Source organism: Streptomyces apocyni (genome assembly GCF_009739465.1).
GTDB lineage: Bacteria > Actinomycetota > Actinomycetes > Streptomycetales > Streptomycetaceae > Streptomyces > Streptomyces apocyni.
Genome location: NZ_WHOM01000068.1, coordinates 1 through 228,234, shown reverse-complemented (window position 1 = coordinate 228,234; position 228,234 = coordinate 1). Strand labels below are relative to the sequence as shown.

At 70.3% G+C, this 228,234-nt stretch carries 202 protein-coding genes, 5 tRNA genes, 5 pseudogenes and 1 riboswitch (1 of these 213 only partly in view); of the genes and pseudogenes, 123 read left to right on the top strand and 89 right to left on the bottom strand.

Annotation, left to right across the window (positions count from 1 at the left end):
• The 4 genes in view from GCN81_RS24900 to GCN81_RS24885 are tightly spaced (at most 8 nt apart) and all read left to right on the top strand, a layout consistent with a single transcriptional unit that may run on beyond the window.
• Positions 1–199, top strand: partial view of an ABC transporter substrate-binding protein gene (locus GCN81_RS24900; protein WP_156726697.1) — the end only. Its footprint begins 947 nt before the window's first position; only the last 199 of its 1,146 coding nucleotides appear in the window; its start codon lies off the left edge, out of view; the stop codon is at positions 197–199.
• Between the two features lie 2 nt (positions 200–201).
• Positions 202–1,194: an ABC transporter permease gene (locus GCN81_RS24895; RefSeq protein ID WP_156726696.1), complete on the top strand. Its 993-nt coding sequence runs from the start codon at positions 202–204 to the stop codon at positions 1,192–1,194.
• A gap of 8 nt (positions 1,195–1,202) precedes the next feature.
• Positions 1,203–2,030, top strand: a complete 828-nt coding sequence (locus tag GCN81_RS24890; RefSeq protein WP_156726695.1) for an ABC transporter permease — start codon at positions 1,203–1,205, stop codon at positions 2,028–2,030.
• Entirely contained in the window at positions 2,027–3,079 is a 1,053-nt protein-coding gene (locus tag GCN81_RS24885; RefSeq protein ID WP_156726694.1) for an ABC transporter ATP-binding protein, read from the top strand. Before GCN81_RS24890 ends, GCN81_RS24885 begins: the two co-directional genes overlap by 4 nt.
• A gap of 98 nt (positions 3,080–3,177) precedes the next feature.
• On the opposite strand, the gene murA is transcribed toward GCN81_RS24885, so the two are convergent.
• Positions 3,178–4,524, bottom strand: a complete 1,347-nt coding sequence (gene murA, locus GCN81_RS24880) for a UDP-N-acetylglucosamine 1-carboxyvinyltransferase (RefSeq protein WP_156726693.1) — start codon at positions 4,522–4,524, stop codon at positions 3,178–3,180.
• A 274-nt stretch (positions 4,525–4,798) separates the two neighbouring features.
• Here murA and GCN81_RS24875 point away from each other — a divergent pair, with 274 nt between their 5' ends.
• The 10 genes from GCN81_RS24875 (at position 4,799) to GCN81_RS24830 (ending at position 17,763) form a co-directional block, all read left to right on the top strand.
• Complete coding sequence (locus GCN81_RS24875) at positions 4,799–5,359, top strand: YqgE/AlgH family protein (protein ID WP_197287761.1); 561 nt, start codon at positions 4,799–4,801, stop codon at positions 5,357–5,359.
• 90 nt (positions 5,360–5,449) lie between these two features.
• A complete protein-coding gene (locus GCN81_RS24870) occupies positions 5,450–5,755 on the top strand; it encodes a DUF3039 domain-containing protein (RefSeq protein ID WP_156726691.1) in 306 nt (101 codons plus the stop codon).
• Between the two features lie 119 nt (positions 5,756–5,874).
• On the top strand, positions 5,875–7,515 hold the full coding sequence (locus tag GCN81_RS24865) for a beta-N-acetylhexosaminidase (RefSeq protein WP_156726690.1): 1,641 nt from the start codon (positions 5,875–5,877) through the stop codon (positions 7,513–7,515).
• Positions 7,516–7,793: 278 nt separating this feature from the next.
• Positions 7,794–8,690 carry an FAD binding domain-containing protein gene (locus tag GCN81_RS24860; RefSeq protein ID WP_156726689.1) on the top strand — a complete coding sequence of 299 codons (897 nt, stop codon included), beginning with the start codon at positions 7,794–7,796 and terminating at the stop codon, positions 8,688–8,690.
• Positions 8,687–10,435, top strand: a complete 1,749-nt coding sequence (locus tag GCN81_RS24855) for a 2Fe-2S iron-sulfur cluster-binding protein (RefSeq protein WP_231626944.1) — start codon at positions 8,687–8,689, stop codon at positions 10,433–10,435. The genes GCN81_RS24860 and GCN81_RS24855 overlap by 4 nt, the downstream gene beginning before the upstream one ends.
• Entirely contained in the window at positions 10,432–12,762 is a 2,331-nt protein-coding gene (locus tag GCN81_RS24850; protein ID WP_156726688.1) for a xanthine dehydrogenase family protein molybdopterin-binding subunit, read from the top strand. Before GCN81_RS24855 ends, GCN81_RS24850 begins: the two co-directional genes overlap by 4 nt.
• 60 nt (positions 12,763–12,822) lie before the next feature.
• Positions 12,823–13,650 (top strand): hypothetical protein, encoded by an 828-nt coding sequence (locus GCN81_RS24845; protein ID WP_156726687.1) that lies wholly within the window; start codon positions 12,823–12,825, stop codon positions 13,648–13,650.
• Between the two features lie 315 nt (positions 13,651–13,965).
• Positions 13,966–15,762, top strand: a complete 1,797-nt coding sequence (locus GCN81_RS24840) for a DEAD/DEAH box helicase (protein ID WP_156726686.1) — start codon at positions 13,966–13,968, stop codon at positions 15,760–15,762.
• A gap of 457 nt (positions 15,763–16,219) precedes the next feature.
• Positions 16,220–16,861: an IclR family transcriptional regulator gene (locus GCN81_RS24835; protein ID WP_156726685.1), complete on the top strand. Its 642-nt coding sequence runs from the start codon at positions 16,220–16,222 to the stop codon at positions 16,859–16,861.
• A gap of 113 nt (positions 16,862–16,974) precedes the next feature.
• Positions 16,975–17,763, top strand: a complete 789-nt coding sequence (locus tag GCN81_RS24830; protein WP_156726684.1) for a S16 family serine protease — start codon at positions 16,975–16,977, stop codon at positions 17,761–17,763.
• A 21-nt stretch (positions 17,764–17,784) separates the two neighbouring features.
• Here the strand turns inward: GCN81_RS24830 and GCN81_RS24825 are convergent, their stop codons facing one another.
• From GCN81_RS24825 to GCN81_RS24815, 3 genes are all read right to left on the bottom strand, one after another.
• On the bottom strand, positions 17,785–18,219 hold the full coding sequence (locus GCN81_RS24825) for a type II toxin-antitoxin system VapC family toxin (protein WP_156726683.1): 435 nt from the start codon (positions 18,217–18,219) through the stop codon (positions 17,785–17,787).
• Positions 18,216–18,458, bottom strand: coding sequence for a DUF2191 domain-containing protein (locus tag GCN81_RS24820; RefSeq protein ID WP_156726682.1), 243 nt, complete (start codon positions 18,456–18,458; stop codon positions 18,216–18,218). Before GCN81_RS24820 ends, GCN81_RS24825 begins: the two co-directional genes overlap by 4 nt.
• A 95-nt stretch (positions 18,459–18,553) precedes the next feature.
• Positions 18,554–19,027, bottom strand: a complete 474-nt coding sequence (locus tag GCN81_RS24815) for an Lrp/AsnC family transcriptional regulator (RefSeq protein ID WP_156726746.1) — start codon at positions 19,025–19,027, stop codon at positions 18,554–18,556.
• A 128-nt stretch (positions 19,028–19,155) separates the two neighbouring features.
• On the opposite strand from GCN81_RS24815, the gene hppD reads away from it, so the two are divergent.
• Entirely contained in the window at positions 19,156–20,301 is a 1,146-nt protein-coding gene (gene hppD / locus GCN81_RS24810; protein ID WP_156726681.1) for a 4-hydroxyphenylpyruvate dioxygenase, read from the top strand.
• Between the two features lie 147 nt (positions 20,302–20,448).
• On the opposite strand, the gene GCN81_RS24805 is transcribed toward hppD, so the two are convergent.
• Positions 20,449–21,915, bottom strand: coding sequence for a tetratricopeptide repeat protein (locus GCN81_RS24805; protein WP_231626943.1), 1,467 nt, complete (start codon positions 21,913–21,915; stop codon positions 20,449–20,451).
• Positions 21,916–22,024: 109 nt separating this feature from the next.
• Here GCN81_RS24805 and GCN81_RS24800 point away from each other — a divergent pair, with 109 nt between their 5' ends.
• A complete protein-coding gene (locus tag GCN81_RS24800; protein WP_156726680.1) occupies positions 22,025–23,404 on the top strand; it encodes an FAD-binding oxidoreductase in 1,380 nt (459 codons plus the stop codon).
• Positions 23,405–23,472: 68 nt separating this feature from the next.
• On the opposite strand, the gene GCN81_RS24795 is transcribed toward GCN81_RS24800, so the two are convergent.
• Positions 23,473–23,952: an SsgA family sporulation/cell division regulator gene (locus GCN81_RS24795; protein WP_156726679.1), complete on the bottom strand. Its 480-nt coding sequence runs from the start codon at positions 23,950–23,952 to the stop codon at positions 23,473–23,475.
• 330 nt (positions 23,953–24,282) lie between these two features.
• Here GCN81_RS24795 and GCN81_RS24790 point away from each other — a divergent pair, with 330 nt between their 5' ends.
• Both GCN81_RS24790 and GCN81_RS24785 read left to right on the top strand, forming a co-directional pair.
• Complete coding sequence (locus GCN81_RS24790; protein ID WP_156726678.1) at positions 24,283–25,776, top strand: RDD family protein; 1,494 nt, start codon at positions 24,283–24,285, stop codon at positions 25,774–25,776.
• A gap of 70 nt (positions 25,777–25,846) precedes the next feature.
• The gene (locus GCN81_RS24785) at positions 25,847–26,512 is read left to right on the top strand and encodes an RDD family protein (RefSeq protein WP_156726677.1); all 666 of its coding nucleotides are present in this window, start codon (positions 25,847–25,849) and stop codon (positions 26,510–26,512) included.
• A 54-nt stretch (positions 26,513–26,566) separates the two neighbouring features.
• Here GCN81_RS24785 and GCN81_RS24780 read toward each other — a convergent pair whose 3' ends face one another.
• Complete coding sequence (locus GCN81_RS24780) at positions 26,567–26,842, bottom strand: hypothetical protein (RefSeq protein ID WP_156726676.1); 276 nt, start codon at positions 26,840–26,842, stop codon at positions 26,567–26,569.
• 459 nt (positions 26,843–27,301) lie between these two features.
• Here GCN81_RS24780 and GCN81_RS24775 point away from each other — a divergent pair, with 459 nt between their 5' ends.
• Entirely contained in the window at positions 27,302–27,613 is a 312-nt protein-coding gene (locus tag GCN81_RS24775; RefSeq protein WP_156726675.1) for a hypothetical protein, read from the top strand.
• 85 nt (positions 27,614–27,698) lie between these two features.
• On the opposite strand, the gene GCN81_RS24770 is transcribed toward GCN81_RS24775, so the two are convergent.
• Positions 27,699–28,286 carry a nicotinamidase gene (locus tag GCN81_RS24770; protein WP_156726674.1) on the bottom strand — a complete coding sequence of 196 codons (588 nt, stop codon included), beginning with the start codon at positions 28,284–28,286 and terminating at the stop codon, positions 27,699–27,701.
• Between the two features lie 219 nt (positions 28,287–28,505).
• A complete protein-coding gene (locus GCN81_RS24765; protein WP_156726673.1) occupies positions 28,506–29,834 on the bottom strand; it encodes a nicotinate phosphoribosyltransferase in 1,329 nt (442 codons plus the stop codon).
• 79 nt (positions 29,835–29,913) lie between these two features.
• Here GCN81_RS24765 and clpS point away from each other — a divergent pair, with 79 nt between their 5' ends.
• The 7 genes from clpS (at position 29,914) to GCN81_RS24735 (ending at position 34,860) form a co-directional block, all read left to right on the top strand.
• Positions 29,914–30,240: an ATP-dependent Clp protease adapter ClpS gene (gene clpS / locus GCN81_RS24760; protein ID WP_156726672.1), complete on the top strand. Its 327-nt coding sequence runs from the start codon at positions 29,914–29,916 to the stop codon at positions 30,238–30,240.
• Positions 30,240–30,824, top strand: coding sequence for a DUF2017 domain-containing protein (locus GCN81_RS24755; protein WP_156726671.1), 585 nt, complete (start codon positions 30,240–30,242; stop codon positions 30,822–30,824). Before clpS ends, GCN81_RS24755 begins: the two co-directional genes overlap by 1 nt.
• A gap of 386 nt (positions 30,825–31,210) precedes the next feature.
• A complete protein-coding gene (locus GCN81_RS24750; RefSeq protein WP_156726670.1) occupies positions 31,211–32,779 on the top strand; it encodes an alanine/glycine:cation symporter family protein in 1,569 nt (522 codons plus the stop codon).
• Positions 32,780–32,900: 121 nt separating this feature from the next.
• Positions 32,901–33,323 (top strand): Mov34/MPN/PAD-1 family protein, encoded by a 423-nt coding sequence (locus GCN81_RS24745; protein WP_156726669.1) that lies wholly within the window; start codon positions 32,901–32,903, stop codon positions 33,321–33,323.
• A gap of 88 nt (positions 33,324–33,411) precedes the next feature.
• Complete coding sequence (locus tag GCN81_RS32910) at positions 33,412–33,513, top strand: putative leader peptide (RefSeq protein WP_325065128.1); 102 nt, start codon at positions 33,412–33,414, stop codon at positions 33,511–33,513.
• Between the two features lie 116 nt (positions 33,514–33,629).
• Positions 33,630–33,908, top strand: coding sequence for a MoaD/ThiS family protein (locus GCN81_RS24740; protein ID WP_156726668.1), 279 nt, complete (start codon positions 33,630–33,632; stop codon positions 33,906–33,908).
• Position 33,909: 1 nt separating this feature from the next.
• On the top strand, positions 33,910–34,860 hold the full coding sequence (locus tag GCN81_RS24735; protein ID WP_156726667.1) for a PLP-dependent cysteine synthase family protein: 951 nt from the start codon (positions 33,910–33,912) through the stop codon (positions 34,858–34,860).
• Positions 34,861–34,918: 58 nt separating this feature from the next.
• Here the strand turns inward: GCN81_RS24735 and GCN81_RS24730 are convergent, their stop codons facing one another.
• Complete coding sequence (locus tag GCN81_RS24730) at positions 34,919–35,401, bottom strand: type II toxin-antitoxin system PemK/MazF family toxin (RefSeq protein WP_156726666.1); 483 nt, start codon at positions 35,399–35,401, stop codon at positions 34,919–34,921.
• Positions 35,402–35,596: 195 nt separating this feature from the next.
• On the opposite strand from GCN81_RS24730, the gene GCN81_RS24725 reads away from it, so the two are divergent.
• Positions 35,597–36,349, top strand: coding sequence for an MBL fold metallo-hydrolase (locus tag GCN81_RS24725; RefSeq protein WP_156726665.1), 753 nt, complete (start codon positions 35,597–35,599; stop codon positions 36,347–36,349).
• Between the two features lie 72 nt (positions 36,350–36,421).
• Here the strand turns inward: GCN81_RS24725 and GCN81_RS24720 are convergent, their stop codons facing one another.
• From GCN81_RS24720 to GCN81_RS24710, 3 genes are all read right to left on the bottom strand, one after another.
• On the bottom strand, positions 36,422–37,651 hold the full coding sequence (locus GCN81_RS24720) for an IS30 family transposase (protein ID WP_156726664.1): 1,230 nt from the start codon (positions 37,649–37,651) through the stop codon (positions 36,422–36,424).
• A 91-nt stretch (positions 37,652–37,742) separates the two neighbouring features.
• Positions 37,743–39,005, bottom strand: coding sequence for a PTS transporter subunit EIIC (locus GCN81_RS24715; RefSeq protein WP_156726663.1), 1,263 nt, complete (start codon positions 39,003–39,005; stop codon positions 37,743–37,745).
• Between the two features lie 292 nt (positions 39,006–39,297).
• Positions 39,298–40,602, bottom strand: coding sequence for a PTS transporter subunit EIIC (locus tag GCN81_RS24710; RefSeq protein WP_156726662.1), 1,305 nt, complete (start codon positions 40,600–40,602; stop codon positions 39,298–39,300).
• Between the two features lie 236 nt (positions 40,603–40,838).
• On the opposite strand from GCN81_RS24710, the gene GCN81_RS24705 reads away from it, so the two are divergent.
• The 4 genes from GCN81_RS24705 (at position 40,839) to rdgB (ending at position 43,131) form a co-directional block, all read left to right on the top strand.
• The gene (locus tag GCN81_RS24705; RefSeq protein WP_156726661.1) at positions 40,839–41,072 is read left to right on the top strand and encodes a glucose PTS transporter subunit EIIB; all 234 of its coding nucleotides are present in this window, start codon (positions 40,839–40,841) and stop codon (positions 41,070–41,072) included.
• Positions 41,073–41,188: 116 nt separating this feature from the next.
• Positions 41,189–41,923: a ribonuclease PH gene (gene rph / locus GCN81_RS24700; protein ID WP_156726660.1), complete on the top strand. Its 735-nt coding sequence runs from the start codon at positions 41,189–41,191 to the stop codon at positions 41,921–41,923.
• A gap of 158 nt (positions 41,924–42,081) precedes the next feature.
• A complete protein-coding gene (locus GCN81_RS24695; protein ID WP_156726659.1) occupies positions 42,082–42,492 on the top strand; it encodes a hypothetical protein in 411 nt (136 codons plus the stop codon).
• Between the two features lie 36 nt (positions 42,493–42,528).
• Positions 42,529–43,131 carry an RdgB/HAM1 family non-canonical purine NTP pyrophosphatase gene (gene rdgB, locus GCN81_RS24690; protein ID WP_156726658.1) on the top strand — a complete coding sequence of 201 codons (603 nt, stop codon included), beginning with the start codon at positions 42,529–42,531 and terminating at the stop codon, positions 43,129–43,131.
• A 49-nt stretch (positions 43,132–43,180) separates the two neighbouring features.
• Here rdgB and GCN81_RS24685 read toward each other — a convergent pair.
• From GCN81_RS24685 to GCN81_RS24655, 7 genes are all read right to left on the bottom strand, one after another.
• A tRNA-Leu gene (locus tag GCN81_RS24685) sits at positions 43,181–43,255 on the bottom strand.
• 10 nt (positions 43,256–43,265) lie between these two features.
• Positions 43,266–44,051 (bottom strand): HNH endonuclease signature motif containing protein, encoded by a 786-nt coding sequence (locus GCN81_RS24680; protein ID WP_231626942.1) that lies wholly within the window; start codon positions 44,049–44,051, stop codon positions 43,266–43,268.
• A 68-nt stretch (positions 44,052–44,119) separates the two neighbouring features.
• On the bottom strand, positions 44,120–44,755 hold the full coding sequence (locus tag GCN81_RS24675; protein WP_156726656.1) for an HNH endonuclease signature motif containing protein: 636 nt from the start codon (positions 44,753–44,755) through the stop codon (positions 44,120–44,122).
• A 140-nt stretch (positions 44,756–44,895) separates the two neighbouring features.
• Positions 44,896–45,582, bottom strand: coding sequence for a DUF1707 SHOCT-like domain-containing protein (locus GCN81_RS24670; RefSeq protein ID WP_156726655.1), 687 nt, complete (start codon positions 45,580–45,582; stop codon positions 44,896–44,898).
• A 5-nt stretch (positions 45,583–45,587) separates the two neighbouring features.
• Complete coding sequence (locus GCN81_RS24665; protein WP_407698019.1) at positions 45,588–46,583, bottom strand: ABC transporter ATP-binding protein; 996 nt, start codon at positions 46,581–46,583, stop codon at positions 45,588–45,590.
• A 6-nt stretch (positions 46,584–46,589) separates the two neighbouring features.
• A complete protein-coding gene (locus GCN81_RS24660; protein WP_231626941.1) occupies positions 46,590–47,393 on the bottom strand; it encodes an ABC transporter permease in 804 nt (267 codons plus the stop codon).
• On the bottom strand, positions 47,386–48,186 hold the full coding sequence (locus tag GCN81_RS24655) for an ABC transporter permease (RefSeq protein ID WP_156726743.1): 801 nt from the start codon (positions 48,184–48,186) through the stop codon (positions 47,386–47,388). The genes GCN81_RS24660 and GCN81_RS24655 overlap by 8 nt, the downstream gene beginning before the upstream one ends.
• Positions 48,187–48,421: 235 nt before the next feature.
• Between GCN81_RS24655 and GCN81_RS24650 the strand changes: the two genes are divergently transcribed.
• On the top strand, positions 48,422–51,022 hold the full coding sequence (locus GCN81_RS24650) for a transglycosylase domain-containing protein (protein ID WP_156726653.1): 2,601 nt from the start codon (positions 48,422–48,424) through the stop codon (positions 51,020–51,022).
• A 36-nt stretch (positions 51,023–51,058) separates the two neighbouring features.
• Here the strand turns inward: GCN81_RS24650 and GCN81_RS24645 are convergent, their stop codons facing one another.
• From GCN81_RS24645 to GCN81_RS24635, 3 genes are all read right to left on the bottom strand, one after another.
• Entirely contained in the window at positions 51,059–51,379 is a 321-nt protein-coding gene (locus GCN81_RS24645) for a DMT family transporter (RefSeq protein WP_156726652.1), read from the bottom strand.
• A gap of 29 nt (positions 51,380–51,408) precedes the next feature.
• Positions 51,409–51,478: riboswitch (guanidine-III (ykkC-III) riboswitch) on the bottom strand.
• Between the two features lie 74 nt (positions 51,479–51,552).
• The gene (locus GCN81_RS24640) at positions 51,553–51,852 is read right to left on the bottom strand and encodes a GroES family chaperonin (protein ID WP_156726742.1); all 300 of its coding nucleotides are present in this window, start codon (positions 51,850–51,852) and stop codon (positions 51,553–51,555) included.
• A gap of 133 nt (positions 51,853–51,985) precedes the next feature.
• Positions 51,986–52,306 carry a DUF3618 domain-containing protein gene (locus GCN81_RS24635; RefSeq protein WP_156726651.1) on the bottom strand — a complete coding sequence of 107 codons (321 nt, stop codon included), beginning with the start codon at positions 52,304–52,306 and terminating at the stop codon, positions 51,986–51,988.
• 197 nt (positions 52,307–52,503) lie between these two features.
• Here GCN81_RS24635 and bcp point away from each other — a divergent pair, with 197 nt between their 5' ends.
• Positions 52,504–52,971 (top strand): thioredoxin-dependent thiol peroxidase, encoded by a 468-nt coding sequence (gene bcp / locus GCN81_RS24630; RefSeq protein ID WP_156726650.1) that lies wholly within the window; start codon positions 52,504–52,506, stop codon positions 52,969–52,971.
• A 42-nt stretch (positions 52,972–53,013) separates the two neighbouring features.
• Here the strand turns inward: bcp and GCN81_RS24625 are convergent, their stop codons facing one another.
• Positions 53,014–54,339: an SGNH/GDSL hydrolase family protein gene (locus tag GCN81_RS24625; RefSeq protein WP_156726649.1), complete on the bottom strand. Its 1,326-nt coding sequence runs from the start codon at positions 54,337–54,339 to the stop codon at positions 53,014–53,016.
• Positions 54,340–54,537: 198 nt separating this feature from the next.
• Here GCN81_RS24625 and GCN81_RS24620 point away from each other — a divergent pair, with 198 nt between their 5' ends.
• The 5 genes from GCN81_RS24620 (at position 54,538) to GCN81_RS24600 (ending at position 58,653) form a co-directional block, all read left to right on the top strand.
• Positions 54,538–55,881: a DUF445 domain-containing protein gene (locus GCN81_RS24620; protein WP_156726741.1), complete on the top strand. Its 1,344-nt coding sequence runs from the start codon at positions 54,538–54,540 to the stop codon at positions 55,879–55,881.
• Positions 55,882–55,961: 80 nt separating this feature from the next.
• Positions 55,962–56,912, top strand: a complete 951-nt coding sequence (locus GCN81_RS24615; RefSeq protein ID WP_156726740.1) for a GlxA family transcriptional regulator — start codon at positions 55,962–55,964, stop codon at positions 56,910–56,912.
• Positions 56,913–57,171: 259 nt separating this feature from the next.
• A complete protein-coding gene (locus GCN81_RS24610; protein WP_231626939.1) occupies positions 57,172–57,711 on the top strand; it encodes a GNAT family N-acetyltransferase in 540 nt (179 codons plus the stop codon).
• Positions 57,712–57,790: 79 nt separating this feature from the next.
• Positions 57,791–58,429 carry a DUF2975 domain-containing protein gene (locus tag GCN81_RS24605; RefSeq protein WP_156726647.1) on the top strand — a complete coding sequence of 213 codons (639 nt, stop codon included), beginning with the start codon at positions 57,791–57,793 and terminating at the stop codon, positions 58,427–58,429.
• Complete coding sequence (locus GCN81_RS24600) at positions 58,429–58,653, top strand: helix-turn-helix domain-containing protein (RefSeq protein ID WP_156726646.1); 225 nt, start codon at positions 58,429–58,431, stop codon at positions 58,651–58,653. The genes GCN81_RS24605 and GCN81_RS24600 overlap by 1 nt, the downstream gene beginning before the upstream one ends.
• A gap of 28 nt (positions 58,654–58,681) precedes the next feature.
• Here GCN81_RS24600 and GCN81_RS24595 read toward each other — a convergent pair whose 3' ends face one another.
• The 4 genes and pseudogenes from GCN81_RS24595 to GCN81_RS24580 all read right to left on the bottom strand — a co-directional run bounded on the left by GCN81_RS24595 (position 58,682) and on the right by GCN81_RS24580 (position 62,380).
• Entirely contained in the window at positions 58,682–60,361 is a 1,680-nt protein-coding gene (locus tag GCN81_RS24595) for a vWA domain-containing protein (protein ID WP_156726645.1), read from the bottom strand.
• A gap of 268 nt (positions 60,362–60,629) precedes the next feature.
• Positions 60,630–61,168: pseudogene (locus GCN81_RS24590) on the bottom strand (N-acetyltransferase family protein).
• Positions 61,169–61,313: 145 nt separating this feature from the next.
• On the bottom strand, positions 61,314–61,535 hold the full coding sequence (locus tag GCN81_RS24585) for a DUF397 domain-containing protein (protein ID WP_156726644.1): 222 nt from the start codon (positions 61,533–61,535) through the stop codon (positions 61,314–61,316).
• Positions 61,532–62,380 (bottom strand): helix-turn-helix domain-containing protein, encoded by an 849-nt coding sequence (locus GCN81_RS24580; protein WP_197287759.1) that lies wholly within the window; start codon positions 62,378–62,380, stop codon positions 61,532–61,534. The genes GCN81_RS24585 and GCN81_RS24580 overlap by 4 nt, the downstream gene beginning before the upstream one ends.
• Before the next feature lie 180 nt (positions 62,381–62,560).
• On the opposite strand from GCN81_RS24580, the gene GCN81_RS24575 reads away from it, so the two are divergent.
• On the top strand, positions 62,561–63,226 hold the full coding sequence (locus GCN81_RS24575; protein WP_156726643.1) for an ATP-binding protein: 666 nt from the start codon (positions 62,561–62,563) through the stop codon (positions 63,224–63,226).
• Between the two features lie 18 nt (positions 63,227–63,244).
• On the opposite strand, the gene GCN81_RS24570 is transcribed toward GCN81_RS24575, so the two are convergent.
• A complete protein-coding gene (locus GCN81_RS24570; RefSeq protein WP_197287767.1) occupies positions 63,245–66,403 on the bottom strand; it encodes a DUF3427 domain-containing protein in 3,159 nt (1,052 codons plus the stop codon).
• 90 nt (positions 66,404–66,493) lie between these two features.
• A complete protein-coding gene (locus tag GCN81_RS24565) occupies positions 66,494–67,513 on the bottom strand; it encodes an SEC-C domain-containing protein (protein WP_156726642.1) in 1,020 nt (339 codons plus the stop codon).
• A 107-nt stretch (positions 67,514–67,620) separates the two neighbouring features.
• On the opposite strand from GCN81_RS24565, the gene GCN81_RS24560 reads away from it, so the two are divergent.
• The 4 genes from GCN81_RS24560 (at position 67,621) to GCN81_RS24545 (ending at position 70,811) form a co-directional block, all read left to right on the top strand.
• A complete protein-coding gene (locus GCN81_RS24560) occupies positions 67,621–68,514 on the top strand; it encodes a class E sortase (protein WP_407698015.1) in 894 nt (297 codons plus the stop codon).
• Positions 68,515–68,571: 57 nt separating this feature from the next.
• Positions 68,572–68,919: a DUF6412 domain-containing protein gene (locus GCN81_RS24555; RefSeq protein WP_231626938.1), complete on the top strand. Its 348-nt coding sequence runs from the start codon at positions 68,572–68,574 to the stop codon at positions 68,917–68,919.
• A 149-nt stretch (positions 68,920–69,068) separates the two neighbouring features.
• Complete coding sequence (locus GCN81_RS24550; RefSeq protein WP_156726640.1) at positions 69,069–69,851, top strand: YidC/Oxa1 family membrane protein insertase; 783 nt, start codon at positions 69,069–69,071, stop codon at positions 69,849–69,851.
• A gap of 102 nt (positions 69,852–69,953) precedes the next feature.
• Complete coding sequence (locus tag GCN81_RS24545; protein WP_156726639.1) at positions 69,954–70,811, top strand: fumarylacetoacetate hydrolase family protein; 858 nt, start codon at positions 69,954–69,956, stop codon at positions 70,809–70,811.
• A gap of 61 nt (positions 70,812–70,872) precedes the next feature.
• Here GCN81_RS24545 and GCN81_RS24540 read toward each other — a convergent pair whose 3' ends face one another.
• On the bottom strand, positions 70,873–71,967 hold the full coding sequence (locus GCN81_RS24540) for a Gfo/Idh/MocA family oxidoreductase (protein WP_156726638.1): 1,095 nt from the start codon (positions 71,965–71,967) through the stop codon (positions 70,873–70,875).
• A gap of 208 nt (positions 71,968–72,175) precedes the next feature.
• Here GCN81_RS24540 and GCN81_RS24535 point away from each other — a divergent pair, with 208 nt between their 5' ends.
• The 9 genes from GCN81_RS24535 (at position 72,176) to GCN81_RS24495 (ending at position 81,609) form a co-directional block, all read left to right on the top strand.
• A complete protein-coding gene (locus GCN81_RS24535) occupies positions 72,176–73,072 on the top strand; it encodes a hypothetical protein (protein ID WP_156726637.1) in 897 nt (298 codons plus the stop codon).
• A 47-nt stretch (positions 73,073–73,119) separates the two neighbouring features.
• Positions 73,120–73,884, top strand: coding sequence for a GntR family transcriptional regulator (locus tag GCN81_RS24530; RefSeq protein ID WP_156726636.1), 765 nt, complete (start codon positions 73,120–73,122; stop codon positions 73,882–73,884).
• A gap of 128 nt (positions 73,885–74,012) precedes the next feature.
• The gene (locus GCN81_RS24525) at positions 74,013–75,134 is read left to right on the top strand and encodes a TIGR03364 family FAD-dependent oxidoreductase (protein WP_156726635.1); all 1,122 of its coding nucleotides are present in this window, start codon (positions 74,013–74,015) and stop codon (positions 75,132–75,134) included.
• A gap of 44 nt (positions 75,135–75,178) precedes the next feature.
• Positions 75,179–75,883, top strand: a complete 705-nt coding sequence (locus tag GCN81_RS24520; RefSeq protein WP_267904602.1) for a phosphonatase-like hydrolase — start codon at positions 75,179–75,181, stop codon at positions 75,881–75,883.
• A 259-nt stretch (positions 75,884–76,142) separates the two neighbouring features.
• Entirely contained in the window at positions 76,143–77,723 is a 1,581-nt protein-coding gene (locus tag GCN81_RS24515) for an alkaline phosphatase family protein (protein ID WP_156726633.1), read from the top strand.
• 116 nt (positions 77,724–77,839) lie between these two features.
• On the top strand, positions 77,840–78,619 hold the full coding sequence (locus tag GCN81_RS24510) for an HAD-IIA family hydrolase (protein WP_156726632.1): 780 nt from the start codon (positions 77,840–77,842) through the stop codon (positions 78,617–78,619).
• Positions 78,620–78,817: 198 nt separating this feature from the next.
• A complete protein-coding gene (locus tag GCN81_RS24505; RefSeq protein ID WP_156726631.1) occupies positions 78,818–79,399 on the top strand; it encodes a hypothetical protein in 582 nt (193 codons plus the stop codon).
• A gap of 47 nt (positions 79,400–79,446) precedes the next feature.
• The gene (locus GCN81_RS24500) at positions 79,447–80,163 is read left to right on the top strand and encodes a class F sortase (RefSeq protein ID WP_156726630.1); all 717 of its coding nucleotides are present in this window, start codon (positions 79,447–79,449) and stop codon (positions 80,161–80,163) included.
• A 393-nt stretch (positions 80,164–80,556) separates the two neighbouring features.
• Positions 80,557–81,609, top strand: a complete 1,053-nt coding sequence (locus tag GCN81_RS24495) for a glycoside hydrolase family 6 protein (RefSeq protein ID WP_156726629.1) — start codon at positions 80,557–80,559, stop codon at positions 81,607–81,609.
• A gap of 116 nt (positions 81,610–81,725) precedes the next feature.
• On the opposite strand, the gene glxA is transcribed toward GCN81_RS24495, so the two are convergent.
• From glxA to GCN81_RS24480, 3 genes are all read right to left on the bottom strand, one after another.
• Positions 81,726–83,666, bottom strand: coding sequence for a radical copper oxidase GlxA (glxA, locus tag GCN81_RS24490; RefSeq protein ID WP_156726628.1), 1,941 nt, complete (start codon positions 83,664–83,666; stop codon positions 81,726–81,728).
• Positions 83,663–85,657, bottom strand: coding sequence for a glycosyltransferase family 2 protein (locus GCN81_RS24485; RefSeq protein WP_156726627.1), 1,995 nt, complete (start codon positions 85,655–85,657; stop codon positions 83,663–83,665). Before GCN81_RS24485 ends, glxA begins: the two co-directional genes overlap by 4 nt.
• 361 nt (positions 85,658–86,018) lie before the next feature.
• Positions 86,019–86,092 (bottom strand) — tRNA-Lys (locus GCN81_RS24480).
• Between the two features lie 210 nt (positions 86,093–86,302).
• Here GCN81_RS24480 and GCN81_RS24475 point away from each other — a divergent pair.
• The 16 genes from GCN81_RS24475 to GCN81_RS24400 all read left to right on the top strand — a co-directional run bounded on the left by GCN81_RS24475 (position 86,303) and on the right by GCN81_RS24400 (position 108,339).
• Positions 86,303–87,583, top strand: coding sequence for a peptidoglycan-binding protein (locus tag GCN81_RS24475; protein WP_156726626.1), 1,281 nt, complete (start codon positions 86,303–86,305; stop codon positions 87,581–87,583).
• Positions 87,584–87,714: 131 nt separating this feature from the next.
• Positions 87,715–89,133, top strand: a complete 1,419-nt coding sequence (locus tag GCN81_RS24470) for an SPFH domain-containing protein (protein ID WP_156726625.1) — start codon at positions 87,715–87,717, stop codon at positions 89,131–89,133.
• Complete coding sequence (locus GCN81_RS24465; protein WP_156726624.1) at positions 89,120–89,803, top strand: nucleoside/nucleotide kinase family protein; 684 nt, start codon at positions 89,120–89,122, stop codon at positions 89,801–89,803. The genes GCN81_RS24470 and GCN81_RS24465 overlap by 14 nt, the downstream gene beginning before the upstream one ends.
• 85 nt (positions 89,804–89,888) lie before the next feature.
• The gene (locus GCN81_RS24460; RefSeq protein ID WP_156726623.1) at positions 89,889–90,488 is read left to right on the top strand and encodes a lytic polysaccharide monooxygenase auxiliary activity family 9 protein; all 600 of its coding nucleotides are present in this window, start codon (positions 89,889–89,891) and stop codon (positions 90,486–90,488) included.
• Positions 90,489–90,550: 62 nt separating this feature from the next.
• A tRNA-Lys gene (locus tag GCN81_RS24455) sits at positions 90,551–90,624 on the top strand.
• A 223-nt stretch (positions 90,625–90,847) separates the two neighbouring features.
• On the top strand, positions 90,848–91,141 hold the full coding sequence (locus GCN81_RS24450; RefSeq protein WP_156726622.1) for a hypothetical protein: 294 nt from the start codon (positions 90,848–90,850) through the stop codon (positions 91,139–91,141).
• 9 nt (positions 91,142–91,150) lie between these two features.
• Positions 91,151–93,058 (top strand): AfsR/SARP family transcriptional regulator, encoded by a 1,908-nt coding sequence (locus GCN81_RS24445; RefSeq protein ID WP_156726621.1) that lies wholly within the window; start codon positions 91,151–91,153, stop codon positions 93,056–93,058.
• Positions 93,059–93,064: 6 nt separating this feature from the next.
• On the top strand, positions 93,065–95,314 hold the full coding sequence (locus GCN81_RS24440) for a TOMM precursor leader peptide-binding protein (protein WP_156726620.1): 2,250 nt from the start codon (positions 93,065–93,067) through the stop codon (positions 95,312–95,314).
• Positions 95,315–95,990: 676 nt separating this feature from the next.
• Positions 95,991–97,805 (top strand): TOMM precursor leader peptide-binding protein, encoded by a 1,815-nt coding sequence (locus tag GCN81_RS24435; protein WP_231626952.1) that lies wholly within the window; start codon positions 95,991–95,993, stop codon positions 97,803–97,805.
• 26 nt (positions 97,806–97,831) lie between these two features.
• Complete coding sequence (locus GCN81_RS24430) at positions 97,832–99,466, top strand: nitroreductase family protein (protein WP_156726619.1); 1,635 nt, start codon at positions 97,832–97,834, stop codon at positions 99,464–99,466.
• 9 nt (positions 99,467–99,475) lie between these two features.
• Entirely contained in the window at positions 99,476–102,268 is a 2,793-nt protein-coding gene (locus tag GCN81_RS24425; protein ID WP_231626936.1) for a lantibiotic dehydratase, read from the top strand.
• Between the two features lie 149 nt (positions 102,269–102,417).
• Entirely contained in the window at positions 102,418–103,389 is a 972-nt protein-coding gene (locus GCN81_RS24420; protein WP_407698018.1) for a lantibiotic dehydratase C-terminal domain-containing protein, read from the top strand.
• Entirely contained in the window at positions 103,386–104,492 is a 1,107-nt protein-coding gene (locus tag GCN81_RS24415; RefSeq protein ID WP_156726616.1) for a M50 family metallopeptidase, read from the top strand. Before GCN81_RS24420 ends, GCN81_RS24415 begins: the two co-directional genes overlap by 4 nt.
• A 31-nt stretch (positions 104,493–104,523) precedes the next feature.
• Positions 104,524–105,456, top strand: a complete 933-nt coding sequence (locus GCN81_RS24410) for an ABC transporter ATP-binding protein (protein WP_156726615.1) — start codon at positions 104,524–104,526, stop codon at positions 105,454–105,456.
• A 97-nt stretch (positions 105,457–105,553) separates the two neighbouring features.
• The gene (locus GCN81_RS24405; protein WP_156726614.1) at positions 105,554–106,309 is read left to right on the top strand and encodes an ABC transporter permease; all 756 of its coding nucleotides are present in this window, start codon (positions 105,554–105,556) and stop codon (positions 106,307–106,309) included.
• Positions 106,306–108,339, top strand: a complete 2,034-nt coding sequence (locus GCN81_RS24400) for a TOMM precursor leader peptide-binding protein (RefSeq protein ID WP_156726613.1) — start codon at positions 106,306–106,308, stop codon at positions 108,337–108,339. Before GCN81_RS24405 ends, GCN81_RS24400 begins: the two co-directional genes overlap by 4 nt.
• A gap of 145 nt (positions 108,340–108,484) precedes the next feature.
• Here GCN81_RS24400 and GCN81_RS24395 read toward each other — a convergent pair whose 3' ends face one another.
• Positions 108,485–108,661, bottom strand: coding sequence for a thiazolylpeptide-type bacteriocin (locus GCN81_RS24395; RefSeq protein ID WP_156726612.1), 177 nt, complete (start codon positions 108,659–108,661; stop codon positions 108,485–108,487).
• A gap of 250 nt (positions 108,662–108,911) precedes the next feature.
• Between GCN81_RS24395 and GCN81_RS24390 the strand changes: the two genes are divergently transcribed.
• Together GCN81_RS24390 and GCN81_RS24385 are read left to right on the top strand one after the other, a co-directional pair.
• On the top strand, positions 108,912–110,135 hold the full coding sequence (locus GCN81_RS24390; protein ID WP_156726611.1) for an amidohydrolase: 1,224 nt from the start codon (positions 108,912–108,914) through the stop codon (positions 110,133–110,135).
• Positions 110,135–110,506 carry a DUF3168 domain-containing protein gene (locus GCN81_RS24385; protein ID WP_156726610.1) on the top strand — a complete coding sequence of 124 codons (372 nt, stop codon included), beginning with the start codon at positions 110,135–110,137 and terminating at the stop codon, positions 110,504–110,506. The genes GCN81_RS24390 and GCN81_RS24385 overlap by 1 nt, the downstream gene beginning before the upstream one ends.
• Here the strand turns inward: GCN81_RS24385 and GCN81_RS24380 are convergent.
• From GCN81_RS24380 to ehuB, 6 genes are all read right to left on the bottom strand, one after another.
• Positions 110,438–111,448, bottom strand: a complete 1,011-nt coding sequence (locus GCN81_RS24380) for a helix-turn-helix transcriptional regulator (protein WP_156726609.1) — start codon at positions 111,446–111,448, stop codon at positions 110,438–110,440. The two genes, GCN81_RS24385 and GCN81_RS24380, sit on opposite strands and share 69 nt — an antisense overlap.
• Positions 111,449–111,714: 266 nt before the next feature.
• Positions 111,715–112,473: an IclR family transcriptional regulator gene (locus tag GCN81_RS24375; protein ID WP_156726608.1), complete on the bottom strand. Its 759-nt coding sequence runs from the start codon at positions 112,471–112,473 to the stop codon at positions 111,715–111,717.
• Between the two features lie 200 nt (positions 112,474–112,673).
• Complete coding sequence (ehuA, locus tag GCN81_RS24370) at positions 112,674–113,489, bottom strand: ectoine/hydroxyectoine ABC transporter ATP-binding protein EhuA (protein ID WP_156726607.1); 816 nt, start codon at positions 113,487–113,489, stop codon at positions 112,674–112,676.
• A complete protein-coding gene (gene ehuD, locus GCN81_RS24365; RefSeq protein WP_156726606.1) occupies positions 113,479–114,126 on the bottom strand; it encodes an ectoine/hydroxyectoine ABC transporter permease subunit EhuD in 648 nt (215 codons plus the stop codon). The genes ehuA and ehuD overlap by 11 nt, the downstream gene beginning before the upstream one ends.
• Positions 114,123–114,860, bottom strand: coding sequence for an ectoine/hydroxyectoine ABC transporter permease subunit EhuC (gene ehuC / locus GCN81_RS24360; RefSeq protein ID WP_156726605.1), 738 nt, complete (start codon positions 114,858–114,860; stop codon positions 114,123–114,125). Before ehuC ends, ehuD begins: the two co-directional genes overlap by 4 nt.
• Positions 114,860–115,762 carry an ectoine/hydroxyectoine ABC transporter substrate-binding protein EhuB gene (ehuB, locus tag GCN81_RS24355; RefSeq protein WP_156726604.1) on the bottom strand — a complete coding sequence of 301 codons (903 nt, stop codon included), beginning with the start codon at positions 115,760–115,762 and terminating at the stop codon, positions 114,860–114,862. Before ehuB ends, ehuC begins: the two co-directional genes overlap by 1 nt.
• 96 nt (positions 115,763–115,858) lie before the next feature.
• Here ehuB and GCN81_RS24350 point away from each other — a divergent pair, with 96 nt between their 5' ends.
• Positions 115,859–116,347: a DUF3830 family protein gene (locus GCN81_RS24350; RefSeq protein ID WP_156726603.1), complete on the top strand. Its 489-nt coding sequence runs from the start codon at positions 115,859–115,861 to the stop codon at positions 116,345–116,347.
• A gap of 19 nt (positions 116,348–116,366) precedes the next feature.
• On the opposite strand, the gene GCN81_RS24345 is transcribed toward GCN81_RS24350, so the two are convergent.
• Entirely contained in the window at positions 116,367–117,785 is a 1,419-nt protein-coding gene (locus GCN81_RS24345; protein ID WP_156726602.1) for an amidase, read from the bottom strand.
• 121 nt (positions 117,786–117,906) lie between these two features.
• On the bottom strand, positions 117,907–118,902 hold the full coding sequence (locus GCN81_RS24340; RefSeq protein ID WP_156726601.1) for a D-2-hydroxyacid dehydrogenase: 996 nt from the start codon (positions 118,900–118,902) through the stop codon (positions 117,907–117,909).
• A gap of 263 nt (positions 118,903–119,165) precedes the next feature.
• Between GCN81_RS24340 and GCN81_RS24335 the strand changes: the two genes are divergently transcribed.
• From GCN81_RS24335 to GCN81_RS24325, 3 genes are all read left to right on the top strand, one after another.
• Positions 119,166–120,023 (top strand): maleate cis-trans isomerase family protein, encoded by an 858-nt coding sequence (locus tag GCN81_RS24335; protein ID WP_156726600.1) that lies wholly within the window; start codon positions 119,166–119,168, stop codon positions 120,021–120,023.
• A 21-nt stretch (positions 120,024–120,044) separates the two neighbouring features.
• The gene (locus tag GCN81_RS24330; protein WP_156726599.1) at positions 120,045–120,782 is read left to right on the top strand and encodes a maleate cis-trans isomerase family protein; all 738 of its coding nucleotides are present in this window, start codon (positions 120,045–120,047) and stop codon (positions 120,780–120,782) included.
• Positions 120,783–120,895: 113 nt separating this feature from the next.
• Positions 120,896–121,990: an LLM class flavin-dependent oxidoreductase gene (locus GCN81_RS24325; RefSeq protein WP_156726598.1), complete on the top strand. Its 1,095-nt coding sequence runs from the start codon at positions 120,896–120,898 to the stop codon at positions 121,988–121,990.
• Here GCN81_RS24325 and GCN81_RS24320 read toward each other — a convergent pair.
• Entirely contained in the window at positions 121,966–124,065 is a 2,100-nt protein-coding gene (locus tag GCN81_RS24320; RefSeq protein ID WP_156726597.1) for a putative bifunctional diguanylate cyclase/phosphodiesterase, read from the bottom strand. The two genes, GCN81_RS24325 and GCN81_RS24320, sit on opposite strands and share 25 nt — an antisense overlap.
• Positions 124,066–124,443: 378 nt before the next feature.
• Here GCN81_RS24320 and GCN81_RS24315 point away from each other — a divergent pair, with 378 nt between their 5' ends.
• A complete protein-coding gene (locus GCN81_RS24315) occupies positions 124,444–125,706 on the top strand; it encodes a M6 family metalloprotease domain-containing protein (RefSeq protein ID WP_231626935.1) in 1,263 nt (420 codons plus the stop codon).
• A gap of 66 nt (positions 125,707–125,772) precedes the next feature.
• Here GCN81_RS24315 and GCN81_RS24310 read toward each other — a convergent pair.
• The 5 genes from GCN81_RS24310 to GCN81_RS24290 all read right to left on the bottom strand — a co-directional run bounded on the left by GCN81_RS24310 (position 125,773) and on the right by GCN81_RS24290 (position 128,592).
• Positions 125,773–125,846, bottom strand: a tRNA-Lys gene (locus GCN81_RS24310).
• On the bottom strand, positions 125,837–126,481 hold the full coding sequence (locus GCN81_RS24305; RefSeq protein WP_156726595.1) for a bifunctional DNA primase/polymerase: 645 nt from the start codon (positions 126,479–126,481) through the stop codon (positions 125,837–125,839). The genes GCN81_RS24310 and GCN81_RS24305 overlap by 10 nt, the downstream gene beginning before the upstream one ends.
• Positions 126,482–126,602: 121 nt before the next feature.
• Positions 126,603–127,391, bottom strand: coding sequence for a dienelactone hydrolase family protein (locus GCN81_RS24300; protein ID WP_156726594.1), 789 nt, complete (start codon positions 127,389–127,391; stop codon positions 126,603–126,605).
• Between the two features lie 245 nt (positions 127,392–127,636).
• Positions 127,637–127,978, bottom strand: coding sequence for a hypothetical protein (locus tag GCN81_RS24295; protein ID WP_156726593.1), 342 nt, complete (start codon positions 127,976–127,978; stop codon positions 127,637–127,639).
• Positions 127,979–128,043: 65 nt separating this feature from the next.
• Positions 128,044–128,592: a hypothetical protein gene (locus GCN81_RS24290; RefSeq protein WP_407698014.1), complete on the bottom strand. Its 549-nt coding sequence runs from the start codon at positions 128,590–128,592 to the stop codon at positions 128,044–128,046.
• Positions 128,593–128,861: 269 nt separating this feature from the next.
• Here GCN81_RS24290 and GCN81_RS24285 point away from each other — a divergent pair, with 269 nt between their 5' ends.
• Positions 128,862–130,340: an ATP-binding protein gene (locus GCN81_RS24285; protein ID WP_156726592.1), complete on the top strand. Its 1,479-nt coding sequence runs from the start codon at positions 128,862–128,864 to the stop codon at positions 130,338–130,340.
• A 49-nt stretch (positions 130,341–130,389) separates the two neighbouring features.
• Here the strand turns inward: GCN81_RS24285 and GCN81_RS24280 are convergent, their stop codons facing one another.
• Positions 130,390–130,986 carry a histidine phosphatase family protein gene (locus GCN81_RS24280; RefSeq protein WP_156726591.1) on the bottom strand — a complete coding sequence of 199 codons (597 nt, stop codon included), beginning with the start codon at positions 130,984–130,986 and terminating at the stop codon, positions 130,390–130,392.
• A gap of 256 nt (positions 130,987–131,242) precedes the next feature.
• Between GCN81_RS24280 and GCN81_RS24275 the strand changes: the two genes are divergently transcribed.
• The 5 genes from GCN81_RS24275 to GCN81_RS24255 are packed head-to-tail and all read left to right on the top strand — an operon-like array spanning position 131,243 to position 137,272.
• Positions 131,243–132,244 carry a phosphatase PAP2 family protein gene (locus tag GCN81_RS24275; RefSeq protein WP_156726590.1) on the top strand — a complete coding sequence of 334 codons (1,002 nt, stop codon included), beginning with the start codon at positions 131,243–131,245 and terminating at the stop codon, positions 132,242–132,244.
• Positions 132,219–133,409 (top strand): hypothetical protein, encoded by a 1,191-nt coding sequence (locus GCN81_RS24270; RefSeq protein WP_156726734.1) that lies wholly within the window; start codon positions 132,219–132,221, stop codon positions 133,407–133,409. The genes GCN81_RS24275 and GCN81_RS24270 overlap by 26 nt, the downstream gene beginning before the upstream one ends.
• Positions 133,400–134,998 (top strand): hypothetical protein, encoded by a 1,599-nt coding sequence (locus GCN81_RS24265; RefSeq protein ID WP_156726589.1) that lies wholly within the window; start codon positions 133,400–133,402, stop codon positions 134,996–134,998. The genes GCN81_RS24270 and GCN81_RS24265 overlap by 10 nt, the downstream gene beginning before the upstream one ends.
• Positions 134,995–136,374, top strand: a complete 1,380-nt coding sequence (locus GCN81_RS24260) for an AAA domain-containing protein (RefSeq protein WP_231626934.1) — start codon at positions 134,995–134,997, stop codon at positions 136,372–136,374. Before GCN81_RS24265 ends, GCN81_RS24260 begins: the two co-directional genes overlap by 4 nt.
• A gap of 28 nt (positions 136,375–136,402) precedes the next feature.
• Positions 136,403–137,272 (top strand): spermidine synthase, encoded by an 870-nt coding sequence (locus GCN81_RS24255; protein ID WP_156726588.1) that lies wholly within the window; start codon positions 136,403–136,405, stop codon positions 137,270–137,272.
• A 54-nt stretch (positions 137,273–137,326) separates the two neighbouring features.
• Here GCN81_RS24255 and GCN81_RS24250 read toward each other — a convergent pair whose 3' ends face one another.
• The gene (locus tag GCN81_RS24250) at positions 137,327–137,935 is read right to left on the bottom strand and encodes a hypothetical protein (RefSeq protein ID WP_231626933.1); all 609 of its coding nucleotides are present in this window, start codon (positions 137,933–137,935) and stop codon (positions 137,327–137,329) included.
• 129 nt (positions 137,936–138,064) lie between these two features.
• On the opposite strand from GCN81_RS24250, the gene GCN81_RS24245 reads away from it, so the two are divergent.
• The 4 genes from GCN81_RS24245 (at position 138,065) to GCN81_RS24230 (ending at position 141,721) form a co-directional block, all read left to right on the top strand.
• Positions 138,065–138,805, top strand: coding sequence for a response regulator transcription factor (locus tag GCN81_RS24245; protein WP_197287758.1), 741 nt, complete (start codon positions 138,065–138,067; stop codon positions 138,803–138,805).
• Entirely contained in the window at positions 138,802–140,202 is a 1,401-nt protein-coding gene (locus GCN81_RS24240; RefSeq protein WP_156726586.1) for a sensor histidine kinase, read from the top strand. The genes GCN81_RS24245 and GCN81_RS24240 overlap by 4 nt, the downstream gene beginning before the upstream one ends.
• Positions 140,203–140,379: 177 nt before the next feature.
• On the top strand, positions 140,380–141,012 hold the full coding sequence (locus GCN81_RS24235) for a hypothetical protein (protein ID WP_231626932.1): 633 nt from the start codon (positions 140,380–140,382) through the stop codon (positions 141,010–141,012).
• Positions 140,999–141,721 (top strand): class F sortase, encoded by a 723-nt coding sequence (locus GCN81_RS24230; protein ID WP_156726585.1) that lies wholly within the window; start codon positions 140,999–141,001, stop codon positions 141,719–141,721. The genes GCN81_RS24235 and GCN81_RS24230 overlap by 14 nt, the downstream gene beginning before the upstream one ends.
• Positions 141,722–141,813: 92 nt before the next feature.
• Here GCN81_RS24230 and GCN81_RS24225 read toward each other — a convergent pair whose 3' ends face one another.
• The 4 genes from GCN81_RS24225 to GCN81_RS24210 all read right to left on the bottom strand — a co-directional run bounded on the left by GCN81_RS24225 (position 141,814) and on the right by GCN81_RS24210 (position 146,744).
• Positions 141,814–143,262 (bottom strand): GH1 family beta-glucosidase, encoded by a 1,449-nt coding sequence (locus GCN81_RS24225; protein WP_156726584.1) that lies wholly within the window; start codon positions 143,260–143,262, stop codon positions 141,814–141,816.
• Positions 143,263–143,431: 169 nt separating this feature from the next.
• Positions 143,432–144,247 carry a carbohydrate ABC transporter permease gene (locus GCN81_RS24220; RefSeq protein ID WP_231626950.1) on the bottom strand — a complete coding sequence of 272 codons (816 nt, stop codon included), beginning with the start codon at positions 144,245–144,247 and terminating at the stop codon, positions 143,432–143,434.
• A gap of 116 nt (positions 144,248–144,363) precedes the next feature.
• Positions 144,364–145,395 carry a carbohydrate ABC transporter permease gene (locus tag GCN81_RS24215; protein ID WP_407698013.1) on the bottom strand — a complete coding sequence of 344 codons (1,032 nt, stop codon included), beginning with the start codon at positions 145,393–145,395 and terminating at the stop codon, positions 144,364–144,366.
• 5 nt (positions 145,396–145,400) lie between these two features.
• The gene (locus GCN81_RS24210) at positions 145,401–146,744 is read right to left on the bottom strand and encodes an ABC transporter substrate-binding protein (protein ID WP_156726581.1); all 1,344 of its coding nucleotides are present in this window, start codon (positions 146,742–146,744) and stop codon (positions 145,401–145,403) included.
• Positions 146,745–146,941: 197 nt separating this feature from the next.
• On the opposite strand from GCN81_RS24210, the gene GCN81_RS24205 reads away from it, so the two are divergent.
• Both GCN81_RS24205 and GCN81_RS24200 read left to right on the top strand, forming a co-directional pair.
• Positions 146,942–148,006 (top strand): LacI family DNA-binding transcriptional regulator, encoded by a 1,065-nt coding sequence (locus tag GCN81_RS24205; RefSeq protein ID WP_156726580.1) that lies wholly within the window; start codon positions 146,942–146,944, stop codon positions 148,004–148,006.
• A gap of 147 nt (positions 148,007–148,153) precedes the next feature.
• Positions 148,154–148,549 (top strand): four-helix bundle copper-binding protein, encoded by a 396-nt coding sequence (locus GCN81_RS24200; RefSeq protein ID WP_156726579.1) that lies wholly within the window; start codon positions 148,154–148,156, stop codon positions 148,547–148,549.
• Positions 148,550–148,585: 36 nt separating this feature from the next.
• Here GCN81_RS24200 and GCN81_RS24195 read toward each other — a convergent pair whose 3' ends face one another.
• Both GCN81_RS24195 and GCN81_RS24190 read right to left on the bottom strand, forming a co-directional pair.
• Entirely contained in the window at positions 148,586–149,083 is a 498-nt protein-coding gene (locus tag GCN81_RS24195; protein WP_231626931.1) for a hypothetical protein, read from the bottom strand.
• 89 nt (positions 149,084–149,172) lie between these two features.
• Positions 149,173–150,036: an alpha/beta fold hydrolase gene (locus GCN81_RS24190; protein WP_231626930.1), complete on the bottom strand. Its 864-nt coding sequence runs from the start codon at positions 150,034–150,036 to the stop codon at positions 149,173–149,175.
• A gap of 71 nt (positions 150,037–150,107) precedes the next feature.
• Between GCN81_RS24190 and GCN81_RS24185 the strand changes: the two are divergent.
• Positions 150,108–150,218 (top strand): annotated as a pseudogene (locus GCN81_RS24185) (AraC family transcriptional regulator); the annotation flags it as partial.
• A gap of 72 nt (positions 150,219–150,290) precedes the next feature.
• Here the strand turns inward: GCN81_RS24185 and tnpA are convergent.
• Complete coding sequence (tnpA, locus tag GCN81_RS24180; RefSeq protein WP_156726578.1) at positions 150,291–150,707, bottom strand: IS200/IS605 family transposase; 417 nt, start codon at positions 150,705–150,707, stop codon at positions 150,291–150,293.
• A 26-nt stretch (positions 150,708–150,733) separates the two neighbouring features.
• Here tnpA and GCN81_RS24175 point away from each other — a divergent pair, with 26 nt between their 5' ends.
• The 3 genes and pseudogenes from GCN81_RS24175 (at position 150,734) to GCN81_RS32775 (ending at position 152,985) form a co-directional block, all read left to right on the top strand.
• Positions 150,734–152,053 (top strand): RNA-guided endonuclease InsQ/TnpB family protein, encoded by a 1,320-nt coding sequence (locus GCN81_RS24175; protein ID WP_156726577.1) that lies wholly within the window; start codon positions 150,734–150,736, stop codon positions 152,051–152,053.
• Positions 151,977–152,822: pseudogene (locus GCN81_RS24170) on the top strand (GlxA family transcriptional regulator); the annotation flags it as partial. The gene GCN81_RS24175 and the pseudogene GCN81_RS24170, both read left to right, overlap by 77 nt.
• 31 nt (positions 152,823–152,853) lie before the next feature.
• A complete protein-coding gene (locus GCN81_RS32775; protein WP_267904600.1) occupies positions 152,854–152,985 on the top strand; it encodes a hypothetical protein in 132 nt (43 codons plus the stop codon).
• A gap of 33 nt (positions 152,986–153,018) precedes the next feature.
• Here GCN81_RS32775 and GCN81_RS24165 read toward each other — a convergent pair whose 3' ends face one another.
• The 6 genes from GCN81_RS24165 to GCN81_RS24145 form a co-directional block, all read right to left on the bottom strand.
• Positions 153,019–153,507 (bottom strand): hypothetical protein, encoded by a 489-nt coding sequence (locus tag GCN81_RS24165; protein ID WP_156726575.1) that lies wholly within the window; start codon positions 153,505–153,507, stop codon positions 153,019–153,021.
• Positions 153,508–153,933: 426 nt separating this feature from the next.
• Complete coding sequence (locus tag GCN81_RS32770) at positions 153,934–154,062, bottom strand: hypothetical protein (protein ID WP_267904599.1); 129 nt, start codon at positions 154,060–154,062, stop codon at positions 153,934–153,936.
• A 16-nt stretch (positions 154,063–154,078) separates the two neighbouring features.
• A complete protein-coding gene (locus GCN81_RS24160; protein ID WP_156726728.1) occupies positions 154,079–154,537 on the bottom strand; it encodes a glycine-rich domain-containing protein in 459 nt (152 codons plus the stop codon).
• A 417-nt stretch (positions 154,538–154,954) separates the two neighbouring features.
• Positions 154,955–155,027: transfer RNA gene (locus tag GCN81_RS24155), tRNA-His, on the bottom strand.
• Positions 155,028–155,151: 124 nt separating this feature from the next.
• A complete protein-coding gene (orn, locus tag GCN81_RS24150) occupies positions 155,152–155,754 on the bottom strand; it encodes an oligoribonuclease (RefSeq protein WP_156726574.1) in 603 nt (200 codons plus the stop codon).
• Positions 155,755–155,759: 5 nt separating this feature from the next.
• Positions 155,760–157,187, bottom strand: a complete 1,428-nt coding sequence (locus GCN81_RS24145; protein WP_156726573.1) for a helix-turn-helix domain-containing protein — start codon at positions 157,185–157,187, stop codon at positions 155,760–155,762.
• Positions 157,188–157,883: 696 nt separating this feature from the next.
• Between GCN81_RS24145 and GCN81_RS24140 the strand changes: the two genes are divergently transcribed.
• Both GCN81_RS24140 and GCN81_RS24135 read left to right on the top strand, forming a co-directional pair.
• Positions 157,884–158,408: a universal stress protein gene (locus tag GCN81_RS24140; protein WP_156726572.1), complete on the top strand. Its 525-nt coding sequence runs from the start codon at positions 157,884–157,886 to the stop codon at positions 158,406–158,408.
• Between the two features lie 192 nt (positions 158,409–158,600).
• Positions 158,601–159,170 (top strand): GPR1/FUN34/YaaH family transporter, encoded by a 570-nt coding sequence (locus tag GCN81_RS24135; protein ID WP_156726571.1) that lies wholly within the window; start codon positions 158,601–158,603, stop codon positions 159,168–159,170.
• Positions 159,171–159,340: 170 nt separating this feature from the next.
• Here the strand turns inward: GCN81_RS24135 and glmS are convergent, their stop codons facing one another.
• From glmS to GCN81_RS24120, 3 genes are all read right to left on the bottom strand, one after another.
• Entirely contained in the window at positions 159,341–161,158 is a 1,818-nt protein-coding gene (glmS, locus tag GCN81_RS24130) for a glutamine--fructose-6-phosphate transaminase (isomerizing) (RefSeq protein ID WP_156726570.1), read from the bottom strand.
• A 34-nt stretch (positions 161,159–161,192) separates the two neighbouring features.
• Positions 161,193–161,450 carry a hypothetical protein gene (locus GCN81_RS24125; protein ID WP_156726569.1) on the bottom strand — a complete coding sequence of 86 codons (258 nt, stop codon included), beginning with the start codon at positions 161,448–161,450 and terminating at the stop codon, positions 161,193–161,195.
• Between the two features lie 133 nt (positions 161,451–161,583).
• Positions 161,584–162,480 carry a DUF4429 domain-containing protein gene (locus GCN81_RS24120; RefSeq protein ID WP_156726568.1) on the bottom strand — a complete coding sequence of 299 codons (897 nt, stop codon included), beginning with the start codon at positions 162,478–162,480 and terminating at the stop codon, positions 161,584–161,586.
• A 158-nt stretch (positions 162,481–162,638) separates the two neighbouring features.
• Here GCN81_RS24120 and GCN81_RS24115 point away from each other — a divergent pair, with 158 nt between their 5' ends.
• Complete coding sequence (locus GCN81_RS24115) at positions 162,639–164,339, top strand: beta-N-acetylhexosaminidase (RefSeq protein WP_407698012.1); 1,701 nt, start codon at positions 162,639–162,641, stop codon at positions 164,337–164,339.
• Between the two features lie 98 nt (positions 164,340–164,437).
• On the opposite strand, the gene GCN81_RS24110 is transcribed toward GCN81_RS24115, so the two are convergent.
• Complete coding sequence (locus tag GCN81_RS24110; RefSeq protein WP_231626949.1) at positions 164,438–165,268, bottom strand: siderophore-interacting protein; 831 nt, start codon at positions 165,266–165,268, stop codon at positions 164,438–164,440.
• 77 nt (positions 165,269–165,345) lie between these two features.
• Positions 165,346–166,401 (bottom strand): ABC transporter substrate-binding protein, encoded by a 1,056-nt coding sequence (locus tag GCN81_RS24105; protein ID WP_156726566.1) that lies wholly within the window; start codon positions 166,399–166,401, stop codon positions 165,346–165,348.
• A 145-nt stretch (positions 166,402–166,546) separates the two neighbouring features.
• On the opposite strand from GCN81_RS24105, the gene GCN81_RS24100 reads away from it, so the two are divergent.
• Complete coding sequence (locus GCN81_RS24100) at positions 166,547–166,957, top strand: VOC family protein (protein ID WP_156726565.1); 411 nt, start codon at positions 166,547–166,549, stop codon at positions 166,955–166,957.
• Between the two features lie 84 nt (positions 166,958–167,041).
• Here GCN81_RS24100 and GCN81_RS24095 read toward each other — a convergent pair whose 3' ends face one another.
• Genes GCN81_RS24095 through GCN81_RS24080 form a run of 4 tightly spaced genes read right to left on the bottom strand, consistent with a single transcriptional unit; the run spans position 167,042 to position 172,914 of the window.
• Positions 167,042–168,208 carry an acyl-CoA dehydrogenase family protein gene (locus GCN81_RS24095; RefSeq protein ID WP_156726564.1) on the bottom strand — a complete coding sequence of 389 codons (1,167 nt, stop codon included), beginning with the start codon at positions 168,206–168,208 and terminating at the stop codon, positions 167,042–167,044.
• 53 nt (positions 168,209–168,261) lie between these two features.
• A complete protein-coding gene (locus GCN81_RS24090) occupies positions 168,262–169,218 on the bottom strand; it encodes a hydroxymethylglutaryl-CoA lyase (RefSeq protein ID WP_197287757.1) in 957 nt (318 codons plus the stop codon).
• The gene (locus GCN81_RS24085) at positions 169,215–171,278 is read right to left on the bottom strand and encodes an ATP-binding protein (RefSeq protein WP_156726726.1); all 2,064 of its coding nucleotides are present in this window, start codon (positions 171,276–171,278) and stop codon (positions 169,215–169,217) included. The genes GCN81_RS24090 and GCN81_RS24085 overlap by 4 nt, the downstream gene beginning before the upstream one ends.
• Positions 171,279–171,297: 19 nt before the next feature.
• Positions 171,298–172,914, bottom strand: a complete 1,617-nt coding sequence (locus tag GCN81_RS24080) for a carboxyl transferase domain-containing protein (RefSeq protein ID WP_156726563.1) — start codon at positions 172,912–172,914, stop codon at positions 171,298–171,300.
• A 109-nt stretch (positions 172,915–173,023) separates the two neighbouring features.
• Between GCN81_RS24080 and GCN81_RS24075 the strand changes: the two genes are divergently transcribed.
• The 3 genes from GCN81_RS24075 (at position 173,024) to GCN81_RS24065 (ending at position 175,893) form a co-directional block, all read left to right on the top strand.
• Complete coding sequence (locus GCN81_RS24075; RefSeq protein WP_156726562.1) at positions 173,024–173,632, top strand: SACE_7040 family transcriptional regulator; 609 nt, start codon at positions 173,024–173,026, stop codon at positions 173,630–173,632.
• Positions 173,633–173,834: 202 nt separating this feature from the next.
• Positions 173,835–174,992: an acyl-CoA dehydrogenase family protein gene (locus GCN81_RS24070; protein ID WP_156726561.1), complete on the top strand. Its 1,158-nt coding sequence runs from the start codon at positions 173,835–173,837 to the stop codon at positions 174,990–174,992.
• A 40-nt stretch (positions 174,993–175,032) separates the two neighbouring features.
• Positions 175,033–175,893, top strand: coding sequence for an acyl-CoA thioesterase (locus GCN81_RS24065; RefSeq protein ID WP_407698017.1), 861 nt, complete (start codon positions 175,033–175,035; stop codon positions 175,891–175,893).
• A gap of 15 nt (positions 175,894–175,908) precedes the next feature.
• On the opposite strand, the gene GCN81_RS24060 is transcribed toward GCN81_RS24065, so the two are convergent.
• Complete coding sequence (locus tag GCN81_RS24060) at positions 175,909–176,694, bottom strand: phosphatase (RefSeq protein WP_156726559.1); 786 nt, start codon at positions 176,692–176,694, stop codon at positions 175,909–175,911.
• 214 nt (positions 176,695–176,908) lie between these two features.
• Between GCN81_RS24060 and speB the strand changes: the two genes are divergently transcribed.
• Both speB and GCN81_RS24050 read left to right on the top strand, forming a co-directional pair.
• Positions 176,909–177,883, top strand: coding sequence for an agmatinase (gene speB, locus GCN81_RS24055; RefSeq protein ID WP_156726558.1), 975 nt, complete (start codon positions 176,909–176,911; stop codon positions 177,881–177,883).
• Positions 177,884–177,934: 51 nt separating this feature from the next.
• Complete coding sequence (locus GCN81_RS24050; RefSeq protein WP_156726557.1) at positions 177,935–179,623, top strand: thiamine pyrophosphate-binding protein; 1,689 nt, start codon at positions 177,935–177,937, stop codon at positions 179,621–179,623.
• A 70-nt stretch (positions 179,624–179,693) separates the two neighbouring features.
• Here GCN81_RS24050 and GCN81_RS24045 read toward each other — a convergent pair whose 3' ends face one another.
• Both GCN81_RS24045 and GCN81_RS24040 read right to left on the bottom strand, forming a co-directional pair.
• Positions 179,694–180,533: an endonuclease I family protein gene (locus tag GCN81_RS24045; protein WP_156726556.1), complete on the bottom strand. Its 840-nt coding sequence runs from the start codon at positions 180,531–180,533 to the stop codon at positions 179,694–179,696.
• Positions 180,534–180,555: 22 nt separating this feature from the next.
• Entirely contained in the window at positions 180,556–181,572 is a 1,017-nt protein-coding gene (locus GCN81_RS24040; protein ID WP_156726555.1) for an EamA family transporter, read from the bottom strand.
• 110 nt (positions 181,573–181,682) lie between these two features.
• Here GCN81_RS24040 and GCN81_RS24035 point away from each other — a divergent pair, with 110 nt between their 5' ends.
• The 3 genes from GCN81_RS24035 to GCN81_RS24020 all read left to right on the top strand — a co-directional run bounded on the left by GCN81_RS24035 (position 181,683) and on the right by GCN81_RS24020 (position 187,878).
• The gene (locus GCN81_RS24035) at positions 181,683–182,594 is read left to right on the top strand and encodes a LysR family transcriptional regulator (RefSeq protein ID WP_156726554.1); all 912 of its coding nucleotides are present in this window, start codon (positions 181,683–181,685) and stop codon (positions 182,592–182,594) included.
• A gap of 419 nt (positions 182,595–183,013) precedes the next feature.
• Positions 183,014–184,828, top strand: a complete 1,815-nt coding sequence (locus tag GCN81_RS24025) for a S8 family peptidase (RefSeq protein WP_197287756.1) — start codon at positions 183,014–183,016, stop codon at positions 184,826–184,828.
• A 203-nt stretch (positions 184,829–185,031) separates the two neighbouring features.
• Entirely contained in the window at positions 185,032–187,878 is a 2,847-nt protein-coding gene (locus tag GCN81_RS24020) for a helix-turn-helix transcriptional regulator (protein WP_231626927.1), read from the top strand.
• 360 nt (positions 187,879–188,238) lie between these two features.
• Here the strand turns inward: GCN81_RS24020 and GCN81_RS24015 are convergent, their stop codons facing one another.
• Together GCN81_RS24015 and GCN81_RS32550 are read right to left on the bottom strand one after the other, a co-directional pair.
• Positions 188,239–189,249, bottom strand: coding sequence for a L,D-transpeptidase family protein (locus GCN81_RS24015; RefSeq protein WP_156726550.1), 1,011 nt, complete (start codon positions 189,247–189,249; stop codon positions 188,239–188,241).
• Positions 189,250–189,383: 134 nt separating this feature from the next.
• Entirely contained in the window at positions 189,384–189,911 is a 528-nt protein-coding gene (locus tag GCN81_RS32550) for a hypothetical protein (RefSeq protein ID WP_231626926.1), read from the bottom strand.
• 278 nt (positions 189,912–190,189) lie between these two features.
• Between GCN81_RS32550 and GCN81_RS24005 the strand changes: the two genes are divergently transcribed.
• From GCN81_RS24005 to GCN81_RS23995, 3 genes are all read left to right on the top strand, one after another.
• On the top strand, positions 190,190–198,964 hold the full coding sequence (locus GCN81_RS24005) for a golvesin C-terminal-like domain-containing protein (RefSeq protein WP_156726549.1): 8,775 nt from the start codon (positions 190,190–190,192) through the stop codon (positions 198,962–198,964).
• A 34-nt stretch (positions 198,965–198,998) separates the two neighbouring features.
• Entirely contained in the window at positions 198,999–199,202 is a 204-nt protein-coding gene (locus GCN81_RS24000; protein WP_156726548.1) for a bacteriocin immunity protein, read from the top strand.
• 67 nt (positions 199,203–199,269) lie between these two features.
• On the top strand, positions 199,270–199,818 hold the full coding sequence (locus tag GCN81_RS23995) for an SMI1/KNR4 family protein (protein ID WP_156726547.1): 549 nt from the start codon (positions 199,270–199,272) through the stop codon (positions 199,816–199,818).
• 100 nt (positions 199,819–199,918) lie between these two features.
• Here the strand turns inward: GCN81_RS23995 and GCN81_RS23990 are convergent, their stop codons facing one another.
• The gene (locus GCN81_RS23990) at positions 199,919–200,197 is read right to left on the bottom strand and encodes a GntR family transcriptional regulator (protein WP_231626925.1); all 279 of its coding nucleotides are present in this window, start codon (positions 200,195–200,197) and stop codon (positions 199,919–199,921) included.
• A gap of 146 nt (positions 200,198–200,343) precedes the next feature.
• On the opposite strand from GCN81_RS23990, the gene GCN81_RS23985 reads away from it, so the two are divergent.
• From GCN81_RS23985 to GCN81_RS23955, 7 genes are all read left to right on the top strand, one after another.
• A complete protein-coding gene (locus tag GCN81_RS23985; RefSeq protein WP_407698011.1) occupies positions 200,344–200,709 on the top strand; it encodes a hypothetical protein in 366 nt (121 codons plus the stop codon).
• Positions 200,709–200,906 carry a hypothetical protein gene (locus GCN81_RS23980; protein ID WP_156726546.1) on the top strand — a complete coding sequence of 66 codons (198 nt, stop codon included), beginning with the start codon at positions 200,709–200,711 and terminating at the stop codon, positions 200,904–200,906. The genes GCN81_RS23985 and GCN81_RS23980 overlap by 1 nt, the downstream gene beginning before the upstream one ends.
• Before the next feature lie 379 nt (positions 200,907–201,285).
• Positions 201,286–201,450: a hypothetical protein gene (locus GCN81_RS23975; RefSeq protein ID WP_156726545.1), complete on the top strand. Its 165-nt coding sequence runs from the start codon at positions 201,286–201,288 to the stop codon at positions 201,448–201,450.
• Positions 201,438–201,662 (top strand): hypothetical protein, encoded by a 225-nt coding sequence (locus tag GCN81_RS23970; RefSeq protein WP_156726544.1) that lies wholly within the window; start codon positions 201,438–201,440, stop codon positions 201,660–201,662. The genes GCN81_RS23975 and GCN81_RS23970 overlap by 13 nt, the downstream gene beginning before the upstream one ends.
• Positions 201,663–201,946: 284 nt before the next feature.
• Positions 201,947–202,381 (top strand): hypothetical protein, encoded by a 435-nt coding sequence (locus GCN81_RS23965; RefSeq protein WP_231626924.1) that lies wholly within the window; start codon positions 201,947–201,949, stop codon positions 202,379–202,381.
• 149 nt (positions 202,382–202,530) lie between these two features.
• The gene (locus GCN81_RS23960; RefSeq protein WP_156726543.1) at positions 202,531–202,794 is read left to right on the top strand and encodes a hypothetical protein; all 264 of its coding nucleotides are present in this window, start codon (positions 202,531–202,533) and stop codon (positions 202,792–202,794) included.
• Complete coding sequence (locus GCN81_RS23955) at positions 202,791–203,162, top strand: PIN domain-containing protein (protein ID WP_156726542.1); 372 nt, start codon at positions 202,791–202,793, stop codon at positions 203,160–203,162. The genes GCN81_RS23960 and GCN81_RS23955 overlap by 4 nt, the downstream gene beginning before the upstream one ends.
• Positions 203,163–203,349: 187 nt before the next feature.
• On the opposite strand, the gene GCN81_RS32905 is transcribed toward GCN81_RS23955, so the two are convergent.
• Positions 203,350–203,922 (bottom strand): DUF3152 domain-containing protein, encoded by a 573-nt coding sequence (locus tag GCN81_RS32905; protein ID WP_325065129.1) that lies wholly within the window; start codon positions 203,920–203,922, stop codon positions 203,350–203,352.
• Between GCN81_RS32905 and GCN81_RS32900 the strand changes: the two genes are divergently transcribed.
• Together GCN81_RS32900 and GCN81_RS23945 are read left to right on the top strand one after the other, a co-directional pair.
• Positions 203,921–204,181, top strand: coding sequence for a hypothetical protein (locus tag GCN81_RS32900; protein WP_325065130.1), 261 nt, complete (start codon positions 203,921–203,923; stop codon positions 204,179–204,181). The genes GCN81_RS32905 and GCN81_RS32900 overlap by 2 nt on opposite strands.
• A 782-nt stretch (positions 204,182–204,963) precedes the next feature.
• Positions 204,964–205,527 carry a hypothetical protein gene (locus GCN81_RS23945; protein ID WP_156726541.1) on the top strand — a complete coding sequence of 188 codons (564 nt, stop codon included), beginning with the start codon at positions 204,964–204,966 and terminating at the stop codon, positions 205,525–205,527.
• A gap of 126 nt (positions 205,528–205,653) precedes the next feature.
• Here the strand turns inward: GCN81_RS23945 and GCN81_RS23940 are convergent, their stop codons facing one another.
• The 6 genes and pseudogenes from GCN81_RS23940 to GCN81_RS23915 all read right to left on the bottom strand — a co-directional run bounded on the left by GCN81_RS23940 (position 205,654) and on the right by GCN81_RS23915 (position 214,157).
• Positions 205,654–207,072 (bottom strand): alpha/beta hydrolase family protein, encoded by a 1,419-nt coding sequence (locus GCN81_RS23940; RefSeq protein ID WP_156726540.1) that lies wholly within the window; start codon positions 207,070–207,072, stop codon positions 205,654–205,656.
• 116 nt (positions 207,073–207,188) lie between these two features.
• On the bottom strand, positions 207,189–207,572 hold the full coding sequence (locus tag GCN81_RS23935; RefSeq protein ID WP_156726539.1) for a hypothetical protein: 384 nt from the start codon (positions 207,570–207,572) through the stop codon (positions 207,189–207,191).
• Between the two features lie 130 nt (positions 207,573–207,702).
• A complete protein-coding gene (locus tag GCN81_RS23930) occupies positions 207,703–211,425 on the bottom strand; it encodes an ABC transporter ATP-binding protein (protein WP_231626923.1) in 3,723 nt (1,240 codons plus the stop codon).
• A gap of 149 nt (positions 211,426–211,574) precedes the next feature.
• A complete protein-coding gene (locus tag GCN81_RS23925) occupies positions 211,575–212,378 on the bottom strand; it encodes a sugar phosphate isomerase/epimerase family protein (RefSeq protein WP_156726537.1) in 804 nt (267 codons plus the stop codon).
• A 130-nt stretch (positions 212,379–212,508) separates the two neighbouring features.
• A pseudogene (locus GCN81_RS23920) lies at positions 212,509–212,994 on the bottom strand (GNAT family N-acetyltransferase); the annotation flags it as partial.
• A gap of 116 nt (positions 212,995–213,110) precedes the next feature.
• The gene (locus tag GCN81_RS23915) at positions 213,111–214,157 is read right to left on the bottom strand and encodes a LacI family DNA-binding transcriptional regulator (RefSeq protein WP_156726536.1); all 1,047 of its coding nucleotides are present in this window, start codon (positions 214,155–214,157) and stop codon (positions 213,111–213,113) included.
• Positions 214,158–214,352: 195 nt separating this feature from the next.
• Between GCN81_RS23915 and GCN81_RS23910 the strand changes: the two genes are divergently transcribed.
• From GCN81_RS23910 to GCN81_RS23890, 5 genes are all read left to right on the top strand, one after another.
• Positions 214,353–215,516: a Gfo/Idh/MocA family protein gene (locus tag GCN81_RS23910; RefSeq protein ID WP_197287755.1), complete on the top strand. Its 1,164-nt coding sequence runs from the start codon at positions 214,353–214,355 to the stop codon at positions 215,514–215,516.
• Positions 215,513–216,700, top strand: a complete 1,188-nt coding sequence (locus GCN81_RS23905; RefSeq protein WP_156726535.1) for a dihydrodipicolinate synthase family protein — start codon at positions 215,513–215,515, stop codon at positions 216,698–216,700. Before GCN81_RS23910 ends, GCN81_RS23905 begins: the two co-directional genes overlap by 4 nt.
• Before the next feature lie 56 nt (positions 216,701–216,756).
• A complete protein-coding gene (locus GCN81_RS23900) occupies positions 216,757–217,572 on the top strand; it encodes a sugar phosphate isomerase/epimerase family protein (protein WP_407698016.1) in 816 nt (271 codons plus the stop codon).
• Positions 217,573–217,803: 231 nt separating this feature from the next.
• Entirely contained in the window at positions 217,804–220,083 is a 2,280-nt protein-coding gene (gene recD2, locus GCN81_RS23895; RefSeq protein ID WP_407698010.1) for an SF1B family DNA helicase RecD2, read from the top strand.
• Positions 220,084–220,280: 197 nt separating this feature from the next.
• Positions 220,281–221,570 (top strand): citrate synthase, encoded by a 1,290-nt coding sequence (locus tag GCN81_RS23890; RefSeq protein WP_156726534.1) that lies wholly within the window; start codon positions 220,281–220,283, stop codon positions 221,568–221,570.
• 501 nt (positions 221,571–222,071) lie between these two features.
• Here GCN81_RS23890 and GCN81_RS23885 read toward each other — a convergent pair.
• From GCN81_RS23885 to GCN81_RS23875, 3 genes are all read right to left on the bottom strand, one after another.
• Positions 222,072–224,540, bottom strand: coding sequence for a heavy metal translocating P-type ATPase (locus tag GCN81_RS23885; RefSeq protein WP_156726533.1), 2,469 nt, complete (start codon positions 224,538–224,540; stop codon positions 222,072–222,074).
• Between the two features lie 162 nt (positions 224,541–224,702).
• A complete protein-coding gene (locus tag GCN81_RS23880; protein WP_156726532.1) occupies positions 224,703–225,014 on the bottom strand; it encodes a heavy-metal-associated domain-containing protein in 312 nt (103 codons plus the stop codon).
• A 111-nt stretch (positions 225,015–225,125) separates the two neighbouring features.
• Positions 225,126–225,929 carry a PrsW family intramembrane metalloprotease gene (locus GCN81_RS23875; RefSeq protein WP_156726531.1) on the bottom strand — a complete coding sequence of 268 codons (804 nt, stop codon included), beginning with the start codon at positions 225,927–225,929 and terminating at the stop codon, positions 225,126–225,128.
• Positions 225,930–225,982: 53 nt separating this feature from the next.
• Here GCN81_RS23875 and GCN81_RS23870 point away from each other — a divergent pair, with 53 nt between their 5' ends.
• The 3 genes and pseudogenes from GCN81_RS23870 to GCN81_RS23860 all read left to right on the top strand — a co-directional run.
• The gene (locus tag GCN81_RS23870; RefSeq protein ID WP_156726530.1) at positions 225,983–227,269 is read left to right on the top strand and encodes a cation:proton antiporter; all 1,287 of its coding nucleotides are present in this window, start codon (positions 225,983–225,985) and stop codon (positions 227,267–227,269) included.
• 97 nt (positions 227,270–227,366) lie between these two features.
• On the top strand, positions 227,367–227,870 hold the full coding sequence (locus GCN81_RS23865; RefSeq protein WP_156726529.1) for a hypothetical protein: 504 nt from the start codon (positions 227,367–227,369) through the stop codon (positions 227,868–227,870).
• Positions 227,870–228,234: pseudogene (locus GCN81_RS23860) on the top strand (hypothetical protein); the annotation flags it as partial. The gene GCN81_RS23865 and the pseudogene GCN81_RS23860, both read left to right, overlap by 1 nt.

Below are 228,234 nucleotides of genomic sequence, written 5' to 3'. Positions count from 1 at the left end.
CCCCGAGGGGCAGAACATCTGGCTCAAGGGCTTCTCGCGCCCCGCGCTCCTGGACGCCATGAAGAAGGACGGCACCGCCGACAAGGCCGCCGCCGCCAAGATCCCCGAGGTCGACGGCACCCCGCAGGAGCCCACCGAGGCCCAGGAAGCCAAGGCCAAGGAGAAGGTCGTCCAGGGCTGGGGCAAGGCGGTCAGCTAAGCATGCCCGACAAGACCGCACCCTCCCCCGCGGGCAGCGGAGCCGCCACCCTGGCGGACTCCGCGCCCGCGGCGGGCGCACCCGCCTCCGCGCCCGACCCCGACCCCGCGCCCGCCTCCGCTCCGGTACGGGGCCCCGGCGCTCGGCGGCGCGGAGCGCGACGGCATCGGTGGCCCGCCGTCGTACCGTTCTTCGTGTTTCTCGCGGTCTGCTTCGGGCTGCCCGCCGGGACCATGGTGTACGGGGCGTTCACCGTCGTCGACACAGCGACCGGCACCAGCGAGTTCTCGATGGAGAACGTCAACGGCTCGCTGTCCGGGGCGTACGCGACCGGGCTGACCGGAAGCGTCGAACTCTCCGTCGTCACCGCCCTGCTGGCGACCGTACTGGGCACCCTGATCGCCCAGGCCGTGGTCAGCTCCCAGCGAGCGTCACTGCGCGGCATCGTCGTCTCGGCGAGCGGGGTGCTCGCCAACTTCTCCGGCGCACCCCTCGCCTTCGCCTTCATCGCGACCCTCGGCACGACCGGCACCGTCACCCAGCTGTTCCACCTGCACGAGACCGGGTTCAGCCTCTACAGCTTCACCGGCCTGGTGCTGGCCTACCTCTACTTCATGATCCCGCTGATGGTGGTGACCGTACTGCCCGCCCTGGACGGCCTGCGCGTCCAGTGGCAGGAGGCCGCCGCGTCCTGCGGCGCCACCCGGGCCCAGTACTGGCGGCACGTCGGCATCCCGGTGCTGATCCCCTCGCTGCTCGGCGGCGCGGTGCTGATGTTCGGCACCGCCTTCGCCTCGCACGCCACCGCCGCCGTCATGGTCGGCTCGTCCCAGCCGCTCATCACCATCCAGATCGCCAACGCCCTCAACGGCAACGTCCTGGTGGGCCAGGAGAACCTCGCGCTCGCCATGAGCCTCAACATGGTCGTGATCGCGCTCCTGGTGATGGCCGTACAGATACCGCTGCAGCGCAGGAGTGCCCGATGGCTCGGATGAAGTCGAGCATGAAGTTGACCTCGCGGGGCATCGTCCTGCCGCTCGCCGCGCTGTACTTCCTGGTCCCCATCGGCGCCTCGATCTGGTTCAGCATCAACGAGGTGGACGGCGTCAGTTTCGACGCGTACACCGACGGACTGGGCACCGAAGGGCTCACCACGAGCCTGATGCTGTCCGTGCGGCTCGGTCTGGCCACCATCATCTGCGGGCTGCTGCTGATGGTGCCGACGCTCGTCGCCGTCGCGCTCTATCTGCCCAAGCTGCGCCGGGTCGTCGAGATCCTCTGCATGATGCCGCTGGTCGTCCCGCCCATCGCGCTCGTCGCGGGCGTCACCACCGTGCTGTCCTGGGAGCAGGACCTCGCCGACACGCCCCTCTACATGACCTTCCAGGCCCTGCGGGACGAGAACTTCCCGCTGGTCCTTGTGCTGGTCTACACGGTCATGTCGCTGCCGTTCCTGTACCGCTCCCTGGACGCCGGGCTGCGCGCCGTCGACCTGCGCACCCTCGTCGAGGCCGCGCGCAGCCTCGGCGCGTCCCGGCTGCAGACCCTGTGGCAGGTCGTCGTACCGAACCTGCGGGCGGCCGTGATGGGCGGCGCCGTACTCAGCCTGGCCATGGTGCTCGGCGAGTACACCGTCGCCTCCGTGCTCTCCTACCGTCCGTTCTCCGTCTGGATGGTGGAGATCAAGGACTCCGAGGCCCAGCTCTCGGTCGCCGCCGCGATGCTCAGCCTGCTCATCACCTGGGGGCTGCTGCTCCTGCTCACCACCCTGGCGGGCGGCCGCAGCCGTAAGAGCTCCCGCCGCGAGAACGGAAAGAAGACCGTGTCATGACCGTCCCCGTGCAACTCAAGCAACTGCGCCGGGAGTTCGGCTCCACGGTCGCCCTCGACGGACTCGACCTGGATATCGCCCCCGGCGAGATGGTCGCCCTGCTCGGCCCGTCCGGCTGCGGCAAGACCACCGCGCTGCGCATCATCGCGGGCTTCGAGACCGCCGACGGCGGCGAGCTGCTGATGGACGGCCAGGACGTCACCTCGGTCCCGGCCAACCGCCGCGACATCGGCATGGTCTTCCAGTCGTACAGCCTCTTCCCCAACATGACGGCCGCCGAGAACGTCGCCTACGGGCTGCGGGTACGCGGCAAGGCATCCGCCGAACGCAAGGAGCGGGCCCAGGAACTCCTGGACCTGGTCGGCCTGCCGGGGCGCGAGGGCCACTACCCGCACCAGCTCTCCGGCGGCCAGCAGCAGCGCGTCGCGCTCGCCCGCGCGCTCGCCATCCGCCCCAAGGTGCTGCTCCTCGACGAGCCGCTGTCGGCGCTCGACGCCAAGGTGCGGCTCACCCTGCGCGAGGAGATCCGGCGCATCCAGCTGGAGCTGGGCATCACCACCGTGTTCGTCACCCACGACCAGGAGGAGGCGCTGTCCATGGCGGACCGCGTCGCCGTGATGAAGGACGGACGGCTCGAACAGTGCGCCGCGCCGAGCGAGTTGTACGACCGCCCGGCCACCCCGTTCGTCGCCGAGTTCGTCGGCACCATGAACCGGCTGCCGGGCACCGTACGGGACGGCGGCGTCGTCGAGCTCTTCGGACGGCGGCTGCCCATCCACGGCGAGACGCCCGCGACCGGCAGCGAGGTCGACGTCCTGCTGCGCCCCGAGGGCCTGGCGGTCGGCGCGGCCGACGACAAGAGCGGCACGGCCGCGACCGTACGGGTGGCGACCTTCCTCGGCGCCACCACGCGGCTGCACCTCAGCACGGAGTCCGGGGCCGTCTTCAAGGCCGACCTGCCGAGCTGGGAGGCGACCGGGCTGGCGCCGGGGGCGCGCTGCACGGTCACCCCGCACGACAATCCCGTACTGGTCGCCGAGCGGTCGTAGGACCACAGCACCTGTCCCGTACGTGACTGGGGCGGCCACCCGTTGTGGGTGGCCGCCCCAGCGGCGTACCGGCATCCGGAAAGGGGACTGAAAGGGGGCTAGACCAGCGCCCCGCCCGGCAGCTCGACCTTCGCGCCGAGCTCCACCAGCTTCTCCATGAAGTTCTCGTAGCCCCGGTTGATCAGGTCGATGCCGTGCACCCGGGACGTCCCCTGCGCGGCCAGCGCCGCGATCAGATACGAGAAGCCGCCGCGCAGGTCAGGAATGACCAGATCCGCGCCCTGGAGCTTCGTCGGTCCGGAAACCACCGCCGAGTGCAGGAAGTTGCGCTGCCCGAAGCGGCAGTCCGAACCGCCCAGGCACTCGCGGTAGAGCTGGATGTGCGCGCCCATCTGGTTCAGCGCCTCGGTGAAGCCGAGCCGCGACTCGTACACCGTCTCGTGCACGATCGACAGACCGGCGGCCTGGGTGAGTGCCACCACCAGCGGCTGCTGCCAGTCGGTCTGGAAACCGGGGTGCACGTCGGTCTCCAGGGCTATCGCGTTCAGCGAGCCGCCCGGGTGCCAGAAGCGGATGCCCTCGTCGTCGATCTCGAAGGCGCCACCGACCTTGCGGTAGGTGTTCAGGAACGTCATCATCGAGCGCTGCTGGGCGCCGCGCACATAGACGTTGCCTTCGGTCGCCAGCGCGGCGGACGCCCAGGAGGCGGCCTCCAGGCGGTCCGAGAGCGCCGCGTGGTTGTAGCCGCCGAGGCTGTCCACACCGGTGACCCGGATGGTCCGGTCGGTGTCCATCGCGATGATCGCGCCCATCTTCTGCAGTACGCAGATGAGGTCCTCGATCTCCGGCTCCACCGCCGCGTTCGACAGCTCCGTGACACCCTCTGCGAGCACGGCCGTGAGCAGCACCTGCTCGGTCGCGCCGACGGACGGGTAGGGCAGCCGGATCTTGCAGCCGCGCAGCCGCTGCGGGGCCTCCAGGTACTGGCCGCCCTCGCGCTTCTCGATTGTCGCGCCGAACTTGCGCAGCACCTCGAAGTGGAAGTCGATCGGCCGTCCGCCGATGTCACAGCCACCCAGGCCCGGGATGAAGGCATGGCCCAGGCGGTGCAGCAGTGGGCCGCAGAACAGGATCGGGATGCGCGAGGAGCCCGCGTGCGCGTCGATGTCCGCGACGTTCGCGCTCTCCACGTGCGACGGGTCCATCACCAGCTCACCTGGCTGCTCGCCGGGGCGGACGGTCACCCCGTGCAGTTGCAGGAGTCCGCGTACGACGCGTACGTCGCGGATGTCGGGGACGTTGCGCAGGCGACTCGGGCCACTGCCGAGCAGGGCGGCGACCATGGCCTTGGGGACCAGGTTCTTCGCGCCACGGACCCGGATCTCGCCCTCCAGCGGGGTTCCGCCGTGGACAAGCAGGACGTCGTCAGTGCCGTTGACGGTCATGTATCTCGCGTTCCGATGAGGTGGGCGGGGGCAGAAAAGCAAGAGTAATGGCCTTCTACCCCCACTAAGTAAGGCCAAGGGCGACCTTCGGCCGTACTGGTCGCGACTTAATACGAACCGTGCCTTTACCAGCGCGGACGGTTACTGGAATCGGTCGTTCAGGGGGCGCGCGCGGGCGCGTCAATCCAGCCGTCTGAGCTGCGATTGAGCTGCGATCACTCACGTATCGGCATTGCCTCCCCACAGAAGGCGAAGATGCGGGATCATGTCTGGCATGACCGAGGTGTCCTCGCTCACAGGGCGGTTGCTGGTCGCGACCCCGGCCCTGGCCGACCCCAACTTCGACCGCGCCGTGGTACTGCTCCTCGACCATGACGAGGAGGGTTCGCTCGGCGTGGTGCTGAACCGGCCCACCCCCGTCGGGGTGAGCGACATCCTAGAGGGCTGGGCCGCGCTCACGGGCGAGCCGGACGTGGTCTTCCAGGGCGGCCCGGTCTCGCTGGACTCGGCCCTGGGCGTCGGGATCATCCCCGGAGACAGCGGCCCGGTCGGCTGGCGGCGGGTGCACGGCGCGATCGGCCTGGTCGACCTGGAAACGCCGCCCGAGCTGCTGGCCGCGGCGCTCGGCTCGCTGCGGATCTTCGCTGGGTACGCGGGATGGGGGCCTGGCCAGCTGGAGGACGAGCTGGCTGACGGGGCCTGGTACGTGGTCGAGTCGGAGCCCGGCGACGTGTCGTCGCCGGAGCCGGAGCGGCTGTGGCGTGGGGTGCTGCGGCGCCAGCGCGGTGACCTGGCGATGGTGGCGACGTACCCGGACGACCCCTCGCTCAACTGACCGGTCGGCTGACCGTACGACCGACCGCACACCCGACCGCTCGGTGACACGGGGCGACTGTTGTCGGTGGGCTTAAGTACCCTGGAAGCCATGAGCACTCTTGAGCCTGAGCGCGGGGCAGGTACGGGGACCCTCGTAGAGCCGACACCGGAGCTGTCGCACGGCGACGGCGACCACGAGCGCTACGCCCACTATGTCCAGAAGGAAAAGATCATGGCGAGCGCGCTCGACGGCACCCCCGTCGTCGCGCTCTGCGGCAAGGTGTGGGTACCGGGCCGCGACCCGAAGAAGTATCCGGTGTGCCCCATGTGCAAGGAGATCTACGAGTCCATGGGCGCCGGAGGCGACAAGGACAAGGACAAGAGCGGTAAGGGTGGCAAGGGCGGCCAGAAGTAGCGCGCCCGCGCCTTCTGCTTCTGCCAGACGCACTGAGCTTGGCGTTCTGAGCTTGGCGTTCTGAGCTTGGCCTTCGCCAGGGCCTGTCCGCCGGACAGGCCCGTGGCAGGCTCGGGCCTATGACTCCTGCGGATCTGATCCCGGCGGCGCGCGTGCAGCGCGGCTCCCCCGGGCACTTCGTACTCGACGAGGCGACCGTCCTGGACGCCGGTCCCGGCACCGCGGCGACCGCCCGCTGGCTGCGCGGCGCGCTCGGCGCGGCCACCGGACTGCCGCTCGACCCCGGCACGGGGGACGGCGCCCGGGGCCGGGCCGTACGGCTGCGTATCGATACCGGTGTCACGGATGAGCTGGGCCCCGAGGGCTACCGGCTACGGGTGGACACCGAAGCCGTGACCCTGCGCGGCGGGGGACCGGCCGGGGTCTTCTGGGGCGCTCAGACGCTCCGTCAACTCCTCGGCCCCGAGGCCTTCCGGCGTGCACCGGTCACCGCGGACCGGCGGTGGGCCCTGCCCGGCACCCTCATCGAGGACAGCCCCCGCTTCGGCTGGCGCGGTCTCATGCTGGACGTGGCACGGCACTTCCTGCCCAAGGACGACGTCCTGCGCTACCTCGATCTGCTGGCCGCCCACAAACTGAACGTCCTGCACCTCCATCTCACCGACGACCAGGGCTGGCGCATCGAGATCAAGCGCTACCCGGGACTCACCGAGACCGGCGCCTGGCGCCCGCGCACCAAGTACGGCCACCGGGCGTCGCCGTTGTGGGAGGAGAAGCCGCACGGCGGCTACTACACCCAGGACGACATCCGCGAAATCGTCGCCTACGCCGCGCGGTTGCACATCACGGTCGTCCCGGAGATCGATATCCCCGGCCACTCGCAGGCCGCGATCGCCGCGTACCCCGAACTCGGCAACACCGACGTCATCGACACCTCCGCACTCTCCGTCTGGGACAACTGGGGCATCACCGAGAACGTACTCGCCCCCACTGACAACGTCCTGCGCTTCTACGAGGCCGTGTTCGACGAGGTCCTGGACCTGTTCCCCAGTACGTACGTCCACGTCGGCGGCGACGAGTGCCTCAAGGACCAGTGGCGGCGGTCGCCGACCGCCCAGACCCGTATCAAGGAGCTGGGCCTTGCTGACGAGGACGCGCTACAGAGCTGGTTCATCCGGCACTTCGACAGCTGGCTCACCGAGCGCGGACGCCGCCTCATCGGCTGGGACGAGATCCTTCAGGGCGGACTGGCGCCCGGTGCGGCCGTCTCCTCCTGGCGCGGCTACGCGGGCGGCATCACCGCGGCGCAGGCGGGCCACGACGTCGTCATGTGCCCCGAGCAGCAGGTGTACTTGGACCACCGTCAGCACGGCGGCGCGGACGAACCGGTGCCCATCGGTTTCGTACGCACCCTGGAGGACGTCTACCGCTTCGAGCCGGTCCCGCCGCGGTTGACGGACGATCAGGCACGCCACGTACTGGGCACCCAGGCCAACGTGTGGACCGAGGTCATGGAGAACCGGGCCCGCGTCGACTACCAGGCCTTCCCCCGGCTGGTGGCCCTCGCCGAGGTCGCCTGGAGCAGCCTGCCCGACTCGGCGGAACGGGACTTCGCGGACTTCGAGCGCCGAATGTCAGTGCATTACGGGACACTTGACGCACTGGGGGTCGACTACCGGCCATCCGGGGGCCCGTTGCCCTGGCAGCGGCGCCCCGGGGTGCTCGGACGCCCGATCGAGGGGACGCCCCCGAACGTGTGAGGTGTCAGGAAAGCCACGGAGCCCGGGGGTGCGGCCCTGGGACCGTGGTGCGGGAAGGGAGAACCAGGACAAGCGTCGCCTAAGGGGGCCAATGTGTACTGACCGGTAAGTGCCTGCGGAAACGGGCGATTTTCCTGGTCAGGGAGAAATAGCCGCCTAGTGGACCCCTGCGTCGGCGACCCGGGAAGATGTGCCAGAGTTGCCACGTCCGGCGCTTGAGCACGTACCGTACGGCGGAACAGTCCAGGCGGGCCGGTCATCGGGAAGGGGCAGCCGCATTGACCACGCACGCACCGCAGTCAGCCCAGACGGCGCAGTCCGTGACGCTGCCGGCCTCGCTTGACGAGGCCGTGGCGGCACTCGCCGCCATGCCCGCCGCGGTGCCCGTCGCGGGCGGTACGGACCTGATGGCCGCGGTCAACTCCGGACAGCTGCGCCCCGCCGCGCTGGTCGGCCTCGGCCGGATCAGCGAGATCCGCGGCTGGCAGTACCAGGACGGGCACGCCCTGCTCGGCAGCACACTGACCCACGCGCGGATGGGGCGCCCGGACTTCGCGGCGCTGATCCCCGCGCTGGCCGCGGCGGCGCGGGCCGCGGGCCCGCCCACCATCCGTAACGCCGGGACGCTGGGCGGCAACATCGCCACGGCCGACCCGGCCGGGGACGCGCTGCCGGTACTCGCCGCGCTGGAGGCCACGCTGATCATCGCGGGCACGGGCGGGGTGCGGCGTGAGGTGCCGGTGTCCCATCTGCTGGCCGGTATGGAGATGTTGCGCGCGGGCGAGCTCATCGGGTACGTGCGGGTGCCGCTGCTGCACGCTCCGCAGGTGTTCCTCAAGGCGACCGGCAGGACGGGGCCTGGCCGGTCGACCGCTTCGGTGTGCGTCGTGCTCGACCCGGCGCGGCGTGGGGTGCGGTGCGCGGTGGGCGCGGTCGCGCCGATGCCGCTGCGGCCGCTCGACGCCGAGGCCTGGGTCGCCTCGCTGATCGACTGGGACGCGGAGCGGGCGCTGGCTCCCGAGGCGCTGACCGCCTTCGGTGAGTACGTGGCGGCCGCCTGCATTCCCGACCAGGCCGCGGACGGGACACGGCATGAGCTGCCGCCCGCCGTACTGCATCTGCGGCGCACCGTCGCCGTGCTGGCCCGACGAGCCTTGGGGAGGGCGCTGTCGTGAGTGACACCAACGGAATCGGCGCCGACGGGACGACGGGCGAGGGCTCCCCGGGCGGCGGCTGGCAGCCCACTCCGCCCAGCGACTACGACGCCGACGCGACGGCCTTCGTCGCACTCCCGGAGGGGCTCGCGGACACGCCGCTGGCCGCGCCGGGGAGCGGCGGTTTTGTGCCGCCGCAGATCTCTGTCGCGGGGGGCGCGGGTACGGACCCGGCGGCGACGGGGACGTTCGTGATCCCGGGACTCAGCGCGGCGCCTGCGTCTGCCGCTGCCCCTGCCGCTGCCGCTGCCGCTGCCCCGGACCCGGCTGCTGGCTTCGGGGAGCCCGTCATCGGCGAGGCGGCGGTGCGCTGGCCGGAGCCGAACGCTCCGCAGCCGCCCGCGCCTGAGACACCGGGTGCCACGGGGCAGTGGACGTTCACGGATGCGGCGGGGCCCGCCGCTCCGGCGAACGTGACCGGTCAGTGGTCGATTCCGCTCGCCCAGGGCAACCTTCCGGACGAATCAGGCGAGTTCACCAAGTCCTCCCTCATGGACCAGTGGAGCACCCACGCCCCACCCACCCTCCCGGGCGGCGCCCCCGCCCCCTGGGCCCAGCCCCACGACGCGGCGCCCGGAGCCCCGCACCCGGGAGCCGTACCGGGCCAGCGAGGGGCCCTCGGCATCGACGCGCCCCCAGGCACGGACCGGGCTGTCCCACACGGCCAGACCGTGGGCCAGGCCTCGGCCACCGCGCGGGACCAAGGCGCAGACCACGGACCGAACACGCACCACGCGCCCGGCGCGGAGCGCGGCCTCGCCACGGGGCACAGCCCTGGCGCGGAGCCCGGGACCGGCGCAGAGCACGGCCTTGGCATGGAGCCCGAGACCGGCTCAGAGCACGGGCCTCGCCCGGAGCGCATTCCCGACGCCGGGCACCCCCCTGGCACAGACCATGGGCCCGGCTCAGACCACGGACCTGGCACAGAGCATGGCCCCGGCCTAGAGCAGGCCCTAGGTACGCGGCGAAGCCCTGGCGCGGACGATGGGCCCGGCACGGAGCGAGGCCCCGGCGCGGAGCGCGGGTCCGGTGCCGAGCACGGGACCAGCGTGGAGGGCGGGACTGGTGGGCCCGGGTTTGCTGATGAGCGGCCACTCGCGTCCTATGTGTTGCGGGTCAACGGCGCGGATCGGCCCGTCACCGACGCGTGGATCGGCGAGTCTCTGCTGTACGTGCTGCGCGAGCGCCTCGGGCTCGCCGGGGCCAAGGACGGCTGCTCACAGGGTGAGTGCGGCGCCTGCGCCGTACAGGTCGACGGGCGGCTGGTGGCCTCCTGCCTGGTGCCTGGCGCGACGAGCGCGGGCAGCGAGGTGCGTACGGTCGAAGGGCTGGCCGCCGACGGGCAGCCGTCCGACGTGCAGTGCGCCCTGGCCGCCAGCGGCGCCGTGCAGTGCGGCTTCTGCGCACCCGGCATGGCCATGACCGTGCACGACCTCCTGGAGGGCAACCCCGCCCCGGGCGAGCGCGAGACCCGCCAGGCCCTGTGCGGCAACCTCTGCCGCTGCACCGGCTACCGCGGCGTACTCGACGCCGTCAACGACGTCGTGGCGAAACGCGGCACCGCGGCAGCCGCAGCCACAGCCACAGCCGCAGCGGCCGCCGCGGCACCCGACGACCCCGCCGACCAGGCCCGCGTCCCGCACCAGGCACCCCCCGGCGCCGGGGGAGTGGCCCACCGCCACCCCCACGACGGAGGCCAGGCATGAGCAGCGAAGCCACCACGGCCGCCACCACGGCCACCGCCGCCCCCACGACCTCGCCCGCCGCCGCCCCCGAGCCGCCCCCGCACGGCCTGGGCGTCTCGCTCAAGGCCACCGACATCGCCGCGAAGACCGAGGGCACCTTCCCGTACGCGGCGGACCTGTGGGCCGAGGGCCTCCTCTGGGCGGCGATCCTGCGCTCCCCGCACCCGCACGCGCGCATCACCTCCATCGACACCTCGGAAGCCCTCAAGATGCCCGGCGTGCACGCCGTGGTCACCCACGAGGACGTCCCGGGCGACGCCGCGCACGGCCGCCGGGTCGCCGACCGCCCCGTCTTCGCCTCCGACGTCGTACGCCACCACGGCGAGCCGATCGCCGCCGTAGCCGCCGACCACCCCGACACCGCGCGCATGGCCGCCGCCGCCGTCATCGTCGAGTACGAGGTCCTGGACCCGGTCACCGACCCGGAGCAGGCCTTCGCCGCCGAGCCCCTGCACCCCGACGGCAACCTCATCCGCCACATCCCGCTGCGCTACGGCGACCCCGACGCCGTCGGCGAGATCCTCGTCGAGGGCCTGTACCGCATCGGCCGCCAGGACCCCGCCCCGATCGGCGCCGAGGCGGGCCTCGCCGTACCGCGCCCGGACGGCGGCGTCGAGCTGTACGTGGCCTCCACCGACCCGCACACCGACCGCGACCTGGCCGCCGCCTGCTACGGCCTCACCCCGGACCAGGTGAAGGTCGTCGTCACCGGCGTCCCCGGCGCCACCGCCGACCGCGAGGACCCCGGCTTCCAGCTCCCGCTCGGCCTGCTCGCGCTGAAGACCGGCTGCCCGGTGAAGCTCACCGCCACCCGCGAGGAGTCCTTCCTCGGCCACGCCCACCGCCACCCCACCCTGCTGCGCTACCGCCACCACGCGGACGCCGACGGACGCCTGGTCAAGGTCGAGGCGCAGATCCTGCTCGACGGCGGCGCGTACGCGGACGCCTCGTCGGAGTCCCTGGCGGCCGCGGTCGCCTTCGCCTGCGGCCCGTACGTCGTCCCGCACGCCTTCATCGAGGGCTGGGCGGTCCGCACCAACAACCCGCCATCAGGCCACGTCCGTGGCGAGGGCGCGATGCAGGTCTGCGCCGCCTACGAGGCCCAGATGGACAAGCTGGCCGCCAAACTGGACCTGGACCCCGCGGAGCTACGGCTGCGCAACGTGATGGCGACCGGCGACATCCTGCCCACCGGACAGACCGTCACCTGCCCCGCCCCGGTCGCCGAACTGCTGCGCTCCGTGCGCGACTACCCGCTGCCGCCACTCCCCAAGGACACCCCCGAGGAGGAGTGGCTGCTGCCCGGCGGCCTGGAAGGCGCGGGCGAGCCCGGCGCGATCCGCCGCGGCGTCGGCTACGCGCTCGGCATGGTGCACATGCTGGGCGCCGAGGGCACCGACGAGGTCTCCACGGCCACCGTCAAGGTCGAGGGCGGTGTGGCCACGGTCATCTGCGCCGCGGTGGACACCGGCCAGGGCTTCCCGACGCTGGCCCGCCAGATCGTCCAGGAAACCCTGGGCGTGGACGAGGTGCACGTCGCCTCCGTCGACACCGACCAGCCGCCGTCGGGCCCCGCCTGCCACAGCCGCCACACCTGGGTGTCGGGTGGCGCGGTGGAGCGCGCGGCCAAGATGGTCCGCACCCAGCTACTCCAGCCCCTGGCGGCCAAGTTCGGCATGTCCGCCGAGCTCCTCCAGGTCGCCGACGGCAAGATCACCTCGTACGACGGCGTGCTCTCCACGACCGTCATGGAGGCGATGGACGGCAAGGAGCTGTGGGCCACCGCCCAGTGCCGCCCGCACCCCACCGAGCCGCTGGACGAGACGGGCCAGGGCGACGCGTTCGTGGGCCTGGCCTTCGCCGCGATCCGCGCGGTCGTCGACGTGGACGTGGAGCTCGGTGCCGTACGGGTGGTGGAGCTGGCGGTCGCCCAGGACGTCGGCCGCGTACTCAACCCCGCGCAGCTCGCGGCCCGTATCGAGGCGGGCGTCACCCAGGGCGTCGGCACGGCCCTCACCGAGAACCTCCGCACCCCGCGCGGCCTGGTCCGGCACCCCGACCTGACCGGGTACGCCCTGCCCACGTCCCTCGACACCCCGGACATCCGCATCGTGAAGCTGGTCGAGGAGCGCGACGTGGTCGCCCCCTTCGGCGCGAAGGCCGCGTCCGCGGTCCCGGTGGTCACCTCGCCCGCGGCGGTGGCCGCCGCGGTGCGCGCGGCCACCGGCCGTCCGGTCAACCGCCTCCCGATCAGGCCTCAGGCCGCGGTGGCGTCCCCGAACTCTTAGAGTAGGAAGGGAATTCGGGTTGGCGCAGCGCCGTCCCGAAAGCAATGGGGAGGGACCGCCATGACCCAGCCGCCCGAGCAACCGTCGTCGGGCGGCGGTGGGTTCGGCCCGCCGCCGGGACCGTACGGCACGCCCGGCCAGGGCTACGGCCAGCAACAGCCGTACGGCCAACAGCCCTACGGCCCACAACAGCCACCCCCCTACGGCACCTACCCACCCACCCCTCCGCCCCCGTACGGCTCGTCCGGCTCGCCCGGTAACGGACGCAAAACCGGCCTGGTGATCGGTGTCGCCGCGCTGGCACTGCTGGCGGTGCTGGTGATCGGCGGCGGGGTCTGGTTCGCGGTGGGCCCTGGCGACGACGGGAGCGGCAAGTCGGTCGCCGAGAGCAGCGAGAGCCCGACCCCCCGTACGACCCCCAGCCCCAGCCTGAGCGTCCCTGAGCCCGACCCGGAGGACGACGACCCGTACGGCGACGAGCCCGACGACGGCGCGACCCAGGACGACAAGCCCCGCCCCGGCATCACCGGCACCACCCTCGTCGGATTCTGGCGGTCGGACACCGGCAGCGGCATCCTCGGGCTGCGCGCGAGCCCGGACTCCGAGAAGCCGACGCAGCCCTCGGTGTCCCTGCTCGCGGGCGGACGCTGCACCGGACTGCGCAAGGTCATCGAGCCGGGCCGCAGCTACCGCATCGGGCTGATCTGCGAGAAGGACAAGAAGGAGATGTACGGCAACCTCGTCTTCACCGGCGGCGACACGCTCACCGTCACCTGGGAGAAGGGCAAGACCGGCACCGAGACCTTCAGCCGCTTCCTGGACTACCCCGAGCCGAGCAACAGCCCCGGAAACGGTGGCACCGGCGGCAGCGCTGGCAGCGACGTGTAGCTGCCGCACCGCGCTCGCGGATGCACAAGGCCGTCCGGTCGCCGCAGTGGCGCACGAGGCGGTGCGGCGCCCTCTACACGCCAAGGGTGACCTGGTGCGGAAGACGGCCGCTTGGTACGCCGAGGAAAACGCTGAGCTCCTGCGGCGGCTCGGCGAGTGAACAGACCCCGTCGCACGCGTGAAGGCGCCGAACCGCGCGATGTGAGCTGCGCCGCACCCCGGCGGTTCTCGCCGGGGCCGCCGGGGACGGCGTGAGCTCACCGGTAAGGTGGCCCGGTTGTCATACGTAGCCGAGCCAGACCCGAACCGGAGACCGTGACTACTACCGCCACCGCCGCGTCCCACCACCTCTCTCCCGCCTTCCCCGGTCGTGCCCCCTGGGGTACGGCCGGAAAGCTGCGTGCCTGGCAGCAGGGCGCCATGGACAGGTATATCCAGGAGCAGCCACGGGACTTCCTCGCCGTCGCGACGCCCGGCGCCGGGAAGACGACGTTCGCGCTCACCCTCGCCTCCTGGCTGCTGCACCACCACGTCGTGCAGCAGGTCACGGTGGTCGCGCCGACCGAGCACCTGAAGAAGCAGTGGGCGGAGGCGGCCGCCCGGATAGGTATCAAGCTGGACCCGGAGTACAGCGCGGGCCCGCTCAGCAAGGAGTACCACGGCGTCGCCGTCACCTACGCGGGCGTGGGCGTACGGCCGATGCTGCACCGCAACCGCGTCGAGCAGCGCAAGACTCTCGTCATCCTGGACGAGATCCACCACGCCGGTGACTCCAAGTCGTGGGGCGAGGCCTGTCTGGAGGCCTTCGAGCCCGCCACCCGGCGACTCGCGCTGACCGGTACGCCGTTCCGCTCGGACACCAACCCCATCCCCTTCGTCGCGTACGAGGAGGGCAACGACGGCATCCGCCGCTCATCGGCCGACTACACCTACGGCTACGGGAACGCGCTCGGCGACGGCGTCGTGCGACCCGTCATCTTCCTGTCCTACAGCGGGCAGATGCGGTGGCGTACGAAGGCCGGTGACGAGATCGCCGCCCGGCTCGGCGAGCCGATGACCAAGGACGCCGTGTCGCAGGCCTGGCGTACCGCCCTGGACCCGCGCGGCGACTGGATGCCGAACGTGCTGCGCGCCGCCGACCAGCGGCTCACCGAGGTACGGAAGGGCATCCCGGACGCGGGCGGCCTGGTCATCGCCTCCGACCAGGACTCGGCGCGCGCGTACGCCAAGCTGATCCGCGAGATCACCGGCACCAAGGCCACCCTGGTGCTGTCCGACGACAACGGCGCGTCCGACCGGATCGACGAGTTCAGTCACAGCCATGACCGGTGGATGGTCGCGGTCCGGATGGTGTCCGAGGGCGTGGACGTGCCGCGTCTCGCGGTCGGTGTGTACGCCACGACCATCTCGACCCCGTTGTTCTTCGCCCAGGCCGTCGGGCGTTTCGTACGGTCCCGGCGGCGCGGCGAGACCGCGTCCGTGTTCCTGCCGACCATCCCCGACCTGCTCGGCTTCGCCAACGAGATGGAGGTCGAGCGCGACCACGTACTCGACAAGCCGAAGAAGGGCGGGGAGGACGAAGACCCGTACGCCGAGTCCGAGAAGGAGATGGACGAGGCGAACAAGGAGCAGGACGAGGACACCGGCGAGCAGGACACGCTGCCCTTCGAGGCGCTGGAGTCGGACGCCGTCTTCGACCGGGTGCTGTACGACGGCGCGGAGTTCGGGATGCAGGCGCACCCCGGCAGCGAGGAGGAGCAGGACTACCTCGGCATTCCGGGACTGCTCGAACCCGACCAGGTGCAGATGCTGCTCCAGAAGCGGCAGGCGCGGCAGATCGCCCACAGCCGTAAGAAGCCGGATGACGAGGCGGATCTGCTCGAACTGCCCGCCGACCGGCGCCCGGTGGTCAGCCACAAGGAGCTGCTCGAACTGAGGAAGCAGCTCAACACCATGGTCAGCGCGTACACCCACCAGTCCGGCAAACCGCACGGTGTGATCCACACCGAGCTGCGCCGGGTGTGCGGCGGCCCGCCCAGCGCGGAGGCGACGGCCGGGCAGATCCGGCAGCGGATCGCGAAGGTCCAGGAGTGGGCGACGCGGATGCGGTGACGGTGACGGTGACGGTCACTGTGTCCGGATGCCGTGCGGGTTGCGGTGTGGGTGCCGTGTGGGTGCTGCGCGGGTGCGGTGTGAGTGCCGCGTGGGTGCGCTGACAGGTCGCTGTCTGGTTGAACGACTGATGCCCGTTATGTGGGTCGCATAACGGGCATCAGTCGTGCCCCGACGTCTGGAGTTCGCATTTTGTGTGCCCGGATTCTGGACGGAGTCTTCCGCTGAGCGGACTGGCTCGCTACTGTCCCCGCAACGCACACGCCCCGTGGCAGCGCCGCCGCGGAGCGCAGCCGGTGCTCAGCGCTGCCGGGCGGCCCGCCGCCCGGAGCCCCGCTATCGCCCGGCGGCCTCTCGACGCGCGTCACCGACGGCACCGGTGACGGGGTACCCCGCTTGGCGGGGGACGCCCGCCGCGGAGAGGGCCGTCGCGACTCACCACTAAGGAGAGGGCGTCGTGACCGCGGAGACCTCCCAGACGCTCGACCGGGGACTGCGTGTCCTCAAGCTGCTGGCCGACACCGACCACGGGCTGACCGTGACCGAGCTGTCCAACAAGCTCGGTGTGAACCGCACCGTCGTGTACCGCCTGCTCGCCACGCTCGAACAGCACGCTCTCGTGCGGCGTGACCTCGGCGGCCGCGCCCGGGTCGGGCTGGGCGTGCTGCGGCTCGGGCGTCAGGTGCACCCGCTGGTACGGGAGGCCGCGCTGCCCGCGCTCAGGTCGCTGGCCGAGGACATAGGGGCCACCGCTCACCTCACGCTGGTCGACGGTACCGAAGCGCTGGCCGTCGCGGTCGTCGAGCCCACCTGGACGGACTACCACGTCGCGTACCGCACCGGCTTCCGGCACCCGCTGGACCGGGGCGCCGCGGGTAAGGCGATCCTCTCCGCCCGGCAGGGCACGCTGGACGACCCCGGCTTCACCCTCACCCACGGCGAACTGGAGGCCGGGGCGAGCGGGGCGGCCGCGCCGCTGCTCGGGGTGACCGGGATCGAGGGCAGCGTGGGCGTGGTGATGCTCGCGGACTCGGTGCCGGAGCGGGTCGGCGGGCGGGTGCTGGACGCGGCTCGCGAGGTCGCGGAGGCGCTGCGCTGAGGTTCCGGAGGGCGCTGCGCTGAGGTTGCGGGGCTCTCGTGCTGGGGAGTGCGGGGCTGTCGTGCTGGGGAGTGCGGGATGGCTCGTTTCGGCCGTGGTTATAGGTTGAACCCGTGCTCTCTCGTCTCTCACGCCCCAAGGCCCTCGCCCTCTGCGCCCTCCCCTTCGTGGCCCTGCTGGCGACCGCGGGCCTCGCGCCACTGCCGTTCGCTGTGGCGCAGCCCGGCGCGACCGCGGACGTACTGGGCGAGAACAACGGCGACCCGGTGATCACGATCAGCGGCGCGCCCACCCGCGAGCCCAGCGGTGAGCTGCGGATGACGACGATCCTCGCGACCGGCCCTGACGCCCGTATCGACTTCGGCGATGTGCTGGACGGCTGGTTCCGTACGGACCGCGCCGTGATGCCGCGCGACGCGGTCTATCCCAGCGGCGACACGACCAAGGAAATCCAGCAGCACAACATCAGCGAGATGCGGAAGTCCCAGGACGCGGCGGTCACGGCGGCGCTCGGGTACCTGGGCGATCGGGCCAAGGACGTGAAGGTCGAGCTGGAACTCGCCGACGTCGGCGGACCCAGTGCCGGGCTGCTCTTCGCTCTCGGCATCGTCGACAAGCTGGACGGCGACGGCACCGGCGGCGACCTCACCGGCGGCCGCAGCATCGCCGGTACGGGCACCATCACCGAGGACGGCCGGGTCGGCGCGGTCGGCGGGGTCTCACTGAAGACGCAGGCCGCCAGGCGGGACGGCGCCACGGTCTTTCTCGTACCCGAGGCGGAGTGCGCGGAAGCCAAGGGCGAACTGCCGGACGGGCTGCGACTGATCCCCGTCAGAACCCTGACGGGGACCGTGGACGCGCTGCGCGCGCTGGAGACCGGCGACGCGGTCCCCAGCTGCTGAGAGCCTGTCTTCGCGAGCGGCTCAGTCGTCCTCCAGCGGATGCCGCCACCGCAGCCCGGGGAACCGGGCGAAGCCGCGGTCGGCGGAGTAGAGCGTGGCTCCGGACTCGATGGCCAGGGCCGCGATGTAGGCATCGGGTACGAGATTGCCCCGGGCGCCCGCGCCGCGGCACAGGCGCTCGAAAATGCCCCAGTGTCGCGGGCCCTCCGTCAGTGACGCCGCGACGGGTGCGTCACGGACGTCCTGGAGGAAGGTGAAGGCGGTTTCCGGCTCGCTCGGCGGCTGGTAGATCCGGGGGTGTGTGACGATCCGGAGGAAGCCGCTGTCGATCACGCTGTTGTACGCCACCGGCTCGTCGCCGCGCAGGCGATTCAGCAGCCACGCGTGGTACCGATCGTGGTCCTTGCTGTCCTCGCGAAAGGCGTAGACGAGGACATTGACATCGCACAGGATCATTCGAGGCCGTCCATGACATCGCGGACGGACACGTTGTCGTCCAGGTTGATCCCGGGGCGGGGGCCGCCGCTACCGGGGTCCGTTGTGAGCTTGGCGATGGTCTGCGCCGCGTTCACATCCCGCGCGAACGACGCCCGCATCGCATCCTCTATCACCGCACTCACGGTCACGCGCCTGCGTGCGGCGCGCAGCTTGGCTTCCTGGATCAGGTCCTGGGGGAGATCGACGGTGGTTCTCATACACACCAGAGTAGAAGCCTCGCATCTTGATGCGCAAGCCAAATGTCACGATGTAATGACTCTCTGTTCTGATGTTCGATCCGTCCTGTCGCTGGCTAGCCGTCCGCGGACGACGCCTGTTCCACCAGCGGGATGATGCGCAGGGGGACCGGGTTCTCCATCACGATCGCGGTGGAGGCGCGGACGATGCCCTCGAAGCCGACGACGCGGTCGATCACCCGTTGGAGGTCGGCGTTGGACCGCGCTACCAGGCGGCAGAGCATGTCCCCGTGCCCCGTCGTGGTGTGCAGTTCAAGGACCTCCGGGACGCCGCTCAGGTGTGCCCGGACGTCCGCGCCCTGGCCCTGTTTGATCTCCAGCGTCGCGAAGGCCGTGACCGGGTAGCCAAGCGCGGCTGGGTCGACGTTCGGGCCGAAGCCGCGGATGACTCCGTTCGACTGGAGTCGGTCCAGGCGTGCCTGGACCGTGCCGCGCGCCACGCCCAGTCGCCGCGACGCCTCCAGTACGCCGATCCTGGGCTCGCGCGCCAGCAGAACGAGCAGCCTGCCGTCCAGTGCGTCGATGGACATGGCCTGGATCACACTCCCAGTGGTCATCCTGCACAGATAGCCCGATCGTACGGGCTGCTCACTGGACAGATTGCCCAGTGTTTCTGCCAACTATTGCGCACCTTGTGGAACAGAGGGACGCTGCGGCTATGAGTGAGACCATCCAGGAAACCCCTGACACCGCACGGCAGGCCGACCCCTTCCCGGTCAAGGGAATGGACGCGGTCGTCTTCGCCGTGGGCAACGCCAAACAGGCCGCGCACTACTACTCGACCGCCTTCGGCATGAAGCTCGTCGCGTACTCCGGACCGGAGAACGGCAGCCGCGAGACCGCCAGTTACGTCCTGGAGAACGGCGCCGCCCGGTTCGTCCTCACCTCCGTCATCAAGGCGAGCACCGACTGGGGCCGCTTCCTCGAGGGCCATGTCGCCGCGCACGGCGACGGCGTCATCGACCTCGCCATCGAGGTCCCGGACGCCCGCGCCGCGTACGCCTACGCCGTCGAGCACGGCGCCACCTCGGTCGCCGAGCCGTACGAAGTCAAGGACGAGCACGGCACGGTCGTACTCGCCGCCATCGCCACATACGGCGAGACCCGCCACACGCTGGTGGACCGCAGCGGCTACGACGGCCCCTACCTGCCCGGCTTCGTCTCCGCCGAGCCGCTCGTCGAGCCCCCGGCCAAGCGCACCTTCCAGGCCATCGACCACTGCGTCGGCAACGTCGAGCTCGGCAAGATGAACGAGTGGTGTGCCTTCTACAACAAGGTCATGGGCTTCACGAACATGAAGGAGTTCGTGGGCGACGACATCGCGACCGAGTACTCGGCTCTGATGTCCAAGGTCGTGGCCGACGGCACCAAGAAGGTGAAGTTCCCGATCAACGAACCGGCGATCGCGAAGAAGAAGTCGCAGATCGACGAGTACCTGGAGTTCTACGGCGGCCCCGGCGTCCAGCACATGGCGCTCGCCACCAACGACATCGTCTCGACGGTGCGCACCATGCGCGCGGCGGGCGTCCGGTTCCTGGACGTCCCCGACTCGTACTACGACACGCTCGGCGAGTGGGCGGGCGAGACCCGGGTGCCCGTGGAGACCCTGCGCGAGCTGAAGATCCTTGTCGACCGCGATGAGGACGGCTATCTGCTGCAGATCTTCACCAAGCCCGTCCAGGACCGGCCGACCGTCTTCTTCGAGATGATCGAGCGGCATGGCTCGATGGGCTTCGGCAAGGGCAACTTCAAGGCGCTCTTCGAGGCGATCGAGCGCGAGCAGGCCAAGCGCGGCAACCTCTGACCAGCGAGCGTTAGCCTCAAGGGCCTCCGCAGCCCCCACAACCCCCGCGGCCCCATGGACTCTGACCCGTGGGGCCGCGGTGTGTACGTCGCCCCGTCCCCTCCGTCCCCCCCCCGCCCCCTCCGTCGTCCCACGCCGCCGCAGCCCTCACGTCTCACGCGCGGGCAGCGGCGTCGGCGTCGTCGGCCGCTCCGGAGCGGGCCCCGAAGACGGCTCGCCCAGGGCCTCCAGTGCCAGCCGCGCCAACGGCGCGTGCAGCGGCGAGAAGTACGGGTTGACGCGCAGCGCCGCGGTCAGGTGGCGGCGGGCGGAGCCGTCCCGCCCCAGGGACCGCTCGATCTCGCCCCGGTGGTAGAGGAACAGGGCACTGCGCGGGCCCTTGTCCAGCGCCTTCTTGGCGTATCCGGCGGCCTTCTCATGATCGCCCGCGCGGTGCAGCGCCCACCCCAGCGCGTCCGCCACCTCGTGCCCCGGGTGCCGCTTGTACTCGGCGGTGAGCCGCCGCACCGCCGCGTCCGCGTCGCCGTGGTCCGCCTCGAACCGGCCAAGCACCAGCGCCTCGTTGATCCCCACACCGCTGCCCTGCTCGACCCGCCCGCGCAGGATGTCGTACTGGACCCGGGCAGCCGACTCCCTCCCCAGCGACTCCTGCAACTCGCCCAGCTCCAGCAGGTAGTTCGGCAGTGGGTGCCTGGCCAACGCCGCCTCATAGCTCGCCAGCGCCGCCTGCCCACGGCCCAGCGACGCCAGCGCCCGGCCCTCCCCGGCCAGCGAGGGATGGTGACCGGGCTCCGCGCGCAGCGCCGCCCTGAAGTACCGCAGCCCCTCGGCCGGTTCCCCCCGCTCCCACGCGAGCTCGCCAAGCCGGTGCAGCCGCGCCGCCCGCTCGGCCGGTGTCTCGGCGAGCGCCACCGCGTCCGCCGCGGCCGCCGCCGCGTCCTCGCGCCACCCACGGCCCTGGAACACCCGCGCCGCGGACGCCAGCACCACCGACCCCGACCGCAGCTCCCGCAACCGCTCCAGGGCCCGGCCCGCCGCCTTGCGGTCGCCCAGACCGCGATAGGTGTCGAGCAGCACCGGGTACAGCGTCCAGCGCTTCGGCGACCGCTTCACGGCCAGCTCGCCCCATTTCCTGGCGGCCCGGTACTCGTGCCGGGCGTTGGCCAGCGCGGCGAGTCCGGCCAGCGCCTCGACGTTGCCGTCCTCGCCCGGCCGCAGCGCCAGCGACCTGCGCAGCGCCCGCTCGGCCTTCGGGTACGCCGCGTAGTCGGCCGTCCGCCGCCCCCGCTCGACGTAGGCGGAACCCAGCACCGCCCAGGACTCCTCGTCCCCCGGATGCTTCCGCAGATGCCCCGTACGGTCGCGGATCAGCGCCGCCAGATCGGGCAGCGCCGCCGGCGCGCCCGCCCCGGCCGCCGCCATCGCCCGCCCGCTCGGGCCCAGCGCGGGCGGTGGACCGTCGTCCCGCAGCACGGGGACCAGTACCAGCACTCCGGCGAGCACCGCGGAGCCCGCGACCGAGGCGATCAGGGCGCGCCTGACCCTGCGGGAGAGACGGCGCGGCGGTGGCTGCTGTCCCTGATCGTTCTCCATGGCGCTCACTTCGTTCTCCATGGCGATCACTGTGCGTCAAGCCCGCTACCGATACGACGAGCACATCGCGGCGCGCGACGCGGTTCGCCCACGGGTTCACACCGTTGGCCCCGGGTGCGAGGCTGAGATCATGAACGCCGCCCCCGACCACATCGCCGCCCAGCTGCGCGCGGGGCTGCCCGCTGGCGCGGTCCTCACCGATCCGGACGTCACCGCCGCGTACGCCCATGACATGGCCAGCTTCTGCCCCGCTGGCATCCCGGCCGTCGTCGTCCTGCCCCGTTCCGTCGAGCAGGTCCAGCACGTCATGCGCACGGCCACCGCGCTGCGCGTCCCGGTCGTCCCCCAGGGCGCGCGCACCGGCCTGTCCGGCGCCGCCAACGCCTCCGACGGCTGCATCGTGCTGTCGCTGCTCAAGATGGACCGCATCCTGGAGATCAGCCCGGTCGACCGGATCGCCGTCGTCGAACCAGGCGTCGTCAACGCCGCGCTCTCCCACGCGGTCGCCCCCCACGGCCTCTGCTACCCGCCCGACCCCTCCAGCTGGGAGCAGTGCACCATCGGCGGCAACATCGGCACCGCGTCCGGCGGCCTGTGCTGTGTGAAGTACGGCGTCACCGCCGAGTACGTACTCGGGCTCGACGTCGTCCTGGCCGACGGCCGCCTGCTGAAGACCGGCCGCCGCACCGCCAAGGGCGTCGCCGGATACGACCTCACCCGGCTCTTCGTCGGCTCCGAGGGCAGCCTCGGCATCGTGGTCCGCGCGGTGCTCGCCCTGAAGCCCGCGCCGCCCCCGCAGCTGGTACTCGCGGCCGAGTTCGCCTCGGCGGCGGCCGCCTGCGACGCCGTCTGCGCCATCATGGAACGCGGCCATGTGCCCTCGCTCCTGGAACTCATGGACCGTACGACGATCCAGGCCGTCAACGCCCTGGCGCACATGGGTCTCCCGGACACCACCGAGGCCCTGCTGCTCGCCGCCTTCGACACCCCTGACCCGGCCGCCGACCTGGCCGCGGTCGGTGCGCTCTGCACCGCCGCCGGAGCCACCGAGGTCGTACCGGCCGACGACCAGGCCGAGTCCGAACTCCTCCTCAAGGCCCGGCGGCTGTCGCTCACCGCGCTGGAGGCCGTCAAGGGCAGCACGATGATCGACGACGTCTGCGTGCCCCGCTCGCGGCTCGGCACCATGCTGGAGGGCATCGCGGACATCGCCGAGAAGTACGACCTGACCATCGGTGTCTGCGCGCACGCGGGGGACGGCAACACCCACCCCACCGTCTGCTTCGACGCGGCAGACCCCGACGAATCCCGGCGGGCCCGCGAGTCCTTCGACGCGATCATGGCCCTCGGTCTGGCGCTCGGAGGCACGATCACCGGCGAACACGGCGTGGGTGTACTGAAGAAGGAATGGCTGGCCCGCGAGATCGGCCCGGTGGGAGTGGAGTTGCAGCGGGGGATCAAGCAGACGTTCGACCCGCTGCATCTCCTCAACCCGGGCAAGGTCCTGTGACACCTCCGCTCTTCCGCTCGGTCCCGCAGGCTCTCGTGTCTGTCACGCACGCTCCCGCGCTGTGCCACTCACTCTCCGTCCTTCGACTCGTCCGACGGCCACGGGTCGCGCAGCCACAGTTCGTCACGACCGCCCGGCGCTGGTGCGAGCAGCTCGGCCAGGCCGTCGTCGATCCCGAGCTGCTCGGACTCAGAACCCGGGGGCACCGCCCGCAGGGTGCGCTCCAGCCAGGCCGACACAGCGGCGGTCGGCGCCTCGAGCAGCGCCTCGCCGTCCGGTGAGCTCAGCGCCATCAGGACCACGCTGTGGCCGTCGAACTTCGTCGGCCAGACCCGGACATCGCCGTGCCCGCACGGCCGGAACACGCCCTCCACCAGCAGCTCACGGGCGAAGGTCCAGTTGACCGGCTGGTCTGAGCCGATGTGGAAGGTGATGTGCACGGCGTACGGGTCGTCGGTGCGGTAGGTGAGCCGGGCCGGGACGGGGATGCTGCGCTCGGGCGACAGCACCAGCTTCAGTTCAAGCTCGCGTTCCACCACGGTGTGCATCGGGTGTTTCCTCTCGCTGGACGGTCTCTGCACGGGCCCTTTCGTGGGCTCGTACGAGGTGAGAGCGCCCAGGAGCGGATCACTTACGCGACTTTCCCGAACTTTCTGAAGTTTTTTCCGCGCCCTGGGACGGCTTGTCGTTCGCTCGTACGCGGGGTATATCGCGGTCTCGGTGCTCCCGGCGCGGCTGTCTTCGTTACTGTCCTCCTTGGACCGTGGGAGATCCGGCGCTGTGGCCCGCCCAGGCAGGGCAGCAGGCCGGGCAGCAGGTCGGCCAGGTCGGGTGCCGCGGTCGGATCAACTGTGCTGTTCACGATCGGAGTTGGGGACATGGTGGCGCCTCCCGCTGGCAACGGCGACAACGGAGCCCGGCAAGGCTATTACCCCGACCCCTCCATTCCTGGCTATGTCCGGTACTGGAACGGGGTCTCCTGGGTGCCAGGGACCAGCCGCCCCGCTCCGGCCGGGGGTGAACCGATGCCGCTGCCGCCGGGCGTGGACGCCGCGGACACCGCGCGGGCCGTTCCCGAGCAGACGGCGGCGCCGGTGGAGGAGACCGGTCCGGTCTTCTTCGACGAGGAGCCGGTCCCGGCTTCCGGGGTACGGGACGCGGCCGCCGAGGTACGGGACGCTGCGGCGTCCGGCGTACGGGATGGCGCCACCCGGCCGGAAACCGCCGTCTGGCAGGCCGACGCCTCGCGCCAGGGCGGCTTCGGCGGCGACCAGGACCGCCGCGTCGCCTGGGGCACGCCGACCGGGGCTGATCCTCGGCTGGCCCGCGCCGTTGAGCCCACGGTCCCGGAACAGGCCACCGCCACACCCCAGGCCACCGCCACACCCCAGGCCACACCTCAGTCCGCGTCCCCCGCCGCGCCCAAACCCGCCCCGCCCGTCGCCGACGGCACCATGGGCATCCGCCTGCCGGGCGCCTCCGCCGAGCCCGGACCGCGGCCCGCGCAGGGCGCACCCGCCGCCGCCCAGGCGACCGTCGCACCGAGCACGCCGACCACGCCGACCACGCCAGCGGCGCCCACGACGACCACCGAGCCCTCCCGGCCCACCGCCCCCGCCCAGCCCACCACCCCCGCCACCCCTCAGAGCACCGCCACCCCTCAGAGCACCGCCACCCCTCAGAGCACCGCCACCCCCCAGAGCACCACACCCGCCCCGCAGCCCCCACAGTCCGGTGCGCCGCTCAGTTCCGGGTCCGGAGGCGGCGCCGCCTCCTGGGCCCAGCAGGTGCACCAGCTGGCGCAGAGCCCGGGCGGCGAGGGGGATTCCGTACTGCCGTGGAAGCCGGTCACCGAAGACCCCTTCCTGGCGGCCGCGCGGGCCCAGGCATCGGCCAGGCCCGCACGCCTCGGCAGGCGCCTGGTGGCGCGGCTCATCGACACGCTCGTACTGGCCGCCGTCACCGGCGCCGCCGCCGTCCCCCTGGCGACCAGGGCACTCGACCACGTCAACGGCAAGATCGACGCGGCGAAGCTGTCCGGCGAGACGGTCACCGTGTGGCTGCTCGACGGCACGACCGCCGCGTACCTCGGCATCGTGCTCGGCGTCCTGCTGGTCTGCGGAGTGCTGTACGAGGCCCTCCCGACCGCGAAGTGGGGCCGCACCCTCGGCAAGAAGCTGTGCGGGCTCGACGTACGGGACATCGAGGGGCACGCGGCCCCGTCGTTCGGCGCCGCGCTGCGTCGCTGGCTGGTGTACAGCGTGGCGGGCATCCTGGTCGTCGGCGTACTCGGCGTCGCCTGGTGCCTGTTCGACCGCCCCTGGCGGCAGTGCTGGCACGACAAGGCCGCGCGCACCTTCGTGGCCGGATAGCCACCCCCGCGGTCCCCCGTCTGGCCCCCGCCGCTTGCGGCCCCCCGTACGTACGCGATCGACTCGGGCCATGAGCAGCGAACCGCCGCCCCCGGGCCGGGGACAGCCACCGGACGACGACCCGTTCAAGAAGCAGCCACCGCCCGCCAGCGGCGGCGGCTCCCCGTACGACTCGCCCTACGGCGGCGGCGCCCCGCCGCCACCCCCACCCGGTGGCGGCGACTTCGGCGCCCCACCGCCACCCCCCTACGGCGGCGATCCCTACGGCGGCGGCGCGAGTGACCCGCTGGCGGGCATGCCCCCGCTCGCCGACAGCGGCAAGCGCGTCCTGGCCCGCATCATCGACATGCTGATCGTCGGCGCGGTGACGGCTCTGCTGCTGTGGGCCGTCGGCTGGGGCTCCGTGGACCTCGACGATGTCGAGGCCGGTTCGTCCTTCGGCAGGTCCCTGCTGACGGCGATCCTCTACATGGGCTACGACGTCGTCATGATCTCCAAGACGGGCCAGACGCTGGGCAAGCAGCTGATGAAGCTGCGCGTGGCGAACCTGGACAACGGCGCCACGCCCGCCATGCAGACATCGGTGGTCCGCGCCGCCGTGCTGTGGCTGCCGTTCGCCTTCTGCTGCTGGCTGCTGTGGACGGTCATCTGTGGCGGCTGGAGCTTCTTCGACAGGCCGTACAAGCAGGGCCTGCACGACAAGGCCGCGAAGACGGTCGTGGTCAGCACCGCCTGACGCCGAGCACGTACGCCTGACGCAGGGCGTACGTAGGCGGTGGCGCCCAGGCGCCTACTTGCGTAAGGAGTGCTCGGCCACGCGGGACTCCGCCCCGGTATGGAGGCGCCGCACCGGCACCCGCGTCGCCGCCGTCGCCGCGCGCGGCGCGGGCGCGGGCTTCGGCGCTGGCACCAACGCCGAAGCCAGCAGCCCGAGCCCGAGCGCGGCGCAGACTATGGCGGCGATGCCGAGCGCCGAGGTGGCGTGGGAGAGCAGCAGCAGGGCGAGGGTGGCGGAGATGACGGTGGCGAAACCGTAGGAGAACTGTGCGGCAGTCGGACGAGGCATGGCGTTATCCGGTCCTCGGAGGGCAGGGGCAGAACGGGGTGCGCACGGGGTGTCGCGGCAGCTGAGGTCGCTGGTACGTCAGCTGGACGTGCCTTCGGGTCTCTCTCCCGCTGGATTCCCGAGTGAGCGAGATGTAAGCGTGACCTAACCCACAGTGCCGATGCACGGGGGGCGCAGGGGCTCATTCGGCTGTCCAGTGGGCGAGACGAGCGCGCCTGCCCGGCGGCGCCGCGCTGCTCCCCGGCTCATTGACACCGGCACCCGAGCGCCGGACCGCGCGGGGGTGGCGAGGGGGCGTGAACGCGACCGCCCGCGTCCGCCTCCGAACGGAATTCCTCGCATCGTCGCAGGTCAAAGCATGATCGACCGAGACCCTCTGGCGGGTCGCGGCCGATCGTGTTTAGGTGCGTCCTGTGACTGGCTTATTGACGCGACATCTCACGGGGGAGTGATTTGGCGATGGCGGGTGGAGGCTTCAGTAAGCTCCCGAACGGCAGCGTGGTGGTGGCTCTGACGCTGCCGAGTCCCGGAACGAACGGCGGCAGGGTGCGGGTGCTGGTGCACGCCGCGAACCGCGCCAGAGCCCTGACCCGGCTGCGGAACCTGGGCCTGCGGGCGGTCTATCTGCGCGGCAACACCGAGCCGCCGACACCGGACGAGGTCACGGCGGTGCTGCATCACCCGGACGGGCTGATATGGCGTACGGCGCCGGACGCGGCCCACGAGCTGTGGCACCCGATCCGGGCCCTGCTGAACCCCGCCACCCCGTAGCGACCGGACTCAGCGGCCCCTGAGCGGCTGGACTCAGCGGCTCTGAGCGGCTGGACTCAGCGGCCCTGAGCGCCGCTGAGTCCGCTCAGACCACCGGCTTGCCAGACAGCTCCACTCCCGCCTCACGGAGCTCCTCCAGCGTCCGCTCCGTGCTCTCCTTGGCGACCCCGGCCGTCAGGTCCAGCAGCACCTGCGTACGGAAGCCCTCGCGGGCCGCGTCCAGAGCCGTGGCCCGTACGCAGTAGTCGGTGGCGATGCCGACCACATCGACCTCGGTGACCTCGTGCGCGCGCAGCCAGTCGGCCAGCGGTACGTCGTTCTCGTCCACGCCTTCGAAGCCGCTGTACGCCGCGTCATGGGCGCCCTTGTCGAAAACCGTGTCGATCGCACCCGAGGCGACGGCCGGGGCGAAGTTCGGATGGAAGCCGACGCCTTCCGTACCGGCCACGCAGTGCGGCGGCCAGCTGTGCTGGAAGTCCGGGGTGTCGGAGAAGTGGCTGCCGGGGTCCACATGGTGGTCACGGGTGGCCACCACGTACTGGTATCCGGCGCCGGCGGTCTGGCCGACCAGGTCCGTGATCGCGGCGGCGACGTCGGCGCCACCCTGGACCGCGAGGCTGCCACCCTCGCAGAAGTCGTTCTGCACATCTACGACGATCAGTGCGCGGCGCATGATGGTGTCCTTCGGCTGAGGAGTTCGGCGGGGACGGGAACCCGGCGGGTACATCGCCGAGCGGGGAGACCGAGTGCGCCCCGGGAGCGGGTGTGTGGCTGAGCGGAGTGACGAGAGTCCGCTGCCGTTGACTGCCCGCTGATCCGGCGTTCATGCGCTCCGGTCAGACGTGCCTGGTCTGGTGTACGCGGCCTGGCGTAGGCGCTGTGGTGGGTGGGGTCATACGTACTCCGTAGGGATGACGGCCTCGCCGCGGGAGAGCTGGGTCGCGGACAGCGGCAGCCGGTCAAGGGCCGCCCGGTGCCGCTCGCGGACCACGTCCAGCGGCTCACGGCCCAGGATGCGCCCGCCGGAGACCAGTTCGACCGCCAGCTCCTGGCCGACCAGCTCCCGGGGCACCGCTCCGGTGCCGACCACCTCCGCCTCGGCGACGCCGTCCTGGTCGAGCCGCCGCGCCGCCCACTTCCGGCCGGCCTTGGAGGTCTTGCCGCCCAGCGCCCTCTTCGCCACCGGCTCCAGCGCCGCCGCCGCACCGGCGGACTTGGCGCGCGCCACCAGCTTGTAGACCATCGAGCAGGTCGGATGCCCGGAGCCGGTGACCAGCTGGGTGCCCACGCCGTACGCGTCGACCGGCGCCGCGGCCAGCGAGGCGATGGCGTACTCGTCCAGGTCGGAGGTCACGATGATCTTCGTACGGGTCGCGCCGAGCTCGTCCAGTTGCTGGCGCACCCGGTGCGCGACCAGGAGCAGGTCCCCGGAGTCGATGCGGACCGCCCCGAGCTCGGGCCCGGCGACCTCGACGGCCAGCTGTACGGCCTCGGTGACGTCGTAGGTGTCGACCAGCAGGGTGGTGCCCCGGCCCATCGCGTCGACCTGTGCGGTGAAGGCGTCGCGCTCGGTGTCGTGCAGCAGGGTGAAGGCGTGGGCCGACGTGCCGACTGTCGGGATGTCGTAGCGGAAGCCCGCGGCCAGGTCCGATGTGGTGGTGAAGCCGCCGACGTAGGCCGCGCGGGACGCGGCGACCGCGGCCAGCTCATGGGTGCGCCGGGCGCCCATCTCGATCAGCGGCCGCCCGCCCGCCGCCGACGTCATCCGGGAGGCGGCCGCGGCGATCGCCGAGTCGTGGTTGAGGATGGAGAGGATCACCGTCTCCAGCAGCACACACTCGGCGAAGCTGCCTTCGACGCGCAGGATCGGGGAGCCGGGGAAGTAGACCTCACCCTCCGGGTAGCCCCAGATATCGCCGCTGAAGCGATAGTCGGCGAGCCACTTCAGGGTCGGCTCGTCCACCACCGAGCGCTCGCGCAGAAAGTCGATGACGCCCGGGTCGAAGCGGAAGTTCTCGACCGCGTCCAGCACCCGCCCGGTCCCGGCGACCACGCCGTACCGGCGGCCTTCGGGCAGTCTGCGGGTGAAGACCTCGAAGACCGAGCGGCGCTCGGCGGTCCCCGCCCGCAGCGCGGCCTGCAGCATTGTCAGCTCGTAGTGGTCGGTGAACAGTGCCGTGGACGGCACATCCACCGGCAGGCCAAGGTCCGCAGCGTTCATATGACGGATCGTACCCCCATCTCGTCAGTCTGACGATTTCCGGGGGTCATTTGTGCGCGAGGCCTCTCCAGATGGCAGCATGGGGCAGGTGAGTGTGGCTCCCGACGTGTCTCCGGTAGAGACCCAGCGTCCCGAATCGGCAGAGGAAACGTCCGCGGTGACCGAGCCGGACGTTCCCTGGGTAACGATCGTGCACAACGACCCGGTCAACCTGATGAGCTACGTGACGTATGTCTTCCAGGCCTACTTCGGCTATTCCAAGGACAAGGCGAACCGCCTGATGCTCGACGTCCACCACAAGGGCCGCGCGGTGGTCTCCAGTGGCACCCGCGAGGAGATGGAGCGCGATGTGCAGGCCATGCACGGCTACGGCCTGTGGGCGACGATGAGCCAGGACCGCAACTGATGGCCGGGCAGTTCGAGCCGATCCCCGGCGGTGGCGCCGCCGTGGCCCTGGACGAGGTGGAGATCTCGATCCTGCGGTCGCTCGCCGTGCAGCTGCTGGAGCTGATCGGCCCGGGGCCCGGCGGCGAGGACGCGGACGACCCGCTCGCGGAGCTCTTCGCCGAGGGTCCCAGCGAGCCGCCGACCGACCCCGTACTGCAGCGTCTCTTCCCGGATGCCTACGGCGACCCCGAGGCCGTACCCGACGACCAGCTCAAGGCGTACTCCGCCGAGTTCCGCCGCTTCACCGAGAACGACCTGCGGGCCCGTAAGCGGGACGACGCGCTGGCGGTCGTACGGTCGCTCGACGCGCTGAGCGCGGGAGGGGAGGGCGGGGCCGTACTGAAGCTGTCCGCGGATGAGTCGCGGCAGTGGCTGGGGGCGCTGAACGACCTGCGGCTCGCGATCGCCGCGCGGCTGGAAGTGATCGCTGACGAGGACACCGAGCTGCTGTACCGGCTGCCGGACTCCGACTCCCGTAAGCCGATGGTCATGGCCTATCTCTGGCTGGGCGGCCTACAGGAAAGCCTCATCGAAACCCTGTGACCCTTACGCCCTAGCTGCTCGGGTTTTGTCCTGGTGGCAGCGTTCGCTCAGCGGACGCTCAAATCCGGATAACGATCGCGTCACGCGCATAGGGAGTCTTCCCAGGTCGGCCGGATTCGCACCTTCCGAGTGTGACACGCGCCACATAGCGTTCAGGTAAACGCATGGTAAGAACTGTCAACTCCTTATCGGCACCACCCCTCGCCGCTCGGGAGAAGCTGGCCCACTTGCCGGCAACGCATGACACGCACGACCTAGGCAGTACCGGTCCGAGTCCGCGGACCGGCGCCCCAGTCGCCGATCGGACAACGGCGTTCGCTCAAGCCCGCACTCTCCTCGCCTGTCGTCACCCCAAAACGGCAGTCCTGCCCGACCGAGGTAGTTAGATGTCACTCGACTCGATCGCCCAGAACGTCGACGAAACCGTTAACGGCTGGTTCCAACCCGTAGCCGACAAGCTCGGGGAAATCGTCTTTTACTCCGTCCCCATCTTCGGAACCGAGTTTCCCCTGATCGTCGGCTGGCTCGTCGTCGCGGGCGCCTTCTTCTCCGCGTACTTCGGTCTGGCCCAGGTACGGCACCTCAAGACCGCGTTCCGCCTCGTCCGCGGCAAGTACGAGCAGAAGGACGCCCCCGGTGAGGTCAGCCACTTCCAGGCACTGACCTCGGCGGTCTCCGGCACCGTCGGCCTCGGCAACATCGCCGGTGTCGCCATCGCCATCGCCATCGGTGGCCCCGGCGCCACGTTCTGGATGATCCTCTGTGGTCTCCTCGGCATGGCCACCAAGTTCGTCGAGTGCACCCTCGGCGTGAAGTACCGCGAGATCGGCCCGGACGGGAAGGTCACCGGCGGCCCGATGCTCTACCTCCGCAAGGGACTCGCCGAACTCGGCAAGCCCGCGCTGGGCAAGGTCCTGGCGGTCCTCTCCGCGGCCACGCTCCTCTTCTTCACCTTCTTCGGCGGCAACCTGTTCCAGGTCAACCAGTCGCTCGAGCAGCTGACGTCGGTCACCGGCAAGGAGGACAGCTTCTTCGCCACCTCCGGCGGCGCCGTCTTCTACGGCCTGCTGATCGCCGCGGCCGTGGCGCTGGTGCTCATCGGCGGTATGCGCTCGGTCGGCCAGGTCACCAGCCGTCTGGTGCCCTCCATGGCGATCCTCTACATCGTCGCCTGCCTCCTGGTCATCGCGTTCAACATCACCGCGATCCCCAGCGCCTTCGGTGAGATCTTCTCCGGTGCCTTCGCCCCCGAGGGTGTCGCCGGTGGTCTGATCGGCGCCCTGATCGTCGGCTTCCAGCGTGCCGCGTTCTCCAACGAGGCCGGTATCGGCTCCGCCCCGATCGCGCACTCCGCGGTGAAGACCAAGCGTCCCGCCACCGAGGGCCTGGTCGCGATGATCGAGCCCTTCATCGACACCGTCGTGATCTGCACCATGACCGCCCTGACGATCATCATCGCCGGTGGTCCGAAGTACCTGGACGCCCGTGAGAAGGTCGCCAGCGGCAACGCCGGTGAGGTCGGCGGCACCTCGCAGGGCATCTCGATCACCTCGGACGCCTTCGACACCGCGCTGCCGTGGTTCCCGTACCTCCTCACCTTCGCGGTGATCCTGTTCGCCTTCTCCACGATCATCACGTGGGGCTACTACGGCGAGCGGTGCTGGACCTACCTCTTCGGCAACACCAAGACCTCCGCCATCACCTACCGGGTCTCCTTCTCGGCGATCATCGTCCTCGGCGCCCTGCTCTCGCTCGGCACCCTGGTCAGCCTCTCCGACTCGGTCCTGTTCATGGCGGCCCTGTTCAACATCATCGGCCTGTACTTCCTGGCGCCGATCGTGAAGAAGGAACTGGTCAAGGTCCTCAACTTCACCCGCCGTCGGGACGCGGGCGAGACCGAGGAGCAGATCGAGGCCGCCGAGGCCGCCGAGCTGGAGTCGGCCAAGGTCGTCTGACCCCACCCCGCTCCACCTGCTTCACCCGCTCCACCATCGCTCCACCTGCTTCATCTCGCTATGCGGGCCACCTCGTACCACATTTCGGTACGCGGTGGCCCGCATGCTTATTCTGGGCGGCATGCTCACCATCACCCAGGCCCTGCACGACCAGATCGTCGCCCACGCGCGCGAGGACCACCCCGACGAGGCGTGCGGCGTCGTCGCGGGCCCCGAGGGCACCGACCGCCCCGAGCGCTTCATCCCGATGCTGAACGCCGCCCGCTCACCCACGTTCTACGAGTTCGACTCCGGCGACCTGCTCAAGCTCTACCGCGAGCTGGACGACCGGGACGAGGACCCGGTGGTCATCTACCACTCGCACACGGCGACCGAGGCCTACCCGTCCCGTACGGACATCTCCTACGCCAACGAGCCGGGTGCCCACTACGTCCTGGTCTCCACCGCGGACACCGACGATGCAGGACCCTTCCAGTTCCGCTCGTTCCGCATCGTCGAGGGCGTGGTCACCGAGGAGGACGTCAAGGTCGTGGACGCCTACTGAGCTGCCCTATCTCGGAATGCGGTCAGAAATCATCCACCATGTGATATCCCACTGCTTTAGGTGGGGAGGGAATCGATACGATGACCGCATGGTTCTCCACGACGTGAGCGAAAAGACGCCGGGCACGCTGCTCGTGGCGCGGCTGCACGTCGACCTGTGCAGGCTCTCCAGCGCCATCTGTTCCCGCTGACCCCTGCCCGCCGCGCGCCCCGCGCCGCGGCGTGCCACTCCGTGCACCACCGGGCTTCGCCGCGCACCGCCGCGCGCCCACCGACCTTCTCCCGACCGGACGAACAGGAGTCCAGCATGGCCATCGAGGTCCGCATTCCGACCATCCTCCGCACCTACACCGACGGCGCCAAGGCCGTCGAGGGCAGCGGCGGTGACCTCGCCCAGCTCTTCGCCGACCTCGAGACCCGGCACGCCGGCATCCAGGAGCGCATCGTGGACGGCGACAAGCTGCGCCGCTTCGTGAACGTGTACCTGAACGACGAGGACGTCCGCTTCCTGGACGGCATCAGCACCCAGCTCAGCGACGGCGACAACGTGACCATCCTTCCCGCTGTCGCCGGTGGCATGGCCTGATATGCGGTACGACTCCCCGCTGGCCGCGGTTGGCAACACCCCTCTGGTGCGGCTGCCGCGGCTGTCGCCGTCCCCGGACGTACGTATCTGGGCGAAGCTGGAGGACCGTAACCCGACCGGCTCGGTCAAGGACCGCCCCGCGCTCCACATGATCGAACAGGCCGAGAAGGACGGCCGGCTGACGCCTGGCTGCACCATTCTCGAACCGACCAGCGGCAACACCGGCATCTCGCTCGCCATGGCGGCCCGGCTCAAGGGCTACCGGATCGTCTGCGTGATGCCGGAGAACACCTCGTCCGAGCGGCGTGAGCTGCTCACCATGTGGGGCGCGGAGATCATCTCCAGCCCGGCGGCGGGCGGCTCCAACACCGCCGTACGCGTCGCCAAGGAGCTGTCCGCCGAGCACCCCGACTGGGTGATGCTCTACCAGTACGGCAACCCGGACAACGCGGGCGCGCACTACGCCACCACCGGCCCGGAGATCCTCGCCGACCTGCCGTCCATCACCCACTTCGTCGCCGGGCTCGGCACCACCGGCACCCTGATGGGCGTCGGCCGCTACCTGCGCGAACACCGCCCCGACATCAAGATCGTCGCCGCCGAGCCGCGCTACGACGACCTCGTCTACGGCCTGCGCAACCTCGACGAGGGCTTCGTCCCCGAGCTGTACGACGCCTCCGTGCTCACCACCCGCTTCTCGGTCGGCTCCGTCGACGCGGTGACCCGTACCAGGGAACTCCTCCAGCAGGAGGGGATCTTCGCGGGCGTCTCCACGGGCGCGGCGCTGCACGCGGCCATCGGCGTCGGCAAGAAGGCCGTCAAGGCGGGCGAGTCCGCCGACATCGCCTTCCTGGTCGCCGACGGCGGATGGAAGTACCTCTCGACCGGTATCTACACGGCGGCGACGACCGACGACGCCGTCGCCGCCCTGCACGGCCAGCTCTGGGCGTGACCACCAGGGCGTACGGGGCCACCAGGGACTAACCGGGCCGCGCCTGGCCGGATCGTTGTCATCCGGCCAGGTGGCGGACCTGGTCCCACAGGATCGGGTCCACCGTCCCCACCCGCCGCCGGAACTCCCACAGCGGCACCTGGCGCAGCTCGTCCGTCTCCAGGAAGCTGGCGCGCCCGCGGGTATCCCCGACCGCGCCCGGCGGCAGCGGAATCACCCCGGCCCGCTCGTTGTGGAACCTGGTGGTGATCTTCGCGATCCGGGCCTCCCGCCCGCGTACGGACAGCACCAGACACGGCCGGTCTTTCGAGCCGGGCCCGTCCTCGTACGGCACGTCCGCCCACCAGATCTCCCCCGGCCGCGGCCGCCGCTTGGGGAGGGGCCGGGCCCCGCGAGGCCGCGTGGGAGGCCGGGTACGGCCCTCGGGGCGCCGCGGCCAACGCCGCGGCCGCCGCCGCGCACGCCCCCACCCGTCCGCGATCGCGGCGACCAGCGCGAGGGCGACGACAGCGGCGAGCGCGAGCCACCAAGACGTGTCCATGCCCCAGACGCTACCGGCGACCCACCCGCGGCGCGCCGGGGCCATCCGCCGTCCGGTTCCATCCGAACCGGTGACAGGACAGGTGAGTTCGCCCACAACGGCGCCTCATGGAGGACCGACCAGCCGTTTTGCGCCTTACGCTCGACGGACTGCACGACCCCCGTCGCCCTGCCCGTCCACGGAGGTTCCAGCTCCATGAAGCTCACCGTCGTCGGCTGCTCGGGCTCGTTTCCGTCCGCGGACTCGGCCTGCTCGAGCTACCTCGTCGAGGCCGACGGCTTCCGGCTGCTCCTCGACATGGGCAACGGTGCCCTGGGCGAGCTGCAGCGCCACTGCGGTCTGTACGACCTCGACGCGATCTTCCTCAGCCATCTGCACGCCGACCACTGCATCGACATGTGCGCGTACTTCGTGGCGCGGTATTACCGCCACGAGGGCGGCCGTTGCGGAGCCATCCCGGTCTACGGCCCCGAGGGCACCGAGCAGCGGCTGACCACGGCGTACGCCGACACGCCCTCGTCGTCCTCGATGAGTGAGGTCTTCGACTTCCACACGCTGAAGCCGGGCTCCTTCGAGATCGGCCCGTTCTCGGTCCGTACCGAGAAGGTGAGCCACCCGGTCGAGGCGTACGCCATCCGGATCGAGCACGGAGCCACCTCACTGACGTACTCCGGGGACACCGGAGTCTGCACGGCGCTGGACAGTCTCGCGTCCGGCACGGATCTCTTCCTGTGCGAGGCGTCCTTCACGCACGGCAAGGAGGACATCCCGGACCTGCACCTCAACGGCCGTGAGGCGGGCCAGAGCGCGCAGCGCGCGGGCGCCGGGCGACTGGTCCTCACCCACATCCCGCCGTGGACCGACCCGAGCGCCAACCTGACCGACGCGCGCGCGGTCTACGACGGACCGGTGGAGCTGGCCCGTCCCGGCGCGGTGTACGAACTCTGACGGGTGTACGCCGAAGGCCCCGCCTCTCGACTGGCGCTTTCTAGGGGTCGTTGCAACACGTGGTCGTGTTGATCAGGCCGCGAGCAGTTTATGCAGGCGCTCGGCTGGGGTTTCCCAGCCGAGCGTTTTGCGTGGGCGGCTGTTGAGCTCGGCGGCCACGGCGGCCAGTTGCTCGCGGGTGTGGACGGACAGGTCGGTGCCCTTGGGGAAGTACTGCCGTAGCAGGCCGTTCGTGTTCTCGTTCGAGCCGCGCTGCCAGGGGCTGGCCGGGTCGCAGAAGTAGACCGGGATTTCGGTGGCGGTAGTGAACTCGCGGTGTCGGCCCATCTCGGCGCCCTGGTCCCAGGTCAGGGAACGTTTCAGGTGGGCCGGCAGCGTCTGGACTGTCTCGGCCAGAGCGTCGCGGACCAGTTCGGTGCCCCGGCCGTTCGGCAGGTGCACCAGCAGCACGTACCGGGTGGAGCGTTCCACGAGGGTGCCGATGGCGGAGGCACCGTCCTTGCCGATGATCAGGTCGCCTTCCCAGTGGCCGGGCACGGCACGGTCTTCCGCCTCGGCGGGACGTTCGCTGATCATCACCATCGGGTCGCGGAAGCGGGGCTGGCGCTGCTGGGCCTGGCGGCGGGGCTTGCGCCGGGCGCGACCGGTCCGAAGCGCCTTGGCCAGCTCACGGCGCAGTTCGCCGCGGCCTTGGACGTAGAGGGCCTGGTAAACCGTCTCGTGGACCACGTGCATCTCCGGCCGGTCGGGGAAGCGGGCCCGCAGGGCCTGGCAGATCTGTTCCGGACTCCACCGTAGGTCCAGGTGCTGCTGGATGAAGTCCCGCAGCTGCGGATCCTGGCCGATCTTCCCGGGCTTGGGGCGGGGTCGACGCGCATCGGCGCGGGCCTGAGCGGCGTGCGGGCGGTAGTGCCGTCGGCCGCGAGGATCGGCCGTGCAGTTGCGGCGGACTTCCCGGCTGATCGTCGACGGGCTGCGGTCCAGCTCGGAGGCTATCGCCCGGATCGTGGCCTTCTCCCGCAGCCGGTCGGCGATGTAGATCCGTTCGCTCTCGCGCAGATACCGCGACGGACCTGATGAAGGCGCCCCCGGCCGTTGAGCCGGGGGCGCCCCCTTGGTGCGGCCGGATGGGGTGCGGCCGTTCCGCCACCGCTTGCCGGTGCGGTAGTTGATCCCAACGATCCGGCACGCTTCGTAGCTGGTCAGGCCCTGGTCCATGAGCCGGAAGTATTCCTCCCGCTCACGGACCAGCTTCTTGCGGCCTTGGGCCACCGTCCGCACCTTGCGGATCTCGAACTCCATCGCACCCCTTGAGCTGGGGTGTTGCGACGACTCCTAGAACCCAAGACTGGAGAGACGGGGCCTTTGACGTTACTGCTGGCCGTACGCCGTCTTACTTGGCCTCGGCCTTCTCCAGCTCTGCGAGCTCCTCGTCGGACTCGCGGCCCGGCGTCGGCAGATTGAACTTGGTGATCGCGAACCGGAAGATCGCGTAGTAGACCGCCGCGAAGCAGAGGCCGACCACCGCCAGGCCGATCGGGTTGGACGCGATCCCGAAGTTGATCAGGTAGTCGAACGCTCCGGCCGAGAAGCCGAATCCGTCCCGCATACCGAGCGACCAGGTCAGGGCCATGGACACACCGGTCAGCACCGCGTGGATCGCGTACAGCACCGGGGCGATGAACATGAAGGTGAACTCGATGGGCTCGGTCACACCGGTGAAGAAGGCGGTGAGGGCCAGCGAGGCCATCATGCCGCCGACGACCTTGCGGCGCTCTGGACGGGCGCAGTGCACGATCGCGAGGCAGGCCGCCGGGAGGGCGAACATCATGATCGGGAAGAAGCCGGTCATGAACTGTCCGGCGGTCGGGTCGCCCTCGAGGAAGCGGGCGATGTCGCCCTGCTTGCCGTTGTACTCGCCCGCCTGGAACCACGGGAAGGAGTTCAGCAGGTGGTGCATGCCGACCGGGATCAGCGCGCGGTTGGCGACACCGAAGATGCCCGCGCCGACCGCGCCGGAGCCGACCAGCCACTCACCGAAGTGGTGCAGACCCGAACCCAGGACCGGCCAGATGAGACCGAAGACGATGCCGAGGACCAGGCCGGCGAACGCCGACAGGATCGGGACCAGGCGGCGGCCGCCGAAGAAGCCGAGCCAGTCCGGCAGCTTCGCACGGTAGAAGCGCTGGTACAGCAGGGCGACCACGATGCCCATCACGACACCGCCGAGCACACCGGCGTTGACCGGGGCGTCGACCATGGCGACCTTGCCGTCCACGACGGTGGCGACCTGCTTCAGGTTGCTGTCCGTGAACGTGGCGAGGACCTTCTGGAAGACCAGGTAACCCGCGACGGCGGCGAGCGCGGTGGAGCCGTCCGCCTTCTTGGCGAAGCCGATCGCGATGCCGACGGCGAACAGCAGCGGCATGTTGTCGAGCAGCGCCCCACCACCGGCGGCCATGTAGCTGGCCAGCTTGGTGATCAGAGTCGGGAACGACTCCTTGCCGAGCATGTCGCCCTGGCCGAGGCGGAGCATCAGCGCGGCGGCGGGCAGGACCGCCACCGGGAGCATCAGGCTGCGGCCGATGCGCTGCATGACAGCCATCACGCCGGAGCCCTTCTTCTTGGCCGCGGGTGCGGCGCTGGCCGTAGTCATCAACTTCCTCCATCGGGCATGACGCTGCCAGGAACAAAAGAAGCGGGGGACGGCAGCGTCGCTCAGGGGACCGCAGCCGCTACGGCCGCGTGGTCTACACCACTAAGTGGTGTAGACCTGTTGTAGCACGGTGAAGGCCGGATAAGGAACCCGTGCTTCCAGCGCGACGGCGCACAATCGGACATGCGCGGCCAAAGCCCGACCAAAGGGCGATCGAAAGCCCTCGAACCGAAGGGTTCGAGGGCCTTTCCGTGCCTGTTTCAGAGGCGCAAAGGGCGCAAAGGTCGACAGACTACTGCTTCAGGTTCTCTTGTTCCATTTCGGCCTCGACCTCCTCCGGCTCCCGGCCGGGGGTCGGGATATCGAACTTGGTGATCGCGAAGCGGAAGATCACGTAGTAGAGCGCCGCGAAGACCAGGCCGATCGGAATGATCAGCCAGGGCCTGGTCGCCAGGCTCCAGTTGATCACGTAGTCGATCAGGCCAGCCGAGAAGCTGAAGCCGTCATGCACCCCAAGCGCCCAGGTCACCGCCATCGAGACACCGGTCAGCAGCGCGTGCACCACATACAGCGCGGGCGCGATGAACAGGAACGAGTACTCGATCGGCTCGGTGATGCCGGTGACGAACGAGGTCAGCGCGACCGAGAGCATCATGCCGCCGACCTCCTTGCGGCGGTGCGGCTTGGCACAGTGGGTGATCGCCAGCGCCGCCGCGGGCAGCGCGAACATCATGATCGGGAAGAAGCCCGAGGTGAACAGCCCCGCGTCCGGGTCGCCCGCCAGGAACATGCTGATGTCACCGTGGACCGTGGTCCCGTCCGGCTTGGTGTAGCTGCCGAACTGGAACCACAGCGGCACGTTCAGGAACTGGTGCAGACCGATCACCAGCAGCGCCCGGTTCGCGACACCGAAGATGCCCGCACCCCACGCGCCAAGCCCCACCATCCAGTCGCTGAAGTCCTCCAGGCCACCGCCGATGGGCGGCCAGATCCACAGGCACAGCGCGGCGAAGCCGATCCCCACGAAGGACATGATGATCGGGACGAGACGGCGGCCGTTGAAGAATCCCAGCCAGTCGACCAGCTTGACGCGGTGGTACCGCTGCCAGAACCAGGCGGCGAGCAGCCCCATGACGATGCCGCCGAATACCCCCGGATTCTGGTACGTGAACGCGGTCACCGCGCCGTCCGCCGCCTGGCACCCGGTGGCCAGCGTCGCCGCCCCCTCCGGACAGGCCTCCGGGAACTGCCGCAGGACGTTGAAGTAGACGAGGAAGCCCGCGGTCGCGGCCAGCGCCGTCGACCCGTCGGCCTTCTTCGCCATCCCGATCGCGACACCGATACAGAACAGCAGCGGCAGCCCGACGTTGGCGTCCAGCAGCGCGCCACCGGCGCCCGCCATCACCTTGGCCACGTCGGTCCAGCCCAGACCGTCATCGCCGAACACATCAGGCTGGCCCAGCCGGTTGAGGATGCCAGCCGCGGGAAGGACAGCGATGGGCAGCTGGAGGCTGCGGCCCATCTTCTGCAGCCCCTGGAACAGCCCGCTCCACCATTTCCTCGGTGGCTGCGCCGCCTTCGCACTGCTGGAACTCATCAACGTCCTCCCGGGGCGGGCCAGGTGTGGCAGGCGTTGCATACTGGTGTAGACCAGTTGCGATACGGTGCGGGAGCCCGGCCCCGGACCGAGGCGGGATTCCGTGATCGCTATCTTTCGGTACCGGCCGGGTGCACGCCCGCGAAGTTGCGCCAACCGTGGGCTAACGTGACAAATCGGACGCGATGGTGGGCCGAACAGTGCTCGTGGAACCGCGGAATCACAGGGAGAAGAACATGGCCAGCAAGGCTGAGAAGATCGTCGCCGGGCTCGGCGGTATCGAGAACATCGAAGAGGTCGAGGGCTGCATCACCCGCCTGCGCACCGAGGTCGCGGACGCCGACCTCGTCGACGAAGCCGCGCTCAAGGCCGCCGGAGCCCACGGAGTCGTCAAGATGGGCACCGCCATCCAGGTCGTCATCGGCACCGACGCCGACCCGATCGCCGGTGAGATCGAAGACATGATGTAGCGGACCCGGACCCGGACCCGGACCCGGCCCCGAGCCTGTCTGGACAACGACGGGCCCGGCACCGCTGTTCAGCACAGCGGAGCCGGGCCCCTCGTATGGGCGATAGGCTCGACGCCATGTCTCGCATCGACGGCCGTACACCCGAACAGCTCCGCCCCGTCCGCCTCGAACGCGGATGGAGCAAGCACGCCGAAGGCTCCGTACTCGTCTCCTTCGGCGACACCAAGGTCTTCTGCACCGCCTCCGTCACCGAAGGCGTACCGCGCTGGCGCAAAGGCAGCGGCGAAGGCTGGGTCACCGCCGAGTACTCCATGCTGCCCCGCTCCACCAACACCCGCGGCGACCGCGAGTCCGTACGCGGCAAGATCGGCGGCCGTACGCACGAGATCTCCCGCCTCATCGGGCGTTCGCTGCGCGCCGTCATCGACTACAAGGCACTCGGCGAGAACACCATCGTCCTGGACTGCGACGTCCTCCAGGCCGACGGCGGCACCCGCACCGCCGCCATCACCGGCGCCTACGTCGCCCTCGCCGACGCCGTCACCTGGGCCCAGCGCAAGAAGATCATCAAGCACAACCGCCAGCCGCTGACCGGCACCGTCTCCGCCGTCAGCGTCGGCATCTTCGACGGCGTACCGCTGCTCGACCTCTGCTACGAGGAAGACGTACGCGCCGACACCGACATGAACGTCGTCTGCACCGGCGACGGCCGCTTCGTCGAAGTCCAGGGCACCGCCGAGGCCGAGCCCTTCGCCCGCGCCGAACTCAACTCGCTCCTGGACCTCGCCGTCGCCGGCTGCGACGAGCTCGCCGCACTCCAGCGCCAGGCACTCGAAACCCCCCTGGCCTGACGCCTGCCAGGCTCCGCCTCGCCCCAGCTTGTCGGAGCTCGCCCTGCCTCGCCCCCTATCGCGCTCCGAGGCAACCAACAGCCCCCGTCAGGCGTTCTAGTTCGTACGGGCGTACGCCGAGAACCGTACGCCCGTACAGAACAGGGGAGGGACCACCCATGGCCTCGCGCCGCAGTCACCGTCACAGCAGCCGCCGACACACCGCCATAGCCGCCGCCATCGCCGCGCTCAGCGCGACCCTGGCCGTCGGCTGCTCCACTGTCGACAAAGCGATCGACTGCGCGCGCACCGCCGACGTGATCGCCGACAGCGCGGCGACCCTCCAACAATCCGTCGAAGACGCCGCCCAGGGCCGTACCCCCGACGCCGACAGCTCCCTCGACGATATCGACAAGAACATCACCGAGATCAGCGAGAAGACCGACGACGTCGACGTCAGCAAGGCCCTCGACTCACTCGGCAAGGCCGTGGGCAACGTCCGCACCGCCATCCGCGAAGGCGACACGGACCCCGACATCAGCCCCGTCACTGACGCCACCGGCGAACTGACCAAGGCCTGCAAGCCCTGACGCCACGCCCCCGTACGCGCCCCCGATACTGGGGTGATGACCCGCCTCATCCTCGCCACCCGCAACGCCCACAAGGTCACCGAACTCCGCGCCATCCTCGCCGCCGCCGGACTCGACCACGACCTCGTGGGCGCCGACGCCTACCCCGACATCCCCGACGTCAAGGAAACCGGCGTCACCTTCGCCGAGAACGCCCTCCTCAAGGCCCACACCCTCGCCCAGGCCACCGGCCACCCCGCCATCGCCGACGACTCCGGCCTCTGCGTCGACGTCCTGGGCGGCGCCCCCGGCATCTTCTCCGCCCGCTGGGCGGGCACCCACGGCGACGACCGCGCCAACCTCGACCTCCTCCTGGCCCAACTCGCCGACATCGACGACCCCCACCGAGGCGCCCACTTCACCTGCGCGGCGGCCCTGGCCCTCCCCGACGGCACGGAACGCGTCGTCGAAGGCCGCCTGAGGGGCGTCCTACGCCACGCCCCCTCCGGCACCGGCGGCTTCGGCTACGACCCGATCCTCCAGCCGGAGGGGGAGACCCGCACCTGCGCGGAGATGACCCCCGAGGAGAAGAACGCGATCAGCCACCGGGGGGAGGCGTTCCGGGCGCTGGTGCCGGTGGTGGGGGAGTTGCTGGGCTGAGCTGCTCATGCCGAAGGGCACGGCCCCTGTTGAGGCCGTGCCCTTGAGGTGGGCCCGGTGGGACTCGAACCCACGACATACCGGATCTAAACCGGCATCCTCTTGCCAGCTGGGATACGGGCCCGCAGCGCCGTCTACTGTATCGCGCCCGGCATCGGGTCTGTGTGACGAGATCGCTTACCGAAGGTGCTCGTCTGGCTGTGGCAGGACGGGCACAGGTAGCGCAGGTTCTCGCGGCGGTTGTCCAACCGGTCACCGTTGATGTGGTCGATCTCCAGGACGAGGCGCTTGCCTTGCCACACGTCACCAACACCGCATTCGGTGCAGATGTGCGGGACGTGGAGATCGTCGAGCGCGCGGCGCAGGGTGAAGGTCTTGGCGCGGGGAGCGCCAGACTCCAGCCGCACGAGTATCTCGGACGCAGGCTTACGGTATCGGGAGCGGATGCCACGTCCGTGGCCTTGGCCGGTGAAGTGCCCGGTGGGGATGACGTGGGTCTGCAAGCTGCGCTTGATACGTGCGCGGTTCGTGGAGTTGTCAGTGAAGCCAAGGAGCCTCAGAACCCCGGCCAGGCTGACCGATGCGCTGACGGCTGCGGCCAATTCAGCTCTCGGAACGGCTCTCGGGACTTGGGTGTTTCCGCTGGTGAAGTGCGAAGTGTCGATGCCGAACTTGTCTAGTCGCTTCCGGATGTGCCAGTAGGGGCCCTCACGCGGATCAAGGCCTATATACTCCATCAGCTCTCGGATGCTGTGGGAATGGGCCGCAGCGTCTTCAAGGAGTTCCTTCGAGTACACGCGGCGCTCTCGCTGTGGCAGCGGCTCGTCCTGGAAATGCGAGGTGTCGATCCCGTAGTGCTTGATCCGCCTGGCCAGATAGTGGCGAGGGTGACTGCTCAGAGGCAGTTCCAGCCTACGCATGAGGTCCACCATACTTACGGAGATAGCCGCGGTCCGAGCGATTAGGTCACGGGTAAACCTCTGGCCGCTCACGCCGCAGGCCTCCGCTTCCGGCCACGGTAAGTGTCTGTCGCCGCGTGGCAGTTAGGGCACACAAGGCGGAGGTTCTCTGACCTGTTGTCCCACCAATTACTGTTGATGTGGTCGACTTCGAGGCGCAGCGGCTTTCCGTTCCAGATGGTGCCGGTTCCACAGATCGCGCAGGTTTCCGAGACTCCGATTCGGAGGAGCTCGCGCCGCAGGCGGTAGCCCGGAACTCTGCCATCGTTCGGTGTGCGCAACACGAGCGGGGTACCGGGCGGGCCCTTCGGGCGGCTGCGGCGCGTGGGAAGAAAGTGTGACGTGTCGATGCCCAGGGCAGCGATGCGTCGGCTGATGTGTGTGTGGTTGCCGCCCACCGGGCTGATCCCCAGGCGTCGTACCACGTCCTTGATGCTGGTCGAGAGGGCGACCGCCTCGCGGAGCTTGGCTTCCGTGTGGCGGGCCCAGCGTGCAGGGGCGGGGAAGTGCGACGTGTCCAGCGCTGCCTCCGCCATCTTGCGGCGGAGGTAGCGCCTGCTACCTGGCGTCGGAGTGCCGCCGCACCACCGGACCGCCTCGTCCCAGCTGTTCGTCTCGCGGGCTGCTTCTTCCAGCAGCTCGCGCGTGTACCTGGCTGCCGCCATCGTTGCCTCCGTTCCGGCCATCCGTTCGTGGCCTCGCACGGAGTAACGAACCGATTGTCGGACCGTCACGTCCGAAATGCGGAACGGCCTGCGTCACTTGTGTGGCGCAGGCCGTTCCGCATTTCGGCAAGGAGTGGAGCTCAGTCCAGTTCCTTGCCGTCGTTGTTCCGCGTCTCGAGTTTCGCCTGGCGGCGTTCCTCCTTGAGGCGTTGGCGCTCGGCCCTGGCCGCCTTGCGGGTGACGCCGACGCCGCCCCAGAAGGCGAAGCCCGTGATCACCACGCGGGGGGCGCCCGGCTCGCCGGGGACGCCGTCCTCGCGGGAGTCGAAGCCGCCCATCAGGCCGAAGCCGCGGACGCGGACTTCCACGCCCGGGGGGACGACGACGTGGACGCCGCCCATGATGGCGACGCAGTTGAGGACCGTCTCGCGCTCGGCGAAGTTCGCCTCACGGAGGTCGATCTCGCCGCCGCCCCAGAAGGTGAAGGCCGTGAAGCGGCGGGGGACGGTCCAGACGCCCTTGCGCTGGAAGCCCGCCATGAGGGCGAACCCGCCCTTGGACGTGGGTTCGCCGCCGAAGCGTTCCGCCCAACTGCCGGACACGGCGGGGAGGGTGGCGGTGGAGCCGGGGGTGTGGGGGGTCGTGGGGAGGTCGCGGGTGAGGGGCTCCAGTTCGCCGTACGTGCGGGCCTTGTACGCCGCGTCGAGGCGCTGCTCGAACTCCTCCATATCGAGGCGTCCTTCGGCGACGGCGTCCCGCAGACGCTCGGCGACACGTTCGCGGTCGGTGTCCGAGGCTCGGAGCTCGGGCAGGTCGTCATCCGTCATGTGAGTCACCCTAGCGTGGCTCTGTCCGCGTACATCTTCGCGATGACGGCCTCGATGTCCGGCTCCCGTACGGAGAGGTCCACCAGCGGGTACGCCGAGGCCACAGCCGTCACGAGCGGGGCCGCTGACGCGGACGCGGGGAACGCGAGCCACTGCCGGGGGCCCTCGGTCCGCACCACCCGCGCGCCGTCCACCGCGATGGGTGGCAGCTCCTCCTCCAGGTCGACGACGAGGGTGCGTTCGCTCTCGCCGATCTCGTGCAGACCGGCCAGTTCGCCGTCGTACATGAGGCGCCCGTGGTCGATGACCATGACGCGTTTGCACAGGTGCTCGATGTCCTGGAGGTCGTGGGTGGTGAGCAGCACCGTGGTGCCCGCCTCAGCGTTCAGGTCGCGCAGGAATCCGCGGACCTTCGCCTTGCTGACCACGTCCAGGCCGATCGTCGGCTCGTCGAGGTAGAGGACGGCGGGGTCGTGGAGGAGGGCGGCCGCGATGTCGCCGCGCATGCGTTGGCCGAGTGACAGTTGCCGTACGGGGACGGGCAACAGGGCGGAGAGGTCCAGGAGTTCGACGCAGCGGTCGAGGTTCGCGCGGAAGCGGGCGTCCGGGATGCGGTACATGCGGCGCATCAGCTGGTACGAGTCGATGAGCGGCAGGTCCCACCACAGGGTGGTGCGCTGTCCGAAGACGACGCCGATGTGCTGGGCGAGGCGGGTACGTTCGCGGGAGGGGTCGATGCCCGCGACGCGGAGGGTGCCGTGGCTGGGGCTGAGGATGCCGGTCAGCATTTTGATGGTGGTGGACTTGCCCGCGCCGTTCGGGCCGATGTAGCCGACCATCTCGCCGCGCGGGACGGTGAAGGTGATGCCGTCGACGGCGCGGACCTGGTGGCGTTCGCGCCGCAGCAGCCGTCCGGTCTTGCGCCGGACGTCGAAGACCTTCTGGACGTCGGTGAGTTCGATGAAGGGGGTTCCGATGGCGGTTTCGATAGGGGTTTCGATGGCGGATCAACTCCCGGTGCTGCGGTAGGAACGGAGCCCCGCCCGCCAGGCGAGACCAGCGAGCGCACAGCACCCGACGGCCACCAGCGGCGGCAGAAAGGCGAGCCATTGAGGCAGTCCGATCGGGTTCTCGCGGTCCAGTACGTACAGGGCGGGCACCCAGTTGACGAAGGCCAGCGGCAGGACGAAGGTGACGCCGCGCACCAGGTCCTTGGCGAAGATCGACGGAGGGTACTGGAGGAGCGTGTTACCGCCGTACGTGAAGGCGTTCTGCACTTCGGAGGCGTCCTGCGCCACGAACTGGAAGGCCGCCCCGGCCACGAACACCGCCGCGAAGATCGCCGCGCCGCTGAGCAGCATCATCGGCACCATCAGGACCTTGACCGGGGTCCAGTGGACCTCGATGACGAACAGGGCGTAGACGAGGACGAACAGGCCCTGGGCGAGTCGGCCGATCCGGCGCAGCGCGAAGCGGTCGGCGGCGACCTGGACGAGTACGGGGACCGGCCGCACCAGGAGGGTGTCCAGGGTGCCGTCCCGTACGCGGTGGCCGAGCCGGCTCACGGAGCCCATCAGGAGCTCGGTGAGGCCGAAGGCGGTGCCCGTCGTGCCGTACAGGAAGGCGATCTCGCCGAGCGAGTAGCCGCCGAGCGCGTCGACGTGCGAGAACATCAGCAGGATGGCGATGAAGTCGAAGGCCGTGGCGGTGAAGGACCCGAAGACGGTCATCGCGAAGGACGCGCGGTAGGTGAGGGTGGAGCGTACCCACATGGCGACGATGAACCCGTAGGCGCGTAGTCCGTCACCCACCCTGCACCACGACCCTCCTGGTCGCCACCATCTGGAGCAGCCGTCCGACCGCGAGCAGGGCCAGCGCCCAGCCGCCCTGGAACGCGTAGGCCCGCACCAGACCCCAGCCGGTGTGCGTGCCGAGATAGATGTCGGCGGGGATCTGGAGTAGCGCTGACCAGGGCAGGGCGCGGGCGATCTCGCCGAGGAGGCCGGGGAAGACGTTCAGCGGCAGCAGCATGCCGGTGAAGAACATGCCCGAGAGGGAGGCGACTTGCGCGGCGCCCGCGCCGTCCATCAGCCAGAACGCGGACAGTGCCACCAGGTAGCGCACCGCGAAGCTGACGACGAACCCCAGGAATACGGCGAGCAGGAACGCCAGCCAGGTGAGCGGCGATCCGGGGAGGGCGATGTCGAAGGCGAGCGCGCCCAGCGCCATCGGGATGACGCCGCGTCCGATCAGCTGGAACAGGGCCCGGCCGACGTCCCCCGCCAGCCACCACAGCTGGAGGTCGACGGGGCGGTAGAGGTCGATGGCGATGTCGCCGGTACGGATACGGGCGATCAGTTCGTCCTCGAAGCCGCCGCCGAACAGCGCGGACGCGGCGAACAACGCCTGGCCGATCCACACGTAGGCGAGTGCCTGTGGCTGGTCGTAGCCGCCGAGCCGCGGCCGTGCGTCCCACAGGGCCGAATAGGTGTAGGCCATGACGAAGCCGAAGACGGTGTTGGTGAAGACGCCCGCGGCGGTGGCCATCCGGTAGGTGGCGTAGCGCCGGAAGCCGCCGGCCGCGACGGCCGCGTACAGCCGCACCATGGCCGCGCCTCCTTCCCACCCACCGCCCAAGGCGCCCACCGCCAAAGGCCACGACCCTAGTGGGCCGGGCGGGGATGGCGCTAAGGGTTTTCACTCGTTTGGCGGGGCGCGATGCGACGAGGGCGTGCGCCACGCCCGGTGGTTGGAACGCGCGTTGCGGGTCGGACGTTGTCCAATAGGCACATAACAGCGCGATGGGCTCTGTACACCGCGAATCGGGAGTTCGTCAGACATGAGCGACGAGGCGCAGCAGCCGGGGCCTGGGCACCAGGGGTGGGCGCCCAGGGAGCCCGACGACGCCCCGGCTCCTGACGTGCGGCCGGTCGGGGCGGACGGGGCGGTCGGGGCGGACGGGTCCGGCGGGGCAGGCGGCCAGACGGCGGCCGGTCAGGCCAAGAGCGCCAAGAGGCCCAAGAGCTCCAAGAGCCCCAAGCGGCCCCGGCGCCCCAAGCGCACCGGCTGGCGGCGGTTGATCCCCACCTGGCGGATGGTCCTCGGCACGTTCCTGCTGTTCGTCGCGCTGGTCAGCGGCGGCCTGGTGGCCGGATACCTGCTGGTGGACATCCCGCCCGCGAACCCCACGGCTACCGCGCAGAGCAATGTCTACCTGTACGGCGACGGCTCGCAGCTCGTCCGCGACGGCGAGGTCAACCGCGAGAACATCCCGCTCAGCAAGGTCCCCAAGACCGTGCAGCAGGCGGTGCTCGCCGCCGAGGACCGGGACTTCTACTCCGAGCCTGCCGTCGACCCCAAGGCGATGATCCGCGCCGCCTGGAACACGGTCACGGGCAAGGGGAAGCAGTCGGGTTCCACGATCACCCAGCAGTTCGTGAAGAACTACTACCTGGACCAGGAGCAGAGCCTGACCCGTAAGGCGAAGGAGTTCTTCATCGCCATCAAGCTGGACCGGCAGGTCAGTAAGAGCGACATCCTTTCGGGTTATCTGAACACCAGCTACTTCGGCCGCAACTCGTACGGCGTCCAGGCCGCGGCCCAGGCGTACTTCGGGAAGGACGCCGAGGACCTGTCGACCGCGGAAGGCGCCTATCTGGCGACGCTGCTGAACTCCCCGAACGCGTACGACGTCGGCGCCCACCCGGAGAACCGGGGCCGGGCGGTGGCCCGCTGGGACTACGTACTGGACGGGATGGTCAAGGAGGACTGGCTCAGCGAGTCCGACCGCGCGGCGATGACGTTCCCGAAGCTCACCGAGGCCAAGGCGCCGTCGGGGATGTCGGGGCAGCGCGGCTATCTGGTGAGGGCGGTCGAGGACTACCTGATCACCCACAAGGTGATCGACGAGGACACCCTGAAAAAAGGCGGCTACCGCATCACCACGACCATCGACAAGAAGCTCCAGGACGACTTCGTCGAGGCCGTCGACGAGCAGCTGATGTCGAAGGTCGACAAGGACGCGCGCGAGATCGACCGGAACGTCCGCGCGGGCGGCGTCGCCATCCACCCGGCCACCGGCAAGGTCGTCGCGATGTACGGCGGCATCGACTACACCCAGCAGTACGTCAACAACGCCACCCGCCGCGACTACCAGGTCGGCTCCATCTTCAAGCCGCTGGTCTTCGCCTCGGCCGTGCAGAACGGCTCCACCACCCAGGACGGCCGCCCGATCACTCCGAACACGATCTACGACGGCTCCAACAAGCGCCCCGTAGAGGGCTGGGACAGCGACAGCATCTACGCCCCGGAGAACGAGGACGACGGCGACTACGGCGACATCACCGTACGCACCGCCACGGACAGGTCCGTCAACTCGGTGTACGCGCAGATGGCCGTCGACGTGGGCTCCGAGCAGGTCAAGCAGACCGCGGTGGACATGGGCGTCCCGGAGAACACCCCGGACCTGACCGCGTCGCCGTCGATCGCGCTGGGAACGGCCACCGCCAGTGTCCTGGACATGGCATCGGCGTACGCGACGCTCGCCAACCACGGTGAGCGCGGCACGTACGCCCTGATCGAGAAGATCACCAAGGACGGCCGGGCCCTCGAACTGCCCGCCAAGGACACCCGGCAGGTCATCCCCCGGGAGGCCGCCGACACCACCACCTCCGTGCTGCGCAGTGTCGTCGAGGGCGGTACGGGCACGGCGGCACAGGCCGCGGGCCGCCCGGCTGCGGGCAAGACCGGCACCGCGGAGGAGGACAAGGCGGCCTGGTTCGCCGGGTACACGCCCGAGCTGGCGACGGTGGTCGCGGTGATGGGCCAGGACCCGGACACGGCCGCGCAGACTCCGCTGTACGGGGCGCTCGGCGAGGCGCGGATCAACGGCGGGGGCTATCCGGCGCGGATCTGGGCGCAGTTCACGGCGGCGGCGCTGGACGGCACTCCGGCCCAGGCGTTCGACCTGGAGCTGGAGCCGGGCGCGGACGATCCGCCGCCCGCCGACGTACCGGAGCCGCAGCCGGAGCCCGAGCCGCAGCCGGACGGCCAGATGCCCGGGGAGGCGCAGGGCCAGACCCAGGGGCAGCTGGAGGGACAGACGGAGGGGCAGACACAGGGGCAGACGCGGGGGCAGGGCCAGAACGAGGGCCAGGATCAAGGCCAGACCCAGGGCAGCACCCAGGGAACTCAGGGCGGCCAGGATCAGGGCCAGACCCAAGGCCAGACCCAAGGCCAGACCCAAGGCCAGACCCAAGGCCAGACGGTTGGCGGTACGGCCGACGGCGGTGCGGCTGATGGTGGTGCGGCCGATGGTGGCGGTGGGACCGCGGAGGGTGGTGCGGCCGACGGCGGCACCACCGAAGGCGGCGGCACCACGGGCATCACCGGCGGGCTGTTCGACGACACCAACGGCGGCGACGAAGCCAGCACGCGGTAGCCGGACGCGACAGCCGGACAGACACGACGGCCGGACTCAGTGCCCCGAGGTCGCCTTCAGCCCCACCACCGCCACCAGCAGCAAGCAGATGAAGAAGATGCGCGCCGCGGTGACCGGCTCACCGAGCACCACCATGCCGAGCACCGCCGCCCCGGCCGCGCCGATGCCGACCCATACGCCGTACGCGGTACCGATGGGCAGCGTCTTCGCGGCGTACGACAGCAGGATCATGCTCGCGACGATCCCCGCGCCGGTGAGCACGCTGGGCACCAGACGAGTGAATCCGTCGGTGTACTTCATCCCGATCGACCAGCCGACCTCAAGCAGTCCAGCGACCGCGAGCAGAATCCAGGCCATGACGACACCTCCGAAATGTGGGCTTCAGGGGTGCGTCGTCTTTGCGAATCCCGGTACGGCGCGTCTCGTCGGGTTCTTTCCAAGGTAGCAAAAGGCGCCGATCGGCCACGGAAAAGGCCTGGTGACTCCGGTCACCAGGCCTTTCCACAGATCTCGCAGACCGCTTTGATCTCTTAGAGGTACAGCCCCGTCGAGTCCTCGGAGCCCTCGAACCGGTCGGCGGCGACCGCGTGCAGGTCGCGCTCCCGCATCAGCAGGTAGGACACACCCCGCACCTCGACCTCGGCCCGGTCCTCCGGGTCGTACAGCACCCGGTCGCCGGGTTCCACCGTGCGGACGTTCTGCCCGACCGCGACCGCTTCCGCCCAGGCCAGCCGTCTCCCGACGGCCGCGGTCGCCGGGATCACGATGCCGCCGGTCGAGCGCCGCTCGCCTTCCGCGTCGGATTTGACCAGCACCCGGTCGTGCAACATCCGGATGGGCAGCTTGTCGTGGTGGCTGCTCTGTTCGTGTCTGCCTGGCTGATGACTGTTGGCGCTCACGGCACCGAACTTACCTGGCCCGGCCCTGGTCGTACGCCGCCGGGTCAGCCCCTTTACGTACCGTTCAGCTCCTTCTGCGGCGCGCGGAGATCGTGAGCAGTCCCACGACCCCGACCACCACAAGGGCCGCTGGCACCACCCGCTCCAGCCGGGGCGCGCCGTCGTCGTCCACGAACTGGGCCTTCACATCGGTGACGGCGCGGTTGACGCCGACGTACGCGCGCCCCAGGGTCTGGTCGACGCTTCCCATGATGCGTGCCTTCGCGTCGCCGACGATGGTCGACGGGTGCACCCGCACACCGATCTCGTCGAGCGTCGCGGCCAGCTGCTCGCGCCGGCGCTTGATGTCCGCCTCGATCTCGGTGGGAGTCCTGGCATCCGACACCGCGCTGCCTCCGTGTCATCGTGTCCGTCGACGGACAGGTCGTCAGTCGGACAGGTCGTCTGTACGGACAGTCTGTCAGTTCCCCGGCCCCGGCACCTCACAGCACCCCCGTTACGCTCATGCCGTACCAGACCAGACCAGAGCGCCAGACCAGAGCGCCTGTGCCCGTACGGCACCCCTGAGCGAGGAGACCCCCGATGAGCGAGCGCCTACAGCCCGGTGACACCGCCCCCGCCTTCACCCTGCCCGACGCGGACGGCAAGGACGTCTCTCTCGCGGACCACCAGGGTCGCAAGGTCATCGTCTACTTCTACCCGGCCGCGCTGACCCCGGGCTGCACCAAGCAGGCCTGCGACTTCACGGACAACCTGGACGTGCTGGCGAGCGCGGGCTACGACGTGATCGGGGTTTCGCCGGACAAGCCGGAGAAGCTGGCCAAGTTCCGCGAGAAGGAGGACCTGAGGGTCACGCTGGTCGGCGACCCGTCGAAGGAGACCCTTGAGGCGTATGGCGCGTTCGGCGAGAAGAAGCTGTACGGCAAGGTCGTGACCGGTGTCATCCGGTCCACGATCGTCGTGGACGAGGCGGGCAAGGTCGAGCACGCGTTCTACAACGTGAAGGCCACCGGGCACGTCGCGAAGATCATCAAGGACCTCGGCATCTGAGTCACTGAGTCGCTTAGTCGCTGAGTCGCTTAGGGGCCCGGCTCAGAGTTCGGCAGGCGCCGTCCCCTTGAGCAGGCTGGGGTCGAGGGCCTCCCCCATCCTGCGGTAGCCCGCGTCGCTGGGGTGCAGATGGTCGCCGGAGTCGTACTCGGCACGCAGCCTGCGCGGGTCGTACCGGTCGCGCAGGGCCAGGTCGAAGTCCACGTAGGCGTCGAAGACCCGGCCCGCGCGGATCTCGTCGTTCACCGCCACCCGTACGGCCTCCAGGCGCGGCGTGTGGCCGCGGTGACCGCCGAACGGCATCAGGGTCGCGCCGACGACGCGCAGGCCGCGCGCGTGCGCCTGCCGGGTCATCTCGCGCAGACCGGCGGTGATCTCGCCGGGGTCGGTCCGGTGCGGGTTGCGCAGGATGTCGTTGACGCCGAGGGCGATCACCACGCACCGGACGCCGCTGCGGCTGAGTACGTCGCGCTCGAAGCGGGACAGCCCGCTGGGGTTGTCGGCGGGGCGGCCGGGGCGGCGGGGGCCGTCGGAGAGGATGCGGTTGCCGCTGATGCCCTGGTTGAGGACGGTGTAGCGGGGTGCGCCCGGCTCGTCGCGTAGCCGGGCCGCGAGGACGTCGGTCCAGCGGGCGTTGGCGCCGACGGTGGAGGTGACGCCGTCGGTGAGCGAGTCCCCGATGACGACGACCGCGCCCTTGGCGTCCTGGGTCAGCACGTCGACGGCGGTCAGATAGCGCCAGTACGGGCTCTGCTCGATGTAGCTGCCGCCGGGTCCGTCCGCGACGCGGTCGCCGGGGGCCATGTACGAGAACTGCCGGGCGTGCCGATGGTAGGTGACCGGGCCCGACGGGGCCGGTGCGTAGGTGCTGACCAGCAGGTCGGCGTCGGCCGGTACCCGCAGTCGCACCTCGTCGCTGAGCGCCTGCCGCCCCGGCGGGATCACCACGGAGTGGTTGCCGCCGAAGGTGAGGCGGCGCAGGGTGCCGCGGGCGGCGGCCGGGGTGTCAGGGCCCTCGGCCACGGCGATGGAGGCGTGGGTGAGGGTGAGCGGCTGCTGTCCGTAGAGGTTGGAGAGGGTGACGCGGGCGCGGGTCCCGCCGAAGCTGGTGTGCACGACGTTACGGATCGACTTGCCCGGGTAGCCCGCCTGGCTGTCTGGTTCGGCTCCGGCGGGGGACGCGGACCAGGTGCCGACCCAGGTGCCGGACGAGGCGGGGTCCGCGCTTCCGGCGGGGGTGCGCGGGGCCGGGTGCAGGGTGTCACGGGAGCTGGTGTCGCCCGCGAATCCGACGTATATGGCGGCGGAGATCAGCACCACGATGGCCGCGAGCGCGGCAAGCAGTGCGTAGCCATGGCGCCGGGTCATGCGGGTGTATCTCCTCGGGCTGAGGGAGCCCGGGGCTCCGTTTGACGATCCCATTTTGCGGTATGCCGCCGGAGGTCGCCGCTCGCCCCCTGCGTCTGACTTGCGTCTGACTGCGTCTGACTGCGTCTGATCAGACGCAGGGAACTCATGGACCGTTCCAGGAGTAGCTGAGGTAGGGACAATGCGGGGGTGGAGCGGATGGAAGAAGAGACAGCAGAGGCGTCGACGTCATCTTCGACGTCTTCGACGTATTCGTCGACAAAGGCATACCCGGGCCCCATGCACGCGGACACTCCCGCGGACGCGGAGAAGCGGCGCGGGGTACGCCGGATGAAGGCCACCGCGACCGGAATGCTGGTCCTGGTCGCGGTGGTGTTCGTCCTCGCCAAGTGGGCGCAGAGCGCCGGGGCGGGCGGCTGGACGGGGTATGTCGCCGCCGCGGCCGAGGCCGGAATGGTCGGCGCGCTCGCCGACTGGTTCGCGGTCACCGCGCTGTTCAAGCGCCCGATGGGCCTGCCCATCCCGCACACCGCGATCATCCCGACCAAGAAGGACCAGCTCGGCGAGTCCCTCGGGGACTTCGTCGGGGTGAACTTCCTGTCCCAGGACGTCGTACGCGAGCGGCTGCGTTCGGTTGGCATCGCCGGTCGGCTCGGTGCCTGGCTGTCCCAGCCCGAGCACGCCGACCGGGTGACGGCCGAGCTGTCGACGGCCCTGCGCGGCGCGCTGACGGTGCTGCGTGACTCCGATGTGCAGGCGGTGGTCGGTGAGGCCATCACGCGGCGGGCCGACGCCGTCGAGGTCGCCCCAGGGATCGGCAGGACGCTGGAGAAGATCGTTGAGGACGGCGGGCACCGGCGCGTGGTGGACCTGATCTGCGCACGGGCGCACGACTGGCTGATCGAGCACGGTGACCAGGTGCTGGACGCCGTGCAGGGCGGTGCCCCCGGCTGGACGCCGCGGTTCGTGGACAAGAAGGTCGGCGATCGCGTCTACAAGGAACTGGTGCGCTTCGTCACCGAGATGCGCGACATGCCCGAACACCCGGCCCGCGGCGCCCTGGACCGCTTCCTCGCCGACTTCGCGGCCGACCTCCAGTCCGACACCGAGACCCGGACGCGGGTCGAGCGGCTGAAGTCGGAGGTGCTGGCGCGTGGCGAGGTGCAGGACATCATCGCCTCGTCCTGGGCGAACGTACGACAGATGCTGGTGGCCGCGTCCGAGGACGAGCGGAGCGAACTGCGGCTGCGGGTACGGGCCGGACTAATGTCGCTGGGCGCGCGGCTGGCTTCGGACGAGCGGCTGCGGTCGAAGGCGGAGGGCTGGGTGGAGGATGCGGCGGCGTATGTGGTGACGACGTACCGCAGCGAGATCACTTCGCTGATCACGGACACGGTGGCGGGCTGGGACGCCCAGCACACCTCGCGGAAGATCGAGGCGCACATTGGGCGCGACCTGCAGTTCATCCGGATCAACGGGACGGTGGTGGGGGCGCTGGCGGGGTTGGTGATCTATACGGTGGTGACGGCGGTAGGGGCGTAGCCGTGGAACCCGCGCGCGCCGCACAGCTGTCGGGCCCTGTGCACAGGGTCGCCGTGCTGGTCCGCCATGGTGTGCTGCCCATGGAACTCGGCCTGGTGCACCAGCTGTTCGGCGAGGCCAGATCGCTAGGCGGTGAGCGGCTGTACGCGGTGACCACCTGCGCCCTGACCCCGGGCCTGGTCCGTACCGACGCCGACTTCCCCGTGTACGCGGCGCACGGCCCCGAGGCGTTGGCCGCGGCGGACACCGTACTGGTCCCCGCCTCCCACGAGGAGGACGAGTACTTCGGCGAGAACGGAGGCCTGCCCGCCGACCTGGCCGCCGCCCTGGGGCGGGTCGGGGACGCGGCCCGGATCGCCTCCATCTGCACGGGTGCGTTCGTGCTCGCGGAGTTCGGCCTGCTGAACGGACTGCGGGCCACCACGCACTGGCTCTCCACGGACCTCTTCGCGCGTCGGTACCCGGCCGTCGAGGTCGACCCCGGGGTGCTGTACGTGGACGAGGGCCGGGTCCTCACGTCGGCGGGCGAGGCCGCGGGCATCGACCTGTGCCTGCACATGATCCGCCGCGACTTCGGCGCGGCGATCGCCGCGGACGTGGCCCGCCGTACGGTCGTGCCTCCGCACCGGGAAGGCGGCCAGGCGCAGTACATCCCGCGCCCGGTCGCCGAGCCCGAGGTGTCGTCGACGGCCGGGGCCCGCGCCTGGGCCCTGGACCAGCTCGCTCAGCCGTTGACGCTGCGCGAGCTGGCGGCGCGCGAGTCGATGAGCGTACGTACCTTCAGCCGCCGCTTCCGCGAGGAGGTCGGGCTCACGCCGATGCAGTGGCTGACCCGGCAACGGATCGAGCGGGCCCGGCAGTTGCTGGAGGAGACCGACCGTACGGTGGAGCGCGTCGCCGAGGAGGCGGGTTTTGGTACGGCGGTGTCCCTGCGGCAGCACTTCCACGCGTCGTTGGGGGTGACGCCACGGGCGTACCGGGCTACGTTCCGGGGCCCGTCGGCTCACCGGGGCCCGTCGGCTGCGACGTAACCCCTCGCCGGATCCCCCTGCCCGCCGATCGTTTTCGGCCGCGACACGCCCGGGCCGGGAAGGCGGAACGAGGAGCCGCCCAGGCCCGCGCATCCCGCGCGCCCCGCACATGTCCAAAGCTCATCTCGACTTTGCGTCAAGCCAGTTGAAGATCACGGACGAACTCCCGCATCCCACCCGCACCCTTTCACATCACCATCAGGGCGAAGTTTCGGGCAGAGTGTTTGACACCGATCGACCGGAACAAGGAGCGGTACAGGTGATCTGTTACGGGCCCTCCGTCCTAGACCTCGCAGACGACCTGGTGGACGCCTACGCGGAGGTTTTCTCGGCCCCGCCGTGGAACGAGGGTGAAGAAAGCATTCAGCGATTCCACTACCGCCTGTGCGCCAGCGCCAGGCACCCGGGTTTCCGTGCGGCACTGGCCCAGTCGGGATCGGGCATCGACGGCTTCGCCACCGCCTGGCTCACCCCCGACCGCCTCCCGGACACCCGCAATCACGCCAAGGTCGTCGCCCAACTCGGCCCGCGCCGCGTGAGCGAGCTGCTGTCCGGCGCGCTGGAACTCGACGAACTCGCCGTGCGCCGCCACGCCCGCCCCCAGGGTGTGGGCCGCACCCTGCTGACCGAGCTCGCCGGTGACGCCCCGGACGGGCGGGCCTGGGTGCTGATGGCCCGCCGCGCCGAGGACGCGGTGGCGAGCTACCGCCGCCTGGGCTGGCGCGAGGTGGCACCGCTGCCGGACGCGTCGAACGAGGTGCTGGTGTTTCTGGCGCCGGGGCACCCGGCGGCGGCGTGACCTGTACTTGACAGCCAACATATCGCTTATCGATACTATCGATAAGCGATATGTTGGCTGACTGGGTGGCAGGGGAGTTATGGGTACGAAGTCGCGGTGGAGCTGGAGCCGGACCGACAGCCGGGTGCTTGAGCTGGGCCTGGGCCTGGCCACGCTGCTGGTCGGCGTCTTCGGCGTACTGCTCCCGGTCCTCGGCGTCATCGGCCTCATGGACCCGGCGGACACCCGCGCGGTGGAGACGGAGGTCGCCACACGGGTGCCGGACGCCGTGACGGACTCCCTCGCCAGCTCCGCGCAGGGCGACACGCTCACGCTGACCGGCACCCACCACGCCGACCTCGTCATCGCCGACCCGAGCCTGGGCCAGCGCCTGCTGCTCGTGCTGCCTGAGCTGGTCGGGAGTGTGCTGCTCGTCCTCATCCTGCTGCTGGTGTTCCAGATCGCCCGTACCCTGCGCGGCGGCGATGTCTTCGCGCCGCGCAACATCCGACGGCTGAGCGTCATCGGCGTGACTCTGCTCGTGCTGGCCGTGCTCGACCCGCTGCTCGTGGCGTTCACCAATCAGATGCTGGTGAACGGCACCGTGGCGGCGGAACACGTACTGCTCTCGGTCACCTTCACCGGCGAGTTCGTTCTGCTCGCTTTCCTCATCCTCGCGCTGAGCGAGGCCTTCCGGCGCGGCGCGAAGCTGCGCGCCGACACGGAAGGGCTCGTCTGATGCCACCCGAGGACGAGCACCGGGTCCAGGTCCACCTGGACAAGCTGCTCGCGGAGCGCGGGATGACCCTGGCCGAACTGGCGGCCAGGGTCGGCGTGACGGTCGTCAACCTCTCCGTCCTGAAGAACGACCGGGCCAAGGCCATCCGCTTCCGCACCCTCACCGCGATCTGCCGCGAACTGAACTGCCAGCCCGGGGACCTGCTCAGCGTCCGCGACGACTAGGCCCTGTCTTCAAACTCCCGTCGTCGCCCTAGTCCCGGAGTTTGCTCGCTTGGCGTACGGCATCGGCCAGTTGGCGCACCTCGCGCTCATCGGACGCGTCCGCCAGGTCGGAGGCGCGGTCCGCCAGCCTCTTCAGCGGCATGGCACCGGGTAGCGAGCCGGACGGCGGGCCCGGCTCGCCGTCGTACGCCGAGCTGCCGGGCCCCTCGTCATACACGGAGCCACCGTTCTTCGGCTGATAGCTGCCGCCGCTGCCGCCACCCGCCGACCGCAGCGCATCCGCGAAGTACGCGGCTACCGCCGCCACCTGGAACCGCCGGTCGGCGCCGCCCCACAACCGCCCGTCCAGAGCCCCGGCCTCGATCCGCGCCGACTCCTCGTGCGGGGCCCGGGTACGGGGGTCGAGCCAGCGTACGGTCGCGGTGGCGACGTGGCCGTCGCCGCCCTTGCCCTTGAGCCGTACCGCGTACAGAGCGGTCACCGTGTGCCCCGGCCCGACCTCGCCGCCATCCACGCGGTCGTCGCGGAAGTCCTCGTCGGCGACCCGCCGGTTGTCGTAGCCGATGAGCCGGAACTCCTCGACGGTCTCCGGATCGAAGGCGACCTGCGCCTTGGCGTCGCGAGCGCGCAACTCGACGTTGGTGGGGAGCTGTTCGACGAACACCTTACGGGCGGACTCGTCATCCGCGACGTAAGCGGTGTGCCCGTCCCCCTTGTTGGTGAGGCGCTCCATCAGAGCATCGCCGTACTGACTGCCGACACCCACACCGAAGAGCGTGATCCCGTGCCTCTTGCGGGCCTTGCCGATCCGCTCGAGGATCGCGTCGGCGTGGGTCTCACCGGTGTTGGCCAGCGCGTCGGAGAGGATCACGACCCGGTTGGTCGCACCGGGCCTGCGGCCGTCGACGGCTTGCCCGTATCCGGTGCGTACGCCCGCGTCGAGGTTGGTGGAACCACCGGTTTCCAGTTCGCGGATGGCCCGTTGGACCTCGTCCCGGCCGGAGCCGATGCGGGTCATCGGCAGGACGGTCCTGGCCTTGTCATCGAAGGTGACCAGGGCGACCGAGTCATCCCGGCGCAGTTGGCCCGTCATGGTCTTCAGCGACCTGCGGACCAGGTCGAGACGGCCTGGCTCGGCCATCGAACCGGATACATCGATAACGAAGGTGAGTACGGCGGGCGGACGCGCCCCGCTCTTCGACGCGGACTTGGTAGCGAGCCCCACCCGCACCAACGACCAGTCCCCCTCGCCCTTGCCCTCGCCCTCCCCGCCGCCGAGACGCGCGCCGTCCACCGAAACCGAGATGCCGTTGCCCTTCGGCTGCGGATAGCCCTGACGGAAGCTGTTGACGAATTCCTCGGCCCGTACGGTCGACGGTTCCGGCAACCGCCCCTCGCTGAGCGAGCGGCGCGCGTAGCCATACGAGGCGGTGTCCACGTCCAGCGCGAACGTGGACAGGTAGTCCGGCGACGGGGCGATATCCCGCTCGGCACCATCCTGGCCGGACTCGGGAGCGGGGCCACCGTCCGTCGGCTGGGCGGGCGCGGGCCCCGGCCCGGACCCGCCGCGTTTGTCGCTGCCTCGGTTCGCGGAGTTGTCCCCGGCACCGGAGCAGCCGCTGACCAGCATCACCGCCGCGAGCGCCCCAGCCACCAACGAGCCGCGCATCCGCCGCCCCCGTGCCCGAGTGCGTTCCTGGTATCCCATGTGTGCCCCCTAGTTCAGACGTCTCGTGACTCTGACGCGGGAAGCACCCGAATGGAGCGGTACACCAAGTTGCGAGTGGATCTCATTACGGCAACCACAACGGATAGCCGACGTTGATGAGAGAGCTCAGGACACAGAAGTCCGGCAATTCGGCCGCCCAGCTGTCTCAAAGTCGCACAGTCACTGATGACCACCGACCGACAGGCGGCCACAAGCGCACCCCACCCCACCCCGACCCGGCGTAAGCGCGCTCGCTCTAGCTCTCGCTCTAGCTCTCACTCTCGCACCCGCGCCGAAGACCCAGCATGCAGAAGACCTTGTCGTACCGCCGCTCACCCACCGCCACGAAGTCCGGCAGCCGCCCGTACTCACGAAACCCCAGCGTCCGGTAGAGCCGCAGCGCGTGCGCGTTGTCCCCACGGGCGTCCAGCGTCAGCACCTCGACCCCCGCTTGCCGCGCGTCGTCCACCAGCGCGGCGGTCAACGCCCGCCCGATGCCGCGCCCCTGAGCCCACTCAGCCACCGCGACCTTCTCCAGATCGGCGTGCGGCCGATGCGTGGGCCGCGCGTACCGCACCCAGTAACCAACCCGGCAAGCCGCCCCTCCACATACGCGGCCCGCAGCGACGCATCCCCCGCCCGCACCCCGGCCTGCACCCGCCCGAGCACCTCAGCCACCTCACCCACGGACGGCGGCTCCACCCACCCCAACGCGGCCCCACCCCGCACCAGATCCCCCAGAACCCGCCGCGCCTCGCCCACGAACCCCTCATCCAGCTCGGGCGCGCTCAACATCACCGTCTCCATGGGGCCGCACCCTAACCAACCGAGCCACGCGCCTCCGCCAACGGACGGCTTCCCGTACGAACGGGTGGGCACCGCCCCCGACATCGTGGCGGCCCGGCGATGGGTGCGCGAAGCGCCCTGTCGACGGCCAGTAGCTACCGGCCGATCATCTGTTCCTGGGGACAACTCCCTCAAAGGCGCCCTCGGCCTGGACAGCGTCCACGAATCCGGCCCAGGCGGATGCGCTGAAGGCGAGCTGTGGGCCGTGGGGCACCTTGCTGTCGCGTACGGCCAGGTGCGGGGCGGCCTCGGCGATCTCCAGGCACTCGCCGCCCATGCCATTGCTGTAGCTACTCTTCCGCCACTTGGTGGCTGGGGGCAGCGTCATCGGGGGTGCTCCTCCATCACTCTCTTGATCAGTAGGGTCGACCGCTGTGGGCTTAGAGCTAGGGCCCTGAGATGGTCGAACGCCTTCCCGTAGAGGTCCACGTCCACGGGGTGCTCGAGATAGACGGAATCTGTAAGTCCTTCTCGGTACACCATGTCCGGGTCCTCCTGGTCCGGGAAGCCGAGGACGGTGAACGAACCAGTCGTCGGGTAGGAGCCCGCATCGAAGGGTAGGACTTGAACCGTCACGTTCCTCAACTTTGCCATTTCCAGCATACCTTCGAGCTGCCCCGTCATCACTTCACGGTTTCCGACGACATGCAGCAGCGCGCTCTGATGCACAACAACCCAGAGGTCCGGAGCGCTAGCGCCCATCAACAGCTCTTGGCGGCGCATGCGGACATCGACCATGCGCTGAATCGCCTCAGGCGTGTGGTCGACCCAGCCGCGGCTCAGTTCCGCAGCGTAGTTGGGCGTCTGTAGCAGCCCAGGAATGAATTCGCCCTGATAGCTCCGCAGGTTCGAAGCTGCCTGTTCCAGACCTACGTACACGGAGAACCACGAGGGCACGGCATCACCGTGGGCATGCCACCACCCCTTCGTTTTCGACTCCTTCGCAAGGGACTTGAGCAGTTCGCGGAGCTCGTCCGAGGTGTCGTAGAACCGGCATAGCGCGTCCACGTCGGATGGCTGCACGCGTCCCTGGCCGGTCTCCATGCGGTTGACCTTGGAGCCGCTCCAGTCCAACTCCTTGCCCACCTGGTTGCAGGTGAGGTCGTTCGCCTCACGGAGCTTCTTGAGCTCGATCGCCAGCCTGCGGCGCCGTGCGGTGGGTGAACCGGCCACTGCAACTCCTCGTTCCGTAGCGGAAGCTCCATCTCATCGGAAGAGGGCTGGATCGCCAATCACTCAATGGGGGGAATCCCGTTGTGCACATTGCATGAAGGGATTCGCCGATGGGATTCTCGCACTGAGAGTGATGGATCGTCACGTGGCGTGCGGCAGCTGTGTGGGAGGTTGGCGAAGGTGACCTACGCGAACGACTGTGTCAGGCGGAAGGCCTGGGACCTGGACTTTGAGGCCGAGGCGAGTGAGGTCGCGGGCCTGCGCAGGGTGATGCGGCTGCATCTGACCCTGTGGGGGTTGCCGGAACTGGTCGACATGGCGCAGCTCTGCGTCTCGGAGCTAACAGCGAACGTCATCAACCATGTGGGCGTCGGCACGCCCACCACACTCGCGGTCTCCATGCGCGATACCTACCTACGCATCGAGATGCACGACCCGGACGCGCGCGCTTTGCCCACGCTGCTCGATGTGGCGTGTGACGCGGAGGCAGGGCGCGGAATGTCGACGATCGATGTGATCACCGACCGGTGGGGCGTCATTCTCCGGGAGAACAGCAAGGTGGTGTGGTGTGAGCTGGCCACCGAGCTGACGTCACCGAACGGCCACACAGGCGGGCCGCGAGTGACGCAGGCCGAGGAGTGTCTTTCGCTTTACGGGGGCGCCCGCCGACTGCGTCCGCCCAGCTCCTCCGGTCGGCTGAGCTTGGGCGTAGCCGAAGTTGCGGCGATTGATCTCATCTCTGACATCCTCCACTGGCTCCGCGCCCACGGCTGTGATCCGGACGAGGCCCTGGACCGGGCTCAGGTGCGCTTCGAGGGCGAGCTGGAGCAGGCCGTCGCCGAATGAGCGACGCGGCGACCCGATCTAACTCGCGGCGATCGTGGCCGAGTACGTCCACACGTCGGCGGGTAGCGGGTGGTGCAAGTCCCAGGCGATCGCCATGGGCTTACTGCCGGTGTGCGATATGTACGTGGCCGGGCCCAGGAGCATCCACGGCTCGGGCTTGCCGCTGCCGATGTCAGAGTACTTGTAGCGACGCATGAAGAGGAGGATGTGGCTGCCCTGTTGGGCATGCCGCTGGTAGCGCAGGCCTGTGGGCGAGGTCTCCGATGTTGTGCTCTGCGACTCCCAGTGGAAGCGCGTGGGGCTGATCGCGTAGTCCCTGTACCGGACGGTCGGGGAGAAGTCCCTGTCGTCCTTCTCTCGGGTGATGAGCAGGGCGTCTGTTCTCGGCCCCTCGGCCCAGAGAACACCGGAGGCGAAGGAGCCCGGCATCTGGCCGCCCAGGCGTCCTACTCCGAGTGCGGCCAGGATCTCGGAGCGGTTGTAGGTGCTGTGGATCTTCAGAGGAAGGTGGCGGTGTGGGCCATCGAGTGGGAGCGGGAAGTGGTCCATGCGCGTGCGCACGTACGACAGTACCTGGCGTAGTTCGTCGCGCAGGGCGTGCTGGTCGCGGAGTGAGTCAAGGCCCTGCTGGTAGCTGGAGAAACCTCCGGCCTTGTCCCAGAGGTTGAAGAACAGCATGCGGGCGTAGGCCTGCTCGCCCGAGGTCAGGGCCTCGTAGGGCGGAGCGTCGTCCGAGAGGAGGCGCAGATAGGCATCGGCCCGCTCGACGTCGTCGATGTGCAGGAAGGCATAGACGCGCTTGAGGAGTTCCTGCTCGCCAACCGGGGCCGGGGTGTCGATGAGCCCCGCTCTGCGCAGAACGGTGGTCCAGGACGTCCCGTTCTTGTAGAGCTCCTTGATGTCGCGGTGGCTGTCCTCCAGATAGGCATCGAGCTGCGGGATGCCGTAGGCCTTGACCTCCTTGGCCAGGGTTCCGACGTCCGTCCTCAGCTGCGTGCGGATGTTCTTGAGGATCAAGTCCTTCGACTTGCCCTCCAGGACGATCTGGCAGCCGGAGGGAAGCTGCGGGAAGTCCTGGTCGATGTGCCGGACTAGCCGTCCCCGGGAAAGGTTTGTCAGAGCGCGGAACTGGTTCTCGAAGCGGAACTCCGCACGATGCTGGCCGATGAAGTCCAGCACGGTGAGCACGGGCTTGTTGTCGGTACGTCGAAGGCCGCGCCCGAGCTGCTGGAGGAAGACCGTCGCACTGTTGGTGGGACGGAGAAGGAGCAGGGTGTCGACGTCCGGGATGTCGAGGCCCTCGTTGAACAGGTCGACGGAGAAGATGACCTGGAGCTTCCCGGCTTTGAGGGCGGCGAGCGCCGCCTCTCGCACCTCGGCGGGTGACTCGCTGTCCAGGGCCGTGGCCTGGAACCCGGCCTCGCGGAAGCACGCCGCCATGAAGTGCGCATGGGCCTTGGTCACACAGAATCCCAGGGCCCGCATGGCAGCCGGGTCGGAGATCTTGTCCGCGATCTGCTTGAGCACGATCCGGGCGCGGGCGTGGTTGCCTGTGAGGACGTTGCTCAGCTCGTGCCGGTCGTAGCTGCCTGACTGCCAGCCCAGGCGGGTGAGGTCGGTGCCGTCTGGGATGCCGAAGTAGTGGAACGGGCACAGCAGGTCGTTCTCCAGCGCCTCCCAGAGGCGCAGTTCGGCCGCGATGCGTCCGTCGAAGTACTCGTCCTGCACGTTGACCCCGTCCATCCGCTCAGGGGTGGCCGTGAGACCCAGCAGCTGGTCTGGGGTGAAGTGCTTCAGGACGCGCTCGTATGTCTTCGCCTTGGCGTGGTGAAACTCGTCGATCACGATGATGTCGAAGTGGGCGGGGTCGAGTTGCTCCAGGCGCTGGACGTTGAGTGACTGGACGTTGGCGAAGACATGCTGCCAGTCGGCGGGTCGCTCCCCGGAGTAGAGCAGCTCACCGAAGGAAGCGTCGTCGAGCACCTCGCGGTACGTCCTCAGCGACTGTCTGAGGATCTCCTTGCGGTGAGCCACGAACAGCAGCCGGGGATTCCGTCCGCCGTACTGCTTGCGCAGGGCCCGGTAGTCCAGGGCAGCCATGACCGTCTTGCCCGTACCGGTGGCCGCGACGAGGAGATTGCGAGGCCGCCCGTGGATCTCCCGTTCAATGCGGAGTCGCTCCAACATGTCCCGCTGGTGGGGGAGTGGGTGCACCGCAAGGCCGGACAGGTTGAGGGGGAGGTCCTTGGCGGACCCGCCTCCTCCCGCCTTGGCCAGGGCCGTCTTCAGGCGCTCGCCGTCCCGGTCCGGGTCGTACTCCTCGAACGCGCTGTCGCTCCAGTACGCGTCGAAGGTGGCCTCGAACTTGTCCAGCACCGCGCCGGTCGCCACGGAGGACAGCCGGACGTTCCACTCCAGTCCGTCGAGTAGCGCGGCCCTGGACAGGTTCGAACTTCCTACGTAGGCGGTATCGAAGCCGCTGTCCCGTCGGAACAACCACGCCTTCGCGTGCAGGCGCGTCGACCGGATCTCGTAGTTGACCCGTACCTCGGCGCCGAACTCCCGGACGAGACGGTCCAAGGCGTGGCGGTCCGTGGCGCCGAGGTAGGTCGTCGTGATGACCCGGATGGGTACCCCGCGCTCCTTGGCCGCGCGCAGCGACTCCTCCAGGACCCGGATGCCGTACCACTTCACGAACGCGCACAGCAGGTCGATGCGGTTGGCGGTGGCGAGCTCGGCACGCAACTCGGCGCCCAGGCTAGGGTCCTGGGGGGAGTTCGTGAGGAGGGCGGTTTCGGAGAGGGGTGTCAGCGGCCGCATCGCGTATACGCCGGGCGCTTCCTGCTCGGCGAGGGCCAGGAGTTGGCGTGGGCCGTCGGCGATGCGCTCGGTGGCGGTGTCGGAGTCCGCGTCGGGCGCGCTCGCGGCCAGGATGTCCATGATCTGGTTCGCCGCTGCGACTCGCTTGGCAGGCGGGAGGAGACCGAGTCGGTGGCGGGCGGATTCGGCGATGTGGCGCGCCAGCACATCGGGTGAGGAGTCCTCGCCGACCTCAGCGTCGACGGCCTTCCAGCCCTGGGCTTCGAGTTGCTCTATCCGCCCCCGCAACTCGGTGGTGATGAGCTTCTCGTAGATGCCCGCCACCGCGTGCGTGCCGCCGTCCGCCCCCTGAGCCACATCGTCCCCCTCGGTCGTCACCCGTTGCCGTGTCTCAGTTCTAGCAGGGGCCACTGACAAACGAGGAGGTGGAAGTGGTCGTCGATCGTGCTACAGCGTCTCGGGGCGCCCGTGGCACTCAGCGTAGGGCTGGGCCGAGCCGCACCAGCAGTTGCCCTCTGGGGGCCAGGGGGTTGCGCGGCCTCGGGCTGCCAGGGTTGTGGCGTATTGGGGGAGGAGGTCTGGGTCCGCGGGGGATGTTGACTCTGAGGCGGCGAAGGCCTCGTAGGAGGGGACTGTCGCGGTGACGACGCCGAGGTTGGGGGTTCCGGAGGCGGCTAGTTCGCGGAGGGACGCTTCTATGGTCGCCAAGTGTTCGGCGTGGGACGGGTACTCGGTGGCCAGGGTCGGGTACGCCGTGAGGAGTTCGGTGAGTTCGGTGGACGGCCAGTGCAGGACCGCTACCGGGAACGGGCGGGAGAGGGCCTCGCGGTAGGTGCCCAGTTCGGCGCGGAGGCGGGCGATCTCGGCGCGGAGTTCGACCGGGTTCTCGGAACCGAGTGACCACAGGCGTTTGGGGTCGTGGAGTTCGTCCAGGGGGATGGGGGAGGGGTGGATCTCGTCCGCCAGGGCGTCCCAGGCGTCGTGGTCCAGCCCCAGCAGGCGGCGTACGCGGTGGCGGCCGTAGAGGAGGGGGTGGGTTTCCTTGGGGGTGCGGTCGGCGGTGGGGGGTGTGGTGAGGAGGAGGGTGGTGGCTTCTGTGAATACCTCGTGGGCCGACTGGAGTTCGTCGTGGGACTCCAGAGACTCGGCGATGATCACCCAGGGGGCGGGGGAGCGGGGGGCCGTGGCGCGCAGGCCGTCGATGATCGCGCGGGCTTCCGCCTCGTGGCCGTACTCCCAGAGGTTCGCGGCCTTCAAGGCGCGGATCAGGGAGGCTTCGCGGGTCGCGTCGGCCGGGCGGGCCAGGAGGTCGTCGTAGAGCGTGGTGGCCCGCTCGCGCTCACCGGCCAGCTCAAAGTGGGCGGCCGCCTGGAGCAGCAGGTGCTCGACGTCCTCGGGGTACTGCGCCGCAGTGCGTAGCAGGCGCTCGGCTTCGGCTGTGTGGTCGGCAGGCGTGTCGGGGCGCATGAGAGACACCGTACTGCGGTGGGTGGGGTTGAGTGCAGGATCGTTCCGGTCCTGGGGCGGGGCTGGGGGTTGTGGGCCGGGTTAGGCCGGGTTAGGCCTGGTTGGGGGTGGCTGGGCCTGGTTGTTTGTGGGGGCAGCGTTTATCGTGCCCGCCGGTGGAGGGAGCGGGCGTGCGCGAGCGCGAGCGGGTTCCGGTGGTGGTTGAGCGGGGGCGTGCGCGGTGGCGGCGTTCGGGGTGGGCGCGGGGGCTCTGGGGCGCGGCTGAGGTCGCGGTCACGGTGGGTGTGGTGCTGCTGTTGCTTGTGGTGCATCAGGTGTGGTGGACCAACTGGGAGGCGCGGGAGGGCGCCGCGCGTCAGGTCAGGGCCCTGGAGGGGCAGTGGGAGAGGGGGGACGGGCGGGAGGGGGCGCCTTTGGTTTCCTCGGGGGGTTCCTCTGGTGCCGCTTCCCCCGAGGGGCGATCTCCTTCTCCTTCCGTGGGGGACGCGCCTGTTCGCCGTGAGAGTCGCCGCCCCAGCGGCCAGGGCGCCGCGCCCACGCCCCGCTCTGATCAGGTGTACGCCATTCTCGTCATCCCCCGGCTCGGCCTCCGTATCCCCGTCGCGGAGGGCGTCAGCAAGGCGGGCGTCCTGAACAAGGGGTACGCCGGTCACTATCCCGGCACCGCCCAGCCCGGCCGCGTCGGGAACTTCGCCCTCGCCGGGCACCGGAACACCCACGGCGAGCCCTTTCGCCACATCAACCGGCTGCGGGCTGGCGACGAGCTGACCGTCGAGACGCGGGAGGCGGTGTACGCGTACGCCGTCGACCGCACCCTGCCGGAGACCCTCCCCCGCGACCGGAGCGTGATCGCGGACGTGCCGCGCAGTGAGGTGAAGTCCGGGTACGGGTACCGCGAGCCCGGGTACTACCTCACCCTCACCACCTGCACCCCCGAGTACTCGTCCAAGTACCGGCTGGTGGTGTGGGGGAAGTTGACGTCCGTGACGCCCAGGGGTTAGGGCCGGGCACCCGGTAGGTCAGGTCGGCCGGGCAGGCCCGGTAGGGTGGACGAACGGATGAACGGATGTAGGCAGGGGGAGGGGCTCGTGTTGGGTCGGTGGAAAGCGCTGCGCGCCGTGTCCGCTGCCGCCCTGTTGCTGTTCCTCCTGGCCCAGGTCCTCGTCGCCGACGGCGGTGGGCTCTCCGCCGCCGTAGCCCTCGCCGCCACCGCCGCGGCCGGGACCGCGCTGGTCGCCTGCGCCGTCATCGCCTCGCGCAGTGTCCCGGTGGTGCCGTCGGCGTGGGTCCGTACGACCCTCCGCGACCGTGAGCGGCGTACCGCCTTCCTCCCGCAGCGCGATCCCGACGCCTCCGGGCGCCCCCGTCCCCGAGCGCCGGGGCGGCTCGTCCCGACGATCGCGTAGGGGACGTTCACCGCACGTTACGTAGCGCACATACCGCACATACCGCACGTACCGTACGTACCGCACGTACCGTACGTACCGCCTCCTCTCGTGGTCGTCATGCCGATCCCTTCTCATCCGGCACGACGAGACCCCCGGAGGGCTCACCCATGTCCGTACTCAGCGGCTTCGCCGACCTGGTCGCGCGCCTCGCCGACCTGCTGCAGCCCGTCTTCCACACCTCCGCGGCCGCCGCCGCGATCGTCCTGTTCACCATGGCCGTACGCCTGGCCGTGCACCCCCTCTCGCGCGCCTCCGCCCGCGGCCAGCGGGCCCGTGCCCAACTCGCACCGCAGCTCGCCGCATTGCGCGAGAAGCACGCCAAGAACCCCGAGCGGCTCCAGAAGGCGGTCATGGAGCTGCACGCCAAGGAGAAGGTCTCGCCGCTCGCCGGGTGCCTGCCGGGGCTGCTCCAGCTCCCGGCGTTCCTCCTCATGTACCAGGTGTTCTCCCGTGCGGAGATGGGCGGCGAGCCGAACGCCCTGCTCGGGCACTCCCTCTTCACCGCACCCCTCGGCGGCCGCTGGACCGACGCGCTCGCCGATGGCGGGGTGCTGGGCGGTCCCGGTGTGGTGTACCTGGTGCTGTTCGCGCTGGTCGCCGCCGTCGCGACGTTCGGTTATCGGCGTACGAGGGCACAGCTGGCGGCACCGCAGGCCGCGCCCATCGGCCAGGGGCCGGGCGGATCGGGTGGGCCGGGCATGCCCGGTATGCCCGCCGCCCTGGTGAAGGTGCTGCCGCTCATGTCCTTCCTGACGCTCATCACCGTCGCGGTCGTCCCGCTCGCGGCCGCCCTGTACGTGGTGACCAGCACCACCTGGAGCGCCGTCGAGCGCGTCATCCTCTACCCGACCAACCCGACCGCTGACACCGCACCTCGGTCCGCTATCTGAACAGGGTCTTGCGGAGTGGACAGCCAACCTGGAGGATCAGCCAAACCACCCTCCGATGGCCGCACCCCATCGGCCCCAGTGGTGACCAGGGGAGTGTGAACAATGAAGTTGCTGCGAGTCGGAGCGGTGGGGGCTGAGCGCCCGGCGCTGCTCGACCAGGACGGTGTCCTGCGCGACCTGTCGGAACTGGTTCCCGAGATCGACGGAGAGCTCCTCTCCGACCCGTCCGCGCTGGCCCGGGTGCGAGAGGCCGCCGCCGCGGGCACGCTGCCCGCGCTGGACGCCGAAGGGCTGCGGATCGGTCCGCCGCTCGGCCGGATCGGCAAGGTCGTGTGCATCGGGCTGAACTACCACGATCACGCGGCCGAGACCGGCGCGGCGACCCCGGCCGAGCCGATCGTCTTCTTCAAGGCCCCGGACACGGTCATCGGGCCGAACGACACCGTGCTGGTCCCGCGTAAGTCCGTGAAGACGGACTGGGAGGTGGAGCTCGCCGTCGTCATCGGGCGCACCGCTCGCTACCTGGACTCGGCCGACGAGGCGCTCGCGCATGTCGCCGGGTACGCGGTGGCCAACGACGTCTCTGAGCGGGAGTGGCAGATCGAGCGCGGCGGCACCTGGGACAAGGGGAAGAACTGCGAGACGTTCAACCCGCTGGGGCCCTGGCTGGTGACCGCCGACGAGGTACCCGACCCGCAGGCGCTCGGGCTGAAGCTCTGGGTCAACGGCGAGCTGAAGCAGGACGGGAACACCAGCGACCAGATCTTCCCGGTCGCGGAGGTCGTGCGCTATGTCAGCCAGTTCATGACGCTGTACCCGGGTGATGTGATCAACACCGGTACGCCCGCGGGTGTGGCGATGGGGCAGCCCGAGCCCAAGCCGTTCCTGCGCGGCGGCGATGTGGTGGAGCTGGAGATCGAAGGTCTCGGGCGCCAGCGGCAGGAGCTCAAGCAGGCCTGAGGGGCGGGGGAGTGTGGGGCTGCCCCACACTCCCCCAACTCTGCCCGAACTCTGTTCGCGCTCAGAGCGCCACCGTCACCCCCGCCCGCGCCGACTCCCGCGCCGCCTCCAGCACCGCCAGCGTCGCCGCCGCCTCCGTCGCCGTGACCGGGTTCGGCCCGCCCTCGCGCAGGGCCGCGACGATCGCCGCGTAGTACGCCGGATAGTCACCCGGCAGCGTCGGAACCACGCGGCCGCCACCCGTCAGCGGGGACTCACCCGAGCCGACCCGGCCCCACCGCTCCTCCGGCTCCACGCCCCAGTCCTCACCGGGACGACCGGGACGCTTGCCCTCGCGCAGCTCCGCCTCCTGGGGGTCAAGCGCGTACTTGACGTACCCCGCCCGCGAGCCGAGCACCCGGAAACGCGGGCCGAGCTGGGCGGTCGTGGCGGAGACGTACAGATGGGAGCGCACGCCCGAGGTGTGCGTGAGCGCGAAGAAGGTGTCGTCGTCGGCCTCGGCTCCCGGGCGGCGTACGTCCGACTCCGCGTAGACCGAGGCAACCGGGCCGAACAGCACCAACGCCTGGTCGACCACATGGCTGCCCAGGTCGAACAGCAGCCCGCCGATCTCCTCCGGATCGCCCGACTCACGCCAGCCGCCCTTGGGCTGCGGCCGCCACCGCTCGAACCGCGACTCAAAGCGCTGTACGTCGCCGAGCTCGCCGTCGGCCATCAGCCGCTGGAGGGTGAGGAAGTCGTTGTCCCAGCGGCGGTTCTGGAACACGGACAGCAGTAGCCCCCGCTCGTCCGCGAGCGCCCCGAGCTGCCGCGCCTCGGCCGCCGAACCCGCCAGCGGCTTGTCCACCACGACCGGCAGGCCCGCCTTGAGTGCCGCCTGGGCCAGCGGTACATGGGTCTTGTTGGGGGAGGCGATGACCACCAGGTCGAGTGCGTCGGCCCGGTCCCACAGCGCGTCGGGTGACGCCACGCAGCGCAGGTCGTCGCCGTGCTCGGCCCGCGCCTGGGCCTGCCGCTCCGGGTTCGATGTGACGACGGTATCGAGCTCAAGGCCGTCGACGGCGGCGATCAGCGGGGCGTGGAAGACGGAGCCCGCCAGGCCGTAGCCGATCAGACCGACACGGAGCGGGGGTGGGGTGGGGGAGGCAGCACTCATGGGTGCCACTTAAGCAGGCGCCGTGGGGGATGAGCGGGGGCGGTGCCGTCCGCCAAACCGAGTGGGTGGGAAATACGTTGATCGTGGGAGATTCGGTATCTGAACGGACGAACAGGGGCATGGTGTACCGGAACGGCGGCCCACGCGTGGCAGGGTCTCGGGCATCACGAAAGGTGCCCGTTCCGCGATCAGCAAAGGCCCTCTCTGTATGCGACTGTGCAGCGCCCTCGTCCTCTGCCTCGCCGCCACGCTCACGGCCCCCCTCACGGCTGCCGCGCCGTCAGTCGCCGCCGCTGACGGAGGCAGACACGCTGACGCAGGCAGACAGGCTGCCGGTGCAGGCAGACAGGTTGACGGAGACCGGCTGACCGCGCAGCCCACCGCCGAGTGCCTCACCGCCGAGGGCGACGACGACTTCCCCGTCACGACCAGCATCGAGGGCGAGCCGGACACGTATCACCCGGGAGCGGCCGCTCAGCGGTGGACCGTCGCGCTCACCAACACCACCGAAACCACCTGCGACAACATCCACCCGATCCTCGTACTCGTCGACGAGGAGCGCACCCTGGACCCCCGCCAGCCGAAGCTGGAGTTCCGCGAGGGCGATCGCTGGCGGCCCGTCACCTTCGAGCACACCGACCGGGACGAGAACATCGGCGTCTTCGACGACGGCTTCCCCGGCTTCACCATCGCGCCGGGTGAGACCGTGGACGTGCCGGTGCGCCTCGCGTTCGCCCCGACCACCTGGCCCCACCAGGTGGTAGCCCGCGCCGCGCTGATCCAGCGCCGCGACGACGACGGCGACTGGGTCGGCCAGTCCAAGGCCTACCCGTTCACCATCACCGACCGCGAGGCCAGCGAAAGCCCCAGCGCCAGCGAGAGCGAGGAAGGCGGCAGCGCCAGCGAGAGCGAGGAAAGCGGCAGCGACCAGGACGGCGACGATCGCACCGGCTCCCGACCGGGCGCGGAGCACCCGCCGACGCAGCTCGCCGATACGGGCCCCGGTGGCCCGCCGCTCGCGGTCTGGGCCTGGGCCGCCCTCAGCGCCTTCCTCGTCGGCGCCGGTGCCCTGGTCGTACGGACCTCGCGCTTCCAGAGGCGCTGAACCGGCCGTTTCCGTACCGTTTCCGATCACCGCCTACAGTGCCCCCCGTGGACTACCCGAACGACCAGCACCCCGGCGCACCGGTGCGGGCAGGCATCCCGGAGCACGGCCGCATCCCCAAGTACTACGCGGTGAAGGCGCGGGTCGCCGCCCTGCTCGACGAGTTGGGCGAGGGTGGGACGCTGCCCACCGAACGCGAACTCGCCCTGCGTTACGAGGTGGCGCGGGAGACCGTACGGCAGGCCCTGCGTGACCTGCTCCTGGAAGGGCGGCTACGGCGGCACGGCCGCGGCACCGTGGTCGCCGGGCCCAAGCTGGAGCAGCCGCTCGCCCTCGCCAGCTACACCGAAGGCGTACGCCGCCAAGGACTCAGCCCGGGGCGCACCCTGATCTCCCTGGACCGCTTCCCGTGCCAGGACGCGCTGGCCGAGGAGCTCGGCGTCGAACGCGGCCGCCCCGTATGGCACATGGAGCGGGTGCTGCTCGCGGACGATGAGCGGGTGGGCCTGGAGAGCACATACGTGCCCGTGGACCGGGTGCCGCGGCTCGACGTCGAGTTCTCACCCGACTTGTCCTTCTACTCCTACCTGCACGACCGGCTCGGGATCGCCTTCGGCGACGCGGACGAGCGGATCGAGACCGTCCTCGCGACGCCGCGCGAGGCGTTGCTGATCGGTACCCCGCCCGCGCTTCCCATGCTGCTGATCCACCGCACCTCACGGGACACGGACGGCAAGCGGCTGGAGCGGGTGCGCACGCTGTTCCGCGGCGACCGCTTCAGCTTTACGGCGCGCCTGGGACGGCAGGGCTAGCTAGGCCGAGGAGATGCCCTGCTTGATCACAGAAACATAACGGGTCTAGGCCGAATTTGGGTGCCCGTTCACCGACCCGTTGGCGACCGGCCCCCGGCGGGCCACCGGCTCCGAGGAACGTTGCCGCCGTGAGAGTCATCGTCGTAGGAGCCGGTGTGGTGGGAACCCTGCACGCCTGGCACGCAGTCGAACGCGGCCATCAGGTCGTCCAGATCGAGCGAGAGGCCGAGGCCCGCGGAGCGAGTCTGCGCAACTTCGGTCAGATATGGGTCAGTGGCCGGGCGGGCGGTGAAGAGCTGCACACCGCCCTACGCGCCCGGGAGTTGTGGGAGAGCATCGGCGCACGCGTCCCCGCGCTGGGCTTCCGGGCCAACGGCTCGCTCACCCTGGTACGCGACGAACGGGAACGCGCCGTCGCCGAGGCCGCGTTGGCCCGTGACGACGCGGCGGCACGCGGCTACGAGTTGCTCACCGCCGACCAGGCGCGCGAGGTCAACCCGGCGCTGCGCGGCGAGTTCACCGGCGCCCTGTGGTGCGAGCGGGACGCGGCCGTGGAACCGCGCACCGCCCAACTCGCTCTCCGTAAGGCCTTGCTGGCATCTGGCAGCTATACGTTCCTGCCTGGCAGGGAAGTCCGCGAGGTCATCGGCGAGCGCGCGGTACGGGACGACCACGGCGAGGTGCACACCGGTGACGCCGTGGTCCTGTGTACGGGTGCCGCGCTCGGCGGCCTGGTCCGTGAGCTGGCCCCGGACCTGCCCGTACGCCGGGTCCGGCTCCAGATGATGCAGACCGACCCGCTCGGCGAACCGCTCACCACCTCCGTCGCCGACGCCGACAGCTTCCGCTACTACCCGGCGTACCGCTCGCCCGCGCTCGACGAACTCGCCGCCGTCCAGGCGCAGACGCCGACCGCCGCCGCGTACAAGATGCAGCTCCTCATGGTCCAGCGCCGCGACGGCGGACTGACCATCGGCGACACCCACGCGTACGAGCACCCCTTCGCGTTCGACGTACTGGAGGACCCGTACGACCACCTCGCCGAGGTCGTCGCGTCCTTCCTGGGGCGCCCGCTGCCGAAGATCCGCCGCCGCTGGGCCGGGGTGTACGCGCAGTGCGTGGACACCACCCGAGTGGTGCACCGCCAGCAGGTACGCGACGGGGTGTGGCTGGTCACCGGGCCCGGCGGGCGCGGCATGACCTGTTCTCCGGTGATCGCCGAGACGACCGCCAACGAACTGGGATGGTGAGCGAGTTGACCGAGGAACCCCAGCGCACCGCCATCAACATCGACATCAAGACCTACAGCAAGACCGACATCAAGCTCGTCGTGCTCGACATGGCAGGCACCACCGTCGCCGACGGCGGCCTCGTCGAGCAGGCCTTCTCGCGCGCCGCCGAGCGGCTCGGCATCACCCCGGGCTCCCCGGACCACGCCGAGAAGCTGGACTACGTACGCGCCACCATGGGCGAGTCCAAGATCTCCGTCTTCCGGCACCTCTTCGGCGACGAGACGCTCGCCCAGCGCGCCAACACCGTCTTCGAGGCCGCGTACGGCGACCTCGTCGACGGTGGCAGGGTCGCTCCGATTCCCGGCGCCCGCGAGGCGATCGAGCAACTCCAGGACGCGGGCCGCACCGTCGTCCTCACCACCGGCTTCGCCCGCGTCACCCAGGACGCGATCCTCGGCGCCCTCGGCTGGCGCGACCTGGTGACACTCACCCTGTGCCCGGCCGACGCGGGCGGGCGCGGACGGCCCTACCCGGACATGGTGCTGGCCGCGCTGCTGCGCACCGGGGCCGCCGATGGCGTACGGGAGATCGCCGTCGCCGGTGACACGGTCTACGACATGCGCTCCGGCTGCCGCGCCGGGGCCGGGATCGTCGCCGGAGTGCGGACGGGCGCGCACGACGAGCGGCACCTGAGGGCGGGCGGGGCCACCCACGTACTCGACTCGGTAGCCGAACTGCCCGCGCTGCTCGCCGGTTTCAGCCGATGACCAGCGGCATACGACACGTACATCGCGGCACGCGACACGTACATCGACGCCTGGAGGTCGGCGACCGGCAGCTGAGCGGTAACCCCGTCGCCATCGACGCCGCCGAGGATCTGGACAGCGTCGGCCCGCGGCGCCAAGGTAACGGGTCTGGTCCAAACAGGAGTTCGCCAACGCGGTCCGCTTCCGCTCCCGCCTCCGCTCCCGCTCCCGTGCGGACCGGCCCGTCCCTCTCACCCCCACCACGGAGGAGTACGAGTCCATGCCCCAGCTCAGACGCGGCCGCACCCTGGCCCTGACCGCCACCGCGGCCGTCCTGTTCGCAGGCACGGTCCAGCTCACCGCGGGCGGAGCCACCGCCGCACCGACCGCCGCACCGACCGCCGCACCGACCGCCGCCCCGGCCGCCGCCCCGGCCGCCGCCCCCACAGCCCGTACCGACAAGGTGCTGGTCATCGGCCTCGACGGGGTCAACCTCGACCGGTCCAAGCAGGCCGACGCGCCCCGCCTGCGGAAGCTGATGGCCGAGGGCCTGACCGCCGAATCCCTGCTGTACGCGCGGCCCATGGCCGCCACCTCATCCGGTCCCGGCTGGTCCACGGTCGCCACCGGCGTCTGGCCCGACCAGCACGGCGTGACGGACAACTCCTTCTCCGGCAAGCGGTTCGGCGCCTACCCCGACTTCCTCACCCGCATCGAGAACGCCAAGCCGTCGCTCAACACCTACGCGGCCGCCGACTGGGAGCCGATCACCTCGTCGGACAAGGGCGGCCCGATCTTCGGCTCGAAGATCGACAAGCGGCTCAGCCTCAAGGGCGACGCCAACGGCTACGACGTAGAGGACCCGAAGATCGCGGCGGCGGCCGCCACCGAACTGAAGAACGGTGACCCGGACGCCGCCTTCGTGTACCTCGGCGAGGTGGACATCGCGGGCCACAACTACGGGGCCGCGAGCCAGCGTTACCTGGACACGATCGCCACCGTGGACAAGCTCGTCGGCCAGGTACTCGACGGCGTCACCGCGCGGCCCACGTACTCCCAGGAGAACTGGAAGATCCTGGTCACCACCGACCACGGCCACACCGACTCCGGCGGCCACGGCGGCTCCCACGCCCAGGAGCGCGGCACCTTCGTCATCGCCAAGGGCGCGGGAATCCCGGCCGGTTCCGTACGCCACGACGTCCGCCTCGTAGATGTCGCCGCCACTGCCCTGCGGCACGTCGGCGTCCCCACGGCGGGCCTGGACGGGCAGCCGCTGGACGACAGGGACCACGACGCCTTCGACACCCTGCGGCCGAACCTCCAGGGCCGCGTCGACGAGACTCACATCCCGGCCGGGGTGAAGGGCTTCACGCACACCCCGCCCACGGGCTGGACCGTCGACAACTCCCGGATGGGCAGCGGCGGCGTCGCCGAGTGGCGCGGCTGGACCTTCGCCACCGATGAGTTCTGGTCTCCGTCCCAGCGTGACCAGTGGCGTGAACTGAACGTCCGGCAGCGCGATGTCTTCGCCGTCGCCGACTCCGACGAATGGGACGACAAGCCGCACACCGGCACCTTCGACTCGACCTTGATCAGCCCCAAGTGGAACGTGGCGGGCGATTCCACCCGCAGCCTCCGCTTCCGCACCCACCTGCGCCACGAGCCCGGCCAGCGCGCTGAGGTCCTCGTCTCGTACGACGGCGGTACGCCGACTGTGGTGAAGTCCTACACGACCGACACCGTCGCGCGGTGGCAGGAGATCCCGCTCAACACCAGCGGCGCCACGGACGTCCAGGTCAGCTTCCGCTACAGCGGCGACAACAACTGGTACTGGACCGTGGACAACGTCTGGCTCCGCTGAGGCCCGGGCCCCAGATCACCTGGTGAGATGTGCGGTGAACGGCGGGTCCGTTCGCCGCATCGCCCGGTTAGGGTGACAGCGTCGAAGTTCGGCCACGCAGAGCGGAGAACAGTCCAGTGGGAGAGCGCAAGCCGATCGAATCCTGGCTCACGGACATGGACGGGGTCCTCATCCACGAGGGCGTTCCGATCCCTGGCGCCGACGCCTTCCTCAAGCGGCTGCGCGAGTCCGGCAAGCCCTTTCTCGTACTGACCAACAACTCCATCTACACCGCCCGTGACCTGCACGCACGGCTGAAGCGGATGGGGCTCGACGTGCCCGTCGAGAACATCTGGACCTCGGCCCTGGCCACCGCGAAGTTCCTCGATGACCAGCGTCCGGGCGGCACCGCGTACGTCATCGGTGAGGCGGGTCTGACGACGGCGCTGCACGACATCGGCTACGTACTGACCGACGCCGAGCCGGATTACGTGGTACTCGGCGAGACCCGGACCTACAGCTTCGAGGCCATGACCAAGGCGGTCCGGCTGATCAAGAACGGTGCCCGGTTCATCTGCACCAACCCCGACGAGACAGGACCCAGCCTGGAGGGCCCGCTGCCCGCCACCGGCTCGGTGGCCGCGCTGATCACCAAGGCGAGCGGCAAGGAGCCGTATTTCGCGGGCAAGCCCAACCCGCTGATGATGCGGACCGGACTGAACGCGATCGGGGCGCACTCCGAGACCAGCGCGATGATCGGTGACCGGATGGACACCGATGTGCTGGCCGGTCTTGAGGCCGGGATGAAGACCTATCTGGTCCTGACCGGGCTGACCAGGCCCGAGGAGGTCGACAAGTACCCGTTCCGGCCGTCCCGGGTCGTGGACTCGATCGCCGACCTGGTCGAACGCATCTGACCCTGCGCGCCAGGTAGCGGTCCGTCGATCCGTGGCGGTCCGTGGCGGTCCGTGGCGGTCCGTACACCCGGACGGTCTAGTCATGGCCCGTAGCGCGTGCGGTGTCCGGGAGGGAGCGGCAGCCTTCGGAGTATCTGGAGGTTCGTTATGCGCCCTATGTTCCCTGTGCGCCCTACTGGACGTCACCGTCTCATGGTCATGCTGTGTACCGCTGTCATTGCTGGGGGTGTGGGCCTGGGGTCGGCGGGTGGCGCGCTTGCCGCCGATGACCCCGGGAGCGTCAAGGTCGCGCCCGCGAAGGCGACGCCGGGCAGCGAGATCAAGCTGCTGGCGGCGGGGTGCGACGGGACGACGGGGGTCGCGAAGTCCGAGGCGTTCGTGGCCGACGCCGATCTGGTGGGCCAGGACGGGCCCGGTTTCCCCCTGTCCGGGGAGGCGATGGTCCGGTCGACGGTGACCCCGGGCGCGTACGAGATCGTGGTGGACTGCGCCGACAAGGGCGGCCAGGCGGGCAAGGGCCGCACGGTCAGAGGCGAGTTCGAGGTCGTCAAGACCCGTCCAAGCAGCCCCGCCCCGGCCAAGGAGTCGCCGACCGCGCCGATAAAGGCGGGCGGCGGCGGTGCCGCGGATGACGTGGGCAGAGGCGGTACGGAAGCCACCGCGGCCGCCGAAGGCCAGAGCCCCGCTACCCGGTACGCCCTCATCGGCGCCCTGCTGACGGGCGCGGCCGGGCTCGCGGCGGCGGGCCGTCTGGTGCGGCGCCGACGCGGCGTCGAGTAGCCGAGCAGCGGTCCGAGGATCGACGGTCGAGGGGCGAGGCGGAAGCGATGGCCGACGCGGAGAACAGGCGGGGCTCGGGCAGGCTGCTGGTCGGTGTGGCCTGGGCGATGCTGCTGGCCGGGCTGTGGCTGTGGGGGCGGGAGATCACCGACCTGCCGGGTGGTTACGCGGGGACGGCGACCGGGGACGTCGCGGCGGTCGGGCGGCCCCACGAGGCACGGCTGCCGCCCGCGCACAAGCCGCTGTCCGCGGCCCCGCCGCAGCGCCTGGAGATCCCCGCGATGGGCGTACGGGCCCCCGTGGTCAAGCGCGGCCTGGACGCCGACGGCGCCATCGACCCGCCGCCGTACGCGCAGGCGGCCGCCGTCGGCTGGTACGGCGAGGGCGTGCGGCCCGGTGCGCGGGGTACCGCGCTGCTGGTCGGCCATGTGGACACCCAGACCAGGCCCGCCGTCTTCTTCGACCTGAGCACGCTGCGGCCCGGCGAGCAGATCCGGGTCACCCGCGCCGACGGCTCCCTCGCGGAGTTCACCGTGGAGGAGGTGGAGGTGCTGCAGCGGGACGGCTTTGACGCCCGCCGGGCCTACGGGCAGCGCGAGGAGGGCCGCGCCGAGCTCCGGCTGATCACCTGCGGCGGCACCTTCGACCGGGCCACCCGCAGCTACACCGCCAATGTGGTGGTGTCCGCCTACCTGACCGGCAAGACCGGTCAGACCACTCAGGCCGCCCAGGCCGCCGCCACGTCCAGGGGTGAGCAGGGCTGAGAGGAGCCCTGGCCCGGTCGACGGCCCGCTCCCCCCAAGGCAGCCGACCGGGCCGGTCCTCCACCGCGCGCGCTCAGGCCGCGGGAGGTAGCCCGGAGTCGGCGCGGGAGGCATGGGAGACCTGTGTGAACTGTGTATGAGCCGACGTGCGGCGCTGTGCGCACATACGTCAATCCGGCCAGGGGCTGGGGCCGTTCACCCTCACTGTAAAACGGAAGCGTGCTCCCGGCCTAGGGGGGAAATCACGACAGGTCAGCGGCTGGTGACGTGCCGTGTCTGAGGGGTGGGTGTAGCAAGTCGGGTACAGAGGGGGGCCGAGGATGGGTGGACCTGGGGCGGGTGCGGCGCGTATGCCAGGATTGGGTCCCAGACAGTGCACCCGAGGGGGAGTGGATGTACGGCCGTGACAGCCGCCGTAAGCGCAGGCCCGCACGCTGGGGAGTAAGGGTGGGAGCAGGTGCCGTGGGGGCGGCGCTGCTCCTGACCGGATGCACCTCCTCCGACGGGTCGGGCGACGGCAAGGACAAGGGCAAGGCGAACTCGCCCGTCAAGCAGCAGCCGAAGGACAACGACCCGTACTGGGTCAATCCAGACAGCAAGGCCGCGGGCGCCCTCGCCGAGTACCAGCGGGACGGCAAGGACGAGGACGCCGCCCTGATCAAGAAGATCGCCGAGCAGCCGGTGGGTAACTGGATTCGCACCGACGGCGAGGCCGAGAGGGAGACCCGGGAGATCACCGAGGCCGCGCAGAAGGCCGACCGGGACGCCCTGTTGGTGCTCTACAACATCCCGCACCGCGACTGCGGGCAGTACTCAGGCGGCGGCGCGGCCAACGGCAAGGAGTACGCGGCCTGGATCGACCAGATCGCGAAGGGCATCGGAGACCGGCCCGCCACGGTCATCCTGGAGCCGGACGCGGTGCTGCACCTGGTGGACGACTGCACCCCGGGCGAGTACCACAAGGAGCGCTACGAGGCCCTGAAGGGCGCGATCAAGAAGCTCAAGTCGCTGGCGAACACCAAGGTGTACCTGGACGCGGGGAACGCGGGCTGGGGTTCGCCCGACTCGCTCTACGAGCCGCTGACGTGGTCGGGCGTCGCCGAGGCCGACGGCTTCTCGGTGAACGTCTCGAACTTCTACACGACCACCGAGAGCATCGAGTTCGGCAAGAAGCTCTCGGTGAAGATCGGCAACAAGCCGTTCGTCATCGACACCAGCCGCAACGGCAACGGCCCGTACACCGAGGGCGACCCCAGCGAGCGCTGGTGCAACCCGCCGGGGCGCGCGCTCGGCGAGACCCCCACCACGAATACCGGTGACGAGCTGGTGGACGCCTATCTGTGGGTCAAGCGTCCGGGCGAGTCCGACGGTGAGTGCAAGGGCGGCCCCAAGGCGGGCGAGTGGTGGCCCGAGTACGCCAAGGACCTCGTCAAGGCCAGTAAGTGAAGCCAGTAGGTGAAGGCCAGCGAGTGAAGGCCAGCCAGTAGATCGCACGCGTACGTGAGTGAGGGCGCCCCCTGTCGCAGGGGGCGCCCTCACTCACGTATACCGCTCGACAGGGCTCAGGGGATGTCCACCCAGACCGCCTCGCTCGGCACGCCCTGCTCGTCCACCACGAACAGCATGTACCGGCCGGGCTGCACCAGATCCTTGTTCTTCGGCACCGTGACCGTGACGCTGCCGTCCTTCTTCTCCAGTTCCAGCTCGATGGAACGCTGGTCGACGTCCGTGACGTGGGTGGTGGCGCTGGGCCGGATCAGCCGCGCCTTCCTGATGGACGCCGAGTGCTGGGTCTTGAAGGTGGCGGTCTCGCCCCGCTTGATGGACTCCGGGCCGCCGCTGAGCGTCGGCTTGGACCCCTGGTAGTTGTACGGCGGGGTGTAGATCTCGATGCGCTGCTCGAACTTGCCGGGCTTGGTGTTCGCCTTGTCCTGGAAGAGCGAGTCCGAACCGAAGACCACCACGCGGCCGTCCGGCAGCAGCAGCGACCCCGAGTGGTAGTTGCGGCCCACCAGCGGGTCGGCGACCCGGCGCAGGGTGTTGCTCCCCGAGTCGTACATCCGCGCCTGGAGGATGTTCGAGTCACTGCGGCCGCGGTAGTCCTCGGAGCCGCCGGTGATCAGCACACTGTCGTCGGGCAGTACGGAGGACTGCGGGTAGCGGGTGCCCTTGTCGAACTCGGGGCCGTCCGTGAACGTCGGATTGTCGTCCTTGAGGTCGACGATCCGGGTCTTCTTGCTGGACTTCGTCGACTCGCCGACGCCACCGCCGCCGATCACCATGAACCGCTCGTCCTGCGCGGGCGGCAGCATGACCGTGCCCGCGGTCTCCATCAGCTTGGGGTCGCCGAGACCGGGGATCTTCTCGAACTTGTTGGTCTTGAAGTCCCACAGGCCCGGGTCACGGCCGACGTCGGCGGGGCCGTACCCGGCGTTGGCGCCGGAGTAGAAGAGCTTGCCGCTGGGCAGCTGGAAGACCGCCGGGTACGTCGGGAACTGGCGCTTCTGCTTGACGTACTCCCACTTCTTGGTCTTCGGGTCGTACGCCTCGTTGCGGTCGCCAGGGACGATCTGGCCGATGTCGTCCAGGCCGGACAGCGCAAGGATGCGGCCGTCCGAGAGGGTGGTCAGCGTCGGGTACCAGCGCGACTCGTTCATCGGGTCGACCTTGATGTACTTCTCGGCGACCGGGTCGAACTCGTAGGCGTCGTCGATGCCCTGGAAGTCCTTCTTGTCCAGGGCGAGCTTCTGGGCGATGCCGTAGGTGTTCTTGGCGTCGGCGCCCTTGAGGTCGCCGACCCGGTAGTTGTCCTCGGTGCCGGTCTCGTACTTCTTGCCGCTCTTGGCGGCCTCGACGTAGACGCGCTTGACGCCCGGCTTGTTGCCCAGGAACTTGCCGGTCTCCTTGTCGAACTGCTTCTCGGCGCGCTCGATGACGATCGGGTCCTGGGAGACGAACGTCTTGCCGTTCTTCTTGCCGGTGAACTTCGTTCCCGCGGGCAGGGTGATCGGCTTGTCCGGGTTCTCGTTGTGGACGATCATCAGGCCGCCGGCCTTGGTGACATCGCCCTCAAGGGTCTCGTACCGCTTGGTGCCGCCCGCGACCAGCAGTTTGCCGTCGGGCAGCTGGGTGTGGCCGGTGCAGAAGAGGTCGTTGGGCGTGTCGACCTTCTTGAAGGTGTTCTTGACCGGGTCCCAGAGCACCGTGTCGAACTTCTTCGCGTCGAAGTTCTTCTGGTTGTTGCCGGAGCCCGCGACCAGCAGCACCTTCCCGGTGTGCAGCAGGGCCGCGTGGATCGTGTTCAGCCGGTACTGCTCCGGGATGTCCACGACCTCCCACTTGCCGTTGTCGGCTTTGTACTCCGGCCGGTTGATCTTGTACGCGTGGTACTGGTCGGAGCCGAAGCGCCACAGAGCGGGCCCGTTCATCCCGGCCAGCGCTATGACCACCGCCGCGCCTATCGCGATGCGGCGGGCGCGGCGGCGGCTGGAACCGTCTTTCATTTCTTACGTCCCCCAAGGGAAATCTGCATGGTCTGGTCGTTCGCGGCCCAGCTGGGCTTGTGCTCCGGGGCGTGCATGCCAGGAGCAGGCGCTGGGTCCTGTGCGGGCAGCGCGCTCCCCGGATACGGGGCGGGGTCGGGCTGCTGCTCAGCCGGGGCCGGTCCAGGGCCAGCGCCGTGGCTCTGTGCCGGTGGCTGCGCGCGGCGCTTCTTCAGCTCCTCCCGTACGAACCAGCGCCAGATGATGATGGGCGCGGCCGTGATCAGCAGGGCGAGGGACGCCCAAGTGATCATCGCGGGGTGGTCGTTGCCGAAGAAGAACGAGGCGATGGCCGAGCCCGCGAAGACCGCGATGAAGAACAGGTGAATCCGGAAGGTGCCGGTGAGGGTGTCCGGGCTCGCCGAGTCGCCCTTCGGGGTGACCACGAACCCGCTCTTGCGGCGCAGCACGGCGTCCATCAGGGAGCGCGCGTAGACCGGCGCGGACATCGCGGACATCATCATTCCGGCCACACCGCCGGAGCCCTCGGGCTCGTGGGGGGAGACGTTGTGGCGGCGGTTCCAGATGTAGAGGCCGATCTGGAGTGCGGAGGCGTTGCCGTAGAGCATCAGCCAGATCGTCGGGTCGATGCTCACACCCGAGGCGCCCAGGCCCAGGAACAGCACGCAGCTCAGCGCCGCGAGGATCCAGTTGAGGGCCGACATCGGGTAGAAGATGATCATCATCGTGTAGTTGAACAGCTTGCCGGGCGGCAGCGAGTACCAGCCCTTCCAGTACTGCTTGAGGATCGTCTCGTACGTCCCTCGGGACCAGCGCAGCTGCTGGGTGAAGAAGTCCGTCCAGGCGTTCGGGCCCTCGCCGACCGCGAGGACGTCGGGCGTGTAGACCGAGCGCCACTTCTTGCCCGTCACCGGGTTCTTGGCGCGGTGGATCTCGAAGCCCGTGGCCATGTCCTCGGTGATCGAGTCGTACAGGCCGCCGATCTGCTTGAGCGCCTTGATGCGGACGGCGTTGGAGGTGCCGACGAACATCGGGGAGCCGTAGCGGTTGCCCGCGCGCTGGATCAGGGCGTGGAAGAGGAACTGCTGGGACTCGGCGGCCTTGGTGATGAAGTTGTCGTAGTTGCCGTAGACCTGGGGGCCGATGACGAAGCCGACGTCCGGGTCGCGGAAGAAGCCGAGCATCCGCTCCAGGTAGTTGGGCAGCGGGATGTGGTCGGTGTCGACGGAGGCGAAGAAGTCGTAGTCGTCGCCGTGCGCGTCCAGCCAGGCGTTGTAGTTGCCGTGCTTGGTCTTGGCGCGGTGCGGGCCCTTGGGCTGGTTCCACTTCGCCACGCCCTTGCGGGAGAAGTGGTGCACGCCGAGCCGGGCGCAGACCTCCTTGACCGCGGGGTCGTCGCCCTCGTCCAGGAGCCAGACATGCATCAGGCCGCGGTGGCGGATCTTGACCGCGGCCTCCAGCGTCTTGGTCACCATCTCCAGCGGCTCCTTGCCGGGCACGAAGGAGGTGAGGAAGGCGACTCTGGTGCCGGTCTCGGGCACCACCGGGATCGGGTCGCGGGCGACCAGCGTGGCGTGCGCGTTGGACACCACGTTCATACAGCGGAAGAGCTCGATCAGGCCGATCGAGACGAGCATCACGATGTCGAGCGCGGGCAGGAAGTCGTACGCGGGGTTCTCCCGCTCGGTCCAGTGGCTGGGCTGCAGCAACCAGGCCAGCAGGACTATGGAGACCAGGGGCGCGGCGCAGAGCATCAGGGCGGCGCGGATGCGGTGCGGCTCCTGGGAGAGCAGGGAGCGGTACTGGACCTGGTACGGCTTGTCGCGGTCGGGCTGGGTGAGGGGGCCCGCGAGTCGGCTGTAGTGCTCGTAGTCGTACCGGGGCAGGGTCTTCTTGATCCGCTTGAAGCCGCCTGTCCGGTTCTGCGGCACCCGCAGCTGAGTCGTCTGCGACGGGTCGTTGTCCCGGGCGCTAGGCGGCGTCGACGTCATGAGTCATCCCCCCTACACGCGATCCCTCGCGTGTCCGTTGGTTCTTCCGCCCGCTACGGTCCCCCTCGACTGTCACAGGCGCATCAGTGGCAGGTCTCTGTCCCCCTGCCCTACCCCTAGGACATGGAACGTCGGCCTTCCGGTTGCATGATGCCCGTCTCAGCATCCGTTCGTGAAACGGGGCCCCCACCCCTTAACCAACTTGCAACCGGTCGAGATTCCCAGCTGGTTCCTCGTACCGTCAGCCTCATAGAAGCCAAGGCTCCTGGTCAGGGTTCTACGACCGACATCATGATCGCAAGGGTGAGACGAGCTGACCACGGACAAGGCCCCCCGCGGTGCGGAGGGCCTTGCCTGTCTGTGCGCCGCCAGGGACTCGAACCCCGGACCCGCTGATTAAGAGTCAGCTGCTCTAACCAACTGAGCTAGCGGCGCCTGCTGACCTGGAGAACTCTACCGGATGCCGAGGAGTGCTCGGGACGGAGGCCGGGGGGCGCTCGGGGCCCCGGGGCGGTCGCGCCGTGGGTACGGCGGTCCGACACGTACAGCATTCGGACCGTCAACATGCGATACCCGTGGACAGTTGAGAAACTGACGACTGTGCAGATTCGCGGAGAGTTCTTCCTGGGGTGTGAGAGGAATCGCATGGCGGCAGGTATTCCGGTGTTCGAGGAATTCGATCCGGCGGGCGTATGTGCCTGCGCGGGGTGCGTCTGGTCGCGGCGCACGGCGAGAATTCCGCAGCGACTCGGTGGGCATCCGGCGGCACATGGCGCGCGCCGCGCGCTGGTACTGGCCGCGATGGCGGGCACCGTGCTCGGTGCCGGGCATACGGTGCCCGCCGGGGCGCTCGCCGAGCACGGTCAGGGCAGGCCAGGGCGGCCCTTGGCGGACGACCCCGACACCCACCCGCAGGGCGGCCAGGGTGGGCTGCACGGCGCTTCGGGCAAGCCAGCGGCAGCGGACCAGACGCCCACGATCACCCGGGCCGAGATCATCAACCGGGCCAAGCAATGGGTCACGGCCAAGGTGCCGTACAGCCTGGAGAAGTACTGGAGCGACGGCTATCGGCAGGACTGCTCGGGCTTTGTCTCGATGGCCTGGAATCTCGGCCGCAATGAATGGACAGGAACGCTCGACAAGTACGCCGTGGCTATTGGGCGCGACGAGCTCCAGCCCGGCGACATTCTGCTCTTCCATAATCGGGCCGACCCGGTGGCGGGCTCGCACGTCACGATTTTCGGCGGCTGGACGGATTACACGCGGGCGCATTACATCGCCTATGAGCAGGCCCGGCCGCAGACCCGCCGACAGGTCACTCCTTACGCCTACTGGACTCACTCGCAGAGCTATCGGGCGTACCGCTTCAAGGGGCTGGCGGCCCCGGCGCCGGGACCGAACCCGGGCACGGCCGATCGCTTCCCGGGGAGGTCGGCCTTCGGCCCCGGCGCTCGCGGCGAGGCCGTGACCCGACTGGGCAAGCTGCTGGTCGCGCGGGGCGGCGGCCGGTTCTATCGGGTCGGACCCGGTCCCGTGTGGTCCGAGGCGGACCGGGCGGCCACCCGCGCGTTCCAGCTGGCGCAGGGCTGGACGGGGCGGGACGCCGACGGGCTGCCGGGCCCGACGACCTGGAGCCTGCTGGTCAACGGCGAGGGGCGGGACATCCCGGCGGCCGCGGGGGCGAAGGCCCCGGCCTTTCCCGGCAGGGCGCTGTTCCGGCCAGGACAGTCGAACACGTACGTCACACAGCTCGGCAGGCAACTGGTCAAGAAGGGGTTCGGCAAGCACTACCGGCTGGGGCCGGGGCCGCGCTGGGGCGAGGCCGACCGGCGCAATGTGGAGGCCTTCCAGCGTGCCCAGGGCTGGCGCGGCGGCGCGGCTGACGGCTATCCGGGGCCTGAGACCTGGCGGCGGCTCTTCTCGTGACGGCGGGCCGCGACGGCGGGCGGCGGGTGCGGGTTGGTACGACCCCGTATGGCCGATAGGGCATGGGCGGTCTGGGTGGCAGGGATGGCGTGGGCGGCATGGACGGCAGGGATGGCATGGCGGAGGTAGCGATGGGGACCACAACCGAGAAGGCCGAGAAGGCCGAGGGGTCTGAGCCGGTTGAGCGGGCCGAGGAGCCTGAGCCGGTCGAGCGGGGCGAGGGGGCTGAGCGGGTGGAGCTCCACAAGCTGGCCGACAACACCGGGCGGGACAGCACTGGGCGGGACGGCGTCCGTGGGCTGGAGGGCGGTCCTGGGCGGGTTGACGACTCTGGGCGGGCGACCGGTGATCTGGGTGAGGGCGGCGGCTTGGGCTGGGCTGGCGGCCTGGGGTGGGCCGGTGGTCCCGGGCTGGGTGGGGACCCAGGGCCAGGGCAGGGCGGCGTTGAGGTGGGGCAGCGCGGTGCGCGGCTGATTCAGAACGAGTCGACCACCGAGATCCCGGTTCACCTGCTCTTCCGCGACGACGCCGGGCCGGTTCAGGTGCCGCTCGCGCCCACCGTCGTAGGCCGCAGGCGCGGCACCGGGGAGCAGCCGCGCGTCGCGGCCAGCCCGCGCCCCGTGCCGCGCCGCCCGGCACGCCCCGCGCCCCCGGTGAACGCCGACATCGCCGAGCGGCCCGGTACCGCCGTGCCCGGCTACGCCGCCGTGGCCACCGGGGCGGCCGGGCTCGCCGGGTGTGCGGCCGGACTGTGGTGGGCGGGTCTGGTGCCGCCGCTGGCCGTGCGGCTCGCGGGGCTTCCCGCGTATGCGGGCGCCGGGCTCGGGCCCGCGCAGTGGGCGGTGCTCGCCGGGTCGGGGGCGGTCGCGCTGTTCGCGTTCGGCGGGCTGGGGCGTGGGCGGGTCGGCCGGGCCTGGGTGCTGTCGTTGTTCGGGCGGTACCGGGGGAGCGTCCGACGCACCGGGCTGGTCTGGATCAACCCGCTGCTCAAGCGCCGCCGCCTCGACGTACGGCTGCGGCACTGGCGCAGTGACCCGCTGCCCGCGATGGACGCCGACGGGGCGGAGCTCCAGGTCACGGTCCTGGTCGTCTGGCGGATCGAGGACACCGCGCGGGCCAGCTTCGCGGTGGAGGACCACGAGGCGTATCTGCGGCGGTGCGTCGAGGCGGCGATGGCCCGGGTGCTCTCGCAGCTCCCGGCCGACGCCTTCCACGGCGACGGGCCGACCCTGCGCGACGCCGAGTCGGTCGGCGACGCGCTGACCCGGATGCTCGCGGCGGACGTGGAGCCTGCCGGTATCGAGGTGTTCTCGGTGCAGCCGACGCGCATCGAGTACGCGCCGGAGGTGGCCCAGCTGATGCGCCGTCGCCGGGTCGCGGCCCTGGACGCCCGGCACCGGGACAGCGTGCTCACCCAGTTGGTCGACTCCGTGGAGGACACGGTGACCCGATTGACCGGGCGCGGTCTGGTCGAGCTCGACGACTACGAGCGCAAGGCCCTGGTCAAGGATCTGACGGTGGCGTTCTATACGGGGCATGGAGATCGCTGACCCGCTGAGCGCGGGACTCGCGGGGCTCGTAAGAGACGCCTGGCGCCTGACAGTGGACCGGCCGCGCGCCGTACTGGGCCTGGCCGGTCCACCGGGCGCCGGAAAGTCCACGCTCGCCCGCGCCCTGGTCGCGGCCGTCGACCGGGCGCACGGCGCCGGATCGGCCGCGTATGTGCCACTCGACGGCTTCCACCTGTCGAACGCCCAGCTGGAGCGGCTCGGGCTGACCGCCCGTAAGGGCTCCGAGCCCAGCTTCGACGTATGGGGATACGTCGCGCTGCTGCGCCGGATACGGGAGGACACCGAGCGGGACATCTACGTACCCGATTACGACCGCACGACGCTGCACGAGCCGGTCGCCGCCCGGCACCTGGTCCCGCCCACCGCCCGGCTGGTGGTCACCGAGGGGAACTACCTCGCCTGTGACCTGCCCGGCTGGCGTACGGCGCGGGAGCTGACGGCCGAGCTGTGGTACGTCGATGCCCCGCCCGGGGTGCGTCAAGAGCGGCTGGTGGAGCGGCAGTTGGCCGGTGGGCGGGATCTGGAGGGCGCTCGGCGCTGGGTGGCGGGCAATGACGACCCGAACGGTGAACTGGTCGCCGACTCCCGGGAACGAGCCGACAGAATTCTTTCGACGATTGGTCTGGACATGTTCAACGCTCATCAATAATCTGGGACTTGGTCTAGACCGCAATGCCGCGCGCGTGCTCAGGGATTCCCCCCACTGTCACTCCAGGAGCACCAGGAGCATCAGCATGCGCAAGAAGGTAGGCGCCGCTCTGTTCGGCGCGACCGTCATCGCTCTCTCCTCACTCGCGACCGGCAGCGCCAGCAGCCACGGCTACACCGACTCCCCCCTCAGCCGCCAGAAGCACTGCGCCAACCGCACCGTGGCCGGCTGCGGCGGCATCCAGTGGGAGCCCCAGAGCGTCGAGGGCCCCAAGGGCTTCCCCGGCGCGGGCCCCGCCGACGGCCGGATCTGTTCCGGCGCCAACACCCGCTTCGGTGAGCTCGACGCGCCGAGGACCCCGAACGGCGGGGCATGGCCCGCCACGAACGTCACCGGCGGCCAGGGCTACACCTTCCACTGGACGCTCACCGCCGCCCACGCCACGACCGACTTCCGCTACTACATCACCAAGGACGGCTGGAACCAGAACGCGCCGCTGACCAGGGCCGCGCTGGAGACGCAGCCGTTCATGACCGTGCCGTACGGAGGCCAGCGGCCGCCGTACCAGGTGGCGCACCAGGGCACCATCCCGACGCAGAAGTCGGGGCGCCACATCATCCTCGCGGTCTGGACGATCGCGGACACCCAGAACGCCTTCTACGCCTGCTCGGACGTGCGCTACTGACATGCGCTACTGACGCGGTCAGAAGCACCCCCCGGGACCAGGTACGATTTACGGGTCAGCACGCGCCGCTAGCTCAGTTGGTTAGAGCAGCTGACTCTTAATCAGCGGGTCCGGGGTTCGAGTCCCTGGCGGCGCACTAGCGATTAGGTCGCTGACCTGGGCGTTCTCGATTATTCGAGGACGCCCTTTCGCGTTTCTGGGCGCGCTCCGCCCCCCTCAGGCCGTGGCACCAAGCTGCACCGCCCGTGCAGCAAGCTGACAGCGTTCTCACCCCCATGGGCCGACCTCCGCTGACACCGTTCTTCTCACCGGAGCGATCCGGTGAGAAGAACGTCAACGGACTCATCCAAGGGGGACACATGATGGGAACGGCGAAGCGACCCGCCTGCTGGATACGCGCCACGGCCGCGCTGACCCTTTCACTCGGGGTGCTGACCATCGGAGCCGGTACGGCGACCGCGTCACCCTCCGCACCGACCGCCTCCGCCGCACCGACCACCTCCGCCGCGGCCGCCACCTCCGCCGTACCGCACGCGCAGCTGCCGGGACAGGCCGTCCAGGCGCTGTGCGGCCAGTGGTTGAGCATCACCGAGAGGCTGCCGGACGCCGCCGCCCCCGTGCAGGTGTGCAAGTTGGTCAACGGCTGGGACTAGGCGGCGGCCATGCGGTTTCAGCTACTAGGACCGCTGAGCATCACAGACGGTCCCGACACCGTCGTACTCCAGCCATCCAAGCCGACCAGCCTGCTGGCCGCACTCCTGCTGCACGCCAACGGCGTGGTCTCCGCCGAGCATCTGCAACGCGCCATCTGGGGCGAGGAGCAGCCCGTCACGGCCAAGGCCGCGCTCCAGACCTGCGTCCTGCGGCTGCGGCGGCTGTTCACCAAACACGGAGTCACCGAGACCCCGATCGAGGCGGTGCCCGGCGGCTACCGGATCACCGCCGGGGCGCAGACGCTCGACCTCATCAGCTTCCGGGAGCGGGTACGCCAGGCCGCCGACCTGGCCCACTCCCCGCAGAGCGAGCTCCACACACTCAAGGACGCGCTGTCACTCTGGCAGGGCTCCTTGCTGGCCAACGTCCGCTCCGACGTGCTGCACCGGGACGAGGTGCCCCGGCTGACCGAGGAACGGCTGCGGACCGTGGAGCGGGTGTGCGACCTGGAGCTGGGACTTGGACGCTGCGGCGAGGCGCTGGTCGCGCTGTGGAGCGAGACCCGCGCGAACCCCGGATACGAGCGGTTCTACGAGCAGTTGATCGAGGCGCTGTACCGGACCGGGCGGCAGACCGAGGCGCTGGCCGAGTACCGGCGGGTCAAGGAGTACCTGCTGGAGGAGCTGGGCGTCGACCCGTCGCCGGGGCTGCGCCGCCTTGAGCTGGCCATCCTGCGCGGCGAAGACCTGGGTCCTTCGGACGGCGCGCTCCAGCGGCAGGGCGGTTCGGTCGGTGTCGCGGCCGGTGTCGGGGCTGGTGCCGGGGCGGGTGTCGCGGCGGGTGTCGCGTCCGGACCCGGCCCGGGCCCGGACGAAGCCACGGACGCCGTGGCTCCGCGCCCGACCGCGCCCCGGCACGGCGGCGGCCCGCTGCTGGTGGGCGAGGACCCATCGCTGGTGGTTCCGGTTCCCGCGGTGCCGTCCTTCACCGGCCGCGCCGTCGAGGTCGCCGCCATGGTGGACCGGCTCACCACCCCGGGCGACGAGGCGGCGACCGTACTGGTCTCCGGTGCGCCCGGCATCGGCAAGTCGGCACTCGCGCACCACGTCGCCCACCTGGTGCGGGACAGCTTCCCGGCCGGACGGCTGCTGGTACGGATGGTCCACCCGGACGGGGTGCCGCGCCGCGCGGCCGACGCCGCCGCCGCGGTGGCGGCGGCCCTGCGGGACCAGGAGCCCGGTGCCCGCGCGCTGCTCGTCCTGGATGACGTCGTCGACGCCGACCAGGTCAGGCCGCTACTGCCGACGGGACCCGGCGGCGCCGCCATCATCACCAGCCGGATGGGGCTCGCGGGGCTGATCGCCACCCACGGCGGCTGGGTCCACCGGCTCTCGCCCCTCGACGAGGAGGACGCCTACCACCTGCTGCTCGGCGCACTCGGCGCCGAACGGGTGCGGCCCGAGGAAGCCGCGGCCCGCCGTATCGCGGACCTGTGCGGGCACTTCCCGCTCGCCCTCAGAATCATCGCGGCCCGGCTGCTGACCCGCCCCGGACTCGGCCTCGCCGACGGCGTCGGCTGGCTGGAGAACGACCCGCTCGCCCGGCTCACGCTGGCGGACTCACCCCGGCTGTCCGTCCAGCGCGTACTCAGTGGCGCCCTGGACCGGCTCGACCCGCACCTGGCCGAGGCGTTCGTACGGGTCGGATCACTGCCCGGCAAGGCGATCGAGGCGGCGGACGGCGCCGAGGCGCTCGGCGTGAGTGAGGACGCCGCCGAGGAGGCCCTGGAGCGGCTGGCCGACGCCGGGTTCCTCGAGGAGGGGCCGCCCGGCCCGTACCGGGTGCACGAACTGCTCCGGGTGTACGCGCGCAGAGCCGCGCACCACGCAATCGACCTACCGACAGAGAGAGTGTGACGTCACATGGCTGCTGAGCTGGCTGCTGACATGGCGGAAGGCGCGAAGACCGAGGCGTTTGACGCGCTCGCCGGAACCCGGCCGCGGATCCGCCGGGACGTGCTGTTCACCGAGACCCCCGGCGGGGTGCTCTTCCACAACGCCGACGGCGGTTTCCATCTGACGGGCCGTACGGCCTACCGCTTCGCCTCCCTGATCGTCCCGCACCTGGCCGGACACCACCGGCTCGGCGACATCTGCGGAGGTTTCGGCCCGGCGCAGCGGGCGATGGCGGCGGAGCTCGTGAAGACCCTGTACGAGCGCGGGTTCGCCCGCGACATACCCGAGGCCGAGTCCGGGCTGCCCGCCGCCAACAGCGGCCCCGAGCACCGGTTCGCCGCGCAGATCGCGTACATCGACCACTACACCGACGGCGCGCCCCAGCGGTTCCTGCGCTTTCGCGGCACGAAGGTCGCGGTGCTCGGCGCCGACGCCGTGGCCCGCTGGTGCGCGCTGAGCCTGGTCCGTAACGGCTGCGCGCGGATCGCCACCACCACGGACTTCCCCGACGTGGCCGCCGAGGCGGGCGAGCTGGACGAAGCCGACTCCCCGGTACGGATCGACCGGGTGGCGGCGGACGCCGACTGGACGGCGCTCGCCGAGTACGGCGTGGTGGTCGTCACCGGACCGGACGCGGCGGCCACCACCCAGCGGCTGCTGGCCGCCGGGGTGCCCGAAGGCCGGACCCTCATCCCCGCCTGGACCTTCGGCGACTACGCCGTCACCGGACCGCTGTCCACCGCGGACTCCACCGGCTGCTTCAGCTGCGCCACACTCCGCCTCGGCGGGAACGTCGACGCGGGCGCCGCCGCCGAGATCTGGAGCACGGTGGCCGACGGCGCGACCCCGTCGGCCGGGCGGAACCTGCCCACCGGTCCGGTCGCGGCGATGACCGGCAACCTCCTCGGCTACGAGGTCTTCCGCGTCACCACCGGCGCGCTGGCCCCCGAGACCGACCAGCAGGTACTCGTCCAGAACCTGGAGTCCCTCGACGTCATGGCCGAACCGGTGCGGCCCCACCCGCGCTGCCGCCGCTGCGCCGAGCGGACCGCGTCCGCCTCCGCTTCCGGCGACGGCCTGGACCGTGTGCTGCCCGACGCGCTCGCGCTGCCGGTCACGCCGACCGTCGAGACCGCCCGCGAGGCGGAGGCGCTGGTCGACGACCTGAACCGGATCAGCACCGCGCTGGTCCGCCCGTACACCGGCGTCTTCAGCCGGTACGACGACGAGCGGCTCACCCAGACCCCGCTGAAGATCAGCCGGGTCGAGGTGGCGCTCGGTCACGGCGACGGCGCCCGGCGGAAGATCGCCGCGTTCGACGTCCACCACCTGGCGGGCGCGCGGATGCGGGCGCTGTACGCGGCGGCCGAGGCGTACGTCGAGCATGTCGTCCCGGTCGACAGCGAGCCCACGGACGCCGTGGGCGCCGCCGTGGCGCAGGTCGGCCCCGACGCCCTGACCACCAGCTCCGGCACCGGCACGGGTGCCGCGGCCGTCACCGCCTGGACCACCGCGACCTCGCTGCTCACCAAGGAGCCGGTCCGCGTCCCGACGGCCGCCGTACGCCCCTTCGGGGAGCACAACCGCGACCGGGCCCTGCTGGGGACCCGCGCGGGTGCGGGCGCGGGCGGCAACCCCGAGGAGGCGGCGGGCCGCGGCCTGCTGTCGGCGCTGGCGCACGACGCGCTGCTGCGCGCGGTACGCGGCACCACCGAGGTCCGCCCCATCACCGCCGATGACAGCGACCCCGAGCTGGTCTTCCTGCGGAAGTCGGCGGCCAACCTGGACCTGGAGCCCGAACTCCTCGACCTCGGCGAGGACGCGCGCTCCTCCGCGCGGGTGGTCCTGGCCCGGGACGCGGAGGGCCGCTGGGCCGTCGGCGCCGACCTGTCGCGGCGGGACGCGGCCTGTGCGGCGTTGCGCGACCTGTTGGGCCAGGCGCAGTTGGCCGCCGAGGACGCGGCGGACGCCGTCGACCTCGGCGACCCGCTGCTCGGTGACCTCGCCCCCGCCGCGATCGCGACGACCCCGGGTGCGGCGATCGCCCCGGACGCGGAAACCACCAGCTTCGCCACGGTGCTGGACCGGCTGCGCGACGCGGGCCGCGATGTGCTCCACGTCGCCACCACACCGGCCGACCTCCCGGCGGGTGGCATCAGCACGGCCCGCGTCCTGCTTACCACGGAGCCGGAGGCCGCCACCGATGCCCGCGCCTAACCCTCTCGCGTCCGCCCCTGATGCCCCGTGGCACCAGTCCACCCAGGACCTGACGGCCCTGGTCCACCGAACCCTGACCCAGCACGGCACGCCCACACCCTTGGACGTTGCCCCCCTGGGCATCAGCGACGCGTTCGGGCCGCTGCCCACCGCCCCTACGGCCAAGCCCCCAGCCACTAGCGGCACGGCCGCTCGCGCCGCGGGCGCCGACCGTGCGGCGTTTGACGATCGTGCGGCGTTTGACGACCGGGCAGCCCTTGACGACCGGGCAATGCCTGGCAACCGGGCAACGCTTGACGACGGTGCGGCTCACGGCACCGGGGCTGCCGACGGCGGCCCCTACTCCGGTGGTGCGGCCGCTGACGGCGCTGTTCGTGCTGGCGGAGCGGCAGGTCACAGGGCCGCTGACGCCGTAGCGAACGCCCACGGCGCCGCTCACGGCAGCGGGGCTGCTGACGGCGGCCCCCACACCCGTGGCGCGGCCGCCGGGGGAGCAGCTGCCGACGGCGTGCCCGGTGACCAGACTGGACGCGAGGGTGCCGCCGCCGATGGCGCGGCTTTCGGCGCCGCCGCTCAGGGCGGCCTGGCGCACGGCGCCGCGCCCGCCGCCGACGGCGCCGCTCGCGGCACCACGGTTGCCGACAGCCTTCCCGCTGACGGCACCGGACGCCATGGCGTGGCCTTCGGCTCCGCCGCCGCAGACGGCGCGGCCGCCGACGGACCCGCCGTGCCCGTGCGGTTCTACGGGCGGCAGGCCGTCGTCGGGCCGTTTCCCGGGGCGAGTGGGGGGTCCTGTGCGCGGTGTCTTGAGCGGCGGTGGCAGGCCGTGCGGTCGGTCGCGTTGCGGGAGGCGCTGGAGCTCGGGTCCGGGACCCGGGCCGCTGGGGAGCTGCCGCATGTCACCCCCTTCGCCGCCGACGCCATCGCCGGGCTGATCGCCGCGCGGGCGGGCGGGGCGGGCCCCGCGACCGGGGTGTTCCCCGCCGTGCACCTGGTGGACTTGGAGTCGCTGCGCGTCCGGCACTACCCGCTGGTGCCCGACCCGGAGTGCCCTGCCTGCGCGGAAGTGGAGGCCGACACCGCCGAGGGCGCCGTACTGCGCCTGCGGCCCGCTCCCAAGCACCGGCCTGGCAGCTTCCGGGTGCGGGACATCAGCGCCTACGAGCTGCCGATCGAGCCGTACGCCAACCCGGTGTGCGGGTCGCTCGGGCCCTCCGTAGTGCAGGACGTGTCGTCGCTGTCCACGTCCGCCACCATCGGCTGCTTCTCCATGCGGTCGGGTGACTACCTCCGCGAGACCTTCTGGGGAGGCCACGCCGACACCTTCGCGCAGAGCGTGCGCATCGGCGTACTGGAAGGCCTGGAGCGGTACGCGGGCATGCGCTCCCGCGCCAAGCGCGCCGAGGTACGGGACTCGCTCGACGGGCTGCTCAGCCGTGGCGAGCGCGCCCTGGACCCGCGCGAGTGCGGCCTGTACTCCGAGGAGTTCCACCGCGCCAACCCGCGCGTGACGCCGTTCCGTTCGGATCGCGAGATCCCCTGGGTGTGGGGCTACTCGCTGCGCGACCAGCAGCCCGTCCTCGTACCCGAGGTGCTCACCTACTACCACGCACCAGGCCTGGAGAACCGCTTCGTCCAGGAGTCCTCCAACGGCTGCGCCTCGGGCGGCTGCCTGGAGGAGGCCGTGTACTTCGGCCTGATGGAGGTCGTCGAGCGGGACGCCTTCCTGCTCACCTGGTACGGACAGACCGCGCTCCCCGAGATCGACCCGCGCACCAGCGCCCGCCGCGCCACCAGGGAGATGGTGGACCGGCTGGAGATGTACGGCTACGAGGCACGCTTCTTCGACGCCCGGATCTCCTTCCCCGTCCCGGTCGTCGCCGGGGTCGCGGTACGGCCCGACGGCGGCCCTGGCCGGATGTGCTTCGGCGCGGGCGCGGGCCTCGACCCCGAGTCCGCCCTCGCGGGCGCGCTCTGCGAGATCGCCACCGACGCCGTGAACCTCCAGGGGCGCACCGAACGCGACGAGGAGCGGCTGCGCGCCATGTCGCGGGACTTCGCCAAGGTCGAGGCGCTGCACGACCACCCACTCGCCTACGGCATTCCGGAGATGGGCGACCACGCCCACTTCCTGATCGGCGAACCGGGCGCTCCCCGGCCGCCCAAGCGGTCCTTCGCCGAGCTGTACGGGGACGGGTCCGTGCCGCCCGTCTCGGACGACCTGCGCGACGACCTGAACCGGTGCGTCGACGCGGTGACCGACGCCGGATTCGATGTGATCGTCGTCGACCAGACCATGCCCGAACAGCGTGAACTCGGGCTCACCACGGTGAGCGTCATCGTGCCGGGGCTGCTGCCGATCGACTTCGGCTGGACGCGGCAGCGCGCCCTGGGGATGCCCCGGCTGCGCACCGCGCTGCGCGAGGCCGGGCTGCGCGAACGCGACCTGGTGCCCGCGGACTTCAACCCCGCGCCGCACCCCTTCCCGTGAACACCACAGCGACCAAGGAGTTCCTCATGGGATACGCCCATGACTACGCCGCCGCGATCATGCAGCGCGGCCGGGTTCCGATGGCGCCCGCCGACTTCGTACCCAACTGGGCCGACGGCCCGCGCAAGGCCAAGTACTACCCCGGCGCGGACAGCATGCCGCTGCCCGACACCGACTACCCGGCCGACGCGCTGCTCGACCAGGGCCTGGGCGAAGCCCCCGCCGCCGACGCCGCGTTCGATCTGCCCGCCCTCTCCGGGATGCTGCGCGACACCTACGGCCTCACCGGCCGCAGGCTCGGCGTCCAGGCCAACACGGACCTGAGCGCGCTGCCCCACTACCCGCTCGCCAACTGGTCACGGGGCACCGCGTCCGGCGGCGGCCTCTACCCCGTCAGCGTCTACTGGGTCAGCGGCCCGAGCGGGCCCGCGCTGCCCGGCGTCCACTACTACTCCACCCGCCACCACGCCATGCAGCGGCTGCTCACCGGCGACGTCACGGGCGAGGTGCGCGCCGCGCTGGGCGAGGACGCGCCGGGGGCGGCCACCGACCAGTACCTGGTGCTCGGCATCAAGTACTGGCAGAACGCCTTCAAGTACAACAGCTTCTCCTTCCACGCCGTCAGCATGGACGTGGGCACCGCCGTGCAGAGCTGGCGGATGTGGGCCAGGCCCCGGGGTCTCGCGGTGGAGCCGGTGATGTGGTTCGACGAGGAGCGGCTGGCCCGACTGCTGGGCGTACGGACCCAGGAGGAGGGCGTCTTCGCGGTCGTCCCGCTGCGCTGGCAAGGTGCCCCGTCCGCCCCGTCCGCCCCGTCCGCCCCGTCCGCCCCGTCCGCCCCGTCCGCCCCGTCCGCCCCGTCCACCGCGCGGCCGGTGGCGGCCTCGGTCCGCCGCCGCGACGTCGAGCGCTCCCGTACCGTCCTCACCTTCGACGCGGTGACGCAGATGCAGGCCGCCACCGCCGAGCACGCCACCGCACGCCCCGGACCCGGCGCGCTCGCCCCGGCCGCCGCACACCCCGCCGACCTGGGCAGGACCGAGGTGGCGCTGCCCGCGCCCCGGCCGCTGGACACCGACGTGCGCACCGCGCTTAGGCGGCGGCGCAGCAGCTTCGGCCGCTTCGACGCACAACGCCCCGTGGCCGCCGACCAGTTGGCTGCCTGCCTGAAGGCGGCGGTGGCCGGAGCCGCACTCGGCGGTGACACGGGCGACACCCGGCTGGCGAAGCTGTACGCCTTCGTCAACCACGTCGAGGGGGTGGCCCCGGGCTCGTACGAGTACGACCCGGACACCCAGAACCTGCGGCGGGTGAAGGAAGGCAGGTCAGGGGAGTTCCTGCAGAAGAACTACTTCCTGTCGAACTACAACCTGGAGCAGGCCGGTGCGGTCCTGGTGCCCACCGTGCGCACCACCGCCGTGCTGGACGCCGTGGGCGACCGTGGCTACCGCCTCGTCAACGCCACCGTCGGCGCTGTCTCGCAGGCCGTCTACACCGCGTCGTCCGCCCTGGACCTCGGCTGCGGTGTGGCCCTGGGCTTCGACAACATCTCGTATATCGAGGAGCTCGGTCTCCAGGAGGCGGGCGAGGCACCGCTGTTGATCATGATGATCGGCCATGAGCGGCCCGCTCCCGCCGACTTCCGGTACGAGATCGCCTGAGTCGCGCCGATGAGGACCACTGGGCCGACGAGTACCACTAGGGGGACATCCACGATGCCGTTCATGCTCCGGGTGGCAGGGCTGCCCATCGAGACCGTGCGGGACCTGCGCTGCCACGACAGCCGTCGCTGGGCCGACGAGATGCTGGCCGCCACCGACGAGGTGGGCGCGGCGGGCGAGTCCGTAGGCGATCTGCTGCACGCCCTCATCGGGCAGAGCACCGACGAATCCGCCCGCCGCAGGCTGCTCAAGCTGCGCCGGGAGGTGTTCAACAACCGGCTGCCGCAGGACGCCGAAGCCGACGCCGCCCAGGCCCTGGTCGCCGCGCTCGACCCGGCCACCGGCGAGGCACTCGCCAGCTGGCTGACCGCGCGCCGCCGCCTCGCCGCGCGCGGCGCGGAAGGCGCCGAGCTGCTCGCCGCCGAGACGGCCCGCAGCCGCGCGGCGCTGTGCCGTCTGGCGGGTGAGGAGCGGCTGCGCAAGGGCCTGCTGTTGGCCTCGCCGACGCTGGACGCGCAGGTCGACGCGTACGTACGCAAGACCGAGGCGGCGCCCGGCGCCCGGCCCGACAAGAAGCGCCGCAAGGTGGAGCGCTCGCTGCTGTCCTACCTCTACCGGACGGTGTGCAAGACGAGCCCGTTCTCCACCTTCACCGGGGTCGCGCTCGGCGCGTTCGACGACGGAGAGCTCGGCGACGGCGCGGCAGACGGCCCCGATGGCGTGCGGGCGCGGATCGACGAGGAGTGGACCAGCCACACCCGCCTCAACGTCGTCGCGCTCGGCCGCCTCGCCGAGACCGTCATCGCCGACCCGGTGCGCCGCGCCGACCTGCCCGTCTCGCTGGCCTCCGGCTGGGGCCGGGACGACGACCGGGTGCGCTATGTGCGCCGCTGGGTGACCGCGGGCGACGACGACACGGCCGTCACCTTCGACGCGGTCAAGGACCGGCTCTTCTTCCTGCGGCGCAGCGGGACCCTGGAGCGGCTGCTCGGCCTCTTCGAGGAGCGCGGCACGCTCCGCTACGGCGAGCTGGCCGACTGGCTCGCCGCCGACCAGGGGGCGAGCGAGGACGACTGCGCCCAGTACCTTCAGGCGCTGCTCGACCTCGGCATGGTGCAGGTGCCGTGCCTGCGCACCGAGGTCCATGACACCGATCCGCTGCGCGCCTTCCAGCGCTCGCTACGGGAACTGGGCAGGCCGTGGGCCGACGCACTGGCCACCCGGCTCGACGCCCCGATCTCCCGTATCGACCAGTTCGCGGCTGCCGACCCGGCCGGGCGGCGGCAGCTCATCGACGCACTGCGTGACGACCTGCGCGCCATCCAGGTCGAGTTGGGTGCCGAGCGCGGCAGGGTCCCGCAGACCGTGCTGTACGAGGACGCGGCGGCGGGCCACAGCGCCACGCTGAGCCTGGACGCCTGGGCGAAGCGGGTCGAAGAGCCGCTGGGCGCGGTGGAGCGCATCCTGCCCGCCTTCGACCTGACCCTGCCGCAGCGGGTCACCTTCAAGGGGTTCTTCCTCGCCCGTTACGGACAGGGCGGGCGCTGCGACGACCTGCTGAAGCTGGTCCACGACTTCCACGAGGACTTCTTCGACCAGTACATGACCTTCACCGCGGGACACAAGACCTTCGATGACGAGGGGAACTACGTCCCCGAGGTGAACTGGCTGGGCCTGCCCCAGCTCAAGGCCCTCGACACCGCCCGCCAGACCTTCGTCGAGCGGATGCGCGGCCTGTGGCAGGAGGCCGTCGCCAGCGGTACCACCGACGAGGTGGTCATCGACGGCTCCCTCATCGCCGAGGTCAGCGACGAACTCGCCGCACTCGCCCCGGACTTCGCGCCGATGAGCCACCACATCCAGCTGGCCGACCAAGGCGGCGACCAGGGCGGCCAGGGTGACCAGTGCGATCAGGGCGGCGAGCAGCTGGCCGTACTCAACCGGTCCTACGGCGGACTCTCCTTCCCCTTCAGCCGGTTCACGCACTGCTTCGACGGCATCGACGAGCAACTGCTCGACCGCGCCGCCGAGATCCAGCCGCCCGGCGCCGTCTTCGCCGAGGTCACCGGCGGCCCGGTCACCAGCAACCTCAACCTGCACGGCAGGCTCACCGAGTACGAGATCGTCTGCCCCGGCGAAACCGGCACCCTGGACGCCGAGTTCCGCCTCCACCTCGATGACCTCTACATCGAGCACGACGAGGACACCGACCGCCTGGTGCTGCGCTCCACCCGGCTCGGCCGCGAGGTGATCCCCGTCTACCTCGGCTACCTGGTCCCGCTCGCCCTCCCCGAGCTGCCGCGCACCCTGCTGCTGCTCTCACCGACCTCCATGGCACCGCTCAACGTCTGGGGCGGAGTCCCGGAAGGCGAACCCGAAGGAGGGATGACCGGCCGCCCCCGGGTACGGCACGGCAGCGTCGTCCTCAGCAGGCGCAGCTGGAGCGCACCGGCGTCCCTGCTGCCGCTCCAGGAGCCGGGCGTACGGGACGAGGACTGGTTCCTCGGCTGGCACCGCTTCCGGCGCACCCACCAGCTGCCGGACCGGGTGTTCGCCACCATCTCCGACAGCGGCGCGCGCGGGGCGACCGGCGCCAAGCCGCAGTACCTCGACTTCGACAGCCCGCTGTCGCTGTCGGCGTTCGAGGCGCTGCTCAAGAGCCCCGAGGCCCGGGTCGTCTTCCGGGAGATGCTGCCCGACGGTGACGCCCTGCACACCGTCTCCGAGCGGGGCCACCATGTCGCCGAACTCGCCGTGGAAACCCCGGTGTCCACCCGTACCCGAAGGGACAACAACCGATGACGACCGCCACCACGACCGAGTCCACCGCCGCCACGGCCACCCCGGCCCCCACGCCCACCCCGGCCCCCACGCCCACCCCGGCCCCCACGCCCACCCCCACCGGCGCCTGGCAGGCGACGCACGTCTTCTACGCGGCCAACCCGCGGCCGATGCTGCTGCACTGCGTCCGGCCGCTGGTGGACGAGTTGGAGGCGGACGGGCTGCTGGCCAACTACTTCTTCATCAACTACTGGCTGGAGGGCCCGCACGTCAGGCTCCGCCTCAAGCCGTCATCGCCCGAGGCCGAACCCGAGGTGCGCCGCAGGACCGAGCAGGCCATCGACGCCTTCCTCGCCGAGCGGCCCGCGCTCTACGAGGTGGACTCCGGATTCCTCAACGATTTCTACAACACGCTCTTCGAGATCGAGTTCCCCGGCAGCGAGCGCGGCCACTTCATGGACGACCAGGGCCGGATGAACCTGCGCGCCAACAACTCGCGCAGCGCCGAGCCGTACGAGCCGGAGTACGGCAAATACGGCGGCCCGGCCGGAATCGAGCTCGCCGAGTGGCACTTCCGGCACTCCAGCGATCTGGTCATCGAGGCCTTCCGTACCAAGAACCTGCATCTGCGCACCGTCCTGCTCGGCACATCGGCACAGCTGATGATGGTGATCTCCGGGACCTTCCTACCCGGCGACGACGAGCTGGCCGGTTACCTGGACAGCTACTACGAGTTCTGGCACCGGGCGTTTCCCGGGACCGGCTTCATCGGCAGCGCGGAGTACGACCGCAACTACGCGGCGATGGCCCCCTCGCTCGCCGCCCGCTTCGCCGGAATCCGGGCCGCGGTCGGGGGCGCCGAAGGGCAGGAGACGGCCGGGCAGTTGCCCGCGTTCCTCGCGGGCTGGGCTGAGCACTGCGCCGAACTGCGTGACAAGGCCCGCGTCCTGGCCGTCAACGGCGACCTGGTGTTCCGCTCCTGGGACGGCGAACGCGACGAGGTCGTCACCGACCCGGCGGTGGCGCTCCCGCTGCTCCTCTCCCCGTACATGCACATGACCAACAACCGGCTGCATGTCACCATCCGCGACGAGGCCTACCTCTCCCACGTCCTGGGCCGCGCCCTGCGGGAGCACCCGTGAGTGCCCCGGCCGCCGCCATCGCGGCCTACCGGCCGGCGCTGCGGCCGGGTGTGCTCCTCAGCGAGAGGCTCTTGCAGGGCGCCTCGACCGTGCACCTGATCAAGGACACCGGCAGCGGGCAGTCCTTCAAGGTCGGCGTCAAGGAGCACTTCCTGATCTCCCGGATGGACGGGGAGCGCAGCATCGAGGAGATCGGCACGCAGTACGCGCGGCAGTACGGCCGACGGCTGGCCGACGCCAACTGGCAACAGCTGCTCGGGATGCTCGGCACCCGCGGGCTGCTCGCCGACGCGCCCGCCGCCACGGCCCCCGAAGCGCCGCCGGAGCCGCGCGGTCTGCTGCGCGGCAGTATCCGCCTGGTTGCCGACGCCAACGCGACGACCGCGCGGCTGCACCGCGCCGTCGGCTTCCTGCTGACCCCGCTGTGCATGGTGCCGCTGCTGGCCCTGATGGTCGCGATGGAGGTTGTCATCGCGTTCAACATGGGTGAACTGCTCGTCGCCACCTGGGAGTTGTTCCAGAATCCGGTCCTGCTGATGGCCACCGGCAGCATGCTGTGGCTGAGCACCGCCCTGCACGAGCTGGCCCACGGCGTGGTCGCCCGGCACTACGGCGGCACGGTCGCGGAGATCGGCCTGCGCTGGCGGCTGCCCGCCGTGATCATGTACTGCACCGTCGACAACTTCCTGTATCTGCCCGCACGCCGCCACCGCATCGCCACCGCCGTCGCGGGAGCGGTGATGAACCTGCTGTTCCTGCTGCCGTTCTGCGCGCTGTGGCTCTTCGTACCCGTCGACGAGGCCACCCATGGAGCCCTGGCCGGGCTGCTGTTCCTGGGCAGCGTGCAGGCGCTCGCCATGCTCATCCCGGTGCCACCGCTGGACGGCTACAAGATCGTCGCCCAGGCGTTCGGCGCCACCGAGCTGGCCGCGTCCAGCAAGACCTATCTACGCCTCGCCATCCGCCGCGACCCGGCGGCCAAGCAGTACCCGCGCCGGGCCCGCGCCGCCTACACCACCTACGGCCTCGGCGCGCCGCTGGTGCTCGCCGCCCTCATCGCCGCCGTCGCGGCGATCGTCCACTACCTGCTGACGACGGTGTGAGCACCGCCGCGCTGTGACCAAGGAGAGTTCCATGAACACCACCGCACCCTCGTCGGCGGCACCCGACGGACCCGCCGTCGCCCTCGACTCCGTACACAAGCGGTACGGCTCCACCCAGGCCGTGGACGGCGTCAGCCTGACGGTGGCCCGCGGTGAGTTCTTCGGGCTGCTCGGCCCCAACGGCGCGGGCAAGACCACCCTCGTCGAGATCATGGAGGGGCAGCGGCAGGCGGACTCCGGCACGGTCTCGGTGCTCGGCACCAGCCCCTGGCCGCGCAATGTCGCCCTGCTGCCCAGGATCGGCGTCCAGACCCAGGCCTCGGCGTTCTTCGTCCGGCTCACCGCCCGCGAGCACCTCCAGACGGTCGCCGCCCTGTACGGGGCCGACCGCGAGGCCGCCGAGCGGGCGCTGGCCTCCGTCGGGCTCACCGAGCAGGGCGAGGTCCGCGTCGACGACCTGTCCGGCGGGCAGCGGCAGCGCCTCGCGATCGCCTCCGCCCTCGTCCACGGCCCGGAGCTGATCTTCCTCGACGAGCCGACCGCCGCCCTCGACCCGCAGGCCCGCCGCGACCTGTGGCAGGTCCTGCGCGACCTCAAGGGCGCGGGCCGCACCATCATCTACACCACCCATCACCTGGACGAGGCCGAGGTGCTCTGCGACCGCGTCGCCATCATGGTCAGCGGCCGGATCGCCGCCCTGGACACCCCGGCCAGGATGATCGCGGGCGGCAGCCCGACCACTCGCCTCCTGGTGCCCGCCGAGCGGCTGACGCTGGAGGCGGCCCGCGCCATCCCCGGCGTCATGGCGGCCAGCCTGGAGGCCGACATGGTCGTCCTGGAAACCCTGGAGTCGGGCCCCGTACTGGCCAGGGTCGACGAGCTCGCCGGACTCCAGGGCGTACAGACCCGCACCGCCAGCCTTGAGGACGTCTACCTCGAACTCACCGGAGCCGGTGCCGCCTAGGACTCTCCCCAACACAACCGCGACCGCGACCGCCACCGCCACCGCGACGCCACCGCCACGACCACCACCGTCCGCCGAATACGGGGAGCACCCCACCATGAGCGCATACGCCGCGTTGAGCCAGGCCGGTTACCGGGCCTACACCCGCGACAAGACCACCCTCTTCTTCACCTTCGCCTTCCCGCTGCTCTTCCTGGTCGTCTTCGGCCTGATCTTCCACGGCCAGAACGTCGAGGAGAGCGGGAAGCCCTACATCAACTACATCGCGCCGGGTGTGCTGTCCTGGGGCGTCGCCAACGCGGCCGTCTTCGGTGTCGGTTTCGTCCTCATGCAGTGGCGGCGCGACGACATCCTCCGGCTCATCCGGATGACCCCCGTACGGCTGCCCGCCGTGCTCGGCTCCCGCTATGTGCTGGCGATCGGCATCGGCATCGTTCAGGCGGTGCTGTTCGTCTGTGTCGCCCTGCTGCCGTCCTTCGGCCTCAGCCTGGCGTCCAGCTGGCCGCTGGCGCTGCCGGTCCTGGTCCTCGGCATCACCGCGTTCCTCGCGGTCGGCGTGGTCGTCGGCACGTACGCCAAGACCCCCGAGGCCGTCGCCGCCGTCGCCAACTGCCTGATGATCCCCATGGCGTTCCTCTCCGGCTCCTTCTTCCCGCTGGACGCGATGCCGGGCTGGATGCAGAGCCTCTCCCGGGTGTTCCCGCTGCGCTATCTGAACGACGGGATCTCCGCCGCCCTCACCGGCAGCGGCGGCAGCGGCACCATCGCCACCTCCTGCGCCGTACTCGCCGCCTTCGCCCTCGTCTTCGGCGCGATCGCCCTGAAGACCTTCCGCTGGAGCGACAAGTCATGACGACGACCGCCGTACGCACCACGGCCACCACCACCGCCGCCGACGCGCCCCCGCTGGACACGTCCCCGCTCGAATCGAGCAGCGCCCTCCTGGAGCGCGAACTCACCGCACGCCACGCGGCGTCGGGCCCCACGCCCGGGTTGCCCGCGCCCCGGGTCGTGCCGCTCGGCGCCGCCGACACCCTGGGCTTCGGTCACCCGGACCCGCACGCCGCGACGCGGCCGACGGCCACCGTCCAGCTCACCTCACGGGCCGTGCTGATCGGCCCCTGGGGCGGCGCCGCCGACGCCGCTGACACCGCCGACCACGCTGACCCCACAGCCTGCGGCCAGTGCCTCGCCATGCGCTGGCAGCGACTGCGCAGCCGCTCCGAACGCGAGGCCCTGGAGCTGGGATACGCCCCGCACGGCGCCACCGCCTGGCCGGTGCTCACCGACTTCGCGGTGGACGCCGTCTGGGCCGCCTACCGCGCCACCCTGAGCGGTCCCCGCCCCACCCCGCCAGGAACCACGGCCGCCGACCGCGCCCTGCCCCAGGTCACCCGCGTCGACCTCGGCACCCTGGCCACCGCCACCTTCCCGCTGCTGCCCGAACCTCTGTGCCCCGTCTGCGTACAAGAGCGCCCCGACACCGCCGAAGCGGCCCGGATGGCGCTCGGCCCCACGCCCAAGCCGGACCCCGACGGCTACCGGCTGCGCTCCCTGGACTCCTACCCGCTGCCGACGGCCGCGCTGGCCAACCCGGTCTGCGGCGCCCTCGGTTCGGACACCTGGATCAACCCCGCGTCCACCACCACCGCCCCGGTCGCGGGCACCCACTTCGTACGCGGCTACGCCGGACTCAACGACGTCACCTGGAGCGGCCAGGCCAACAGCTACGGCACCAGCCGCACCCTCGCCTACCTGGAGGGACTCGAGCGGTACGCGGGCACCCACCGGCGGCGCGGCACCGCACCGGTCATCGAGTCCCTCCACACGCTGCGGGCCGACGGCGTGCCCGCCCTGAACCCCGCCGACTGCGGCTTCTACGCACCCGAGACCTACGCCAACGACCACCTGGTCAGCCCCTTCGACCCGGACCGGAAGATCCCCTGGGTGTGGGGCCACTCGCTGCGCGAGGACCAGCCGATCCTCGTCCCGGCCCGGCTCGCCCACTACAGCGCGGGAGTCGAGGCCGACAACTTCGTCTTCGAGTGCTCCAACGGCTGCGCCACCGGCGGCAGCCTGGAGGAAGCCATCCTCTTCGGGCTGCTCGAACTCATCGAGCGGGACGCCTTCCTGCTCGCCTGGTACGGCCGGGCCCACCTCGCCGAGATCGACCTCGGCAGCTGCCGCGCCCCCGCGATCCGTACGATGCTCGACCGGGCCGCCCTGCACGGCTACGACGTGCACGCCTACGACACCCGCATGGACCTCGCCGTCCCCGTGGTCACCGCGCTCGCGGTCCGCCGCGACGGCGGCTACGGCACGCTCTCCTTCAGTGCCGCCGCCGGTTTCGACCCGGAGGGCACCGTGGAAGCCGCCCTCTCCGAGGTCCTCACGTACATCCCCCACCTGCCCTACCAGGTCGCCGAGCGGCGCGACGAACTTCAGGAGATGGCCCAGGACTTCACCAAGGTGCTGCACCTCAAGGACCACGCCCAGCTCTACGGGCTGCCCTCCATGACGGAGCACGCCCGCGAGTACCTGGAGCCCACCGGCGTCCACTCCCTCACCGACACCTACCGGGACTGGGAGACCAGGCGGCCCCGCACCGGCGACCTGATGGACGACCTGCGGCTGCTACGGGACGAGCTGACCTCGGCCGGGTACGACGTCATCGCCGTCGACCAGACGACGCCCGAGCAGCACCGGATGGGCCTGCACACGGTCAGCACCACCGTGCCGGGACTGCTGCCCCTCGACTTCGGCTGGACCCGGCAGCGGGCCCTGCTGATGCCCCGGCTGCGCACCGCCCTGCGCGCGGCCGGTCGCCGTCCGGACGACCTGACGGACGACGCCATCAAGGTCGTCCCCCATCCCTTCCCCTGACCGGCCCGCACGGCTCGCCTACGGCACTTCGGTGCCGTGGGCGCAGCCGTCTGCCTGGGCCGCGCGCGGCACAACGCCCGGCAGCCCCTCCCAGGGTGGGGATTCCCACCCAGGAAGGGGCTGCCGCTCGGGCCAGTGCCGTGGATCAGGCGCTGCAGGAGGTGGTGCTGGTGGTGCTGGAGCAGGTGGAGGTCGAGGAGGACGACGTCGAACCGGCGAGGACGACCTCGACCGCGTCCGAGTAGTCCGAGATCTCGAAGGTCTCCGACTCCAGCTCCAGGATCTCGTTGGCGAGGGTGGCGAGCTCGGTCTTGGGGGCCATGGTGTTCTCCCTTGGGTCAGTAGGCCGCCGGGACCCTCCGGCTTTTCCGGCGGCGCTCCCTGGCGATGACTCCATTCCACCGGTGGCCACTGTCAGATCGGCCTTCCTTCCACTGCCAGAGCGCTGACACCTGGTGACAGTGACACGGCGGTACCCCTGAGTGGCCACAACGTGACACTCACTCCAGGGCGCAGGCCCTAGTCCGAACATCTCTAGTCCGAACGTCCGTCGCTCCGTGAGGTGAAACCCCGTGACACTCACAGCCCAGGTCCCCCGGGAGGCGCTGCACTCCGCCCTGGAGCTCTACCTCGACCTGCACGCCCACCCCGAGCTCTCCGGTGCCGAACACCGCACCGCCGACCGCTTCGCCGCCCAGCTCGCCCACCACGGCTGTACGGTCAGCCGCGGCGTCGGCGGCGGCCACGGAGTCGTCGGGGTGCTGCACAACGGCCCCGGACCAACCGTCCTGCTCCGCGCCGAACTTGACGCGCTCCCGGTCCCCGAGCGCACCGGCCTGCCGTACGCGAGCACTGAACCGGGCGTCATGCACGCCTGCGGCCACGATCTGCATCTGGCCGCCGTCGCCGGAGCGGTGGGCGAGCTGTCCCGTACCCGCGCGCGGTGGAGCGGCAATCTGCTGGTGGTCGGCCAGCCCGCCGAGGAGACGCTGACCGGGGCGCGGGCGATGATCGACGACGGACTCTACGAGCGCTTCGGCACCCCGGCCGTGGCAGTGGCCCAGCACACCGCGCCACTGCCCGCGGGGACGGTCGCGCACGTCGTGCCCGGTGCCCCGCTGATGTCCGGGAGCACCGCGCTCGACGTGGTGATCCACGGGCGCGGCGGACACGCGGGTACCCCGCAGCTGACCGTCGACCCGGTCCTGACGGCCGCCGCCACCGTGGTGCGCCTCCAGTCGGTGGTGGCGCGGGAGACCGCTCCGGCCGAGCAGGTGGTGCTCACCGTCGGCTCGCTGCGGGCCGGTGAGCGCGCCAATGTCATCCCCGACCGCGCGGAGCTGAGTCTGTGCGTACGGGCCTTCTCCGAGGCGGCGCTTACGCGGGTGGCCGCGGCAGTGGAACGGATCGTCCGGGCCGAGTGCGCGGCGTCCGCCTGCCCGCGTGACCCCGACTTCACGGTCACCTCGCGCTCGCCTGCCCTGGTCCCCGACGAACCGGCGACCGCCGCCGTACACCGGGTCCACGAGGAGCTGTTCGGCCCGCACCGGGTGGGCCGAACCCCGGCCCTGACCGCCACCGAGGACTTCCCCTGGTTCGGCACGGGCGAAGTGCGTACCGTGTACTGGCTGCTGGGCGTCACCGGCGCCCAGCAGTGGCGGGCGGCCCGCTCCGGCGGGCCCTCGGTACCGCCCAACCACTCACCCGAGTTCGCCCCTGACGTACGGACAGCCCTGCCGACCGGCATCGCGGCCATGGCGAGCGCCGCGCTGCACGTACTGAAGGAGACCCCGTGATGACCGCCGAGCCCGCCCACGAGGTGGACGTGGTGGACGTGGTGACCGTACGCCGCGACGGCAGCGTCCCGGCCGCCGCCACCACCCTGGTCCGCCTGCTCGGACTGCTGCCGCCGCACTGGTCCTGCGACCCCGAGATCGACCAGGACCGGATCAGGCTGCGCATCACCCTGACCCAGACGACGGACCGCAGAACCGTTTGCCGAGCAGTACGGGCGGCACTGGCCGACCCCGCACTACGCGGCTGGTCCCTGAGCGACGGCTCGCTGGACGGACGTCGAGCCCCGGACCGCTCAGACCGCTCAGATCCAGCCCCGTTCACGCGCCAGCAGAGCGGCCTGGGCTCGGTTGGTCGCGCCCAGAGCCTGTAGGAGTTCGGCGACGTGCCGCCGGTAGGTACGTACCGAGACGCCCAGTTCACGGGCGCCCGCCTCGTCCTTGCCCGCGGTGCACATCGAGACCAGGACGCGGCGCTCGATCTCAGTGAGGCCGGAGCTGTCGGCCACGCCGTTCTCCCGCTCCTTGAGCACCTGGGTGAGGTCGTCGGAGGCGTCCCAGATCTTCTCGAACAGAGCGATGATGTTGGCGACCAGGCCGCCCTTGTGCGCCAACAGGGCGCCGCGCGAGGTGTTCTGCGGGTCCAGGGGCACCAGCGCGGTGCTGCGGTCGTAGACCAGCATGCGCTCGGCGGTGTCGTCCGACACCCGGATCTCGGCCCCGTGGGCGACGAGTTCCCGCAGGTAGTCGGCGGTCGGCTGGTCGTCGAGTACGGCGCGTATGACGACGTTGCGGATACTCACGCCCCGGCGCAGGCAGCGCAGGTCCAGGGGGCGGGACCGGGCGATGTTCTCGGCGGAGAGCTGGCGGTAGGGCTCCACGGCCAGGATCTCGTCGCGGGCGAAGAAGGCCAGGTCGTCGATGCGGTTGCGGATATCGGCGAGGCTTTCCAGCTGCTCGATGCCGGGGTGGGTATACGACCGCGAGGCGTGCTCCTGCTCGGCACGGAGTCCGTCCACCACATGCCGGGAGCGGGTGACGCGCATCAGCTCCTGGTGGAGCTCGTGCATCCGTGAGTCCATCAGCCGGGTGAGGGCGAGCTCCGGGTCGGCGGGGGAGATCACTCGGTCTTTCCCGGCGGGGTGCAACAGCCCCAGAACCTGGAGGCGTTCAAGACACTGGAGGGCCTGCTCGGGAGTCGTATGGAGCAGCAGATGGATGTCGTCCGCGGTGGTGTCAGGATTTCTCAGGAAGTGACGGTACGTCTCTTCCTCCTGGGCAGAGACGCCGAATACAGACATCGCGTTTTCGCGCATAGATCCCCCGAAGGCTGGTAACCACGGGCGGCTCCCCGGGGGTTCGCCCTCGGGGTGGTCGGCGCGCACCGACGTGGTCCGTTCAAGCCTAGGCGACACAGTGGAAAGTGGGCCTCTTCGTGCGTACCTGTGTGCGACTAGTAGGCAAACCGTGAAGAACCACTGGCTTTCAAAGGACTCTCAGCACGTCCTCAGGCAGATCCGCAGGAAGAACCTCAAGTGGACCTCAAGCGGGACGTCAAGCCGGACCTCAGAGGGCCAGCGCCTCAGAGGGCCAGCGAGAGCAACACCGGTGCCGCGCCGCGGTTCAGGGTGTTCGCCGCCGCGCGCAGCCGGTGGGCGTGCTCGAGAGGCAGGGACAGGGCGAGGCAGCCGACCAGAGAGCCTGCGGTGATCGGGACGGCCGCGCAGACCGTGCCCACCGCGTACTCCTGTAGGTCGAGCATCGGTACGGACGGAGGCTGGGCGTCCAACTTGCTGAACAGGAGCCGCTCGTCGGTGATCGTCCGCGAGGTGAGCCGGGCGGGCTTGTGCCGGGCGAGGTGGTCGCGGCGGCCGTTGATGTCGAGCTGGGTGAGCAGGCTCTTGCCGACCGCGCTGGCGTGGGCGGCGGAGCGGAAGTCCACCCACTCGTTGACCTTGGGGGCGCGGGGCCCGTCCGAGTACTGGGTGACCTTGACCTCGCCGTCGATGTACCGGCTGATGTAGACCGCCGCGCCGACCGTGTCGCGCAGCCCGTCCAGGGTCTGCTGGACCTGCTGCCTGATCGCCCGCTCGCGCCCCGCCGCTGAGCCGAGCCGGGTCAGTGCGTCGCCCGTGATGTACGCGCCGTCGGCGATCTGCTGGACGTACCCCTCGCGGCGCAGCATGAGCAGCAGGGGCGTCAGATGGCGGGCGGGCAGCCCCGCCTCGCGGGCGATCTGGGTGGCATTCACGCCGGTGCTGTGCCGTGTCACGGTTTCGAGCACACGGAGGGCGTGCTGCACCGAGTGGTTCGATGCGGTCGGCTCTGGTTTCAGCGCCACGGTTTCCCCCTGCATGGACCGGTTTCGGACAGCTGGGCTCGGTACCACGATAGCGGTCAAGAGGGGTATCTGTGGGGGGTGTTGACCAGATTGGTGGCGCGTCCCTCGCCTCACGTAGGCCATGTAAGCAGGAACGCACCACCCTGGCATATGCCACAGTCACACTATGGCGCTCCGAGCTGTGCCGTTACCGAACGTACTCAGAGAACAGCGCTCAGGAATTCCCGGGTCCGCTGGTGGTCCGGATCCCCGAAGATCTTTTCCGGAGCGCCGGATTCGATGACCCGGCCCGCGTCGAACATCAGTACCTGGTCCGAGATGTCACGGGCGAAGTTCATCTCGTGCGTCACACAGAGCATGGTGATGTCTGTGGTGTGCGCGATGTCCCGCAGGACGTCCAGGACACCCGCCACCAACTCCGGGTCGAGTGCGGACGTCACCTCGTCCAGGAGCAGCACCTGCGGCCGCATGGCCAGCGCCCGCGCGATCGCGACACGCTGCTGCTGACCACCGGACAGCTGCGTTGGGTACTTGTCGATGTGCTCGGTCAGACCGACGAGTTCGAGCAGCTCGCGGGCGCGCTGGTCGGCCTCGTCCTTGGACAGCCCGAGCACCTGGACCGGCGCCTCGGTGATGTTCCGCAGCACCTTCATGTTCGGGAAGAGGTTGAACTGCTGGAACACCATGCCGATGTTCTTGCGCACGTCTCTGACGTGCTTCTCACCGGCCGGGACGAGTTTGCCGTTCTTCTCCTCGTGGGTGAGGTACTGGCCGCCGACCTTGATGGTGCCCTCGTCGGGCTTCAGCAGGGTCATCAGCAGCCGCAGGATCGTCGTCTTGCCCGATCCGGAGGGGCCGATGAGGGTGACGTGCTTGCCCGAGTCCACGGAGAAGTCGAGGTGGTCCAGGACGACGTTGTCGCCGAAGCGCTTGACGACCTTGTCGAAGCGGATCAGTTCGTTGCTGTCAACGGCGGGGTTGACCGCATCGTTCGTGGTGTTGGTGTCACTGGACAAGACGACGCTCCAGAGCTCGCAGGAGGAGGGATGCCGGGTAGGCGATGACGAGGAAGGCGACCCCGACGACGACATAGGCCTCGATGGTGAAGGTCTCGTTGCTGAAGCCCCTGGCCTCGCCGAGCATTTCGAGCGCGCCGATGGCGAAGATGATCGGGGAGTCCTTCAGCATCGACACCACGTAGTTGCCGAGGGCCGGGATCACGCGGCGGATGGCCTGCGGCAGGATGACCGCCCGCCAGGTGTGGCCGCGCGGCAGACTGAGCGCGGTGGCCGCCTCCCACTGACCGACAGGCACGGCATCGATGCCCGAGCGGTAGACCTCGGAGGTGTACGTGGAGTAGTGCAGGCCGAGGCCGATGACGCCCGTCGTCAGCGGGGACATCGAGGGGCCCCACTCCGGCACCACGTAGAAGAGGAAGAAGAGCTGCACCAGCAGCGGGGTGTTCCGGATGAACTCGGTGATCGCGGTCACCGGCCAGCTGATCCACTTCTGCGGGGACCGCTGTGCCACGGCCCAGACCAGCCCCAGGGTGAAGGCGATCAGACAGCCCCAGAACAGGGCCTGCAGGGTGACCAGCACACCGTCCCAGAAGCGCGGCATGAAGGCGTCGACGACGCTCCAGTCCCAGTTCACTTGACACCTCCGGTACCGGTGACCACGTCAGTGGAGGGCTTGGCGCGGAGTCCGCTCAGCAGCCCGAGCTTCTCGGGTTTCTGGCCGATCCTTGCCTTGGCCTGACGTTCGAGGAGGCGCATCCCGCGCGTGAGAATGAAGGCGAAGACGAAGTACAGGACGAGGAGCAGGGTGTAGATCGGCGCGCTCTCGTTGGTGGCGAGCCGCAGCAGGTTGCCCGCGAAGGTCATGTCGGCGACGGTGACGAGCGACACCAGGGACGTGCCCTTCAGCAGCTCGATCAGCAGGTTGTTGAAGGCCGGGATCATCTCCGGCCACGCCTGCGGCAGCTCGATGCGGCGCAGGCGCTGCATCCGGGTGAAGCTGAGCGCGATGCCCGCCTCGCGCTGCGCGGGGGCCACGGCGGCCAGCGAGCCGCGTACGACCTCCGACCCGTACGCGCCGTAGGTGAGGCCGAGCGCCACGATGCCCGCGACCATCGGCGAGATGAACTGCCACCTGAACATCAGGGGGATCGCGAAGACGAACAAGAACATCAGCACCAGCGCGGAGGTGCCGCGGAAGATCTCGAAGTAGGTCCCGGAGAGGAACCGTACGATCCAGAAGCGCGAGGTGCGCAGGGTGCCGATCACGAACGCGACCACGCCGGCCAGCGCGGCGCTGAACAAGGTGACCTGGATGGTGACCCAGACACCGGGCAGGAACCAGCTGGTGAAGAACTCCGATGTCATCATCAGCCGCACAGCTCCTCTGCGGTCAGGTCAGTCATCTCGTCCTTGGTGAACCCGAAGGGCTGGACGATCCGCAGCAGCTGCCCGCTGTCCTTGAGTTTGTGCAGCTCCCTGTTGAACGCGTCGCGCAGGTTCTTCTCCGACTGCCGGAAGGCGAAGCCGCCCGCGCCGTACGCCGGTTTGCCGCCCATCTCGGGCTGGAAGGCCTCGGTGGCCTCGACCTGTGGGTCGCCCTTCACGACGCCCTGGACTGTGATGTTGGTGCCCGCGAAGGCGTCCACCCGGCCCTGCCGAACGGCGTCCAGACCCGCCACCTGGTCGGGCAGGATCAGGATGTCCTTCACGCCCGCGTCCTTGGCGTAGTCGATCTCGGCGTACGCCGTGCCGCTGGCGAGCTTGAGTCCCTTGTCGACGATGTCCTCGTAGGTTCTGATCCCGTGCGGATTGCCCTTCTTCACGATGAAGGAGTCGAGCACCACGTAGTCGGGGTCCGAGAACAGCACCTGCTCGCAGCGGGTGGGGTTGATGTACATCCCCGCTGACACGACGTCGAACTGCTGTGCCTTCAGTCCGGGGATGAGGGCCCCGAACTCCGTCGGAATGGCTCGGATGTTGTTCACACCGAGGGACTTGAAGATGACCCGTGCGATCTCCGGTGCCTCCCCCGTGGCGATGCCGTCCTCGTTGACGTACCCGAAGGGGGGCTCGCTGGCGATGCCCACCCTGACGGTTCCCTCGTCGCGGAGTCGTTCGAGCAGGCTTCCTCCTTCGATTTCGCCCACGTCCGGTACCCTGCTGCATCCCGCAGCGCCGAGCGCGCCCAGCGCCACGGCCCCCGCGAGCAGGGAACGGCGGCGTAGTGGCCTGCCAGTAAATCCCTCGTTGTTCTCATGTGGTGGAGCCATGGGCGCGCGACTACCCGAGACCGTGCCGTCTATGCGGATTGATTTCGGCCCGTGATCGGAGTGAGATCTGCCCGGCCGTGGGGGATGCATGGGGTCATGAGCGATCGCCATATCGAAGTGTCCCTCGACAAACGGGGTGTCAGCTGCACGGCACGCCTCCTCGACGACCGCGCGCCGATCACCTGTCAGGCGGTGTGGGACGCCCTGCCGTTGGGCTCGGACGTCTACCACGCCAAGTACGCGCGTAATGAGATCTACGCACTCTTTCCGGCCTTCGCCCCCGAGGAGCCGCCCCTGGAGAACCCCACCATTACCCCCATCCCCGGGGACTTGTGCTATTTCACCTTCTCCAGTACGGAGTTGGGCACCAAGTCCTACGGCTACGGCACCGAACAGCGCGGCACGATCGTCGACCTGGCGCTGTTCTACGAGCGCAACAACCTGCTGATCAACGCCGACGTGGGCTGGGTGCCGGGCATCGTGTGGGGCCAGGTGGTGGACGGCCTCGACCGGATGGCCGAGGCCTGTCACGACCTGTGGCGGGCGGGCGCGCTGGGGGAGTCCCTCAACTTCCGGCGCGCGTAGGGCCTGCCCAACACGCCCCCTAGACCCTGGGCCGCGGGATCTCCGCGGCCCCCGACTCGTACAGCGCGTGCGCCGCCCGCAGCACCAGCGCGTCCGCGTGCCGGGCCGCCACCAGCTGCACCCCGATCGGGAGCCCGTCCTCGTCGACCCCGCAGGGCACCGTCGCCGCGGGCTGCTGGGTCAGGTTGAAGGGGTACGAGAACGGGGTCCAGCCCGTCCAGCGGCGGTGGCCGGAGTCCTTCGGTACCTCGACGCCCGCCTCGAACGCGGTGATCGGCATGGTCGGGGTGACCAGTAGGTCGTACGTGGAGTGGAAGCGGCCCATCCGACGGCCCAGGTCCATCCGTACGTCCACGGCGGCGAGATAGTTCAGCGCGCTGTACCGGGCGCCGCGCGCGCAGATCTCCCGCAGCCCCGGGTCAAGCAGCGCCCGCTCCTCGTCGTTGAAGTGCTCCGTGACGCGGGCCGCGCCGCTGAACCACAGGGTGTGGAACGCCTCCAGCGGCTCACTGAAGTCCGGGTCGGTCTCCTCGACGTACGCGCCGAGCTCGGCCAGCTTCGCCACCGCGCCGCGCACCGCGGCGGCTACCGCGGGCTGGACCGCCACCTGACCCCCGAGCGTCGCCGAGTACGCCACCCGCAGCCCGCGCACCCCGCCCGCGCCGTCCGCACCGCCCGCCAGGCCCTCGGCGAAGCTGCCCGCCACCGGTCCGAGCCCCGACCAGTCGCGCGGGTCAGGCCCGCTGATCACGTCCATCACCAGGGCCGCGTCCGCCGCGTCCCGGGTCATCGGGCCCACATGCGCCAGCGTGCCGAACGCGCTCGCCGGGTACAGCGGTACCCGCCCGTACGTCGGCTTCAGCGCGAAGATCCCGCAGAACGAGCCGGGGATACGGACACTGCCGCCACCGTCCGTCCCCAGCGCCACCGGACCAGCCCCCAGCGCCACGGCCGCCGCGCCGCCGCCGCTGGAGCCGCCCGCCGTGCGTTCGGGGTCATACGGGTTGCGGGTGATCCCGGACAGCGGGCTGTCCGTGACGCCCTTCCAGCCGAACTCGGGCGTCGTGGTCTTGCCGAGAAACACCGCGCCGTGCTCCCGCAGCCGGGCCACCGACGGAGCGTCCTCGTCCCAGGGGCCCTCGATACGGGTGGCCAGCGAGCCGCGCCGGGTGGGGCTGCCGCGCAGCAGCAGGATGTCCTTCACCGACACCGGCACGCCGTCCACCAGACCCTGCGGCTCGCCGCGCCGCCAGCGTCGGGCGGCGGCCTCCGCCTGCTCCAGGGCCGCTTCCTCGTCCACGCGGACGAACGCGTTGACGACCGGCTCGGTCTCCTCGATCCGGGCGAGCGCCGCCCGGGTCGCGTCCACCGGACTGAACTCGCCCTTCCGGTACCCGTCGATGAGCTGCACCGCGGTAAGACTGCTGAGCGAGGTCATCCCGTCCTCCAGGTGGTCGGTGGCGCGCGTCAGAGAAACTCCCCCACCCCGCCCCTTCCCGAAACCGGGGCTCAGCCCCGGACCCCGGACCCCGGACCCCGAACGCCCTGCGGGCGTGTCCTCAATCGCCGGACGGGCTGACGTGCCCAGCGCCCGCCCCGGGCACGTACCCCAGCGACTTGTCGATCACGTTCGGCAGGGGCTTCCCCGCCGCCCACAGCTCGAAGAACTCCACGAACTGCTCCCCGAGCGCATCCCGCCACCCCACGATGTCCCCACTCATATGCGGGGACAGCAACAACCCGGGCGCCTCCCACAGCGGGCTGTCCGAAGGCAGTGGCTCCTGCTCGAAGACGTCCAGCGCCGCCCCGGCGATCGAGCGCCGCTCCAGCGCGGCCAGCAGATCCGCCTCCACGACCAACTGACCCCGCCCCACATTGATGAACCGCGCCGACGGCCGCATCAGGTCAAAGCGGCGCGCGTCGAACATCTGGCGTGTCTGCTCGGTGAGCGGCGCCACCGAAACCACCCAGTCGGCCCCGGCGAGCAGCTCGTCCAGCTCATCCTGGCCGTGCACCCTGGCCTGCCCGTGCGCCCCGTCCCGCGCCGTACGGCCCACGACCGCCACCCGCACCCCCAGCGCCGTGAGCGTCGCGGCGATCGCCTGCCCGATCGGCCCGGAGCCCACCACACACGCCCGGGTCCCCGCGACGCGCTCGGTCTCGCGGTGCCGCCAGCGCCGCTCCCGCTGGAGCGCCCAACTGCCCGGCAGGTCCTTTGCGAAGGCGAGGACCAGACCGGCTACGTACTCCGCGATAGGACGGTCGAAGATGCCTCTGGCATTGGTCACCACCGTGTCGGACTCGACCAGCTCGGGGCAGAGCAGATGGTCCGCACCGGCGCTTGCCGTATGCACCCACCGGGGCCGGGGCCCGGTGCCGGGCCAGGCATGGCGTACGGCCTGCGAGGAGAAGTCCCACACGAGCAGGACGTCGGCGTCTGGCAGCTGCTCAGCCAGCGTGTCGTCGTTGGCGTGCAGCACTCGGGCGCGCCCGGTGAGCCTGCCCAGCCGTGGCGGCGGCTCGGCGTCGAGCACCAGGAGGGTGATGTCGGACATAGCGGGGAAACCGTTTCGCAATGCGTTTCTGCTTCCCTGAGAGAAATCAGTGGGGTCCGTCTGAGATGTGGCGATTGACCACGCTGGCACCTGAACCTACCTTCGTCAATAAGGGCACTCCACAAGCCACCGAGTCCCTGAGGACGCCTCAGGCGTCCGCTCGCTCTTCTGTCCCGACGTCCCGGCGAGTGCCGGAATCTACGTACCCCTCCGGCCGACGGCCGGCCCTTCCTTCATACCTGCTCAAACTGCTGGGGCCTGTCATGGACGTCTCTTTCCTGGGTGGTCCACACCCACAACGCGGTATCGGGGTCGTCGCCCCTTTTGACTTCGCTCTCGACAGAGAGCTGTGGCGCTGGGTACCCGACGAGATCTCCCTCCATCTGACCCGTACGCCGTACGTACCCGTGGAGGTCAGCCTTGACCTCGCCCGCCTGGTCAGCGAGCACGAGACACTGCGCGATGCCGTACGGGCGCTGAACGCGGCCGAACCCGAGGTCATCGCCTACGCCTGCACATCGGGCAGCTTCGTCGACGGCATGGTCGGCGAGCGCACCATGGCCGCGGCCATGGAGGTCGCGTCCGCAGTACCGGCGCTCACCACGTCCGGGGCGCTGCTCGAGGCGCTGGCCGAGCTCGGCGCGGAGCGCATCGCGCTCGTCACCCCTTATACGGACTCGGTGACCGAGGCCCTGGAGGACTTTCTGGGCGAGGCCGGGATCACCGTCATCAGCCGTACGGGCCTGGGCCTGACCCGGCACATCTGGAAGGTGCCGTACCACGACGTGGTGGCCATGGCCAGGACCACGCTGCCCGAGGAGGTGGACGCCCTGTTCATCAGCTGCACCAACCTGCCCACCTACGACGCGATTCCTCAGCTGGAGGCCGAGCTCAGGGTGCCGGTCATCTCGGCCAACCAGGTCACGATGTGGTCAGCGCTCCGCCGTCTGGGTACGACTGCGGTGGGACCCTACCAAGCGCTGATCGACGACTCGGCGCGTCGGATCCTGCGTGGGCCGAACATCCCGGAGCCTCCGTTGCCGGAGCAGCTGCCGGGATCCGTGCAGGAGCCGCCGCTGGCGGAGCCGCCCGCGTTCCCGGAGTACCCGAGCACTGAGTAACGACGAGCACGGAGGCCGCTGATGACCGCACTTGGATTCCTCTACCCGGGCCACTCGGCGGAGGATGACTACCCGCGGATCGAGATGCTGCTCGCCAGCGACATCCGGCTGGTACTGATCCACACGGACATCGGCGAGGACGCCCACCGGGTGGACGCGCTTCTGGAGATGGGGTCGGCCGACCGGCTCGCCGCCAAGGTCGAGGAGCTGCGGTTGGCCGGGGCCGAGGCGGTGGTGTGGGCCTGCACCAGCGGGAGCTTCGTCTTCGGCTGGGAGGGCGCGCACGAACAGGTGAGGAACCTGGCCAAGGCGGCGGGTATGCCGGCCTCCAGCACGTCCTTCGCCTTCGCCCACGCGGTGCGGGAGCTGGGCGCGTCCCGGGTGGCGATCGCCGCGACCTACCCCGAGGACGTGGCGGAGCACTTCGCGGCCTTCCTCAAGGCGTCGGGCGCCGAGGTGGTCGGGACGCGGGGCAGCGGGATCATCACGGCGGCCGAGGTGGGCACCTGGGGGAGGGACGAGGTGCTGGCGCTGGCGCGCGACGGCGACCACCCGGACGCCGACGTGGTGCTGCTGCCGGACACGGCGCTGCACACGGCGGCGTACATCCGCGACCTGGAGGCGGACCTCGGCAAGCCGGTGCTCACGGCGAACCAGGTCACGGTCTGGGAGGCGCTACGCCTGGCGGGACGCCGAGCCAACTGCCCGGCGCTCGGCCAGCTCTTCGCCAAGGAACCGATCGTGCAGGTGCGGGACTAGACGGGCGGGACTAAGGGGCAGGAACACGCGGGCGGGAATAAGTGGAGTGTGCCTCCTGTTCGTACGTCGCAGAGCACGGTGACGTGTGACGTACGTATCCAGGAGGCACACCGGTGAGCGACCAGCAGACGATCCGCGGCACGGCCCAGGGAAGCGCCCCGGTCCCCCTGTCCGTACTCGATCTGGCCACCGTCGGCGCGGGCCGTACGGCCACTCAGGCGCTGCGGACCAGCGTGGAGATCGCCACGCTGGCCGAGCGGCGGGGCTTCCACCGCTACTGGGTGGCGGAGCACCACTCCATGCCCGGCGTGGCCTCCTCGTCCCCCGCCGTGATCCTGGCTCACCTCGCCGCCCACACCGAGCGCATCCGCCTCGGCTCGGGTGGTGTGATGCTCCCCAATCACGCCCCGCTGGTCATCGCCGAGCAGTTCGGCACCCTGGAGGCGCTGGCTCCGGGCCGGATCGACCTCGGCCTGGGACGCGCCCCCGGTACGGACGGCGCGACCGCCGCCGCCCTGCGCAGGACCGACCGGCCCGGCGAGGGCGCCGACGACTTCCCGCAGCAGCTCGCCGAACTGACGCACTTTCTGGACGACGACTTCCCCGACGGGCACCGGTACGCCCGCATCCACGCCGTGCCGGGTCCGATCCAGGCCACCTCACCCGGCGGCGTCCAGTCCCCGGCGCGCCCCGCCCTCTGGCTGCTCGGCTCCTCCGGCTTCAGCGCCCGCCTCGCCGGTGCGCTCGGGCTGCCCTTCGCCTTCGCCCACCACTTCTCCGCGCGGAACACCCTCCCGGCCCTCGACCTGTACCGCGAGTCCTTCCGGCCGTCGGCGGCACTCGACGCGCCGTACGCCCTGATCGGCGTCTCGGCGCTGGCCGCGGACGACGCGCGCGAGGCCCGCCGCCAGGTACTCACCGGCGCCCTGTCGATGCTCCGGCTGCGCACCGGACGGCCAGGTCTCATCCCGACACCGGAAGAGGCCGAGGCCTACGCGTTCAGCGAGCTGGAGCGGGAGTTCGTCGAGGGCTGGCTGGGCAACGTCGTGCACGGCACTCCGGACGAGGTGCGCACCGGCCTCGACGACCTGCACAAGCGCACCGGCGCCGCGGAGCTGATGATCACCGCCAACGCGCACAGCGGCGAGGCCCGGCTGCGCTCCTACGAACTGATCGCCGACGCCTACGGATTGCCCACGGCGGGCTGATCCACGGCGTCCACGGCGGGTTGATCCACGCCGGGGCGGCCCACGGTCGAAGCCGCGGGGGCCGCCGCCAGCAGTGTGGAGATACGATCCGGCGGCACCGCGCGTGAGTAGAGCCAGCCCTGCCCCGTGTCACAGCCGATCCGCCGCAGCCGGTCGGCCTGGCCCGCCGTCTCCACACACTCCGCGGTGACGGTCAGACCGAGCCGGTGGGCGAGCTGGACCAGGGCCTCCACGATGGTCTGGTCAGCGGGGTTGGGACGCTCACGGCCCTCGTCCGTGGCCTGGGCGTCCTCGTCTCCGTACTGGAAACCGCGCACGAACGAGCCGTCCAGCTTCAGTACGGACACCGGCAGGCGGCTCAGATACGCCAGGTTCGAGTACCCGGTGCCGAAGTCGTCGATGGCGATGCACACGCCCATGTCGCTGAGCGCCTGCAGCGCCTGGAGCGGGCGTCCGGCCGAGCCCATCACCGCGGACTCGGTGAGCTCCAGTTGCAGCAGGCGTGGCGGCAGCCCGGTCTCGGCGAGGATCTCCGCGACGTCCGCGACCAGGTCGGAGTCCCACACCTGACGTACCGCGACATTGACGCTGACGAACAGCGGCCGGGCGGCAGGGTGCTCCAGCTGCCAGCGCCGCGCCTGCCGACAGGCCGTACGCAGCACCCAACGGCCCAGCGGAACGATGGAGCCGTCTTCCTCAGCTAGTGAGATGAACCGATTCGGCGTAAGTGTCCCAAAGCGTGGGTGGTGCCAGCGCACCAGCGCCTCGACCCCGCGCACCCCGCCGTCCGCCATGTCCACCAGCGGCTGGTACTCCAGGGTGAACTCGCCCCGGTCGACGGCGGGGCGCAGCGTGGAGGACAGGGCCTGACGGGTCATCCGGTGGGCGTTGCGCTCCGGGTCGAAGAGCGTCCAGCGGGCCTTGCCGTCCGCCTTCGCCCAGTACAGCGTCGTGTCGGCGGCCTGCATCAGGCCGGTCGCGCTGGTGCCCGCCGCGCGCCGCTCCACCACGCCGATGGAGGCGGAGAGGGAGAGCCGCTGCCCGGACAGGTCGAAGGGCTCCTGGAGTGCGCGGAGCACGGCCTCGGCGAGGTCGGAGAGCTGCTCGGTGCCGGTGGAGTCCTCGACGAGCAGCGCGAACTCGTCGCCGCCGAGCCGGGCTACCAGCGGCGCACCGGCGGCGCCGGGGCCGCTGTGCAGGGGGCCCCAGCGGTCGTAGCCCGCCTGGTCGGCGCACTGGGTGAGGCGGGTGGCGACGGCGGCTAGAAGCCGGTCGCCGGTGCGGTGGCCGAGGGTGTCGTTGACCGCCTTGAAGCCGTCGAGGTCGAGATAGCAGAGCCCGATCCGCCCGGTGCCGGTCCCGTTGCCCGTGGCGGTGTCGTGGTATGCGGCGGCCTCGAGCGCGCCGGTGAGCCGTTCGAAGAACAGGGCGCGGTTGGGGAGCCGGGTGACCGCGTCGTGCATCTGTAGGTGGCGCAGTTGGGCCTGGAGCTCGCGGCGGGCGCTGATGTCCGTGACGGAGAGCAGTACGGAGCAGCCGCCGGGCACCGGTGAGACGGTGATCTGGGCCCACAGGGAGTGCCCGTCGGGGTGTTTGAGGCGGCGCGAACAGCGCAGCTTGGCCTGGCGTCCGCGGAGCACCTCGCGGTACGCGTGCCAGGTGCGGGCGTCCGCCGTCAGGTCCACCAGCTCCGCCGCGACCTGGCCCGCCAGCTCGGCGGGCGGGGCGCCGAGCAGGACGCCGAGCGCGTCGTTGGCGGTGGTGACGAAGCCCTCCCGGTCGACGACCGCCATCGCGAAGTGCGAGGCGAGGAACGCGGCGCGGTAGTCGTGGGGGTCGGGGGCGGAGAGGGAGGTGGAGCGGCGGGCGGGCTCGGAGCCGAGGGCGGTGGAGGGGGCCGCGGGGGCGGCGGGGAGCGCTTCGGGCGCGAGGGGGCACGGGAGGGTCTCGGGCGCGAGCGAGCCGACTGCGGGAGGACTCGCCGCAGGGGGATTGTAACGCTCCGTGAAGATCGGCCGGATGGCATCGGAGGCCGGCGCTGCCGTGGGTGTCGGCCCTTCGGACGTTCCGCTCACCACTTGCTCCCGGAGGGCAGTTGTTCTCGTACAGGTCTGATCAAGGTGGTCGGGGGTTGGCCGGCCGGAAAGTGTGCCGATCATAGAGGCTGGCTAGAGCGGCGATCCAGCTACGCCACGGGATATGGCACTCCGGAGGGACATCCACCGGACTCTGTTGCCACCACGCGCCGTTGACACCTGATCGTTTCTGCTCAGTGCTGCTCGCGGTCGGCTTACTCGCGACAGCCATGGGATCGATTGTGCCGTGCTCTGTGACTTTCCGTGAGCGTCTGGCGTGTCACTCCCTCACTCGACTGGGGTACCTAAAACAGGCGAACACCAACAAACCTGCACAGGCTGGGTGGGGTCTCTCGTAATCCGCACCCGGAGGTTGACGTGGAGCGTCAGCTCCCCTCGCGGGATCTCCCCCGTGGAGGGGGGTGGTCCCCGCACACCCGCAGGCTCGCGGCCGCGTTCACCTCGCTGGCCGCCCTGGCCGCCACCTCCCTGGTCGCGGGCCCGGCCATCGCCGAGTCACAGCCGAGCCCCTGTGTCCTGGAGCGCACGGCCGCACACCACTCGGAGGGCCTGGACACCTGGAACGACCACTACCCCCGCCCCGAGCGGCACCTCGACGCGGTGATGATCTTCCTGTCGTTCCCGGACTCGGAGCCCAGGACCACCCCGCGGGAGCTGACCGCCGACTACTTCCCCGCCACCAGCCAGTTCTTCGAGCGGGCCTCCTACGGCAGGTTCGCGCTGCGGCCGCACCCGGGGCGGCAGTGGGTCGAGATGCCGCAGGACTCGGTCTCGTACGAGATAGAGCGCGACTGGGCCCCGGAGCGTCGGACCGGCTACCTCCGCGACGCGATCGCGGTGGCCGACCCCTCGGTGGACTTCGGCCAGTACGACATCGTCTACCTGGTGGCCGACCCGCACGCGCCCGGCGTCGACTCCGACGCGACCAAAGTCGTCAACTTCGACCGGCCGATGCGCGCCGACGGCACCGACATCCGGCGGATCGTCACCGTCTTCGAACAGCACCCCCCGGACCGCAACGTGCTGGCCCACGAGACCGGACATGTCTTCGACCTGCCCGACCTGTACAACCGTCCGGTGGACGGCAAGGGTGACTGGGACACCCACGTCGGCGACTGGGACCTCATGGGCAGCCAGTTCGGGCTCGCGCCGGATCTGTTCGGCTGGCACAAGTGGAAGCTGGGCTGGCTGGACACGCGGCAGGTCGCCTGTGTCGAGAGCGTGGGCGTAGGGGACACCACCCTGGTCACCCTGCAACCGCTCGCGGCTCCGCCGACGCGGGGGCACACGGGGGGTACCCGGCTGATCGTCCTCCGTACCGGCAAGAACAGCGTGCTCGCCATCGAGGCCCGCGCTGCCGTGGGGAACGACCGTACGACCTGCTCCGAGGGCGTGCTGATCTACCGCGTACGCAACCAGACGGCGTCCGGGGCCGGGCCGGTGGAGGTCGTCGACGCCCACCCGGATACCGAGGCCTGCCGGGGCGGCTCCGTGTACGCGCCGCTGGCGGACGCGCCGGTGCGGGTGGGGGAGAGCTTCACCGTGCCGGGGGAAGGGGTCAGGGTGCAGGTGATGGACCGGACGGGTTCGGGGGCGTGGACCGTGAAGATCACGACGTAAAAGGGGAGGGGCTCGGCAGGGCACACGAAAGGCCCCTCACTCGCGTGAGGGGCCTTTCGCCGTCTGTGCGCCGCCAGGGACTCGAACCCCGGACCCGCTGATTAAGAGTCAGCTGCTCTAACCAACTGAGCTAGCGGCGCCTGCTGACGTCGTAGACCTTAGCACCCTGATCCGGGCGAGGAAAAATCGATATATGCACAGCGGCGCGAGCCGCCCGCACTCCCGCCCAGAGCAGCGCCTCAGCCCCCGGCAGCCACGGGTGCCGGGTGTCAGGGGCGACCAGCCAGCGCGAGCCGAGATGACTGCCGGCCGCCGCGTCCGGGTCGGTGACCAGCGGCGGGACCGTCACCGCGTCCCCGGCGCCGTGGCAGAGCGGCAGCGGCACGGCGGGGCTCCACTCCTCCCACTCCAGCAGCGACGGCAGCCGCTGAGCGGTACCCGGCGCGGCGAAGAGCAGCAGCCGCCCACGACGGGCGGCGACCGGCCCCGTCCCCGGGCCCTCGCCCCATAACCGGTCGAGCATGACCCGCCCGAAGACCGCGGGCACACTCACCACGTCGTACGCGACCCCGCAGGGAACGACGACGGGCGCGGTCGGCCGCGCCTCCCAGAGCGCGAGCGTGCTGCGCGGGTAGGGGGTGGCGGAGGCGAGCCAGGCCAGGCCTTCGGGGGTGGTGAAGGTGGCGGGGTGGCTGATGGGGTGGTCGCTGGGGTGGTCGCTGGAGGTGGGGCCATCGGCGGTGTGGACGTGGCGGACGCGCTGGGGTGCGGACATGCCGACATGTCTACCGCCGGTAAGGATTTCGTCGCCGACAGTTGCCGGAAACCAGGACAGCGCGCGACCGGAGGAGTACCTTGCCAGCGCGTACGCGTCCGAGGTGTGGAGCGCGGTTGTGTCAGGTCAGGTGGCGGGTGAAGAAGCGGGTCGCGCTGTCCAGTTCGAAGCGGGGGATCTCCGCGTGCTTGCCGGGATTGGCGTGCAGGGTCTTCTCGGGTGAGGCCAAGGCGTCGAACAGGGCCAAGCTCTGGGCCCGCGGCACCCGTTCGTCGTCCCACTGCATCAGGAACTCCACCGGGACCGTGATCCGCGCGGCCGCCTCGGCTGATGCCAGCGCCCCGCCCAGGCCCAACACCGCGGCACGGACCCGGGGTTCCGCGGCGACGAACGGTACGCCGAGTCCGCAGCCCAGCGACACGCCCCAGTAGCCCACCGGGCCAGCGCCGACGTCGTCGAGTCGCTGGACCGCGTCCAGGACCGCCCGCCATTCCGGGACGGTCCGGCGGGCTACGAGCGCCTGGAATTCAGCGATCAGCGGAGCCCGGTCTTCCCCAGCCTCCACGCGAGCCTGGTTCTCGGTCGCGATCCGGTGGTACTCCTCGTCCTGGGGCCGGTCGCCATGGCCGGGGACGTCGACGGCCACCACCGCGAAACCGCACTCGGCCACGAACCGGTGCGCACGGGCGACGATGCCGGGGGCCTTCTTGTGCTGCCCACCGCCGTGTCCCATCAGGATCAGGGGGCGCGTACCCGTGGCGCCTTCTGGCGTCCACAGCACGCCAGGAATCTCGCCGAGGGCGGTATTGAGGGCGGTATCGAGGGTGAAGAGCTGTTCGGAAACGCCGTCGGAGGACGACTCGGACGGCGAAGCAGACGACGTGGACGGCGAAGCAGAGGTGAAGCGCATAGCGGTTCAGGCCTTTCGGGGTGCCTTCTTCGGGCCCTCCCCAGGCCGTGCTTGACCGTGCTTGGCCGTAGTCGACCGTGCTAGGTCGTCGTGCAAGGGAGGGAGGCCCGATCTGTCACAGGGTTGATCGGTCTCACCTCCTCAGGTCGCAGCTGCGCACGGAACGCCGTCGAACGTATCACGGCGGCCCAGTTGGCCATCCCCCACCGCGGGGTGAACGCTGCCTGACGCGGCGCTAGTCGGCGCTAGTCGGGGGTGTTCGCCCGCAGCAGCTCGCGGCCGAATTCGACCATGCGCTTCGCGTAGTCCTCGGTCCACTCGGCCCGCTCCGCGATCGCCGCGGGCGTCAGCCGGTCGAAGCGCCGGGGGTCGGCCAACTGGGCCGCCGCGATGGCCTGGAACTCCATGGACCGGTCGGTGGCGGTCCGGAACGCGTGGGTGAGCTCGGTGGCCCGTGCCAGCAGTTCCCGGGGGTCCTCGATCGACTCCAGGTCGAAGAAGTGCTCCGGGTCGGCGGAGGCCTCCGCAGGCTCGAAGAGCAACGGTGCGGGTCGCAGCCGTGGCTCGGTGCGCTCGGGCTCCGCCATAGGTTTTCTCCTCCTCGTACGTGTGCGCCTTCCATTGTCCCGTAGCGCGCAAGTACGCCCACCCGCTACCGGCAGCGGTCCGCCGCCTCGATGATGCGCGCCGCCTCGCCCAGGGCGGCACGCAGCACCGTCGGGTCCGTGACCGGGCCGGTGTCGGCGGGCGGGAGGAGCCAGCCCGTCCCGGTGACCGGGGGCGCTGGGTCGTGGGGGCGGTTGCCGCCGAAGGTCTGGGTGCAGGCGCTGCCCGGCAGGTCCCAGGCGTCGGCGGTGCCGGGCGGTACCAGGAAGCCGAGGGTGTCACAGCCGCCGTCGTGCAGTACGGGGCCGATGGCCGGAGTCGCGCTGCGGCGCAGGATGTCCACCGCTTCCAGGCCCTGGCGGGCGGGCACGGTCACCAGGTCGCAGTCAGCGCCGCAGCCAGCGTCGCAGTCCGCAGGGTGCGGGGGGTGCGAGGGTTCGCCGCCGAAAGGGGCCTCCCCGCCGAAAGGGGCCTCCCCGCCGGGAGTGGCGGAACGGTCCTGCAAGGGGGCGTGCTGTGCGGTCGAGGCCGTTGTGGGTGACGTCTGTGCCGCCGTCGCTCCGGCGCCGCCGTTTTCCGTTCCGGACTGCAACAAGGGAACCCCTCCTCGCTCGAGAGGGCGCGGGGTAGCCCCCTCTCCGTACGGTTCAACGCTGGACCGCGTCAACAGCTACGGCGGTACGCCGCCTCATTGAGTGGCAGTTCATGGCAGAACCTGGGTGAGATTTCCGGTTTGTAGCCAAACTCCGCATAGCGGCCCTGACCCAGCCGGTACGTTCAGGCTCCGTCGGAGCAGGGGGCGGTCCACGGGCCGCACCCGCACCCGCACTACTCCGGCACTGAACCGCATGAGAGGCCGTGGCCATGGCGTCGTCACGAATGGCACCGTCAGCAGGGTCCCCCCGACCGAACCTCGCCTTCCGGCGGCTGCGCGGACAGCTCTCACCGGGGGAGTTCGCCTCGGTGGTGCGCCGGGCGGCCCGGGAGATCGAGGAGCACGTCGCGTGTGACGCGCGGTATATCGGGCGGGTCGAGTCGGGTGAGATCCGCTGCCCGAACTACGCGTACGAGCGGGTCTTCCTGCATATGTTCCCGGGCCGGACGCTGATGGACCTCGGGTTCGCACCACGGGAGACGGTACGAGGACGGGGGGCGCGTGGCGTTGCCAGTGAGCCCCCCGCACACACCACGCTCCAGAACGCGTGGGGGGCCACGGTCGCCCCGGAACAGAGCACACACTGCACACAGAGTGATGAGGAGAGCGACGTGCTGCGTCGCGCGTTCATGACCGGCGGCACAGCCACCGTGGCCGCCGCCTCGCTGGGCCTCAGCGGCCTGGCCGCCGGACTAGGCGGCGGCGCCGCCGAAGCCGCGACCCCCGGCTCGTCCGGTCCCGGCCCGTCCGGCCCCGCCCCGCGCCCCGGAGGCGCCCGGGGCAAGGCGGGCCGCGCCGAGGCCGCCGCCGCGGAGGAGGCCGTACGCCGGATTCGGCTCCTGGACGACCGGCACGGCGCCGACGGCCTCTACCAGCGGGCGGCGACCGAACTGCGTACCGCCTACGCGTTGCTCGACGCGGGGGCGTACCGGCAGTCCACAGCGGACCGGCTGCACACCAGCGCCGGTGAACTGGCCATCACCGTGGGCTGGCTGGCCCATGACTCGGGGCGCTTCGGCGACGCGCGCTCGCACTACGCGGAGGCGCTGGCGACCGCGCGGATGGCCGGGGACACGGCCCTGGAGGCGCACGCGTTCTGCAACATGTCCTTCCTCGCCCGGGACGCGGGCCGCCATCGCGAGGCGGTACGGGTCGCCCAGGCCGCGCAGCGGTCCGCCGAGGCGTGCGGTTCGGACCGGTTGCTCTCGCTGCTCGCGCTGCGTGAGGCGGGCGGCTGGGCGGGGCTCGGGGACAGCGGGGCGTGCGGGCAGGCGCTGGCCCGAGGCCGGTCCCTGTTCGAGCGTGGCGCCTCGGACGCGGACCCCGAGTGGATGACCTTCTACGGAGAGGCCGAGCTCGCCGGGCTCGAGGCGCAGTGCTGGTCGGCGCTCGGGGACTGGCCGCGCGCGGCGCGGCAGGCCCGGTACGCCGCCGCGCTACAGAACCCGCACTTCACGCGGAACCTCGCGCTGTACACCTCGGAACTCGCCGACGACCTGGCGCGCGCGGGACAGCCGGACGAGGCCGCGTTGGCCGGGCACCAGGTCCTCGACCTGCTGCACGAGGTCCAGTCGTCCCGGGTCCAGGCGATGCTGGCCCGCACCAGCCGCGTACTGGCCGATCACCGGCGGGTCGCGGAGGTCGACGGCTTTCTGGCCCGCCACGCGGCACTGCCGCGTACGGCCTGACCGCCAACCCCGAACCGCTAACCGGCTAACGGACCGACGGGGAGGGGTGTCACCCGTCCAAGTGCCCCGTATCGTTCCACGACTCGATCGCCGGGTCCCCGTACGCCCAGCCCAGGATCGACAGCGAGGTCGGGCTGAGGCGGATGCGGGCAGCGAAGTCGAGCGGCAGACCCAGCCAGCGGGCGCCTATGGCGCGCAGCATGTGGCCGTGCGCGAAGATCAGGACGTCGCGGTCCGCCGAGCGGGCCCACTCAACGACCTCGTCCGCGCGTGCGGTGAACTGGGCGAACGTCTCCCCTTCGGGTACGCCATCACGCCAGATGAGCCAGCCGGGGCGCACCGCGTGGATATCGGCGGGCGCCATGCCCTCGTACGCGCCGTAGTCCCACTCCATCAGGGTGTCCCACTCCTTCGCGCGCTCCCCGAAACCGGCGATGTCGCACGTCTCACGCGCGCGCAGCAGCGGGCTGGTGCGCACCTCCACGTCCGGGAGGCCGTTCCAGGGGGCGCCCTGGAGCCGGTCGCCCAGCAGCCGGGCGCCGCGCCGTCCCTCGTCCAGCAGCGGGATGTCCGTCCTGCCGGTGTGCTTTCCGGCCAGCGACCATGCGGTCTGTCCGTGCCGGGCCAGCAGGATGCGCGGTGCCATGAGGCCCCTCCCAGGGGTGTGAACAGTAGGTGGACAGGCCGCGGCCCATCCGTCCCATCATCTCCCTCCCATCATCGCGCACCGTGGCCAACCGGCCCGCCGCGCAACCTCTCAGCCGATCTCTGCGTCTTAACCGCACAAAGCTCCAGGCGTACGCCTACCGGGGTGGCGGCGTCGTCCCGCTCGCCAACCCGTAGGGTGGACGACCGGCCCGACCAGCCTTCGGTCGCCGAGCACACAGAGGGGAAGCGATCGGATGCCGCGTAACGGGGTGCCGCACGCCGACGGGCGGCCTCGGGTATGGAGCGAGCTCCCGCTGATCGCCGTGGTGTACGTGGCGTACTCGCTGGGGCGGCTGGTCGTCCGCGGAGACGTGTCCACCGCCATCGACAACGGCCTGGCGATCCTCCGCTTCGAGAAGGCCCTCTCCCTCAACGCCGAGCACCCGCTCAACCGGCTCTTCACCGAGCAGCCCTGGCTGGGCATACCCGCCGACTTCGCCTACGCCTCGCTGCACTATGTCGTGACGCCCGCCATCCTGGTGTGGCTGTTCCGGAGCCGGGCCGTCCACTACCGCGCGGCCCGCACCTGGCTGATGGTGTCCACGCTGATCGGCCTGGTCGGCTTCACACTGATGCCGACCTGCCCGCCGCGGCTGCTCGACGCGAGCTATGGCTTCGTCGACACCATGGCGCAGTACAGCTCGTACGGCTGGTGGGGCGCCGAGGCGAGCGCGCCGCGCGGCCTGGGCGGCATGACCAACCAGTACGCGGCGATGCCCAGCCTGCACGTCGGGTGGTCCCTGTGGTGCGGGGTGATGCTCTGGCAGCACGGTCGTACGCCGCTGATGAAGACGCTCGGCGTCGCCTACCCGCTGCTGACCACGATCGTCGTCATGGGCACCGCCAACCACTACTTCCTGGACGCGGTCGCGGGGGCCGCCGTCATGGGGCTCGGCCTGCTGCTCACCAAGCCCGCGCTGCGGCTCTCCCACCGGGTGCGGTCCCGCCTCGCACCGGTAACGGCGAGCGCGTCCGCCACTTCGACCCCGGTTGTCAGTGGTGGATGCGAGACTTCCGCAGGTGAGCGAATTCCCCATCAGCGCGGGACCGACAGCGGTCCCGCCGACGCGGACATCGGAGCCGGAAGCGGCACCGGCGCTAGCGGCGGAACAGGCGGAACAGGCGGAACAGGCGGTAGCGGCGGGACAGGCGGCAGCGGCGACACCAGCGATACCGCTGCGACAGCGGCTCGCTGAGCTGCGCGGCCCGGCGGCTTTGCCCAAGCCGCTGGACGCCCGCGCGCTGGCCGCGCTCGCCGCCAACCCCGGCTGCCGACGGCGCGCGCTGCTGGACGGCGCCGGGATCGACAAGTCCGTACTGGCGACGGCGCTCGGCTCGCCTTCCGGGTTCGGGCAGTCGCAGTTCGCGTTCGTCCGGGGGAACGCCTTCGAGGCGCGCGTCAAGGCGGACGGCGGCGCCGAGCTGCTGCGCCTGGTGTACGAGCGGGTCGGCGGTGGCCCCGAGGCGGTGCCCGGTGCGGTGGCCACCCCGGACCTCGCGGCCGTGGGGCCCGAGGGCCGGGCCGCGCGTACCGCGCTCGCCCTGAAGGAGGCCTCCGAGGCGGGGGGCTGGGCGCTGCTCGACCATCCGATGCTGGCGCTCGACGTCGCCGGGTCGGTGGCGTTTCTGGAGCCGGACGCGGTGGTGGTGCACCCGGACGGACACTGGACGGTCATCGAGATCAAGTCGTTCCCGATGATCGACGGCTCGGCTGACGCGGCGAAGGTGGGTGCGGCGGCCCGGCAGGCGGCGGTGTACGCGCTGGCGCTGGAGCGGGTCGCCGAGCGGGTCGCGGAGCAGGCGGCCGGGACCCCGGCCGCGCCCCTGGCCACGCCCCCGCCCCCGCCCCTGCCCCGCGTGCGCCATCGGGTGCTGCTGGTCTGCCCCAAGGACTTCTCCAACCTCCCGACCGCCTCGGTCGTCGACGTCCGTAAGCAGCTGTCCGTCACCCGGCGCCAACTGGCCCGGCTGACCCGGATCGAGGACATCGCCGCCGCGCTGCCACCCGGCACGACCTTCGACCCGGAGCGTCCGGCCGAGGAGCTGACGGCCGCGGTCGAGTCGGTGCCCGCGGCGTACGCCCCGGAGTGCCTGGCCGCCTGCGAGCTGGCCTTCCACTGCCGCGCCAGGGCCCGCGAGGAGGGCGCGGTGACCCTGCTCGGCCGCTCCGTACGGGGCGAGCTCGGGGAGCTGACGACGGTGGCCGGGGTGCTCGCGGCGGCCTGTGAGGCGTCGGGCGACCGGGACGAGCTGGCAGAGCTCGACGATCCGACCGTGCACGCCCTGCGCCGTGCGGCGGTGCTGCGTGCTGAGGCGCTGGGTGCTGAGGCGCTGGGTGAGGTGGCGGGCGTATGTCGCTGATCAGCACCCTGGCCCGCCTGGAGGCCGTACAGACCGGCCGGGCCCAGCCCGTGGCCACCGTCCGCCACCGCCACCTCGCCGACCACCCACTCGTGTTCGTGCCTCTGACAACCGCAGGCGAGGCAGGCGCCCCCCTGGGCGCGCTGGTCGGGACCGAGCGCGACGCGCCCCGGCTGCTCGTCGTGCCCCAGCCGCGCGACCGCGAGCTCAGGTTCGCGTTCCTCGCCGAGCTGGCGGAGGTCGTGCTGCCGTACGTCGACGGGTTCGCGGCGGACACCGAAGCCGCCGAGCGCAGTGAGAGCGACCCGGAGACCGGCAAGCGCGTCAAGGTCGAGGTCGAGCTGTGCACGGACGCCCCGCAACTGGTGGTGCCCGGCCGGGCGGGCGTGGAGTTCGTCCGGCTGCTGGGCCGGTCGATGCGGTTCAGGCGCACCGCCGAACAGGACCCGGACACGCCCTACCCCGCACCGCCCCGCGTCCCGCTGCTCGGCCGCTGGCTGACGCACTTCGGGGAACGGGCCAGGGTGCCCGGCTCCGCCCTGCTGACGGCCATGACGGACCTGCTGTCCCGGCACTGGGCGAGCGGCCAGTCCAGCCTGGAGGACCAGCACCTGGGCGCGCTGCTCGCCTGGATCGACCCGCCGCCCGGGGAGCGCGGCGCCGACGCGGCGCTCCGTGCCGAGCTGGCCAGGGACGCCCAGGGCCAACTGGTCTGCCCGCCCGCGGGCCCGGCCACCGACCCGGCTTTCGACAACAAGCTGCTGGCTCCCGCCATCGAGCGCTACGACCGCGCCCGTACGGCCCTCGCCGCCGCCGAGGACGGCCTCGCCGCCGACCAGCGGCTGGCCGAACTGACCGCCGCCGAGCACGCGATCCGTACCCTCGTCGAGAGCCGGACCCGCCCCACCTGGGACGCCGTCTGGCGAGGCCTGGACCTGCTGCGGGAGCTGCCCGAAGGCGATCGCGCGGCCGAGCGCTGGACCCGCGACCGCTGGTCGTACACCGGCCACCGCGACCGCGTCCTGGCGGGCGAACCCCCGCAGCCACGCCACGACGACGCGGTCACCGCGGCCAACAAACTCGCCGCCCGCGAGACGGCACAGGCCCGCCTTGAAGCCCAGGAGGCGCTGGACGACCCACTGGTGATGGCCGGGCGCCGACTCGCCGGAGAGGCCTTCGCCGGTGAGGTCACCGACGTGGTCATGGCGTACAGCGAGAGCAAGCGCCCGAGCCCACGGCCGCTGATCACGGTGCGCACCGAGGACCGGCCGCACCTCGGCGAGCGGGCCAAGGTCTACCGCTCACTGGCGGGCAAGCCACAGTCAGCCCAGTTCGTGGCGTACGAGCCGGACGGCGCGGTGGTGCTGCGGCTGCTGGACAAGATGGGGCGGAGCAAGGAGCCGGACGAGGGGTCGGTGCCGGAGAAGGGCGAGCGGGTCTGCTGGACCCTGTTCGACCACGCGCCGAGGGGCGGACCCGCGCTCCCCGAGCCGGAGGACACCCCGTGGACCCACGGCGGGCCCCCGGACGCCTCCGGCGCGGTGGCCGTGCCGCTTCCTGACCCGGTGACCGAGGAGGACATGCTGTGACGGAACCCATCGGCGCCGGGTCCATCGGCGCTGGGCCCAGCGCCGCTGAGTCCTTCGACCCCGGGGCCGCCGCCGACGAGGCGACCCGCGCGATCCTGCGGGACACCCTGCGCGGCGGCGCGCGCGGCGTGGTCGTGGACTCGCCGCCGGGCGCGGGCAAGTCCACGCTCGTCGTCAACGCCGCCCTGGAACTGGCCGCCGCCGGGCGCCCGTTGATGGTCGTCGCGCAGACCAACGCCCAGGTCGACGACCTGGTGCTGCGGCTCGCCGAGAAGCAGCCCGAGCTGCCCGTCGGGCGGCTGCACAGCAGCGAGGCCGACCCGTACGACAAGGCACTGGACGACCTGGCCCACGTACGGAAGTCAGCGAAGGCGTCCGAGCTCGCCGGACTCGACGTCGTCATCTCCACCGCGGCCAAGTGGGCGCACGTCAAGGGTGCCGAGCCCTGGCAGCACGCGATCGTGGACGAGGCCTATCAGATGCGCTCGGACGCGCTGCTCGCCGTGGCGGGTCTGTTCGAGCGGGCCCTGTTCGTGGGCGACCCCGGTCAGCTGGACCCGTTCGCGATCGTCGGGGCCGAGCAGTGGGCCGGACTGTCCTACGATCCGTCCGCGAGCGCCGTGAACACCCTGCTCGCGCACAACCCGGAGCTGCCGCAGCACCGTCTCCCGGTGTCCTGGCGACTGCCCGCGTCGGCCGCGCCGCTGGTGAGCGACGCCTTCTACCCCTATACGCGGTTCCGCAGCGGCACCGACCACGGCGACCGGACGCTGCGCTTCGGGGTCGCCGCCGACGGCTCCGCGCCCGACCAGGTGATCGACGAGGCGGCCGCGTCGGGCTGGGGCCTGCTCGAACTGCCCGCCCGCCACACCCCGCGCACGGACCCCGAGGCGGTACGGGCCGTGGCCCGCGTCGTCCGCCGCCTCCTGGACCGCGGCGGCGCCACCCTCAGCGAGCGCGCCCCGGACCCCGCCCCGCTCACCCCCGACCGCATCGCCGTCGGCACCGCCCACCGCGACCAGGCCGCCGCGGTCCGCGCCGCACTGGCCGACCTCGCCGTCACCGGCGTCACGGTCGACACCGCCAACCGACTCCAGGGCCGCGAGTACGACGTCACCGTCGTCCTGCACCCGCTCTCCGGCCGCCCCGACGCCACCGCCTTCCACCTGGAGACCGGCCGCCTGTGCGTCCTGACCTCCCGGCACCGGCACGCCTGCATCGTCGTCTGCCGCGCGGGCGTCGCCGAACTCCTCGACGACCACCCCTCGACCGAGCCGGTCCAACTCGGCGTCACGATGAAGTTCCCCGACGGCTGGGAGGCCAACCACGCGGTACTGGCGCGGCTGGCCGAGCACCGCGTTGAGTGGCGGCCGTAGCGGCGGCCGTAGCGGCGATAATGGGCCCGTGGCCAGGAGAAAGCGGGAGAAGCGCGAGAAGCGGGAAGCGGAAACCGTCGTCGAGAACGTGGACGGCGGGCTGGCCGAGCTGGTGCCGGACCCGGAGCGGCGCCGGGCCTGGACGCTCCTGCTGGACGGCGCGCCGCAGTCCCATGTGGACCTCGACGACCCGACGTACCTCGACTTCGCCTACCAGCGCAGGCTCGGCCACATCGTCGACCTCGTCGCACCGCCCGGCAAGCCACTGCGCGCGGTGCACCTGGGCGGCGGCGCCTTCACGCTGGCCCGCTATGTCGCCGCCACCCGGCCGCGCTCCACCCAGCAGGTCGTGGAGCGGGACGCGGCGCTGGTCCAGCTGGTGCGCCGCGAGCTGCCGTTGGACGGCAACGCGCGGGTACGGGTACGTGCCGCCGACGCCAGGCAGACGCTCGCCAAGATCCCCGACGGCTGGGCCGACCTGCTGATCGCCGATGTGTTCAGCGGCGCCAGGACCCCGGCCCATCTGACCAGTACGGAGTTCCTCCACGAGGTACGCCGGGTCATCAGCCCCGGCGGCCACTACGCGGCGAACCTCGCCGACGGCCCGCCGCTCGCCCACCTGCGCGGCCAGATCGCCACGGCCGCCGCCGTCTTCCCCGAACTCGCGCTCGCCGCCGACCCGGCCGTGCTGCGCGGGAAGCGCTTCGGCAACGCCGTACTGCTCGCGTCCGACCGGGAGCTGCCGATCGCCGACCTGACCCGGCGCATCGCGAGCGACCCGCACCCGGGGCGGGTCGAACACGGCCGGGCGCTGCGGGACTTCACGGGCGGAGCGGCCGCCGTGACCGACGCGGCCGCGGTCGCCTCACCGGCACCACCGCCCGACGCCTTCAAGTAAACGCGAGGCCGGTACGGGCTGATGAACACGAGGCCGGTACGGGCCGAGGTTCGGTCAGCGTTCGTCGATCTCCACCAGCGGCGCGTGGTTGTGCCAGGTACAGAACACCGAGACCTCGCGGTCGCCCCGGGTGAAGGTAACCCTGATCCACTTCGGCTGCTTCCACACCTGCATCTGCCAGCCGGAGTTCGGCGTCGCCGAGACCAACTCGGCCGACGACTCCCCGATATCGAAGACGACCCGGCCGCCCGCGGCGGTGTAGCCCTTCACCGTGCCGGTGGAGGCCGTCGCCGTCGCCGAGGGCGAAGCGCCGCTGTCCGGTGTGCGGGACGGACGGCCGCTCGCCCCGTCCGCCGAGGCGCCGCTCGACGGCCGGTCCGTCGCGCGGGACTTGTCGTCCTTGGGCGGCGGCGTCCCACGCTCCGTCGCGCTGGCCGTCGCGGATTCCTGGGGGCGTCGTGTGGAATCCGACTGCGGGCGGTCGTCGTCGCCGTGGCGCGAACCCTCCGTCGGGTCGTCCTGCGGCAGTCCCGCGATGGGCAGCGCGCGCGGCCGGTCGTACGCCGTCCCCGACATCACCGTATGCACGCCCCACCAGGACAGCGTGACCGCTGCCGCGGTGGCGCAGGCCCAGGCGGCGCCGTGTGTCAGTGCTCTTCGCATCGCGCGGGCCATACTGCCGCATGCGGGGCGCCGTGTGCAGAGGTGTCCGGATGACGACCAGGGCCGGCCGGACAGGCCCTGGCGTCCTGGCGGCAACTCCGGTCGCCCGTATGGCGTACGGTGCCGCCCATGGCAAGTGTGCTCGTCGTCGAGGACGATCAGTTCGTACGCTCCGCCCTCATCCGGCATCTGACCGAGGCCTCGCACACCGTACGGAGCGTCGGCACCGCCCTTGAGGCGCTGCGCGAGGTCGCCCATGTCCGCTTCGACCTGGTGATCCTGGATCTGGGGCTGCCCGATCTGGACGGGGCGGAGGCGCTGAAGATGCTGCGCGGGATCACCCAGGTACCGGTGATCATCGCGACGGCCCGGGACGACGAAGCCGAGATCGTCCGGCTGCTCAACGACGGCGCGGACGACTATCTGACCAAGCCGTTCTCGGTGGAGCACCTGTCGGCGCGAATGGCCGCGGTGCTACGGCGCGCGGGCGCGCGGGGCGGCGGCGAGCCGCCCGTGTCCCGGACCCTCACGGTGGGCGGGCTGCGTATCGACCCGCTGCGCCGCCAGGCGGAGTTGGACGGTACGGCCCTGGATCTGACCCGGCGCGAGTTCGACCTGCTGGCCTTCCTCGCGGGGCGGCCCGGAGTCGTCGTCTCGCGCAGGGAACTGCTCTCCGAGGTCTGGCAGCAGTCGTACGGGGATGACCAGACCATCGACGTACATCTGTCGTGGCTGCGGAGGAAGTTGGGCGAGACGGCTGCCAAGCCGCGCTATCTGTACACCCTGAGGGGGGTGGGCGTGAAGCTGGAGCCGCCCCAGGCTGGCCCGCCACACCCAGGCCCGCCCCAGCAGCCAGGCCCGCCGCGATGAGATGGGCGCTGGTCAGGGTCTGTCTGGCGGTCACGGCGATGGTGGTGATCGCCTTCGCGGTCCCGCTGGGCCTGGTCATCAAGGAGATGGCGAGCGACCGGGCGTTCTCCAGCGCCGAGCGGCAGGCCGCCGCCATCGGGCCCACCCTCTCCATCACCACCGACCGTGACCAGCTGACCCGGGCCGTCGCCTCCACCCAGGCAGGCGCCGACGGCCGGATGGCCGTTCACGTCCCCGCCACGGGGGACGCGCCCGCGCTGGAGATCGGCCGCCGCCGGGCCACCCAGCGGGACCTGGCCACCAGCCGCGAGACGGGCAGCGCGGCCATCGCGGACGCGCCCGGTGGCTCCGTACTGCTGCAACCCACCGCGCTGAACACCGGCAGTATCGCGGTCGTCGAGGTCTTCGTGCCCGAGGACGAGGTCACCAACGGCGTGACCACGGCCTGGACGGTGCTCGCCGGGGTCGGGATCGCGCTGATCGTCGGCTCGGTCGCGGTCGCCGACCGGCTGGGCGTACGCATGGTCCAACCGGCCAGGCGACTGGCCGACGCGGCACAGGACCTGGGCGCGGGGCAGCTCACCGCACGGGTCCCCGAGGAGGGCCCGACCGAGCTGAAGTCAGCGGCTGTCGCCTTCAACTCGATGGCTGACCAGGTAGTGCGGCTGCTGGCCAACGAACGTGAGCTGGCCGCCGATCTCTCGCACCGGCTGCGTACACCGCTGACCGTGCTGCGGCTGAACGCGGCCTCGCTGGGCGAAGGACCCGCCGCCGACCAGACCCGGGCCGCGGTCGAGCAACTGGAACACGAGGTCGACACGATCATCCGCACCGCGCGCGACGCCAAGTCGGTACCCGGGCAGGGCGGCGTGGACTGTGACGCGGCCGCGGTGATCCGGGAGCGGATGGAGTTCTGGTCGGCGCTCGCCGAGGACGAGGGCCGCGAGGTGCGCGTCGCGGGTGTGGACCGTCCGGTACGGGTCCCGGTGGCGCGGGCCGACCTGAGCGCGGCGCTGGACGCCCTGCTCGGCAACATCTTCCGGCACACCCCGGAGGGCACCGCCTTCGCGGTGGATGTGCACAGCGGTGGGGCCGATACGAACTCGGTGATCGTGCTGGTCTCGGACGCCGGTCCTGGCATCACGGACCCGGAGGCCGCGTTGGCGCGCGGCGGCAGCCCGGGTGGGTCCGGGGCCCTGGGGTCGACCGGGCTTGGCCTGGACATCGTGCGGCAGTTGGCGGAGGGCACGGGCGGCGACGTACGGATCGGCTCGTCGGTGCTCGGCGGCACGGAGGTCCGGATCTGGCTTCAGCTGGACGGACGGCGGGTGGCGTCGGGGCGGCGGGGGCATCGGGGGGCGGTACGGGGACGTAACCGGAGCGCGGCTTCCGCTTAGGGGCTGCGGATTCCGCTCGGGCCGCGGTTTCCGACAGGGCCGCGGCGTGGGCTCAGCCGCCAGGGCCGTACGGGGGATTCGGGCGGCGGCACGCCGTGCCGTCACCCCGTATACCCCTTCGTGACAGATAGTCAGATTATCGGCTGATCAATCCGACATCTCCACGGAGGAACCCGCATGACCGCTGCCCGACCACTCCTGCGCACCACCGTCCGCACCACCGCCCGCACCACGGTCCGCACCACCATCGCCGGGCTCGCCCTAGCGGGCGTCACCCTCGCGGGCGCGCCCGCGGCCGTCGCCGCTCCCGGTGACAACGGGGACGTCAAGATCCACAAAGAAGGTACGCCGACGGACGACCCGCGCAACGAGCCCAAGGTGTGCAAGTTCTACCTGGCCGCGTTCAACTTCGACACGCTCCAGGAAGTCACCTGGGAGATCGTCCCCCAGCCGATGAAGAACGACGGAGCGAGCCTCGACGGGTCGATCACGCTCGCCACCGGAACCGGACACACCGACACGCTCACCCTGCCGAACGGCATGTACAAGCTCACCTGGACCTTCGAGGGAGCCTCCGGCGCCGGAAAGATGAAGGTGTTCCAGGTGGACTGCCCGCCCAACGGCAACGGCAACGGCAAGCCGCCGAACGGCGGTGTGGGCGCGGGCGGCGGCGGAGCGGCCGACACGGTCGAGGCCGCCAGTGCCACCAGCCCGTTCAGCGTCGGTACGGCGCTCGCGGCGGGCGTCGCGGGGACGGCCGGGCTGATCTTCATTCGTCGGTCCCGCCGTCGCAACGATGGCGCGGCGTAGCCCCTGGTCCCGGTACTCGCGCAGGCGCAGGCGCCTCCTCCGTCTCACCAGGACGGTCGTGGTGGCCCTGTCGCTGGTCGTCGGCGGCATCTGGTGGGCCCAGGACGGCGAGCCGTCCGGGAAGCCCCCGATCGCCGCCGACCCCGCGCCCGGCCCGACCGTGGCGGCCCCGACAACGCCGTCGCCCTCCCCGTCCGCGAAGTCGCCGCCGAAACCGCCGCCGAAGCCGCCGTCCAAGCCGCTGGGGCCTTCGCGCGCGACCCGGCTCGCCATCCCCGCGATCACCATCGACGCGCCCGTGACCGGTCTCGGGCTCGACCGGAAGGGACAGCTCCGCAGCCCTCCGATGGACGACCCCCGGCTGGTCGGCTGGTACAAGGACGGTCCCACGCCCGGCGAGAAGGGAACGGCGATCGCCGTGGGCCACCGCGACACCCGCACCGGCCCGGCCATCTTCCTCAACCTCAACTCGCTCAAGCCTGGCAACACCGTCCGGGTCACGCGCGAGGACGGCCTCACCGCCGTGTTCACGGTCGACGCGGTCAAGACGTACGACAGGGCGCGGTTCCCGGACAGAAAGGTGTACGGCTCGACCGGACGCCCCGAACTCCGGGTGCTCACTTGCGGCGGAGCGTTCAACCCCAAGACGGGCTACGCCGCCAACGTCGTCGTCTTCGCCCACCTCACGGACGTCGCACGGGCCGTATGACCGTACGGTCGCATGCCCGACGCCCGACGCCCGACGCCCGATGCCCCGGTGGGGCCCGCTTACCCGCGCGGGCCCCACCGGCACGTCGGCTGTCAGTCCTCCGCTTCCGGTAGTTCCCCGGTCGCCGCCAGCTTCCCGTACCAGCGCGCGCTGGACTTGGGGACCCGCGCCTGCGTCTCGTAGTCCACGTAGACCATGCCGAAGCGCTTGCTATAGCCGTACGACCACTCGAAATTGTCGAGCAGCGACCAGAGGTAGTAGCCGCGCACATCGGCCCCAGCGCGGATCGCCTGGTGTACGGCGGCGAGGTGGCCGTGCAGATAGCGGACGCGTTCCGGGTCGTGGACCGAGCCGTCGGGGTTCGGCTTGTCGTCGTACGCGGCGCCGTTCTCCGTGATGAACAGGGGGACCCCGGGCGCCTCGGCGGTGTACTGCAGGAGAAGGTCGGTCAGGCCGGTCGGGTCCACCGGCCAGCCCATCGCCGTGAGTTCGCCCGGCGCGTGGTGGAAGAGCACGGACTCGGAGCCCGGCCAGGGGGAGTGCGGGCTGTCACCGTGGCCGTCCCGGCGCGGGGCCGAGGGGTCGACTTCGCCGGACGCGGCCGAAACGACCGCGGGCGCGTAGTAGTTGATGCCCAGGAAGTCGAGGGGTTGCTTGATGGCGGCCAGGTCGTCAGGGCGTACAAAGGACCAGTCGGTGAGGTGGGCGGTGTCGGTGAGGAGGTCCTGGGGGTAGGTGCCCTTCAGCAGCGGGCCGGTGAAGACCCGGTTCGCGAGTGCGTCGATCCTGCGCTGGGCGTCGAGGTCCTCGGCCGACGCGGTCAGGGGGCGGACCGCGCTCGGGTTGAGGCTGATACCGATCCGCGCGCGGGCGGGCAGGGCGGCGCGCAGTGCCTGGACGCCCAGGCCGTGCGCCAGGTTGAGGTGATGGGCCGCGCGCAGCGCCGCCACGGGTTCGGTGCGGCCGGGGGCGTGCACGCCTGAGCCGTACCCCAGGAAGGCGCTGCACCACGGCTCGTTGAGGGTGGTCCACCGCGCGACGCGGTCACCGAGGGCTTCGGCGACGATCCCGGCGTACTCGGCGAAGCGGTGGGCGGTGTCGCGCTCGGGCCAGCCGCCGCCCGCGGCGTGGCCGCTGGGGAAGGCGGACTCCAACTCCTGTGGGAGGTCCCAGTGATAGAGGGTGACCGCCGGGGTGATGTCGTGCGCCAGTAGCTCGTCGACGAGTTCCCGGTAGAAGTCCAGGCCACGTTGGACGGCGGGGCCGCGGCCGGTGGGCTGTACCCGTGGCCAGGAGACGGAGAAGCGGTAGCTGCGCAGGCCGAGTTCCGCCATCAGACGGACGTCGTCGCGCCATCGATGGTAGTGGTCGCAGGCGGTGTCGCCGGTGTCGCCGCCGAGTACCTTGCCGGGGGTGTGGCTGAAGGTGTCCCAGATCGAGGAGGTGCGGCCGCCCTCCTGGGTGGCGCCCTCGATCTGGTAGGCGGCGGTGGCGGCGCCCCACAGGAAGTCGGGCGGAAAGCTCAGGTTCGCTGATGGCACGGGAGCGCTCCCATGATAGTGCGGACAGGACGGAGGGAGAGGGGAGGGGGGAGGTGAGACGGGGAAGCCGGTGAGGGATCACGGCAACGGCAACGGCAACGGCAACGACAGAGGCAGAACGCAGAGGCAGAACGCAGAGGCAGAACGCAGAGGCAGACCACAGACGCCGTCAGCCCTTCACCGCGCCCTGCATGATCCCGCCCACGATCTGCTTCCCGAACAGCACGAACGCGAGCAGCAGCGGCAGCGTCCCCAGCAGCGCCCCCGCCATGATCACCGACTGGTCCGGGATATGGCCCTGGCCAAGACCGGTCAGCGCGACCTGAACCGTCGGGTTGCCCGCCTGGGTCAGCGCGATGATCGGCCAGAAGAAGTCGTTCCAGGCCTGTACGAACGTCAGCATGCCCAGGACGGCCATCGCGGGTCTGGCCGCGGGGAACACCACATGCCAGATGACCCGCAGGCTGCTCGCCCCGTCCACCCGGGCCGCCTCGATGAGTTCGGTGGGCAGCGCCTGGAGCAGGTACTGCCGCATGAAGAACACGCCGAAGGCGCTGACGAACGTCGGCAGGATGACGGCCTGGAGCTGGTCGGTCCACTCCAGCTTGGCGATCAGCATGTACAGCGGTACGACGCTGAGCTGCGGCGGCACCATCATCGTGCCGATCACCAGGAGCAGCAGCACGTTCTTGAGGCGGAAGCGCAGCTTGGCGAAGGCGAACCCGGCGAGGGTCGAGAAGACGACCGTACCGGCCGCGATCGACCCGGCCACGATCGTGGTGTTGAGCAGCGCCATGCCCATGTTGGCATCGGTCCAGGCGATCTCCATGTTCTTGAAGAGATTGCCGCCGAACCAGAACGGCGGTGGCGTCTCGGCGAGCCGCGTGTTGGTGCGGGACGCGGCGATCGCCGTCCACACCAGCGGGAACAGCGAGACCACGCTGATCAGGATCAGTACGGCGTACGTGATCCGGCCACCGTGCATCGTCCGCCCGGCCCGACTCCGGCCATGGCGGCGGCCCTTGCCTCCCTGCCGGTTGTCCGGGGCGTCCGGGTCCCGGGTCGGGTCCTGCCTCGTGCCCCGGGTGACCACTGGTGCGGTCATGCTCCCCCCTCGCTCTTGGTCAGCCGCCGCGCGATCAGCCAGTTGACCAGGGCCACCAGCACCAGGAGCAGGAACATCGCCCAGGCGATCGCGGACGCCCGGCCGAGGTGCAGATTGACCCAGCCCTGCTCGTACAGATACAGCCCGAGCGTCTGGTACTCGTGCTCCGGACCACCGGTCGCCGAACCGCCGAACAGCAGCGGCTCACCGAACAGCTGCATGGCGCCGATCGTCGAGACGACGCAGGTGAACAGGATCGTCGGCCGCAGCGCGGGCAGTGTCACATGGAGGAACTGCTGCCAGCGCGAGGCCCCGTCGAGCGCCGCCGACTCGTACAGGTCGTTCGGGATGGCCTGCATCGCGGCCAGGTAGATCAGGGTGTTGTAGCCCGTCCAGCGCCAGATGACGATGGACGACACGGCGAACTGGGAGGTCCAGGTGCCGTTGTGCCAGTCGATGTTGTCGATGCCGACCGTGCCGAGCGCCCAGTTGATCATGCCGTAGTCGCGTCCGTAGAGGAGCACGAAGACCAGCGTCGCGGCCGCCACCGAGGTGGCGTACGGCGTCAGGGCGACGACCCGGAAGAACATCGAGCCGCGCAGCTTGTAGTTGAGCAGGTGCGCGAGCCCCAGGGCCATCAGCAGTTGCGGGACGGTCGAGATCAGCCCGATCGTCACGGTGTTCTGCAGGGCGTTCCAGAAGAATTCGTCGCTCCACAGCCGGGTGAAGTTGTGCAGGCCCACGAACTCCATGGAGTTGGGGTCGGTCAGCGACACCCGGTGCAGCGCGGCCCAGCCCGTGTAGAGCAGTGGAAAGAGCCCGAAGGCCGCGAAGAAGAGGAAGAACGGCGCCACATACGCGTACGGGCTCCACTTCACGTCGCGTCGGTAGCGGCGGCTGCGCCGGTCCCGCCGACGCTGCTCGCGCCGCTGCCCCGCGGCGCCTGGATCCTGCGCGCCTGGGCCCTGCGCGGGTGGGGCCGCGCCCTCCCCCGGGGAGGGCGCGGCGGTCTTGGTTTCCCGTGCCACGTGCGTCACTCGTCCAGTGCGTTGTCGATCGACTTGACGGCGGCCTTCCAGCCCTCGTCGGGCGACTTGCCCTTCTGGTCGACCTGGAGCATGCCCACGTCCGCGAGGTTCTGGGCGATGATCAGGTCCTTCGGGCCGAGGATCTGCACGGGTGCGCCTTCGGCGGCCTTGGCGAAGATCTCACCGATGGGAGCGCCCTCGAAGTAGGGGTTCTTGGCGTCCTTCACGGCGGGCAGGTCGTACGCGGCCGTGGAGCTCGGGAAGCTGCCGCGCTCCTCGAACAGCACCGCCTGCTGTTCGGGTGCGGTCAGCCAGGCGGCCAGTTTCGCCGCCTCTTCGGTGTTCTTGCCCGCCTTCGGTACGACGAGGAAGGACCCGCCCCAGTTGGACGGCTTCGGTGCCTGGGCGACGTCCCACTTGCCCTCGGCCTTGTCGCCGCCCTTCTCCTTGATGTAGCCGAGCATCCAGGCCGGGCAGGAGATGGTGGCGAAGCGGCCGTTGGAGAAGGCCTGGTCCCAGGAGGGCTTGAACTGCTGGAGTTTGGCGGTCAGGCCCTCGGTCGCGAACGCGGAGGCGACGTCCCAGGCCTCCTTGACGGCGGCGCTCTCCTTGTAGACGACCTTGCCGTCCTTGTCGTAGAAGCGCTCCTCGTAGCTTCCGGTGACGGCGGCCATGACGCCGCCCGCGCCGTCGACGAAGGCGCTGTCCTTGGGCGCCTTGGCCTTGTACTGCTTACCGACGTCCAGGTACTTCTTCCAGTCACCGGCCCACAGCTTGCCGACCTCGTCGCGGTCGGTGGGCAGCCCGGCCTTCTCGAACAGGTCCTTGCGGTAGCAGATGCCCTGGGGGCCGACGTCGGTGCCCAGGGCGATGGTTGAGCCGTTCTGGGCGGTGCCCTGCTGCCACTTCCAGTCGAGGAAGTTGTCCTTGTCGACGCCCGGAGCCTTGCCGAGGTCGACGAGCTTGTCCGCCTGGGTCGCGGTGACCTCGGCGATGTTGTTGACCTCGACGGCCTGGATGTCGGCGAGTCCACTGCCGGAGCCCAGGTGGGTGAGCAGCTGTGGGTAGTAGTTCTCGTTGCGCTCGATGGACGTCTGCTTGATGACGACGTCCGGGTTCGCCTTCATGTACGCGTCGTAGAGTCCGGCCTCCTTGAGGCCGAATGTACCGAAGACGCCGACGGTGAGCGTGGTCTTGCCCTTGCCGCCGTCGCCTCCCTCGCCGCCGCCCGAAGAACCTCCGGGTTCGTCGCTCTTGTCCTCGGCACATCCGGCCAGTAGACCGGCGCCCAGCGCGGCGACGGCCGCGAGGACCACCGCCTGCCGGGACGTACGTGTCCTGAAACGCATTGCGTCCTCCTAGTGCCCTGACGTGCCGATCCCGGCGAACGTGCGGGTTGTGTATGAGTCAGGTACGGTGGGAGCGCTCCCACCGGTGATGTGTTGAAGGGTCGCGGCTGGGTTGGGCAGTGTCAAGGGACCGTGCACGGCGGAGTGCTTTCGGTTATCCGGCCGTTAGATTTGTGCGGCATGGGAGGGAGGCAGGCGTGACGTCACGTCAGGTTCGGGGCAGAAATGTGGGACGGCCTACGTTGGAGGAGGTCGCCGCGCGCGCGGGTGTCGGGCGGGGCACGGTCTCCCGGGTGATCAACGGCTCACCCCGGGTCAGTGAGCAGACCCGGCAGGCGGTCGAGGCCGCTGTCGCCGAACTCGGGTACGTACCCAACACGGCGGCCAGGGCCCTCGCCGCCAACCGCAACGACGCCATCGCGCTGGTCGTCCCGGAGCCCGAGCGGCGCTTCTTCGCCGAGCCGTACTTCTCCGAGATCGTGCACGGCGTCGGGGTCGCGCTCGCCGAGACGGAGATCCAGCTGCTGCTGACCTTCGCGGGCGGCGACCGGCAGCGGCAGCGCCTGGCCCACTACCTGGCCGCGCAGCGCGTCGACGGCGTGCTCCTGGTCTCCGTACACGCCGACGACCCGCTGCCCGACATGCTGGCGTCGCTCGACCTCCCGGCCGTGATCAGCGGCCGCCGCTCCGCCGACGAGCCCCTGGCCTCGGTCGACTCCGACAACTTCGCCGGCGGGCGCGCCGCCGTACGACACCTCATCGAGCGCGGCCGCTCCACGATCGCCACGATCACCGGCCGCCTGGACGTGTACGGAGCCCAGCGCCGCCTGGACGGCTACCGCGAGGCCCTGACCGAGGCCGGGCGCCCGGTGGAGGACGGCCTGACGGCGATCGGGGACTTCACCGAGGAGGGCGGCCGCCGCGCGATGACCGAACTCCTCGCCCGCCGCCCCGACCTGGACGCGGTCTTCGCCGGGTCCGACGTGACGGCGGCCGGCGCCCGCCAGGTGCTGCGCGAGGCGGGCCGCCGCATACCCGACGACGTGGCCCTGGTCGGCTTCGACGACTCGGCGGTCGCCCGGCACATGGACCCGCCCCTGACCAGCGTCCGGCAGCCGGTCGAGGAGATGGGCCAGGCGATGACCGAACTCCTCCTGGCCGAGATCTCCGCGGTCGCCGATCGCCGCCCGCCAGCATCCCGCCGCATGGACCGCCAACAACTCGTCCTGCCCACCCGCCTGGTGACGCGCCAGTCCTCGTGAGGGCCAGTCCTCGTCAGAGCCGGTCCTCGTGAGAGCTGGTCCCGGTTGCGTACGCCGCACGGCGGCGGGACGCTGGACGCAGGGGCGCGGACAGGTGCGGCCACCAGGCAGCACGACGCAGCCTCCGCCGTGAAGGGGGCCATCGCGATGACCATGGTCAAGGACATGCTCGCCACCTACCCGGCCGACCTCGGCGACGTCGACCGCGAAAAGCTCACCCGCTGCATCGAGGAATGCATCGCCTGCGCGCAGGCGTGTACGGCGTGCGCGGACGCCTGCCTGTCCGAAGGGCTGGTCGGCGACCTCACCAAGTGCATCCGCACCGACATGGACTGCGCCGACATCTGCAACGCCACCGCCGCCGTACTCTCCCGCCACACCGGCTACGACCCCAACATCGCCCGCGCCCTCCTGCAGGCGTGCGCGATCGCCTGCAAGGCCTGCGCCGCCGAATGCGAATCCCACGCCGACACGCACGAACACTGCCGCGTCTGCGCCGAAGCCTGCCGCTCCTGCGAGGAGGCGTGCAACGCCCTGCTGTAACCCCAGCCTCCCCAACAGCCGGGCTCAGGACTGCGGCTAACGGCCAGTCGCCGACTGGTACGCGGCAGCGACGGCGACCAGGGCGACCGTTCCGGAGGCCGTGACGACGATCACCCAGCCGGGCAGGCCCCTGCGCCTGCGTGCCGGGCGCTGCTTCTTGCCGGCACTACGAGGCTTACGGGACTTACCGGCCGTACTGGCCTTGCCGGACTTGGCGGGCGCGGACACCGGATGCTCGGTCGTCGCCTCCGCCGTGTCCGCGAGCAGTCGGCGACAGGTAGCGGCGAGGCCGGTCACGCCGGTCGACAGCGGCACCACCGCCTCGGCGCGTGCGGGTGCCGTGGTGCCGCCGTCAAGCAGGCGGCCCGCCCGGACGAGGACTTCGCCCCGGGTCCCGGAGTTGGCGAGGCTGATCCAGCGGTGGACCTGGTCCGCCCTGATGACGACGCCGCCGGTCCGGTCGCGGTAGACGGTGTGCTGTTTCCAGAGCACCGCGGCCAGTTGACGGGCCGTATCGGTAAGGTGCGCGCTCAAGATCCCCCCTGGGTGTGGCGCGTACAAATCAATAAAGAGCGCACTCTACCCAAGGCGTCGAGGGGGTCTGGACCAGGGTCCAGGCGCCGCTAGGCAGCGAAGAAGCCGACGAGCGCGCGGGCGATCTGGCCGGGTGCGTTCTCCATGGGGATGTGTCCCGTGTCGGGGATACGTACGAGCGTGGTGTGCGGGATCTCCGCGGCGAACTTCTCGGCGTACTCGACCTTCTGGAAGCCGTCGTCCGCGCCCCAGACCAGCAACTTGGGTGTCGTGGACCGCCGCAGCGCGGGAACGAGATCCAGGGTGTAGCGACTGTCGGCCGCGCCCGCCATCGCCATCCAGGAGCGGCGCACCCGCGCATCCGTCCACGGGTCCAGATAGTCCGCGATCAGCTGTTCGTTGGCGGCCCCGGCCAGCGCCGCCGTCACGGCCTGGCGGCGGGCGGACAGTAGCGTCTCGGCGTCGGTTCCCGCGATGACCTCCGGGTCCCGGAACCGCGCCACGCCGGGTACCGGCCAGGAGTCGTACGTGACCGAGTTGGCCAGGGCCAGCCGGGAGACGTCCAGCCGATCGTGGACGAGGAGATGCTGGGCGATGGCGCCGCCGATGTCATGGCCCGCCACGGCGAGCGGCCCGGAGAGCGCCAGCGCGGAGGCGAATCGCGCCACCCAGTCCGCGAGGGCCGGGACCCTGGCCGTCTCCAGCGTGAGTTCGCCTCCCGAGCGCCCCAGTCCGGGGAGATCGACGGCGATGGGTCGCAGCCCCGCCTCGGCGAGGCGGCCCATGACCGGGAGCCAGACCCGGCTCCAGTACGTACCGTGCAGCAGCAACACGGGCGGGCCGTCCTGCTCCACGGTCAGATAGCTGGCCGTCTCGCCGTCGACCTGAACTGCGCTCCTGAACACTGTCGTTGCGGCGGCGTGCGTCATGGAATGCGTCATGGGGTGCGTCATGGGACCACTGTGAACCGGGGCGGGCCTCCCAGCCGAGAGTCCAGAAAGACACTCTCAGATACATTCTTGCCATGAGCCTTCATCGTGTGGTGGCCCTGCTCAACCCGCCCCAGGCGGCCTTCGAGCTGGGCTGTGCCGCCGAGGTCTTCGGCACGGTCCGGCAGGATGTGCCGTCCCGCTACCGGGACTAATCGCAGTGCATCGGGCTTTAGCCCGGTGGTGAAGCGATTCTCAGAACTGCTCTGACCTGCAGGTCACAGCGGACGATTCTGCTGCTCGATGTACTGACGGACGATCGACAACGGAGCCCCGCCGACCGACCCGGCGAAGTACGAGCCGGACCACAAACGCCGTGCTCGCCAGTAGTGCCGGACCAGTTCCGGGTACTCCTGGCGGAGCCTGCGCGAGCTGACGCCCTTCAAGCTGTTGACCAGCTTGGAAAGGGCCACCTTCGGCGGGAAGTTCACGAGCAGGTGGATGTGGTTGTCCTCGCCGTTGAACTCGACCAGTTCGCATTCGAAGTCCTCGCATACGGCGCGCATGATCTCTTCCATGCGCTTGAGGTGGGCGTCGGTGAAGACCTTGTGCCGGTACTTCGTCACAAAAACCAAGTGGGCGTGAAGTGCGAAAGCGCAGTGCCTGCCTGTACGGATGTTCTGCATGCCAGCCATAAACCAACCGTAGTACGGTGATCGGCATGCAGCTCAGGTACTCCTTCCGGATGTACCCGAACGGTCCGCAGCGCTCGGCGCTGGCCAGGGCGTTCGGGTGCTCGCGGGTGGTCTATAACGATGCGCTCCGCGCACGTGAGACCGCCCGCGCGGAGGGCGCGCCGTTCCCCAGGACCGGGGACCTGTCGAAGCTGTTGATCACCGAGGCGAAGAAGACCGAGGAACGCGTCTGGCTCGGCGAGGTGTCCGCCGTGGTTCTCCAGCAGTCCCTTCGTGACCTGGATACCGCCTACCGGAACTTCTTCGACAGCCTCAAGGGCAAACGCCCACGCATGGGAGCACCCCGGTTCAAGAGCCGCAAGGACAACCGGCAGGCCGTCAGGTTCACCGCCAACGCCCGGTGGAAGATCACCACCGGCGGAGACCTGTCATTGCCGAAGATCGGGGATGTCCGGGTTAAGTGGTCCCGCTCCCTGCCGTCCACCCCGGCCACGGTAACCGTGATCAAGGACGCCGCCGGGCGGTACTTCTGCTCGTTCGTGGTCGAGACTGAGGCGCACGAGACGCTGCCCAAGGTGACGCCCGAGGTCGGTATCGACCTGGGCCTGTCGCACTTCGCGATTCTCTCGGACGGTACGAAGATCGAATCCCCGCGCTTTCTGCGGCGGGCCGAGAAGAAGCGGAAGCGGGAACAGCGTCGACTGTCCCGCAAGGCCAAGGGTTCCAACAACCGGACCAAGGCCCGTATCAAGGTCGCCCGCGCTCACGCGCAGGTGGCCGACGCACGGCGCGAGTTCCACCACCAGCTCTCCGCGAAGCTGATCCGCGAAAACCAAGCGGTCGCAGTGGAAGACCTGGCGGTCAACGGACTCGCCCGTACGCGCATGGCCAAGTCCGTCCACGACGCCGGATGGTCGGCGTTCGTCACGATGCTGGAGTACAAGGCCGCCCGGTACGGGCGGACCTTCGTACGCATCGGACGCTTCGAGCCCACGTCTCAGGTGTGCTCGCAGTGCGGCGTCAAGGACGGCCCCAAGCCCCTCGGTGTCCGCGTCTGGCAGTGCCAGGCGTGCGCCGCGTGGCTGGACCGGGACATCAACGCGGCGGTCAACGTCGCCAAGGCCGCAGGACTTGCGGTATCAGCCTGTCGAGCGCGGGTAAGACCGGGACCTGTCCCGGCACAGCGCGAAGAAGCAGGAACCCACCGAGACGGTCAGCCGACCGTGGTAGGAATCCCCGCCCTTCAGGGCGGGGAGCGGAAGTCAAAGCTTCCGGATCTGCGCCGAGCGCCCCGGCCCGCTGCGGACCACGGTCGGCTTCGCGATGCTCGTCGACGCGGGTCTTGAGGCCCTGGGGGAGGCGGACACCGTGATCGTCCCCGGCTGGCAGCCGCCCGACGCACCGGCGTCACCGGCCGTCATCGAGGCGCTGCGAGCCGCCCACGGGCGCGGAGCGAGGATCGTCACCATCTGCACGGGGGCGCGCGTCCTCGCGCAGGCCGGACTGCTCGACGGCCGCCGCGCCACTACCCACTGGCGCCACAGCGCCCAGTTCGCCGCCGCCTTCCCGGAGGTGCGGGTGGACCCGGACGTGCTCTTCGTGGACCACGGCGACGTGGCGACCAGCGCGGGTACCGGCGCGGGCATCGACCTGTGCCTGCACCTGGTACGTTCCGACCACGGCGCGGCGTACGCCGCCCAGATCGCCCGGAGCATGGTGCTGCCGCCCCACCGGGAGGGCAGCCAACTCCAGTACGCCGCGCACCCCGCACAGTCCGCACCGGCCAAGGCGGACGACTCACTGGCGCCCTTGCTGGAGTGGGCCACCTCCCAGCTCGACGCCCGACTGACCCTCGACCGCCTCGCCGAACGCGCCGGACTGTCCAGCCGCACCCTCGCCCGCCGCTTCACCGAACAACTCGGCACCAGCCCCGGACAGTGGCTCCTGCTCCAACGCCTCGACGCGGCCCGCGCCCTCCTGGAACAGACCAACCTGCCGATCGACGCTATCGCCACCCGCGTCGGCCTCGCCTCGGCAGTCAACCTACGCCGCCGCTTCCGAGCCCACCTCGGCACCACACCCGGCGCCTACCGACGGACCTTCAGCGAAACCTGAGAGCGGAGCAGCTGGTAAGCAGCTCTCTGGGGTGCTGGCCGAGCGGGACGAGCTCGCCGTGGCCATGCGGGTGTGGCAGCAGATGAGCGAGCAGCTCGCCGACGAGCAGGCCACGGCCGGGTCGCAGGTCATGCAGCGCGCCCTTAACGGACACGGGGAATGATCACCGCTGAGGAAACCTCGTTCGTCAAGATCGCTACATGTCGACGCCTTCTGGTGCAGTATGGGTGATTCGGGTGTATGACGGGCCGGACGCGCCGGGCGGCTTCCGCTCCTCTCGGCTGAGGGTTTGGAAGTTCCCGTGGTCAGGATTGCCCACGCTGCGCCGCATCTTCGGGTGTGCCTTCGAGCCGCCGAACTTCCACGGGTTGCCTTCGCAGACGCTGATCCACAACAGCTCCGCTGCCTTGTCGTCGGGATACACGCCCCACTCGCCGGTGCCGCTGCACTCCGACACCACCTTGTCGCCGTCGCTGTTGTACTCGGCAAGGTTGGTTGCGACAACGGTGCCATCGTCCTTGAAGCGGAGGGTCCCGGCATCGCCCCCGGTCCAGGTGCCTACGACGTCGGCCCGAGCCAGTCTCTGCTGCTGCCACATGCACCCCGTGGCCAGCATCAACACCGCGACCGCCGAGGCCACTCCACGCAACCCCACCGCAGCGACTCGCCCTCGTTTTTCACGCATGACTCCCCTTGCGTACGTCATACCCTGCTCGACGCGCGCACTAGATCGGCAAGCGCTCACGATGCAATGGAATTGAGCGAGTTAAACTCTACTCGGTGTGCGCTGGCTGCCCCGCCCCGCACCGTATTGAGACTCTGTCGGGGATCTTGAAGTTCCTTGATCATCAGATCCGCCGTTGATTAGGCTCTGGCTCACTTCCGGTGGTGGCAGGCGGTGATGATCGCTACTTGTAGCGATCTGCGCAGCTCAGCTCGTATGTGGACCCCGGGATTATCAGCTCGTCGCTGACACTGCATGAGTCCCGGAGCGGCCGCTGGCGGCTCAGCGAAGCCTTCTTTCCATGACTGTCCGTCGTCCCCCTCGCTGACCTCGTCCGCGAGTAGCCCCGGTCGGCCCGGGATGGCTGACCGGGGCTCTCTGTGCGTGTCAGGCCTTGCGTGGGATCACGAATCCCCGCACGGGCCTGGTCTGCTGCGGGTCACGCGATTCCGGCTGCTGCGTGCGCTTCCACACAGCGACCAGCTCCGCGTACCGCGGGTCAATCCACTCGGCCATACGGCACCTCCAGCCCTCAGGCTACGGGCGGCTGGGGGGTCGGCATGGGCCGGATCGCGCACTCCGGCGCGTGCTGGCATTTCGCCGCCACGGAAACGAGTGTCTCGTCCGAGGGTGGCCCCCATAGCCCTGGGTCCGCGACATACCCCAGCTCCGCGATCTTCTCGCGGGTGCGGTCCAGGATCGGCGGGTCGTAGTGCGTCGGGTCCCAGCCGGGGTAGTGGTGCACGAAGCCGCCAAGCTGCTCGCACAGTTCGGCGTACAGCGCCGTGTGCAGGATCAGGGCATGCCATCCTTCGTCGACGATCCGCGACGGAGCCAGGCCTGCGCCGGGGTTTTTCGCGCAGGCCGCGACGAACTTCAGGCCCTCCTCTACGATCCGGCTGGCCAGCTCCTTAGACATGCCGGGGTTGGCGTCCATCACGGTCTGACGGCAGCTGGTGAACTGCTGGTCGGCTAAGAGCAGTCGGGCCATGACGGGGATGGGGCTGCCGGGCGGGTCCGGCGGAGGTACGCTCACGGTGATCTCCTCTACTTGATGGGGATTGACCCGCCCCGACCGTGGTCCTGCCAGGGGTGTCGGCCGGGGCGGGGGCATAGGGGGCGAGTGCGTCGCGGCGGCAGCCGATCACGACTGCTCCGCGTACTCGGTGAGCCAGCGTGTGTGACGTGCCAGGCGATGTACCTGCACCGCAGCCGACCGCAGACCGGTACCGCGATCGCGGGCCAGGACTTCGCGGGTGTCGTCCAGGACGCACTCACGAGCCGGGGCGCCGGTTCCTCCTCGTCGTCGAGGGCGCTGTGTCGGGGTCCGTGCACCCGTCGTGCACCCAAAGTTCCGGGCATGACGAAGGCCCGGCCTGCTTGCGCATGCCGGGCCTTGATCATTCAGGGTGAGTGACGGGACTTGAACCCGCGGCCACCTGGACCACAACCAGGTGCTCTACCAACTGAGCTACACCCACCATGACCGGGCTTTTCTTCCCGGCCGAGAAAAAGTGTACAGGGTCCGAGCGGGTGCTCGCGCCCACCTTTTCGTCGGGTCCGGGTGTGGGTCCGGTTCCGCGCTGGTGGTCTGCCGGACGGACCCTAGTCGCTCGGCCGGGTGTGCTTCGCGGCGATGGTCTTGGCGGTGTCCGAGTCCGGTCCGGGTTGCGGGACGAAGATCGCCTCGCGGTAGTAGCGCAGCTCCGTGATGGACTCGCGGATGTCGGCGAGCGCCCGGTGGTTGCCGTTCTTCGGAGGGCTGTTGAAGTAGGCGCGCGGGTACCAGCGGCGGGCCAGCTCCTTGATCGAGGAGACGTCCACGATCCGGTAGTGCAGGTAGTCCTCCAGGGTCGGCATATCGCGCAGCAGGAAGCCGCGGTCGGTGCCGACGGAGTTTCCGCACAGCGGAGCCTTGCCCGGTTCCTTGACGTGTTCACGTACGTACGCCAGGACCTGCTCCTCGGCGGCGGCCAGTGTGGTGCCACTGGCCAGCTCGTCGAGGAGGCCCGAGGCGGTGTGCATCGCGCGCACCACCTCGGGCATGGTCTCCAGCGCCGCGTCCGGCGGGCGGATCACGATGTCCACACCGTCGCCGAGCACGTTCAACTCCGAGTCGGTGACCAGTGCGGCCACCTCGATAAGTGCGTCGTCCGTCAACGAGAGCCCGGTCATCTCGCAGTCGATCCACACCATGCGATCGTTCATGACGCTTAGCCTACGGGGCGCTCCCGCTGGCCGGGGAACGTCGCATGGGCTGACGCGTACAGATCGGAGCTGGTCTTGGCGGGTTCGGTGGCTGCCGCGGCCGCCGTGGCAGTCGTAGCCGCCGTGGCAGTCGTAGCAGTCGCTGAACCCTGGATTCCGTAGGACGTGGCCGCGGCGGCACGCCGGGTCTGTGCCGGTACGGGTCCCGGAGCGTCGGCCCCTTCGCGCGTCCGGTCGCCGCCCTGGTGCCGGTCGTACCGGTCGTAGCGGTCGTGCCGGTCGCCCGGGACGCGGTCGGTGTGGAGCCGGTCCCGGTCGCGGTCCCGGTCGCGGTCCCCCTGTGGTCTGTCGATCTGGGGCCTGTCGTTCTGTGGTGGCCGCTCTCCCTGCTGCCGGTCGGCCGAGGGCTTGTCGCCCTGCGGTCTACGGGCCCGGTAGGCGGCCCGGTACGTGGCGGGGGACGACCCGAGCTGGCGGCGGAAGTGCCCGCGCAGCGCGACCGGCGAGCGGAAGCCACAGCGGCCCGCGACCTCGTCGACCGAGTAGTCGGAGGTCTCCAGGAGCCGTTGCGCCTGCAGCACCCGCTGGGTGATCAGCCACTGCAGGGGAGCGCTCCCGGTGAGCGAGCGGAACCTCCGGTCGAAGGTCCGACGGCTCATGTACGCGCGCGCGGCCAGGATCTCCACGTCGAACTGCTCGTGGAGGTGCTCCAGCGCCCAGGCGACGACCTCCGCGAGCGGGTCGGCGCCGATTTCCTCTGGTAAAGACCTGTCGAGATAGCGCTCCTGACCGCCAGTGCGGCGCGGCGGTACGACAAGGCGTCGGGCGAGTGCCCCGGCGGCCTCGGTGCCGTGGTCGCTGCGCACGATGTGCAGGCAGAGGTCGATGCCCGCCGCCGTACCCGCCGAGGTGAGCACGTCACCGTCGTCCACGAACAGCTCGCGCGGGTCGACGTGGACCGACGGATAGCGCTTGGCCAGCGTCGGCGCGTACATCCAGTGAGTGGTCGCCGGACGCCCGTCCAGCAGCCCGGCTGCGGCGAGCACGAACGCGCCCGTGCACAGCCCGACGATGCGGGCACCCTCCTCGTGGGCGCGGCGCAGCGCGTCCAGCGATTCCTCGGGTGGCGGTGAGGTGATCGACCGCCAGGCCGGTACGACGACGGTGCCCGCGCGGGCGATCGCGTCCAGGCCGTATGGCGCGGTGAGTTCGAGCCCACCGGTGGTGCGTAGTGGTCCTTCCTCGCCGGCGCACACCAGCAGCCGGTAACGAGGCACTCCCGCGTCCTGCCGGTCGATGCCGAACACGGAAAGTGGAATAGAACTCTCGAAGATGGGGCCGCCGCTGAACAGCAGCACGGCGACGATTTCTCTGCGGCGGCGCCCGGAGAGCTTCCGCACTCCATCCGGTGCGGTAGCGGAGTCGTGGCTCATGATGCCTAAGCCCCCCTCAGTGGTCGCGGCTCCTCGGTTGTGTCGCTCCTGCACGTTTCCCCTTGGTCCTGCACGAGTCCCCCGCCCAGACTGGTCATGATCGAATCTACTGCGTCGTATGGGCCACCGGTGACCAGTTCAGCACCCCATGCAATGTCGACAAGGCAACTTGGCGTGAAGCATTCGATCACGAAGCGTGGCACTCGGGAGCGTTACTGGGAAGTGCGCGTTCCGTTGGTGGCCGGTCCTCGTAGGGTGCGCACACCATCTACGGTCCTTTCCCCCTGGTGGACAGGGGGTTGGGGGGCCATCCACGTGCGAAATACGCACCCTTCGGACTTTGGCTGAAAACCATCGGCGCGTAGGGGTCGAACGCCTCAGCACCCCGTGCGCCTCAAGCGCCCCCAGCGGCCGCCCCGGAGGCGCTGGCGCGAACCATGCGTCGTTGAAGTGCGGACGATTGTTTTGGGTCAAAAGGCTGTACGACACAGCAACCGTTGCCAGACCGGCGCGCGCTCGGGCATGCTCCACGGAACGCCGCGGGAGCCTCCTGCGCGCCTTGGGCAGGAAAGGAGTGCCGCCGTACCCTTGGGGGTATGTGCTTGGGAAGATGATTCCCGGACATGGCAACGCCGCCAGCGTCACCGCTGCCCGAGATCGCCCCTTCCATCGAGGACTCTTTCAGCCGAGACACCCATGGCCGGTCACGAACTCCCCGAACCCGCCGACCGCAAGTGGCAGGTCGCCGATCCCACGGCCGACCCCCAAGCGGCGGAACAGCCACGCCAGTCCTGCGACCCCGCGTTCCGGCACGGCGTCGTCGTCGGTTTCGACGGCTCGACGTCCAGTGAGCGGGCGCTGTCGTATGCGATCGGGATGGCCAGCCGCTCCGGCTCCAGCCTGATCATCGTGCATGTCGCCAACCGCCTGCCGACCACCGTCTGGGCGGGCTGTGAGCCACCCGTCTTCGTGGACGTACCCGACCACCGCACCGAGGTGCTCGGACTCGAGCTCGCCTGCGCCGACTACCTCGCCGAAGTGTCGTGGGTCCTGGTCGAGCGCGGTGGGGACATCTGCCACGAGCTCGAAGAGGTCGGCCGTGAGTACGAGGCGGACGCGATCGTCGTCGGCTCCACGCACGGCATCGTCGGCCGGATCTTCGGCTCGGTGGCCGGACGGCTCGCGCGGCGGGCGCGGCGGCCCGTGGTCGTCATCCCGTAAGAGCCTGTCCAGCGCTCCCCAAGAGCCTGTCCAGCGCTCCCGGCCCCCCGCCGTCCCCTTCGCCCCGTCCGTAACGTGCCTGGTCAGCCCGGCCGCGCTGGACTAAAGCTACCCGCGCGTAGAGGTGGTTTGCTCCCTTGTAAAGGGTAGATAAAGCACGCTGGAACCACCTGCGCATGAAGGGAGCCCGCCGTGGACAAAGACGTCTCCGCGGGAAGCACCACTACGACCTTTGGCACCCTCGCCCTGGGACTGACGCTGCTGGCCTTCGGGCTCGGTCACACCGCCGTGATCGATGGCGTGGCGGCAGCCGACGTTGTCCCGATCGCGACCTTCGTCGGCGGCATAGCCCTGTCCGTGGCGGGGCTGTTCGCCTTCCGCGACCGTGACGCGTTCACCGGCACGGCCTTCGCCTCGCTCGCCGCACTCTGGTTCACCTGGGGCGTCACGACCGAGGCCGGTATGGCGAAGAACGCCGCGGGTCTCCTGCTGGTGCTCTTCGCGCTGGTCGCGCTCACCCTCATGCTGGGAGCGAGCGGCAGCGGAACGCTGTCACAGGGCACCTTCGGGTTGCTGTTCGTCTCGCTGGTCCTGCTCGCGATCGCGCAGTTCGGCGAGAGTGCGGGCCTGGCCAAGGTCGGCGGCTGGTTCGCCGTCGTGGCGGGTGCCGTCGCCTGGTACGCGGCTACCGCGCCACTGGCCAAGTGGCCCACCGTACTGCCCAAACGAGCTGCCCACCGAGGGGTGACGGCCACCGGCTGAGGCAGCCACGAGCCGGAGGGAATGGGCGCCCTCCGGCCCACTGAGGAACGGCCCCCTGTGCGGCGTGGTGGCACTCACAGGGGGCCGTTCTTTGCGCCTAAACCGGCGCCGCTCTCGCGGGTGTGGTTGCGCGGCGTGGGGGTTGCTCAATTGATGGTTCGGTCAAAGAGCTACTCGACCGTGACGGACTTGGCGAGGTTCCTGGGCTTGTCGATGTCGCGGCCCATCGCCAGGGCCGTGTGGTACGCGAACAGCTGGAGCGGGATGCCCATCAGGATCGGGTCCAGCTCGGTCTCGTTCTTCGGTACCACGATCGTGTGGTCGGCCTTCTCCTGCTCCTGGTGCGCGACCGCGAGAATCCGGCCACTGCGGGCCTTGATCTCCTCCAGCGCCGCGCGGTTCTTCTCCAGCAGATCGTCGTCCGGCACGATCGCCACCGTCGGCAGCGCGGGCTCGATCAGCGCCAGCGGACCGTGCTTCAGCTCCGACGCCGGGTACGCCTCGGCGTGGATGTACGAGATCTCCTTGAGCTTCAGCGACGCCTCAAGGGCCACCGGGTAACCGCGCACCCGACCGATGAACATCATCGACTGGGCGCCCGCGTACTCCTCGGCCAGCTTCTTGATCTCGCCCTCCTGCTGAAGGACCTCGGCGATCTGGTCGGGCAGCTTGCGCAGGCCCGCGATCAGTCGCTTCCCGTCGGCCACCGACAGGTCGCGGATGCGGCCCAGGTGCAGGGCGAGCAGCGCGAAGGCGACGACTGTGTTGGTGAAGCACTTGGTGGAGACGACGCAGACCTCGGGGCCCGCGTGCACGTACACACCGCCGTCGGTCTCCCGGGCGATCGCCGAGCCCACCACGTTCACCACGCCGAGGACGCGGGCGCCCTTGCGCTTGAGCTCCTGTACGGCGGCGAGCGCGTCGTACGTCTCACCGGACTGCGAGACCGCGACATAGAGAGTGTCGGGGTCCACCACCGCGTTGCGGTAGCGGAACTCGGACGCGGGCTCGGCGTCCGCGGGGATGCGGGCCAGCTCCTCGATCAGACCGGCGCCGATCAGGCCCGCGTGGTACGAGGTGCCACAGCCGAGGATCTTCACCCGGCGGATGGTGCGGGCCTCCCGGGCGTCCAGGTTCAGGCCGCCCAGGTGCACGGTGGAGAACCGGTCGTCGATCCGGCCGCGCAGCACCCGGTCCACGGCGTCGACCTGCTCCGAGATCTCCTTGTGCATGTACGTGTCGTGGCCGCCCATGTCGTACGACTCGGCCTCCCACTCCACGGTGGTCGGCGAGGCCGTCGTGCGGGAGCCCTCGGTGGTGTACGTACGGAAGTCGTCGGCCTTGATGGTCGCCATCTCACCGTCGTCCAGGGTGACCACCTGGCGGGTGTGCGAGACCAGCGCCGCCACGTCGGAGGCGACGAACATCTCCTTCTCGCCGATGCCGAGCACCACCGGGGAGCCGTTGCGGGCGACCACGATGCGGTCGGTGAAGTCGGCGTGCAGCACGGCGATGCCGTAGGTGCCCTCGACGAGGCGCAGGGCCTCGCGGACCTTCTCCTCCAGGGTCGGCGCCTGGGAGCGGGCGATCAGGTGGGTGAGGACCTCGGTGTCGGTCTCGGAGAGGAACTCCACGCCGTCGGCGACCAGCTTGGCGCGCAGGTCCGTGGCGTTGTCGATGATGCCGTTGTGGACGACGGCGACCTTGTTCTCCGCGTCCAGGTGCGGGTGCGCGTTCTCGTCGGAGGGGGCGCCGTGGGTCGCCCAGCGGGTGTGGGCGATGCCGGTGGTGCCAGCGAAACGCTTGGGCACCCGGGCCTCCAGGTCCCGTACCCGGCCCTTGGCCTTGACCATCTTCAGCCCGGGGGTCTTGGGGCTGGTGATCACCACACCCGCCGAGTCATAGCCCCGGTACTCCAGACGCTGCAGCCCCTCAAGGAGCAGCGGCGCCACATCGCGCTTTCCGATGTATCCGACAATTCCGCACATATGTTGTTCCCCTGCCGTAAATCGTGCTGTGAATCTAGCCGTAGATGATGCGGCGCAGCTGCCTCAGAGAGAGCTCGGGCGGCGCGACCGTGCGATACCTCAGATCCGTCGCGATCTGCTCGAAGATCGCCGAGTTCACCAGGCCCTGACCCTGGAGTTCGCGATGGCGGCGGCGGACGAACTCGTCGGTCGTCTCGTCGAAGTAGGCGAGGACGTCCTGGATCACGCGCAGGGCCTCGCCGCGCTGGAGCGGCGTGGAGCGCGTCAGGTGATCTACGAGGTCGTCGTGCACTCGACGATCCTGCGTTATCGGCGCGCTACTCGCAAGAATCCTGCCCGCAATCGGGCAGGATCGTGTCGGAGTCGTGTCAGAAGTGCCGTCGGGGGCGTGTTGGGAGTGCGCCAGGGGCGGTGTCGGGGGCGTGTCACAGGCGCTTGAGGACGGCCTGTTTGGCCGTCGTGAACTCGTCGTCCGTGAGGATTCCGGACTGGTGCAGCTCGCCGAGCTCGCGCAGCCGACGCAGCAGGGCGTCGTGGTCGTCGCCGCCCGTGTCGGTGGCGGGCGGAGCCAGCGTGGCCCGCGCGTCGGCGTCGGGGGCGGGCGCGGGCGCGAGGGCCGGGGCGGCCGGGTGCGGCAGCCTGGCCTGGACCGCGGCGGCGACCAGGGCCATCAGCGGGTCCTTGCGGAAGCCGTAGAGCTCGATGGAGTTCGGGTCGTACTTGGGCGGGGCCTTGGTGGGGGAGCGCTTGATGGTGAACCGGAGGTAGCCGTTCTCCAGCCCCGCCGACGGCTGCCACTCCACGGCGGCGATGTCCCCGAGCTCCAGCGAGCGAGTCCCGGCCGCCGATTTGGCGTCCTCGGTGTTCCACTTCCACTCCAGGCGGATGTGCTCCCCGTCGAAGCTGGCCGTACCGTCGCCCGCCGTCACCGACAGCGGCACCGAGGGCCCTGCCAGCAGATAGCCGTCGCAGCCGCCGGACGGCACCTGCTCCAGCAGGCGCGCGTTGCGCACCTCGTCCACCAGGTACTCGGCGACGCCGAAGCGGTCCGGCTCCACCGCCAGCTGGTACGGGTCGTCACCGTCCGACAGTTGGCCTCCGGTCGCCTGTGAAAGCGGGTCGGCGCCGTCGCGTAGCCGCAGTCGCAGCCGTCCCGACTTCTTGCCGTGCTCGAAGGAGATCCCCGCCAACGCCTGGACCGGGACGGAGAGTTCGCCCAGGGTCTTGCGCAGCAGGCTCACTGACTTGTCGCGTCCGGGCACGATCCGGAGCGAGTCGCCGTCGAAGGTCCAGGTCCCGTCGCGCTGGATGATTTCCGCCATGTGGGGATTCTGCCATCCACCCAACTCCGAGTGTTGGTCTATACCTTGACCCCGTCCTGCGGGCACGGTACGCATGGTGACCGATCGGTCGCTAGGCACCACAGGTGGACCCTGCCGAAGGGAACGAGCTTGTGAGACAGCACGGCACCACGTCCCGAATGACCCGGATTCGCGGAAATCCCCGGCTACCTCGGCTACCCCGGATGCCCCGAACGCCCCGGATGCTCGGTGCAGCGCTCCTCGTCCTGGCCGTCGGTATCTCCGGCGTCGCCGCGACCCCGCAGGGAAATGCGCAGGGAGACGCGCAGGGAAAGGAGTCCCCAGCGACCCTCGTCCCGCTCGGTCAAGTGGTCCCGGCGCCCGCCTCGGTCGCGGCCGGTGGATCGCCGTACGAGATCACCCAGCGGACCCGGATCAGGATCGAGGGCGGCCCACGCGCACGCGAGGCCCGTGCGGTCGGCCGTCAGCTCGCCGAGATCCTGCGCCCCGCCACCGGCTACCCGCTGCCCGTCCTGCCCAGTCCGCCCGGCCCGCCGGGCTGGGGCCGAAAGGACGGCATCCGCCTCGCCCTCGACCCCAGGGCCAACGACCTGGGCGCTGAGGGATACCGCCTGACGTCCAGCAGGAAGTCGGTCACCCTCACCGCGCGCGAGCCCGCCGGGCTCTTCCACGGCGTGCAGACTCTGCGCCAGCAGCTGCCTCCCCGTATCGAGAAGGACACCCGGCAGCGCGGGCCCTGGAAGATCGCGGGCGGCACGATCAAGGACGTCCCGCGGTTCGCCTACCGGGGCGCCATGCTCGATGTCTCCCGGCACTTCTTCACCGTCGAGCAGGTCAAGCGCTATATCGACCAGCTGGCCCTCTACAAGGTCAACACGCTGCATCTGCACCTCTCCGACGACCAGGGCTGGCGGATCGCCATCGACTCCTGGCCACGGCTGGCCACCCACGGCGGCTCGACCCAGGTCGGCGGCGGACCCGGCGGCTACTACACCAAGGCCCAGTACAAGCACCTGGTGGCGTACGCGGCGTCCCGCCATCTCGAAGTCGTCCCGGAGATCGACATGCCGGGCCACACCAACGCGGCGCTCTCCTCGTACGCGGACCTGAACTGCGACGGCGTCGCGCCACCTCTCTACACGGGCATCGAGGTCGGCTTCAGCTCGCTGTGTGTCGGCAAGGAGATCACGTACGACTTCGTGGACGACGTGATCCGCGAGATCGCCGCACTCACTCCCGGCCGGTACCTCCACATCGGCGGCGACGAGGCGCACCAGACCACCCCTGAGGACTACGCGACGTTCATGGCCCGGGTGCAGCCGGTCGTCGCCAAGTACGGGAAAACGGTGATGGGCTGGCACCAGCTGGCCGGGGCGACCCCGGCCGACGGGGCGGTCGCGCAGTACTGGGGGCTTGACCGGACCAGCCCGGAGGAGCGGGCCGAGGTCGCTGAGGCCGCCAGGAACGGCACCGGGCTCGTCCTGTCGCCCGCCGACCGGATCTACCTCGACATGAAGTACGACGAGGACACCGAGTTGGGTCTCGGGTGGGCCGGTTTCGTCGAGGTGCGGCGGTCCTACGACTGGGACCCGGCGGAGTATCTGGCGACGCGACTGCCGGGCGCGCCCGCCTCCGCGCTCAAGGGGGTCGAGGCGCCGCTGTGGTCGGAGACCATCGAGAACTCGCGGCACATCGAGTACATGGCCTTCCCTCGGCTGCCGGGTGTCGCCGAACTCGGCTGGTCGCCCGCCGCGACCCATGACTGGGACGGCTACAAGGTGCGGCTGGCGGCGCAGGGGCCGCGCTGGGAGGCGCTGGGCATGGACTACTACCGGTCGCCGCAGGTGCCTTGGCCGTAGGTGGTACGTACCGGTACGTGGACGGGCGCCCGGGAGGACCGTCTCCTGGGCGCCCGCCGGTCTGTGGGGAAGGGGCGGGTTCAGCCGCCACGGAAGCGCTACTCGGCCGAGGCCGTCGCCGCCGCCTCCTCGCGCAGGCCGTCCTCGCTGAGACCCTGCCGCCAGTAGCCGATGAACGTCACGGCCTTACGGTCGAACCCGCGCTCGTTCACCAGGTGGCGGCGGAGCGCCTTGACCGTGCCCGCCTCGCCCGCGATCCAGCTGTACGGGGTGCCGTCCGGCAGCTTGTCGGCGCGGACCGCCGCCAGGGCGCGCTCGGTACGCGGCTCCCCGGACTCCGCGCGCACCAGCCAGGTGATGTGCGCCTCGGCGCGGGTGAGGGGCTCCACCCGGTCGGCCGCTTCCGCGACTTCGAACCAGACCCGGGCCCGCGTCCCGGCCGGAAGCCACTCCAGGATGGCCGACGCCGCGGGCAGCGCCGTCTCGTCGGCCCAGATCAGCACCCAGTCGGCGGACTCGGGCAGCCGGAACCGTACTCCGGTGTTGTCCTCGTCCGTCGGTCCGAGCACCCGTACCCGGTCGCCGGGGGCGGCCCGCTCGGCCCAGCGGCAGGCCGGGCCGCCGTCCGGATGCAGCGCGAAGTCGATGTCGATCTCGGTGGCGGCGGGGCCACGGCGCTGCTCCCGTACCGTGTACGAGCGCATCACCGCCCGTACGTCGTCCGGCAGTTGGTAGTAGGCGGCGATCCAGCTCGCTTCGTCCGTGGCGGCCGTCGCGTCCGGCAGGACCGGCGCCGACTGGCCCGGGTGCGGCAGGAAGAGCGAGAGGCTCTGGTCCCGGCCCCCGGAGGCGAAGGCGTCCAGCTCTGGCCCGGTGAAGGTGACCCGCACCAGCGAGGGCGAGATTCGACGGATCCGGTCGACCTCCAGGTCGAAGAACCGAAACGGTGGGGGAGGAGAGGGCGATGGTGACTGCGGTGATGACTGGGGGGTCGCGTCGGGCGTCGTCACTTCGCCACCTTCTTCGCCTTCTCGATCGCCTCGGCCAGCTCCTCGAGGATCGGCGCGCACTTGGCGTACGAATAGATCGGCTCGGTGGTGCGCGGGATGACCTGTCCGGCCTTGACCGCGGGCAGCTTCTTCCAGGTCGGCTTGGACGTGTCCAGGTCGGCGGGCTGGAGGGCCGAGGTCCGGTTGTCCATCATGATCACGTCGGCCTGGTACTTGTCGGCGTTCTCCCAGCTCAGCTCCTCGAAGAAGCCCTGGGCGTTGGCCTTGGGCTCGACGAACTTGACGCCGAGCTCCTGGAAGTAGCGGGTGTCGGCGGACATCTTGGGGACCGAGACATAGAGGAGGTCCTGGCTGCCGGAGCCGATCAGGACCGTGATGTCCGGGTTGGACTTGGCTGCCTGGCGCAGCCGCTCGGCGGCCTTCTCGAACCGGGCCTTGGCGTCGGTGACCTTCTTGTCCTTGAGGTCGGCGCCCAGCGACTCGGCGAGGTCGGCGCGGCGCTGGAGCGCACTGGGCATCGAGGTCTCGGCGGCCCAGAGGGCGACGCTCGGCGCCAGCTTGAGGATCTTCTTCTGGGATTCCTCGGGTACGTACCAGAGGTCGTCCTTGGCCCACATGTCGGTGATCAGTACGTCCGGCGCGAGGGCCGCGTACTGCTCGATGTTGAACTGGCCCCACTCGTTGCCGAGGATCTCGACCTGGGTGACGTCCAGGTCCCCGGCCTGCACGTCGGGCTTGCCGCCCTTGACCGTGGTAGGCCCGAACACGCCCTTGACGGTGATGCCGTAGTCGTGGAGCGCGGCGGCTGTCCCCGTGAACGCGACGATGTTCTTCGGGGCGGCGTCCAGCTTGACGGTGGTGCCCCGGTCGTCCTTGAAGGTCCACGCCCCGGACTCTTCCCCGGACTTCGCCGCGGTCGTCTGGGAGCCGCTGCCCGCTGCCTTGTCCCCGCGTTCGTCGCCACAGGCGACCAGCAGGGCGCCGAGGCCGACAGCGCCTCCCACGGTCAGCAGACCACGACGGGACAGGTGGGGAGTTGGGGAGTTGGGCATGTCGGTGTCCGCTTTCCTCGGGTACGACGAGAGGCCGTCGGCTGGTTTCAAGCGAGGTTAGCCTAACCTAACTGTCTATGGGGCGGTCGGGATCGATCAGGATTCGAGAAGCGCGGGTCAGGGAGCCGGACCTAGCCTGATCGACATGGACATCACCATTCACACCAGCGCCCTCCCGCACGACGACCCGGACGCGTCCCTGGCCTTCTACCGCGACGCCCTCGGCTTCGAGGTCCGTAGCGACGTCGGACAAGGCACGATGCGCTGGATCACGGTCGGCCCCGTCGGCCAGCCCGACACCTGCATCCTGCTGGCGCCACCCGCCGCCGACCCGGGAATCACCGATGACGAGCGCCGCACGATCGTCGAGATGATGGCCAAGGGAACCTACGGCTGGATTCTGCTGGCCACCCACGACCTCGACGGCACCTTCGCGAAGGTGCGGGCCAGCGACGCCGAGGTCGTCCAGGAGCCGACCGAGCAGCCGTACGGCATCCGCGACTGCGCCTTCCGCGATCCCGCCGGAAACATGGTCCGCATCCAGGAGCTTCGCTGAGCCGCGGGGGGTTCTCTCATGTGTCACCCCTCGTGGGGGCGCGCACGGACCGCGGCGCTCCGAGATGACGAAGCCAGCGGGCGCTCAGCTGGACAGGCCCATCTCCCTGGCGATCAGCATGCGCTGGACCTCGCTGGTGCCCTCGCCGATTTCGAGGATCTTGGAGTCCCGCCACATACGGGCCACCGGGTACTCGTTCATAAAGCCGTAGCCGCCGTGGATCTGGGTCGCCTCGCGGGCGTTGTCGACCGCGATGGTGGATGAGTGGAGCTTGGCCAGGGCCGCCTGCTTCTTGAAGGGTTCGCCGTTGACCAGGCGGGACGCGGCGTCGCGCCAGGCGAGGCGGGCGGTGTAGGCGTTCATCTCCATGTCGGCCAGCTTGAACTGGATGGCCTGGTTGGTGCCGATCGGGCGGCCGAAGGCGTGGCGCTCCTTGGCGTACTTCAGGGACTCGTCGACGCAGCCCTGGGCGAGGCCGGTGGCCAGGGCCGAGATGGCGATGCGGCCCTCGTCGAGGATCTGGAGGAACTGGGCGTAGCCGCGGCCCTCCGCGCCGACGAGGTTGGCGGCCGGGACGCGGACGTCGGAGAAGGACAGTTCGCGGGTGTCCGAGGCGTTCCAGCCGACCTTGGAGTACGGGGCGGCGACGGTGAAGCCGGGGGTGCCGGAGGGCACGATGATCGAGGAGATGCGGGGGGCGCCGTCCTCCTTGCGGCCGGTGACCGCGGTGACCGTCACCAGACCGGTGATGTCCGTACCGGAGTTGGTGATGAAGCACTTGCTGCCGTTGATCACCCATTCCCTGGTCGCCTCGTCCAGGACGGCCGTGGTGCGGGTGCCGCCCGCGTCCGAGCCGCACTCCGGCTCGGTGAGGCCGAACGCGCCCAGCATCTCGCCCGCGCACATCCGGGGGAGCCACTGGCGCTTCTGCTCCTCGGTACCGAAGCGGTAGATCGGCATCGCGCCGAGCGAGACACCGGCCTCCAGGGTGATGGCGATGGACGAGTCGACCCGGGCGAGCTCTTCGAGCGCCAGGCCAAGCGCCAGGTAGTCGCCGCCCATCCCGCCGTACTCCTCGGGGAAGGGCAGGCCGAACAGGCCCATGCGGCCCATCTCGCGGACGATCTCGTACGGGAACTCGTGGCGTTCGTAGAAGTCGCCGATCTTGGGGGCGACGACGTCGTGGGCGAACTCCTCCACCGTGCGGCGGAGTTCCTCGTGTTCGGGGGTGAGGCGGTGATCGAGCGCCATGGTCAGGACTCCTTGTCGTCCTCGTCGTCCGTGTCGTCCTTGTGGGACGGGGACTAAGTGGTGGTGGTCTCGGGCGCCCCAGTGAGGGCGCGGACCGTACGGGAGGGGCTGGGGCGGCCCAGCTGGTCGGCCAGCCACGCGCTGGTGGCGGTGAGCTGGCGCAGGTCGACCCCGGTCTCGATGCCGAGGCCGTGCAGCATCCATACGAGATCCTCGGTGGCGAGGTTCCCCGTGGCGCTCTGGGCGTACGGGCAGCCGCCGAGGCCGCCCGCCGACGCGTCCACCGTGCTCACGCCGTGCTCCAGCGCGGCCAGGGTGTTGGCGAGCGCCTGGCCGTAGGTGTCGTGGAAGTGCACGGCGATGGCGTCGGTGGGTACGCCCTGGTCGCCCAGCTCGGTGAGCAGCGCCCGTACGTGGCCGGGGGTCGCGACGCCGATGGTGTCGCCGAGGCTCAGCTCGTCACAGCCGAGGTCCAGCAGAGCCTTGGCCACCCGGACGACCTGAGGGACCGGGACCGCGCCTTCCCACGGGTCGCCGAAGCACATCGAGAGATAGCCGCGCACCCGCACCCGCTCGGCCTTGGCGCGGGCCACCACCGGCTCGAACATGGCGAGGGACTCGGCGACCGTGCGGTTGAGGTTGCGCCGGGCGAACGCCTCGGTCGCGGAGCCGAACACCGCGATCTGGCGTGCCCCGAGTGCCAGGGCCCGGTCCAGGCCGCGGTCGTTGGGCACCAGGACGGGCAGGGCCACGTCCTCGATGTCATCGAGGAGGGGGAAGAGGCGCTCGGCGTCGGCCAGTTGGGGCACCCACTTGGGGTGGACGAAGCTGGTGGCCTCGATCGTGGTCAGCCCGGCCGCGGCGAGGCGGTGGATGAACTCCGCCTTGACCTCGGTGGGGACGGTGGACTGTTCGTTCTGCAGGCCGTCGCGCGGGCCTACTTCGTGGATGCGTACGCGGTGCGGGAGGCCCGGGGCCGGGACGACCATGGGCAGGGCGGTGTGGGTCATGCGGGGGCCTCCTCCTTGCGCGCGGTCTCCGCCTCGTGGTCCTCGTGCGGGGTGACGACGGCCAGTACCTGGTCCATAGCGACGGTGGAGCCCGGGATGACGTCGATCTCGGCGACCGTCCCGGCGTGCGGCGCGGAGATGACGTGCTCCATCTTCATCGCCTCGACGACGAGCAGGCTCTGCCCGGCGTCCACCGTGTCCCCGACCGCCACCTTGACCACGGTGACCGTGCCGGGCATCGGCGCGGCCAGGGTGTCGGCGCCGGCGTGTGCGGCGCCGGTGAGCGCGGCCTCGACGGGGTCGTGGTCCTGAAGGTGCCAGGCGTTGCCGTCCCGGCCGAGCCAGATCCCGTCCGGGGCGTCGGCCCGGCTGAAGGTGTGCGTGACGCCGTCCAGTTCGATGGTGACCCCGGCGGGGCTGACAGTGACGAGGCGGGCGTGGGCGGGAGCGGCCCCGTCGCCGAGCAGCAGCTGGAAGTCCGGCGCCGTGCCGCGCAGCCGCACCGGCCGCGGGTCGTGCCCCGGAACACGGACATGGTGCACCGTCCACGCGGGCGTCCCGCCGAGCCGCCACCCGCTGGCCGCCCCGAACGGATCGGCCCACCCGGACGCACCGGACGCGCTGGACGCGCCGGAAGCCGAAGGCGCGAGGGCCGCCTGCCGCAGCAGCGCCGCCGCCGCGTACACCTCGTCCGGCACCGAGGCGTCCACCAGGGAGTCCACGTCCCGCTCGACGAGACCGGTGTCCAGGTCACCCGACACCACGTCCGGGTGGGCCAGCAGCCTCCGCAGAAAGCCCGCGTTGGTCGACACCCCGAGCGTCACCGTGTCCGCCAGCGCGGCCCGCAGCCCGCGCAGCGCCGACGCGCGGTCCGGACCGTAGGCGATGACCTTCGACAGCATCGGGTCGTAGAGGCTGCCGACCTCCGTGCCCTGCGAGAGGCCCGAGTCGGTGCGCACGCCGTCGCCCTGGGGTTCACGCAGGGCCAGGACCGTGCCGCCGGACGGCAGGAATCCGCGCGCGGGGTCCTCGGCGCAGATACGGGCCTCCACGGCGTGCCCGGTCAGGGTGATGTCCCGCTGCCCGTACGGCAGTTTCTCGCCCGCGGCGACGCGCAACTGCCACTCCACCAGGTCAAGGCCGGTGATCAGTTCCGTCACCGGGTGCTCGACCTGGAGGCGGGTGTTCATCTCCATGAAGTAGTACGCCGACGGGTCGTTGCCCGGCACGATGAACTCCACCGTGCCCGCGCCCCGGTACCCACAGGAGCGCGCGGCCTGCACCCCCGCCTCGCCCATCGCCGCCCGGGTGGTCTCGTCGAGCAGGACCGAGGGGGCCTCCTCGATGATCTTCTGGTGGCGGCGCTGGAGTGAGCACTCGCGCTCGCCGAGGTGGATCACGTTTCCGTGCCCGTCCGCCAGGACCTGGATCTCGATGTGCCGGGGACGGTCGATCCACCGCTCGACCAGCAGCGTGTCATCCCCGAAGGAGGCGCGGGCCTCCCGTCGGGCGGCCGCGATCTCGTCCAGGAGTGCCGACTCGACCCGGGTCAGCCGCATCCCCTTGCCGCCGCCGCCCGCGGAGGGCTTCAGCAGCACCGGCATGCCGATCTCCCGTGCCGCGTCGGCCAGTTCGGTGTCGGTCAGGCCGCTGCCCGACGAGCCCGGCACCACCGGCACTCCCGCGGCCCGCACCGTCTCCTTGGCGCGGATCTTGTCGCCCATCAGCTCGATCGCGGAGCCGGGCGGACCGACGAAGGCGAGCCCCGCCTCCTCGCAGGCCCGCGCGAACGTGGCGTTCTCCGCGAGGAAGCCGTACCCCGGGTGCACCGCCCGCGCCCCGGTGCGGGCGGCCGCGTCAAGCAGCCGCTCGATGGACAGATAGCTCTCGGCGGCCGGAGCGGGCCCGATCCGTACCGCGGTGTCCGCCTCGCGCACATGCCGGGCGTCGGCGTCCGCGTCGCTGAACACGGCCACCGAGCGCACCCCGAGAGCCCGCAGGGTGCGGATGACCCGGACCGCGATCTCGCCCCGGTTGGCGACCAGCACTGTGTCGAACATCGTCATCGTGGAAGGTCCCTCACATCCGGAAGACGCCGAAGCCGGGCTCACCCAGCGGGGCGTTGGCACAAGCGGTCAGGGCGAGTCCGAGGACCTGCCGGGTCTCCAGCGGGTCGATCACGCCGTCGTCCCAGAGCCGGGCGGTGGCGTAGTAGGCGTTCCCCTGCGACTCGTACTGGTCCCGGATCGGAGCCTTGAACTCCTCCTCGGCCTCCGTGGGCCAGGACTCCCCTCGCGCCTCCAGCTGGTCCCGCTTGACCGTCGCCAGGACCGAGGCGGCCTGCTCGCCGCCCATCACGGAGATCTTGGCGTTCGGCCACATCCACAGGAAGCGGGGGGAATAGGCGCGCCCGCACATCGAGTAGTTGCCCGCGCCGTACGAGCCGCCGATGACGACGGTCAGCTTCGGCACCCGGGCGCAGGCCACGGCCGTCACCATCTTGGCGCCGTGCTTGGCGATACCGCCCGCTTCGTAGTCCCGGCCGACCATGAAGCCGGAGATGTTCTGCAGGAAGAGCAGCGGGATGCCGCGCTGGTCGCACAGCTCGATGAAGTGCGCGCCCTTCTGGGCGGACTCGGAGAACAGGATGCCGTTGTTGGCGATGATGCCGACCGGGTGGCCGTGGATGTGTGCGAAGCCGGTGACCAGCGTGGTGCCGTACTCGGCCTTGAACTCCTGGAAGCGGGAGCCGTCGACGACGCGCGCGATGACCTCGCGCACGTCATAGGGGGTCCGGGAGTCGGCGGGCACCGCGCCGTAGAGGCCCTGGGGGTCGGCCTTGGGGTCCTCGACGGGCTGGGTGGTCCAGGGGAGCGGGCCGCGCTCGGGAAGCGTCGCGACGATGTTCCGCACGATGCGCAGGGCGTGGGCGTCGTCCTCGGCGAGGTGGTCGGTGACCCCGGACGTACGGGAGTGGACCTCGCCGCCGCCCAGCTCCTCGGCGGTCACCACCTCGCCGGTGGCGGCCTTCACCAGGGGCGGGCCGCCCAGGAAGATGGTGCCCTGATTGCGGACGATCACGGCTTCGTCGCTCATCGCCGGGACGTAGGCCCCGCCCGCCGTGCAGGAGCCGAGCACGGCGGCGATCTGCGGGATTCCGGCGCCGGACATCCGCGCCTGGTTGTAGAAGATCCGCCCGAAGTGCTCACGGTCGGGGAAGACCTCGTCCTGCATGGGCAGGAAGGCGCCGCCGGAGTCCACCAGATACAGGCACGGGAGGCGGTTCTCCAGGGCGACCGCCTGGGCGCGCAGGTGCTTCTTGACCGTCATCGGGTAGTACGTGCCGCCCTTGACGGTGGCGTCATTGGCGACGATCACGCACTCGCGCCCGGAGACCCGGCCGATACCGGCGATCACTCCGGCGGCGGGCGCGCCTCCGTCGTACATCCCGTCCGCCGCGAGCGGCGCCAGCTCCAGGAAGGGCGAGCCGGGGTCGAGCAGGGCGTCGACACGGTCCCGGGGCAGCAGCTTGCCGCGCGCCACATGGCGGGCGCGGGCCTTCTCGCCCCCGCCGAGCCGGGCCGCGGCCAGCTTGTCGCGCAGCTGGTCCACCAGTGCGCGGTGTGCCGCCTCGTTGGTCGACCAGGCCTCCGACGCGGGGTCAGCCCCACTCGTCAGCCGCGGTGCCTGCTGCATCGTCTCGAGCCCCTTTGCGCGTACGACGTCGCTTCCGCCACGTTAATCATCGTTAACACGGCCCCTTCAGGTTAACGACCGCTAACCGCCTTGTCTAGAATGAATTCTCATGAGCACCAGTGCGTCCGCGCCATCGACCAGCCGTCGCGAGCAGATCCTCAAGGAGGCCGCCCGCCTCTTCGCCGACCGCGGCTTCCACGGCGTCGGTGTCGACGAGATAGGGGCCGCCGTCGGGATCAGCGGTCCCGGTCTCTACCGCCACTTCGCGGGCAAGGACGCCATGCTCGCCGAGCTCCTCGTGGGCATCAGCGGTCAGCTGCTGACCGGCGGCAAGCGCCGGGTCGCGGAGGCCGACGGCGCGCCCGAGGTCGTACTCGACTCGCTTATCGAGGGGCACATCGACTTCGCCCTCGACGACCGTCCCCTCATCACCCTCCACGACCGCGAGCTGGACCGCCTGCGGGACAGCGACCGCAAGCTGGTCCGCCAGCTCCAGCGGCAGTACGTCGAGCTGTGGGTGGCGGCCGTCCGCGAGGTCTATCCGGAGCTGATCGAGGCCGAGGCGCGCGCCTCGGTGCATGCGGTGTTCGGGCTGCTCAACTCCACCCCGCACCTGGGCCGTCCCGGCGCCCTGCCCGGGCGGGACGCCATGGCCGCGCTGTTGCACCGGCTGGCCCGTGGCGCCTTCACCGCGGCGGCCGCCACCGCCACGGCGTGACGCGGGCCTCCGAGTGGCGCGGGCCTCTGCGTGGCGCGGGCCTCCGAGTGGCGCGGGCCTCCGAGTGACGCGGGCCTCCGAGTGACGCGGGCCTCTGATCCGATCTCTGGACAGTCGGCTGAACTGCCGGGTAACTTCGTCTGAGCAAGCGCTTAGACAGTGCTCAGATATCTCTGTAGCGAGCCGACCCAGGAGGCACTCCGTGCGCCGTACTGTTTTCAACGAAGACCACGAGGCGTTCCGCGAGACCATCCGCGCCTTCATCGAGGCCGAGGTCGTGCCCGTCTACGACGCGTGGTACGAGGCCGGGCAGGCGCCCCGCGACTTCTACTACAAGCTGGGTGAGCTGGGCATCTTCGGCATCGAGGTGCCCGAGGAGTTCGGCGGCGCGGGCGAGGAGTCGTTCAAGTTCCAGGCGGTCATCGCCGAGGAGTGCGCCCGCGCGGGCGTCTCCTTCGGCGGCTCCGGCGTACACGTCGGCCTCTGCCTCCCGTACCTGAAGGCCTACGCCACCGACGAGCAGAAGAAGCGCTGGCTGCCCGACTTCGTCTCCGGCGCCAGCATGTACGCCATCGCCATGACCGAGCCCGGCACCGGCTCCGACCTCGCCGGAATGAAGACCACCGCCAAGCTCTCCGACGACGGCACCCACTACGTACTCAACGGCGCCAAGACCTTCATCACCGGAGGCGTGCACGCCGACCGCGTCATCGTCTGCGCCCGCACCGCCGCGCCCACCGCCGAGGACCGCAGGCACGGCATCTCCCTCCTGGTCGTCGACACCACGTCCGAGGGCTACGCGGTCGGCCGCAAGCTCGACAAGCTGGGCCTGAAGACCTCCGACACCGCCGAGCTCTCCTTCACCGACGTGAAGGTCCCCGTCGACGACCTCCTCGGCGAGGAGCACAAGGGCTTCTCCTACCTCGGCCAGAACCTCCCGCAGGAGCGCCTCGCCATCGCCGTCGGCGCGTACGCCCAGTCCAAGGCCGCGATCCAGTTCGCCAAGGCGTACGTCGAGGAGCGCACCGTCTTCGGCAAGACCGTGGCGTCCTTCCAGAACACCAAGTTCGAGCTGGCCGCCTGCCAGGCCGAGGTGGACGCCGCCGAGGCCGTCGTCGACCGCGCCATGGAGGCCCACGACCTCGGCGAGCTGACCGCCGCCGAGGCCGCGTCCGCCAAGCTGTTCACCACCGAGGTCGCGCACCGCGTGATCGACAAGTGCCTCCAGCTGCACGGCGGCTACGGCTACATGAACGAGTACCCGATCGCCCGCCTGTACGCGGACAACCGCGTCAACCGCATCTACGGCGGCACCAGCGAGGTCATGAAGATGATCATCGCCAAGGACATGGGCCTCTGAGGCCTCAGGGCATCCGTTAGGGCATCCGTTGAACCAGGAGATGGAGTCCCTGCTCGATCTGCTCGACCTGGAGCGGATCGAGCGGGACATCTTCCGCGGCCAGAGCAGATCGGCCGTGGTCCCCAGAGTGTTCGGCGGCCAGGTCGCGGCCCAGGCACTGGTCGCCGCGGGCCGCACCGTCCCCGAAGGCCGCGACGCGCACTCACTGCACGCGTACTTCCTGCGGATGGGCGACCCCGGCGCGCCCATCGTCTACGAGGTGGACCGCATCCGGGACGGCTTCTCCTTCACCACCCGAAGGGTGGTGGGGGTCCAGCACGGCAGGCCGATCTTCCACCTCTCCGCCTCCTTCCAGACGTACGAGGAGGGCCTCGACCACCAGGCCGAGATGCCCGCGGCACCCGACCCCGAGTCCCTGCCCACAGCAGCCGAGTCGCTGCCGCACTACGCCGCCAACTTCACCGACCCCGGTATCGCCCGCCGCCTGCTCGCCGCGCGCGCCGCCGTCGACCTGCGCTACGTGGACCCGCCCCCGTACGCAACGGTGGGAGAACCGCGTGAGCCGCGCTCCCAGGTCTGGTTCCGCACCAACGGCAAGCTGGCCGACGACCCCCTGCTGCACGTCTGCCTGGCGACCTACGTCTCCGACATGACGCTGCTCGACTCGGTGCTGCTCGCGCACGGGCGCGGCGGCTGGACCGTCGGGGATGTGGTCGGCGCGTCCCTGGACCACGCGATGTGGTTCCACCGCCCCTTCAGGGCCGACGAATGGCTCCTCTACGATCAGCAGTCCCCCTCGGCCTACGGCGGCCGGGGCCTCGGCCAGGCCCGCATCTACACCCAAGACGGACGCCTGGCCATATCCGTGATCCAGGAGGGCGTCATCCGCGTACCGCGCTGACCACCCCCCAGTCGGCTACGGCACCTCAAGCCCCGCCGCGTCCAGCAGATACGCCGTCATCGGGTCGTAGAAGCGCGGGTCCGTGACGTGGTCGTCGAGGGGGACCGTGACCTGGAGAGTGCCCTCCGCCTCGGCCAGGAACAGCGCCGGGTCGTTGGAGTCCGCGTAACCGACGGAGTCCAGGCCGCGCTGCCCGGCCCGGCCCGCCCAGCCGTGGTCGGCGACCACCAGATCGGGCTGCGGCCTGCCCTCGCGCTCCAGGCCGTCGAGGATCGCGTTCATCGGCTCGGGTGAGTGGGTGTGCCACAGGGTCGCCCCGCGCTCCAGCACCGCGACGTCGGCGAACTGGAAGACCGAGGCCTCGTCCGCCGTCAGGCCGCCAGGGATGCGCACGATCTCGCAGCCCGCGCGGCGCAGCGCGTCCGCCGTCGCCCGGTGTACGTCGAGCAGCCCGCCGGGGTGCCCGGTCGCGAACAGCACCCGCTCGCGGCCCGCGGCCGCCTTGCGCAGCCGGGCCGCCATCCGCTCCAGGGCGTCCACCGTCAGCTCCGGGTCGATGGTGTCCTGGCCGTGCCGGAACTCCGGGTCGTCGTTCACCCCGCAGCGCTCCGCCATCACCGCCAGTACGTCCTGCTCGTCACACCAGCGGTCGCCGAACTCCAGGCCCAGCCAGAAGTTGCGGTCGCCGTTGGCCAGCTTGCGGTAGTGGGAGAGGTTGTTGTCGCGCGGAGTGGCGACGGCGCCCGCGATACGCGTGCGGACGAGATGGTCGACCAGGGCGGCGCGGCTTGGTATCGGCATAGGGTCCATTGTGCCGTCAGGCAACCGGGCGGACCGGCCTGTCCCGAACCCTGGACCAGCGCGGAGCCGAGTGGAGCCGAGTGGAGCCGAGCGGAGCCGAGCGGAGCCGAGCGGAGCCGAGCGCCGAATCTTGGCCGGAGTGTCCAGATCCGCCCGCCACCCTCCAAGGAACGTACAAATACGAAATCCGCAGCCCCGTTTTACGCTCGAAACCATGAGCACACCCACCTACTCCCAGCCGCGTGGCCCCGTCGACTCCTCCCGTATCCCGCGTTACGCGGGACCCGCGACCTTCGCGCGGCTGCCCCGGCTCGACGAGGTCGGCGGGCGCGCGGATGTCGCGGTCGTCGGTGTGCCCTTCGACTCGGGCGTCTCCTACCGCCCCGGTGCCCGCTTCGGCGGCAACGCCATCCGTGAGGCGTCCCGCCTCCTGCGCCCGTACAACCCGGCTCAGGACGCCTCGCCCTTCGCGCTCGCGCAGGTCGCGGACGCCGGAGACATCGCGGCCAACCCGTTCAACATCAACGAGGCCGTGGAGACCGTCGAGGGCGCGGCCGACGAGCTGCTCGCCACCGGTGCCCGGATGATGACGCTCGGCGGCGACCACACCATCGCGCTGCCGCTGCTGCGCTCGGTCGCCAAGAAGCACGGCCCGGTCGCGCTGCTGCACTTCGACGCGCACCTGGACACCTGGGACACCTACTTCGGCGCCGAGTACACCCACGGCACCCCGTTCCGCCGCGCCGTCGAGGAGGGCATCCTCGACACCGAGGCGCTCTCGCATGTCGGCACGCGCGGCCCGCTGTACGGCAAGCAGGACCTCGACGACGACGAGAAGATGGGCTTCGGCATCGTCACCTCGGCCGACGTCATGCGGCGCGGCGTGGACGAGGTCGCGGACCAGCTCCGCCAGCGCATCGGCGACCGTCCGCTGTACATCTCGATCGACATCGACGTCCTGGACCCGGCGCACGCCCCCGGTACCGGCACCCCCGAGGCGGGCGGCCTGACCTCGCGCGAGCTCCTGGAGATCCTGCGCGGCCTGTCGTCGTGCAACCTGGTCTCCGCGGATGTCGTCGAGGTGGCGCCCGCGTACGATCACGCGGAGATCACCTCGGTCGCGGCCTCGCACACGGCGTACGAGCTGACCACGATCATGAGCCGCCAGATCGCGGAGAGCCGGGGCTAGGGGAGACGCCCCCAGGGACGGCCCTGGCAACCCGCACGTACGGAGCGAGCAGTGACGCACGACCACGACCTGGTGCTCAGGCCCACGGCCCGGCAGACCGAGGCGGCCCTCAACCCGCCGCCCGGCCGCACCGGCGGTGACCTGGTGATCGAGACCCTGCGCGGCCTCGGCGCCACGACCGTCTTCGGGCTCCCGGGGCAGCACGCTCTGAGCCTGTTCGACGCACTACGCCGCTCCGCGCTCTCGTACGTGGGCCTGCGCGTCGAGAACAACGCCGCCTTCGCCGCCGACGGCTACGGCCGCATCACCGGCGAGGCGGCGCCCCTGCTGCTCTCCACCGGCCCCGGCGCGCTGACCTCGCTGGCCGCGCTTCAGGAGGCCGCGGCCGCCTCGTCGCCGGTCCTGGCGATCAGCAGCCAGGTCCCGGCCGCGGGGCTCGGCGGCGGCCGCCACGGCTATCTGCACGAACTCCGCGACCAGCAGGCGTCCTTCCGCGACGTGGTGAAGTCCGTCCACACCGCCCGCACCCAGTCCCAGATCCCGTCCGCGATCGCCGCCGCCTGGCAGTCCGCGCTGACGGCCCCGCACGGCCCCGTATGGGTGGAGATCCCGCAGGACGTACTGGCCGCGCCGACCCAGCTTCCGGTTGTCAACGCACCCGACGCGACCCCCGATGAGCTGCCGCCCAGGCCCGAACTGACGGCCCTCGCCGCGCACCTGCTCGCACACGCCGAACGCCCGGCGATCATCGCGGGCGGCGGAGTCGTACGCGCCGACGCCGCACGCAAGCTGCGCACCCTGGCCGAGCAGCTGAACGCCCCCGTCGTTACCACCTTCGGTGGCAAGGGCGCCTTCCCCTGGCAGCACCCGCTCTCGCTCCAGTCCTGGCTGGAGGACCGCCACACCACTGACTTCCTCGAAGACGCGGACGTCCTGCTGGTCATCGGCTCGGGCCTTGGCGAACTGTCCTCCAACTACCGCACCTTCCAGCCACGCGGCCGGATCATCCAGGTCGAGGCCGACGCCGGAAAGCTGGAGGCCAACCACCCGGCGCTCGGCATCCACGCGGACGCCCGACTCGCGCTCACCGCGCTCCTGGAGACGCTCGACGGGCAGCAGCGCCCCGACCCGGCCGCACCCGAGCGGGTACGCACTGTCCTCAGCCGCGTCCGCGACCGGATCGCCGCCCAGGACCTCACCCTGGAGCAACAGCTCCTGGCCTCGATCCGGTCCGCGGTCCCGGACCCGGCCCCCACCTTCTGGGACATGACGATCCTGGCCTACTGGGCCTGGTCCGCCTTCGACGCCCGCCGCCCCAACACCATGCACTCAGCCCAGGGCGCGGGCGGCCTCGGCTACGCCTTCCCCGCCGCGCTCGGCGCCGCGATCGCCGACCCGACGCATCCCGTACTCGCCGTCTCCGGCGACGGCGGCGCCCTGTACTCCGTCGCCGAACTCGCCACCGCCCGCCAGCACGACCTGCCGGTCACCTGGCTGATCGTCGACGACGGTGGCTACGGCATCCTCCGCGAGTACATGACCGACACCTACGACGACACGACCGGTACGGACCTGACCCGCCCCGACTTCGTGGCGCTCGCGGAGTCGTTCGGGGTGCCCGCGGTCCGTACATCCCCGGAGACCCTCACGGACGACCTGGCGAAGGCGCTCTCGGCGCCCGGCCCTTCGGTCGTGGTGCTCCCGGCCGTACTGAGGATGTTCGCTCCCACGCACCTGTGAGGCCCTCACGCACCTGTGAGGCCCTCACGCACCTGTGAGGCCCTCACGCGCTTGTGAGGGCGCAGGCGGGTTACCAGATCGACTCGACCCACTCGGGGTGGTCGATGAACGGGTTGCGGTTGTGCTGGTAGAGGTCGTGGATCAGGTTGTTGCGGTTCCGCTCGAAGGTGTCCGGCGGGTCTTCCTGGTGCCACTGCTTGAGCACGGACAGGCGGCCCATGTACGGCGAGCTGCCGTTGCTGACCTGGTTGTTGGGCTCCAGGTCGGCGAAGCCGTCGTCGCCCTCGTAGCGGACCGCCATATAGAGGATCATGCGGGCCACATCGCCCTTGACCGCGTCGCGGGGCTCGAAGGAGTTGGAGTCGGTGTAGTTGCCGGGGGCGCCGCTGACCGGGCTGCCGCCCCAGTCGAAGTCCTTGTTGCCGCGGATGCTGTTGACCTGGACGTCCGTGGGGCGCAGGTGGTGCAGGTCGGTGCCGGGGGTGGTGGAGGTGCTGAAGCCGCCGTGGGACTTGGCCCAGACGTGCTCGCGGTTCCAGTCGCCCACGTCGCCGCCGTTGAGGGACTTGCTGCGCGAGGCGCCGCTGTAGAGCAGGCGGACGTGGGCGCTGTTGTCCGGGTCCTCGTCGGTGGTCTTGAGGGCGTTCCAGACCTGGGAGTACGACAGCTTGGTGTGGTCGTCGATGATGTCGTGCAGGGCGTTCTTCAGGGCTGTGCCGGACTCGCCGTACGCGTCGTCGTAGTAGTCGTAGTAGTCGTCGTAGGCGTAGTAGTCGGTGTAGGCGGCGGCTGTGGGGGAGACGGCTTCGGGAGCGGTCGACGGCGCCGCGGCGGCGGTCGGCACCACGATCGCGACGAGGGCCGCGGCGGTGGCCAGGAGTGGGGCAGGGCGTATGTGAGGGGAGGGCATGTGGGGGGCGTCCTTTCCCGGATCACGCGTGTCCCGTACCCGGCGCGACGGGCGTGGGGTCTACGCGAGTTGACCTTGCGTCATCCGGGAGCGTGGCACCGCTAGGGCACGGTCGTGTAAATGCGGGGAGGCGATTCTGTGACGTTGTCATAGACACGTCGAGCTTCTGAGGTGTGGCCGTCGGCGGGCGGCGCCCCAACGACGTCACCGCCACCCCGCCCACCAACAGTGCCGCCGCGCACCAGCGCAGCCCGCTCACGCCCTCGCCCAGGACCAGCGCGGCGGACGACATCCCGAAAACCGGGACCAGGAGGGAGAAGGGCGCGACCGCCGACGCGGGGTGGCGGCGCAGCAGCCAACCCCAGGCGCCGAAGCCGAAGATGGTGGAGATCCAGGCCACGTACACGATCACGCCGACGCCCGCCCAGTCCAGCGAGCCCAGCGCCCGGCCGATCTCGCCCGGCCCCTCCAGGGCGAGCGACATCAGCAGCAGCGGCAGTACGGGCACCACGCTGACCCAGACCATGAAGTTCAGCGCGTCCGGCGGGGCGGCCCTGCGCGTCAGCACATTGGAGACGCCCCAGGCGGCAGCCGCCGCGATCACCAGGGCGAAGCCGAGCAGCGGGCCGGAGAGCCCCTCGTCGTACGCGGCGACCCCGATCCCGGCGAGCGCGACGGCCATGCCCAGCGCCCGTACCCCGCCCGGCCGTTCGCCAAGCAGCGCGAAGGCGAACAGCGCCGTGAACACCGCTTGCACCTGGAGCACCAGCGAGGTGAGCCCGGCCCCCATCCCCGCGTCCATGCCGGTGAAGACCAGCCCGAACTTGACTACCCCCAGCGCCAGTCCGACACCCACGATCCACTTCCAGCCCACGCACGGCCGCCCCACGAAGAACACCGCGGGCAAAGCCGCGACGAGGAAGCGCAGCGCGGAGAAGAGCAGCGGCGGGAAGTGGTCCAGGCCGATCTCCATGACGACGAAGTTGACACCCCAGACGGCGGCGACGGCGACGGCGAGGGCGATGTGTGTAGGGCGCATGCGTGGAGCATCCCGGCTGATGACCATGTAGCACCAGCGCGGATGTCTGCATGGTTGAATGAAGCGTTGCTTACGATTTCCGCGCGGTCGGGCGGAACGGGGAGGGGTCGATGCTGGATCTGTCGCGGCTGCGTGCCCTGCACGCCGTCTCCGTGCACGGCACCATCGGCGCCGCGGCCGCCGCGCTCGGCTACACCCCGTCCGCGGTGTCGCAGCAGATCGCCAAGCTGGAGCGGGAGACCCGTACCACGCTGCTCGAACGTCAGGGGCGCGGCGTACGGCTCACCGACGAGGCCCGCCAACTGGCCGCCGCCGGACAGGAGCTGCTGGCCCTCGTCGAGCGCGCCGAGACCGACCTCGAGGAGCGCCGCGGGCTGCCGTCGGGGCGGCTGACCATCGCCGCGTTCGCCTCCGCCGCACGCGGGCTGATGCCCGCCGTACTGGCCGATCTCGCCCGGCGGCACCCGGCGCTCGACACCCGGCTCAGCGAGGTCGACCCGCATCTGTCGGTCGACCTGGTGGCCAAGGCCGCCGTCGACATGGCCGTGGCGCACGACTGGGACATCGCGCCGCTGCCCGCGCCGCCCGGCGTCGAGCACGCGCTGATCGGCGAGGACATCTGCGATCTGCTGGTGCCCGCCGCTCGCCCGCTGGCCGCCCGGGAGGCCGTACGCCGTGAGGATCTGCGGCACGAGCGGTGGGTCTGCCAGCCGCCGGGACGGGTCTGCCATGACTGGCTGATGCGGACGATGCGGGAGGTCGGGTGCGAACCGGACATCGCCCACCAAGCCGAGGAGAACCCGACGTTGACCGCCCTGGTCGCCGCGGGCCTGGGCATCGCCGTGATCCCCCGGCTCGGCCGGGGCCCGCTGCCCGACGGGGTGGCGGAGGTGAGGCTTGAGCCGCTGCCGGTGCGACGGCTGTACGCGCTGTGGCGGACCGGCGCCGCGCGCCGCCCGGCCGTCGTCGAGATGGTGCGTACGCTGCGGGAGTTCTGGCCCGAGGTGGAGCGGAGAGCCTGAGTTCTCCGCTAACCTCCCGCGTCGGCCCTTGTGTTCTGTTCTGTCTCTGAGTCTCGACGCCGACCCTTCCGAGCCGACCCTTCGGCCCCTCGGCCTCGGCAAGGGTTTTCCCCGTATCGCGTTCAACTACTGTTTCCCTACTGTCTCCCGCACCGGTGGTTCCCCCGCTGACCTGTGAGTGTCAGGTGCATGCCATGTGGGGTTTCGGCCGGTGACGGCCTTGTGCACGGGGTCGTCGCGCCGGGCGGCGGCGCACGGGCTCACCCGGCCCGGAGGGACTGTGGACCGCGTTCCCACGACGCACCGCAGTGCCGCGCGCCGCCCGCCCGCGCTCCGCACCGACCGCTGCTCCGGGAGTCGCCGGGGCCGCCCTGAAAGGGATCACCTTGAACGGTTCCAGGCGGAGACTCATATCCGTCGTGGCCGCCAGCGCCGTAATCCTCGGCGTGACCGCCACCTCATCCGTCGCATTCGCTGACCAGGCGGGCTCCTCCTCCGAGCCCTCCGCCACCGCGTCCCAGACCATGGCGCAGGACGAGCCCGGGGACGCACCCGCCGAGAAGGTCATCGTGACCTACAAGTCGCGGTCCGACGAAGCGCGTTCGAACTCCGCGGCGAAGCGCGACGCCGCCCAGAAGGGCAAGAAGACCGGCGAGAAGCTGTCCTTCGAACGCCGACTGGCCGACGGCGCCGCGCTGGTCGACCTCGGCGACAAGGCCAACGCCAAGGACGTCACGGAGGTCATGAAGGCCTTCCGCGCCGACTCGTCCGTCGCGTCCGTCGAGCCCGACCTCCGCGCGTACCCCACGGCCGTCACCCCGAACGACCCCGACTACGCCAAGCAGTGGGACTTCTTCGAGCCCACCGGCGGCATGAACGTACCCGGAGCGTGGGACACCACCACGGGCAGCGGCGTCACCGTCGCCGTCATCGACACCGGCTACGCCGCGCACAGCGATCTGAGCGCGAACACCGTGTCCGGATACGACTTCATCTCCGACAGCGCCGACGCCCGCGACGGCAACGGCCGGGACGCCGACCCGACGGACGAAGGCGACTGGAACGCCACCGACAACGAGTGCTACACCGGCTCCCGCGCGAGCAACTCGTCCTGGCACGGCACGCACGTCGCGGGCACCGTCGCCGCGAGCGCGAACAACGACAAGGGTGTGGCGGGCGTCGCCTACGGGGCGAAGACCCAGCACGTACGCGTGCTCGGCAAGTGCGGCGGCTCCTCGTCGGACATCGCCGACGCCATCACCTGGGCGTCGGGCGGCTCGGTGCCGGGCGTCCCGGCCAACCCCAACCCGTCCCAGGTCATCAACCTGAGCCTCGGCGGCGCCAGCGCGACCTGCCCGACCGTCTACCGCAACGCCATCAACGGCGCGGTCTCGCGCGGCACGTCGGTCGTCGTCGCGGCCGGCAACAGCAACGCCGACGTGTCCGGCTTCACGCCCGCCAACTGCGACAACGTCATCAACGTGGCGGCCACCAGCCGTGAGGGCAACCGCGCCTTCTACTCCAACTACGGCAGCGGCATCGACATCTCCGCCCCGGGCGGCGAGACCCGGCGCGCCAACGACACCCCGGGCACCATCACCACCCCCGAGAACGGCATCCTCTCGACGCTGAACTCCGGTGCGACCACCCAGTCCTCCGAGAACTACGAGCCGTACATGGGCACGTCGATGGCCGCCCCGCACATCGCGGGTCTCGCCGCGCTGCTGAAGTCGGCCGACTCCTCGCTGACCCCGTCCGAGATCGAGACCGCGCTCAAGAACAACGCCCGCCCGGTGCCCGGCACCTGCTCCGGCGGCTGTGGCGCGGGCATCGCCGACGCCGCGAAGACCGTCGCGGCGGTCACGGACGGCACGCCCGACGAGGGTGACGGCGGCACCTTCACCAACGACTCGAACGTCACCATTTCGGACAGGTCCACCTCCGTGTCCACGATCGCGGTGAGCGGCGTGACCGGCAACGCGCCGTCCGACCTGAAGGTCGGCGTGGACATCGTGCACACCTACCGCGGCGACCTGGTCATCGACCTGATCGCCCCGGACGGCAGCGCGTACCGGCTGAAGAACTCCAACAGCGGCGACTCGGCCGACGACGTACACACCACGTACACGGTCGACGCCTCTTCGGAACTCGCGGCCGGTGACTGGAAGCTACAGGTCCGCGATGTGTACCGGGGTGACACTGGCTACATCGACTCCTGGAGCCTGACCTTCTGACCCAGTCGCAGGATTCGATATAAGTACAGGTCAGGGGCGTGTCCGCGGCTTTTCGTCGCGGGCGCGCCCCTTCCGGCCGCCCCGGCCCCCGGCTGTCCCCGGTCCGTATCGCGGAAGCGGGCCTAGACTCCGCTGGCTGACTTCGTATCCTCTGCTGAACTCGTGGAGGCACGGGGCCGCGCATGCCGGGGAGGTGGGGCAGGGTGAAGCCGACACCTGAGCGCGCCACGCCCATCGGGCGAGCCGACCTCCTCGCCCGCCTGACCAGCGTGCTGCACAGCCGCGGACGCGCCCTCCTCACGGGTGCGGCCGGAGTGGGCAAGACCGAGGTGGCGCAGGCCGCCGCCGCGCGCGCCAGGCAACGGGGCGAGACCGTGGTGTGGCTCGCCCCGCAGCCCGCCGACCACCGCATACCCGGCGCGGCCGCCGCCGCCCTCGTCGCCTCCCTGCCCGCCTTCGCGCTGGACGGGCTGCCGGAGCCGCAGCGGACCGCGGTCGCGGTGCTCTGCCGGGAGACCGAGGCCCCCGAGGCGGGCCGGGACCCGATCGCGCTGCGGCTGGGCGTCGCGCGCGTCCTGCGCAACCTCGCCGCACCCGGCCCCGTCCTCCTCGTCATCGACGACGCCCAGCTCATCGACGCGGACAGCGTGGACCTGCTGCGCTTCGCACTGCACCTGGCCCCGCCCGAACTACGGGTCCTCGCGATCGAGACCCCGGCGCCCTGCGCCCCGACCGCGCCCTCCGCCCCGACGCCGCCAGCGGAGTCCGCGGAGTCGGCAGAATCCGCAGGATCCGCGGTACCCGCTCTCCCCCTGTGGGTGCCGTCCGAAGCCGATCTGCTGCTGGTGCCGCCGCTGCACGCCGACGACGTCGCCGAACTCCTCGTCCACCACCGGCTGCCCGCCCGGATGGCGGGCCGCATCCATCGCGCCAGCGGCGGTAATCCACGGATCGCACTCGCCGTCGGCCGCTCCCTGGCGGACGCCACGGCACCCGTGCACCACGCGGAGGCGCTGCTGCTGTCCGGCCGCGCCCGGGATCTGGCGCGCCGGATGCTGGCGTCGGTCTCCCCTTCCACACGGGCCTCGCTGCTGCTCGCCGCGCTCGCGCTGAGGCCGACGGCGACACTGATCCGGCGGGCCGGACGTCCGGACGCCGAGGCCGAGTTGGCCGCGGCGGAGCGGGCCGGTCTGGTCACCCTCACCGAGGACGGGAGGGTGGTGTTCACCGCGGGTCTGCTGCCCTCGACCCTCGTCCACGACACGAGCTGGACGGCCCGGGGTGAGGGCCACGCGGCGCTGGCCACCGCGACGGACGACCCCGTCGAGGCCGTACGGCACCGGGCTCTGGTCGCGGACGCCCCCGACGAGAAGCTCGCCGCCGAGGTCGCCGAGGCCGCGCGCACGGCACACCGACGCGGAAACAACACGCTGGCCGCCGAACTGGCCCTGCTCGCCGCCGAGTCGACACCGGGCCTGCCAGCCGGCGTACGGCTGACCCGGCTGGCCACCGCAGCCCAGGCCGCCGCCCGCGCCGCGCGCGCCGATCTGGCCCTGCGTGCGGCCGCCGATCTGCTGGCCCGCGACGCCGAGCCCGCCGACCGGGTGCGTGTCCGGCTGGCCGTACTGGACACGGCGGGGCAGGGACTGACCGATCTCGACGAGCTCTACGCGCACGCCATGGAGGACTCCGAGGACGATCCCGGGCTGCGTGCGGCGGTTTCGCTGCGCCTCGCGGTCAAGTACGCGATCGCCGACGGCGACCCGGTGCGCTCCCGGGCCGCCGCCGTGGAGTCCGCCCGGCTCGCGTCATCGGCGGGGGACCGGCACACCGCGTCCCAGGCGCTGACCCAACAGGCCAGAATGGACCGGGTGCTGGGCTCCCCACAGGCCGAGCAGACCCTCGCCGAGGCATGTGCGCTGGAGACGGCGGACGGCCCGCCCGGCATCCGTAACAGCGCACAGATCCTGACGATCCGGCACGCTCTCTTCGACGACCGGCTTGACGACGCCCGCGACCGGCTGCACGCGCTGCTGCCGATGGTGGAGCGGCGCGGCCCGGTCGAGGACTCCATCGAGCTGTTCCGCACACTGGCCGAGGTGGAGGCGCGGCGCGGCCAGTGCGCGGCGGCGCTGTCCCACGCCGGGCGGTCGCTGGCGCTGACGCTGGAGGCCGGTCTGTCGCCGGGGCCCGCGTGGTTCGCCCTGGCGGTGGCCGAGACCGCGGGCGGCAGCTTCGCCCGCGCCGCGAGTTACGCCCGGCGCAGCGCCCAGGCTTCGGAGGAGGAGGGCGACCATGTCTTCCTCTCCCGCAGCCTGTACGCCCTGGGCCGGGTGCAGTTGGCGACCGGGGATGTCGCGGGCGCGCTGGAGTCGCTGCGCCGGGTGCAGGAGGGCGAGCGCGCCCGGGGAACCGTCGATCCGTCGATGCTGCGCTGGCACGAGGAGCTGGCCGAGGCGCTGCTGGCGAACGACGCGTCCCAGGAGGCTCAGACCCTCCTCGCGGACCTCGGCCCGGAGGCCGAACGGCTGGGCCGTACGACGGTGCTGCTGGGCTTCGACCGGGTGTACGCGCTGTGCCTGGCGGCCGGCGGAAGGCCCCAGGAGGCAGCCGAGCTGCTGGCGCGGACGGTGGAGCGGTTCGCCGCGCACGGTCTGCCCCTGGAGCAGGGACGCTGTCTGATCGCGCTGGCCCGGGTGGAGCGCCGTCGTCGGCGGCGGTCGGCCGCGCAGCAGGCGCTACAGGCCGCCGCCGCGGTCTTCGAGCGGGCGGGGGCCGCGCCCTGGCTTGAGCTGGCCGTGGAGGGCGGGCCGCGACCGTCGCCCGAGGACCACGCCGAGGCCCCGACGCCCACGGACGGCGGCACCCTGCCCCTGCTGACCGACGCCGAGTTGAAGCTGGCGCGGCTGGTGGGCCAGGGGGCGAGCAACCAGGAGGCGGCGGCCCGGTTGTACCTGAGCGTGAAGACGGTGGAGGCCCGGCTCACCCGGATCTACCAGAAGCTGGACGTGCGCTCCCGCGCGCAGCTGGCGACGGCCCTGAACAAGTGAACTGCGCCCCTGTCCCCGCGCGGCATCGGAGCCTACGCGGGCGGGGTACTGACACGAGAGTCGACTGCGGGTGCGGCCGCCTGGCGTTACTCAGTTCTCTGCCGTGCCGCACAGTTCGCGCAGGTCTGTTTCCCTGCGCATTCCGATTTCAGGCAGGGCGGCTATACGCCACGCCGTCAATTCTTTGCATCCGGCCGTACGTGTAGCGACTACACCTCTGGTGACTCCCGAACCAAGGTATAGCCGTACCCTTTTCCGGCCACGGAAAGGCAGGGAATAGCTGTATCCATGCAGATCGGCCGGGGAACAGAGTCAAACCCCACCGTCCACCGGAGGGCGGGGTGGCCGGTTCACTGAGTGTCAGCCGATAGCGATCCGCGGATGGGCCCCCGGCTTGATCCAGCGCATAATCTGGTCCATCGTCGCCCGCGGTACGGACACACAACCGGCCGTCGCACCCCTGCCGTTGATGTGCAGGAAGATTCCGGCGCCACGGCCGGGGACGGCGGGCCACCGGTTGAAGTCGATGACCAGTGCGTTCGCGTACCGCGTTGGGTAGTTGACGAGGTGTTCGCTGCCGCGCTCGCCGCTTTCGGTGAGCGGGAAGTCCGCGCCTTCCTCAGTGTGCATCTGGTTGTAGAACTTCGACTCGGGGTCCTGAACCCACCAGTGGGAGTCGTTCACCCGCGTGTACGGCATGCTCGTGCCGCTCGCCTCGACGCCGAATCCCTCGGTGATCGTGTACGTCCCCGACGGCGTCGTCCACGTGCCCTGCTCACGGGTCGAGCCGTTGGTGACCCCGTTGGAGCCGACGCGTCCGGCCGTGGTGGAGATAACCGACTTCCAGCCCTCGGAGCCCTTGGCCCAGGCGGTCACGGTGGCGTACGAGCCACGCGACTTCACGGTGATGACCTGCGTGGCGTTGCTGACGTTTACGGGCACCGGGAAGTTCGGGCCGGAGGCGGTGGATTCCTGAACAGGCTTCTCGGCGGGCTCCGTGGTTGCCGTCGAGGCGGGGCCCGTTGTGGTTCGCGCCTCGGTGCCGGGTGCAGACGAGGCACCGCCCTCTTGCGCGGAGGCGGAGGCGGAGGGAGAGGCGGCCGCACCGTCGCTGGGCGATGCGGAAGCCGAAGTCGATGCCGAAGCCGAAACGGAGGCGGACGGCTCGGCACTGGCGCTCGTGGTTTCACTCTGGCTTGGGTCGGGCGGCGTAGCCGACTCGACGGTCACCTTGTCCGAGCCCGTGGAGCTGTCCGCTCCACGGTTGCCCTGGCTGCCCTGGCTGCCCTGGCCGCCCTGCTGTCCGCAGGCGGCCAGCAGGAGCAGCGCTCCTGAGGTGGCTCCTGCGAGAGTACATCGCTTGCCCAGCATCAACCTCGTCCGTTCCGTCCATGCAATGTCGAAGAGAAGGTCTGCGACGATTCCTCACGCCCGACCTCAAAGCGATTGGCGACTTTCCCCAGCGGGTTCCACACCCGCTCAGGTGTCCGCGCGACCGCGAGCGGTCAGTCCGTTCCGGTGGGAAGCTCGCCGCCCGAGCAGTTCGCGCGGCCGAACGTGCCGCTCGCCGTGGCGAGTTGCACATGGTTGCCGCGGATGGCGAGGGTGCACTGGGCCTTGCCGCCCTTCTCGCCGAGCACGATCGACACGATCGGCTCCTGGCCGAGCGGTACTTCGACGGTCTTTCGCCAGGGCAGTTCGGCGGCCTTGACCACCGTCGCCTCGCCCGACTCGCTCCGGGACAGGTACGAGATGTCGGCCGGACCGTCGCCGGTGACCTCGTAGACCACTTCGGCGGTCGGTACCGGCTTGGCCTTCGGCTTGTCCTCGGTGTTGAGCATCCCGTAGCCGACGAGGCCCGCACAGGCGAGGAGCAGGGCCGCCGCGATGGCGAGGGCGGCACGACTCCCGTCGGAGGGCCGCTTCGCGATGGCGGAGCCGTTCGCGCTCTCCTCCGCGTCCTTGGCGGAATCCGGGCTCTGTTTTTCGGCCCTCTCGCTCAGCTCGGTCTTCTCGGACCTCTCTGATGGCATGACGGTAAACCGGCTTTCGGTGGTCGGTGACTGTGGAACTGGGCGGTTATACATCATGCGTACGCGCCCGTGCGAGCGACCGAACAAACGGCACGAAAGCGACCTGCTTTCAGCGGCATTTTCGCCCGAGATGTCCGTGCGCTTGACGTCAGCTCTGCCCACTTACTAAAAATCGCCGTCGCGCATGTGAGTCAGTCGTTTCCGAACTTGCGCGCCGTGATGAAACACCCAAGCCGGGCGAAGCCTCCGCCCGGTTATTTTTGCATGCCTGAAAGGCAATGACTGTGAAAGTTCCCTACGGGAGATCCATCTCCTGTTTGGCGGTAGCAGCAGTGGCAGGCACACTGCTACCGCAAGTGGCCTATGCCGCACCGGCTTCCGGTGATTCCGGTAAGAGCCTCACGGAAGCACTTTCCGGATGGTTCTCCGACGATGACGAGAAGAAGGGGAAGGAGGAGAAGGAACCCCCCTCCTACGGTAAGGGCCAAATAGCCGACCGGCAGAAGCTTCGCAAGGGCAAGAATGACCCGAAGGCCAAGCGCGTCAAGGAGCTGACCAAGCGGCGCACCCCCACCGCCCGCTTCTGGGAGCTCTCCGACGGCCGCGTCGAGGCGGAGCTGTCGGCGGCGCCGACCTCCTATCGCGCCCCGGAGTCGAAGTCCTGGAAGCGGATCGACGGGACCGTACGCCCTGCGAAGGACGTGAAGGGCAAGGACAAGCCCAAGGGCTTTGACTACGCCAACGTCACCAACACAGGCCGCAGCTGGTTCGGTTCGGACCCGGACCGGCTGTTGCGCTTCGAGGTCCCGGGCGGCGGAGCCGTCACCCTCGGCCTGGAGGACGCGCCCGGCAAGCGGCTGAAGCCGGAGGCCAAGGGCGCCACCGTCACCTACCCGGGTGCCGCGCACGGCGCTGACCTGTCGTACCAGGTCGGTCCGGGCCGGGTGAAGGAGAACATCACCCTGGCCAAGCCCCCGTCCGGCCCGGTGACGTTCACGTTCACCATCGACACGGACGGCGGTCTGACGCCGAAGGCCCGCAAGGACGGCTCGATCGCGTTCTTCGGCGAGCTGCCCAACACCCCCGTCGTGGTCATCCCCGCTCCGTACATGACGGACGCGAAGAAGTCCGCGTCGTCGCCGTACGGATACGAGTTCAGTACGGACGTCACCCAGAAGCTCACCCGCGACCGGGACGGAGACGGCGACGGCTGGAAGCTGACCGTCACCCCCGACGCGAAGTGGCTGAAGGCGAAGGAGCGGCAGTACCCGGTCGTCGTCGACCCGACGCTCACGATCGCGCCGTCGCCGACCGAGTCTCAGGACGCCATGGTTCTGTCCGACTCCCCGGACTCGAACTTCGACTCCTCCTGGAAGCTGTCCGCGGGCAAGACCTCCAGCAGCGCCAGCGCGCGTTCCCTGCTGAAGTTCCCGCTGGACGAGATCCCCGCCGGGGTGAAGGTCGACGCGGCCCGGCTGAGCGTCTACTTCGACCAGTCGCACACCACCAACGGCAACGACGTCCCCATCCAGGCACACCGGGCCACCGGCGCCTGGGACGAGTCCACGGCCACCTGGACCAACACCAGCGACCTGCTGGGCGAGCTGTCCGGCACCAGCGTCCAGGTGGACAACGGCGACGCGGGCACCACGGCCGCCACCGGCACCTGGCCCGAGTCCGGCTCATCGCTCACCCAGTACGCGGTGGACGAGGACTACCAGTACAACAAGGACACGGTCGCCGGTGACAAGTACACCTGGCAGCCGAAGGTCACGGACACCGGCACCTACCGCGTCGACGCGCACTACGTCGCCGCCACCGACCGGGCCACCGACGCCCCGTACATGGTGACGCACCGGGACGGCTCGGCGACGTACACGGTCGACCAGAGCGCCGGGAGTGGCGGCGAGTGGACGTCCCTGAACGGCGGCGAGCAGCTGCCGTTCGCCAAGGGCACCGCCGGAAAGGTCGTCCTCGGTGACGGTCCGGCCTCCGACTCCACCGCGGTCATCGCGGACGCGGTACGCCTGGTCAACCCCGCCCAGATCGTGAAGAACAAGGGCGAACACAACGAGTGGCACAAGTTCCCGGTCGCCGACACGGTCCAGAAGTGGGTCGACGGCACCGCGAACCACGGCTTCATCCTCAAGGCCGCGGACGAGTCGTCCACGGGCCCGCTCGGCGGCCCCCGCTACGAGGCCGGTGACGGCTATTACGGCGGCGAGACCGCGACGATCCCGCGCCTCACCGTCTCCTGGGGCCGGATCGGCACCGCCCTGCGGTCCCCGACCGTCGTCCACGGCACCGGCCCGGAGCTGAGCTGGCCCGCGTACGAGAACTCCAGCGGTGACAGCGGCGCCGACATCGTCGAGTACCAGCTGCACCGTTCCACGAAGCAGGACTTCACGCCGTCCGCGGCGACCCTGATCGCGCCGGTCGACAAGACGGCCACCTCGTACGCGGACACGACGGCCACACCGACCCCGGACACCTTCTCCGGCCAGATCGGGCGGTCGTACTACTACCAGATCGCGGTCAAGACGGCCGACGGCGACGTGCTCGGCTCCCCGACCCGGATCGTCGGCGTGCCCAAGGCGGGCCGCACGATGAAGCTCATCCAGGGCACATCGGGCGTCACCGACACCACGCTGTCCTCCGCACAGCCCGACACCAACCTGGACACGATCCCGTCCTGGGGCGTGGACCAGAACTGGCTGAGCGTCGGCAACAACTCGCCCACGTACGGCACAACCCGTGCGGCGATGAAGTTCGCCACCGACGACATCCCGGACACGGCCACCGTGCTGGAGTCCCGCATGTTCATGTGGGGCGCGGAGACCACCACCGAGACCAACGGCGCGATCTACGAACTCCGAGGCCTCAACCGGAACTTCGACGAGACCGAGGCGACCTGGAACAACGCCACCGCCGCCACCGAGTGGACCACACCCGGCGGCGACTACTCGGGCACCGTCTCCGACACCGTCGGCAGCGTCCACGACGTAGGCCGTCACTGGTGGGACGCGACCTCCCTCACCCAGGACTGGATCGACGACCCGGCCGCGAACAAGGGCGCGATGGTCCGGCTCAAGGACGAGTCGTCCACCGGCCCGCAGGAGCGCACCCTGTTCCTGACCTCGGAGACCGACGACTACCAGCTCGGCCCGCTGCTGCGCGTCGTCTACGTCGACTCCACGACGCAGGACACCTACTACGCGCCGCAGACCCCCTCCCGGATGACCCCGAACACCACCTACACGGTGGACTTCACGGTCACCAACACCACGTCCTCCGCGTGGGCCGAGGGCGAGCGCGAGCTCTCCTACACCTGGCAGCTCCCCGACGGCACGGACGCCACGACCGGCGGCAACCAACTGGCCACGGCCATCCCGCCGCTCACACCCGGCGAGTCGGCGACGATCCAGGCCGAGGTGCAGACGCCGATCAACTCGGACTCCGGCAACAAGCGCACCGAGTACGTGCTCGGCTGGGACGTCCGCACGGTCGTCGACGGCACCTGGCTGTCGGCCGGGACCGACGGCATTCCGCCGCTGAAGCAGAACACGGCGGTCGAGGACCCGACCTCCAACCAGCTCGGCCTGGAGAAGTACTACTCCTACACGGGCAAGAACACCGGCGCCGGGTCCACGGTGATGAACAACCTCGCCGCGGGCAACAGCGTCTGGTCGTACAACGCGTTCACCAACCCGGGCCGTGGCCTGAACACCTTCGCCCGGTTCTCGTACAACTCGCTCGACACGAGTGACACGGTCGCCGGTCACGGCTGGTCGTTCCAGGTCGCGGGCCCCATCCGGCTCGGCGCGCCGCTGGACTTCCACCCGAACCCGAACCCGACCGAGGTCCGCCTCCCGGACGGCGACGGCACCACGCACGTCTTCCGCTGGGACAGCGACAACAGTGTGTGGAAGGCCCCGGCGGGCGTCCACTTCAAGCTGGAGGCCAAGCCGGACGCGGAGTGCAAGCCGTCCAGCGACCCGGTGCCGGACGCGTGGACGATGACGAGGCCGGACGGCACGCGGTTCCTGTTCGGCTGCGACGGTTACCTGACCTCGACGGTCGACAAGAACGGCAACACGCAGTCGTTCACGTACGAGGAGCGCAGGTCCAACAACAAGCCGACCAAGTTCCTCAAGTACGTCACCGACCCTGCGGGCCGCCAGTCGCTCACCGTCGACCACTACAAGAAGGGAGACGCGTCCTACGAGTACATCGACGACACGGGCGCGAAGGTCAGCGGCGGTGGCAAGCTGACCAACTCCAAGATCTACGACCACGTGAAGTCCATGACGGACATCTCGGGCCGCAAGGTCGCCTTCTACTACACGGAGAAGGGCCTGCTCGGCCGCATCGTCGACGGTGAGGGCTCGGCGCAGCCCAAGCTCTTCAAGTTCACCTACGACGCCACGCAGGGCAACAAGAACGTCAAGCTGGTCGAGGCCACGGACCCGCGCGGCAACACGACCGACATGGCGTACTACGCGCCCAAGACCGGTGACGACCCGAAGTACCACTGGTGGACAAAGACGATCACCGACCGTCTGGACGGCGCCACCAGCTTCACGTACGCGGCCAACGCCACGACCCCGAAGTTCACCGACACCAAGGTCACCGACGCCGAGACGAACGCCACGGACTACGTGACGGACGACTTCGGCCGCCCGGTGCAGACCACCAACGCCAAGTCCGAGACCACGAAGATGGCGTGGGACGCGGACAACAACGTCACATACCTGGAGGAGGACAACGGCGCCAAGACCGCGTTCTGCTACGACCAGAAGACGGGCTACCCGCTCTGGCAGCGTGACGCGGAGAACAACAAGAACGGCGTCCCACCGTCCGAGGACTGCGCCCCGGGCACCTACCCGGCCAACTCGGCGCGGTACGGCTACCAGACGCGGGCGGACGGCTACGCGGCCGACCTGGTCTCGAAGACCTCCCCGGAGGGCCGCGAGTGGCGGTTCGGCTATGACACCTTCGGCAACCTGAAGACGGTCACCGACCCGAAGGGCGTCGCCACGGCGACGGCGGACGACTACACGACGTCCTACGCATACAACGGCTACGGCCAGCTGACCACGGCGACCGACGCCAACGGCAACGCGACGACGAACAGCGACTTCGGCCCCACGGGTTACCCGAAGACGATCACCGACGCGCTGAACAAGTCGACCACGTTCGTCTACGACGAGCGCGGCCAGGTCACCGAGGTCACCGACGCGCTGGACAAGAAGACCACGCAGACGTACGACACATTCGGCCGTCCGCTGGTCTCCACGGTGCCGAAGGACCAGGGCGAGGGGGACTTCATCACCACCCCGGCGCCCGTCTACGACGCCAACGACAACGTCACGAAGTCGACCGCGCCCAACGGGGCGGTGTCCACGGCCGTCTACGACGCCGCAGACCAAGTGACGTCAGCCACCGTGCCGAAGGACACCGAGACGTCGGACGAGCGGAAGTCGGCCTACACATACGACAAGGTCGGCAACCTCAAGACGACAACGGAGCCCAAGGGCACCCTGACGACGTCCGACCCCACGGACTACGTCACGACGAACAACTACAACGCGATCTACCAGCTCACCTCAGCCGTGAACGCCGAGGGCGACAAGGTCAGCTACAAGTACGACAACGTCGGCAACGTCACGACGGTCATCGACCCGAAGAAGAACGCGACGACGGACACATCCGACTATACGAGTAAGACGGCCTACGACCTGAACCACCGGGTCACCACGGTCACGGACGCGGCCGGGAACACCACCCAGCGGTCCTACGACAAGGACTCGCTGGTCGTCTCGACGACGGACGCGGAGAACAACACCGCGACCGTCACCTACGACGAGCGTGGTGCGAAGACGCAGGTCAAGGTCCCACACAAGGGCACGACGTCGATCACGTACCGCACGACGAAGTTCGAGTACGACGAGGTCGGCAACACCACGAAGGTGCTCACGCCGCGGGCCGTGGAGGCCGGGTCGACGGAGGCCTTTACGGCGCGTACGGAGTACGACGCCCTGAACCGCCCGGTCAAGCAATTCCAGCCCTATGACCCGGCGGACGCCCGCTACAACGACCCGAACGTCTACACCGAGACGGTCTATGACGCGGTGGGCCGGGTGAAGTCGACGTCGCTCCCGCCGTCAGAGGGCCAGACGGTCCGTAACAAGACGACCTACAGCTACTTCGACAGCGGCTGGGCGAAGTCGTCCACGGACCCGTGGGACATCTCCACCACGTACGACTACAACGACCTCGGCCAGCAGACCGCCCGGACCCTGACCTCGGCGGGCGGTTCCTCGAACCGCACGATGACGTGGGGCTATTACCCGGACGGCAAGCTGAAGTCGAAGTCCGACGACGGCGTACCGGTCGGCAAGAACGTCGTCCTGGCCGACAACTCCGACACCCAGCACACCTCCGACACCGGCACTTGGACGAAGGGAGACGCGGAGGGCCAGCAGGGCTACGACCACGCCACGCACGCAGCGGGTACGGGCACGGACGCCTTCACGTGGGAGCTGAACATCCCGGCGGACGGCACGTACGACGTGTACGTGAAGTACCCGGAGGTGACGGGCGCGGCCATGGCTGCGAAGTACACCGTCACCCACTCCACGGGCACGGCCGACAAGACCGTCGACCAGACGGCTTCGGCGGGGACCTGGGTGCCGCTGGGCTCGTACGATTTCGAGCAGGGCAACGCGGCGAAGCTGGAGCTGTTCGAGAACAGCGACGGGAAGGCCGTGGCGGACGGCGTGAAGCTGGTCCGCGACAACGCGTCCGACACGGACAACGAGCAGAAGACGTTCACGTACGCCTACGACGCGAACGGCAACCTCACGAAGATCGACGACACGTCCTCCGGCACGAACGTCGACGCGTATGAGGTCACGTACACGGGCCTCAACCAGGTCAAGAAGGTGACCGAGTCGCTCGCGGGCCAGGAACAGAAGGCCACCTCGTACGCCTACGACGCGAACGGCCAGCCGGAGACGGTCACGCATCCCGACCAGTTCTCCAAGTACACCTACGACCTGCGTGAACTGGTGAAGACGGTCGAGGTCGGCAAGTCCCCGACGGACACGGACCCGAAGGTGTCCTCGTACACGTACACGGCCCGCGGTCAGAAACTGAAGGAGACCAAGGCCAACGACAACACCGTCGACTACACCTACTACCTCGACGGTGCACTGAAGTCGACCAAGGAGAACAAGCCCAACGGCACCCTGGTCTCCTCGCACACCTACGCCTACGACCCGAACGGCAACAAGGCGCAGGACGTCGCGAAGAAGATGAACGCCGACGACAACTCGGCGTACCTCTCTTCGACGACGGACTACACCTACGACCCGGCCAGCCGACTCGCCAAGTCGGCCAAGACGGGCAACGGCGCGGGGACGGAAACCTACGTCCACGACGACAATGCCAACGTCATCAGCCAGACGGTCAAGGGCACGTCCACGACGTACAACTACGACCGCAACCGCCTGCTGTCAGCGACATCGGACGGGGCGTCAGCGAACCACAACTACGACCCGTTCGGCCGCCAGGAGTCCGTCACGAGCGGCGGCGAGGTCATCTCGCGCAGCGTGTACGACGGTTTCGACCACGTAGTGGAGTCTCAGAAGCTGGACGACACGGGTGCGATGAAGTCGACGAAGTACACCTTCGATCCACTCGACCGAACTGCGTCCAAGACGGCCGACGGCAAGACAACCGACTTCAACTACCTCGGCATGTCCGGTGAGGTACTGGGCGAGGAGGTCTCCGGCGAGCTAACGAAGTCGTACCAGTACAGCCCGTGGGGCGAGCGTCTGTCGCAGGTCAAGCACAACTCGGACGGGACGACGGAGGACGGCTACTACGGCTACAACAGCCACACCGACGTCGAAACCCTGACGGACGAGAACGGCAACGCGAAGGCGACGTACGGCTACACGGCGTACGGCTCCGACGACGAGTCCGAGTTCACAGGCATCGACAAGCCCAACACCACCGACCCGACGAAGGACGCGTACAACCCCTACCGCTTCAACGCCAAGCGCTGGGACGCCTCCTCGGGCACGTACGACATGGGCTTCCGCGACTACAGCCCCGGCCTGAACCGCTTCACCAGCCGGGATATGTACAACGGGGCACTGGCGGACATGGGGCTCGGGACGGACCCGATGACGGGTAACCGGTATGCCTTTACCGGTGGAAATCCCACCAGCTTCATCGAGCTCGATGGGCACAAGCTTGCACCGATGGGTAGCAGCATCGGCACGTCCTCGCCGTCTCTGTCATCTTCGAGCGGATCAGGCGGGAGTGAGGGAGGTACCTGTTCTTACCCGTTCTCCTCCTGCGGGATATCCGAGTACAAACTCAACGTAGGTTCGAACTACGGGGTGAGCGGGCCTGAGGTTTCAGACGAGGCGCAGAAGGAGATCCAGCTCGCAGGATGCTCGTGGATGCCTGTCCTCGGGGCTGGATGCGACGCCTACGATTTGAAGCGTTCAGTCAGTGACCGCGATGTCTGGGGAAGTCTCGCCGGTCTGGTCGGGTTTCTACCCTTCGGAGACGTATTCAAGGGGCCGCGACAACTCGACTCGGTTAAGAAGGCATCTGACCTGAGGAACAGTCCTGGTGGCGTCACGGGCGGGTCGAAGCTAAAGGATGTAAACGGGCAATGGCTGAAGGGGAGTTCAGGTAATGCTGGCAAAGTCCCGGGTCAGGTAGCTCGTGCACTCCAGGGTAAGGAGTTTAAGAGTTTCGATGATTTTCGAGAGGCATTCTGGATGGAGGCTTCAAAGGTGCCTTCCCTGGCTTCGCAATTCAGCAAATCGAATCAGACGCTGATGGCGGGCGGTAAGGCGCCGTTCGCTGCCCCGGGTCAATGGGTGGGCGGGAATGGTCGATATTCCCTTCATCATGCGACCCCGATTCAACGGGGTGGAGGTGTCTATGACCTCGACAACATCGTCGTCGTTACGCCGCAGTATCATCGGGAAGTGCTAGATCCCGGCTATCACATGGGGTCTGGTTCCTAGTGGGTGCCAACTCGTGAGGAGAGAGGTGGTAAGGATGACTCGTGATGAGCTCATCCGCCTAGTCGAGCGGATCATGGCTGGCGAGGGGACGGAGGAAGAGCATGATGATCTCGTTCATCGCCTCCAGGAGAACGTTCCACACCCTCGAGTCATCGGGTTGATCTACCACTCCAACCCTGAGCTTACGGCTGAGGAAGTCGTGGACCAGGCGCTTTCCTACCGACCCATTGCGCTATGAGTAGCGGCGGCCAACGGCGGATTCTCCGCCGTTGGCCGCTCCTCTCCTTGTGGGGAATGCGCCAGTCGTGCTTGATTCGGTTCGGAATTTGAAAAGCATGTGGATCGAGCGAATCGCTGAGGCAACGAACTGGGAGCCGCTTCGGCTCGATTTTCCCTGGAATGGAGTGGAGGAAGATCTTGGTGTGACACTGCCGGAAGACTACAAGAAGCTTGCTGAGACGTTTGGTAAGGGAGAATTCTCCGAATTCTTGCGTGTTCTCCGTGTCGATGACACGAGGCAGTTCGACCTAGCAAGAATCTGGAAGAAGTTTCTCGACGGATCTCCGGAGAACGGGCCCGATCCCCTCTTCGTGCCTTATCAGATGTACCGGCCCGGTCGTCGTGGTCTCATTCCTTGGGCGTTCGGCGAGATGGAGTGCAGCTACTTCTGGCTGGCCTCCGCAGAGGAAGATCCGGCTAGCTGGCCGATCATCACGCAGGGTGACCCATACCCCTTGCAGCAAGTGAACATGTCCACCTCCGAGTTCGTCTTCCGCGTATTGACGGACCCGGAGTTTGAGCCGTTCTCGATCGCGAGGCTATTCCCACAGCCGGACTTCTATCCGATGGACTGAGTCGCCGCAGCGCGCGGCCATAGCGCCGGGGCGAATCACCGGAAGGCCCTTGTTGTGCGCCGTACGGCAAGGGTCTCCATGCCGTGGACGTCGCACTCCGTCAGTCGGCGGTGGTGTCGTCGCCTCGGCCCGAGGTAGATGTCTCTGGTCGCCGCTTAGTAACGAACGACCCCATGCCGGGCTCGGTGTAGATCAACCCCTCATCCCGTAGGCCGCGGTGCACCTTCTGGCCCGTTGAGGTGGCGATGCCGAACTCGTTCAGCATCTCGACCACTGACGGGATGCGCGTGCCGGGCGGGTAGGTGCCGTCCGCAATGCGCTCACGGATGATGCGGGCGACTTGGCGCCATCGGGGTTCGTCAGGGGCAAATTCGATCACTGAACCAAGCTAGGCAGACCGCCCCCTAGCAGGCGATCCGTACTAAGCCTGGCTAGGTATAGCATGGTGCAGTATGGTTGGGGCTCACAAAGACCCCGGCGACCTTGCAGGGCCCCGGGGCATGACCACCAGCCTCTGAGGAGCTGATGACAGTGAGCATTATCCATGCCGTGATCCTGTGGGCGAGCCTGGTGTTCAGGTTGCGGGGGCGCGGTCGGCGCATCGCTCGACCTGCGGTCTTCCTCACGCCCGACCGGTCCCCTTCGTGCTCCGTGCCCGCTCTCGTCGCACCCCGACCGGAGCGGGCATGGCCCCCGGCGCACCGTTCGCCCTACGGGCTGGACCTGCCGCTCGACGGCGAGGACACCGCCCTCGTTCGCCCCTACCTGGTCGAGCACGAGGAGCGGCAGGAACGGGTTCGTCAGCGTCGGCGGCGCCTCGCCCTGGTGCTCGCAGTCGACTTCGGCGTCGACCTTGACCGCCATCTGATCGGCGCGGCGGGGGAGGTCTGATGGACACAGCCAGCAGCCAGACACCAGGGGCGCGGCAGCAGACATGCGTACGCTGCAACGAACTCACGGCCCGGCCGGTCCTCGTCGCCGAGGTGCACCAGAACTCCGGGCCCGGTTTCAGCGTGTACGTCTGCCCGGACTGCGCGGTGCACTTCCCGCCCCTGCCCGACGCCTACGCGCGAGGGGCGGCCCGATGAACGAGCAGTGTGGTGGCGACGCCCCTTGTGCCGGGCGGCGGCTGGGCGGGGGGCGGCCCCGGCCGGGGCGCCACCGCCTGCCATGTATCCGGCCCGCAGGGCACGAAGATGATCACGGCGACACGTTAAACGCCACCTGGCCCCCGGACGGCATGCCCGAGTCCGAGGCCGCGCCCGCACCTCGTCCGGTGAGGGTGCACCCGCCGGTCGGCGTGACGGCGTGGGATGCGGTCAGGGACCGGGTCGGTGTGGTCACGGGATGCGCGGGCCCCTGCGTCCGGCTGTGGCCCCTGGGTGGCGGCATGGAGTGGGACGCGGCGCCCGCGAGCCTCGCAGCCTCCGTGACCTTTCTGGACCCGCCTCGGCAAGGAGGCGCGCGGTGAGCCCTCTGTGGGGCAGCGACCGGCACCGCGACGCGTACGTGGCGCTGCTGGACCACGCCGCCGCCTGCCCGGAATGCCGTGCGCAGGCCGATGTGTGCCCGGAGGGCCGACGGCTGGCGGACGCGCTGAGGGTCGTGCGGAGCGAGGTGTGCGCATCGTGATCTGCTGCCGCTGTGGCCGGGAGATCAAGGCGGGCGAGCCGTACGAGCGCCACGTACACGACCGGGCCACGGGTGCGCCGCTGGTCAACTACAGTCACCGTGACCGCGACGGTGCGTGCCCCTGGCAGCGGCCTGGCTACGCAGCTCGCTACCTCGGTGAGGTGCGCGTCTGCGCGGACCGACTCGGCACCGTGAGCGGCCCGAGCCGGTAGCGCAGCCGTGCCAACGGCCTTGGGCGGAGCGTGTGTTCCGTCCGGGCCGTCTGTTTGGAGGCTGCTTGTGAAGGCGTTCGGGTAGGGCTGGCTGGCCCCGCCCGCGTCGGTGATCCGCCTGGCGAATGCGGAAGTATGCCCTCCCCTAGATTCGGGCAAACGGTTCCGGTTGCGTGAGAACCGACACGCCTGCGACCAGTGACACTCCCGTGACTCAGAGCGCTGGATGAAGTGAGGGATCGATCCGAACGGACGTTCTCAATCCGAGCTGAGGGGTAGTCGTCATGCGCGACGGTGACGAGCAGGAAGAGCGCGTGCTGCGGGCCGAGGGGATGCGGCGGCACGCGGCCGGATTTGTGGACCATGTGACGGCCCGTAACCGGCTGCCGCTGGACTACTCCGTGGCGAGCCTGCGCGTGGTCGACTTCGTCATCGACGGGTTGCGCTCGGGTGGGAAGGCGCGGGCAGAGGTCGCCGGGACGCTGTTCGGGCTCGGGGCGTATGTGGGGGAAGTGCTGGTGCGGCTGGCCGGGGCGCAGTGGGTGGACTTTGACGCCGAGCAGCGGGCGTACTTCGGGCAGTCGGTCGGGGTGCGGATGCCGGACGGGCGGGTGTGGAACCCGCTGGGCAAGGTCGTCAACCGCTTCGAGGTCGGCAAGGAGGAGTCGCTGCGGACCTTCTACCTGACCCTGCCAGGGCGCGTCCGCCGGGCGGCCTGACGCCGCGCCCGGGCTGGTGCGCCCTCGCGTCGGCGGTACGGCCATCGGCGGTACAGCCAACAGTGCTCGTACACCTGCGTGAATCGGGGTGGCATCGGCCGGATCCCGGATCCCCGCGCAGCATTGGTATTCAGATGTATTCTTGCAGCATGGCTGACACCACTATCAAGGTCACCGACGACGTCCGCGACCGGCTGCGCATACTGGCCGACGAGCGGGGCACCAGCGTGCGCAGTCTCGTGGAGCGGCTTGCCACCGAGCTTCCGACCGACACCGAGCGTGCCGAGCGCACCGCCCGGGGGCTGGCCTACATCCGTGCGAACCTCTGTCCGGACCTCACCGACGACGACGTGCGGCGCGCACAGGAATGGCGGGCTGACATTGTGGCCGGTCGCATCGGGGGCCGCAGGTGATCATCCTTGACCACACGGCGGTGCTCGCCGTGTGCCGGGGGCACCGGTTTCTGTCCGGCCTTGCGGTAGTTGAGGCGGACGAACCCGCCGGGCGGGCCCACGTCCCCGCGCTGTGCCTGGTCTCCGCGAGTCTGGAGCTGCCCGGCGCGGCAGCCCACGTCGGAGCGCTGCCCGGCCTGGAGTTCCTTCCCCTGGACTTCGCTGCCACCGCGGCCGTCGAACAGGCCGTCGCCTCCGGAGTCGACTGGCGCCACGCACACGCAGTCTGTTCCGCGGTCTCCGGCGCGGAAGACGGGCAGGTGCTCACCGCCGTTCCCGAGGCCTACGACGGAACCGGAGTGTGGGTCGTCGACATCGGGAAACCCTGACCGCTGCGCGCGAGAGCGGCTTCCGCGATGTCACGCGGCATCGCGATCGGCACCGCCCTCCTCCTCACCGCCCACGCCCTCGGACTCCGACTCCGCGCCCGTGTCGCACCTGCTGAGCGTGCACCCGCAGGTGGGGGCGACGGCGTGGGATGCGGTCAGGGACCGGGTCGGTGTGGTCACGGGCTCGTCAGGGGACCGCGGGGCCGCCGAGGTAGGTGCCGCCGCGGTTGTAGGGCCAGGCATTGGCGACGCAGCCGTTCAGCCCCTTGATCTGCTGCATCATCGCGGGGGCGGGCTGGCCCGGTCCGGGGCAGCCCTCGTGGCCGCGGCCGATGCGGTGGCCGACCTCGTGGTTGATGATCAGCGCCTGGTACTCGGCGATCGGCCCGTCGAACTGGGGTGAGCCGAGGACCCATCGCTTGAGGTTCACGACCACGTTCTCGCCGACCCGGCAGTTCACCTCGCCCCTGGTCTGCAGGCCCGCGGCGCCGCAGATGGCGTCGACGGTACCCGGTGTCGCGATCTTCACCACGAATTCGTACGAGCCCGACCCCACCCGCTGGAACGCGTGCTGGCCGCCGCGGGTCCAGCCCCGGTTGTCGGCGAGTATCGCGTCGGCCCGGGCCGCGGCCCCGCTCGAGGTGAGGTCGATGCCGTCCTCGACCATCACCTTGTAGCGCCACACGCGAGACCCCGCGCCCGCGGTCGGGCCCGCCCCGGCCGTGCGGAAGGTACCGGGGCCGGTGGCCGGAACGGCGATGCGATCGTCGCGGCTCTCTGACGGCGACGGCGACGGCGAGGCGGAGGCACTGGGCGACGGAGACGCACTGGGTGACGCAGACGCGCTGGGCGAGGCGGAGGCACTGGGTGACGGAGACGCGCTGGGCGAGGGGGACGCGCTGTTGCTCGGCGATGCGTCACCGGGGTTGGGGCTGGGGCCTGCAGAGGCTCCCGTCGGCGCGTCCGCAGGGGCCTGGGCGTCGTCGGCCCCCGCCTGGTCGCCCGTGTCCTGCAAGTAGCCAATGGCGATACCGCTGCCGAATGCGGCGACGCACAGAAATATGCCCACCGTGACCACCCGTGCCGCGTCACGCCATATGCCGCGTCTTCGGACACGGCCGCGGCTCGCGCGGCCACGCCCTCCGGGTCCCCTGAAACTCTGGCCCCCTTCGCCACCTCGGGCTCGTCTTGCCCGCCCGGGCCGAGCGGACGAGTACTGGCGAGCTGCGCGCCGTCCCACGTTTGGTGTTCTCCCTTGACTGTGCTCCTGGGCAGGACCACGTCATGGGACCGATCCACTGCCACTCCGCGCCGCCAGGAGAACCCTCTCCCGGCCCAGCGCCCCCCGCTGCTCAGGATGGGGAAACCCGCCCTGACCAGGCAAGTCCTAGACGTACCGTCGCATCGCCGTCAACCTGACGGGCAAATCGCCCATTCCACCTAACGCGCCCGCGCTGGTTACGGCGAGGAGCAGCACCGAGGAGCAGGACCGCCGTTGCCTGGGGGCCGCCACCGGCGCATGAAGAGGGGGGCGCGCCGGTGGCGGCGTGCTGCCGGCCGCGGGTGCGGCGGAGGGGGTGGTCAGCGTTCGCAGCCAGCGGCGAGGCCGACACCGCACAGCGGAGACTCACCGGCAGCATGCTGGTTGGACGGAGGCGCGGGCGCACGGGTTCCCCGGCCGCGCGCCCCCATCGGCTACGGATCACGACAGCGGCGCGGCCGGGACACATGACGTATCCGCTCTACGCCGCCAGGCCCCGCCCTCTGGCGTGCGCCCGCCTCGACGGGGCACGCTGAACGCATGTACCGGGGGGTGGGAGTGGTGTGCGCGCTGGTGGCCGTCGTAGCGCTCGCGTCCTGCCAGCGGTCGCCGGGTGCCGGGGACGGCGGCGGCAACTCCGCCAGCGCGTCTACGGGTTACGGCAAGACCTTCCTCGGGGTCGGCGAATGCAGTTCGCGCGGACGGGAGTTCACCGAGGTGCCGTGTACGAGCGAGCGCGCCCTGGCCCGGGTCATCGCCCGCCACGACGGACAGCAGGCGGACGCGAACGGCCGCAGTTGTCCGGAGCGTACGGACTTCGTGCTGCACATCGACCCGCGGGGTGTCGCCTGCATGCGCAACCTGGAACCGCCGCACCCCGGCGACCCCGGCCGTGGCGGAGGCTCGCGCACGATCGTCGGTGACTGCGTCTACCAGGCCAAGGCGGGCGAAGTACGGGAGACGGCCTGCGACGGCTCGGGCGAGCGGCGCCCGCGGTTCAAGGTGATGTCGGCCGTCGCCACCCGCGCGAAATGCCCACCGTCCACGACGCTCTACGTCCACCTGGGCGGGCCGAAGCCGGTGGGCTGCGCCCAGTCCCTGTGACCGCACACGGCACGGCACGTCAGAACACGGCGCGGCATCGCACTCGCCACGGCACAGCACCGCGCCCGCCGCCAAGAGGCAGCGGGCGCGGGTCAGGAGCGCACTCAGGAGTACGCGCGGGCGGCTTTACCGCCGCATCGTGAACTCCCGCTTGAGGTCACGCTTGTCCAGCTTCGCGTCGTACCTCGCCAGCGGCTTGGCCTTCGCCTCGTCGGCCTGGACCTTGGCCGGAGCGACACCCGCCCACTCCAGGATCGCGGCGGTGGCCTTCGCGCGCTCGTCAGCCTTCAGCGCGGCGACGTTGGCGCCGTGGTTGGCGCCGGGGGCGACGTAGACGTACGAGTCCTTGGCGAGCCTGCTGAGGCGGAACGGCTCGGCACCCCACGGGTCGTTCTCGCCGTTGACGAAGAGCATCCGCTCGGCGTTGAACCGGACCCAGGTGTCAATGTCCCGCATCTTCCACGGCTTGAACCACATCGGGATGTCACGCGGCACGAACTCCCGCGGCGCCTGGTAGCCGTAGCGCTGGAGGCCATCCAGGTGCGGCTGCTTGATGTCGGGCGAGCCCAGCTCGGTGCCCGCCTGGTAGTAGTACGGCGTGTACCGCTCCAGGCCCTGGTCGGTGTAGAAGGAGAAGCCGGAGATGGTGTCTACGTAGTCGTAGATCTCCTTGTCGGTGGCGGTGGCCGCGGTGGGCACGTCCTTGCAGTCCGCCTCGCTGCTGTACTGCCAGAAGGCCCAGACCATGTCGGAGACGACGGCCTCGTACGACTTGTCGAGGCTGCCGACGGTGTTGAAGGTGGCGCCGGACTCGGCCGCCCAGTCGGCGTACCGCTTCTTCAGCGGCTCACGGCGTACCAGTGCCTCGCGCTGCACCGCGTTCAGGGCGTCGCGGCACTCTTTGGTGCCGACGTTCTCGAAGAAGCGGTCGTAGGCCGAGTCCTCCCTGTTCACCACGTCGTTGGGCGCGACGTAGGCGACGACACCGTCCATGTCGTTCGGGTGGAAGCGCTCGTAGTACGTCGCCGTCATGCCGCCCTTGGAACCGCCGGTTGACAGCCAGTTCTTGCGGTAGATCGGCTTCAGCGCCTTGAAGATGCGGTGCTGGTCGTCGGCCGCCTGCCGGATGTTCAGGTCGGACCAGTTGGCGGGGCTCGGCCGGGAGGGATCGAAGAAGCGGTACTCCATCGACACCTGGTTACCGTCGATGATCCGCGTCGGCTCACTGCGGAACGGGTTGGTGTAGAGGTGGTAGCCCGACGTGTGGAAGACCGTCGGGCGGTTGGTGTCCTTGTGCAGGACCGACAGTCGCTGCTGGAACGTCCCCTTGTACGGCCGCCGGTGGTCAACCGGCTGCGTGTAGTTGAGAACGAAGTACCGATAGCCGTCGTACGGCTTCTCCTCGATCAGGCTCATGCCCGGTATCGCGAGGAGCCGGTCCTTGATGTCGGTCGCCTCTGGCTCGGCGGCGGTGGCCGCCCCAGCCGCACTCAAGGTACCTATCAGCACCACGAGCGACAGCAGCCATCTGAGCGCCTTGCGCATGCACCCTCCCCTGGGGTCACGGTGTCCGCTGGGTTCACGGATTTCCGCCGGAACCTATCGGAGCAAGTGGCCTGGCACCAGGGGTCATTGAGAGCTATGGGCGGCTTTCCTGTGGTTCAGCACAGGATCCAGCCAGAACTCACCGAGCCCTGACCGACCTTTCCCCTGACCCATACACACCGTTTGCCCGCATAGACCTTGACGGGCCCCGCGTACTGGGTGAACTGGCCCGCGTTCCGCACCGGCCGGGCGCCGCGCGCCTGCACGCTCACGGACATGTACTGGCGCTTGCCCGCCTTGTGGGGCCGCGCCACCGCGCAGAGGAAGCCGCGGCTCTTGTAGACGTGAGCGGCGCCGGTGGAGAACGACAGGGTGCGCACCTTCTTGCCCGCGCAGGGCCCGGCCGCGTGCGCCGCCCCCGTGCCGGGTCCGGCCAGGCCGATCAGCAGACCGGCCGTCAGCAGGGCAGCGCAGAGCGCGACCCGTCGCCCGCGTCCCATGGCTGTCCCCCCAGAGCGCACAGCTGTCCCCTCCCGAGTCGGCGGCGTTCAGAGGTACGGACGCGGCGGGGCGGGCGAACGGTTGCACGTAACTCGAACGTGTTCTGTGGGGCGCTACGCGCGCGTACGCCTACGCCGCCGCAGACTCCGGCTCTCCCACGAACGTCCGCCACAGCTCCGCGTACCGCCCGTCCAGCGCCAACAGCTCCTCGTGCGTGCCGTCCTCGGCGACCCGGCCGTGGTCCATCACCACCACCCGGTCCGCCCGCGCCGCCGTCGTCAGCCGGTGCGCGACGACCAGCGTCGTACGACGGCCCGCGATCCGGTCCGTCGCCTGGTTGACCTGCGCCTCAGTGGCCAGGTCGAGCGCGGCCGTGGCCTCGTCAAGGAGCAGGATGTCGGGGTCGACCAACTCGGCGCGGGCCAGGGCGATCAGCTGGCGCTGCCCCGCCGAGAGGTTGCGGCCGCGCTCGCTGACCTCGTGCAGGTAACCGCCGTCCAGGGTGGCGATCATGTCGTGCGCGCCGACCGCCCGGGCCGCCGCCTCCACCTGCGCGTCCGTCGCCTCCGGGCGGCCGTACGCGATCGCGTCGCGCACCGTACCCGAGAAGAGGTACGCCTCCTGGGGGACCACACCGAGCCGGTGGCGGTACGCCGTCAGGTCCAGCGCGCGCAGGTCCGTGCCATCGACCGTGACCCGGCCGCTGGTGGGGTCGTAGAACCGGGCGACCAGCTTGACCAGCGTCGACTTGCCCGCGCCGGTCTCGCCGACGAAGGCGACGGTCTGACCCGCCGGAATGCGCAAGTCCACCTCGCTGAGCGCCTCCTCCTCGCCGTTGTACGCGAAACGCACGTCCTCGAAGGCGACTTCGCCCCGCAGCGACTCAACGGGCCGCGGCTTGTCGGCCGCCGCCGTCGAGGTCGGCTCCCGCAGCAGCTCCTGAATGCGGCCGAGCGAGACGGACGCCTGCTGGTACCCGTCGAAGACCTGCGACAACTGCTGTACGGGCGCGAAGAACAGCTCGATGTAGAGGAGGTACGCGACCAGCGCACCGGTCGTCAGAGTCCCCGCCTCGACCCGGCCCGCGCCCACCATCAGCACCGCGGCCGCCGCCACCGACGACAGCAACTGCACGAACGGGAAGTAGACCGAGATCAGCCACTGGCCGCGGATACGGGCCCGGCGGTAGCTGTCACTGTTCTCGGTGAACCGCGCGTAGCTGCCGCGCTCGCGCTGGAAGGCCTGCATGATCCGCAGCCCGGCGACCGACTCCTGGAGGTCGGCGTTGACCAGCGACACCCGCTCGCGGGCGAGTTCGTACGCCTTCACGCTCGACTTGCGGAAGAAGTACGTGCCGACGATCAGGACGGGGAGGGTCGCGAAGACGACCAGCGCCAGACCCACGTCGATCACGAGCAGCGCGACCATGATGCCGAAGAAGGTCACGACGGACACGAAGGCGGTGACCAGACCGGTCTGCAGGAAGGTGGACAGCGCGTCCACATCCGTGGTCATCCGCGTCATGATCCGGCCGGTCAGCTCGCGCTCGTAGTAGTCGAGTCCGAGCCGCTGCAACTGCGCGAAGATCTTCAGCCGGAGCGAGTACAGGACGCGCTCGCCGGTACGGCCCGTCATCCGGATCTCACCGATCTGCGCCGCCCACTGCACCAGCACGACCACCAGGCCGAGCACCGCCGCCACCCACACCGCGCCGAGCGCCGCCTGCTGCACGCCCTCGTCGATGCCGTGCCGGATCAGTACCGGCAGCAGCAGGCCCATGCCCGCGTCGACGGCGACCAGGCTGAGGGCGACGAGCAGCGGCAGCCCGAAGCCGCGGAGCAGCCTGCGCAGCCCGTACGACTCCTCCGGTTCGACCGCCCGCGCCTCGTCGACGTCCGGAGTGTCGTTGGCCGGGGGCAGCGCGTCGACCCGCGCGAGCAGCTCGGGGCTGGCCGGAGAGCCGGACAGCGCGGCGTCCCTGGGCTCGCGGTCGCCCGCCCACAGGGTCGGCGTGATGCCCCGCTCGGCGTCGAACTCCGCGTCCAGTTCCGCCCGTACGGAGGTGTCGTCCAGGCCGGTGTCGGCGGTGGACGTGGGGGGCGTGTGCCCCGGCGATACGCCGCCCAGGCCCTCCGGGTCGGTCAGCAGCCGCCGGTACAGGGGCGAGCGGCGCTCCAGCTCCGCGTGGGTGCCGATGTCGGCGAGCCGCCCGCCGTCGAGTACGGCGATCCGGTCGGCCAGGTTCAGGGTGGACCGGCGGTGGGCGATGAGCAGCGTCGTACGCCCGGCCATCACTCCGCGCAGCGCCTCGTGGATTTCGTGCTCCACGCGCGCGTCGACGGCGGAGGTGGCGTCGTCGAGCAGCAGCAGCCGGGGGTCGGTGAGGATCGCCCGCGCCAGCGCGATCCGCTGCCGCTGACCGCCGGACAGGGTCAGCCCCTGCTCGCCGACGGTCGTGTCGTAGCCATCCGGCAGCTCGTCGATGAATCGGTCCGCCTGGGCGGCGCGCGCGGCGGTCTCGATCTGCTCCTGAGTGGCGTCCGGCACCCCGTAGGCGATGTTCGCCCGCACCGTGTCCGAGAACAGGAAGCTGTCCTCGGGTACGAGCCCGATGGCGGCCCGCAGGGAATCGAGGGTCAACTCCCGCACATCGTGCCCGCCGACCAGCACGGCACCCTGGGTGACGTCGTAGTAGCGGGGCAGCAGCATCGAGACGGTCGACTTGCCGCTGCCGGACGAGCCGACCACGGCGACGGTCTCACCGGGCCGGATCGTCAGCGAGAAGTCCTCGAGTACGGGCCGCCCGTCCACGTAGGCGAACCCGACCCCGTCGAACGCGACGGTGGCGGGAGCATCGGCGGGAAGCTCCCGCCCCCCGTCCTCGATCTCCGGCTCGGTATCGATCAGATCGAGCACCCGCTCCGCACCGGCGCGCGCCTGCTGCCCCACGGTGAGCACCATGGCCAGCATCCGCACCGGCCCGACCAACTGCGCCAGATACGTCGAGAAGGCGACGAACGTACCGAGCGTGATCTCCCCACGGACCGCCAGCCAGCCACCCAGCGCCAGCATCGCGACCTGCCCGAGCGCCGGAACGGACTGCAACGCCGGGGTGTACCGGGAATTGAACCGAATGGTCCGCATCCGCCCCGCGAACAGCTTGCGGCCCACCCCCTTGAGCTTGTCGCCCTCCTGCTCCTCCTGCCCGAATCCCTTGACCACCCGCACCCCGGTCACGGCCCCGTCGACGACCCCCGCGACGGCGGCCGCCTGGGCCTGCGCGTACCAGGTGGCGGGGTGCAGCCGGGTCTTGCTGCGCTTGGCGATAAACCAGACGGCGGGCGCCACGGCGAGCGCGACCAGGGTCAGCGGCAGCGAAAGCCAGGCCATGATCGCCAGCGAGATAAAGAAAAGCAGAAAGTTACCGATAGTCATCGGCAACATAAACAGCAGCCCCTGGATCAGCTGCAGATCACTGGTCGCGCGCCCGACCACCTGCCCGGTGGACAGCTCGTCCTGCCGCCGCCCGTCCAGCTTGGTGATGGTCCCGTACATGTCCGTACGCAGATCGTGCTGTACGTCGAGGGCGAGCCGTCCACCGTAATACCGCCGAATGTACGTCAGCACGTACACGACAACCGCGGCGCCGATCAGCAGCCCGGTCCAGACGGCCAGCGACCGCGTCCGGGTGTCGATCACGTCATCAATGATCACCTTGGTGATCAGCGGTACGAGCGCCATCACGGCCATACCGCCGAGCGAGGCCCCCAGCGCGAGCACCACGTCCTTCGGGTACCGCCACGCGTACCCGGCCAGCCGCCGCGCCCACCCCTGCTCCACCACCGGTGCCACCGATGCCTCCCGTCGTACGGATCTGCCGGAAGCACCAACGCGGGGAGGGGCGGATTTCATCCCTGGGGTGCGGTGGGCGCCGCTCAGGGGGCCTGCTCAGGCGAGTTCGTCAGGCGGCTTCGTCAGGCGGCTTCGTTCAGGTGGCTCCGTCAGGCGGCTTCGTTCAGGAGGCGGGACAGGTGGTCGTGGCCCTGCTCGAGGAGGCCCTCGAGGGGAGCGGCCGCCTCGTACCAGCGCTTCTCGTATTCCCAGCAGAGCCAGCCGTCCCAGCCCGCGCGGCTGAGGAGTTCGACGCATTCGGTGAGGGGCAGGACGCCGGTGCCGAGGGGGAGCGGGGTGGTGTCGTCGGGGGAGGCGATGTCCTTGACCTGGACGTAGCCGAGGTGGGGAGCCAGGGCGGCGTGGGACGCGGAGGGCTGTTCGCCGCCTAGCCAGGTGTGCATGACGTCCCAGAGCGCGCCGACGACGCCGGGGCGGCCGACCTGGTCCAGGACGCGGGCCGTCGCGGCTCCCGTGCGGTGGGAGTCGTGGGTTTCGAGGAGGATGCGGACGCCTAGCCCGCTGGCGTACTCGGCTACCGCGTTCAGGCGGCGCACGGCGGTCGAGTCTGCGTCGGTGGTGCTCTGGGTGTCGGTGGCGCCGGGGAAGACCCGGACGTTCGGGGCGCCGAGGTCGTGGGCCAGTTCCGCCAGGGACCGGATCTCCGCCAGTACGGGGGCGTCCTCGCCGGGCGCCGCCACGCGCGCGTAGCCGCCGACACCGAGGATCTCGACGCCGCTCGCCTTGAACTCGGCGGCGGTGTCGGCGCGTGCGTCGGGGCCGATGCCGGGGTGTACCGGCTCTTCGGGGTGCGCGCGCAGTTCCACGCCGTGGTAGCCGTGGGACGCGGCGAGCCGGACCACGTCCGGGATGGGCAGTCCGGGCATGCCGAGGGTGGAGAAGGCCAACTTCATGCGGGCTCCAGGGTCCGTCCGGGGAATCCGGACCCTAGCAGCGGCGCACGCCAGGTCAAGGCGATGTGCGCCTAGGTCGTGTCCGCAAAGTCCCGTCGTCGCCGGGCAGGCGGGACTTTGCGGACACGGCCTAGGGCTCGTCGAGTCGCAGGCGCCAGTCCTGGCCCACCAGGTCCACCCCGAAAGAGCGGTGCGGCCGCTCCGAGGTCAGGACGAAGCCGTGGCGCTGGTAGATGCCGCGGGCGGCTCGCAGGACGTCGTTTGTCCACAGGACCAGCTCGCGGTAGCCCTGCTCGCGGGCGAAGTCGACGCAGGCGCTCACCAGCAGGTCGCCGATGCCGTGCCCGCGTGCCTCCGGCTCGACCAGCAGCAGGCGCAGCCGCGCCGTGCCGGGCGCCGCGTCGCGTACGCACATCACGGAGCCGACGGGACGGCCGTCCAGTTCGGCGATCCACACCCGCTCCAGGTACGGGTCGTGGTCCTCGGCGAAATCGGCCACGATGCGGGCGACGAGGCCCTCGTAGTCGGTGTTCCAGCCGAACTCGGCGGCGTACAGGACCGCGTTGCGGTGCACCATCCAGCCGAGGTCGCCCGGCAGGGGGTCACGCAGGCGTACGTGGGCCGCCGCTTCAGGGGTCATGCGGAGTCCTCCGTATCAGCTGGTGCCCGGGAGCGTGCCGCCAACATAGTGGCGGGTGCTGCCCGCCGCTCGCCGCCCTGTCGCCTAGCCCGTCAGCCGCGTGGCGGCGCCGTCGAGTCCCGTACCGTCAGCTCCCCGCTCACCACCGCCACACCACCCGGCGGCTCCGGCTCACGGCCCGCCGCGATCCGCCCGGCGCGCGCCCCGGCGTCGTGCAGCGGCAGCCGTACGGTGGTGAGCGCGGGGGTGGCGTCGACGCTGAACGGGAGGTCGTCGAAGCCCGCCACCGACACGTCGTCCGGTATCCGCAGCCCCCGCTCGCGCAGCGCCGCGCAGGCACCCAGTGCCACGGTGTCGTTGGCGGCCACGATCGCCGTCAGGTCCGGGTCCCGGCGCAGCAGTTCGCCGATCGCCTGGAAGCCGGAGGCCCGGTCGTAGGCGCCGTGCACGGTGAGCTCGGGGCGCGCGGGGAGGCCCGCCGCGGACAGGGCCTCGTGGTGGCCCTCCAGGCGGTGGCGGGTGGTCGTGCGCTCATGCGGGCCCGCGATGTAGCCGATGCGCCGGTGGCCCAGGGCGAGCAGATGGTCGGTGAGGGCCCGGCCGCCGCCACGGTTGTCGAAGGCGAGCGCTGCGGCCCCGGTGTCGGGCGCGGGCGGCCGCCCGCACAGCACGACCCGGGTCCCGGCGTCGGTCAGCCGTCGCAGCTTGGCGCCGAGCGCCGCGGCGTGCTCGGCGTCCTCGATGGCGCCACCGGTGATGACGACCGCGGCGGCGCGCTGGCGCTGGAGGAGCGTGAGGTACGTCAGTTCGCGCTCGGGCGAGCCGCCGGTGTTGCACACCACCGCGAGGCGCTCGCCGCCCGCCCGGCCGCCGGGACCGCTGATCTCCGACTGGACCGCGCTGGCCATGATCCCGAAGAACGGGTCCGCGATGTCGTTGACGAGGATGCCGACCAGATCGGATGTGGCGGCGGCGAGCGAGCTGGCGGGCCCGTTGAGCACGTAGTCCAGTTCGGCGACCGCGCTCAACACCCGCTCGCGGGTGGCCTCGGCGACGGGGTAGTTGCCGTTCAGTACGCGCGAGACGGTCGCGGCGGAGACCCGCGCACGCGCGGCCACATCAGCCAGGGTCACGGTCATCTTGGCCTCCACAGCCGCTCGCTCACTTCGCCCACTTCGCCCACTTCGCCCACTTCGCCCAATGCGCCACGACGTCTTGTCCGGGCCATGGGAGGCAGGCTAGCTTTTCTCACGATAGAAAGCGCTTGCTATCCAGCTCGGGGCAGGCATCGAGCTCGGGGCAGGCGCTGCCGCGTACAGCCGAGAGGGACATTCGTGACACGCAAGACGGTGCGCATCGCCATGAACGGCGTGACGGGGCGGATGGGCTACCGCCAACACCTGGTCCGCTCGATCCTCGCGCTGCGCGAGCAAGGCGGCCTCGACCTCGGCGACGGCACCACGCTGTGGCCCGAGCCCGTCCTCGTAGGCCGCCGCGAGCACGCGCTACGGGCGCTCGCCGAGCGCCATGACCTGGAGCACTGGTCCACCGACCTGGACACGGTCCTCGCCGACGACTCGGTCGACATCTACTTCGACGCCCAGGTCACATCGGCCCGCGAGGAGGCGCTGCGCCAGGCGATCGCCGCGGGCAAGCACCTCTACACCGAGAAGCCGACCGCCACCGGCCTGGACGGCGCGCTGGAGCTGGCGCGTCTCGCGAACGCGGCGGGCGTCAAACACGGTGTCGTCCAGGACAAGCTGTTCCTGCCCGGCCTGCTCAAGCTGAAGCGGCTGATCGACGGCGGCTTCTTCGGCCGGATTCTGTCCGTACGCGGCGAGTTCGGCTACTGGGTCTTCGAGGGCGACTGGCAGGAGGCCCAGCGCCCCAGCTGGAACTACCGCGCCCAGGACGGCGGCGGCATCGTGGTCGACATGTTCCCGCACTGGGAGTACGTGCTCCACGAGCTGTTCGGCCAGGTCCGTACCGTCCAGGCGCTCACCGCCACCCACATACCGCAGCGCTGGGACGAGCGGGGCAAGCCGTACGACGCGACCGCGGACGACGCCGCGTACGGCATCTTCGAGCTGGACGGCGGTGTGGTCGCGCAGTTCAACTCCTCCTGGGCGGTGCGGGTCAACCGCGACGAGCTGGTCGAGTTCCAGGTCGACGGCACCGAGGGCTCGGCCGTCGCCGGACTGCGCGACTGCCGCGTCCAGCACCGCGCCACCACCCCCAAGCCGGTCTGGAACCCCGACCTGCCGGTGACCGAGTCCTTCCGCGACCAGTGGCAGGAAGTACCCGACAACCAGGACGGCGCCGACGGGTTCGGCAACGGCTTCAAGGCCCAGTGGGAGTTGTTCCTGCGGCACGTCTACGCCGACGCGCCGTACCGCTGGGACCTCCTCGCGGGCGCGCGCGGCGTACAACTCGCCGAACTGGGCCTGAGGTCCTCGGCCGAGGGCCGCCGCCTCGACGTTCCGGAGCTGACGCTGTGACCGTCCTGCTGCCACGCGCGGGTGGCGGTACGTACGCCTACGAGCCCCGCACCGAGCCCCGCACCGAGCCCCGCACCGAGCCTCGCACCGAGCCGCTCGCCGTCACCGAAGACGCCCCGCTCACCTCCCGTACGGTCTTCTCCGCCGCACACGTCGTCGCCGACCCGTACGCCGACACCTCGCTGGACGCCCCGGCCGCCGTCGACTGGGACGCCACCCTCGCCTTCCGCCGCCACCTGTGGTCGCACGGGCTCGGCGTCGCCGAGGCGATGGACACCGCCCAGCGGGGCATGGGCCTGGACTGGCCGGTCGCCGCGGAACTCATCAAGCGCTCCGCCGCCGAGGCCGCGACCGTCGGCGGAAAGATCGCCTGCGGTGTCGGCACCGACCAGCTCACGGCGGGCTCCCTCAGCGACGTACGCGCCGCCTACGAGGCCCAGCTCGCCATCGTCGAGGACGCGGGCGCCCAGGCCATCCTGATGGCCTCCCGGGCCCTCGCGGCCACCGCCATAGGCCCCGAGGACTACCTCCAGGTGTACGGTCACCTGCTGCGCCAGGCCACGGAGCCGGTCATCCTGCACTGGCTCGGCCCGATGTTCGACCCGGCGCTCAAGGGGTACTGGGGGTCATCCGACCTGGACATCGCGACCGAGACCTTCCTGGAGGTCATCGCCGCGCACCCGGACAAGGTCGACGGCATCAAGGTCTCCCTCCTGGACGCCGGGCGCGAGGTCGCCCTGCGCCGCCGCCTCCCCAAAGGCGTGCGCTGCTACACGGGAGACGACTTCCACTACCCCCAGCTGATCGAAGGCGACGAGCACGGCTTCAGCCACGCCCTGCTAGGGATCTTCAACCCACTCGGCCCGCTCGCCGCGCAGGCCGTACGCACCCTGGACACCGGCGACAGCGCGCGCTTCCGGGAGCTCCTCGACCCGACGGTGGAACTCTCCCGTCACCTCTTCGCGCCGCCCACCCGCTTCTACAAGACGGGCGTGGTCCTGCTGGCCTGGCTGGCGGGCCACCAGCGGCACTTCTCCATGGTCGGCGGCCTGCAGTCCGCGCGCTCCCTGCCCCATCTGGCCCGCGCCTACGAACTGGCCGACGGACTCGGCCTGTTCCCCGACCCGGCGCTGGCCGAACGCCGGATCAAGGCGCTGCTCGACGTGTACGGAGTCGACCAGTGAACGGGGGCCGAACGGACCTGGCCCGAACGGACCTGACCCGCTTCAGCATCAACCAGATGACGGTCAAGCAGCTCGCCCTGCCCGAACTCGTCGACGCCTGCGTGCGGTCGGGCATCCCCGGCGTCGGCCTGTGGCGCGAGCCGGTCCAGTCGTACGGGCTCGACAAGGCGGCCCGCCTGGTACGGGACGCCGGGCTGACCGTCACCACGCTCTGCCGCGGCGGCTTCCTCACCGCGACCGACTCCCACGCGCGCGTAGGGGCCATCGACGACAACAGGGCGGCGATCGACGAGGCCGCGACGCTCGGCACCGACACCCTGGTCCTCGTCTCCGGCGGCCTGCCACCCGGCAGCCGCGACCTGTACGGAGCCCGGGAGCGCATCGCCGAAGCCCTCGCCGACCTGGCCCCGTACGCGGCGGACCGGGGCGTACGCCTGGCCATCGAACCGCTCCACCCGATGTACGCCGCCGACCGCTGCGTGGTCTCCACGCTCGGCCAGGCACTCGACCTGGCGGAACGCTTCCCCGCCGACCAGGTGGGCGTCTGCGTGGACACGTACCACCTCTGGTGGGACGACCTGGCGCCCGCTCAGCTCGTCCGGGCGGGCGAAGGGCACCGGCTGCACTCCTTCCAGCTGGCCGACTGGGTCACGCCGCTCCCCGCAGGCGTACTCACCGGACGCGGGCAGCTCGGCGACGGGGTCATCGACCTGCGCGAATGGCGCCGTCAGGTGGAGGCGGCCGGGTACACGGGCCCGATCGAGGTGGAGCTCTTCAACGACGCCCTCTGGGCGCGGGACGGGCGCGAGGTCCTCGCCGAGACGGTGGCGTGCTTCCTCGAGCACGCCGGAAAACCACCACCAGAAAAATAACTGCGTGAAGTCGTACAACCCTTTCTGGGTGACGTGGGTCGTACATGGCATCAGGGCTTCTGGAGGGGGATCCGGGGGGATCGGGAGGCCTTGGCTGGGGGGTAACAAGGGGAGGGGTCCCGAGGGGGTTCGGCCGAAGGGCCGGGCCCCCTCGTAGTTTCGTGGGCTCGAGCGGGCCCAAGTTATCCACAGGCTCCCCGCGCTGTCGTACCCCGGCGGTAGCGTCGAGTCATGTCCAACCAGACGGTGCCCCAGCTGGCCGTGCTCGAGGGAGTCCTGGAGCGGATCACGTATGCCAACGACGAGAACGGCTACACGGTCGCCCGGGTCGACACCGGCCGCGGTGCGGGCGACCTGCTCACGGTCGTCGGCTCGCTGCTGGGCGCCCAGGTCGGGGAGTCGCTGCGGATGGAGGGCCGCTGGGCCTCGCACCCGCAGTACGGCAAGCAGTTCACGGTGGAGAACTACACGACGGTGCTGCCCGCCACCGTCCAGGGCATCCGCCGCTATCTCGGCTCAGGCCTGATCAAAGGCATCGGGCCGGTGATGGCCGACCGCATCACCACCCACTTCGGGGTGGACACCCTCGACATCATCGAATCCGAACCGAAGCGGCTCATCGAAGTCCCCGGACTCGGCCCGAAGCGCACGAAGATGATCGCCGCCGCCTGGGAGGAACAGAAGGCCATCAAGGAGGTGATGGTCTTCCTCCAGGGCGTCGACGTCTCCACGTCCATCGCGGTGCGGATCTACAAGAAGTACGGCGACGCCTCGATCTCCATAGTCAAGAACCAGCCCTACCGCCTCGCCGCGGACGTCTGGGGCATCGGCTTCCTCACCGCCGACCGCATCGCCCAGGCCGTCGGCATCCCGCACGACAGCCCGGAGCGGGTCAAAGCCGGGCTCCAGCACGCCCTGTCGCAGTCGTCCGACCAGGGGCACTGCTTCCTGCCCGAGGAACAGCTCATCACGGACGCGGTCAAGCTCCTCCAGGTCGACACCGGCCTCGTCATCGATTGCCTCGCCGAACTCGCGGCCGACGAGGAGGGGGTCGTACGGGAGCGCGTGCCGGGCCCCGAAGGCGGGGAGCCGGTCACCGCCGTCTATCTGGTGCCCTTCTACCGGGCCGAGCTGTCACTCGCCGCGCAGCTGCTACGGCTGCTGCGCAGCGACGACGACCGGATGCCCGCCTTCGGCGACGTGCCCTGGGACAAGGCACTGGCCTGGCTCGCCGACCGCACCGGCGCCGAACTCGCCCCCGAGCAGGAGCAGGCGGTCAAGCTGGCCCTCACCCAGAAGGTCGCCGTACTCACCGGCGGCCCCGGCTGCGGCAAGTCCTTCACAGTCCGCTCCATCGTCGAGCTGGCCCGCGCCAAGAAGGCCAAGGTGGTCCTCGCGGCCCCCACCGGGCGGGCCGCCAAACGACTCGCCGAGCTCACCGGAGCCGAGGCCTCCACCGTGCACCGCCTCCTTGAACTGAAGCCCGGCGGTGACGCGGCGTACGACCGGGACCGGCCGCTGGACGCCGATCTGGTGGTGGTCGACGAGGCGTCGATGCTCGATCTGCTGCTCGCCAACAAGCTGGTGAAGGCGGTGGCACCCGGTGCCCACCTCCTCCTGGTGGGTGACGTCGACCAGCTGCCGAGCGTCGGCGCGGGGGAGGTGCTGCGGGACCTTCTCAGCGAGGGCGGCCCGGTCCCCGCCGTCCGGCTGACCAGGATCTTCCGCCAGGCCCAGCAGTCCGGCGTGGTGACCAACGCCCACCGCATCAACTCCGGGGTGCCGCCCGTCACGCAGGGGATGAGTGACTTCTTCCTCTTTGTCGAAGACGAGACCGAGGACGCCGGGAAGCTGGCCGTCGATGTCGCGGCCCGGCGCATTCCCGCCAAGTTCGGGCTCGACCCGCGGCGCGACGTCCAGGTGCTGGCCCCCATGCACCGCGGCCCGGCCGGAGCGGGAACGCTGAACGGCCTGCTCCAGCAGGCGATCACCCCCGCCAGGCCCGACCTGCCGGAGAAGCGGTTCGGCGGCCGCGTCTTCCGCGTCGGCGACAAGGTCACCCAGATCCGTAACAACTACGAGAAGGGCACCAGCGGCGTCTTCAACGGCACGGTCGGCGTCGTCACCTCCCTCAACGTCGACGATCAGCGGCTCACCGTCCTGACCGACGAGGACGAGGAGGTGCCGTACGACTTCGATGAACTCGACGAACTGGCGCACGCCTACGCGGTGACGATCCACCGCTCCCAGGGCAGCGAGTACCCCGCCGTGGTGATCCCGGTCACCACCAGCGCCTGGATGATGCTGCAGCGGAACCTGCTCTATACCGCCGTCACCCGAGCCAAGAAGCTGGTCGTCCTGGTCGGCTCCCGCAAGGCCCTTGGCCAGGCAGTACGCACGGTCTCAGCGGGCAGGCGCTGTACGGCCCTCGCGCATCGGCTGCGCGGCGCCCCCGTCGGCGGCACCGCTGTCGCTAGCGGACCCCCGGGTGGCGCCCCGTCACCCAGGTGATCGATCATTTCGGTGGTGTGTGTCACGGAGGGGTTCCAGAACCTGGGCGGAGGGGGCAGGATGAGCAGGCTGACGGCACTGAGTGCCGTCAATAGGCCCATTGGTCGACCCCGAGTGCACTCTCCAGGGCCAAATGGGGGATGGTAGAGACAGTCAGGGCACCTCGAAGAAGAGGCACAACGTCGGTGAGGGATGACGTGAGCGACAACTCTGTAGTACTGCGGTACGGCGATGGCGAGTACACCTACCCGGTGATCGACAGCACCGTCGGCGACAAGGGCTTCGACATCGGGAAGCTCCGAGCCCAGACCGGTCTGGTGACCCTGGACAGCGGATACGGCAACACCGCCGCCTATAAATCCGCCATCACCTATCTGGATGGCGAAGAGGGCATCCTCCGGTACCGCGGCTACCCGATCGAGCAGCTGGCCGAGCGCTCCACCTTCGTCGAGGTGGCGTACCTGCTCATCAACGGTGAGCTGCCGACCGTCGACGAGCTCTCGACCTTCCGTAACGAGATCACCCAGCACACGCTGCTGCACGAGGACGTCAAGCGGTTCTACGACGGCTTCCCGCGCGACGCGCACCCGATGGCCATGCTGTCGTCGGTGGTCAGCGCGCTGTCCACGTTCTACCAGGACAGCCACAACCCGTTCGACGAGAACCAGCGCCACCTGTCGACGATCCGGCTGCTGGCCAAGCTGCCGACGATCGCCGCCTACGCGTACAAGAAGTCGGTCGGCCACCCGGTCGTCTACCCGAGCAACAACCTCGGCTACGTCGAGAACTTCCTGCGGATGACGTTCTCGGTGCCCGCCGCCGACTACGACCTTGACCCGGTCGTCGTCTCCGCGCTCGACAAGCTGCTGATCCTGCACGCGGACCACGAGCAGAACTGCTCGACCTCCACGGTCCGCCTGGTCGGCTCTTCGCAGGCGAACATGTTCGCCTCGATCTCCGCCGGTATCTCCGCGCTGTGGGGCCCTCTGCACGGTGGCGCCAACCAGTCCGTCCTGGAGATGCTCGAGGGCATCCGGGACTCGGGCAACGACGTGGACACCTTCATCCGCAAGGTGAAGGACAAGGAAGACGGCGTCCGCCTGATGGGCTTCGGCCACCGGGTGTACAAGAACTTCGACCCGCGCGCGAAGATCATCAAGGCCGCGGCGCACGATGTCCTGTCGTCCCTCGGCAAGTCCGACGAACTGCTGGACATCGCGCTCAAGCTGGAGGAGCACGCGCTGTCCGACGACTACTTCGTCGAGCGCAAGCTCTACCCGAACGTCGACTTCTACACCGGCCTGATCTACCGCGCGATGGGCTTCCCGTCCGAGATGTTCACGGTGCTCTTCGCGCTCGGCCGACTGCCCGGCTGGATCGCCCAGTGGCACGAGATGATCAAGGAGCCGGGTTCCCGCATCGGCCGCCCGCGCCAGATCTACACCGGCCACGTCGAGCGGGACTTCGTCCCGGTCGAGGCCCGCTGAGGCCTCCCTCAGCCAGCACGGACCGCACAGCCTCTCAGGCCTGAGAGGTCTGAGGCCTCGGAAGTCTGAGGCCTCAGAAAAGTCTCGGACCTCAGAAGGCTCGGACCTCAGAAGTCGGAAAGCGCCCCGCAGTCGGACCCCCCACGGGCCGACTAGCGGGGCGCTTCCCTTTCCCCGGCGCGAATTCCCCCCACGGGATTCGACCGGGTGTCCGGGTGGGCGCGGTCTGCCGGGACGCGTACCTACGGGTGGGCCGCTCAAGCTCCCCGGTGTACGTGTCCCGGCCAACAACATCCCCGGGACGTCCCCCAAGACGTCCCCCGACGACGGAGCTGCCCCCCAAGACAACCCAGCCATCGCCTAGTTAGACCCACGAACCCCGCCAATGGTTACCCGGGAATCACTGTGATCTACGTCTCCTGCATATGTCCTGTACATGCGCAAGAGGCCTGATATGCCAATCCGGTTCCGAGCGTAAGGGTGTTGTGTGGCCTGTGTCGACTATGTGAAGGACCTGAGGCGCAGACTGTTGGTCACTACGAAGACCGACGAGAAGGCCATCGCCGCACCCGCGATCATCGGATTGAGCAGCCCCGCGGCGGCGAGCGGCAGCGCGGCCACGTTGTACCCGAAGGCCCAGAAGAGGTTGCCCTTGATCGTGGCCAGCGTCCTCCGGGAGAGCCGGATCGCGTCCGCCGCCACCCGCAGATCGCCGCGTACGAGCGTGAGGTCACCGGCCTCGATCGCCGCGTCTGTGCCCGTCCCCATGGCCAGGCCCAGATCGGCGGTGGCCAGCGCCGCCGCGTCGTTGACGCCGTCGCCGACCATGGCCACGACGCGCCCCTCCCGGCGCAGCCGCTCGACGACCGCCACCTTGTCCTGGGGCAGCACCTCGGCGTACACCTCGTCGATGCCGACCTCGGCGGCCACCGCGTCGGCGACCGCTTGGTTGTCCCCGGTCAGCAGGACGGGCCGCAGGCCGAGCGCGCGCAGCTGGGCGACCGCGTCGGCGCTGGTCTCCTTGACCGCGTCGGCGACCGTGAGCACGCCCCGCGCCGCCCTGTCCCAAGCCACGGCCACGGCCGTACGCCCCTGACGCTCGGCTGCCGCCTTGGCGTCGGCGAGCCCGTCCGGGAGCGTGATCCCGGCTTCCGCGAGCAGCCGCTCCCGGCCGACGAGGACGGCGTGCCCGTCTACTGTGCCGCGTACGCCGAGCCCCGCGACGTTCTCGAAGGACGTGGCTGGGGGCAGCGTGCCGACGCGCGTGGTGGCGCCGTCCGCGATGGCCTGGGCGATGGGGTGCTCGGACGCGTGCTCCAGGGCGCCCGCCAGCCGTAGCAGCGTCCGCTCGTCGGTGCTGTCGGTGCTGTCGGTGTCGTTTGAGCGGTCTGACGCGTCTGAGCTGTCGGCGACGTACACCTCGTGCAGGCGCATCTGTCCGCTGGTCACCGTCCCGGTCTTGTCCAGGACGACGGTGTCGACGCGGCGGGTGGACTCCAGTACCTCAGGCCCCCTGATCAGGATGCCGAGCTGGGCGCCGCGTCCGGTGCCGACCATGAGGGCGGTCGGCGTGGCCAGCCCGAGCGCGCAGGGGCAGGCGATGATCAGTACCGCGACGGCGGCGGTGAAGGCGGCGCTGGCGTCGCCGGTGACGGCGAGCCAGCCGCCCAGCGTCCCGGCGGCGATCAGCAGGACGACGGGGACGAAGACGGCGGAGATACGGTCCGCGAGGCGCTGTACGGCGGCCTTCCCGGCCTGTGCGTTCTCGACCAGCTTCGCCATCCGGGCGAGCTGGGTGTCCGAGCCGACCCGGGTCGCCTGGACGACCAGTCGGCCCGAGGCGTTCACACAGCCACCGGCCACCGAGTCGCCGACGGTCACATCGACCGGTACGGACTCGCCGGTCAGCATCGAGGCATCCACCGCTGAGGCACCCTCGACGACGGTGCCGTCCGTCGCGATCTTCTCGCCCGGTCGTACGGCGAAGCGATCGCCGACGGCCAGCCGCTCAACCGGAACACGCACCTCCGTACCGTCGTCGCGCAGAACCGATACGTCCTTGGCGCCGAGTTCGAGCAGCGCCCGTAGGGCGGCGCCCGCCTTCCGCTTGGACCGCGCCTCCAGGTAGCGGCCGAGCAGGATGAAGGTCGTGACGCCCGCGGCGACCTCCAGGTAGAGGGCGCTCGCGCTGTCGGTGCGGGTGATCACCAGGTCGAAGCCGTGCCGCATCCCGGGCATCCCGGCGTCCCCGAGGAACAGCGCCCACAGCGACCACCCGAACGCGGCCAGTGTGCCGACCGAGACCAGGGTGTCCATGGTGGCGGCGGCGTGCCGGGCGTTCGCCCAGGCGGCCCGGTGGAAGGGCAGGCCTGCCCAGACGACGACGGGGGCGGCGAGGGTGAGGGAGAGCCACTGCCAGTTGTCGAACTGCAGGGCGGGGACCATCGCCATCAGGATCACGGGCAGGGCGAGCGCGGCGGAGACGAGGAAGCGCTGACGCAGGGAGGCGAGGGCGGATTCGGCGTAGCCCTCGGCGTTGCTTTCGGCATCGGCATCGGCATCGGCATCGGCAGCGGGCTCGGACTTGACCTCCGACTCGGCCCCGGACCCGGGTGCCGGTTCGGCTGCGGGAGCTGCCGCGGGCGGGCGCAGTTCCCGGGCGGAGTAGCCCAGCTTCTCCACCTCGGCGATCAGGTCGGCGACATCGACCCCGCGCCCGCTCTCGACCCCGCTCCCGTCGCCGCCCGCGCTCCCGTCGCCGTCCCCGCCCGCGTCGCCACCCCCGCCCCCATTCACGTACGAGATCGTCGCCTTCTCGGTGGCGAAGTTGACCGTGGCGGTCACGCCCGGCATGCGGTTCAGCTTCTTCTCGATGCGGGCGGAGCAGGAAGCGCAGGTCATCCCGCCGATGGAGAGCTCGGTCTCGGAGCTTCCCACGGCTCGCGTGCCGTTCGTCGCCGTGCGGGTCATGGCGGTACGTCCTGGTGCTCTAGCTGGTGCTCTGGGTGCGCCGCTGGGCGCTCTGCCGGTCTTGGGGGTGCGCGGACGTCGCACCCGCACACCCCCCAACGTACGACTCGTGTGTGCCAGGCCTTGTCGCGTCAGGCCCCTGCCGCGGCAGGCCTTCTCGCGTCAGGCCTTGCCGGTGAGCTCGTAGCCCGCTTCGTCCACGGCGGCGCGTACGGCGGCCTCGTCGAGCGGAGCGTCGGAGATCACGGTGACCTCACCCGTGGCGGCGACGGCCTTAACGGAGCTGACACCGGCGATCTCGGAGATCTCGCTGGCGACGGCGCCCTCGCAGTGACCGCAGGTCATCCCGCTGACTTGGTAGACGGCGGTCACGGTGCCCTGCTGCGCGGCGGCCTCCGGGGTGTCGTGGCAGGAGCCGTCGGTGGCGCAGCAGGAGCCGGTCTCGGCCTTCGGGGTCTCGGTCTGGGCGGTCATGTCGTTCTCCTCGTCCAAAGGGTGGGGGCGGGCGTGGCGGCATAGCGTCAACGCGTCGAGATGGCCGGAATCCATGATTCCAGGTCCTCCGACGCTCACCACTGTATACCCCTAGGGGGTACGTTTCCAAGAGGGGTCGCGGTGTGCGAGTGAGCGCGCCCAGGTGATGGCCATGAGCGAGATGACGACCAGCCCTCCCACCGAGAACAACGTGAACAGGTGCTGCTGTGCGGAGGTCGGCTCGGGAATGTAGCCCTGCGCGAAGAGCGACCGCTGAAGATCGCTGGTGGTCAGCATGGCGACCAGCCAGAGTGCGATCCCGTGCATCGAGTCCCACAGTGCGTGCAGCAGCGCGACGCCCAGATAGGTGGCGACGACGGGCCCGGCGAAGCGGAACCGGCCGTCCGGGCGTCGGTACGCCAGCAGTACGGCACCCGCGATCGCCGTCCACAGGCCATGCCCGAACGGCGCGAGCGCGCCGCGCAGGATCTCGGTCTCGAGCAGCGCGCGCAGGTCGATGCCCTCCATGGTGACGGCGGCATTGAAGGCGTACCCCGCACTCTCGAACGCCGCGAAGCCGAAGCCGACACTGGCGCCGAGCACGATGCCCGCCCGTAGCCCGTGAATGCCCGGCTGGCGGCGCAGTACGTACATCAGCGCGAGGAGCTTCACCGCCTCCTCGATCAGACCCACGCCGAGGCCGCTGCCGTGGCGCTCGTACGCCCACAGGACGAACACGGCAGGGATCAGGAAGCTGCCGAGCAGGATCAGGGTCGGCAGCAGGGTGGTGTTCTTGGTGGCGTACGTGACGATCGCGGTCAGCAGCCAGAGGGCGATGCCGCCCCAGAGGCAGTGCTTCCAGAGGCCGGTCCGGATGTCGGGGGCGGTTGGCGTGGAGGCAGGTCCACAACGCATCACTCCGTCAGCTCTTCGTCCAATTCGCCCGAATTCTATGGTAAAAATCCGCTATGGCGCAGTCGGGGACGCTGATTCTGATCATGTCCATCGCGGTGCTCGCGCCGCTTCTCGCGCACGGAGTCAGCCGCTGGCTACCCGTCCCGCTGGTCATCTTCGAAATCCTGCTTGGCATCGCCATCGGCCCCGACGTCCTGGGCTGGGCCGGGCAGGGCGAGGTCATCGACGCGCTCTCCGAACTCGGCCTGGCCATGCTGATTTTCCTCGCCGGATACGAGATCCAGTTCGACAAGGTGCGCGGTGGCACCCTGCGGCGCTCGGTAGGGGCCTGGCTGATCTCCCTCGCCCTGGGGCTGGGACTCGCTCTCCTGCTGGCGGTCTGGTCGGGCTCCTCGAACTCCTCGGGTTCCTCGGACTCCTCGGGCTTCTCCAAGAGCGTGTACATCGGCGTGGCGCTCACCAGCACCGCCCTGGGAACGGTGCTCCCCGTCCTGCGGGACGCCGGGGATCTGCGTACCCGGTTCGGCACGGTGATGATGGCGTTCGGCGCGGTGGGGGAGTTCGGGCCGATCATCGCCATGGCACTGTTGCTCGGGGGACGTTCGCCGGGCCAGTCCACCGTCGTACTCGCCGCTTTCGCGCTGCTGACCGTCGCCGCTGTGTACTGGGCGATGCGCCCCAGACCGCCGTGGTTCTCACGCGTCATCGCCAAGACCCTGCACACCAGCGGCCAGTTCGCCGTACGGCTGGTCGTGCTGCTGCTCGCGCTGATGCTCGGCGCGTCGCAACTCCTCGGCCTCGACGTACTCCTGGGCGCCTTCGCGGCGGGGATGATCGTACGGCTGGTGCTGCACGGGGCCGCCCCGGAAAGCGCGGACGTGGTCCTGGGAAAGATCGAAGGCATGGGCTTCGGCTTCCTCGTACCGCTCTTCTTCGTCACCACCGGCATCGAGTTCGACCTCAAGGCCCTGCTGGAAGGCGGCCGCGCCCTGCTCCTCCTGCCCGCCTTCCTCCTCCTCTTCCTGGTCGTACGCGGCCTCCCGGTCTGGTTCCTCGCCCCACGCGACCTGGCCCCACGCGACCGCCGCGCGCTCACCCTGTACGCGTCCACGGCGCTCCCTCTCGTCGTGGCGATCACCACACTCGGCCTGGATGACGGGGCCCTGGAGTCGGGGGAGGCGGCGGCGTTGGTGGGGGCGGGGATGGTGTCCGTACTGCTCTTCCCGCTTCTGGCGCTGAAGTTGAGGGCGGCGGGCGGAGCCGGGGCCGGAGCCGGAACCGGAGCCGGGAGAAGGCCGCTGGGGTCGCGGGGTCCGACGACGGAGCGAGAGTCGTGGTGACCCGGGTGACCCCCCTCACCTCGACCCTCGCGGACAACTGTCACACCCGGTAGTTAGAGTTACTCTCCGAAGCTCAGGCTTTACGGGGAGGGAAGAAGTGGCAGGCGAGGATAAGTCCGCCGTGCCGGACACGGGGCAGTCGTTCGACACCTTTTACGGGGTCAACCCGCAACAGGCCTTGAAGGTCGAGGCCAAGGCCATGGCGGGCTTCAAGAAGAGAGTCGACGACCTCCTCAAGGAGTTGACCGGCTCCGACGCGGCCCCCGGCAAGATGTCCGGCGAACGTATGACGCGCAGCCACCTGGGATCACCGGACTTCCGGGAAGCCCAGTTCCTCTACGAGACGTTCAACGTCGTCCACACGGAACTGGAAAAGCTGTCGAAGGCACTCGGCGCCCAGATCGAGGGCATGGGCCTGGCGGTCCACGCCTCACAGAAGGGCTACGACGGTATCGACCAGGCGACCCGCGACCGCATGAAGGCGATCAACGCGGAGGTCGAGAAGTACTACGACCCCGGCCGCGACCCCTACGCCGAACTGCCCGCCGCGCAGCCTGCTGACGCGGGCAATAAGGATGTCAGTAAGGAGACGGGCTTCTGATGGCAGCAGAACGAGGCGGCAACGGAAACGGGGGCGGCGAGGGCAGCAGGGGCGGCCAGGGCGGGGGCGGTCGGCCCGCGTGGCCGGGGTTGCAGTCCACGGACTTCGAGTCGATGTCGCATGCGCAGTTGGTGGCGTTGCTGGCGTCGGCGAACGCGTCGGGTCCGGCGGAGCTGGCGCGGAAGCTGTCCTCGGCGGCGAAGACGATCTCGAAGATCGGCGACGACCTGAAGACGCATGTGGGTGGCCTGCGTTGGCAGGGTGACGGCGGCGACACGTTCCGCGAGTGGGGCAACCAGTCCGCGAACGCGACGCTGCGGCTTGGCGATTACAGCCGGGTCGCGGCGCAGTGGCTGGAGGAGGC

Bases quoted from the DNA above. Each gene is read 5' to 3' on its own strand.
- GCN81_RS24410 (WP_156726615.1), top strand. From the start codon at position 104,524: ATGAACACCACCGCACCCTCGTCGGCGGCACCCGACGGACCCGCCGTC.
- GCN81_RS24850 (WP_156726688.1), top strand. From the start codon at position 10,432: ATGAGCAGCGAAGCCACCACGGCCGCCACCACGGCCACCGCCGCCCCC.
- GCN81_RS24190 (WP_231626930.1), bottom strand. From the start codon at position 150,036: ATGACGCACCCCATGACGCATTCCATGACGCACGCCGCCGCAACGACA.
- GCN81_RS24815 (WP_156726746.1), bottom strand. From the start codon at position 19,027: ATGTCCATCGACGCACTGGACGGCAGGCTGCTCGTTCTGCTGGCGCGC.
- GCN81_RS24615 (WP_156726740.1), top strand. From the start codon at position 55,962: ATGGAACTCGGCCTGGTGCACCAGCTGTTCGGCGAGGCCAGATCGCTA.
- GCN81_RS24845 (WP_156726687.1), top strand. From the start codon at position 12,823: ATGACCCAGCCGCCCGAGCAACCGTCGTCGGGCGGCGGTGGGTTCGGC.
- GCN81_RS24445 (WP_156726621.1), top strand. From the start codon at position 91,151: ATGCGGTTTCAGCTACTAGGACCGCTGAGCATCACAGACGGTCCCGAC.
- GCN81_RS24090 (WP_197287757.1), bottom strand. From the start codon at position 169,218: ATGACCCACACCGCCCTGCCCATGGTCGTCCCGGCCCCGGGCCTCCCG.
- GCN81_RS23925 (WP_156726537.1), bottom strand. From the start codon at position 212,378: ATGAAGTTGGCCTTCTCCACCCTCGGCATGCCCGGACTGCCCATCCCG.
- recD2 (WP_407698010.1), top strand. From the start codon at position 217,804: ATGTCCAACCAGACGGTGCCCCAGCTGGCCGTGCTCGAGGGAGTCCTG.
- GCN81_RS24625 (WP_156726649.1), bottom strand. From the start codon at position 54,339: ATGACCCGGCGCCATGGCTACGCACTGCTTGCCGCGCTCGCGGCCATC.
- clpS (WP_156726672.1), top strand. From the start codon at position 29,914: ATGGGGCAGGTGAGTGTGGCTCCCGACGTGTCTCCGGTAGAGACCCAG.
- GCN81_RS24220 (WP_231626950.1), bottom strand. From the start codon at position 144,247: ATGCACGGTGGCCGGATCACGTACGCCGTACTGATCCTGATCAGCGTG.
- GCN81_RS24540 (WP_156726638.1), bottom strand. From the start codon at position 71,967: ATGAGTGCTGCCTCCCCCACCCCACCCCCGCTCCGTGTCGGTCTGATC.
- GCN81_RS24715 (WP_156726663.1), bottom strand. From the start codon at position 39,005: ATGACTACGGCCAGCGCCGCACCCGCGGCCAAGAAGAAGGGCTCCGGC.
- GCN81_RS24705 (WP_156726661.1), top strand. From the start codon at position 40,839: ATGGCCAGCAAGGCTGAGAAGATCGTCGCCGGGCTCGGCGGTATCGAG.
- GCN81_RS24600 (WP_156726646.1), top strand. From the start codon at position 58,429: ATGCCACCCGAGGACGAGCACCGGGTCCAGGTCCACCTGGACAAGCTG.
- GCN81_RS24450 (WP_156726622.1), top strand. From the start codon at position 90,848: ATGATGGGAACGGCGAAGCGACCCGCCTGCTGGATACGCGCCACGGCC.
- GCN81_RS24790 (WP_156726678.1), top strand. From the start codon at position 24,283: ATGGTGGCGCCTCCCGCTGGCAACGGCGACAACGGAGCCCGGCAAGGC.
- GCN81_RS23940 (WP_156726540.1), bottom strand. From the start codon at position 207,072: ATGCGCAAGGCGCTCAGATGGCTGCTGTCGCTCGTGGTGCTGATAGGT.
- GCN81_RS24085 (WP_156726726.1), bottom strand. From the start codon at position 171,278: ATGTTCGACACAGTGCTGGTCGCCAACCGGGGCGAGATCGCGGTCCGG.
- GCN81_RS24680 (WP_231626942.1), bottom strand. From the start codon at position 44,051: ATGCGTAGGCTGGAACTGCCTCTGAGCAGTCACCCTCGCCACTATCTG.
- GCN81_RS32550 (WP_231626926.1), bottom strand. From the start codon at position 189,911: ATGCCATCAGAGAGGTCCGAGAAGACCGAGCTGAGCGAGAGGGCCGAA.
- GCN81_RS23875 (WP_156726531.1), bottom strand. From the start codon at position 225,929: ATGCGTTGTGGACCTGCCTCCACGCCAACCGCCCCCGACATCCGGACC.
- rph (WP_156726660.1), top strand. From the start codon at position 41,189: ATGTCTCGCATCGACGGCCGTACACCCGAACAGCTCCGCCCCGTCCGC.
- GCN81_RS24405 (WP_156726614.1), top strand. From the start codon at position 105,554: ATGAGCGCATACGCCGCGTTGAGCCAGGCCGGTTACCGGGCCTACACC.
- GCN81_RS24040 (WP_156726555.1), bottom strand. From the start codon at position 181,572: ATGCGCCCTACACACATCGCCCTCGCCGTCGCCGTCGCCGCCGTCTGG.
- GCN81_RS24395 (WP_156726612.1), bottom strand. From the start codon at position 108,661: ATGGCCCCCAAGACCGAGCTCGCCACCCTCGCCAACGAGATCCTGGAG.
- GCN81_RS24200 (WP_156726579.1), top strand. From the start codon at position 148,154: ATGACCATGGTCAAGGACATGCTCGCCACCTACCCGGCCGACCTCGGC.
- GCN81_RS24555 (WP_231626938.1), top strand. From the start codon at position 68,572: ATGAACGGATGTAGGCAGGGGGAGGGGCTCGTGTTGGGTCGGTGGAAA.
- murA (WP_156726693.1), bottom strand. From the start codon at position 4,524: ATGACCGTCAACGGCACTGACGACGTCCTGCTTGTCCACGGCGGAACC.
- GCN81_RS24160 (WP_156726728.1), bottom strand. From the start codon at position 154,537: ATGGCCCGACTGCTCTTAGCCGACCAGCAGTTCACCAGCTGCCGTCAG.
- GCN81_RS24175 (WP_156726577.1), top strand. From the start codon at position 150,734: ATGCAGCTCAGGTACTCCTTCCGGATGTACCCGAACGGTCCGCAGCGC.
- GCN81_RS24770 (WP_156726674.1), bottom strand. From the start codon at position 28,286: ATGCGCCGCGCACTGATCGTCGTAGATGTGCAGAACGACTTCTGCGAG.
- GCN81_RS23935 (WP_156726539.1), bottom strand. From the start codon at position 207,572: ATGGGACGCGGGCGACGGGTCGCGCTCTGCGCTGCCCTGCTGACGGCC.
- GCN81_RS24785 (WP_156726677.1), top strand. From the start codon at position 25,847: ATGAGCAGCGAACCGCCGCCCCCGGGCCGGGGACAGCCACCGGACGAC.
- GCN81_RS24505 (WP_156726631.1), top strand. From the start codon at position 78,818: ATGCTGTGTACCGCTGTCATTGCTGGGGGTGTGGGCCTGGGGTCGGCG.
- glxA (WP_156726628.1), bottom strand. From the start codon at position 83,666: ATGAAAGACGGTTCCAGCCGCCGCCGCGCCCGCCGCATCGCGATAGGC.
- GCN81_RS24210 (WP_156726581.1), bottom strand. From the start codon at position 146,744: ATGCGTTTCAGGACACGTACGTCCCGGCAGGCGGTGGTCCTCGCGGCC.
- GCN81_RS24230 (WP_156726585.1), top strand. From the start codon at position 140,999: ATGGCGCGGCGTAGCCCCTGGTCCCGGTACTCGCGCAGGCGCAGGCGC.
- GCN81_RS24595 (WP_156726645.1), bottom strand. From the start codon at position 60,361: ATGGGATACCAGGAACGCACTCGGGCACGGGGGCGGCGGATGCGCGGC.
- GCN81_RS24895 (WP_156726696.1), top strand. From the start codon at position 202: ATGCCCGACAAGACCGCACCCTCCCCCGCGGGCAGCGGAGCCGCCACC.
- GCN81_RS24240 (WP_156726586.1), top strand. From the start codon at position 138,802: ATGAGATGGGCGCTGGTCAGGGTCTGTCTGGCGGTCACGGCGATGGTG.
- GCN81_RS24385 (WP_156726610.1), top strand. From the start codon at position 110,135: ATGACCGCCGAGCCCGCCCACGAGGTGGACGTGGTGGACGTGGTGACC.
- tnpA (WP_156726578.1), bottom strand. From the start codon at position 150,707: ATGGCTGGCATGCAGAACATCCGTACAGGCAGGCACTGCGCTTTCGCA.
- GCN81_RS24890 (WP_156726695.1), top strand. From the start codon at position 1,203: ATGAAGTTGACCTCGCGGGGCATCGTCCTGCCGCTCGCCGCGCTGTAC.
- GCN81_RS24060 (WP_156726559.1), bottom strand. From the start codon at position 176,694: ATGCCGATACCAAGCCGCGCCGCCCTGGTCGACCATCTCGTCCGCACG.
- GCN81_RS24885 (WP_156726694.1), top strand. From the start codon at position 2,027: ATGACCGTCCCCGTGCAACTCAAGCAACTGCGCCGGGAGTTCGGCTCC.
- GCN81_RS23965 (WP_231626924.1), top strand. From the start codon at position 201,947: ATGCGCGACGGTGACGAGCAGGAAGAGCGCGTGCTGCGGGCCGAGGGG.
- GCN81_RS24565 (WP_156726642.1), bottom strand. From the start codon at position 67,513: ATGCGCCCCGACACGCCTGCCGACCACACAGCCGAAGCCGAGCGCCTG.
- GCN81_RS24015 (WP_156726550.1), bottom strand. From the start codon at position 189,249: ATGCTGGGCAAGCGATGTACTCTCGCAGGAGCCACCTCAGGAGCGCTG.
- GCN81_RS24350 (WP_156726603.1), top strand. From the start codon at position 115,859: ATGAGCGATCGCCATATCGAAGTGTCCCTCGACAAACGGGGTGTCAGC.
- GCN81_RS24725 (WP_156726665.1), top strand. From the start codon at position 35,597: ATGAAGCTCACCGTCGTCGGCTGCTCGGGCTCGTTTCCGTCCGCGGAC.
- GCN81_RS24165 (WP_156726575.1), bottom strand. From the start codon at position 153,507: ATGCGTGAAAAACGAGGGCGAGTCGCTGCGGTGGGGTTGCGTGGAGTG.
- GCN81_RS24800 (WP_156726680.1), top strand. From the start codon at position 22,025: ATGAACGCCGCCCCCGACCACATCGCCGCCCAGCTGCGCGCGGGGCTG.
- GCN81_RS24265 (WP_156726589.1), top strand. From the start codon at position 133,400: ATGTCGCTGATCAGCACCCTGGCCCGCCTGGAGGCCGTACAGACCGGC.
- GCN81_RS24780 (WP_156726676.1), bottom strand. From the start codon at position 26,842: ATGCCTCGTCCGACTGCCGCACAGTTCTCCTACGGTTTCGCCACCGTC.
- ehuB (WP_156726604.1), bottom strand. From the start codon at position 115,762: ATGGCTCCACCACATGAGAACAACGAGGGATTTACTGGCAGGCCACTA.
- GCN81_RS24750 (WP_156726670.1), top strand. From the start codon at position 31,211: ATGTCACTCGACTCGATCGCCCAGAACGTCGACGAAACCGTTAACGGC.
- GCN81_RS24285 (WP_156726592.1), top strand. From the start codon at position 128,862: ATGGCGTCGTCACGAATGGCACCGTCAGCAGGGTCCCCCCGACCGAAC.
- GCN81_RS24535 (WP_156726637.1), top strand. From the start codon at position 72,176: ATGCGACTGTGCAGCGCCCTCGTCCTCTGCCTCGCCGCCACGCTCACG.
- rdgB (WP_156726658.1), top strand. From the start codon at position 42,529: ATGACCCGCCTCATCCTCGCCACCCGCAACGCCCACAAGGTCACCGAA.
- GCN81_RS24870 (WP_156726691.1), top strand. From the start codon at position 5,450: ATGAGCACTCTTGAGCCTGAGCGCGGGGCAGGTACGGGGACCCTCGTA.
- GCN81_RS24805 (WP_231626943.1), bottom strand. From the start codon at position 21,915: ATGGAGAACGAAGTGAGCGCCATGGAGAACGATCAGGGACAGCAGCCA.
- GCN81_RS23870 (WP_156726530.1), top strand. From the start codon at position 225,983: ATGGCGCAGTCGGGGACGCTGATTCTGATCATGTCCATCGCGGTGCTC.
- GCN81_RS24275 (WP_156726590.1), top strand. From the start codon at position 131,243: ATGCCGCGTAACGGGGTGCCGCACGCCGACGGGCGGCCTCGGGTATGG.
- orn (WP_156726574.1), bottom strand. From the start codon at position 155,754: ATGAACGATCGCATGGTGTGGATCGACTGCGAGATGACCGGGCTCTCG.
- GCN81_RS32770 (WP_267904599.1), bottom strand. From the start codon at position 154,062: ATGGCCGAGTGGATTGACCCGCGGTACGCGGAGCTGGTCGCTGTGTGG.
- GCN81_RS24245 (WP_197287758.1), top strand. From the start codon at position 138,065: ATGGCAAGTGTGCTCGTCGTCGAGGACGATCAGTTCGTACGCTCCGCC.
- GCN81_RS24825 (WP_156726683.1), bottom strand. From the start codon at position 18,219: ATGATCCTGTGCGATGTCAATGTCCTCGTCTACGCCTTTCGCGAGGAC.
- GCN81_RS24045 (WP_156726556.1), bottom strand. From the start codon at position 180,533: ATGCCCTCCCCTCACATACGCCCTGCCCCACTCCTGGCCACCGCCGCG.
- GCN81_RS24485 (WP_156726627.1), bottom strand. From the start codon at position 85,657: ATGACGTCGACGCCGCCTAGCGCCCGGGACAACGACCCGTCGCAGACG.
- GCN81_RS24280 (WP_156726591.1), bottom strand. From the start codon at position 130,986: ATGGCACCGCGCATCCTGCTGGCCCGGCACGGACAGACCGCATGGTCG.
- GCN81_RS24400 (WP_156726613.1), top strand. From the start codon at position 106,306: ATGACGACGACCGCCGTACGCACCACGGCCACCACCACCGCCGCCGAC.
- GCN81_RS23915 (WP_156726536.1), bottom strand. From the start codon at position 214,157: ATGACCGTGACCCTGGCTGATGTGGCCGCGCGTGCGCGGGTCTCCGCC.
- GCN81_RS24475 (WP_156726626.1), top strand. From the start codon at position 86,303: ATGGCGGCAGGTATTCCGGTGTTCGAGGAATTCGATCCGGCGGGCGTA.
- GCN81_RS24235 (WP_231626932.1), top strand. From the start codon at position 140,380: ATGACCGCTGCCCGACCACTCCTGCGCACCACCGTCCGCACCACCGCC.
- GCN81_RS24740 (WP_156726668.1), top strand. From the start codon at position 33,630: ATGGCCATCGAGGTCCGCATTCCGACCATCCTCCGCACCTACACCGAC.
- GCN81_RS24300 (WP_156726594.1), bottom strand. From the start codon at position 127,391: ATGCGCTTCACCTCTGCTTCGCCGTCCACGTCGTCTGCTTCGCCGTCC.
- GCN81_RS24065 (WP_407698017.1), top strand. From the start codon at position 175,033: ATGGAGTCCCTGCTCGATCTGCTCGACCTGGAGCGGATCGAGCGGGAC.
- GCN81_RS24460 (WP_156726623.1), top strand. From the start codon at position 89,889: ATGCGCAAGAAGGTAGGCGCCGCTCTGTTCGGCGCGACCGTCATCGCT.
- GCN81_RS24645 (WP_156726652.1), bottom strand. From the start codon at position 51,379: ATGGCCTGGATTCTGCTCGCGGTCGCTGGACTGCTTGAGGTCGGCTGG.
- glmS (WP_156726570.1), bottom strand. From the start codon at position 161,158: ATGTGCGGAATTGTCGGATACATCGGAAAGCGCGATGTGGCGCCGCTG.
- GCN81_RS23945 (WP_156726541.1), top strand. From the start codon at position 204,964: ATGTACCGGGGGGTGGGAGTGGTGTGCGCGCTGGTGGCCGTCGTAGCG.
- GCN81_RS23980 (WP_156726546.1), top strand. From the start codon at position 200,709: ATGGACACAGCCAGCAGCCAGACACCAGGGGCGCGGCAGCAGACATGC.
- GCN81_RS24670 (WP_156726655.1), bottom strand. From the start codon at position 45,582: ATGACGGATGACGACCTGCCCGAGCTCCGAGCCTCGGACACCGACCGC.
- GCN81_RS24515 (WP_156726633.1), top strand. From the start codon at position 76,143: ATGCCCCAGCTCAGACGCGGCCGCACCCTGGCCCTGACCGCCACCGCG.
- GCN81_RS24430 (WP_156726619.1), top strand. From the start codon at position 97,832: ATGGGATACGCCCATGACTACGCCGCCGCGATCATGCAGCGCGGCCGG.
- GCN81_RS24775 (WP_156726675.1), top strand. From the start codon at position 27,302: ATGGCGGGTGGAGGCTTCAGTAAGCTCCCGAACGGCAGCGTGGTGGTG.
- GCN81_RS24820 (WP_156726682.1), bottom strand. From the start codon at position 18,458: ATGAGAACCACCGTCGATCTCCCCCAGGACCTGATCCAGGAAGCCAAG.
- GCN81_RS23885 (WP_156726533.1), bottom strand. From the start codon at position 224,540: ATGACCCGCACGGCGACGAACGGCACGCGAGCCGTGGGAAGCTCCGAG.
- GCN81_RS24470 (WP_156726625.1), top strand. From the start codon at position 87,715: ATGGGGACCACAACCGAGAAGGCCGAGAAGGCCGAGGGGTCTGAGCCG.
- GCN81_RS24075 (WP_156726562.1), top strand. From the start codon at position 173,024: ATGAGCACCAGTGCGTCCGCGCCATCGACCAGCCGTCGCGAGCAGATC.
- GCN81_RS23900 (WP_407698016.1), top strand. From the start codon at position 216,757: ATGACGGTCAAGCAGCTCGCCCTGCCCGAACTCGTCGACGCCTGCGTG.
- GCN81_RS24710 (WP_156726662.1), bottom strand. From the start codon at position 40,602: ATGAGTTCCAGCAGTGCGAAGGCGGCGCAGCCACCGAGGAAATGGTGG.
- GCN81_RS24345 (WP_156726602.1), bottom strand. From the start codon at position 117,785: ATGACCTCGCTCAGCAGTCTTACCGCGGTGCAGCTCATCGACGGGTAC.
- GCN81_RS24095 (WP_156726564.1), bottom strand. From the start codon at position 168,208: ATGGCGCTCGATCACCGCCTCACCCCCGAACACGAGGAACTCCGCCGC.
- GCN81_RS24675 (WP_156726656.1), bottom strand. From the start codon at position 44,755: ATGGCGGCAGCCAGGTACACGCGCGAGCTGCTGGAAGAAGCAGCCCGC.
- GCN81_RS24465 (WP_156726624.1), top strand. From the start codon at position 89,120: ATGGAGATCGCTGACCCGCTGAGCGCGGGACTCGCGGGGCTCGTAAGA.
- GCN81_RS32900 (WP_325065130.1), top strand. From the start codon at position 203,921: ATGCGATCGTCGCGGCTCTCTGACGGCGACGGCGACGGCGAGGCGGAG.
- GCN81_RS24425 (WP_231626936.1), top strand. From the start codon at position 99,476: ATGAGGACCACTGGGCCGACGAGTACCACTAGGGGGACATCCACGATG.
- GCN81_RS24330 (WP_156726599.1), top strand. From the start codon at position 120,045: ATGACCGCACTTGGATTCCTCTACCCGGGCCACTCGGCGGAGGATGAC.
- GCN81_RS24500 (WP_156726630.1), top strand. From the start codon at position 79,447: ATGGCCGACGCGGAGAACAGGCGGGGCTCGGGCAGGCTGCTGGTCGGT.
- GCN81_RS24035 (WP_156726554.1), top strand. From the start codon at position 181,683: ATGCTGGATCTGTCGCGGCTGCGTGCCCTGCACGCCGTCTCCGTGCAC.
- GCN81_RS24145 (WP_156726573.1), bottom strand. From the start codon at position 157,187: ATGAGCCACGACTCCGCTACCGCACCGGATGGAGTGCGGAAGCTCTCC.
- GCN81_RS24115 (WP_407698012.1), top strand. From the start codon at position 162,639: ATGACCCGGATTCGCGGAAATCCCCGGCTACCTCGGCTACCCCGGATG.
- GCN81_RS24105 (WP_156726566.1), bottom strand. From the start codon at position 166,401: ATGCCCAACTCCCCAACTCCCCACCTGTCCCGTCGTGGTCTGCTGACC.
- GCN81_RS24335 (WP_156726600.1), top strand. From the start codon at position 119,166: ATGGACGTCTCTTTCCTGGGTGGTCCACACCCACAACGCGGTATCGGG.
- GCN81_RS24120 (WP_156726568.1), bottom strand. From the start codon at position 162,480: ATGGCGGAAATCATCCAGCGCGACGGGACCTGGACCTTCGACGGCGAC.
- GCN81_RS24695 (WP_156726659.1), top strand. From the start codon at position 42,082: ATGGCCTCGCGCCGCAGTCACCGTCACAGCAGCCGCCGACACACCGCC.
- hppD (WP_156726681.1), top strand. From the start codon at position 19,156: ATGAGTGAGACCATCCAGGAAACCCCTGACACCGCACGGCAGGCCGAC.
- GCN81_RS24620 (WP_156726741.1), top strand. From the start codon at position 54,538: ATGGAAGAAGAGACAGCAGAGGCGTCGACGTCATCTTCGACGTCTTCG.
- GCN81_RS24295 (WP_156726593.1), bottom strand. From the start codon at position 127,978: ATGGCGGAGCCCGAGCGCACCGAGCCACGGCTGCGACCCGCACCGTTG.
- ehuC (WP_156726605.1), bottom strand. From the start codon at position 114,860: ATGATGACATCGGAGTTCTTCACCAGCTGGTTCCTGCCCGGTGTCTGG.
- GCN81_RS24100 (WP_156726565.1), top strand. From the start codon at position 166,547: ATGGACATCACCATTCACACCAGCGCCCTCCCGCACGACGACCCGGAC.
- GCN81_RS24340 (WP_156726601.1), bottom strand. From the start codon at position 118,902: ATGTCCGACATCACCCTCCTGGTGCTCGACGCCGAGCCGCCGCCACGG.
- GCN81_RS24380 (WP_156726609.1), bottom strand. From the start codon at position 111,448: ATGCGCGAAAACGCGATGTCTGTATTCGGCGTCTCTGCCCAGGAGGAA.
- GCN81_RS23985 (WP_407698011.1), top strand. From the start codon at position 200,344: ATGACAGTGAGCATTATCCATGCCGTGATCCTGTGGGCGAGCCTGGTG.
- GCN81_RS24640 (WP_156726742.1), bottom strand. From the start codon at position 51,852: ATGTTGCACGACCGGGTGCTGGTCAAATCCGACGCGGAAGGCGAGCGG.
- bcp (WP_156726650.1), top strand. From the start codon at position 52,504: ATGAGCGAGCGCCTACAGCCCGGTGACACCGCCCCCGCCTTCACCCTG.
- GCN81_RS23880 (WP_156726532.1), bottom strand. From the start codon at position 225,014: ATGACCGCCCAGACCGAGACCCCGAAGGCCGAGACCGGCTCCTGCTGC.
- GCN81_RS24250 (WP_231626933.1), bottom strand. From the start codon at position 137,935: ATGCGAAGAGCACTGACACACGGCGCCGCCTGGGCCTGCGCCACCGCG.
- GCN81_RS24080 (WP_156726563.1), bottom strand. From the start codon at position 172,914: ATGCAGCAGGCACCGCGGCTGACGAGTGGGGCTGACCCCGCGTCGGAG.
- GCN81_RS24730 (WP_156726666.1), bottom strand. From the start codon at position 35,401: ATGGACACGTCTTGGTGGCTCGCGCTCGCCGCTGTCGTCGCCCTCGCG.
- GCN81_RS23960 (WP_156726543.1), top strand. From the start codon at position 202,531: ATGGCTGACACCACTATCAAGGTCACCGACGACGTCCGCGACCGGCTG.
- GCN81_RS24650 (WP_156726653.1), top strand. From the start codon at position 48,422: ATGAGCGACGAGGCGCAGCAGCCGGGGCCTGGGCACCAGGGGTGGGCG.
- GCN81_RS24140 (WP_156726572.1), top strand. From the start codon at position 157,884: ATGGCCGGTCACGAACTCCCCGAACCCGCCGACCGCAAGTGGCAGGTC.
- GCN81_RS24305 (WP_156726595.1), bottom strand. From the start codon at position 126,481: ATGTCCGCACCCCAGCGCGTCCGCCACGTCCACACCGCCGATGGCCCC.
- GCN81_RS24605 (WP_156726647.1), top strand. From the start codon at position 57,791: ATGGGTACGAAGTCGCGGTGGAGCTGGAGCCGGACCGACAGCCGGGTG.
- GCN81_RS24755 (WP_156726671.1), top strand. From the start codon at position 30,240: ATGGCCGGGCAGTTCGAGCCGATCCCCGGCGGTGGCGCCGCCGTGGCC.
- speB (WP_156726558.1), top strand. From the start codon at position 176,909: ATGAGCACACCCACCTACTCCCAGCCGCGTGGCCCCGTCGACTCCTCC.
- GCN81_RS24875 (WP_197287761.1), top strand. From the start codon at position 4,799: ATGACCGAGGTGTCCTCGCTCACAGGGCGGTTGCTGGTCGCGACCCCG.
- GCN81_RS24765 (WP_156726673.1), bottom strand. From the start codon at position 29,834: ATGAACGCTGCGGACCTTGGCCTGCCGGTGGATGTGCCGTCCACGGCA.
- GCN81_RS24420 (WP_407698018.1), top strand. From the start codon at position 102,418: ATGCTGCTGCACTGCGTCCGGCCGCTGGTGGACGAGTTGGAGGCGGAC.
- GCN81_RS24440 (WP_156726620.1), top strand. From the start codon at position 93,065: ATGGCTGCTGAGCTGGCTGCTGACATGGCGGAAGGCGCGAAGACCGAG.
- GCN81_RS24005 (WP_156726549.1), top strand. From the start codon at position 190,190: ATGACTGTGAAAGTTCCCTACGGGAGATCCATCTCCTGTTTGGCGGTA.
- GCN81_RS24000 (WP_156726548.1), top strand. From the start codon at position 198,999: ATGACTCGTGATGAGCTCATCCGCCTAGTCGAGCGGATCATGGCTGGC.
- GCN81_RS24865 (WP_156726690.1), top strand. From the start codon at position 5,875: ATGACTCCTGCGGATCTGATCCCGGCGGCGCGCGTGCAGCGCGGCTCC.
- GCN81_RS24550 (WP_156726640.1), top strand. From the start codon at position 69,069: ATGTCCGTACTCAGCGGCTTCGCCGACCTGGTCGCGCGCCTCGCCGAC.
- GCN81_RS24495 (WP_156726629.1), top strand. From the start codon at position 80,557: ATGTACGGCCGTGACAGCCGCCGTAAGCGCAGGCCCGCACGCTGGGGA.
- GCN81_RS24720 (WP_156726664.1), bottom strand. From the start codon at position 37,651: ATGGAGTTCGAGATCCGCAAGGTGCGGACGGTGGCCCAAGGCCGCAAG.
- GCN81_RS24795 (WP_156726679.1), bottom strand. From the start codon at position 23,952: ATGCACACCGTGGTGGAACGCGAGCTTGAACTGAAGCTGGTGCTGTCG.
- GCN81_RS32910 (WP_325065128.1), top strand. From the start codon at position 33,412: ATGGTTCTCCACGACGTGAGCGAAAAGACGCCGGGCACGCTGCTCGTG.
- GCN81_RS24745 (WP_156726669.1), top strand. From the start codon at position 32,901: ATGCTCACCATCACCCAGGCCCTGCACGACCAGATCGTCGCCCACGCG.
- GCN81_RS24585 (WP_156726644.1), bottom strand. From the start codon at position 61,535: ATGACGCTGCCCCCAGCCACCAAGTGGCGGAAGAGTAGCTACAGCAAT.
- GCN81_RS24735 (WP_156726667.1), top strand. From the start codon at position 33,910: ATGCGGTACGACTCCCCGCTGGCCGCGGTTGGCAACACCCCTCTGGTG.
- GCN81_RS24545 (WP_156726639.1), top strand. From the start codon at position 69,954: ATGAAGTTGCTGCGAGTCGGAGCGGTGGGGGCTGAGCGCCCGGCGCTG.